This is a genomic window from Erwinia aphidicola, from assembly GCF_014773485.1.
Lineage (GTDB): Bacteria > Pseudomonadota > Gammaproteobacteria > Enterobacterales > Enterobacteriaceae > Erwinia > Erwinia aphidicola.
The window spans coordinates 115,343-339,140 of record NZ_JACXBP010000009.1 but is presented as its reverse complement, the minus strand read 5'-3'; the positions used below and the strand labels follow the sequence as shown (position 1 = coordinate 339,140).

Annotated in this window: 197 protein-coding genes (1 of these 197 only partly in view); 79 read left to right on the top strand and 118 right to left on the bottom strand. The window is 58.1% G+C overall.

Features of this window, described 5'->3' with window-relative positions; genetic code table 11:
* The 9 genes from ID864_RS19995 to fkpA all read right to left on the bottom strand — a co-directional run.
* On the bottom strand, positions 1 to 325 hold a 325-nt coding region (locus ID864_RS19995), incomplete at its 3' end, for a GTP-binding protein (RefSeq protein ID WP_261392638.1).
* Positions 326 to 393: 68 nt separating this feature from the next.
* Complete coding sequence (fusA, locus tag ID864_RS19990; protein ID WP_048917641.1) at positions 394 to 2,508, bottom strand: elongation factor G; 2,115 nt, start codon at positions 2,506 to 2,508, stop codon at positions 394 to 396.
* A 93-nt stretch (positions 2,509 to 2,601) separates the two neighbouring features.
* Entirely contained in the window at positions 2,602 to 3,072 is a 471-nt protein-coding gene (rpsG, locus tag ID864_RS19985; RefSeq protein WP_004160604.1) for a 30S ribosomal protein S7, read from the bottom strand.
* Between the two features lie 96 nt (positions 3,073 to 3,168).
* Entirely contained in the window at positions 3,169 to 3,543 is a 375-nt protein-coding gene (gene rpsL, locus ID864_RS19980) for a 30S ribosomal protein S12 (RefSeq protein ID WP_003852912.1), read from the bottom strand.
* 126 nt (positions 3,544 to 3,669) lie between these two features.
* Positions 3,670 to 3,957, bottom strand: a complete 288-nt coding sequence (gene tusB / locus ID864_RS19975) for a sulfurtransferase complex subunit TusB (protein WP_048917642.1) — start codon at positions 3,955 to 3,957, stop codon at positions 3,670 to 3,672.
* A gap of 7 nt (positions 3,958 to 3,964) precedes the next feature.
* On the bottom strand, positions 3,965 to 4,324 hold the full coding sequence (gene tusC, locus ID864_RS19970) for a sulfurtransferase complex subunit TusC (protein ID WP_048917643.1): 360 nt from the start codon (positions 4,322 to 4,324) through the stop codon (positions 3,965 to 3,967).
* On the bottom strand, positions 4,324 to 4,710 hold the full coding sequence (tusD, locus tag ID864_RS19965) for a sulfurtransferase complex subunit TusD (protein ID WP_048917644.1): 387 nt from the start codon (positions 4,708 to 4,710) through the stop codon (positions 4,324 to 4,326). Before tusD ends, tusC begins: the two co-directional genes overlap by 1 nt.
* A complete protein-coding gene (locus ID864_RS19960; protein WP_048917645.1) occupies positions 4,710 to 5,432 on the bottom strand; it encodes a helix-turn-helix transcriptional regulator in 723 nt (240 codons plus the stop codon). The genes tusD and ID864_RS19960 overlap by 1 nt, the downstream gene beginning before the upstream one ends.
* A 204-nt stretch (positions 5,433 to 5,636) precedes the next feature.
* Positions 5,637 to 6,470, bottom strand: coding sequence for an FKBP-type peptidyl-prolyl cis-trans isomerase (fkpA, locus tag ID864_RS19955; protein WP_048917646.1), 834 nt, complete (start codon positions 6,468 to 6,470; stop codon positions 5,637 to 5,639).
* A 290-nt stretch (positions 6,471 to 6,760) separates the two neighbouring features.
* Between fkpA and ID864_RS19950 the strand changes: the two genes are divergently transcribed.
* On the top strand, positions 6,761 to 6,979 hold the full coding sequence (locus tag ID864_RS19950) for a protein SlyX (protein ID WP_048917647.1): 219 nt from the start codon (positions 6,761 to 6,763) through the stop codon (positions 6,977 to 6,979).
* Between the two features lie 148 nt (positions 6,980 to 7,127).
* Here the strand turns inward: ID864_RS19950 and slyD are convergent, their stop codons facing one another.
* From slyD to kefG, 4 genes are all read right to left on the bottom strand, one after another.
* Positions 7,128 to 7,676 (bottom strand): peptidylprolyl isomerase, encoded by a 549-nt coding sequence (gene slyD / locus ID864_RS19945; RefSeq protein WP_048917648.1) that lies wholly within the window; start codon positions 7,674 to 7,676, stop codon positions 7,128 to 7,130.
* A 139-nt stretch (positions 7,677 to 7,815) separates the two neighbouring features.
* On the bottom strand, positions 7,816 to 8,016 hold the full coding sequence (locus tag ID864_RS19940; RefSeq protein WP_166643205.1) for a YheV family putative zinc ribbon protein: 201 nt from the start codon (positions 8,014 to 8,016) through the stop codon (positions 7,816 to 7,818).
* Positions 8,017 to 8,122: 106 nt separating this feature from the next.
* The gene (gene kefB / locus ID864_RS19935; protein WP_048917649.1) at positions 8,123 to 9,928 is read right to left on the bottom strand and encodes a glutathione-regulated potassium-efflux system protein KefB; all 1,806 of its coding nucleotides are present in this window, start codon (positions 9,926 to 9,928) and stop codon (positions 8,123 to 8,125) included.
* Positions 9,929 to 10,480: a glutathione-regulated potassium-efflux system ancillary protein KefG gene (gene kefG / locus ID864_RS19930; protein WP_048917650.1), complete on the bottom strand. Its 552-nt coding sequence runs from the start codon at positions 10,478 to 10,480 to the stop codon at positions 9,929 to 9,931.
* A 125-nt stretch (positions 10,481 to 10,605) separates the two neighbouring features.
* Here kefG and ID864_RS19925 point away from each other — a divergent pair, with 125 nt between their 5' ends.
* The gene (locus ID864_RS19925; protein ID WP_048917651.1) at positions 10,606 to 12,507 is read left to right on the top strand and encodes an ABC transporter ATP-binding protein; all 1,902 of its coding nucleotides are present in this window, start codon (positions 10,606 to 10,608) and stop codon (positions 12,505 to 12,507) included.
* Between the two features lie 102 nt (positions 12,508 to 12,609).
* Here ID864_RS19925 and ID864_RS19920 read toward each other — a convergent pair whose 3' ends face one another.
* Together ID864_RS19920 and prs are read right to left on the bottom strand one after the other, a co-directional pair.
* Positions 12,610 to 14,097 carry a nicotinate phosphoribosyltransferase gene (locus tag ID864_RS19920; RefSeq protein ID WP_099754845.1) on the bottom strand — a complete coding sequence of 496 codons (1,488 nt, stop codon included), beginning with the start codon at positions 14,095 to 14,097 and terminating at the stop codon, positions 12,610 to 12,612.
* A complete protein-coding gene (gene prs, locus ID864_RS19915) occupies positions 14,087 to 14,962 on the bottom strand; it encodes a ribose-phosphate diphosphokinase (RefSeq protein ID WP_048917653.1) in 876 nt (291 codons plus the stop codon). Before prs ends, ID864_RS19920 begins: the two co-directional genes overlap by 11 nt.
* 213 nt (positions 14,963 to 15,175) lie before the next feature.
* Here prs and ID864_RS19910 point away from each other — a divergent pair, with 213 nt between their 5' ends.
* Positions 15,176 to 15,901 (top strand): NUDIX hydrolase, encoded by a 726-nt coding sequence (locus ID864_RS19910; protein ID WP_048917654.1) that lies wholly within the window; start codon positions 15,176 to 15,178, stop codon positions 15,899 to 15,901.
* Here ID864_RS19910 and tauD read toward each other — a convergent pair.
* The 5 genes from tauD to ID864_RS19885 all read right to left on the bottom strand — a co-directional run bounded on the left by tauD (position 15,898) and on the right by ID864_RS19885 (position 20,174).
* The gene (tauD, locus tag ID864_RS19905) at positions 15,898 to 16,737 is read right to left on the bottom strand and encodes a taurine dioxygenase (protein ID WP_048917655.1); all 840 of its coding nucleotides are present in this window, start codon (positions 16,735 to 16,737) and stop codon (positions 15,898 to 15,900) included. The genes ID864_RS19910 and tauD overlap by 4 nt on opposite strands.
* Positions 16,734 to 17,561: a taurine ABC transporter permease TauC gene (gene tauC, locus ID864_RS19900; RefSeq protein ID WP_048917656.1), complete on the bottom strand. Its 828-nt coding sequence runs from the start codon at positions 17,559 to 17,561 to the stop codon at positions 16,734 to 16,736. Before tauC ends, tauD begins: the two co-directional genes overlap by 4 nt.
* A complete protein-coding gene (gene tauB, locus ID864_RS19895; protein WP_048917657.1) occupies positions 17,558 to 18,325 on the bottom strand; it encodes a taurine ABC transporter ATP-binding subunit in 768 nt (255 codons plus the stop codon). Before tauB ends, tauC begins: the two co-directional genes overlap by 4 nt.
* A 10-nt stretch (positions 18,326 to 18,335) precedes the next feature.
* A complete protein-coding gene (tauA, locus tag ID864_RS19890) occupies positions 18,336 to 19,313 on the bottom strand; it encodes a taurine ABC transporter substrate-binding protein (protein ID WP_048917658.1) in 978 nt (325 codons plus the stop codon).
* 258 nt (positions 19,314 to 19,571) lie between these two features.
* Positions 19,572 to 20,174, bottom strand: a complete 603-nt coding sequence (locus ID864_RS19885; RefSeq protein WP_048917659.1) for a LysE family translocator — start codon at positions 20,172 to 20,174, stop codon at positions 19,572 to 19,574.
* Between the two features lie 58 nt (positions 20,175 to 20,232).
* Here ID864_RS19885 and ID864_RS19880 point away from each other — a divergent pair, with 58 nt between their 5' ends.
* The 3 genes from ID864_RS19880 to ID864_RS19870 all read left to right on the top strand — a co-directional run bounded on the left by ID864_RS19880 (position 20,233) and on the right by ID864_RS19870 (position 22,480).
* The gene (locus tag ID864_RS19880; protein WP_048917660.1) at positions 20,233 to 21,249 is read left to right on the top strand and encodes a hydrolase; all 1,017 of its coding nucleotides are present in this window, start codon (positions 20,233 to 20,235) and stop codon (positions 21,247 to 21,249) included.
* Positions 21,249 to 21,482, top strand: coding sequence for a YheU family protein (locus tag ID864_RS19875; protein WP_099753493.1), 234 nt, complete (start codon positions 21,249 to 21,251; stop codon positions 21,480 to 21,482). Before ID864_RS19880 ends, ID864_RS19875 begins: the two co-directional genes overlap by 1 nt.
* A 128-nt stretch (positions 21,483 to 21,610) precedes the next feature.
* Positions 21,611 to 22,480, top strand: coding sequence for a phosphoribulokinase (locus ID864_RS19870; protein ID WP_048917662.1), 870 nt, complete (start codon positions 21,611 to 21,613; stop codon positions 22,478 to 22,480).
* A 16-nt stretch (positions 22,481 to 22,496) separates the two neighbouring features.
* Here ID864_RS19870 and ID864_RS19865 read toward each other — a convergent pair whose 3' ends face one another.
* Positions 22,497 to 23,669, bottom strand: coding sequence for an amidohydrolase (locus ID864_RS19865; RefSeq protein WP_048917663.1), 1,173 nt, complete (start codon positions 23,667 to 23,669; stop codon positions 22,497 to 22,499).
* On the bottom strand, positions 23,666 to 24,868 hold the full coding sequence (locus ID864_RS19860) for an MFS transporter (protein WP_224750561.1): 1,203 nt from the start codon (positions 24,866 to 24,868) through the stop codon (positions 23,666 to 23,668). Before ID864_RS19860 ends, ID864_RS19865 begins: the two co-directional genes overlap by 4 nt.
* A 500-nt stretch (positions 24,869 to 25,368) precedes the next feature.
* On the opposite strand from ID864_RS19860, the gene crp reads away from it, so the two are divergent.
* On the top strand, positions 25,369 to 26,001 hold the full coding sequence (crp, locus tag ID864_RS19855) for a cAMP-activated global transcriptional regulator CRP (protein WP_048917664.1): 633 nt from the start codon (positions 25,369 to 25,371) through the stop codon (positions 25,999 to 26,001).
* Positions 26,002 to 26,059: 58 nt separating this feature from the next.
* Positions 26,060 to 28,141, top strand: coding sequence for a YccS/YhfK family putative transporter (locus tag ID864_RS19850; RefSeq protein ID WP_099753495.1), 2,082 nt, complete (start codon positions 26,060 to 26,062; stop codon positions 28,139 to 28,141).
* Positions 28,142 to 28,240: 99 nt separating this feature from the next.
* On the opposite strand, the gene argD is transcribed toward ID864_RS19850, so the two are convergent.
* The 3 genes from argD to ppiA all read right to left on the bottom strand — a co-directional run bounded on the left by argD (position 28,241) and on the right by ppiA (position 30,769).
* A complete protein-coding gene (gene argD / locus ID864_RS19845; protein ID WP_191150260.1) occupies positions 28,241 to 29,458 on the bottom strand; it encodes a bifunctional acetylornithine/succinyldiaminopimelate transaminase in 1,218 nt (405 codons plus the stop codon).
* Between the two features lie 86 nt (positions 29,459 to 29,544).
* On the bottom strand, positions 29,545 to 30,114 hold the full coding sequence (locus ID864_RS19840) for an aminodeoxychorismate synthase component II (RefSeq protein ID WP_048917666.1): 570 nt from the start codon (positions 30,112 to 30,114) through the stop codon (positions 29,545 to 29,547).
* A gap of 82 nt (positions 30,115 to 30,196) precedes the next feature.
* On the bottom strand, positions 30,197 to 30,769 hold the full coding sequence (gene ppiA, locus ID864_RS19835) for a peptidylprolyl isomerase A (RefSeq protein ID WP_048917667.1): 573 nt from the start codon (positions 30,767 to 30,769) through the stop codon (positions 30,197 to 30,199).
* A gap of 274 nt (positions 30,770 to 31,043) precedes the next feature.
* On the opposite strand from ppiA, the gene tsgA reads away from it, so the two are divergent.
* On the top strand, positions 31,044 to 32,228 hold the full coding sequence (tsgA, locus tag ID864_RS19830; protein WP_048917668.1) for an MFS transporter TsgA: 1,185 nt from the start codon (positions 31,044 to 31,046) through the stop codon (positions 32,226 to 32,228).
* Between the two features lie 80 nt (positions 32,229 to 32,308).
* On the opposite strand, the gene ID864_RS19825 is transcribed toward tsgA, so the two are convergent.
* From ID864_RS19825 to pilM, 15 genes are all read right to left on the bottom strand, one after another.
* Entirely contained in the window at positions 32,309 to 32,686 is a 378-nt protein-coding gene (locus ID864_RS19825; protein ID WP_099753498.1) for an HVO_A0114 family putative DNA-binding protein, read from the bottom strand.
* A complete protein-coding gene (locus tag ID864_RS19820; RefSeq protein WP_191150259.1) occupies positions 32,683 to 33,054 on the bottom strand; it encodes a DUF6516 family protein in 372 nt (123 codons plus the stop codon). The genes ID864_RS19825 and ID864_RS19820 overlap by 4 nt, the downstream gene beginning before the upstream one ends.
* A gap of 78 nt (positions 33,055 to 33,132) precedes the next feature.
* On the bottom strand, positions 33,133 to 34,410 hold the full coding sequence (locus ID864_RS19815; RefSeq protein ID WP_191150258.1) for a cytosine deaminase: 1,278 nt from the start codon (positions 34,408 to 34,410) through the stop codon (positions 33,133 to 33,135).
* Positions 34,411 to 34,546: 136 nt separating this feature from the next.
* Entirely contained in the window at positions 34,547 to 35,551 is a 1,005-nt protein-coding gene (trpS, locus tag ID864_RS19810) for a tryptophan--tRNA ligase (RefSeq protein WP_048917670.1), read from the bottom strand.
* A 17-nt stretch (positions 35,552 to 35,568) separates the two neighbouring features.
* On the bottom strand, positions 35,569 to 36,246 hold the full coding sequence (locus ID864_RS19805) for a phosphoglycolate phosphatase (protein WP_048917671.1): 678 nt from the start codon (positions 36,244 to 36,246) through the stop codon (positions 35,569 to 35,571).
* A complete protein-coding gene (gene rpe / locus ID864_RS19800) occupies positions 36,230 to 36,916 on the bottom strand; it encodes a ribulose-phosphate 3-epimerase (RefSeq protein WP_048917672.1) in 687 nt (228 codons plus the stop codon). The genes ID864_RS19805 and rpe overlap by 17 nt, the downstream gene beginning before the upstream one ends.
* 37 nt (positions 36,917 to 36,953) lie before the next feature.
* Positions 36,954 to 37,775, bottom strand: a complete 822-nt coding sequence (gene dam / locus ID864_RS19795) for an adenine-specific DNA-methyltransferase (protein ID WP_048917696.1) — start codon at positions 37,773 to 37,775, stop codon at positions 36,954 to 36,956.
* 126 nt (positions 37,776 to 37,901) lie between these two features.
* The gene (locus tag ID864_RS19790) at positions 37,902 to 38,891 is read right to left on the bottom strand and encodes an SPOR domain-containing protein (protein WP_099753500.1); all 990 of its coding nucleotides are present in this window, start codon (positions 38,889 to 38,891) and stop codon (positions 37,902 to 37,904) included.
* Between the two features lie 93 nt (positions 38,892 to 38,984).
* On the bottom strand, positions 38,985 to 40,073 hold the full coding sequence (gene aroB, locus ID864_RS19785; protein WP_048917674.1) for a 3-dehydroquinate synthase: 1,089 nt from the start codon (positions 40,071 to 40,073) through the stop codon (positions 38,985 to 38,987).
* A gap of 52 nt (positions 40,074 to 40,125) precedes the next feature.
* Complete coding sequence (gene aroK / locus ID864_RS19780; protein WP_048917675.1) at positions 40,126 to 40,647, bottom strand: shikimate kinase AroK; 522 nt, start codon at positions 40,645 to 40,647, stop codon at positions 40,126 to 40,128.
* 393 nt (positions 40,648 to 41,040) lie between these two features.
* A complete protein-coding gene (gene hofQ / locus ID864_RS19775) occupies positions 41,041 to 42,285 on the bottom strand; it encodes a DNA uptake porin HofQ (RefSeq protein ID WP_048917676.1) in 1,245 nt (414 codons plus the stop codon).
* Positions 42,203 to 42,607 carry a hypothetical protein gene (locus ID864_RS19770; protein WP_048917677.1) on the bottom strand — a complete coding sequence of 135 codons (405 nt, stop codon included), beginning with the start codon at positions 42,605 to 42,607 and terminating at the stop codon, positions 42,203 to 42,205. Before ID864_RS19770 ends, hofQ begins: the two co-directional genes overlap by 83 nt.
* Complete coding sequence (locus ID864_RS19765) at positions 42,597 to 43,094, bottom strand: HofO family protein (protein ID WP_048917678.1); 498 nt, start codon at positions 43,092 to 43,094, stop codon at positions 42,597 to 42,599. The genes ID864_RS19770 and ID864_RS19765 overlap by 11 nt, the downstream gene beginning before the upstream one ends.
* Positions 43,087 to 43,635 carry a PilN domain-containing protein gene (locus tag ID864_RS19760; protein WP_048917679.1) on the bottom strand — a complete coding sequence of 183 codons (549 nt, stop codon included), beginning with the start codon at positions 43,633 to 43,635 and terminating at the stop codon, positions 43,087 to 43,089. Before ID864_RS19760 ends, ID864_RS19765 begins: the two co-directional genes overlap by 8 nt.
* Positions 43,635 to 44,462 carry a type IV pilus biogenesis protein PilM gene (pilM, locus tag ID864_RS19755; RefSeq protein ID WP_048917680.1) on the bottom strand — a complete coding sequence of 276 codons (828 nt, stop codon included), beginning with the start codon at positions 44,460 to 44,462 and terminating at the stop codon, positions 43,635 to 43,637. The genes ID864_RS19760 and pilM overlap by 1 nt, the downstream gene beginning before the upstream one ends.
* A 117-nt stretch (positions 44,463 to 44,579) precedes the next feature.
* Between pilM and mrcA the strand changes: the two genes are divergently transcribed.
* Positions 44,580 to 47,129 (top strand): peptidoglycan glycosyltransferase/peptidoglycan DD-transpeptidase MrcA, encoded by a 2,550-nt coding sequence (gene mrcA, locus ID864_RS19750; RefSeq protein WP_048917681.1) that lies wholly within the window; start codon positions 44,580 to 44,582, stop codon positions 47,127 to 47,129.
* Positions 47,130 to 47,162: 33 nt separating this feature from the next.
* Here the strand turns inward: mrcA and nudE are convergent, their stop codons facing one another.
* On the bottom strand, positions 47,163 to 47,729 hold the full coding sequence (gene nudE / locus ID864_RS19745) for an ADP compounds hydrolase NudE (protein WP_099753502.1): 567 nt from the start codon (positions 47,727 to 47,729) through the stop codon (positions 47,163 to 47,165).
* A 403-nt stretch (positions 47,730 to 48,132) separates the two neighbouring features.
* Between nudE and ID864_RS19740 the strand changes: the two genes are divergently transcribed.
* The 5 genes from ID864_RS19740 to kch all read left to right on the top strand — a co-directional run bounded on the left by ID864_RS19740 (position 48,133) and on the right by kch (position 55,075).
* Positions 48,133 to 50,268 (top strand): intracellular growth attenuator family protein, encoded by a 2,136-nt coding sequence (locus tag ID864_RS19740; RefSeq protein WP_191150257.1) that lies wholly within the window; start codon positions 48,133 to 48,135, stop codon positions 50,266 to 50,268.
* A gap of 144 nt (positions 50,269 to 50,412) precedes the next feature.
* Entirely contained in the window at positions 50,413 to 50,814 is a 402-nt protein-coding gene (gene hslR, locus ID864_RS19735; protein WP_048917684.1) for a ribosome-associated heat shock protein Hsp15, read from the top strand.
* A gap of 25 nt (positions 50,815 to 50,839) precedes the next feature.
* Positions 50,840 to 51,718, top strand: coding sequence for an Hsp33 family molecular chaperone HslO (gene hslO / locus ID864_RS19730; RefSeq protein ID WP_048917685.1), 879 nt, complete (start codon positions 50,840 to 50,842; stop codon positions 51,716 to 51,718).
* Between the two features lie 373 nt (positions 51,719 to 52,091).
* Positions 52,092 to 53,711: a phosphoenolpyruvate carboxykinase (ATP) gene (gene pckA / locus ID864_RS19725; protein ID WP_191150256.1), complete on the top strand. Its 1,620-nt coding sequence runs from the start codon at positions 52,092 to 52,094 to the stop codon at positions 53,709 to 53,711.
* 188 nt (positions 53,712 to 53,899) lie between these two features.
* Complete coding sequence (kch, locus tag ID864_RS19720; RefSeq protein ID WP_099753503.1) at positions 53,900 to 55,075, top strand: voltage-gated potassium channel protein; 1,176 nt, start codon at positions 53,900 to 53,902, stop codon at positions 55,073 to 55,075.
* A 78-nt stretch (positions 55,076 to 55,153) separates the two neighbouring features.
* Here kch and envZ read toward each other — a convergent pair whose 3' ends face one another.
* Together envZ and ompR are read right to left on the bottom strand one after the other, a co-directional pair.
* Positions 55,154 to 56,500, bottom strand: a complete 1,347-nt coding sequence (envZ, locus tag ID864_RS19715; protein ID WP_048917688.1) for a two-component system sensor histidine kinase EnvZ — start codon at positions 56,498 to 56,500, stop codon at positions 55,154 to 55,156.
* On the bottom strand, positions 56,497 to 57,216 hold the full coding sequence (gene ompR, locus ID864_RS19710; protein WP_001157751.1) for an osmolarity response regulator transcription factor OmpR: 720 nt from the start codon (positions 57,214 to 57,216) through the stop codon (positions 56,497 to 56,499). The genes envZ and ompR overlap by 4 nt, the downstream gene beginning before the upstream one ends.
* Before the next feature lie 290 nt (positions 57,217 to 57,506).
* Between ompR and greB the strand changes: the two genes are divergently transcribed.
* The 5 genes from greB to ID864_RS19685 all read left to right on the top strand — a co-directional run bounded on the left by greB (position 57,507) and on the right by ID864_RS19685 (position 64,872).
* Complete coding sequence (gene greB, locus ID864_RS19705; RefSeq protein WP_048917689.1) at positions 57,507 to 57,986, top strand: transcription elongation factor GreB; 480 nt, start codon at positions 57,507 to 57,509, stop codon at positions 57,984 to 57,986.
* An 87-nt stretch (positions 57,987 to 58,073) separates the two neighbouring features.
* Positions 58,074 to 60,407, top strand: a complete 2,334-nt coding sequence (locus tag ID864_RS19700) for a Tex family protein (RefSeq protein ID WP_048917690.1) — start codon at positions 58,074 to 58,076, stop codon at positions 60,405 to 60,407.
* 152 nt (positions 60,408 to 60,559) lie between these two features.
* Positions 60,560 to 60,799 (top strand): ferrous iron transporter A, encoded by a 240-nt coding sequence (gene feoA / locus ID864_RS19695; RefSeq protein WP_048917691.1) that lies wholly within the window; start codon positions 60,560 to 60,562, stop codon positions 60,797 to 60,799.
* Positions 60,799 to 63,102, top strand: a complete 2,304-nt coding sequence (feoB, locus tag ID864_RS19690; protein WP_048917692.1) for a Fe(2+) transporter permease subunit FeoB — start codon at positions 60,799 to 60,801, stop codon at positions 63,100 to 63,102. Before feoA ends, feoB begins: the two co-directional genes overlap by 1 nt.
* An 81-nt stretch (positions 63,103 to 63,183) precedes the next feature.
* Positions 63,184 to 64,872: an alpha-amylase family glycosyl hydrolase gene (locus ID864_RS19685; RefSeq protein ID WP_191150255.1), complete on the top strand. Its 1,689-nt coding sequence runs from the start codon at positions 63,184 to 63,186 to the stop codon at positions 64,870 to 64,872.
* Positions 64,873 to 64,905: 33 nt separating this feature from the next.
* On the opposite strand, the gene ID864_RS19680 is transcribed toward ID864_RS19685, so the two are convergent.
* Together ID864_RS19680 and bioH are read right to left on the bottom strand one after the other, a co-directional pair.
* On the bottom strand, positions 64,906 to 65,172 hold the full coding sequence (locus tag ID864_RS19680; RefSeq protein ID WP_048917698.1) for a YdgH/BhsA/McbA family protein: 267 nt from the start codon (positions 65,170 to 65,172) through the stop codon (positions 64,906 to 64,908).
* Positions 65,173 to 65,305: 133 nt separating this feature from the next.
* A complete protein-coding gene (gene bioH, locus ID864_RS19675; RefSeq protein ID WP_191150254.1) occupies positions 65,306 to 66,079 on the bottom strand; it encodes a pimeloyl-ACP methyl ester esterase BioH in 774 nt (257 codons plus the stop codon).
* Positions 66,080 to 66,113: 34 nt separating this feature from the next.
* On the opposite strand from bioH, the gene gntX reads away from it, so the two are divergent.
* The 3 genes from gntX to fabF all read left to right on the top strand — a co-directional run bounded on the left by gntX (position 66,114) and on the right by fabF (position 68,880).
* Complete coding sequence (gntX, locus tag ID864_RS19670; protein WP_191150253.1) at positions 66,114 to 66,797, top strand: DNA utilization protein GntX; 684 nt, start codon at positions 66,114 to 66,116, stop codon at positions 66,795 to 66,797.
* A gap of 58 nt (positions 66,798 to 66,855) precedes the next feature.
* Positions 66,856 to 67,431, top strand: coding sequence for a Fe-S biogenesis protein NfuA (gene nfuA / locus ID864_RS19665; protein ID WP_048917701.1), 576 nt, complete (start codon positions 66,856 to 66,858; stop codon positions 67,429 to 67,431).
* Between the two features lie 165 nt (positions 67,432 to 67,596).
* The gene (gene fabF / locus ID864_RS19660) at positions 67,597 to 68,880 is read left to right on the top strand and encodes a beta-ketoacyl-ACP synthase II (protein WP_191150252.1); all 1,284 of its coding nucleotides are present in this window, start codon (positions 67,597 to 67,599) and stop codon (positions 68,878 to 68,880) included.
* A gap of 161 nt (positions 68,881 to 69,041) precedes the next feature.
* Here the strand turns inward: fabF and malQ are convergent, their stop codons facing one another.
* Both malQ and malP read right to left on the bottom strand, forming a co-directional pair.
* A complete protein-coding gene (gene malQ, locus ID864_RS19655) occupies positions 69,042 to 71,111 on the bottom strand; it encodes a 4-alpha-glucanotransferase (protein WP_191150251.1) in 2,070 nt (689 codons plus the stop codon).
* 10 nt (positions 71,112 to 71,121) lie between these two features.
* Positions 71,122 to 73,524, bottom strand: a complete 2,403-nt coding sequence (gene malP / locus ID864_RS19650) for a maltodextrin phosphorylase (RefSeq protein WP_048917704.1) — start codon at positions 73,522 to 73,524, stop codon at positions 71,122 to 71,124.
* A 514-nt stretch (positions 73,525 to 74,038) separates the two neighbouring features.
* Between malP and malT the strand changes: the two genes are divergently transcribed.
* Positions 74,039 to 76,756, top strand: a complete 2,718-nt coding sequence (malT, locus tag ID864_RS19645; RefSeq protein ID WP_048917705.1) for an HTH-type transcriptional regulator MalT — start codon at positions 74,039 to 74,041, stop codon at positions 76,754 to 76,756.
* A gap of 93 nt (positions 76,757 to 76,849) precedes the next feature.
* On the opposite strand, the gene ID864_RS19640 is transcribed toward malT, so the two are convergent.
* The 3 genes from ID864_RS19640 to glpE all read right to left on the bottom strand — a co-directional run bounded on the left by ID864_RS19640 (position 76,850) and on the right by glpE (position 78,858).
* The gene (locus tag ID864_RS19640) at positions 76,850 to 77,608 is read right to left on the bottom strand and encodes a DeoR/GlpR family transcriptional regulator (protein WP_048917706.1); all 759 of its coding nucleotides are present in this window, start codon (positions 77,606 to 77,608) and stop codon (positions 76,850 to 76,852) included.
* Positions 77,605 to 78,435, bottom strand: coding sequence for a rhomboid family intramembrane serine protease GlpG (glpG, locus tag ID864_RS19635; protein WP_191150250.1), 831 nt, complete (start codon positions 78,433 to 78,435; stop codon positions 77,605 to 77,607). Before glpG ends, ID864_RS19640 begins: the two co-directional genes overlap by 4 nt.
* 99 nt (positions 78,436 to 78,534) lie before the next feature.
* Positions 78,535 to 78,858, bottom strand: coding sequence for a thiosulfate sulfurtransferase GlpE (glpE, locus tag ID864_RS19630; protein WP_048917708.1), 324 nt, complete (start codon positions 78,856 to 78,858; stop codon positions 78,535 to 78,537).
* A 239-nt stretch (positions 78,859 to 79,097) separates the two neighbouring features.
* On the opposite strand from glpE, the gene glpD reads away from it, so the two are divergent.
* Positions 79,098 to 80,609 carry a glycerol-3-phosphate dehydrogenase gene (glpD, locus tag ID864_RS19625; RefSeq protein WP_048917709.1) on the top strand — a complete coding sequence of 504 codons (1,512 nt, stop codon included), beginning with the start codon at positions 79,098 to 79,100 and terminating at the stop codon, positions 80,607 to 80,609.
* Between the two features lie 141 nt (positions 80,610 to 80,750).
* On the opposite strand, the gene glgP is transcribed toward glpD, so the two are convergent.
* The 6 genes from glgP to asd form a co-directional block, all read right to left on the bottom strand.
* Positions 80,751 to 83,198, bottom strand: coding sequence for a glycogen phosphorylase (gene glgP / locus ID864_RS19620; RefSeq protein ID WP_048917710.1), 2,448 nt, complete (start codon positions 83,196 to 83,198; stop codon positions 80,751 to 80,753).
* Positions 83,199 to 83,219: 21 nt separating this feature from the next.
* Entirely contained in the window at positions 83,220 to 84,653 is a 1,434-nt protein-coding gene (glgA, locus tag ID864_RS19615; RefSeq protein ID WP_048917711.1) for a glycogen synthase GlgA, read from the bottom strand.
* Between the two features lie 31 nt (positions 84,654 to 84,684).
* A complete protein-coding gene (gene glgC / locus ID864_RS19610; protein ID WP_048917712.1) occupies positions 84,685 to 85,971 on the bottom strand; it encodes a glucose-1-phosphate adenylyltransferase in 1,287 nt (428 codons plus the stop codon).
* A 13-nt stretch (positions 85,972 to 85,984) separates the two neighbouring features.
* Positions 85,985 to 87,970 (bottom strand): glycogen debranching protein GlgX, encoded by a 1,986-nt coding sequence (gene glgX / locus ID864_RS19605; RefSeq protein WP_191150249.1) that lies wholly within the window; start codon positions 87,968 to 87,970, stop codon positions 85,985 to 85,987.
* Positions 87,967 to 90,153 (bottom strand): 1,4-alpha-glucan branching enzyme, encoded by a 2,187-nt coding sequence (gene glgB, locus ID864_RS19600; RefSeq protein WP_099753512.1) that lies wholly within the window; start codon positions 90,151 to 90,153, stop codon positions 87,967 to 87,969. Before glgB ends, glgX begins: the two co-directional genes overlap by 4 nt.
* Before the next feature lie 460 nt (positions 90,154 to 90,613).
* The gene (gene asd / locus ID864_RS19595; protein ID WP_048917717.1) at positions 90,614 to 91,723 is read right to left on the bottom strand and encodes an aspartate-semialdehyde dehydrogenase; all 1,110 of its coding nucleotides are present in this window, start codon (positions 91,721 to 91,723) and stop codon (positions 90,614 to 90,616) included.
* 273 nt (positions 91,724 to 91,996) lie between these two features.
* Here asd and ID864_RS19590 point away from each other — a divergent pair, with 273 nt between their 5' ends.
* Positions 91,997 to 92,590 carry a YhgN family NAAT transporter gene (locus ID864_RS19590; RefSeq protein ID WP_048917715.1) on the top strand — a complete coding sequence of 198 codons (594 nt, stop codon included), beginning with the start codon at positions 91,997 to 91,999 and terminating at the stop codon, positions 92,588 to 92,590.
* Positions 92,591 to 92,661: 71 nt separating this feature from the next.
* Here the strand turns inward: ID864_RS19590 and gntU are convergent, their stop codons facing one another.
* From gntU to ID864_RS19570, 4 genes are all read right to left on the bottom strand, one after another.
* Positions 92,662 to 94,002 (bottom strand): gluconate transporter, encoded by a 1,341-nt coding sequence (gntU, locus tag ID864_RS19585; RefSeq protein ID WP_062818500.1) that lies wholly within the window; start codon positions 94,000 to 94,002, stop codon positions 92,662 to 92,664.
* 6 nt (positions 94,003 to 94,008) lie between these two features.
* Positions 94,009 to 94,548 (bottom strand): gluconokinase, encoded by a 540-nt coding sequence (gene gntK / locus ID864_RS19580; RefSeq protein WP_099753513.1) that lies wholly within the window; start codon positions 94,546 to 94,548, stop codon positions 94,009 to 94,011.
* Positions 94,549 to 94,734: 186 nt separating this feature from the next.
* Entirely contained in the window at positions 94,735 to 95,730 is a 996-nt protein-coding gene (gene gntR, locus ID864_RS19575) for a gluconate operon transcriptional repressor GntR (RefSeq protein ID WP_048917721.1), read from the bottom strand.
* A gap of 106 nt (positions 95,731 to 95,836) precedes the next feature.
* Complete coding sequence (locus tag ID864_RS19570) at positions 95,837 to 96,532, bottom strand: pirin family protein (RefSeq protein ID WP_048917722.1); 696 nt, start codon at positions 96,530 to 96,532, stop codon at positions 95,837 to 95,839.
* 367 nt (positions 96,533 to 96,899) lie between these two features.
* On the opposite strand from ID864_RS19570, the gene ID864_RS19565 reads away from it, so the two are divergent.
* The gene (locus ID864_RS19565) at positions 96,900 to 97,394 is read left to right on the top strand and encodes a GNAT family N-acetyltransferase (RefSeq protein WP_191150248.1); all 495 of its coding nucleotides are present in this window, start codon (positions 96,900 to 96,902) and stop codon (positions 97,392 to 97,394) included.
* Between the two features lie 59 nt (positions 97,395 to 97,453).
* On the opposite strand, the gene ID864_RS19560 is transcribed toward ID864_RS19565, so the two are convergent.
* Positions 97,454 to 98,635 carry an aspartyl protease family protein gene (locus ID864_RS19560; RefSeq protein ID WP_191150247.1) on the bottom strand — a complete coding sequence of 394 codons (1,182 nt, stop codon included), beginning with the start codon at positions 98,633 to 98,635 and terminating at the stop codon, positions 97,454 to 97,456.
* A gap of 303 nt (positions 98,636 to 98,938) precedes the next feature.
* Here ID864_RS19560 and ID864_RS19555 point away from each other — a divergent pair, with 303 nt between their 5' ends.
* Both ID864_RS19555 and ID864_RS19550 read left to right on the top strand, forming a co-directional pair.
* The gene (locus tag ID864_RS19555; RefSeq protein ID WP_099754385.1) at positions 98,939 to 99,769 is read left to right on the top strand and encodes an SDR family oxidoreductase; all 831 of its coding nucleotides are present in this window, start codon (positions 98,939 to 98,941) and stop codon (positions 99,767 to 99,769) included.
* Positions 99,770 to 99,779: 10 nt separating this feature from the next.
* The gene (locus ID864_RS19550; RefSeq protein ID WP_048917727.1) at positions 99,780 to 100,922 is read left to right on the top strand and encodes a phytanoyl-CoA dioxygenase family protein; all 1,143 of its coding nucleotides are present in this window, start codon (positions 99,780 to 99,782) and stop codon (positions 100,920 to 100,922) included.
* A gap of 82 nt (positions 100,923 to 101,004) precedes the next feature.
* On the opposite strand, the gene ggt is transcribed toward ID864_RS19550, so the two are convergent.
* Entirely contained in the window at positions 101,005 to 102,753 is a 1,749-nt protein-coding gene (ggt, locus tag ID864_RS19545; RefSeq protein ID WP_191150246.1) for a gamma-glutamyltransferase, read from the bottom strand.
* A gap of 161 nt (positions 102,754 to 102,914) precedes the next feature.
* Between ggt and ID864_RS19540 the strand changes: the two genes are divergently transcribed.
* Entirely contained in the window at positions 102,915 to 103,211 is a 297-nt protein-coding gene (locus tag ID864_RS19540) for a DUF2756 domain-containing protein (RefSeq protein ID WP_048917759.1), read from the top strand.
* Between the two features lie 102 nt (positions 103,212 to 103,313).
* On the opposite strand, the gene ugpQ is transcribed toward ID864_RS19540, so the two are convergent.
* The 10 genes from ugpQ to ID864_RS19490 all read right to left on the bottom strand — a co-directional run bounded on the left by ugpQ (position 103,314) and on the right by ID864_RS19490 (position 113,380).
* Positions 103,314 to 104,054, bottom strand: coding sequence for a glycerophosphodiester phosphodiesterase (gene ugpQ, locus ID864_RS19535; protein ID WP_191150245.1), 741 nt, complete (start codon positions 104,052 to 104,054; stop codon positions 103,314 to 103,316).
* The gene (locus ID864_RS19530) at positions 104,054 to 105,124 is read right to left on the bottom strand and encodes a sn-glycerol-3-phosphate import ATP-binding protein UgpC (protein WP_048917730.1); all 1,071 of its coding nucleotides are present in this window, start codon (positions 105,122 to 105,124) and stop codon (positions 104,054 to 104,056) included. Before ID864_RS19530 ends, ugpQ begins: the two co-directional genes overlap by 1 nt.
* Positions 105,125 to 105,126: 2 nt before the next feature.
* Positions 105,127 to 105,972 carry a sn-glycerol-3-phosphate ABC transporter permease UgpE gene (gene ugpE, locus ID864_RS19525; protein WP_048917731.1) on the bottom strand — a complete coding sequence of 282 codons (846 nt, stop codon included), beginning with the start codon at positions 105,970 to 105,972 and terminating at the stop codon, positions 105,127 to 105,129.
* Positions 105,969 to 106,856 carry a sn-glycerol-3-phosphate ABC transporter permease UgpA gene (ugpA, locus tag ID864_RS19520; RefSeq protein ID WP_048917760.1) on the bottom strand — a complete coding sequence of 296 codons (888 nt, stop codon included), beginning with the start codon at positions 106,854 to 106,856 and terminating at the stop codon, positions 105,969 to 105,971. Before ugpA ends, ugpE begins: the two co-directional genes overlap by 4 nt.
* Before the next feature lie 130 nt (positions 106,857 to 106,986).
* The gene (gene ugpB / locus ID864_RS19515; RefSeq protein ID WP_099754384.1) at positions 106,987 to 108,303 is read right to left on the bottom strand and encodes a sn-glycerol-3-phosphate ABC transporter substrate-binding protein UgpB; all 1,317 of its coding nucleotides are present in this window, start codon (positions 108,301 to 108,303) and stop codon (positions 106,987 to 106,989) included.
* 199 nt (positions 108,304 to 108,502) lie between these two features.
* The gene (gene livF, locus ID864_RS19510; protein WP_048917733.1) at positions 108,503 to 109,216 is read right to left on the bottom strand and encodes a high-affinity branched-chain amino acid ABC transporter ATP-binding protein LivF; all 714 of its coding nucleotides are present in this window, start codon (positions 109,214 to 109,216) and stop codon (positions 108,503 to 108,505) included.
* Between the two features lies 1 nt (position 109,217).
* Positions 109,218 to 109,985, bottom strand: a complete 768-nt coding sequence (livG, locus tag ID864_RS19505; RefSeq protein ID WP_048917734.1) for a high-affinity branched-chain amino acid ABC transporter ATP-binding protein LivG — start codon at positions 109,983 to 109,985, stop codon at positions 109,218 to 109,220.
* The gene (locus ID864_RS19500) at positions 109,982 to 111,256 is read right to left on the bottom strand and encodes a high-affinity branched-chain amino acid ABC transporter permease LivM (RefSeq protein ID WP_048917735.1); all 1,275 of its coding nucleotides are present in this window, start codon (positions 111,254 to 111,256) and stop codon (positions 109,982 to 109,984) included. The genes livG and ID864_RS19500 overlap by 4 nt, the downstream gene beginning before the upstream one ends.
* Positions 111,253 to 112,179 carry a high-affinity branched-chain amino acid ABC transporter permease LivH gene (gene livH / locus ID864_RS19495; protein ID WP_048917736.1) on the bottom strand — a complete coding sequence of 309 codons (927 nt, stop codon included), beginning with the start codon at positions 112,177 to 112,179 and terminating at the stop codon, positions 111,253 to 111,255. Before livH ends, ID864_RS19500 begins: the two co-directional genes overlap by 4 nt.
* A gap of 85 nt (positions 112,180 to 112,264) precedes the next feature.
* The gene (locus ID864_RS19490; RefSeq protein WP_048917737.1) at positions 112,265 to 113,380 is read right to left on the bottom strand and encodes a branched-chain amino acid ABC transporter substrate-binding protein; all 1,116 of its coding nucleotides are present in this window, start codon (positions 113,378 to 113,380) and stop codon (positions 112,265 to 112,267) included.
* A 390-nt stretch (positions 113,381 to 113,770) separates the two neighbouring features.
* Here ID864_RS19490 and panM point away from each other — a divergent pair, with 390 nt between their 5' ends.
* Positions 113,771 to 114,163 carry an aspartate 1-decarboxylase autocleavage activator PanM gene (panM, locus tag ID864_RS19485; protein ID WP_048917738.1) on the top strand — a complete coding sequence of 131 codons (393 nt, stop codon included), beginning with the start codon at positions 113,771 to 113,773 and terminating at the stop codon, positions 114,161 to 114,163.
* Between the two features lie 82 nt (positions 114,164 to 114,245).
* Here panM and rpoH read toward each other — a convergent pair whose 3' ends face one another.
* From rpoH to ftsY, 4 genes are all read right to left on the bottom strand, one after another.
* Positions 114,246 to 115,100, bottom strand: a complete 855-nt coding sequence (gene rpoH, locus ID864_RS19480; RefSeq protein WP_048917739.1) for an RNA polymerase sigma factor RpoH — start codon at positions 115,098 to 115,100, stop codon at positions 114,246 to 114,248.
* Between the two features lie 291 nt (positions 115,101 to 115,391).
* Positions 115,392 to 116,384: a permease-like cell division protein FtsX gene (gene ftsX / locus ID864_RS19475; RefSeq protein WP_048917740.1), complete on the bottom strand. Its 993-nt coding sequence runs from the start codon at positions 116,382 to 116,384 to the stop codon at positions 115,392 to 115,394.
* On the bottom strand, positions 116,374 to 117,042 hold the full coding sequence (gene ftsE, locus ID864_RS19470; RefSeq protein ID WP_048917741.1) for a cell division ATP-binding protein FtsE: 669 nt from the start codon (positions 117,040 to 117,042) through the stop codon (positions 116,374 to 116,376). Before ftsE ends, ftsX begins: the two co-directional genes overlap by 11 nt.
* Positions 117,043 to 117,047: 5 nt before the next feature.
* A complete protein-coding gene (gene ftsY / locus ID864_RS19465; RefSeq protein ID WP_191150244.1) occupies positions 117,048 to 118,508 on the bottom strand; it encodes a signal recognition particle-docking protein FtsY in 1,461 nt (486 codons plus the stop codon).
* Between the two features lie 168 nt (positions 118,509 to 118,676).
* Here ftsY and rsmD point away from each other — a divergent pair, with 168 nt between their 5' ends.
* Both rsmD and ID864_RS19455 read left to right on the top strand, forming a co-directional pair.
* Positions 118,677 to 119,282, top strand: a complete 606-nt coding sequence (gene rsmD, locus ID864_RS19460; protein WP_048917743.1) for a 16S rRNA (guanine(966)-N(2))-methyltransferase — start codon at positions 118,677 to 118,679, stop codon at positions 119,280 to 119,282.
* On the top strand, positions 119,272 to 119,541 hold the full coding sequence (locus ID864_RS19455) for a DUF1145 family protein (protein ID WP_048917744.1): 270 nt from the start codon (positions 119,272 to 119,274) through the stop codon (positions 119,539 to 119,541). Before rsmD ends, ID864_RS19455 begins: the two co-directional genes overlap by 11 nt.
* A gap of 106 nt (positions 119,542 to 119,647) precedes the next feature.
* Here ID864_RS19455 and ID864_RS19450 read toward each other — a convergent pair whose 3' ends face one another.
* Entirely contained in the window at positions 119,648 to 120,007 is a 360-nt protein-coding gene (locus ID864_RS19450; RefSeq protein ID WP_048917745.1) for a DUF2500 domain-containing protein, read from the bottom strand.
* Between the two features lie 133 nt (positions 120,008 to 120,140).
* On the opposite strand from ID864_RS19450, the gene ID864_RS19445 reads away from it, so the two are divergent.
* Positions 120,141 to 120,767, top strand: a complete 627-nt coding sequence (locus ID864_RS19445) for a lysoplasmalogenase (RefSeq protein WP_048917746.1) — start codon at positions 120,141 to 120,143, stop codon at positions 120,765 to 120,767.
* A 93-nt stretch (positions 120,768 to 120,860) separates the two neighbouring features.
* Positions 120,861 to 123,131, top strand: a complete 2,271-nt coding sequence (locus tag ID864_RS19440) for a zinc/cadmium/mercury/lead-transporting ATPase (RefSeq protein WP_191150243.1) — start codon at positions 120,861 to 120,863, stop codon at positions 123,129 to 123,131.
* A 143-nt stretch (positions 123,132 to 123,274) separates the two neighbouring features.
* Here the strand turns inward: ID864_RS19440 and tusA are convergent, their stop codons facing one another.
* Positions 123,275 to 123,520, bottom strand: coding sequence for a sulfurtransferase TusA (gene tusA / locus ID864_RS19435; RefSeq protein WP_048917748.1), 246 nt, complete (start codon positions 123,518 to 123,520; stop codon positions 123,275 to 123,277).
* 208 nt (positions 123,521 to 123,728) lie between these two features.
* On the opposite strand from tusA, the gene ID864_RS19430 reads away from it, so the two are divergent.
* Together ID864_RS19430 and ID864_RS19425 are read left to right on the top strand one after the other, a co-directional pair.
* Positions 123,729 to 124,394: a 7-cyano-7-deazaguanine/7-aminomethyl-7-deazaguanine transporter gene (locus ID864_RS19430; protein ID WP_048917749.1), complete on the top strand. Its 666-nt coding sequence runs from the start codon at positions 123,729 to 123,731 to the stop codon at positions 124,392 to 124,394.
* Positions 124,395 to 124,491: 97 nt separating this feature from the next.
* On the top strand, positions 124,492 to 125,049 hold the full coding sequence (locus ID864_RS19425) for a DcrB family lipoprotein (RefSeq protein ID WP_048917750.1): 558 nt from the start codon (positions 124,492 to 124,494) through the stop codon (positions 125,047 to 125,049).
* Between the two features lie 94 nt (positions 125,050 to 125,143).
* Here the strand turns inward: ID864_RS19425 and iolE are convergent, their stop codons facing one another.
* From iolE to iolD, 4 genes are all read right to left on the bottom strand, one after another.
* Positions 125,144 to 126,040 (bottom strand): myo-inosose-2 dehydratase, encoded by an 897-nt coding sequence (gene iolE / locus ID864_RS19420; RefSeq protein ID WP_048917751.1) that lies wholly within the window; start codon positions 126,038 to 126,040, stop codon positions 125,144 to 125,146.
* Positions 126,041 to 126,081: 41 nt separating this feature from the next.
* Positions 126,082 to 126,966 (bottom strand): sugar phosphate isomerase/epimerase family protein, encoded by an 885-nt coding sequence (locus ID864_RS19415; protein WP_048917752.1) that lies wholly within the window; start codon positions 126,964 to 126,966, stop codon positions 126,082 to 126,084.
* A 75-nt stretch (positions 126,967 to 127,041) separates the two neighbouring features.
* Entirely contained in the window at positions 127,042 to 128,052 is a 1,011-nt protein-coding gene (locus tag ID864_RS19410) for a Gfo/Idh/MocA family protein (RefSeq protein ID WP_048917753.1), read from the bottom strand.
* 133 nt (positions 128,053 to 128,185) lie between these two features.
* Positions 128,186 to 130,126 (bottom strand): 3D-(3,5/4)-trihydroxycyclohexane-1,2-dione acylhydrolase (decyclizing), encoded by a 1,941-nt coding sequence (gene iolD / locus ID864_RS19405; RefSeq protein WP_048917754.1) that lies wholly within the window; start codon positions 130,124 to 130,126, stop codon positions 128,186 to 128,188.
* A gap of 546 nt (positions 130,127 to 130,672) precedes the next feature.
* On the opposite strand from iolD, the gene ID864_RS19400 reads away from it, so the two are divergent.
* Together ID864_RS19400 and ID864_RS19395 are read left to right on the top strand one after the other, a co-directional pair.
* Complete coding sequence (locus ID864_RS19400; protein ID WP_191150242.1) at positions 130,673 to 132,595, top strand: bifunctional 5-dehydro-2-deoxygluconokinase/5-dehydro-2-deoxyphosphogluconate aldolase; 1,923 nt, start codon at positions 130,673 to 130,675, stop codon at positions 132,593 to 132,595.
* A gap of 216 nt (positions 132,596 to 132,811) precedes the next feature.
* The gene (locus ID864_RS19395; RefSeq protein WP_048917756.1) at positions 132,812 to 133,666 is read left to right on the top strand and encodes a MurR/RpiR family transcriptional regulator; all 855 of its coding nucleotides are present in this window, start codon (positions 132,812 to 132,814) and stop codon (positions 133,664 to 133,666) included.
* A 107-nt stretch (positions 133,667 to 133,773) separates the two neighbouring features.
* Here ID864_RS19395 and iolB read toward each other — a convergent pair whose 3' ends face one another.
* Both iolB and ID864_RS19385 read right to left on the bottom strand, forming a co-directional pair.
* The gene (iolB, locus tag ID864_RS19390; RefSeq protein WP_191150241.1) at positions 133,774 to 134,595 is read right to left on the bottom strand and encodes a 5-deoxy-glucuronate isomerase; all 822 of its coding nucleotides are present in this window, start codon (positions 134,593 to 134,595) and stop codon (positions 133,774 to 133,776) included.
* Positions 134,596 to 134,651: 56 nt separating this feature from the next.
* On the bottom strand, positions 134,652 to 136,157 hold the full coding sequence (locus tag ID864_RS19385) for a CoA-acylating methylmalonate-semialdehyde dehydrogenase (RefSeq protein WP_191150240.1): 1,506 nt from the start codon (positions 136,155 to 136,157) through the stop codon (positions 134,652 to 134,654).
* 503 nt (positions 136,158 to 136,660) lie between these two features.
* Between ID864_RS19385 and ID864_RS19380 the strand changes: the two genes are divergently transcribed.
* The gene (locus ID864_RS19380; RefSeq protein WP_191150239.1) at positions 136,661 to 137,476 is read left to right on the top strand and encodes a TIM barrel protein; all 816 of its coding nucleotides are present in this window, start codon (positions 136,661 to 136,663) and stop codon (positions 137,474 to 137,476) included.
* A 76-nt stretch (positions 137,477 to 137,552) separates the two neighbouring features.
* Here the strand turns inward: ID864_RS19380 and ID864_RS19375 are convergent, their stop codons facing one another.
* Entirely contained in the window at positions 137,553 to 138,746 is a 1,194-nt protein-coding gene (locus tag ID864_RS19375; RefSeq protein WP_191150238.1) for an MFS transporter, read from the bottom strand.
* Positions 138,747 to 138,911: 165 nt separating this feature from the next.
* Between ID864_RS19375 and ID864_RS19370 the strand changes: the two genes are divergently transcribed.
* The 4 genes from ID864_RS19370 to ID864_RS19355 all read left to right on the top strand — a co-directional run bounded on the left by ID864_RS19370 (position 138,912) and on the right by ID864_RS19355 (position 143,505).
* Positions 138,912 to 139,616 (top strand): ABC transporter ATP-binding protein, encoded by a 705-nt coding sequence (locus ID864_RS19370; RefSeq protein WP_048918490.1) that lies wholly within the window; start codon positions 138,912 to 138,914, stop codon positions 139,614 to 139,616.
* Positions 139,613 to 140,587: an ABC transporter substrate-binding protein gene (locus ID864_RS19365; RefSeq protein WP_396018892.1), complete on the top strand. Its 975-nt coding sequence runs from the start codon at positions 139,613 to 139,615 to the stop codon at positions 140,585 to 140,587. Before ID864_RS19370 ends, ID864_RS19365 begins: the two co-directional genes overlap by 4 nt.
* A 43-nt stretch (positions 140,588 to 140,630) precedes the next feature.
* Positions 140,631 to 142,286 carry an ABC transporter permease gene (locus ID864_RS19360; protein WP_191150237.1) on the top strand — a complete coding sequence of 552 codons (1,656 nt, stop codon included), beginning with the start codon at positions 140,631 to 140,633 and terminating at the stop codon, positions 142,284 to 142,286.
* 181 nt (positions 142,287 to 142,467) lie between these two features.
* On the top strand, positions 142,468 to 143,505 hold the full coding sequence (locus ID864_RS19355; protein WP_048917762.1) for an AI-2E family transporter: 1,038 nt from the start codon (positions 142,468 to 142,470) through the stop codon (positions 143,503 to 143,505).
* Between the two features lie 37 nt (positions 143,506 to 143,542).
* On the opposite strand, the gene ID864_RS19350 is transcribed toward ID864_RS19355, so the two are convergent.
* Positions 143,543 to 144,229 (bottom strand): FadR/GntR family transcriptional regulator, encoded by a 687-nt coding sequence (locus ID864_RS19350; protein ID WP_048917763.1) that lies wholly within the window; start codon positions 144,227 to 144,229, stop codon positions 143,543 to 143,545.
* Positions 144,230 to 144,482: 253 nt separating this feature from the next.
* Here ID864_RS19350 and ID864_RS19345 point away from each other — a divergent pair, with 253 nt between their 5' ends.
* Together ID864_RS19345 and uxuA are read left to right on the top strand one after the other, a co-directional pair.
* Complete coding sequence (locus tag ID864_RS19345) at positions 144,483 to 145,772, top strand: MFS transporter (protein ID WP_048917764.1); 1,290 nt, start codon at positions 144,483 to 144,485, stop codon at positions 145,770 to 145,772.
* A 13-nt stretch (positions 145,773 to 145,785) separates the two neighbouring features.
* Positions 145,786 to 146,979 carry a mannonate dehydratase gene (gene uxuA / locus ID864_RS19340; protein WP_048917765.1) on the top strand — a complete coding sequence of 398 codons (1,194 nt, stop codon included), beginning with the start codon at positions 145,786 to 145,788 and terminating at the stop codon, positions 146,977 to 146,979.
* 96 nt (positions 146,980 to 147,075) lie between these two features.
* Here the strand turns inward: uxuA and ID864_RS19335 are convergent, their stop codons facing one another.
* A complete protein-coding gene (locus ID864_RS19335) occupies positions 147,076 to 147,405 on the bottom strand; it encodes a DHCW motif cupin fold protein (RefSeq protein ID WP_048917766.1) in 330 nt (109 codons plus the stop codon).
* Positions 147,406 to 147,636: 231 nt separating this feature from the next.
* Here ID864_RS19335 and ID864_RS19330 point away from each other — a divergent pair, with 231 nt between their 5' ends.
* The 5 genes from ID864_RS19330 to ID864_RS19310 all read left to right on the top strand — a co-directional run bounded on the left by ID864_RS19330 (position 147,637) and on the right by ID864_RS19310 (position 155,902).
* Entirely contained in the window at positions 147,637 to 149,199 is a 1,563-nt protein-coding gene (locus ID864_RS19330) for an EAL domain-containing protein (RefSeq protein WP_048917767.1), read from the top strand.
* Between the two features lie 293 nt (positions 149,200 to 149,492).
* Positions 149,493 to 150,998 (top strand): glycine betaine/L-proline transporter ProP, encoded by a 1,506-nt coding sequence (gene proP / locus ID864_RS19325; protein ID WP_048917768.1) that lies wholly within the window; start codon positions 149,493 to 149,495, stop codon positions 150,996 to 150,998.
* Positions 150,999 to 151,206: 208 nt separating this feature from the next.
* A complete protein-coding gene (gene ahr / locus ID864_RS19320; protein WP_048917769.1) occupies positions 151,207 to 152,223 on the top strand; it encodes an NADPH-dependent aldehyde reductase Ahr in 1,017 nt (338 codons plus the stop codon).
* 312 nt (positions 152,224 to 152,535) lie between these two features.
* Positions 152,536 to 154,710, top strand: coding sequence for a ferric-rhodotorulic acid/ferric-coprogen receptor FhuE (gene fhuE, locus ID864_RS19315; protein WP_048917770.1), 2,175 nt, complete (start codon positions 152,536 to 152,538; stop codon positions 154,708 to 154,710).
* A 124-nt stretch (positions 154,711 to 154,834) separates the two neighbouring features.
* Entirely contained in the window at positions 154,835 to 155,902 is a 1,068-nt protein-coding gene (locus tag ID864_RS19310; RefSeq protein ID WP_048917771.1) for a diguanylate cyclase, read from the top strand.
* A 44-nt stretch (positions 155,903 to 155,946) separates the two neighbouring features.
* Here ID864_RS19310 and ID864_RS19305 read toward each other — a convergent pair whose 3' ends face one another.
* The 4 genes from ID864_RS19305 to ID864_RS19290 all read right to left on the bottom strand — a co-directional run bounded on the left by ID864_RS19305 (position 155,947) and on the right by ID864_RS19290 (position 163,859).
* The gene (locus ID864_RS19305; RefSeq protein ID WP_191150236.1) at positions 155,947 to 156,570 is read right to left on the bottom strand and encodes a response regulator transcription factor; all 624 of its coding nucleotides are present in this window, start codon (positions 156,568 to 156,570) and stop codon (positions 155,947 to 155,949) included.
* A gap of 70 nt (positions 156,571 to 156,640) precedes the next feature.
* Positions 156,641 to 159,877 carry an ATP-binding protein gene (locus tag ID864_RS19300; RefSeq protein WP_191150235.1) on the bottom strand — a complete coding sequence of 1,079 codons (3,237 nt, stop codon included), beginning with the start codon at positions 159,875 to 159,877 and terminating at the stop codon, positions 156,641 to 156,643.
* Between the two features lie 78 nt (positions 159,878 to 159,955).
* Positions 159,956 to 163,231 carry a response regulator gene (locus tag ID864_RS19295; RefSeq protein ID WP_288498134.1) on the bottom strand — a complete coding sequence of 1,092 codons (3,276 nt, stop codon included), beginning with the start codon at positions 163,229 to 163,231 and terminating at the stop codon, positions 159,956 to 159,958.
* 4 nt (positions 163,232 to 163,235) lie between these two features.
* Positions 163,236 to 163,859 (bottom strand): response regulator, encoded by a 624-nt coding sequence (locus ID864_RS19290; RefSeq protein ID WP_191150234.1) that lies wholly within the window; start codon positions 163,857 to 163,859, stop codon positions 163,236 to 163,238.
* A 577-nt stretch (positions 163,860 to 164,436) separates the two neighbouring features.
* On the opposite strand from ID864_RS19290, the gene ID864_RS19285 reads away from it, so the two are divergent.
* The 7 genes from ID864_RS19285 to ID864_RS19255 all read left to right on the top strand — a co-directional run bounded on the left by ID864_RS19285 (position 164,437) and on the right by ID864_RS19255 (position 172,000).
* Positions 164,437 to 164,964 carry a fimbrial protein gene (locus ID864_RS19285; protein WP_191150233.1) on the top strand — a complete coding sequence of 176 codons (528 nt, stop codon included), beginning with the start codon at positions 164,437 to 164,439 and terminating at the stop codon, positions 164,962 to 164,964.
* 81 nt (positions 164,965 to 165,045) lie between these two features.
* Positions 165,046 to 165,729 carry a fimbrial biogenesis chaperone gene (locus tag ID864_RS19280; protein ID WP_191150232.1) on the top strand — a complete coding sequence of 228 codons (684 nt, stop codon included), beginning with the start codon at positions 165,046 to 165,048 and terminating at the stop codon, positions 165,727 to 165,729.
* Positions 165,730 to 165,748: 19 nt separating this feature from the next.
* Positions 165,749 to 168,298, top strand: coding sequence for a fimbria/pilus outer membrane usher protein (locus ID864_RS19275; RefSeq protein ID WP_191150231.1), 2,550 nt, complete (start codon positions 165,749 to 165,751; stop codon positions 168,296 to 168,298).
* Between the two features lie 102 nt (positions 168,299 to 168,400).
* Positions 168,401 to 169,345 carry a fimbrial protein gene (locus ID864_RS19270; RefSeq protein ID WP_224750560.1) on the top strand — a complete coding sequence of 315 codons (945 nt, stop codon included), beginning with the start codon at positions 168,401 to 168,403 and terminating at the stop codon, positions 169,343 to 169,345.
* Positions 169,346 to 169,468: 123 nt separating this feature from the next.
* Complete coding sequence (locus tag ID864_RS19265; protein ID WP_048917772.1) at positions 169,469 to 170,434, top strand: threonine/serine dehydratase; 966 nt, start codon at positions 169,469 to 169,471, stop codon at positions 170,432 to 170,434.
* Positions 170,431 to 171,372 (top strand): Rossmann-fold NAD(P)-binding domain-containing protein, encoded by a 942-nt coding sequence (locus tag ID864_RS19260; RefSeq protein WP_191150229.1) that lies wholly within the window; start codon positions 170,431 to 170,433, stop codon positions 171,370 to 171,372. The genes ID864_RS19265 and ID864_RS19260 overlap by 4 nt, the downstream gene beginning before the upstream one ends.
* A gap of 1 nt (position 171,373) precedes the next feature.
* Positions 171,374 to 172,000 carry a helix-turn-helix transcriptional regulator gene (locus ID864_RS19255; RefSeq protein WP_191150228.1) on the top strand — a complete coding sequence of 209 codons (627 nt, stop codon included), beginning with the start codon at positions 171,374 to 171,376 and terminating at the stop codon, positions 171,998 to 172,000.
* Positions 172,001 to 172,263: 263 nt separating this feature from the next.
* Here ID864_RS19255 and ID864_RS19250 read toward each other — a convergent pair whose 3' ends face one another.
* Both ID864_RS19250 and ID864_RS19245 read right to left on the bottom strand, forming a co-directional pair.
* Positions 172,264 to 172,653, bottom strand: a complete 390-nt coding sequence (locus ID864_RS19250) for a cupin domain-containing protein (protein ID WP_048917775.1) — start codon at positions 172,651 to 172,653, stop codon at positions 172,264 to 172,266.
* 36 nt (positions 172,654 to 172,689) lie between these two features.
* On the bottom strand, positions 172,690 to 173,874 hold the full coding sequence (locus ID864_RS19245) for a BaiN/RdsA family NAD(P)/FAD-dependent oxidoreductase (protein ID WP_099753326.1): 1,185 nt from the start codon (positions 173,872 to 173,874) through the stop codon (positions 172,690 to 172,692).
* 241 nt (positions 173,875 to 174,115) lie between these two features.
* Here ID864_RS19245 and pitA point away from each other — a divergent pair, with 241 nt between their 5' ends.
* Positions 174,116 to 175,615: an inorganic phosphate transporter PitA gene (gene pitA, locus ID864_RS19240; RefSeq protein ID WP_133622485.1), complete on the top strand. Its 1,500-nt coding sequence runs from the start codon at positions 174,116 to 174,118 to the stop codon at positions 175,613 to 175,615.
* A 106-nt stretch (positions 175,616 to 175,721) separates the two neighbouring features.
* Here the strand turns inward: pitA and uspB are convergent, their stop codons facing one another.
* Positions 175,722 to 176,057: a universal stress protein UspB gene (gene uspB / locus ID864_RS19235; protein WP_048917778.1), complete on the bottom strand. Its 336-nt coding sequence runs from the start codon at positions 176,055 to 176,057 to the stop codon at positions 175,722 to 175,724.
* Positions 176,058 to 176,367: 310 nt separating this feature from the next.
* Here uspB and uspA point away from each other — a divergent pair, with 310 nt between their 5' ends.
* Positions 176,368 to 176,799 carry a universal stress protein UspA gene (uspA, locus tag ID864_RS19230; RefSeq protein WP_048917779.1) on the top strand — a complete coding sequence of 144 codons (432 nt, stop codon included), beginning with the start codon at positions 176,368 to 176,370 and terminating at the stop codon, positions 176,797 to 176,799.
* Positions 176,800 to 176,910: 111 nt separating this feature from the next.
* On the opposite strand, the gene rsmJ is transcribed toward uspA, so the two are convergent.
* Positions 176,911 to 177,669 (bottom strand): 16S rRNA (guanine(1516)-N(2))-methyltransferase RsmJ, encoded by a 759-nt coding sequence (gene rsmJ, locus ID864_RS19225; protein WP_191150227.1) that lies wholly within the window; start codon positions 177,667 to 177,669, stop codon positions 176,911 to 176,913.
* A gap of 5 nt (positions 177,670 to 177,674) precedes the next feature.
* Positions 177,675 to 179,723 carry an oligopeptidase A gene (gene prlC, locus ID864_RS19220; RefSeq protein ID WP_187497890.1) on the bottom strand — a complete coding sequence of 683 codons (2,049 nt, stop codon included), beginning with the start codon at positions 179,721 to 179,723 and terminating at the stop codon, positions 177,675 to 177,677.
* 189 nt (positions 179,724 to 179,912) lie between these two features.
* On the opposite strand from prlC, the gene ID864_RS19215 reads away from it, so the two are divergent.
* Complete coding sequence (locus ID864_RS19215; RefSeq protein ID WP_048917782.1) at positions 179,913 to 180,737, top strand: CPBP family intramembrane glutamic endopeptidase; 825 nt, start codon at positions 179,913 to 179,915, stop codon at positions 180,735 to 180,737.
* Between the two features lie 94 nt (positions 180,738 to 180,831).
* Positions 180,832 to 181,674, top strand: coding sequence for a 23S rRNA (adenine(2030)-N(6))-methyltransferase RlmJ (locus ID864_RS19210; RefSeq protein ID WP_048917783.1), 843 nt, complete (start codon positions 180,832 to 180,834; stop codon positions 181,672 to 181,674).
* A gap of 129 nt (positions 181,675 to 181,803) precedes the next feature.
* Here the strand turns inward: ID864_RS19210 and rnz are convergent, their stop codons facing one another.
* Positions 181,804 to 182,718, bottom strand: a complete 915-nt coding sequence (gene rnz / locus ID864_RS19205) for a ribonuclease Z (protein ID WP_191150226.1) — start codon at positions 182,716 to 182,718, stop codon at positions 181,804 to 181,806.
* Positions 182,719 to 182,861: 143 nt separating this feature from the next.
* On the opposite strand from rnz, the gene gorA reads away from it, so the two are divergent.
* Entirely contained in the window at positions 182,862 to 184,214 is a 1,353-nt protein-coding gene (gene gorA, locus ID864_RS19200) for a glutathione-disulfide reductase (protein WP_062818508.1), read from the top strand.
* 67 nt (positions 184,215 to 184,281) lie between these two features.
* Here gorA and ID864_RS19195 read toward each other — a convergent pair whose 3' ends face one another.
* From ID864_RS19195 to ID864_RS19175, 5 genes are all read right to left on the bottom strand, one after another.
* On the bottom strand, positions 184,282 to 185,346 hold the full coding sequence (locus tag ID864_RS19195; protein WP_048917786.1) for a LacI family DNA-binding transcriptional regulator: 1,065 nt from the start codon (positions 185,344 to 185,346) through the stop codon (positions 184,282 to 184,284).
* 235 nt (positions 185,347 to 185,581) lie between these two features.
* Positions 185,582 to 185,863: a CopG family ribbon-helix-helix protein gene (locus tag ID864_RS19190; protein ID WP_191150225.1), complete on the bottom strand. Its 282-nt coding sequence runs from the start codon at positions 185,861 to 185,863 to the stop codon at positions 185,582 to 185,584.
* A gap of 199 nt (positions 185,864 to 186,062) precedes the next feature.
* On the bottom strand, positions 186,063 to 187,100 hold the full coding sequence (locus ID864_RS19185) for a HipA domain-containing protein (RefSeq protein WP_048917787.1): 1,038 nt from the start codon (positions 187,098 to 187,100) through the stop codon (positions 186,063 to 186,065).
* Entirely contained in the window at positions 187,097 to 187,411 is a 315-nt protein-coding gene (locus ID864_RS19180) for a HipA N-terminal domain-containing protein (RefSeq protein ID WP_048917788.1), read from the bottom strand. The genes ID864_RS19185 and ID864_RS19180 overlap by 4 nt, the downstream gene beginning before the upstream one ends.
* Entirely contained in the window at positions 187,396 to 187,722 is a 327-nt protein-coding gene (locus tag ID864_RS19175) for a helix-turn-helix domain-containing protein (protein WP_099753333.1), read from the bottom strand. The genes ID864_RS19180 and ID864_RS19175 overlap by 16 nt, the downstream gene beginning before the upstream one ends.
* Before the next feature lie 298 nt (positions 187,723 to 188,020).
* On the opposite strand from ID864_RS19175, the gene ID864_RS19170 reads away from it, so the two are divergent.
* Positions 188,021 to 188,842, top strand: coding sequence for an alpha/beta fold hydrolase (locus tag ID864_RS19170; RefSeq protein WP_048917789.1), 822 nt, complete (start codon positions 188,021 to 188,023; stop codon positions 188,840 to 188,842).
* Between the two features lie 97 nt (positions 188,843 to 188,939).
* Here the strand turns inward: ID864_RS19170 and ID864_RS19165 are convergent, their stop codons facing one another.
* From ID864_RS19165 to ID864_RS19150, 4 genes are all read right to left on the bottom strand, one after another.
* Entirely contained in the window at positions 188,940 to 189,839 is a 900-nt protein-coding gene (locus ID864_RS19165) for an alpha/beta hydrolase (protein ID WP_166643143.1), read from the bottom strand.
* A gap of 188 nt (positions 189,840 to 190,027) precedes the next feature.
* Complete coding sequence (locus ID864_RS19160; RefSeq protein WP_191150266.1) at positions 190,028 to 190,951, bottom strand: sugar ABC transporter substrate-binding protein; 924 nt, start codon at positions 190,949 to 190,951, stop codon at positions 190,028 to 190,030.
* Between the two features lie 110 nt (positions 190,952 to 191,061).
* On the bottom strand, positions 191,062 to 191,841 hold the full coding sequence (locus ID864_RS19155; RefSeq protein WP_048917792.1) for a TIM barrel protein: 780 nt from the start codon (positions 191,839 to 191,841) through the stop codon (positions 191,062 to 191,064).
* A gap of 2 nt (positions 191,842 to 191,843) precedes the next feature.
* Entirely contained in the window at positions 191,844 to 192,866 is a 1,023-nt protein-coding gene (locus tag ID864_RS19150) for a Gfo/Idh/MocA family oxidoreductase (protein ID WP_191150224.1), read from the bottom strand.
* A gap of 188 nt (positions 192,867 to 193,054) precedes the next feature.
* Here ID864_RS19150 and ID864_RS19145 point away from each other — a divergent pair, with 188 nt between their 5' ends.
* Positions 193,055 to 195,028 (top strand): sigma-54-dependent Fis family transcriptional regulator, encoded by a 1,974-nt coding sequence (locus tag ID864_RS19145; protein ID WP_099753336.1) that lies wholly within the window; start codon positions 193,055 to 193,057, stop codon positions 195,026 to 195,028.
* 160 nt (positions 195,029 to 195,188) lie between these two features.
* Positions 195,189 to 195,860: a TerC family protein gene (locus ID864_RS19140; RefSeq protein ID WP_048917795.1), complete on the top strand. Its 672-nt coding sequence runs from the start codon at positions 195,189 to 195,191 to the stop codon at positions 195,858 to 195,860.
* A 160-nt stretch (positions 195,861 to 196,020) separates the two neighbouring features.
* On the opposite strand, the gene ID864_RS19135 is transcribed toward ID864_RS19140, so the two are convergent.
* The 3 genes from ID864_RS19135 to ID864_RS19125 all read right to left on the bottom strand — a co-directional run bounded on the left by ID864_RS19135 (position 196,021) and on the right by ID864_RS19125 (position 197,179).
* Positions 196,021 to 196,518: a TIGR00645 family protein gene (locus ID864_RS19135; RefSeq protein WP_048917796.1), complete on the bottom strand. Its 498-nt coding sequence runs from the start codon at positions 196,516 to 196,518 to the stop codon at positions 196,021 to 196,023.
* Positions 196,519 to 196,623: 105 nt separating this feature from the next.
* Positions 196,624 to 196,833: a hypothetical protein gene (locus tag ID864_RS19130; RefSeq protein WP_187498855.1), complete on the bottom strand. Its 210-nt coding sequence runs from the start codon at positions 196,831 to 196,833 to the stop codon at positions 196,624 to 196,626.
* Between the two features lie 13 nt (positions 196,834 to 196,846).
* On the bottom strand, positions 196,847 to 197,179 hold the full coding sequence (locus ID864_RS19125; protein ID WP_048917798.1) for a helix-turn-helix domain-containing protein: 333 nt from the start codon (positions 197,177 to 197,179) through the stop codon (positions 196,847 to 196,849).
* Positions 197,180 to 197,458: 279 nt separating this feature from the next.
* On the opposite strand from ID864_RS19125, the gene ID864_RS19120 reads away from it, so the two are divergent.
* Positions 197,459 to 198,367: a LysR family transcriptional regulator gene (locus ID864_RS19120; RefSeq protein WP_099753337.1), complete on the top strand. Its 909-nt coding sequence runs from the start codon at positions 197,459 to 197,461 to the stop codon at positions 198,365 to 198,367.
* Here the strand turns inward: ID864_RS19120 and ID864_RS19115 are convergent.
* Positions 198,364 to 199,269, bottom strand: coding sequence for a siderophore-interacting protein (locus ID864_RS19115; protein ID WP_048916884.1), 906 nt, complete (start codon positions 199,267 to 199,269; stop codon positions 198,364 to 198,366). The genes ID864_RS19120 and ID864_RS19115 overlap by 4 nt on opposite strands.
* A gap of 187 nt (positions 199,270 to 199,456) precedes the next feature.
* Here ID864_RS19115 and ID864_RS19110 point away from each other — a divergent pair, with 187 nt between their 5' ends.
* The 3 genes from ID864_RS19110 (at position 199,457) to ID864_RS19100 (ending at position 204,794) form a co-directional block, all read left to right on the top strand.
* The gene (locus ID864_RS19110; protein WP_099753339.1) at positions 199,457 to 200,584 is read left to right on the top strand and encodes a GNAT family N-acetyltransferase; all 1,128 of its coding nucleotides are present in this window, start codon (positions 199,457 to 199,459) and stop codon (positions 200,582 to 200,584) included.
* Positions 200,585 to 200,762: 178 nt separating this feature from the next.
* Complete coding sequence (locus ID864_RS19105; RefSeq protein WP_191150223.1) at positions 200,763 to 202,685, top strand: hypothetical protein; 1,923 nt, start codon at positions 200,763 to 200,765, stop codon at positions 202,683 to 202,685.
* 300 nt (positions 202,686 to 202,985) lie between these two features.
* The gene (locus ID864_RS19100; protein WP_048916876.1) at positions 202,986 to 204,794 is read left to right on the top strand and encodes a hypothetical protein; all 1,809 of its coding nucleotides are present in this window, start codon (positions 202,986 to 202,988) and stop codon (positions 204,792 to 204,794) included.
* 68 nt (positions 204,795 to 204,862) lie between these two features.
* Here the strand turns inward: ID864_RS19100 and ID864_RS19095 are convergent, their stop codons facing one another.
* Complete coding sequence (locus tag ID864_RS19095; RefSeq protein WP_191150222.1) at positions 204,863 to 206,695, bottom strand: ABC transporter ATP-binding protein; 1,833 nt, start codon at positions 206,693 to 206,695, stop codon at positions 204,863 to 204,865.
* A 249-nt stretch (positions 206,696 to 206,944) separates the two neighbouring features.
* Positions 206,945 to 207,721 carry a DeoR/GlpR family DNA-binding transcription regulator gene (locus tag ID864_RS19090; protein WP_048918696.1) on the bottom strand — a complete coding sequence of 259 codons (777 nt, stop codon included), beginning with the start codon at positions 207,719 to 207,721 and terminating at the stop codon, positions 206,945 to 206,947.
* Between the two features lie 186 nt (positions 207,722 to 207,907).
* On the opposite strand from ID864_RS19090, the gene ID864_RS19085 reads away from it, so the two are divergent.
* The 9 genes from ID864_RS19085 to ID864_RS19045 all read left to right on the top strand — a co-directional run bounded on the left by ID864_RS19085 (position 207,908) and on the right by ID864_RS19045 (position 216,922).
* Positions 207,908 to 208,930: an SIS domain-containing protein gene (locus ID864_RS19085; protein WP_048918695.1), complete on the top strand. Its 1,023-nt coding sequence runs from the start codon at positions 207,908 to 207,910 to the stop codon at positions 208,928 to 208,930.
* Positions 208,927 to 209,865 (top strand): ROK family protein, encoded by a 939-nt coding sequence (locus tag ID864_RS19080; protein ID WP_048918694.1) that lies wholly within the window; start codon positions 208,927 to 208,929, stop codon positions 209,863 to 209,865. Before ID864_RS19085 ends, ID864_RS19080 begins: the two co-directional genes overlap by 4 nt.
* Before the next feature lie 170 nt (positions 209,866 to 210,035).
* Positions 210,036 to 211,271: an extracellular solute-binding protein gene (locus ID864_RS19075; protein ID WP_048918681.1), complete on the top strand. Its 1,236-nt coding sequence runs from the start codon at positions 210,036 to 210,038 to the stop codon at positions 211,269 to 211,271.
* 9 nt (positions 211,272 to 211,280) lie between these two features.
* Entirely contained in the window at positions 211,281 to 212,189 is a 909-nt protein-coding gene (locus tag ID864_RS19070; RefSeq protein WP_048918680.1) for a carbohydrate ABC transporter permease, read from the top strand.
* On the top strand, positions 212,179 to 213,018 hold the full coding sequence (locus ID864_RS19065) for a carbohydrate ABC transporter permease (RefSeq protein WP_099753343.1): 840 nt from the start codon (positions 212,179 to 212,181) through the stop codon (positions 213,016 to 213,018). The genes ID864_RS19070 and ID864_RS19065 overlap by 11 nt, the downstream gene beginning before the upstream one ends.
* 104 nt (positions 213,019 to 213,122) lie before the next feature.
* Positions 213,123 to 214,202, top strand: a complete 1,080-nt coding sequence (locus ID864_RS19060) for an ABC transporter ATP-binding protein (RefSeq protein WP_048918678.1) — start codon at positions 213,123 to 213,125, stop codon at positions 214,200 to 214,202.
* Positions 214,203 to 214,356: 154 nt separating this feature from the next.
* Positions 214,357 to 215,259 (top strand): LysR family transcriptional regulator, encoded by a 903-nt coding sequence (locus ID864_RS19055; protein ID WP_133622459.1) that lies wholly within the window; start codon positions 214,357 to 214,359, stop codon positions 215,257 to 215,259.
* Between the two features lie 99 nt (positions 215,260 to 215,358).
* Positions 215,359 to 216,300, top strand: a complete 942-nt coding sequence (locus tag ID864_RS19050) for a glutathione S-transferase family protein (RefSeq protein WP_048918676.1) — start codon at positions 215,359 to 215,361, stop codon at positions 216,298 to 216,300.
* 1 nt (position 216,301) lies between these two features.
* Entirely contained in the window at positions 216,302 to 216,922 is a 621-nt protein-coding gene (locus ID864_RS19045) for an alpha/beta hydrolase (RefSeq protein ID WP_288498298.1), read from the top strand.
* 42 nt (positions 216,923 to 216,964) lie between these two features.
* Here the strand turns inward: ID864_RS19045 and ID864_RS19040 are convergent, their stop codons facing one another.
* The 6 genes from ID864_RS19040 to kdpB form a co-directional block, all read right to left on the bottom strand.
* A complete protein-coding gene (locus ID864_RS19040; RefSeq protein ID WP_224750557.1) occupies positions 216,965 to 217,867 on the bottom strand; it encodes a DMT family transporter in 903 nt (300 codons plus the stop codon).
* An 11-nt stretch (positions 217,868 to 217,878) separates the two neighbouring features.
* Entirely contained in the window at positions 217,879 to 219,027 is a 1,149-nt protein-coding gene (locus ID864_RS19035; RefSeq protein WP_048918673.1) for a cysteine desulfurase family protein, read from the bottom strand.
* Positions 219,024 to 219,845 carry a hypothetical protein gene (locus ID864_RS19030; RefSeq protein WP_191150221.1) on the bottom strand — a complete coding sequence of 274 codons (822 nt, stop codon included), beginning with the start codon at positions 219,843 to 219,845 and terminating at the stop codon, positions 219,024 to 219,026. The genes ID864_RS19035 and ID864_RS19030 overlap by 4 nt, the downstream gene beginning before the upstream one ends.
* Positions 219,846 to 220,202: 357 nt before the next feature.
* Entirely contained in the window at positions 220,203 to 222,869 is a 2,667-nt protein-coding gene (gene kdpD / locus ID864_RS19025; RefSeq protein WP_062818512.1) for a two-component system sensor histidine kinase KdpD, read from the bottom strand.
* A 92-nt stretch (positions 222,870 to 222,961) separates the two neighbouring features.
* Complete coding sequence (gene kdpC, locus ID864_RS19020) at positions 222,962 to 223,534, bottom strand: potassium-transporting ATPase subunit KdpC (RefSeq protein WP_048917802.1); 573 nt, start codon at positions 223,532 to 223,534, stop codon at positions 222,962 to 222,964.
* Positions 223,535 to 223,545: 11 nt separating this feature from the next.
* On the bottom strand, positions 223,546 to 223,798 hold the 3' end of the coding sequence (gene kdpB, locus ID864_RS19015) for a potassium-transporting ATPase subunit KdpB (protein ID WP_048917803.1). It continues 1,796 nt past the right edge of the window; the window shows 253 of its 2,049 coding nt (coding positions 1,797-2,049); its start codon lies off the right edge, out of view — the gene reads right to left on this strand; its stop codon occupies positions 223,546 to 223,548.

Genomic DNA, 223,798 nt, shown 5'->3' with positions numbered 1-223,798 from the left:
TCGCAGCAACAACCAGGATCGCGCCGTCCATCTGAGCAGCACCGGTGATCATGTTTTTCACATAGTCGGCGTGGCCTGGGCAGTCAACGTGCGCGTAGTGGCGAGTTGGGGTGTCATATTCAACGTGAGAAGTGTTGATGGTGATACCACGTGCTTTTTCTTCTGGCGCGTTATCGATCTGGTCGAACGCACGAGCAGAACCGCCGTAGGTTTTCGCCAGAACGGTGGTGATAGCAGCAGTCAGGGTAGTTTTACCGTGGTCAACGTGGCCGATAGTACCAACGTTGACGTGCGGTTTGGAACGTTCAAATTTCTCTTTAGACACGACGATATTCCTTACTTTAATGCTCTCACCCTTTGGTGAGAGCATAGGATCAATATTTAAACTGTAGCTTATTTGCTACGAGCTTCAATTACGGCCTGAGCGACGTTGTTCGGCGCATCATCATACTTCAGGAACTCCATGGAGTACGAAGCACGGCCTTTCGTCAGAGAACGCAACTGAGTCGCGTATCCGAACATTTCAGACAGCGGAACCTCAGCGTGAATCTGAACGCCAGTAGCGTTAGATTCTTGTCCTTTGAGCATACCACGACGACGGCTAAGGTCACCGATAACGTCACCGGTATTCTCTTCAGGAGTCTCTACTTCAACCTTCATGATTGGTTCAAGCAGTACCGGCGTTGCTTTCTTAAAGCCGTCTTTGAACGCAATAGAAGCCGCCAGTTTAAACGCCAGTTCTGAGGAGTCAACATCATGGTATGAACCAAAGTGCAGACGAACGCCCAGATCTACTACAGGGTAACCAGCCAGTGGGCCTGATTTCAGCTGTTCCTGAATGCCTTTGTCAACCGCAGGGATGTATTCACCAGGAATCACACCGCCTTTAATATCGTTGACGAATTCGTAACCTTTAGGATTAACGCCCGGCTCCAGTGGGTACATGTCGATAACAACATGACCGTACTGACCACGACCACCAGACTGCTTGGCGTGTTTACCTTCGATATCGGTAACTTTCGCACGAATCGCTTCGCGGTAAGCAACCTGAGGTTTACCGACGTTGGCTTCAACGTTGAATTCACGCTTCATGCGGTCAACGATGATGTCCAGGTGCAGCTCACCCATACCAGCGATGATAGTCTGGTTAGTTTCTTCGTCAGTCCATACGCGGAATGACGGGTCCTCTTTAGCCAGACGACCCAGAGCCAGACCCATTTTTTCCTGGTCAGCTTTGGTTTTCGGCTCTACAGCAATGGAGATTACCGGCTCAGGGAATTCCATACGCTCCAGAATGATGACGTTGTCCGGGTCACACAGGGTGTCACCAGTGGTCACGTCTTTCAGACCGATCGCTGCGGCGATATCGCCTGCACGAACTTCTTTGATCTCTTCACGCTTGTTGGCGTGCATCTGTACGATACGGCCCAGACGCTCACGAGCAGATTTAACCGGGTTGAACACGGTATCACCTGAGTTTACTACACCAGAGTAAACGCGGAAGAAGGTCAGGTTACCCACGAATGGGTCGGTAGCAATTTTGAACGCCAGAGCAGCAAACGGCTCTTTGTCGTCTGAGTGACGAACAGCTGGAGTGTCTTTACCATCGTCCAACATACCGTTAATCGCGGTAACGTCGGTCGGTGCTGGCAGATACTCAACAACCGCATCCAGCATCGCCTGAACACCTTTGTTCTTAAATGCAGAACCACAGGTAACCAGGATGATTTCGCTGTTCAGAACGCGCTTACGCAGAGAAGTTTTGATCTCTTCTTCAGTCAGCTCTTCGCCGCCAAAGAACTTCTCCATCAGCTCATCAGAGCCTTCAGCTGCGGCTTCAACCAGCTTGCCACGCCATTCTTCGGCCAGTTCCTGCATATCAGCTGGAATATCTTCGTATTCGAAGGTGACGCCCTGATCGGCTTCGTTCCAGTTGATCGCTTTCATTTTCACCAGGTCAACAACACCGGTGAATTTCTCTTCTGCGCCGATAGCCAGCTGCAATGGCACCGGGTTTGCACCCAGGCGCTTTTCCATCTGGTCAACAACTTTCAGGAAGTTTGCACCCATGCGGTCCATTTTGTTAACGAACGCAATGCGTGGAACTTTGTATTTGTTAGCCTGACGCCATACGGTCTCAGACTGCGGCTGAACGCCACCAACTGCACAGTAAACCATTACCGCGCCATCAAGCACACGCATAGAACGCTCAACTTCGATGGTGAAGTCAACGTGTCCTGGGGTGTCGATGATGTTTACGTGGTGTGGTTCAAACTGCTTAGCCATACCAGACCAGTAACAGGTGGTCGCAGCGGAAGTGATGGTAATACCACGTTCCTGTTCCTGCTCCATCCAGTCCATGGTTGCTGCGCCGTCATGTACTTCACCGATTTTGTGGTTTACACCGGTGTAGAACAGAACACGTTCGGTAGTTGTAGTCTTACCGGCGTCGATGTGCGCACTGATACCGATGTTACGGTAGCGTTCAATGGGTGTTTTACGAGCCATTTGATTCCTCTGATTCTTAGACGTTCTAAGTTAAAAAAGCCCAGCAGGTAAGTCACTGGGACGCCCGCTGGGTTTATAACAACTACAGAGCTGTTACCAGCGGTAGTGAGCGAACGCCTTGTTGGCTTCGGCCATACGGTGAACGTCTTCACGTTTCTTAACTGCAGTACCTTTGTTTTCTGCAGCATCAGAAAGTTCGTTCGCCAGGCGCAGAGCCATAGATTTATCACCGCGTTTACGAGCAGCTTCTACGATCCAACGCATTGCCAGAGCATTACGACGAACCGGACGGACTTCAACTGGTACCTGATAAGTAGAACCACCAACGCGACGGGATTTAACTTCCACGGTTGGGCGGACGTTGTCCAGGGCTACTTCAAATGCTTCCAGCTCGTTTTTACCAGAACGCTGAGCCAGGGTCTCCAGCGCGTTATAAACGATAGTTTCAGCAGTAGATTTTTTACCATCTACCATCAGGATATTTACAAATTTGGCCAGCAATTCTGATCCGAACTTAGGATCTGGCAGGATTTTACGCTGACCAATGACGCGACGACGTGGCATGGAAATACTCCGTTGTTAATTCAGGATTGTCCAAAACTCTACGAGTTTATTATGACATTTAAGATAAAACGTTTGGCCTTACTTAACGGAGAACCATTAAGCCTTTGGCTTCTTCACGCCGTACTTGGAGCGAGCCTGCTTACGGTCTTTAACACCTGAGCAGTCCAGCGCGCCACGAACGGTGTGGTAACGCACACCTGGCAAGTCTTTTACACGACCGCCACGGATCAGGATCACGGAGTGTTCCTGCAGGTTATGACCTTCACCGCCGATGTAGGAGGTAACTTCAAAACCGTTGGTTAAACGAACACGACATACTTTACGCAGTGCGGAGTTCGGTTTTTTAGGGGTAGTAGTGTATACACGAGTACATACACCACGTTTCTGCGGGCAGGCTTCCAGCGCAGGCACGTTGCTCTTTGCAACTTTGCGTACGCGTGGTTTGCGAACCAGCTGGTTAACTGTTGCCATTAAATAGCTCCTGGGATTTAGCTTTTGCTTCGTAAACACGTAATAAATCGCCTCGCGGAATCACGAGGCCGCAGAATTTTAAGGCTGAGACCAAAAGGTGTCAAGAAATAACCAGGATTACTACTGTCACCAGGTCATTTGCTGCGGGTTCTTTACAACCAGCGCAACGAAGTCAGTATAGCCTACCGTCGTCACATTGGTTGAAATTTGAGCAGATAAGCCACGCGCCTCGACATCTTCCTGCAGCACGTAGAGTGAGATGGGGGCATTAAGCAAGGCTTCAAGGGCAGGGCTGCCTTCCAGAGCCGCAATCACCCCATCCTGAAGTAGCAGCACATCATCGCCGTCAGCCAGCAGGCGCAGCAACGCAGCGACATCGCAGCGAAAAGGTGAAGTCATCAGGGTATGCAGCATGGTTTCCTCAGAAGGTAATCACCCGGTCGTAGTTATCCAGGGTCTGACGCAGGTCAGCAGGCGTTAAAATCTCAGCAGGCAGCACGCGGGCCGCGTCGGCAGCAATGCCTCGTTCTGCTAACGCCGCAGCGCACAGATAGCAGCGCTCGACGTCATACATCGGCAGCACGCCAAAGGTCGCGATATAGTTGCGCGCCAGAATCTGCTGCGGCTGCTGGCCCGCGGTGAGCTGCAGTACGCCATCGCTGACAAAGAACAGCGCGATATCCTCGCTGAGTGCCGACGTCGCCAGCACTGCATCCAGCCCTTCCCGCCCGGCACTGCTGCCATGGGGCGCCTGAGTAAACACGAAAGCGATACGATTCATCAGAACTGCACCATGCGGTCACAGCTGAGGGCGGCTTCCGCCAGTGCACCCAACCCGCTGAGTTGAAAACCTGTGGCGAGATTCGCCACAGGCAGGCCAAGGCTGGCGGCTTCGTGCTCATCGGCCACGCCACGGCGCAGCGCTGCCGCCACACAGATATTCAGCGCCACGCCGTGCTCTGTGTGCAGCTGCTGCCAGTGACGGGTCAGATCGGTTTCATCGCTGGCCGGGGCATTCAGCAGGCTGGCATTCAGCACCCCTTCACGATAGAAAAACACGCTTTCCAGTTCATGGCCCTGCGCCAGCAGCTCGCGGGCAAACAGCCAGGCGCTACTGGCCTGCTGTGTGCCATAGGCCGGGCCGGTCACCATCAGGCAGAAACGCATTACTTATCCTGGCCGTGGAAATCGCCATTTTTGAACTGGCGAATGTAAAGATAGACCGTGTGCTTGGAGATATTCAGGCGATCCGCCACCTGGTTAATCGCATCTTTGATATCAAAGATGCCTTTCTCATACAGATTGAGCACGATTTGGCGATTCTTGGCGTTGTTGGACACATTGCGATCGGCGCTGACTTCTTCAATCGAGAATTCCAGCGTCTGCATCACCAGGTCTTCCACCGAGGAGGCGAAATTGACTGAGGAGGCCACCTCCTGCGTTTCAGGCGGCATGAAAGTCGCCATAATCTGCGAGAACGGGACATCAAGGTTCATATTGATGCACAGCAGGCCGATCACCCGCTGTTCGCGATTGCGGATAGCAATGGTCACCGACTTCATCAGCACGCCGCTTTTGGCACGGGTAAAGTAGGCTTTCGAGACATTACTGTCAGCACCCGTCATATCGTGCAGCATGCGCAGCGCGAGATCGGTGATTGGCGAGCCTATTTTGCGCCCGGTATGTTCACCGTTGGCAATACGCACCGCCGAGCACTTCAGGTCTTCCAGCGAGTGCAGCACGATCTCGCAGTGCGAACCGATAAGCATCGCCAGGCCATCAACAACAGCTTCGTAAGATTTGAGAATTTCGAAATCCCCGGCGGTGAATGGGTGCTGTTCAAGCAGCTCCAAATCCGCGACGTCACCGGAGAACAGTGAATTAGACATTGACGACACCACCCTTTGACCAGAGCCTGTCACACGGCGCAAGGGCAGACTCATTCTTATTAAATGCGCGCCGGATAGTCTAGCAAATATGGGAAAGGCGTGTCCCAACCTTTGTCGTGAAATGCAATCTAACGCAAAAAGCAGGGGAATAGCTGTGCAGGTGGTGGAAACAAAACCGCCACCCGAAGGTGGCGGTGGCAGGCATTACTGCTTAGCTTTGGCATCACCAGCGGCTGGTGCAGCCGGGGCTGGTGCGGCATCGGCTTTCGCCGCCGCTTTGATGTCCAGCAGCTCAACGTCGAATACCAGCGTGGAGTTAGCCGGAATACCCGGAACGCCATTTTTGCCGTAAGCCAGGTTCGGTGGGATCACCAGCTTAATTTTGCCGCCTTTCTTCACGTGCTTCAGGCCTTCAGTCCAGCCAGGGATAACACCATCCAGACGGAATGACAGCGGCTCGCCGCGGGTGTAAGAGTTATCGAACTCGGTGCCGTCGATCAGCGTCCCTTTGTAGTTCACTACAACGGTATCGCTGTCAGTCGGCGCGCTGCCGGTTCCTTCTTTCTCTACCTGGTAGAGCAGACCGGATTCGGTTTTCTTCACGCCTTTCTCTTTAGCGAATTTAGCCGCGTAAGCGTCACCTTTGCTGGCGTTTTCTGTCGCATCTTTTTCCATCTTCGCCTGAGCGGCACCCTTCACACGGCCTTCGAAGGACTGCAGCGTCTGCTCGATCTCCTGGTCAGAGAGTTTGCTCTTACCAGCAAACGCATCCTGAACGCCGGCGATCAGCTGAGTTTTATCCAGGGTGATGCCCAGTTTTTCCTGTTCCTTCAGGGAGTTCTCCATGTAGCGGCCCAAAGATGCACCCAGCGCATATGCAGACTGCTGGTCGTCATTTTTGAAGGCGGCATTTTTAGGAGCCTGCTGCGGTGCTGCTGCTGGCTTAGCCTGAGCGGCGTCGGCAGCCATTGCCAGCGGGGCATTCAGCGCAACGGCCATCGTGGTAGCTAACAATGTGACTTTAAACAGTGATTTCATCCATTTCTCCAAAACCGAAGCATCTCACCTCGGGAATCGTTTGCAGGCCTGCGGCCTGAAATATAACTGGGGGCGAGCTGAAAAAATAGTCTCGCCATGACAAAGTGAAGTTAACTTCCGACCACGTGTTCGCCCGAAAGTTTCACCACAGGAATGGAGTCAGTTAAAAGACTTTTCAACCTCTGGCGGCTAATTTACGCCGTTTCGCCTACTTCTGCCCGCATTTTACCGTTAGAATCGGGCAATTCGCCAGGAGTGGGCCTGGCCCGGTAGTAACAAGAGGAAACAGAATGCAACAATCACTGCTGGAGCAGCGGCTGGAGATGCTGGAGAGCAAACTGGCGTTTCAGGAAATGACCATTGATGAGCTGAACCATACGGTGGTACAGCACGAACTGGAGATGGCGCGCGTGCGTGAACAGATGCGCCTGCTGACCGACAAACTTAAGGCTGCCGCGCCGTCATTAATGGCCGATCAGTCCGAAGAAACCCCGCCTCCGCACTACTGATCCCCGGTCGAGGTATGCCTCGACCCTACATGCCCGACTCGCGGTCGCTTAACCCGCAGCAACCGTAAAAAACAAAAAGGCCACCCGCAGGTGGCCTCTGACTCGTAGGGGGCGACCTTTATTCCGGTCGCCCCTGCACGGTTATCGATCAGTGGCTGCAGCCGCAACCGCCAGTACCACAACCGCCCTGACCGTGGTCATGGCCGTGATCGTGGTCATGGTGATGACCGTCTTCGCCGTGAACGTGGCCGTGGGCCAGCTCTTCTTCGGTCGCAGCACGGATCGCCACAACTTCAACATTGAAGTTCAGGTTCTGGCCGGCCAGCATGTGGTTACCATCAACCACGACGTGGTCGCCGTCTACTTCGGTGATTTCAACCGGTACCGGGCCCTGATCGGTTTCTGCCAGGAAGCGCATGCCAACCTGCAGTTCGTCAACGCCCATAAATACGTCTTTCGGTACGCGCTGCACCAGGTTCTCATCGTATTCGCCGTAGGCATCGTTTGATGCGATATTCACATCAAACTTGTCGCCAGCTTCACGATTTTCCAGCGCCTTCTCCAGCCCGGAAATCAGGGAACCATGACCGTGCAGGTAGTCCAGCGGTGCGCTCACCGGGGATTCATCAACCAACACACCATCTTCTGTACGGACCTGGTATGCCAGGCTGACCACGAGGTCTTTTGCTACTTTCATGATTACTCCTAACCGTTGAGAGCGTTGAGCCCTTAATTCGCTGGCTGTTTTACCAACGCTAAGGGCTCTAAGTGGCGCCGATTGTATCGAATTTCAACCCGGCTGTACTGTACAGCTTAAAAAAAGCTGTGCAATTACGCTACTCGGGATGAAAAATTCCGATCACCTGCTCATTGCTGCGCACCTGTTCGCGCGCCTTTTTGTCGGCTTCACGCATCTGATGACCGCATTTCACACACTCGACCACATCGATATTATTTTCCCGCCACAGGGCGAGCGTGTCGCGAGCCTGGCATTTCGGGCAGGTCGCGCCAGCGATAAAACGTTTACGCATCATAATCACCATTAAATTCCGCAGGAGCTGCCGTTACATTTCGGTCAGCCCATTGTGCCGGAAGCAGGGCGACCGGAAAAAAAAGTCGCCCCCAACGGGCAGATTGATTGCATTAATCTGCCTCATCCCAGCCGTCGTACTGCCGCTTCTCGTGCTGCATTTCAGCCTGGAAGATATCTTCCAGCTCGCGCCGCGCCTCTTTCACTCTGGAGATCTGCTGGCTGTCGCTGTGATTCGGCATCAGCTCACGCAGCATGCGCATATCCAGACGGCGGAAGTGCTGCTGCGCGCGGAACGCCTGATGCGGGTGCATCCCCAGCGTCATCAAGGTTTTGCGCCCCAGCTCCAGCGCACTGCTGAAGGTTTCACGGGAAAACTGCGAGACGCCAGCCTGCAGCAGCTCGTGCGCCTCAACGCGGCCCCGGGCGCGCGCAAGAATTTGCAGATGCGGGAAATGGTGCTGGCAGAGGTGAACAATCTCCATCGCATCTTCCGGGCCGTTACAGGTTATCACGATCGACTGCGCGGTTTCTGCTCCGGCGGCACGCAATAGCTCCAGTTCGGTAGCATCACCGTAATACACCTTGTAACCATATTTGCGCATCAGGCTGACCGCACTGATATCGCGTTCCAGCACCGTAATGCGCTTTTGGTTAGCCATCAGCAGGCGCGCCACTACCTGACCGAATCGACCGAAGCCGACCACGATCACCTGCGGTTTATCATCTTCAACAAACGGCTTCTCGGCGGAGTCATCCACTTCATTGAAGCGGCGTTCAAGGATTTTATCCACGCCCTGCATCAGCAGCGGCGTGGTCATCATCGACAGCGTCACCGTCACCAGCAGCAGCGGCATCTGATCCCCGCTAAACAGCTTCGCAGAAGAAGCGGCAGAGAACAGCACGAAGGCAAACTCACCGCCCTGGCTAAGCACCGTGGAGAACTGCAGCCGTTCGGAGCTGCGCAGGCCGTAGATGCGCGACAGCAGATACAGCACCGCCACCTTCACCGCGACCAGAATCACCACTCCGGCGAGGATCTCAACAATATGGGTATAGAGCACGCCGAGGTTAAGCGCCATGCCGACCGAAATAAAGAACAGCCCCAGCAGCAAGCCTTTAAACGGATCAATCGCGATTTCCAGCTCGTGGCGATATTCACTTTCCGCCAGCAGGATACCGGCAATAAAGGTACCGAGCGCCATCGACAGCCCGAGCGCATCCATGAACAGTGCCGAGCCAAGCACCAGCAGCAGCGCCGCGGCGGTAAACACTTCGCGCACGCCGGAAGCGGCAATAAAGCGGAAAATCGGCCGCAGCAGATAGCGCCCGCCGATCAGCATGCCGCCAAAGGCCAGCACCTTCATGCCCACCTTCATCCAGTCGGTATGACCACTGTCGCCGCCGGCCAGTAACGGCACCAGCGCCAGCGCCGGGATCACCGCCAGGTCCTGGAACAGCAGCACCGAGAAGCCGAGCTGCCCGGATTCATTGTGGTTCATGCCTTTATCGCGCATTAGCTGTAAGGCCATCGCGGTGGATGACATCGCCAGCCCGATGCCGCCGATAGCGGCCGCCTGCCAGGAGAAGTCGGTCAGCAGCAGCAGGCCGCCGAGCACCGCGGCGCTCAGGATCACCTGCGCCGCACCGACGCCAAATATTGAGCGCCGCAGCTCCCACAGTTTCGACGGTTTCAGCTCCAGCCCGATGATAAACATCAGGAACACCACGCCAAGCTCGGAGAAGTGCAGGATCTCGTCTACGTCGCTGATAAAGCCCAGTCCCCAGGGACCAATGGCAATCCCCGCGAGCAGATACCCCAACACCGCACCGATGCCAAGACGGGCCGCAATCGGCACCGCAATCACCGCCGCAAACAGGTAAACAACACCGGCGGTCAGGAGGCTTTGTCCTTCCATCTAAACTCCTCCATGGGGCAGCGGATTGGCCAGCCAGTCGCCATAGGCGCGGGCATAATTGTTCATCACGTCGGCAGACTGGCGGCGCGCCCAGTAGATAATCATCGGCGTCAGCCAGTGCATGCTGCACATCTGCGCCGTCAGTTCGAACGGGCGCATAATGTCCGACATCGGATAACGGTTCAGCCCCTCCTGATGGTAGGCGGCCTCCGGTTCACCGGTGGTGATCACGCTGCGCCAGTATTTTCCTTCCAGCACGTTACCGCCCACGCCGCTGGCAAAGCCGCGCGACAGCACGCGATCCAGCCACTCTTTCAGCAGCGCCGGGCAGCTATAAGTGTAAAGCGGGTGCTGGAAAACAATGATTTGATGTTCACGCAGCAGCTGTTGCTCGTGATGAATATCGATAAAAAAATCCGGATAGTGTGCATACAGGTCGTGGACCGTCACATTGTCCAGATTTCTGGCCGGCTGAAGCAAAACGCGATTGGCAATCGAATCCTGAGACTCCGGGTGGGCGTACAACAGCAGGACTTTAGGCGGCTGCGACATCATTCCCCTCCAAATCGTCGTCATGGCGGGTGATTTCCGCTACCATGCTCGACGCAACGGAACTGTTTGATTCCGAAAACTGATTATGATGGCTTAATTTAACATACTCTGAACTTACGGCGCTTATGATTGTATTCTCTGCATTACAAATCCGTCGCGGTGTCCACGTCCTGCTCGACAACGCGACCGCAACCATTAACCCCGGCCAAAAAGTGGGCCTGGTGGGTAAGAATGGCTGCGGCAAATCGACCCTGCTGGCGCTGCTGAAAAACGAGATAAGCGCCGACGCGGGCAGTTTCAACTATCCGGGAAACTGGTCACTGGCGTGGGTCAATCAAGAGACCCCGGCACTGGATATTCCCGCCATTGAGTATGTTATCGACGGCGACCGCGAATTTCGTCAGCTTGAGTCTGAATTAGCGCACGCGAATGAGATAGACGATGGTCACGCCATCGCTACGCTGCACGGCAAGCTCGATGCGGTGCAGGCATGGACCATTCAGTCACGCGCTGCCAGCCTGCTGGACGGCCTTGGATTCACCCAGGAACAGCTGCAGCGCCCGGTCAGCGACTTCTCGGGCGGCTGGCGCATGCGCCTTAACCTCGCCCAGGCGCTGATTTGCCGTTCCGACCTGCTGCTGCTCGATGAGCCAACTAACCACCTCGATCTTGATGCGGTGATCTGGCTGGAGCGCTGGCTGAAAAGCTATACCGGCACGCTGATCCTGATCTCCCACGACCGCGACTTCCTCGATCCGGTGGTGGATAAAATTCTGCATATCGAACAGCAGTCAATTTTTGAGTACACCGGCAACTACAGCTCGTTCGAGATCCAGCGCGCCACTAAACTCTCGCAGCAGCAGTCGATGTTTGAAAACCAGCAGCTGAAAGTCGCGCACCTGCAAAGTTTCATTGAGCGCTTTAAGGCCAAAGCCACCAAGGCAAAACAGGCTCAGAGCCGTATTAAAATGCTGGAGCGCATGGAGCTGATCGCCCCGGCGCACGTCGACAACCCCTTTACCTTTAGCTTCCGCGCACCTGAAAACCTGCCGAACCCACTGCTGAAGATGGAAAAAGTCAGCGCCGGTTATGGCGATCGTAAAATCCTTAACTCGATCAAGCTCAACCTGGTTCCCGGCTCGCGCATTGGCCTGCTGGGGCGCAACGGCGCGGGTAAATCCACGCTGATCAAACTACTGGCGGGCGAGCTGGCGCCATTACAGGGCGACATTGGCTTAGCGAAAGGCATCAAGCTCGGCTACTTCGCTCAGCATCAGCTGGAGTTCCTGCGCGCTGACGAATCGCCGATCCAGCATCTGGTGCGCCTCGCACCGAAAGTGCTGGAGCAGCAGCTGCGCGACTACCTCGGCGGCTTTGGCTTCCAGGGCGATAAAGTCAGCGAAGAGACCCGCCGTTTTTCCGGCGGCGAGAAAGCCCGGCTGGTGCTGGCGCTGATCGTCTGGCAGCGCCCGAACCTGCTGCTGCTGGATGAACCCACCAACCACCTTGACCTTGATATGCGCCAGGCGCTGACTGAGGCGCTGATTGACTTCGAAGGCGCGCTGGTTGTTGTCTCGCACGACCGCCACCTGCTGCGTTCGACCACCGACGATCTCTACCTGGTACACGACGGGAAAGTGGAAGCATTTGAAGGCGACCTGGAAGATTATCAGCAGTGGCTGAGCGACCTGCAGAAGCAGACAGTGGCCGATGCCGCGCCAAAAGCCGACAGCGCCAATAGCGCTCAGGCGCGCAAGGACCAAAAGCGCCGGGAAGCGGAGCTGCGCACCCAGACTCAGCCGCTGCGCAAGCAGATTGAGAAGCTGGAAAAGCAGATGGAGAAGCATAACGCCGAGCTGAGCGCGGCCGAAGGGAAGCTCTCCGACAGCGCCATCTACGAGCAAGCACGCAAAGCCGACCTCACTGCGGCGCTGCAGCAGCAGGCAACGGCGAAATCGGCCTTAGAAGAGTGTGAGATGGAATGGCTGGCAGCGCAGGAAGAGTTAGAGTCGATCATCAACGCCTGATGCAGCAGTTCGGGCGCGGCATGCCACGCCCCTGGGACACTGATTTGCCGGAATAGCGCATTCGTAGGGGTCGGGCATGCCCGACCCGAATCCCGCATCCCGCTACTGCGCTGCCAGACGCTGACGCAGCGTGGTCAGATCCTCCACGTTATACAGTTTTCCATCCAGGAAACGGATTTTCAGTTCCCCGCCCTGCTCCTGCTGCCAGCTCTGACCGTCCAGCAGCCGGTATTTCCCTTCATCATCTTTTTCCACCCGTAACAGACCGCGCGCAGAGTTTTTCATGCCGTTGTCGGTTTTCGGCTGTTTGAAGATCTCACGCCCCTCTCCGTGCACTTCGCCATACGTCGCTTTCATGGCGAAACCAAAGGTGTCACGCGTGTTGTACTGGTACGTATAAGACCCGACGCCGAACACCACATTGCTGCTGGCAAAGCCTTTGGCCTCCAGACGACTCAGGATCTGATTGGCACGCTCGAGGGTAATCGAGTCGCCGTAGATCAGACCCACGTGCGGGTCCAGCACCTTGTAGCCCCTGGCATTGACCGTGCCGCCGAAGATCTCCCACAGCACTTCGACCGACCCTTTCTGCTGTGCGCTGCGAGCCGGATCGCGGTCGGCATCGTCGCCGCTGCCGCACAGTATTTCCACCGGGTCACCGCTGTCAGGGCGGAACACCAGACGGCCTTCACGCGCCACGATCTCGGGTTTGAGCTCACGGCTGTATTCGGTCAGCACCTTCCAGTAATCCCAGGTATCCGACACCACCGACACAAACCCGGTCGGATAAAGCTCCGTCAGCAGACGACGGAAGGTAGCGATCTCACCCTGCTGCTCCCCCATGCACATCACGCTGTGCTCGGTGGCGGGAATACTCCCGGCAATAAACGTCCCTTCTGCCGGGCGGTAATATTGTTGTGCATAGAGGACAGAAGGCAGGCTGTCAGTTCCGGTAAAACTCAGCAGGTGGCCAACCCCCGACTGTGCAGCATCGTGCAGGCCTGACATGCCGCGGAATGAGAAGTCATGACACTGAAAATCGACATGTGTCATATCGTCACAGGTACGTTCCGCCCACAGCTGACAAATCTGGCGATAGTGGTGCGCCACGGTCGCATTGGTGGAGGACTTCCACAGCTCTGCCGACATCACGCTCTCAAGGTAGTTAACCAGCCAGAAAAACTCATCCACGGTATTGGTGATGGTCAGTACCGGAATTTTCATCGACACTTTACTGCCCTCGTCCAGGCTTTTGATCGCCAGCGGCAAATAGCCTAGGCGATGCAGTGCGCGGATATGCTCCACGCTGACGCTATTTTTACCCAGGTAGCTGTCCATCAGCTGCTGATACTCACACACTACCTGCTCTTCCGGCTGAGCAAAAAATTTGTCATTAAACAAATCGACCATAAACCACTGTAAAAAACCCTGCAGGCCGAAAAACACCAGGGCATCATCCGCCAGCGGCGAGTGGAAATACCGGTTCCCACGCGGGGTAAAGTTGCTGTACACGCGGTTGGTTCCCGCCGGGTACTGTTCGCGATGTGAGGTTTTGTAGCCGTCGATAGCCAGAATCGGATTAATTTGCATGGGATGCTCCTTCACTGCGGTAAATGGTGTCGATATCAATCAGCTCTACACGCTCCTGCGCTAATTCTTCCCCGGCCAGTGAGGTGGTGGTCCAGATACGGTCGATACCCTGGCTCAACAGGTGATCTACCCCTTTACTGAACAGGCCATGCGTGACGTACAGGCTGACCGAACGCGCACCGGCTGCACGTAGCACCGCAGCTGAACCGATAAAGGTGCCGCCGGCATCGCAGAGGTCGTCAGCGATCAGCACATCCCTGTTGGCTACGTCACCTTTCAGCAGTTCGAATCCGCTCAGGGCGCCAGTAGCAATATCGCGATGCTTGCCGAGAATGCCGTATTCGGCGGCGTTGACCTGCTGCGCCAGCGCATGCACCTTCTTCAACGCGCCGGCATCGGGCGCAACCAGCATCATGCCCTGCACCAGTTCATCCCTCAGCGTTCGGCTGTGGATCAGAGCGCGATGCTGTGGGATCGTCACCAGACGGTCAACAACGCCTGCGGCCACATCGCTGTGCGGGTCAACGACCACCACCCGGTCAAAGCGCAGTTGATTGAGAAAACCGGCAAACACCTTCAGCGCAAAGCTCTCGCCGTCACGCAGGGTACGGTCCTGGCGGGCATAGGGCAGCCACGGCAGCTCAAGCGTGGTCTGGCGCAGCAGGCAGCGCTGGCGCACCGCATCCAGTATCTGCGCGACCAGCATCAGGTCATCCAGAGTCTGCATCGCGCTGGCACGCAGCGTCAGGGTGGTGGCCTGCGGATCAAGCGGCGACAGCACACGTCCCCAGATCGCACCGTCAGGAAAACGGCCGCTTTCCAGCGCGGCATCCTGACCATCAAGGGTTAATTGCAGTTTCATCATCGCAGACTCCTTTTGATTTATTAATGTCCCAAGGACACTTATATAATTGTCCAAGAGACACTTATTCACAAGCAAAAAATAACCCACGAAAAGAAAATCTTTTAACACTATGATTTTAAATAAAATAAATATCATGAAAAGTGGTGGCGTTATTGAATCATGACGCCGGGGCTGGTAGTGTGTCCCAGCGACACTTCCTGCAGGAACCCTATGATGTCATCTGAACAAGCGTATCTGGACCAGTACGATGCCTCGCGCTATGCATCGCCGATTGTCACCGTGGACAGCGTGCTGTTTACCCTGTGGCAGGGGCAGCTGTGCGTGTTAATGGTACAACGTGCTAATCATCCGCAGCGCGGATGGTGGGGGCTACCGGGAGGGTTTATTGATATGCAACAGGATGAATCCACGCGCGACACGGCGCTGCGTAAACTGCGTGAGAAGACCACCGTCAATCCGCCCTGGCTGGAACAGCTGGCAACTTTCTCAGGGGCGCACCGTGACCCGCGAGGCTGGAGTCTGACCAGCGCGTGGTATGCCCTGATTGCCGCAGAAAACTGTCAGGCAGAAAGTGATGACGTCAGCGATGCCCAGTGGCAGCCGCTCGACGGTCTGGCACAGCGCAGCGATATCGCTTTTGACCATCAGCAGATTATTGCTGAAGCGCTGCAACGGCTGCGACAGAAGACGCTCTATTCTCTGCTACCGGTCTACTGCCTGCCCGCCGCCTTCACTCTGACCCAGTTGCAGGAAGTCACTGAGACGATACTGGACCGACCGGTGCAGCGCAAAAGCTTGATCCGCCGCTTTGAGGCTTCAGCGATGTTTGAAGAGACCGGCGACAGCGTTGCCACCGGCGCCCGCAAGGCAAAGCTGTATCGCCTGAAACCTGGCGCGGATATCCATCATTTTTCACGTAACCTGATGAGTGACGATTAAAACGGCTTATCCCCTAAGATCGTCGCCCGGTGCATAATCCGTCGCGCGGGCAGATAATCTGCATTGGCGTAATGCTGCGTCACACGGTTATCCCAGATCGCCACATCGCCCACCTGCCAGCGCCAGCGTACCTGGAATTCCGGCTTAGTGATGTGGGCAAACAGGAAGTTCAGCAGCGCCTCACTCTCCTTCTCTTTCAGCCCGACAATGCGCGTGGTGAAACCTTCGTTAACGAATAGCGCCTTTTTGCCACTCACCGGATGGGTGCGGATAACCGGATGCAACAGCGGCGGATTCTTCGCTACCGCCTGCTGCCAGCGCTGGTGATCCTCTTCACTGCCGCGGTATTTGAACTCCTGGAACGATTTCTTGAAGTCATGCTCGGCCTGCAGGCCGCTCAGCAGTACTTTTAGCGGCTCCGACAGCGCCTCATAAGCCGCAATGCCGCTGGCCCACAGCGTGTCACCGCCGCTTTCCGGCAGCTGCTTCGCCGCGAGGATCGCGCCCGCAGGCGGCGTTTCGATAAAGGTCACATCGGTGTGCCAGTTGTCGTTATCAGGCGGATTATCGTTATGGGTATCCAACACGATAACCTCCTCCACCCCCGGCGCATGCGGATACACCGGGTGGATATGCAGGTCGCCAAAGCGCGCGGCCAGCTGGCGCTGCTGATGAGGCGTTAGCGGCTGATTACGCAGGAACAGCACCTGATGGCGGATCAACCCGTGATAAAGCTGCTCAAACTGCGCGTCGCTCAGCGGGCGGCTGAGGTCAAGCTCGCTCACCTCGGCGCCGATATACGGTCCCAGCGCCTGAATTTTTATGCGTTCGTTCATTGTTGTACTCCATGCCAGGGGGTTAAGCGGCGCTGTAAGGCGCGTAGCCCCAGCTCCAGCGCAAAGGCGATCAGGGCGATAACGGCAATGCCTGCCAGTACCACGTCAGTCGCCAGGAATTCACCGGCCGACTGCACCATAAAACCCAGACCGCGCGTGGCAGCGATCAGCTCAGCGGCCACCAGCGTGGACCAGCCAACGCCAAGACCAATGCGCAAACCGGTCAGAATTTCCGGCAACGCGCCGGGCAGCACCACAAACCACAGCACCTGCCAGCGGCTGGCGCCGAGCGAACGGGCGGCACGCAGCCGCACCTGCTGGGCACTCTTCACGCCCGCCAGCGCCGACATCGCCACCGGGGCAAAAATGGCCAGGTAGATCAGCAGAATCTTCGAGGTCTCGCCGATGCCAAACCAGATCACCATCAGCGGCAAATAGGCCAGCGGCGGCACCGGGCGGTAGAGCTCAATCAACGGATCGAGGATGCCGCGCACGGTATCATTCAGCCCCATAAAAATGCCGACCGGCACGCCGATAATCACCGCTGCCGCTAGCGCAATCACAATGCGCGTCAGGCTGGCGGCCAGATGCTGCCACAGCGTGGCATCCATAAACCCGGCCGGGCTGGCGATGGTCAGCAGCTGGTGCAGCACCTGCTGCGGCGGCGGCAGAAACAGCGGCGCAATCAGTTTAAGCGCCGTCACGGCCCACCAGACGGCCAGCAGCACCAGCAGCGTGCTGAGGCTGAGCGTCAGATGGCGCGACAGTGGCCAGCGCAGACGCAGTTTGCGCGTGCGGCTCTTCTCATTCACCAGGGAACTCATGCAAACACCTCACGCTGCTGGAACACCCGGCTGAGCACATATTCGCGGCGTTCAATAAAGTCCGGGTCGGATTTTATCGCCCGACAGCCTTCTCCGGCCGCATAGCGGCGACCGAAGTCGAGCGCCAGCCGTTCGACGATACGCCCCGGCCCCGGCGACAGCAGGATAAGTTCGCTGGCAAGAAACACCGCCTCTTCAATATCGTGGGTAATCAGCAGAATCTGTTTGCCGCTGTCGCGCCATAGGGTCAGCAGCAGCTCCTGCATCTGTTCACGGGTAAAGGCATCGAGCGCGCCGAAAGGCTCATCAAGCAGCAGCAGGCGTGGATCGGCCGCCAGCGCGCGCGCAATACCCACGCGCTGACGCATGCCACCGGAGAGCTGCCAGATAAAGCGTTTCTCGGCCCCCTCCAGCCCCACCTGCTTCAGCACGCGTCTGGCGACGGCGCGGCGCTCGTTTTTCTCCACGCCGGCCAGCTGCAGGCCAAACGCCACGTTATCCAGCACGTTGCGCCACGGCAGCAGCCCCTCATGCTGGAACACCACGCCGCGATCCGCCCCCGGTCCATTCACCGGCTTGCCGTCCAGCGTGATGCTGCCGCTGTCCGCCGGAATAAACCCGGCAATCAGGTTGAGCAGCGTAGTTTTGCCACAGCCGGACGGACCTAAAACCACCACCAGCTCTCCGTTGCCGATCGACAGGTTGATGTCCTGTAATGCCAGCTGGCCTGCATAGCTGGCGCGAAGATGAGACACGGAAAGCATTGGCGATCTCCTACTGGGCGAGAGGTTTAACAAAGCGATCGGTGACAAAGCTGCTGTAGTCATGAGTGACCTGCGGCACTTTGCCCTGCTCCTTGAGGAACGTCGCGGTGTCGACAATCGCCTGATTCACCGGCCCGTTAAGCTGCGTCACCTGCTGCTGCGCGGTCAGATAGGTATTGCCCTCCACCAGCCCCGGTACCTGCGCCGTAGGCACGCCGCTCAGGCGCGACAGCTTGCTGAGATAGTCGTCCTGCTTCAGCCACTGCTGCGGGTTATCGAGGTAAGCTTTCTGCGCATCCAGCGCGCTGCGGGCAAACGCCGTCACCACTTCCGGGTGCTGCTGCGCAAAGTCTTTGCGCACTACCCAGACATCGAGCGTTGGCGATCCCCATTTTCCGACCTCGGCGGAGTCGGTCAGCACCTTGCCGTCCTGCTCCAGCTGATTGACGGCGGGCGCCCAGACGTAGGCACCGTCGATATCCCCGCGCTGCCAGGCGGCAATAATCGCCGGCGGCTGTAAGTTAATGATTTGTACCTGGCCCGGCTTAATGCCCCAGTGCTTCAGCGCGGCGAGCAGGCTGTAGTGGGTGGTGGAGATAAACGGCACCGCAATGCGTTTGCCGATCAGGTCTTGCGGATCCTTAATACTTTTCTTCACCACCAGCGCTTCAGAATTACCGAGCTGGGAAGCGAGCAGGAATACCTCAATCGGCACCTGCTGGCTGGCCGCAACCGCCAGCGGGCTGGAGCCGATATTGCCGATCTGCACGTCGCCAGAGGCCAGCGCGCGCACCACGCTGGAGCCGCTGTCAAACTTACGCCAGTCGACTTTCGCCCCGCTCTCTTTTGCAAAGGTGTTGTCGGCCTGCGCGACCTTCGCCGGTTCCGCCGAGGTTTGATAAGCGATGGTGACATCCACCGCCTGTGCGCCGAGTGCCGTCAGCGACAGTGCTGCCGCCAGAAGTGAAAGTGTGAATTTTGCCGCCATAGCCCGCTCCAGAGAGTATTGTTATTGGGTGTACCCCCCCTTTGTAACCGGGCGCGACTATCGTTATAAAGTAATTAAAAATTATCTTTTATAGCAAAAGCTGCTTAGGAGAAATTGCGGATTCGTTAGCTGAAAAATGGGTTTAGGCAGGATGTTAAGGCCGGGCCGGGCATGCCGCGGCCCCTACGGCCGCCATATGCGCAGGGGTCGCCATCTGTGTAGGGGCGAGGCACGCCTCGCCGCCGTTGATTGAGGAGGTCAGTGCCAAATCAGCAGCACGCACGCCGCCGTCAGCAACCCCATAAATACGTTGAAGATAGTCCAGGCGCGGCGGCTGCGCAGGATGCGGCCAATCAGCGTGCCGAAGCCTAACCAGATCACTCCTGACACCAGATTCACCAACGCCATGGCGAAGCTAATCGCGATCACTGAACTTTTATAAGCTTCACCCGCCAGGCTAAAACTGGCGACCGCGCCAAGCGCCATCAGCCAGGCTTTCGGGTTGATCAGCTGCAGCAGGCCGCCCTGCCAGAACGGCATCGGCGCGGCCGGACCCGCGCCGGTTTCCAGCTTCTCATACTCGGCGGTACCGATTTTCCATGCCAGCCACAGCAGATAGAGGCTGCCGGCAATTTTCAGGAACAGGTGCAGCGAGGGATAAAGCAGGATCAAACCGCCAACGCCAAAGGCCACCATCAGCAGCATCACCTGCATGCCGATCATGATACCGATCAGCAACATCAGAGAGCGCAGGAAACCAAAATTAGCACCGGAGGCGGTGAGTAACATATTATTAGGGCCTGGCGTGATAGCAGCGACCCAGAGAAAGCCCAACATTGACAAAAACAGACTCAGTTCCATAGAAAGGGTGCTCCTCACCCACGGCAAATAGACAACCCGACGAAGCTAACAGCGAGCCATGGATCCTACAAGCTCTGACCACATGAATTTTAGTCACCTGACCGATACGGCTTTTCGCCCGCTGGCCGGTGGCAGCAATCCGCATCTGCAAACCATTCTGCCGCGTCTGGTGCGCCGCCGCATAACGCTACAACCACACTGGCAGCGGCTCACCCTGCCAGATACTGATTTTGTCGATCTGGCGTGGAGCGAAGACCCGGCGGGTGCCCGGCATAAACCGCGCGTGGTGCTGTTTCACGGTTTAGAGGGCAGCTTTAACAGCCCCTACGCGCACGGTCTGCTACAGGCGTGGAAGGATCGCGGCTGGCTCGGCGTGGTGATGCACTTTCGCGGCTGCAGCGGTGAACCAAACCGTCTCAACCGCATTTACCACTCGGGCGAGACGGAAGACGCCAGCTACCTTTTACAGTGGCTGCGCGACGAATGGGGCAACGTCCCCACCGCGGCAGTGGGGATCTCGCTCGGCGGCAATATGCTGGCCTGCCTGATGGGCAAACAGGGCGATGAGTGCCTGCTGGATGCGGGGGTCGTGGTCTCCGCACCGCTGATGCTGGAGCCGTGCAGCCTGCGGCTGGAGCAGGGTTTTTCCCGCGTCTACCAGCGCTATCTGCTGGGCCTGCTGAAACAGAACGCCGCCCGCAAACTGCAGGCCTGGCCGGGCACGCTGCCGGTCGATCTGGCACAGCTGAAATCCCTGCGCCTGCTGCGCGACTTTGACGATGCGATCACCGCTCGCGCCCACGGCTTCAACGATGCCACCGACTACTACCGCCGCTGCAGCGCCATGCCGCTGTTACCCGGCGTGCGTAAACCGCTGCTGATTATTCACGCCCAAGACGACCCGTTTATGACCCCGGAAGTGATCCCCGATGCTGCCCTGCTGCCCTCCTGCGTGGAGTATCAGCTGACGCAGCACGGCGGGCACGTGGGATTTGTAGGTGGAACGCTGCGTAAGCCACAAATGTGGCTGGAACAGCGCATTCCGCAATGGCTTTCAACCTGGCTGGACAACTGATGATTATTCCCTGGAAAGACCTGGATAGTGAAACCCTCGACAACCTGATCGAGTCTTTTGTGCTGCGCGAAGGTACTGACTATGGCGAGCATGAGCGCTCGCTGACGCAAAAAGTGGCCGACGTGCACCGCCAGCTGACCAGCGGCGAGGTGGTGCTGGTGTGGTCCGAGCTGCATGAATCGGTCAATATCATGCCGCGCGGGCAGTTCCGCGCCGGTGCGGAAGAGCAGTAGCGCTGAAGCTGCAAATTGTGGCGGGGCGTTGCTTTTTTGGCATCAATACGCGGCGGAGATGACTTTTCCCGGCGAAACATGATACCTATGATCAGCTTGTCAGACCTTTCTTCAGGGAGTTGTACGCCATGTCAGCCAAATTTCCGGTTATCGCCGTCACCGGTTCCAGCGGGGCGGGAACCACCACCACCAGCCTGGCCTTCAGGAAGATCTTCCAGCAGCTTGACCTGCGCGCTGCCGAAGTTGAAGGCGACAGTTTCCACCGTTTTACCCGTCCGGAAATGGACATGGCGATCCGCAAAGCGCGCGATATGGGCAAACACGTCAGCTATTTTGGCCCGGAGGCCAACGACTTTGGCCTGCTGGAGCAGACGTTTACCGAGTATGGCCTCAGCGGTACAGGTCAGTCGCGCAAGTATCTGCACACCTACGATGAAGCCGTGCCGTGGAACCAGGTTCCGGGCACCTTCACCCCCTGGCAGCCGCTGCCTGGCCCAACCGATGTGCTGTTCTATGAAGGATTGCACGGCGGCGTCGTCACTCCGCAGCACAACGTGGCGGATAAAGTGGACCTGCTGGTCGGCGTGGTGCCGATCGTCAACCTGGAGTGGATCCAGAAACTGGTGCGCGACACCGGCGAACGCGGCCACTCGCGCGAAGCGGTGATGGACTCGGTGGTACGCTCGATGGAGGACTACATCAACTTCATCACGCCGCAGTTCTCCCGCACCCATATTAACTTCCAGCGCGTGCCGACGGTGGATACTTCAAACCCGTTTGCCGCACGCGGCATCCCCTCGCTTGACGAGAGCTTTGTGGTGATCCACTTTCAGGGTCTGGAAGATATCGACTTCCCCTACCTGCTGAGCATGTTACAGGGGTCGTTTATCTCACACATTAAGACTCTGGTGGTGCCGGGCGGCAAAATGGGGCTGGCGATGGAGCTGATAATGGGGCCGCTGGTTAAACGTTTGATGGAAGGTAAAAAGATCGTTTGAGCGGCCCCGGCAGGCGTTACTGCATTAATATTTGATGGATAAAGCCAACGTGCAGGCGCACGCCTATTGCCAGCACGTCCTCATCGAGGCGGAAGTGCGGGTTATGCAGATTCCATATCGCCCCTTTTGCCTTATTACCGCTACCGACCCAGACAAAACAGCCCGGCACCACCTTCTGATACGCGGAAAAATCCTCACAGCCGAACATCGGATGCGGCAGGATTTTTAACGCCTCATCGCCCAGCGTGCCGACCACCGTATCGCGGGCAATGCGCGTGGCCTCCGGATGATTGACGCCAATGGCGTAGCCCGGCGTCCATTTCAGCGCAAAGCTTCCTCCGGCTGCGGCGGTGATGCCCTCGATCATTTTCTCCATCATCTGCGGGATTTCACTACGCGCACGGTTGCTTAGCGTGCGCAGCGTGCCGCGCAGGTGGGCGCTGTCGGGAATGACGTTATAGCCACCATCAGCGATAAAGCTCGCCACGCTCAGCACCGCCCGATCGTTGGGATCCAGCCTGCGCGATACGATCTGCTGTAGCGCCTGTACCACGCCGGATGCCAGCACCACCGGGTCGACGCTCTCCTGCGGCAGCGCGGCATGTGAACCTTTCCCCTGAATCATCAAATCGAAATTATCGCTGGCGGCGCTGAAAACGCCTTCGGTCAGTCCGGCCGTCCCGGTGGGGAAATTCGGCATGACGTGCAGCCCGAAGATCTTCTCAACGCCGTTGAGCACGCCGTGTTTGATCAGCTCCTGCGCGCCACCCGGCGGCACTTCTTCCGCGTGTTGGAAGATAAAGCGCACGGTGCCGCTTAGCTGCGCCTGCTGATGGCACAGCACCCAGGCCGCACCGAGCAGCATGGCGGTATGCGCATCGTGCCCGCAGGCGTGCATCACCCCGTTGTTGTGCGAGGTAAAGGGTTCATTGTTGAGTTCGGTAATCGGCAGCGCATCCATATCGGCACGCAGCGCGACGCATGGGCCGCTGCGCGCACCCGGCAGTTCCGCCACCACGCTGGTTGGCGTTGGCCGTTTAATTTTTAACGGGCCAAACTTCGCCAGTTCAGCAGCGACATAATCTGCGGTGCCATGCTCATGGAATGAGAGTTCGGCATTGGCATGAATATGACGCCGCCACACCAGCACTTTGTCGGTGATTTCCTTGTTTAACGTTTCAGTGTTCATGATAACTCCGGGTTTAAGGAAGAGAGGTAAGCACGCCGGCTGCCCGGCAGAAGAGCCAGTCCCGCCAGCAGTATCGCTATCATCAGAAACAGAAAGGCACCAAGGTAAGTGCCATGGCCAGCGGCCACTAAATAGCCCATCGCAATCGGCCCGACGAAGCCGCCCAGTACTCCACCGGCATTCAGTAAACCGATAATCGAGCCGGTCACCGCGAGCGGAAAACGCTTCATCGGCAGCGTAAAGGTGGTGATAAAGGTGCCGATAAGGGCCGCATTGGTAATACAGAGGCCGATTGTGCTCATCAGCACGCTGGAGGAGAGGTAAATCATCAGCATCCCCGCCGCCGCAATCAGCGACGCCAGGCAGATTACCCAGGGTTCACGCCCGGCCAGATAACGCCCCACCAGCCAGCCGCCAGCCACCGATGTCAGTGCGCTACCAACCCCGGAAATGCTCATCATCTGCCCGACAGCGGAGAGCGGCAGTCCGCGATGAGTGAGAAAGCTGGGCAGCCAGCTCACCAGGCCGTAAACCGGCACATTCAGCAGAAAGTTAGTGCAGAACAGCTGCCATAAAAGCGGCTGGCGTAGCGCACTGTGCAGGCCGACTTCGCCAGCTGGAATGAGGATCCCCCGCGGCGAGCGCGGCAACAGCAGCACCATGCTCGCGGCTACCATCAGCACCAGCACGGCCAGGATCATATAGGCGTGATGCCAGTTCATTTTATCCAGCGCCCATACCGCCAGCAGCGGCCCGATGGCCATCGCCAGCCCGGAGGAGGAGAGCAGCAGCGACTGGGCGAAGGTGCGGTGATGCAGCGCAAAATTGGCACTTACGGCTTTCGCGCTGGCGCTTGGATAACCCGAGTGGCCGATCCCCGCCATAAAGCGGAAGCTCAGCAGCAGAGCAAAGGTGACACCGAGCCAGCCAAACAGCAGCGCACACAGCCCAAGCAACGACAGCGAGAGCACCAGCATGCTCCGGTAACCTATGCGATCGTTTAACCAGCCGGCGGGAAACTGAAACAGCGCATAAGCGAGGAAGAAGATGCCACCGATATATCCCACCTGCTGCGGCGCGAGATGGAACTCCTGGCGAAGGGGTAATAGCACAAAGCCCATCACTGTTTTATCCAGATAGACAAGGACATAGCCCATAAACAGCAGGTAGAGCATTAATGCATGCGAAGTCACTTTCATAACGCGATCCTGTAATAAATCTGAAGAATCAATCTGTTAGATTTGAATTCCACAATCGGTTATAAATTGAACCATAGCAATTCATCCATCGTTGCACTTAACATGCTGATAACATTTTTTTCACGCACACACCGGCATAAATTCTGAAAATTAATCTTTTCTTTATGATTAATATCAATAATTTATTGGTATATTGCCGCATGCTGTTGCGCAGCCAGGTCCCCTTTCAGGACTTTTTCCCACTATGCTGAAGCGAGACAACAGAAGACAGTGCGTGCAAGCTGTGCTACAAACAAAGCTGTAATATTTCGTCGGCACTTCGATGCACGAGAAATACGGGACGACAAAACGAGCCAAGCTCTGCTCAGAGGCCCGGAAAAATTTTCCTATGGGAACGCTTGAATATTTCTACGCCTGACAGGGAATACCCCCCTGTGCACCCTAAGCATTGCAAAATGACGGGTGACATTAGGCTCGATTACAACAGAGGATAATAGCGAATGGTTCTCGGCAAACCGCAAACAGACCCGACTCTCGAATGGTTCCTGTCACATTGCCATATTCACAAATATCCATCCAAAAGCACGCTGATCCATCAAGGTGAAAAAGCGGAAACCCTCTACTACATCGTCAAAGGCGCGGTAGCGGTGCTGATCAAGGATGAAGAAGGCAAAGAGATGATCCTCTCTTACCTCAATCAGGGTGATTTCATCGGTGAACTGGGCCTCTTTGAAGAGGGTCAGGAGCGTAGCGCGTGGGTACGTGCGAAGAGCGCCTGTGAAGTGGCTGAAATATCTTATAAAAAATTCCGTCAGCTGATTCAGGTGAATCCTGACATCCTGATGCGCCTCTCATCACAGATGGCGCGTCGCCTGCAGGTGACGTCTGAGAAAGTGGGCAACTTAGCTTTCCTCGACGTGACGGGCCGCATTGCACAGACGCTGCTGAACCTGGCGAAACAGCCGGATGCCATGACCCACCCGGATGGCATGCAGATTAAGATTACCCGCCAGGAGATTGGCCAGATTGTCGGCTGCTCTCGTGAGACCGTCGGCCGTATTCTGAAAATGCTGGAAGATCAAAACCTGATCTCTGCACACGGTAAGACTATCGTCGTTTACGGCACACGCTAACCGGCTCTGAACTCACGGCGCGACATCCCTGTCGCGCCTTTTTTATTTGGTGCAGCGCATGTGGCGGAGAATCATCTATCACCCCGAAGTAAACTATGCCCTGAGACAGACGCTGGTGCTGTGTCTGCCGGTGGCGATTGGCTGGCTGCTGGGCGACCTGCAACGCGGCCTGCTGTTCTCTTTAGTGCCCGCCTGCTGCAACAACGCCGGTCTCGATACCCCCCATAAACGCTTCTTCAAACGCCTGATCGTTGGCGGCAGCCTGTTTGCCTTCAGCAGTTTCCTGATCCAGTTTGCGGGCGCTGAAGGCGTTCCGCTGCCGGCGATCCTGCTGGTGATGGCGCTGCTGCTTGGCGTCACCGGTGAGATCAGCCCGCTGCACGCCCGCCTGCTGCCTGCTTCGCTGATTGCCGCCATCTTCACCCTCAGCCTCGCCGGGCGCATGCCGATGTGGGAACCCCCGCTGCTGTATATCCTCGGCACCGTCTGGTACGGCGCGTTTAACTGGTTCTGGTTCTGGCTGTGGAAAGAGCAGCCGATGCGTGAAACGCTCAGCCTGCTGTATCGCGAGCTGGCTGACTACTGCGAAGCAAAATATACGCTGCTGACCAAACTCACCGATCCACAAACCGCCCTGCCTCCCCTGCTGGCACGTCAGCAAAAAGCGGTCGATCTGATCAACACCTGCTACCAGCAGATGCATATGCTTTCTGCCAACCGCGACAGCCATTATCAGCGCCTGACGCGGGCTTTTCAGGTGGCGCTGGATTTACAGGAGCACATTGCCGTCAGCCTGCATCAGCCGGAAGAGGTGCAGAAACTGGTGGAGAAAAGCCACGCCGAGGCGGTGATCCGCTGGAATGCGCAGACCATTGCTGCGCGGCTGCGGGTACTGGCCGATGATATTCTCTACCATCGCTTCGCCGAGCGCTTCACCATGGATAAACAGCTGCAGGCGCTGGAGAAGATCGCCCGCCAGCACCCGGATAACCCGGTCGGTAACTTCTGCTACTACCACTTCAGCCGCATTGGCCGCGTACTGCGCACTCAGCACCCGCTCTATCGCCGCGACCTGATGGCCGACCGTCAGCGCCGCCTGCCGCTGCTGCGGGCGCTGAAGAGCTATCTGTCGCTGAAATCGTCGGCGCTGCGCACCGCTGCGCGCTTCGCGGTGATGCTGACCTTTGCCAGTTCGCTGGCGCTGTTCTTCAACCTGCCGAAACCGTACTGGATCCTGATGACCGTGATGTTCGTCAGCCTGAACGGCTATAGCGCCACCCGCGTGCGCATTCAGCACCGAGCGCTCGGCACGCTGGCCGGGCTGGCGATTGCCGCCGGGACGCTGGGCATGCACGTGCCGGAGCCGTGGATACTGAGCATCATGCTGGTGATTACCCTGGTGAGCTATCTGTTTATCCGCAAGTTTTATGGCTGGGCCACGGTAGGCTTTACCGTCACGGCGGTGTACACGCTGCAGCTGCTGTCGCTGAACGGCGCGCAGTTCCTGCTGCCGCGCCTGATGGATACGCTGATGGGCTGCCTGATTGCCTTTGGCGGCATGATCTGGCTGTGGCCGCAGTGGCAGAGCGGGCTGCTGCGCCAGAATGCGCACGATGCGCTGGAGACCTACCAGAGCGCGTTACAGCTACTGCTGGGCAACGAACAGGATGCGGTGAAGCTGGCGTATCAGCGCATGGAGGTAAACCAGGCGCACAATGCGCTGTTTAACTCGCTGCATCAGGCGATGCAGGAGCCGGGCTTTAACTCCAGCTATCTGTCCGATATGCAGCTGTGGGTGACGCACAGCCAGTTTATTGTCGAACATATCAACGCCATGACTATCCTGGCACGCGAACACACCATGCTGACGCCGACGCTGGCGGAGCGCTATTTACAGTCGTGTGAGATTGCGCTGCAGCGCTGTCAGCAGCGGCTGGAGTATGACGGGCCGAGTTCAGAGACTAACGTGCTGGAGGTACCGGAAGATTTTCATCAGGGGCCGGTGACCATTATGGAGCGCCATGTGAAGCGCATTCTGGGGCATCTTGGCGTGATGTATACCATTTCATCACTGACCTGGAGCCAGCGCCCGCATCATGGCCGCTGGCTGTCACGCCGCCTGAGGAAATCCTCAAAATAACGTAGGAGCGGACCCTTTGTTTCGGTCCGCCCGCCAGCAGCATGCCCATCATCAGCAAGGGGCGACCGGAAAAAAAGGTCGCCCCCTACGATCAAGCGATCACCTCAGCACCTTTTCTATCGCCGTGGCAAACCGCGCCATGCCTTCGGCGATATCGGCCGGTTCAATGACCAACGACGGCGCAAAACGCATCACGTCGGTGCCGGCAACCAGTACCATCACCCCTTCTGCTGCGGCGGCATTGAGGATATCGCGCGCTTTGCCCGCATGCTGCGGCTTGAGCGCGGCACCAATTAACAGCCCCTGCCCGCGGATATCGCTAAACAGATCGAAGCGGGCATCCAGCGCTTTTAACTGCTCGACAAACAGCTGGCGGCGTTCGGCGACCCCGGTGAGCACTTCCGGCGTATTGATAATATCCAGCGCCGCTTCCGCCACCGCACAGGCCAGCGGGTTGCCACCATAGGTGGTGCCGTGTACGCCTGGCGCCATCACCGAAGCAATCTCGTTGGTGGTCAGCATTGCGCTCACCGGGAAACCGCCGCCCAGCGCCTTGGCTGTGGTGACGATATCCGGCTTCACGCCGTAGTGCTCATGGGCAAACAGCTTGCCACTGCGCCCCATGCCGCTCTGCACTTCATCCAGCACCAGCAGTGCCTGATGCTCGTCACACAGCTGACGCAGCCCCTGTAGAAACTCCTGGGTCGCAGGCATCACGCCACCCTCACCCTGGATTGGCTCAACGACAATCGCGCAGGTATGATCGTCGATCACCGCTTTCACCGCCGCCAGATCGTTGAACGGCACATGGACGATATCCGCCGGTTTCGGCCCGAAGCCATCGGAATATTTCGGCTGCCCACCGACCGATACGGTGAATAGCGTGCGGCCGTGGAAGGCGTTATGGAAGGCGATGATTTTGCTTTTGAACGGGCTATGGCGCTTGGTGGCGTAGTAGCGCGCCAGTTTGAATGCCGCTTCGTTGGCTTCCGCACCGGAGTTGGCAAAGAACACGCGCTCGGCAAAGGTGGCGTTGATCAGCTTAGAGGCCAGGCGCAGCGCCGGCTCGTTGGTAAACACGTTGCTGGTGTGCCACAGGGTTTCCCCCTGGGATTTTAATGCTTCCACCAGCGCAGGATGACAGTGGCCCAGCGCGGTCACCGCGATGCCGCCGGAGAAGTCGATATACTCTTTGCCCTGCTGGTCCCAGACGCGGCTGCCTTTGCCTTTCACCGGCACAAACTGCGCTGGTGCATAAACAGGCAAAATCACCTCATCAAATGTCGCCCGCGTTACCGCTAATTTTTCCGCTGCCATTCACTACCTCGCCATTGAGTCATTTCAGGAATGTGAAATTATAGTCATAAAATATGCATAAAAAATCACAACAAGGCAACCATTAATCAGCCTTTGAGGAAATTAGCCAGTAGCTGATGCCCCTGCTCGCTGAGGATGCTCTCCGGGTGAAACTGTACGCCTTCCAGCGGCAGGGTACGGTGACGAAAGCCCATGATCTCATCCGGCTGGCCGTCGCGCAGCGTCCACGCGGTCAGTTCAAACTGCGCGGGCAGGCTCTCAACGATCAGCGAATGGTAGCGGGTAACGGTCAGCGGATGATTAAGCCCGGCAAACACGCCGCCATCGTTATGCTCAATCGCGCAGGTTTTGCCGTGCATCACCTGGCGGGCGCGCACCACGCGAGCACCAAATGCCTGGGCAATGGCCTGATGCCCCAGGCACACCCCGAGTATCGGCAGCTGGCCCGCAAAGTGGCGAATAGCCTCAAGGGAGATCCCGGCATCATCCGGTGTGCAGGGTCCGGGGGAGATGACCAGCCGTTGCGGTGACAGCGCGCTGATTTCAGCCAGGGTGATGTCGTCATTGCGCCGCACCAGCACCTCCGCCCCCAGTTCTGAAAAATATTGGTAAAGGTTCCAGGTAAAGGAGTCGTAGTTGTCGATTAGCAGCAGCATGGGGGATCCCCAGGAGAAAATAGCAGAAGGAAAATAGCTGGGCCGCCAGCAGGCGGCCCGGGCAAAGCTGACCGTCAGATAATTATGGCAGCACTTTGGCAGAGAGGATGACGACCGGTTTTTCCGGCACATTCTGGTATGGACCGAAGGTTTTGGTCGGTACCTGAGCAATCTTATCGGCAACGTCCATACCTTTAACCACTTTACCAAATACTGCGTAGCCAAAATCGCGCTGGCCGTGGTCGAGGAAAGCGTTATCCGCCACGTTGATAAAGAACTGGCTGGTGGCGCTGTCTTTATCCGCAGTGCGGGCCATAGAGATAGTGCCGCGCTTGTTTAGCAGGCCGTTGTCCGCCTCATTCTTGATGGGCGGTTTTGGCTGTTTCTGCTGCATATCGGCAGTGAAACCGCCGCCCTGCAGCATGAAGCCTGGGATCACGCGGTGAAAGATGGTGTTGTTATAAAAACCACTGTTCACGTAATCCACAAAATTAGCCACCGATACCGGTGCTTTCTGGTTATTCAGTTCCAGTTCAATACTGCCTGCTGAAGTGGTCAGCAGCACATGCGTGTCCCCCTTCGCGGCAACAGCGGCGGCAGAGACAGTAGACAGTGCGAGAACTGTCGCCAGCGCGGTCAAAGTACGTTTCAACATGAAAAATTCCTTACTGAGGGCAACAAACCAAAAAAACTCTGCTGATTGTAAAGAGGCACTTACCAACGCGCCAGCGTTTTACCTTTATTTACTCATTAATCTTATGACGCAACCGCTTCCGCAGAGGGAAAATTAGTGATTAAGATCACGTTATGAATGAAATATGAAAATATTTGTTTCAGTAAAGATTTAAGCAGATCACGAATCTGGTTAAACTTCTCCCGTTTATCACGGGCACTCCGCCGGTGACCTTCTTTATCAACAGGTTTCCACTATGACAAATCGCGATCGAATTGGGCTTACCTGGATCAGCTTCTTCTCTTACGCGCTGACCGGTGCAGTGGTTATCGTTACCGGTATGGTGCTGGAGAATATCGCTGCTTACTTCCAGCTGCCCGTGGCTCAGATGAGCAACACCTTCACCTTCCTTAACGCCGGGATCTTGCTGGCGGTATTCCTGAATGCCTGGCTGATGGAGATCGTGCCGCTGAAGCGCCAGCTGATCTTCGGCTTCGTGTTGATGGTACTGGCGGTGCTGGGCCTGATGACCAGCCACAGCCTCACCGTCTTCTCGCTGTGTATGTTCGTGCTGGGCGTGGTAAGCGGGATTACCATGTCGATTGGTACTTTCCTGATCACTCACCTGTATGAAGGGCGCCAGCGCGGTTCACGCCTGCTGTTTACCGACTCCTTCTTTAGCATGGCCGGGACGATTTTCCCGATCATTGCCGCGGCTATCCTTGCCCGCTCCCTGCCGTGGTACTGGGTTTATGCCTGCATCGGCGTAATCTACGTGGCGATCTTCGTTCTGGCGCTGTGCTTTGAATTCCCGGTTCTCGGAAAGAAAACCGCCAGCGGCGCGCCAGTCAACAAAGAGAAATGGGGCGTCGGCGTGGGTTTCCTCGCCATTGCAGCCCTGTGCTACATCCTCGGCCAGCTGGGCTTTATCGGCTGGGTGCCGCTGTACGCTACCAAAAATATGGGCATGGATATCGGCCAGGCCGGTAGCCTGGTAGGCAACTTCTGGACCGCCTATATGATCGGCATGTGGGCCTTCAGCGCCATTCTGCGCTTCTTCGACCCGCAGCGTATCCTGACCGTTCTGGCGCTGGCAGCGACCGCACTGATGTACTGGTTTATCAGCGAAACTGACGCCTCAATGCTGAAGTGGATCATGATGAGCCTGGGCTTCTTCTCCAGCGCTATCTACACCACCATCATTACCCTCGGCTCGCTGCAGACCAAAGTGGCCTCGCCTAAGCTGGTCAACTTTATCCTCACCTGCGGTACCGTTGGCACAATGCTGACCTTCGTGGTTACCGGCCCTATCGTAGACAGCCACGGCCCGCACGCCGCGCTGGCAACCGCAAACGGCCTGTACGCCGTGGTGTTTGTTATGTGTCTGCTGCTCGGCTTCGTCAGCAAGCACAAGCTGCACGGACATATGGGTTCGCATTAATCCCGTGCCCCGGGCGAGGCATGCCTCGCCCCTGGCGGAAAGGGTATTAAACGCTGGGGAGGAACTTGTTCCTCCCCTTTTTATGCCGCGCTATCACCGACTATCAGGGCACTATCGATACGGATCTCGAACTCCGTATATAAAGCCTGTGGTCTGATCTTATTCCCATGCTTTTCCAGATGAACAAATCCATAGCCACTAAGCGTTTTTAGGGTGGTAGAAAGATTACTCACCTGCCTTCCTGCCATACGCGCAAGCTCGCTCATCGTCTGTGGTTTTTGTTCTGCCATCATGCGCAGCAGGGCAATGTTCTCATTACTAAGTATCTGCCCTATCGCATTGACTGAAGCAAACCACACTTTGGGTTCATCAGGCCGTGGCTGATACTGACCCGCGGCTATCGCCAGCACCCTTTTGCGCAGAGCCTGCTCAGGGATAACACCGATTAACGCTTTCATCGTTTTCTTTCCGCCTCACTGACAACACGATCTACCGCAGCAAAAAAATCATCCAGCAGCTGTGCGGCAGAGTGAAAATAATAGGGATATCCAGGATCGATTGAGGTGCGGTGGATATGGTCATAGACCACCAGCCTTGAAGAGAATCCGCCTTTTTTGGGCGGCTCAATGGCATGCGCGTTATCCATACCAAGCACACGGTGGTTGTATGCATTGTGCAACGTCAGATTGTAGCGAATGCCATGTGGACGGAACCGCGATTTCTCAATTCCCCAAGCTTCTATCTTCCACCAGTAGCCGTTATCCAGTGTAAATTGGTAGCCATGCATATCCAGCAGGGTACGTAACCCATAATCTTCGCCATCCATTTATAACCTCTCACATCCTTATGATCGGAGCATAACATAGTTTTAAACAAGGCGACTAAAAAGTCACCTTGTGAGGAATTAACGCCTGAAATCCACCTTCTCGCTCTCAGCAAGATGAATGGTGCTGGCGGCAGGCACGGTCTCGGCGATGACCTTGCCGTGACGGATAGAGTAGCGCACCGGCACCTGACGGCGCAGGGCATCGAAGCCACTGTCGGCAGGCAGGATCACCAGGTTAGCGCTGTTACCGCTCTGAATGCCGTAATCCGGCAGCTGTAGCGCTCTGGCGCTGTTAGTGGTGATAAGCTTGATGCCGGAGTCCAGCTGGTCATAACCCATCAGCTGGCAGACGTGCAGCCCCATATGCAGCACCTGCAGCATGCTGGCTGTACCCAGCGGATACCAGGGGTCATACACATCGTCATGGCCAAAACAGACGTTGATACCGGCTTCCAGCATCTCCTTCACCCGCGTAATCCCCCGGCGCTTTGGATAGCTGTCAAAGCGCCCCTGCAGATGGATATTCACCAGCGGATTAGCCACAAAGTTGATCCCGGAGAGCTTCAACAGGCGAAACAGCCGTGAAGTGTAAGCTCCGTTATAGGAGTGCATGGCGGTGGTATGGCTGGCAGTGACGCGCGCGCCCATCTTCTCGCGGTGGGCCAGGGCCGCCACGGTTTCAACAAAGCGCGACTGCTCGTCGTCGATTTCATCACAGTGTACGTCCACCATGCGCTGATACTTCTGCGCCAGCGCAAAGGTCTTATGCAGCGATTCGACGCCGTATTCGCGGGTAAACTCAAAATGCGGGATGGCACCAACCACGTCCGCGCCCAGCTGCAGTGCCTGTTCCAGCAGAGCTTCACCATCAGGATAAGAGAGGATCCCCTCCTGCGGGAACGCAACCAGCTGAATCTCTACCCACGGCGCCATCTCCTGCTTAACTTCCAGCATCGCTTTCAGCGCGGTCAGCGTCGGGTCGGAAACATCGATATGGGTACGCACGTGCTGAATGCCATTAGCAATCTGCCACTTCAGCGTCTGACGGGCGCGCTGTTTAACATCCTCATGGGTCAACAGTGCCTTACGCTCCGCCCAGCGCTCAATTCCTTCAAACAGGGTGCCGGACTGGTTCCACGCCGGTTCTCCCGCCGTCTGGGTGGTATCAAGATGGATATGCGGTTCAATAAAGGGGGGAATGGCCAGGCCACCTTCGGCATCCAGCGCGGCCCCACCTGCGATGTTTTGTGGCTGCGGCGCAACGCGGGCGATTTTGCCCTGCTGGATCTCAATCTGCCACAGCCCTTCACGCCACGGCAGGCGCACGTTGTTAATCCACTGTAATTCGGCTTGCATGGAAACCCTCCGTTATCAACGATATGCTTTTAACCATATCACTGTTCACGGCGGGAGCAGGAAATCTTCGGAAAAGGAATTTATCGGGGGCGGGATCTGGCGTAGGGGTCGGGCATGCCCGACCCACGGGACGATATTACGGCTGTGCCACGAAGCCGACGGCCTCATACACTTTCTTCAGCGTTTCCTGCGCCTGAGCACGGGCTTTTGCCGCACCGTCACGCATCACCTGGTCGAGGAACGCTTCATCGTTGCGGAAGCGGTGATAGCGCTCCTGCAGCTCGCCCAGCATCTGCGATACCGCATCCGCCACGGCCCCCTTCAGGTGACCATACATCTGGCCCGCGAATTCAGCTTCCAGCTCGGCAACCGGCTTACCGGTCACGCCTGACAGGATATCCAGCAGGTTTGACACGCCCGGCTTCTCTTTCACATCGTAGCGCACCACCGGTGGCTCATCGCCGTCGGTCATCGCACGTTTAATCTTCTTCACCACCGACTTCGGATCTTCCAGCAGGCCGATAACGTTATTGCGGTTATCGTCAGACTTGGACATCTTCTTAGTCGGCTCCAGCAGCGACATCACGCGCGCGCCGGATTTCGGAATAAACGGCTCAGGCACTTTGAAGATTTCACCGTACAGCGCATTGAAGCGCGAAGCGACATCGCGGCTTAGCTCCAGATGCTGCTTCTGGTCTTCACCGACCGGTACCTGCGTGGTCTGGTACAGCAGGATATCAGCCGCCATCAGCACCGGGTAATCAAACAGGCCGGCGTTGATATTCTCTTCATAGCGCGCGGACTTGTCCTTGAACTGAGTCATGCGGCTCAGCTCACCGAAGTAGGTGTAGCAGTTGAGGATCCAACCCAGCTGGGTGTGTTCCGGCACATGCGACTGAACGAAGATGGTGCTCTTCTGCGGGTCAATCCCGCAGGCGAGGTAGAGTGCCAGCGTATCCAGCGTCGCTTTGCGCAGCGCGACCGGATCCTGGCGCACGGTAATGGCATGCAAATCAACGATGCAGTAGATACAGTGATAGTCATCCTGCATCTGGACCCACTGACGCAGCGCACCCATATAGTTACCGATGGTCAGTTCACCTGAAGGCTGTGCGCCGCTAAATACGATGGGTTTGCTCATGTTTCCGTCCTGAATAATTACAGCCCGAGTGCGGGCAACAAATCGTTAAAGTGATCGAGCGTGACGTCAGGCTGGCTGGTGGCGATGGGCTCGCCATAGTTGTAGCCGTAGGTCAGGCCGATGCAGGGACATCCTGCCGCCTGCGCCGCCAGAATATCATTGCGCGAGTCACCGACAAACACTAACTCGCCCGGCAGCAGGCCAAACGTGCCCAGCACCAGGAACAGCGGTGCCGGATGCGGCTTCTTAGCCACGACATCGTCGCCGCCGATAATCAGCGAAAAATAGTCAGCAATGCCTAGTGAAGCCAGCAGCGGCGCGACAAACGGGGTCGGCTTGTTGGTCACCAGCGCCATAGGCAGATTGTGTTTAGCCAGAGCGGCCAGCGTCTCTTTAACCTGCGGATAGAGCAGGCTGCCGCCGTCAACGTGCGAGGCGTAGTGCTGGTCCAGCAGCACGCGTGCGTCACCGATCAGCGCTGGCGAAGGCGCGTGGCCCAGCGCCCAGGTCAACGCCCGCTCAATCAGAATATCGGCACCGTTGCCAATCCAGGTCGAAACGCGCGCAATCCCGGCTGCCGGCAGGTTCAGTGCGCTGAGCGCCCCATCCACCGCGCTGGTCAGCCCCGGTGCGCTGTCGGTCAGCGTGCCATCGAGATCGAAGGCCAGCGCCCGGATATTAGTGAAATGCCCCATGACGAGATTTCTCCAGTTCTGTCCGCATATCGTCGATCACTTTTTTGTAATCGGGATGACCAAAAATCGCCGAACCGGCGACAAACATATCGGCGCCCGCTTCTGCGATCGCGCCAATGTTGTCGACTTTGACGCCGCCGTCCACTTCCAGACGAATGTCGTAGCCGCTCTGGTCGATAAGTTTACGCACCTGACGCAGTTTGTTCAGCGTGCCGGGAATAAACGACTGGCCGCCAAACCCGGGGTTAACCGACATCAGCAGGATCACATCAAGCTTATCCATCACATAATCCAGAATGCTGAGCGGCGTGGCCGGATTCAGCACCAGGCCCGCTTTACAGCCGTGTTCTTTGATCAGCTGTAACGTGCGGTCAACGTGTTCGGAGGCTTCAGGATGGAAGGTGATATAGCTGGCACCGGCTTTAGCAAAGTCAGGCACCAGGCGATCGACGGGTTTCACCATCAGATGCACGTCAATAGGGGCAGTCACGCCATAATCGCGCAGGGCTTTCAGGACCATCGGGCCCATCGTAAGGTTCGGAACGTAATGATTATCCATCACATCGAAATGCACCACATCACCACCGGCAGCCAGTGCTTTAGCGGTGTCTTCGCCCAGGCGGGCAAAGTCTGCGGAAAGAATTGATGGGGCAATTAAAAACTGTTTCATCCGTTTCTCCCTGGTTGTGCCTGACGTCAGGCTCTCATCACCGGCCAGTATACAGCGCCAGCAGTTCATTAACCTTTAGGCGACTTCCGCCAATACTGCTGATTGAGCGGCGCACTTTGATTTCGTGCAGCTTGGTCGCCGCCTGATACCACTCGCGCGTTAGCGGAGTGTCATGGTTGGAGATCAGCACGGTAATGCTGTTCTCCTGCGCCAGCATAGTGGCCAGTTCGGCCAGATGCTGCTGCTCGCGCATGGTGAAACTGTTGGTGTGGTACGCGGTAAAGTTGGCCGTGGCCGACAGAGGCGCATAGGGTGGGTCGCAATACACCACCGCCCCCTGCCGCGCTTTCCCCAGCGTAACATCGTAAGATTCGCAGACAAAGGTCGCATGTTGTGCACGCTCGGCAAACCAGTAAAGCTCATCTTCCGGGAAGTAGGGCTTGCGGTAGCGGCCAAACGGCACGTTGAACTCACCGCTCAGGTTGTAGCGGCACAGCCCGTTATAGCAGTGGCGGTTGAGGTAGAGAAACAGCACCGCGCGGCGATAGGCATCAGTACACTGATTGAACTCCTGGCGACAGGCATAATAGACCTCGGAGTCATTCCCCTGCGGCGTAAACAGCACGCGCGCATCGGCAACGAACTCATCCGCACGCTCTTTAACGATGTTATAGAGGTTGATCAGGTCGCTGTTAATGTCAGCCAGAATGTAGCGGGAATATTGGGTATTGAGGAAGACTGAGCCGGCACCGACAAACGGCTCGATCAGGCAATCCCCCTCCGGGAGATGGCGTCGAATATCATCGAGTAACGGGTACTTGCCACCAGCCCACTTCAAAAAAGCGCGATTTTTTTTCATGCCGTCGTTTATTACTTTACTCATCAGGCTGTGGTTACACCGACAGCATATCTGCGCTTTAAATGATCGACGTGCTTTTGGCACGCTCACACACTTGAGGAAATGCCGGGTTACCCCGGCAAAATATTACTTACCGGCTTCTTTTTTAACCTGACTGACCGGTTTCACCCATGGATTCTGGGCGCGAACTTCAGCGGGCAGCGAAGCAACAGCACGCTTAGCCTCGGCCGAGGTGCCATAAGAGCCACTGACCAGCACGTACCACGGCTGACCGTTGCGCGTTGTCTGGTACACATGGTAGCCGGATAAATTCTGTTTTTTCGCCCACGCATTCAGCGTGTCTGAGCGTGAAGCACTGCTCAGCTGCAGCGTGAAGTTGCCGCCTGGCGTGCCGCCACTGTGGCTGGCCGTTGCCGCTGGCTTGTTCTCTTTCACTGCAGGCTTGCTGGCGGTCGGTTTGTGCGCCGTTGCCGCTTTGCTGTCATGGGCCGCGGCGGCATGCGTTGTCTGGCGTGCAGGCTGATGGCTCGCCGCTGACGGTTTGTTGGTTACCTGGCGCGGGGTTTCACCACCGGGTGCCACCGTTGCAGCACCGGTAGGCAGAGACGAACCGCCCTGCCCGGCCTGCGCCGCTGCATCGACCTGACCCTGCTGATTGCTCAGCGCGTTGTTCAGATCGCCAGGCAATTCGACACGCTGCTGGTTGGCAGGCGTCTGCATCTGCGGCGCATCGGTTGGCGTTGGGGAGATAGGTGGCACGCTGACGTCCTGCGGTGCAGCAGGCTGGCCCGCGGCTGACGCACTGTTCTCCGTCGTGGCCGGCTGACCGGATTGCCCGCTCATGGAAGAGGAGCCAGACAGATCGATATTTTTCTCGCCGCCGCTGGTGGCCGAAGCCGCAGGCTGCTGCGCACTCTTCTCACTGCCGCTGTCCGGTGATTTCAGCGCCGAGCCGATGCCCAGCACTAACAGCAGCAGCACCAGGATCCCGATGCCCATCATCATATGCTGGCGGGAAACTGGCACTTTAGGCGCAGAAGACGCTTTGCGCGGCCGCGTCGGGCGGCGGTCGCTGGTGTCAGGTTTTAACTCGTCTTCCGGTTTAAACTCGTCCATTTAACCTCCTCCCATAGAGCGGCGTTGCCGTCCAAACCCTGTGGACGGTGATACATCTGTCAGTGTTGCCAGTGGCTGGCTTGCACATTGTTATCAGGACTTTTGGCAATCCTGAATGGATGCCAGCACCATATCATGTGGCACACCGCTACGCACTTCGGCTTTGCCGATTGCCAGTGGCAGTACCAGGCGCAGTTTTCCAGCCAGCACCTTTTTATCGCGCATCATGTGCGGCAGATAATCTTCCGCCGCCATGCTTTCTGGTCCGTTCACCGGTAAACCGGCACGCTGCAGCAGCGCGATAATACGGTCGGTATCCTGTGAGCTGAACTGCCCAAGACGCTCGGCGTTGCGTGCTGCCATCACCATCCCGGCGGCAACCGCTTCACCGTGCAGCCAGTTACCGTAGCCCATGTGTGCTTCAATCGCATGGCCGTAAGTATGGCCAAGATTGAGCAGCGCACGCAGACCCTGTTCATGTTCATCGGCAGCCACGACTTCGGCTTTCAGTTCGCAGCAGCGGCGAATACAGTACGCCATCGCTGCGCCGTCCAGCGCCAGCAGAGCATCAAGATTCTGCTCCAGCCAGTTGAAGAACTCACCGTCAAGAATAATGCCGTATTTGATCACTTCCGCCAGGCCTGAAGAGAGTTCGCGTGCAGGCAGCGTATTGAGGCAGTCGAGATCGACCACCACCGACGCTGGCTGATAAAACGCGCCAATCATATTTTTGCCGAGCGGATGGTTGACGGCAGTTTTGCCACCAACGGAAGAGTCGACCTGCGACAGCAGCGTAGTGGGCACCTGAATAAAGCGTACGCCACGCTGGTAGCTGGCCGCGGCAAAGCCGGTTAAATCGCCGATCACACCGCCACCTAAAGCAATCAGGGTGGTATCACGGCCGTGTGGCTTTGCCAGAAGTGCAGTAAATACCTGGTCCATTACCGCCAGCGTCTTAAACTGCTCGCCGTCCGGTAAAATCACCTGGTCTACCACCACGCCCACGCTTTCGAGGCGGGAACGCAGCGCGTCAAGATAGAGAGGAGCCAGCGTCTGGTTGGTCACCAGCATGGCCTGATCGCCCGCTTTAAGCGGCCAAAAAGAAGCCGGATCTGCAAACAACCCGGCGGCGATAGTAATGGGGTAACTGCGCTCCCCAAGAGTTACGGTAATCCTCTCCATGACGCTGTATCACCTTTTTTGCTGCGCCCACGCGGGGCCATCAGAGCGTTACTCAGCTCTTTTCCAACATATTGATAATCTGATTAGCGACCACTTTCGCACTCTGATCGTCAGTGCGAATGGTGACGTCGGCAATCTCTTCATACATCGGATTGCGTTCATCAGCTAATGCTTCCAGCACTTCGCGTGGTGGAGAATCCACCTGCAGCAGCGGACGTTTTTTGTCGCGCTGGGTACGTGCCAGTTGCTTTTCGATAGTCGTTTCAAGATACACCACTACGCCACGGGCGGAGAGACGATTGCGCGTTTCGCGCGACTTGACGGAACCGCCACCAGTCGCCAGCACAATGCCCTGCTTTTCAGTGAGTTCATTGATGATTTTTTCTTCGCGATCGCGGAAGCCTTCTTCGCCTTCGACGTCAAAAACCCAGCCCACATCCGCTCCGGTACGTCGCTCAATTTCTTGATCGGAATCGAAAAATTCCATATTGAGTTGTTGAGCTAACTGACGCCCAATAGTGCTTTTGCCGGCACCCATAGGCCCAACCAGAAAGATATTGCGTTTCTCTGCCATTTTTTCGGTATTACTAAGACAATTCGTTGATGATACCCCGCCTTAAACCAGGCAGGACATGAACTGAAACCTCATGAGCGATAGTGCGAGAGTCAGACTAAAAATTATCTCAACACTGAAGGTGTTTTGGCAACCGATTAAATTTACCTTGCCCATTGCACGCAATATTTTGGCGCGTTTCAGTCCGCTTCATTTATCAGCCGGATGTGGTTGCATCGGCTACGCCGCTTGCGCACGATAAAAAACGGTTAAAAAGCATTCGCTGCTGCGGGCACCTGGCCCATAATTCAAAATCGCTAAACCTTGTAAGCTAATTCCGCCCTTGCGTCAAACGCAACTGTGACCAATTCGGGAAAAAACATGCAGGTTCTGTCGTTTGCCGCCAAAAGCGCATTAGTCACTACGCACTAATCTCGGCGTGATAAAGATCACCAGTTCGCGCCTTTTTTGCTCACGCACGTCATGGCGAAAAAGGCCACCGAGCAGCGGAATATCGCCAAGTACCGGCACTTTACTGCGCCCTGTCGCGCTCTGCTGCTGGAATATGCCGCCCAGCGCCAGCGTCTGACCATCCTTCAGGATCACCTGCGTGTCGATCTCCTGTTTATCGATGGTGAGCACCTCATTAACGCCGCTGCGCATGTTGCGCCCCGGCATATTTTGCGAAATGTGCAGTTTCAGCAAAATCCGACCATTGGCCTGCACCACCGGCGTCACTTCCATTCCCAGCATCGCTTCTTTAAATTCCATGGTGGTAGAGCCGCTGTTGCCGGTCGCCACCTCATAGGGGATCTCCGTGCCCTGCTTAATGCTGGCCGTCTGCTGATGCGAAGTAAATAAGCGCGGGCTGGCAATAATATCCGCCTGATGTTCACTCTCCAGCGCGCTCAGCTCAAGATCCAGCAGGCGACCGTCGAGCCTGGCCAGCGTGAAGCCCACGCGCCCGGCCGGATGAGGCACCCCGAGATCGACCCGCAGCTGGCTGGTGCGCAGCGCGCTCGCTACCTGCTCTTCACCGCTCAGCCCCCAGTTCACGCCCAGCTCGCGCAGGTTCTCTTCGCTGATGGTGACAATCTGCGCCGCCAGCTCAATCTGCTCCAGCGGCACATCCAGCTGGCGCACCCAGCGTTCAGCCTCTTGCAGTGCGCGATCGGTATCGCGCAGCAGCAGGCTGTTGGTGCGGCTATCCAGCGTAATGCTGCCGCGCGCCGTCATCAGCCGGGCGCGCTCATTTTGCAGGCTGGCGTTGACCGCTGCCGCATCCGCGTGCTGCAACGTCAGCGTCAGGTTGTGCAGCGGCAGATTTTGCTGTTGTTCCTCACGGCGGGCATCGGCTTTGCGCTGCTCCTCCTGCTGCCAGCTTTCGGGAAACACCAGCAGCACGTTGCCCTGCTGCTGCGTGGTCAGCCGCCCCATTTTCATCACCAGAGAGAGCGCCTGCTGCCACGGCACCCCTTTCAACCGCAGCGAGAGGTTGCCCTCCACGCCGGGAGCCACCACCAGATTCAGCTGCTGATAGTCCGCCAACGCCTGTAACACCTGGCCGATGGGCGCGTCATCGAACGCCAGTGACAGCGGCGCCTGCGCCAGTGAGAGCGGGCTGATCAGCACCAGCCAGAGGAAGAGCATCCTGTGCATTTTGTTGTCCTTTTAACGTCAGCTTTATGACGGGCGGGCAATCCTGTGAGGGGGAAAGCGAGGCGCTGAGCCAGTCGATAGCGGCAAACTGCCACGCGGTCGCTGGCAGCGCGTCGCCGATTTGGCCGTGCAGCGTGCTGCCCAGCGGTGAACGCAGCCAGGCGTGGTAGTGGCCCGGTCGGCCAACGATGCCGAGCAGACGCCAGCCCGCGAGCGCATCACCGGTCGCTGGCTGGCAGCGGCTCTCCTGCAAAAAGAAAGGGTCGCGCGCGTGGCTGCCGCTCGCCAGCAGTAACAGCAGCAGCGCTAGCTTAGGAAGCATCGTTTAGCTCCAGCACCAGATGCAGCTGCGCCCCCGCCCGCTTCAGGCGAAAGCGGGGTATTTCTACGCTCGGTTGCAGGGTGGTGAGATAGTCCAGCAGAGCGCCAAACTGCGCCCAGCTTAGCGTCAGGGCCAGCTCTCCGCCGTGCGGCGTGGGGTGCCAGTGCTCAAGCGCCGCCCCGCTGTGCGCCAGCAGCCTGGGGAGTGAAAAGAGATGCGCCTTAGCGGGTTCGCTCTGCTGCTGGAGTTGGGCAATCTGCTGCTGCACTGTGCGCAACGCGGGTTGCAAACGCAGCGCGGAGATCTGACTGGAGTAACGCCGCGCCTGCAGACGCTGCTGCTGCTCCAGCGTCTGCAGCTGCCGCTGCGCCGGATGCAGCCAGCACAGCCACAGCAGGCCTGCCAGCAGCAGTGCCGCGAGCGTAAAGCTCACCACCCGCAGCCAGGGCTCAGCCTGCAGCCAGCCGGTCAGCCAGCGGTTAGTCATCCGCGCGTTCCTTAGCGCCAGGAAGCTGCGCCTGCAGGGTGAATTCCAGTGCACGATCGCGGCTACGCTTTATCTGCCCCAGCGTCACCTGGCGAAAGATCGGCATATTCTCCAGCTGCTGGCGCAGCTGATGCAGGCTTTCGATGCGGCGACCGAAGCCGTTAATCTCAAGGCTATGCTCGCCTTTCACCATCTGCTGCAGCCAGAGATCGGCAGGGAATGCCGCGCCGAGCGCATTGGCAAACTGCTGCCAGCGCGCCAGCCGCTGCAGACGCTGCTGCCGCTCAGCCTGCCGACTTTGTAGCAGGGCAAGCTGCTGCTGTGCCGCCACGCTGCGGGCCTTCAGCTGCGTTGCCAGATTAAGCCCGGTTCGCCATATCGCCAGCCCCTCCATCTGCTGCTGGTTGAGGCGGCGCTGCGCCACTCCGCCCAGCAGTAACCCCACCAGCATCAGCACGGCCCCCAGGGCAAGCAGGCCCCACAACCGCTTGCGCTGCCGCAGCGCCGCCTGTCGCCAGGGCAACAGATTTACCCATACCATCAGCAATCCTCCGGGCGCAGCGCCAGCCCGGTCGCCAGAGCAAACGCGCCTTCACACGCCGGCATCGGGGGCTGATAGCTCTGCAGCACGCTTAAAGGGGTAAGTAGCTGAGTGCCGGGCGGGCAGCTCTCCGCCAGCGCCGAGCTGTACCACAGCGTGCTGCTCTCCTGCAGATAACGCTGCTGCAGGGTGGCGAAGTCCGGGGCATCGTCCAGCGGGCACCAGCCCCAGGGCTGCTCGCGATGCTGCGGTGCGAACCACAGCCAGTGGTCGCTGAGGCGATGTACCAGCGCGGCGGCAGGATCGAGCCGTAAATTGTCCGCCAAGGCGAACAGGGCGGCCGGGGTCAGCTCCAGCACCTGCGGAGTCAGGCCCGCCAGCTGCAGGCAGTTTTGCCAGCTGTGCAGCGCCTCCTGGCGCGCTGCCGTCAGGTAGACAGGCGCATCGGTTCCCCACCCGCGGCGGTAATCGAGCGCCAGCGCCTCCGGTGCAATTGGGAAAAATCGCCTCGCCGCCGCCGTGATGTAGCTGCTACGCTCTGGCTCGCGTAATTGCGTGGTGGGAAGAGCCAGCTGGCGCTGCATCACCAGCTGTGGCGGGAAACCGACGCGCAGTGAGATACGGGAAGGGAGTTGCCTGCGCCAGCGCTGCAGCAGTGCGACCAGAATGTCCTGCCGTTGCACCAGGCCATGACTTAACGTATCTTGCGGCAACGTATGCTGCCACCAGTGGCGCAGCTGCCAGCCGTTTCGACGGCGCTGGATGCCGAGGGCGCACAACTGCCCGTTTTGAATATCCAACCCAACTTGCCATGTCTGAAAAGCCATTGACGCGATCTCCTTATCGTCAGTTACAAAAGGACGTATCCAAGGTACTGGCTTGCCTTTATACTACCGCGCGATTGTTTATAAACTGCCCAATCGACTTTAAATGGGAAATATCAGGTGAAGTTCGTAAAGTATTTATTGATCCTTGCAGTGTGTTGCATTTTGCTGGGAGCAGGCTCGATCTATGGTTTATACAAATATATAGAGCCGCAGCTGCCCGATGTCGCCACGCTGAAAGATGTGCGTCTGCAGACGCCTATGCAGGTTTACAGTGCCGATAACGAGCTTATCGCGCAGTACGGTGAGAAACGCCGTATTCCCCTGACCCTGCAGGAAATCCCGCCGCAGATGGTGAAAGCCTTCATCGCGACCGAAGATAGCCGCTTCTACGAGCATCACGGCGTCGATCCGATCGGCATCTTCCGTGCCGCCAGTATTGCACTGGTTTCCGGCCATGCTTCGCAGGGTGCCAGTACCATCACTCAGCAGCTGGCGCGTAACTTCTTCCTCAGCCCCGAACGCACGCTGATGCGTAAGATCAAGGAGGCTTTCCTCGCCATCCGCATTGAGCAGATGATGAGTAAAGACGAGATCCTTGAGCTGTATCTGAACAAAATCTACCTCGGCTATCGCGCTTACGGCGTGGGGGCTGCAGCACAGGTTTACTTTGGTAAGAATGTTGATCAGCTGTCGTTGAGTGAAATGGCGATGATCGCCGGCCTGCCTAAAGCGCCGTCGACCTTTAACCCACTTTACTCGCACGATCGTGCCGTACAGCGCCGCAACACCGTGCTGGCGCGCATGCTTGACCAGCATTACATCAGCCAGGCGCAGTACACAGAAGCGCGCAACACGCCGCTGGTGGCGAACTATCACGCGCCGGAAATCGCTTTCTCCGCACCGTACCTGACCGAAATGGTGCGCCAGGAGATGATTAAACGTTATGGCGAAAACGCCTATAACGACGGCTACAAGGTTTACACCACCGTGACCCGCAAGCTGCAACTGGCGGCGCAGGACTCGGTGCAGGACAACGTCATTGCCTATGATATGCGCCACGGCTATCGCGGCCCGTCCAGCGAACTGTGGAAAGCCGGCCAGCCAGCGTGGGATCACGCTCAAATCCTGAAAACGCTGAAAGCGCTGCCGGTTTACGGCCCGCTGTTCCCGGCGGTAGTGACCGCCAGCAGCAGTGATGAAGCTACCGTGGCGATGCGTGACGGCAGCAACATCGCGCTCAATCTGGCTGCGGTGCGCTGGGCGCGTCCATACAAGTCCGACACCTTACAGGGCGCCACTCCGCGCTCGGTTAGCCAGGTATTGCAGCCGGGCCAGCAGATCTGGGTACGCAAGGTCGACAACGACTGGCAGCTGGCTCAGGTGCCGGACGTCAACTCTTCGCTGGTATCGCTCGACCCACATGACGGCGCAGTACGCGCACTGGTTGGCGGTTTCGACTTCAACCTGAGCAAGTTCAACCGCGCAACCCAGGCGCTGCGCCAGGTCGGTTCAAATATCAAACCGTTCCTCTACACCGCCGCCATGGATCGTGGCCTGACGCTGGCGTCGATCCTCAACGATGTGCCGATTTCCCGCTGGGATGCCGGTGCCGGTGCCGACTGGCGCCCAAAAAACTCGCCTAACAGCTACGCCGGCCCGATTCGCCTGCGTCAGGGGCTGGGTGAGTCGAAGAACGTGGTGATGGTGCGCGCCATGCGCGCCATGGGCGTCGACTACGCCGCGGAGTATTTACAGCGCTTTGGCTTCCCGGCTCAGAACATCGTGCACACCGAATCGCTGGCGCTCGGCTCGGCGGCCTTTACGCCGCTGCAGATGGTGCGCGGGTACTCGGTGATGGCTAACGGCGGCTTCCTGGTAGACCCGTACTTTATTACCCGCATCGAGGATGAAGAGGGGAATAAAGTCTTTGAAGCGAAGCCAAAAGTGGCCTGCCCGGAGTGCAATTTGCCGGTGATCTACGGCGAAACCAAAAAAGCGGTGGCGCTGAGTGAAGACAGCGTGGAAAACGTCGCAGTTTCGCAGGAAGGCACTAACCCTGTCGTGCCGAAACCGGAGCTGGAGCAGGTTCCTCAGCATAAGCAGGACGAACAGCCGGAGTATGCGCCGCACGTGATTAACACGCCGCTGTCGTTCCTGATCAAGAGCGCGATGAACTCCAACATCTTCGGCGAACCGGGCTGGATGGGTACCGGCTGGCGCGCCGGGCGTGACCTTAAGCGTAATGATATCGGCGGTAAAACCGGTACCACTAACAGCTCGAAGGATGCCTGGTTCTCCGGATACGGTCCTGGGGTGGTGACATCCGTGTGGATCGGCTTTGACGACCACCGCCGCGATCTGGGGCGCACCACGGCTTCCGGAGCGATTAAAGATCAGATCTCCGGCTATGAAGGCGGCGCCAAGAGCGCACAGCCAGCCTGGGATGATTACATGAAAGCGGCGCTGGACGGCGTTCCGCTGCAGCCGCTGACGCCGCCGGAAGGGGTGGTGACGGTGAAGATTGATCGCAGCACCGGCAAGCTGGCGAACGGCGGCGGCAATACCCGCGACGAATACTTTATCAACGGCACCCAGCCGACGGAGTATTCAGTGCATGACGTCGGCACCACGCTGATGGATAACGGCGAAAGCCACGAGCTGTTCTGATACAAAAATGCCGGGCAATCGCCCGGCATTTTTTTAATACGTTACCCTGCCCTGCTTCACCAGCCACTCGCGCACCAGGAACAGCGCGCTGACGTTGCGCGCCTCGCGGAAATCCGGCTCCTCCAGCAGCGCCAGCAAATTGTTCAGCGGCCAGCGCATCTGCGGCAGCGGTTCAGGCTCGTCACCCTCCAGCTTTTCCGGATAAAGCCCTTCCGCCACCACGATATTCATCTGACTGGAGAAATAAGACGGCGCCATAGTCAGTTTACCCAGCTGCTCCAGCTGATGCGCGCCAAAGCCCGCCTCCTCTTTCAGCTCGCGGTTAGCGGCGTCAAACGGTGTTTCACCCGGGTCGATCAACCCTTTCGGGAAGCCCAGTTCGTAGCTCTCCAGCCCGACCGCGTACTCCTGGATCAGGATCAGATGATCATCAATGATCGGCACGATGAGCACCGCTTCCCGGCCTGAAGATCGCATGCGCTCATAGACCCGGCGCTGGCCGTTGCTGAACTCAAGGTCGACCGATTCCACCGTGAACAGTTTCGATCGCGCTGCGACCTCAACATTAAGGATGGCAGGTTTTTGTAATTGTCTGGTCATAAGGGCCCCAGCGAAAAGCCAAAAAGTGAGCGTCATCCACCCGGCGAATTCAGGTGCTGACCGTGTTATTGTCCATTGTGCGGTAGCCGCCGCAGGAAACCAATCATCGCATGAATCATTTTACTTATTTATAACAAATCATTGTAAACATGAGAAAAATCTTTTAAAGAATGTCAATTATCAGACTAATAAATAGGAATATGCCGATACTTAAGTGGCCAAATGCCTGGTAACATCTACATCGGCCATGGTATACAATTATTCTAATTTTATGATTTTTAGCGCTATTTTTAATCACACAGCTGACAGCCAGCACTGTTTAAACTCGCCACAATTGGGTTAGATATGACACAGTCTTACGCGAGAACGTCGACAGGAGCATTGTGGCAGGAATGAGGGAAGCATGAGCACAATAGTCATCATATTGGCTGTAATGCTGGCCTGCTCGGTAACGGCAGGTTGTTTCTTTTGGTACGCTATGCGGCATCGCCCGCCGTTGGCGAAACCACTGCCATTTATCAGTCCCCCCTATCGCAAGCTGAGCAACGAAGAGCGCGCGGCGGTTGAACGCTACGTGGCGCAGTTGGGCAGCCAAAATCAGACTCTGCCCAGCGGAGCCAGCAGTTCGCCCGATCAGCTGGTGCTCACCTCGCAAAGCAACAATGTCTACCCCGTCACCCGCTCGATTACCCGCTACGGCCTCTCTACCGATGAACCCCACAAATGGCGCTACTACCTTGATGCCGTCGAAGTGCATTTGCCGCCGCTGTGGGAACAACATATCGCGGAAGAGAACTACGTTGAGCTGATCAAAACGCAAACCATTCCGCTGGTGATCTCACTTAATGGTCACTCGCTGACGCAGTACAGCTGGGAAGCGCCCGCGCTGACGCCAATGGTGCGCGCCACCGGGCAGAATGCCTCTATCCGTAAGGAAGAGGGCGAAAATATTGAGCTGCTGAGCGTGCGCAAAGAGAGTGCAGAAGAGTACGCGCTGAGCCGACCTGACGGCACGCGTGAAGCGATCGCTATCTGTATCGCGCTGCTGCTGTTCTTTATCAGCCTGGTCGGGCCGATAGTGTTGATGCCCTGGCTGATCCTGGCGGGCGTTGCCATCATCGCGGTCAGTGCCTGGTTTATCTATCGCCGCCCTGGCGAAAATGATCTGCGCGAAATTCACTGCCTGCGCGGCGCGCCGAAGCGCTGGGGACTGTTTGGCGAATCTAATCAGGGGCAGGCCAGCAATATCTCGCTCGGCATTATCGACTTAATCTACCCGCCGCACTGGCAACCCTATGTCGCCCAGGATCTTGGCCAGACCACCGAAATTGATATCTACCTCAACCGTCAGGTGGTGCGCCAGGGGCGCTTCCTCTCGCTACAGGATGAGGTGCGCAACTTCCCTGTCCAGCGCTGGCGTAAAAATGTCGTGCTGGCGGTGGGTTCGCTGATCCTGCTGGCGCTGCTGATAAGCTGGATCCCGCTCAGCATGCCGCTGAAACTTAGCCTGGCGTGGATCAAAGGCACGGAAAGTTTGCAGGTTACCCAGGTCAGCGAGTTGGAAAAAGCCCCGCTGCACGTCGGTGACAGCCTGAAGGTAAACGGCAGCGGAATGTGTTCGATCCCGGCGACCTACCAGGGCAACCGCAGCTATGCGTTTATGCCGTTCGACTGTTCGGCCATGTACTGGAACAATGCGGAACCGCTGCCGCTGCCGCAGTCCGATATTATCGATAAGGCAACGGCGCTGCTGGACACCACCAGCATGCAGCTGCACCCGCAGTCCAGTACCGACCCGAAACTTAACCCGCAGCTGGCGACTGCCATTCAGAAGTCGGGCATGATCCTGCTGGATGACTTCTCCGATATCGTGCAGAAAACCCAGGATCTGTGCAGCCAGGAGCAGGACTGTGTGCGCCTGAAAAATGCGCTGGTCAACCTGGGGAACGCGAAAGACTGGCAAACGCTGGTGCACCGCGCTAACTCCGGCGCGCTGAACGGCATGAACGTGCTGCTGCGCCCGGTCAGTGCAGAAGCGCTGGAAAATCTGGTCAATACCGCCACCTCTTCCTTCTTCTACCGCGAAACGCGCCGTGCGGCAGAAGCGCTGAACAGCCCTCCCCCGGGTGGCTTCCTGATCCTCAGCGATGAGGGCCGTCAGTTCGTCAATCAGCCAGCACCGGCGGTCTCACTGTTTGATTACAACGCGCCGGACCAGTGGCCGGAACTGCAGCGGCTCTCCGGCATGCTGCTGCACACTCCGTTTAGCGCCAGCGGCATTATTACCAGCATCACCACCGATGCCAACGGCACGCGCCACATCGCTCTGCACAGTGAACCGGATAGCCTCACCCTGTGGCGCTATCTTGCCAGCAGTCTGTTACTGCTGGTGCTGGCGCTGAGCCTGGTGATTAACAGCCTGCTGGCGCTGCGCCGCATGCATCGCCACCGCGTACGCCTGATGGAAATTCATCAGTATTATGAGAAGTGCTTTAACCACTCGCTAAGCGACATCCAGACCGTGCGGCCGATGTTCTAAGCATCGCCGCATCTGTGCTATTTTTAAGGCTGAGACTCTCCGCTTTACCTGCCTGAACACGTTGCGCGTGAGTATCCGCCGCAGCGCGCCTTGATTTATGGCGTTAGCCCCATATATAAGGTGAATCCAAAAAGGAACCCAGCGATGAAAGAGAAACCCACAGAAGGGGTGCGGCTTGATAAATGGCTCTGGGCCGCCCGCTTTTATAAAACCCGTGCTGCGGCACGCGAGATGATTGAAGGCGGCAAGGTGCATTACAACGGCCAGCGCAGCAAACCCAGCAAGCTGGTTGAAGTCGATGCTGAGCTGGTGCTGCGCCAGGGTAATGACCAGCGCACCGTGGTGATCGAAGGCGTCAGTGATAAGCGCGGTCCGGCAGCGATTGCCCAGCAGCTGTATCGCGAGACGGCAGAAAGTATTGAAAAACGGGAAAAGGTCGCGCAGGCACGCAAGATGAATGCGCTCAGTATGCCGCACCCGGACCGACGCCCGGATAAAAAGGAGCGTCGCGACCTGATGAAATTTAAAAATTCTGGCGACGAATAACGCGCCATTAAAGAGAGAAAAACTTATGTCCCAGCAAGACCAGATGCACCGCTTCCTGTTTGAAAATCACGCCGTGCGTGGCGAACTGGTAGGTATTTCCCAGACCTGGCGCGAGATTATCGACGGCCACGACTACCCACAGCCGGTGCAGCAGGTGCTTGGCGAACTGCTGGTAGCGACCAGCCTGTTGACCGCCACCCTGAAGTTTGACGGCGACATCACGGTCCAGCTGCAGGGTGATGGCGCACTGAATATGGCGGTTATTAACGGTAATAATCAGCAGGAGATGCGCGGCGTGGCGCGTATGCAGGGCGAGATTGCTGACGGCAGCAGCCTGAAAGAGATGGTTGGTAACGGCTACCTGGTGATCACCATCTCGCCAAAAGAGGGTGAGCGCTATCAGGGCGTGGTTGGGCTGGAAGGCGAAACGCTGGCAGAGTGTCTTGAGGACTACTTCATGCGCTCTGAGCAGCTGCCAACCCGTCTGTTTATCCGCACCGGCGAAAGTGAAGGCAAAGCGGGCGCAGGCGGCATTCTGCTGCAGGTGCTGCCCGCGCAGGATGCCAGCCTGGATGAGTTCAACCATCTGGCGACGCTGACGGAAACCATCAAGACCGAAGAGCTGCTGGACCTGCCGGCGAACGAGGTGCTGTGGCGCCTGTTCCACGAGGAAGAAGTCACGCTGTTCGAGCCGCAAAACGTCTGCTTTAAATGCACCTGCTCGCGCGAGCGCTGTGGTGATGTGCTGAGCACGCTGCCGCCGGAAGAAGTGGATCAGATCCTGCAGGAAGACGGTGAGATCGACATGCACTGTGACTACTGCGGCAACCACTACGTCTTTGACAGCGTAGACATCGCGGCCATCCGTAATGATTCAGCTGCCGGTGACCAACAGGTTCACTAATCCCTTCGGGCCAGGTCTTCCTGGCCCTGCACTCTCCTGCTGTGCATAACAAACTTCTCGTAGCAAAAAAATGCGATACTTTCTATCGCCAATATGCCGAGTTTTCAACCATTTCATGCGCAATTCCACGATATTTATCACTGGCTTATCGCACTTACTTTAGTTAATAAATGAAACAAATCACGCCGCTTTACAGCGAATCGCGTGTCGCCTCTCATTTCTTCCTTTTGCCTCTTTCTCTGTCGTCTGACAGGTGTAAACTGCGCGCGATCGTCACGGTGCCAGCCGCCCGAATGTGCCAGGCATTACGGCAAAATCGTCGAAACACCCCTACATCTGCAGCAGTACAAAAAACCGACAAAGGAGCAGTAACATGCGCGCTAACGACCTGACCAAGCAGGACCTCGTTGCTTATGGCATCACTGATACGGTTGAGGTAGTTCATAACCCCGATTATGACACGCTGTTTAAGGAAGAAACCCAGCCCGGTTTACAGGGTTTTGAACGCGGAATAGTGACCCAATCAGGCGCGGTTGCCGTCGATACCGGTATTTTTACCGGCCGCTCGCCAAAAGATAAATATATCGTGCGCGATGACGTCACGCGCGACACGCTGTGGTGGAATGACCAGGGTAAAGGCAAGAATGACAATCAGCCGCTGTCGCAGGAGAACTGGCAGTCGCTGAAAAACCTCGTCACCGCCCAGCTCTCTGGTAAGCGCTTATTTGTGGTCGATACCTGGTGCGGCGCCAACCCGGACAGCCGCCTGAGCGTGCGCTTTATTACCGAAGTCGCCTGGCAGGCCCACTTCGTCAAAAACATGTTTATCCGCCCGGATGCGCAGGGTCTGGCTGACTTTAAGCCTGACTTTGTGGTGATGAACGGGGCGAAATGCACTAACCCGGACTGGCAGGCTCAGGGGCTGCATTCAGAGAACTTTGTGGCGTTTAACCTGACGGAGAAAATCCAGCTTATTGGCGGTACCTGGTACGGCGGCGAGATGAAAAAGGGGCTGTTCGCCATCATGAACTACCTGCTGCCGCTTAAGGGCATTGCCGCGATGCACTGTTCGGCCAACGTCGGTGAAAAAGGCGATGTGGCGGTGTTCTTTGGCCTGTCCGGCACTGGCAAAACCACCCTGTCGACCGACCCGCAGCGCCAGCTGATTGGTGATGACGAGCATGGCTGGGACGACGACGGCGTGTTTAACTTTGAAGGCGGCTGCTACGCCAAAACCATCAAACTGTCCGAGCAGGCTGAACCCGAGATCTATCACGCTATCCGCCGCGACGCGCTGCTGGAAAATGTGGTGGTGCGCGCCGATGGAACGGTGGATTACGACGACGGCAGCAAAACCGAAAACACCCGCGTTTCCTACCCGATCTACCACATCGACAACATTGTTAAACCGGTATCAAAAGCAGGCCATGCGAAGAAAGTGATCTTCCTGACCGCCGATGCCTTTGGCGTGCTGCCGCCGGTGTCGCGCCTGACGCCAGAACAGACGCAGTATCACTTCCTGTCCGGCTTTACCGCCAAACTGGCGGGCACCGAGCGCGGCGTGACCGAGCCCACCCCCACCTTCTCCGCCTGCTTTGGCGCCGCGTTCCTGACGCTGCACCCTACCCGCTACGCTGAAGTGCTGGTGAAGCGCATGCAGGCCGCGGGAGCGGAAGCCTGGCTGGTGAATACCGGCTGGAACGGCAGCGGCAAGCGCATCTCGCTGAAGGATACCCGCGCCATCATCAACGCGATCCTCAGCGGTGAAATCGCCCATTCGGAGACGGCAACGTTGCCGATTTTCAACCTTGAGATACCGCTGGCGCTACCGGGCGTCGACAGCCACCTGCTCGATCCGCGCAACACCTACGCCAGCGCCGCCGACTGGGAAGTGAAAGCCCGCGACCTGGCGCAACGCTTTATCAGCAACTTCGATAAGTTCACCGACACGCATGCCGGTGAGGCGCTGGTGAAGGCCGGACCTGCTCTCTGAAAATAATCACGGGGCGACCAAAAAACAGGTCTGCCCCTACAACTGCAAGAATGCCGTAGGGGTCGACCCTTTTTTCCGGTCGACCCATTTTGACTTAAGCCCAGCAGCCTCCTACCGCACATTACTCATTATCCGACCTGACAAACTGCTAAAATAGGATCCCGACCTGGCTCTGGAAACACAGTGACGTGAAACGCCTGCTGCACCACACGCTTTATCTGTTTAACCCCGTTCACCTGCTGGCCTGCCTGGTGACGATAAATGGCTATCTTTTTCTGCACCCTTCCCTGCACCATGCATGGCACTCCGTGCCCGGTGTGATTGACGGTTTTACCACCTGGAAAAATGCCCTGCTGGTGTTTGGCCTGCTGGAGATCCCGCGCTTTATGCTCGGCCTGAGCCTGATGATTATCGGCTGTGGTTTACTGCTGCGCGCGCGCATCGCCTGGGCTTTCTCACTGCTGCTGCTGCTGGCGATGATGCTGTTTGAACTTAACAACCCGCATACGCGGCACCTGCTGCTGTACGCCACGCTCGGCAACACCCTGCTGCTGCTGTGGTTCTGGCGGCGCTTTCATCATGCCAGCCTGGCCGCAGGCAGCCTGTTTGCCCTGCTCAGCATCACCTCGCTGCTGCTGTATGGCGTACTAGGCTCGCTGTACCTCGGCGAAGAGTTCCGGCCACACATCAGCGATCTCACCATGGCGTTCTACTATTCAATCGTCAGTATGTCGACGGCAGGCTTTGGCGATATCGTGCCGCTCACCCCCCATGCGCGCCTGTTTACCGTCTCCATTATTCTGCTGGGCATCACCGTGTTTGCCACGTCGGTCAGCGTAATTATCGGCCCGGTGCTGGGCGGCAATATGAAAAGAATTATCAAAGGGAGGTTTACCCGCGTGATGCGTAAAAATCATTTTATTATCGCCGGTGCCACGCCGCTGGCGCACAGCGTCTATCTCGGCCTGAAGCAGCGCGGGGAAGCGTTAACGGTGATTGTACCGGAAGGGCTGGCGCACCAGTATCCGCCGGAAACTGACCTGGTCATCGGCGATCCTTCCAGCTCGGAAGTGTTAACGGAGGCGGGATCGGCGCACGCGAAGTTTATCCTCGCTCTGCGCAACGATGATTCGGAGAATGCGTTTATTGTGCTGGCGGCAAAAGAGGCGGGCGGTAGCGCAACGCGCACCATCTGCCTGGTGAACGACAGTCAGCATCTGCAGAAGATTAAGCGCGTGCAGCCCGATATTGTGATCTCCTTGCAGCTGCTGGGCAGTGAGTTCCTGGTGCGGACGTTAAGCGGGGAGACGATCGACAATGCGAAGATTGCCGAGCTGTTTTTTGGTCACGTTAACGAACAATAGCGGGTCGTTCGGAGTAAAGGATCGCCCCCTACACCCGCCATGATGCAGGGGTCGACCTTCCTTTCCGGTCGACCCGTTTTACGCCACCGGGCCGGGCAGGCTGGCCGGAGGCAGCGGCAGGTAAGCACGAATGCGCAGACCGCCTTTATCGCTCTTGCCGATCTCCAGCGTTCCCTGATGCGCATCGATAATACGTTGCACAATCGCCAGGCCGAGGCCGGTGCCGCTGGTACTGCGCGCGCTATCGCCGCGCACAAACGGCTGGAACAGATGCTTCAGCTGGTCCGGCTCAATGCCCGGGCCGTCATCTTCCACCTGGAACCAACCGCGCTGCAACTCGCGTCCGGAGCTGACTTTAATCCAGCCGTTACCATAACGGGCAGCGTTAACCACCATATTCGCCACGGCACGTTTGATGGCCAGCGGGTTGATATCCAGCATCAGCTCGGCGGACATCACCGCATTTTCAATTTCACGCTCATAGCCGCTCTCTGCGGCCACCACTTCGCCCAGCACGCTGTTGAGGTCGGCACGCTCAAACTGCATCTCCTGGCCGGTGCGCAGATAGTCGATAAACTGTTCGATAATCGCATTACACTCTTCGATATCTTTGTTAATCGACTCCGCAAGGTAGCCGTCCTGCTCCGACATCATCTCGGTCGCCAGACGGATACGCGTCAGCGGCGTGCGCAGATCGTGACTGACCCCGGCCATCAGCAGGGTACGGTCATCGGCCAGCTGCTTAACGCCGGAAGCCATCTGGTTAAAAGCCCGGGTAACTGAACGCACCTCGGACGCGCCATACTCGCGCAGCGGCGGCGGAATAATCCCTTTACCCACCTGCAGCGCAGCGTGCTCCAGCTCCACAAGGGGTCGGTTCTGGATGCGGATAAACAGCCACGCACCGCCAATCGCCAGCAGCATGATCGCCAGCGTGTAGCGGAACAGCGGCGAGAAGTCGCCCTGATGGATTTCGGTCAGCGGCACGCGCACCCAAATATCGGGCGACAGCCAGGTTTTCAGCCAGACCACCGGTGAGTTTTTATTCACCTCGACGCGCACATCGGTCGGGCCACCGAGCTGCTGCGCCATCTGCTGGCTGAGGAATTCGTAGTGTTGCGCCCAGCGTAATCCGCTCTCTTCCGCCGCCGCATTGGTATACAGCGAAATGCCCAACTCGCGGTATATCTCACGGCGAAATGCCGGCGGCACTTCCAGCTGCGTGCCATCTTCCAGCTGCAGCCGGTCGGTCATCAACATGCGCACTTCATACGCCAGCACTTTGTTAAACTGCTGCAGGCTGGGCAGTATGGCAAAGTTAAGCACCACCAGATAGGTCGTTACCAGGCTGACAAACAGCAAGGTAACGATCAACAGTAGCGTGCGGGCAAATGAACTGCGGGGAGAGAAGCGGAGTCGCCTCATGCCTTACTGCCGTCCGGCACGAAGACATAACCCAGGCCCCAGACGGTCTGGATGTAGCGCGGATGGGCCGGATCTTCTTCCACCATGCGGCGCAGGCGGGAGATCTGCACGTCGATAGAACGCTCCATCGCACTGTACTCGCGGCCACGCGCCAGGTTCATCAGCTTGTCACGCGACAGCGGTTCACGCGGGTGGCTGACCAGCGCTTTCAGTACCGCAAACTCACCGCTGGTCAGTGGCATAGGCTCATCTTCACGGAACATCTCACGCGTGCCGAGGTTCAGCTTGAACTTACCAAAGGCAATCACCGCCTCTTCCTGCGAAGGGGCACCCGGCAGCTCATTGGCCTGACGGCGCAGCACGGCACGGATACGCGCCAGCAGCTCACGCGGGTTGAAAGGCTTCGGAATGTAGTCATCCGCGCCGATTTCCAGCCCGACGATACGGTCCACTTCTTCACCTTTCGCGGTCACCATAATGATCGGCATCGGGTTACTCTGGCTGCGCAGACGGCGGCAAATCGACAGGCCATCTTCGCCCGGCAACATCAGGTCTAGCACCATCAGATGGAAGGATTCACGCGTCAGCAGACGGTCCATCTGCTCGGCATTTGCCACGCTACGCACCTGGAAACCCTGTTCGGTCAGATAGCGTTCCAGTAGCGCACGTAAACGCATGTCATCATCGACCACCAGGATTTTGTAATTTTCTTGCATTGAGTGACTCCCAAAGGCGCTATTGCCTGAGCTGGTATTTTCAAAAAAGATGCCTGAATGTAACAGTCAATAATGGTTTATATTGTAGCCGAAATTGTTACAAAGCATATTAAACAGCAGCTTATCTTGAAATTCTGGCAAAAAACCACGGCTGAAGCACAAAGTTCACGCGCGGTATTTGTCAGAACAAACAAGCAGTAACGTTCGGGGATAATTCGCAATGCGTGATTTGCATCCGCACGCCGGGCATCACAAAATAGCGGGCAAACCGCGACGATGATGGCTGAACGATGAAAACAAAACTGATTACCCGTGAAGGCTACAATCTGCTGAAGAAAGAGCTGGATTTTCTCTGGCGCGAAGAGCGCCCGGAAGTGACGAAGAAGGTGACCTGGGCGGCCAGCCTTGGCGACCGCAGTGAAAACGCCGATTATCAGTACAACAAGAAGCGCCTGCGGGAAATTGACCGCCGCGTGCGCTACCTGACCAAGTGCCTGGAGCAGCTGCGCATCGTCGATTACAGTCCGCAGCAGGATGGCAAAGTGTTCTTTGGCGCCTGGGTGGAAGTGGAGAATGACGACGGAGAGATCAAGCGTTTTCGCATCGTCGGCTATGATGAAATTTTTGGCCGTAACGATTACATCTCCATCGACTCACCGATGGCGCGCGCCCTGCTGAAGAAGGAGGTCGGCGATGCCGCCACCGTGCAAACGCCGGTCGGTGAAGCGCTGTGGTACGTCAACGACATCCGCTACGTTAAAGAATCCTAATCCGCACCGCGGCGGCCTGTTTAGTAGCATTCTGCCGCTGCAATCCGTATAACTGTTGCCAATTTCTTAAGCCATTAAAGTATCCCAATGATGAAAGATTCGCTGAGCCGCCTGATTGCAAGTGAACTGCAGGCCCGAGCTGAACAGGTTGAAGCCGCTGTTCGCCTGCTGGACGAAGGTAATACCGTGCCGTTTATCGCACGTTATCGTAAGGAAGTGACCGGCGGGCTGGACGACACCCAGCTGCGCCAGCTGGAAACCCGCCTTGGCTACCTGCGCGAACTCGCTGACCGCCGCCAGTCCATTCTGAAATCCATCGCCGATCAGGGCAAACTGACCGACGAGCTGGCCGCGGCGATTAACGCCACGCTGAGCAAAACCGAGCTCGAAGATCTCTACCTGCCGTATAAACAGAAGCGCCGCACGCGCGGGCAGATCGCCATTGAAGCCGGTCTGGAACCGCTGGCCAACACGCTGTGGCAGGAGCCAAAACACGATCCTGAGCAGCTGGCTGCGGGCTATGTTGACGCCGATAAAGGCGTTGCCGACAGCAAAGCGGCGCTGGATGGCGCGCGCTATATCCTGATGGAGCGCTTTGCCGAAGACGCCAGCCTGCTGGCAAAAGTGCGTGAATACCTGTGGAAAAATGCTCACCTCGTCTCCCGCGTGGTTGACGGCAAGCAGGAAGAAGGCGCGAAATTCCGCGACTACTTTGACCATCACGAAGCCCTGTCCGGCGTGCCTTCCCACCGCGCACTGGCCATGTTCCGTGGCCGCAACGAAGGCATCCTGCAGCTGTCGCTGAATGCCGACCCGCAGTTTGACGAGCCGCCGCGTGAAAGCCACGGCGAACAGATTATTACCGAGCACCTCAACCTGCGTCTCAACAACGCTCCGGCCGATGCCTGGCGTAAAGCCGTGGTGAGCTGGACCTGGCGCATCAAAGTGCTACTGCACCTCGAAACCGAGCTGATGGGCACGGTGCGCGAGCGGGCGGAAGACGAAGCGATTAACGTGTTTGCCCGCAACCTGCATGACCTGCTGATGGCGGCCCCGGCCGGGATGCGCGCCACTATGGGTCTCGATCCGGGCCTGCGTACCGGCGTGAAAGTAGCGGTAGTGGATGCGACCGGCAAGCTGGTTGCCACCGATACCATCTACCCGCACACCGGGCAGACCGCCAAAGCGGCGGCGACAGTGGCCGCGCTGTGCACCAAACATAACGTTGAGCTGGTGGCTATCGGTAACGGCACCGCCTCACGCGAAACCGAGCGTTTCTACATTGAGGTGCAGAAGCAGTTCCCGCAGGTGAAAGGCGAGAAAGTGATCGTCAGCGAGGCGGGCGCATCGGTTTATTCCGCCTCTGAACTGGCGGCGCTGGAGTTCCCGGACCTGGACGTTTCGATTCGTGGTGCGGTATCCATCGCCCGCCGTCTGCAGGACCCGCTCTCCGAGCTGGTGAAGATCGACCCTAAATCCATCGGCGTGGGCCAGTACCAGCATGACGTGAGTCAGAGCCAGCTGGCGAAGAAGCTGGATGCGGTGGTGGAAGACTGCGTAAACGGCGTAGGCGTGGATCTGAACACCGCTTCAGTGCCGCTGCTGACCCGCGTGGCCGGCCTGAGCAAAATGATCGCCCAGAATATTGTCAGCTGGCGTGATGAGAACGGCCGCTTCCAGAACCGCCAGCAGCTGCTGAAAGTGGGCCGCCTTGGACCGAAAGCCTTTGAGCAGTGCGCGGGCTTCCTGCGCATCTCACAGGGCGATAACCCGCTGGATGCCTCCACGGTGCACCCGGAAGCGTACCCGGTGGTGGAGCGCATTCTCGCCGCCACCGAACAGGCGCTGAATGAGCTGATGGGAAACCCGTCCGTGCTGCGCGACCTGCGCGCGGTCGATTTCACCGACGAGCGTTTCGGCGTGCCAACCGTCAGCGATATCATCAAAGAGCTGGAAAAACCGGGGCGCGATCCGCGTCCAGAGTTTAAAACTGCCCAGTTTGCCGACGGCATTGATACCATGAACGATCTGCTGCCGGGCATGGTGCTGGAAGGCTCCGTCACCAACGTCACCAACTTCGGCGCGTTCGTCGATGTCGGCGTGCATCAGGACGGCCTGGTACATATCTCCTCTCTCTCCGACAAGTTTGTTGATGATCCGCATAAAGTGGTGAAAGCCGGGGATATCGTCAAAGTGAAGGTGATGGAAGTGGATCTGCAGCGCAAGCGTATCGCCCTGACCATGCGCCTGGACGAGCAGCCTGGTGAAACCAACGCGCGTCGTGGCGGCGGTAGCAGCGCGGCTAACGGCCGTGACAATGCGCGCCCGGCAAAAGGCAGCAAGCCGCGCCCAGCCGCGCAGCCCGCCGGTAACAGCGCGATGGGCGATGCCCTCGCCGCCGCGTTTGGTAAAAAGAGCTAAACCTCAGGGCGGGCTGCCAGGCCCGCCCTTTTTTGCAAAAAACCGCTCCCGTTCTCCGCTATAACCTTGCTCAATATCAATGTGAGCAATAATCATTCTCATTAAAATTCATTGTCTCACTCTCGCGTCCAACATGTCAGCAGGCCAGGACAATGCAACTGATCCCCCAGCACAGCTACCGGATTACCGGTTTTTCTCCCACGCTCAGCGCGGCTTTTCGTCAGAAACTGATGGCGCAGGGCCTGCTGCCCGGCACCTGCTTTACCCTGGTGCGCGTAGCGCCGCTCGGCGACCCGCTGCATATCGAAACCCGCCGTACCAGCCTGATGCTGCGCCGCAAAGAGCTTTCCCTGCTGCTGCTTGAAGCCATTGAAGCCGGGGAGGGAGCTTAATGAAAAACACGACTCTCGCCCTGACCGGTAACCCAAACGTTGGCAAAACCACCCTGTTTAATCAGCTGACCGGCGCTCGCCAGCGCGTCGGCAACTGGGCGGGCGTCACGGTTGAGCGTAAAGAGGGGCGCTTTACCACCGCACAGCATCAGGTGAAGCTGGTCGATCTGCCCGGCTGTTACTCGCTGACCACCCTCTCGGAGCAGGCCTCGCTGGATGAGCAGATCGCCTGTCAGTACCTGCTGAGCATGGAGGCTTCGCTGGTGATCAACGTGGTGGATGCCAGCAATCTGGAGCGCAACCTCTACCTTACGCTGCAGCTGCTGGAGATGGGGCTACCTTGCATCATCGCGCTCAACATGCTGGACATGGCCGAAAGCCAGCAGCTCAGAATAGACATTGCAGCGCTGGAGCAGGCGCTGGGATGCCCGGTAGTACCGCTGGTCTCCACACGCGGGCGCGGGATTGATCGGCTGAAACAGGCCATTGACCATTACCCACCTCGCTGCGCGCAGATCGCTGTCGCCTACCCTGCTGCGGTGCAACAGGCGGTAGCACAGCTGGCTGCGGCCATGGCGGCCCCCCTCTCGCCGGCGCAAAAAAAGTGGCTGGCGCTGCAAATGCTGGAAGGGGATATCTGGAGCCAGCAGCAGGCCGTGGATGCCGCCCGGCTGCTGCCCGCCGTATCCCGGCAGGCAGGAGCAGACGTGGCGCAAAGCATCATCAGCAGCCGCTATCAGACGATTGAAACCCTGTGCTGCCAGGCCATTCAGCAGCAGGGAACGCGCAAGGGGGTGTCACAGCATCTCGACCGCCTGACGATGAACCGCTGGCTTGGCCTGCCCTTCTTCCTGCTGGTGATGTACCTGATGTTTTTCCTCGCCATTAATCTCGGCGGTGCGCTACAGCCGCTGTTCGACCTCGGGTCGGCGGCGCTGTTTATTCAGGGTACGCAGTGGCTGGGCATCACGCTGCACCTGCCAGAATGGCTGACGCTGTTTCTGGCGCAGGGGATTGGCGGTGGTATCAATACGGTGATGCCGCTTATCCCCCAGATCGGCATGATGTACCTGTTTCTCTCACTGCTGGAAGATTCTGGCTATATGGCGCGTGCCGCCTTTGTGATGGACCGCTTGATGCAGGCGCTCGGCCTGCCGGGGAAATCTTTCGTGCCGCTGATTGTCGGCTTTGGCTGCAATGTCCCGTCAGTCATGGGTGCGCGCACGCTTGATGCCCCGCGTGAGCGCCTGATTACCGTGCTGATGGCGCCGTTTATCTCCTGCGGTGCACGCCTGGCTATCTTCGCGGTGTTTGCGGCAGCGTTCTTTGGTCAGCGCGGGGCGCTGGTTGTATTCAGCCTTTATCTGCTCGGCTTGGGTGCCGCTATCGCGACCGGCCTGCTGCTCAAGCATACGCTGATGCGCGGCGCGGCCAGCCCGTTTGTGATGGAGCTGCCCACATGGCACGTTCCGCACCTTAAAAGTCTGCTGTTACAGACGTGGCAGCGTCTGCGCGGCTTTGCGCTGCGCGCGGGCAAAGTGATTGTGCTGGTCAGCGTCGTGATTGGCGGGCTGAACAGTTTTACCTTCAGCGGTCAGCCGGTCAGTAACCTCAACGACTCGGCCCTCGCCAGCGTCAGCCGCACGCTTACGCCGCTGCTGTCGCCGATTGGCGTGCAACGCGATAACTGGCAGGCGACCGTCGGGCTGCTGACCGGGGCAATGGCGAAGGAGGTGGTGGTCGGCACGCTCAACACGCTCTACACCGCAGAAGCGCTGCAGCGGCAGCCGTTTGACGCGGCGCAGTTTAGCCTGATCGATCAGCTCAAGGACGCCGCCGAGCAAACCTGGCAGAGCGTGCGGGCGACGTTCAGCCTCAGCGTGCTGGCGAACCCGATTGAAGCCAGTAAAGGTGATGCCGAAATGGCCAGCGGTGCGATGGGTACCATGCACAGTAAATTTGCCAGCGATGCCGCCGCCTACAGCTACCTGATCTTTGTGCTGCTGTATGTCCCTTGCGTCTCGGTGATGGGAGCCATCGCGCGCGAAAGCAGCGCCCGCTGGATGCTCTTCTCTGTCGTGTGGGGCATCGATCTGGCGTACTCACTCTCTGCCCTGTTCTATCAACTTGCCCGTTTTGACCAGCATCCGCGCAGCAGCCTGCTGATCATCGCCAGCGTGATACTGATTAATGCGTTACTGCTGCTAGTCCTGCGACGCATCCGCATCCGGCCGGGGCTAATTCCGGTAAAAAATGTGGTGAGCGGCTGCTCTGGTTGCGCAAAAAGCGACAATTGCCACTGATGTAAGTTGCGATTTTGTGACCAGCGTCTACAGTGAAAAATAACGCCTGATTTTTCACCTGCGGTGGCAGCCGAAATAAAAATGGATATTATCAATAACTTAATAGATAAGATCTACGAATACGCATTTCCGCCATCGTACCTGCAGCGCCTGCATACGCTGATTGACGAGGCGCGGGCGCAGATTCATCAGCAGCGAAAAGCCCACTGGGATGAAAACGATGTGGTGCTGATCGCCTATGCCGACCAGTTTCATCAGGACGATACCCCTACCCTGACCACCTTCTCGCGCTTCTATCAGCAGCATTTACAGTCCAGTTTTAACCTGGTTCACCTGCTGCCCTTTTTCCCGTATTCATCCGACGACGGCTTCTCGGTGATAGATTATCACCAGGTTAATCCCCGGTGCGGCAGCTGGCAGGAGATCGCCGAGCTGCACCAGCACACGCGCCTGATGTTCGATTTTGTCTGCAATCATATGTCCGCGCACAGCGCCTGGTTCGCGCACTATCTGGCGCAGGATCCCGGCTGGGATGACTTCTTTATCAGCATGCCCCCCGCCACCGATTTAACTGCCGTGACCCGCCCACGCACCTCGCCGCTGCTGACGCCGTTTACCATGGCCGACGGCGAAACGCGCTATATCTGGACCACCTTTAGCGCGGACCAGATCGACCTGAACTTCGCCAATCCGCAAGTGCTGATCGCTATGGTTAACGTGCTGCTCGACTACCTGAAAAAAGGTGCCGACTATGTGCGGCTGGATGCCGTCGGCTATATGTGGAAAACCCCCGGCACCTCCTGCATCCATCTGGAGAAAACCCACCAGCTGGTGAAACTGTTCCGCGCCATTGCCAACGAAGTCGCCCCAGGCACCGTGGTGGTAACGGAAACCAACGTGCCGCACAAAGACAACATCAGCTACTTCGGCAACGGCCGCGATGAAGCGCAGATGGTGTACCAGTTTTCCCTGCCGCCGCTGGTGCTGCACGCTATTCACTACGGCTCCGCGCGCGCACTGCGCCAGTGGGCGGCCTCGCTCGACAGCAGCGGTGGCAGCACCACCTTTTTCAACTTCCTCGCTTCGCACGACGGCATCGGTTTGAACCCGCTGCGCGGCATCCTGCCGGAAACCGAAATTGTCTCGCTGGTGCGCGATCTGGCGATGGAAGGCGCGCTGATCTCCTATAAAAATAATCCTGACGGCAGCACCAGCCCGTATGAAATCAACGTCACCTATATGGATGCGCTGAACCAACGGGATGAGGATGACGATACCCGCCTGCAGCGCTTTCTGCTGGCGCATGCCCTGCTGCTGGCCTTCCCCGGCGTGCCGGCGATTTATATCCAGAGCATTCTCGGCTCGCGCAATGACATGGAGGGGGTAAAAGCAGCAGGGCATAACCGGGCGATTAACCGGCAGAAATACGCCGTCAGCGACATTGAGCAGGCGCTGAGCGAGACTGATTCCCTGCGCTACCGGGTGTGGTATGCGCTCAGCCAGCTGGTGCAGGTGCGTAAACGCCAGCCCGCGTTCCATCCGGATAACCCGATGCATATCGCCGACAGCGATAATTCACTGCTGGTGATGCAGCGCCAGGCGCGGGACGAAAAAGAGAGCCTGTGGTGTGTCTACAACCTGAGTGGCAAAACGGTAAGCTATACCCTGCCGGAAGCGCGCTGGTATCGCGATGTGGCGAATGATGAGCGGGTGGATGGGCATCAGGGGCTGGAACTGGCGCCGTGGAGCTTTCGCTGGCTGAAAATCTAAAATACTGCCCACCCGCGGTGGGCAGGAGATCGATTACTTGTACACTTCAGCCAGGGCGTGAGTATGGTCGCCTTCATCTGCGGCGATAATCACGAAATACTTGCCGCCCTTCTCATCGGCCTTTTTTGACAGGTGTTTTTTCGCATCCATCGGATCGAGCGTTGAGTTGGTGGTCACGGTGCCGACTTTTTCCAGCTTCATCTCAGCCGCTTTTTCGCGCGAAATCTCTTGCGCAGCGCTGGCGTTGAAGGTGAATGCGGCGGTGACGAGCAGAGTGGTGACAGCAATAATCTTTTTCATCCTGGATCCTCTCCTTAGGCCAAAACTTCGGTTTGTCTGACAGCGCCGTGCGCTGCCGTTAAACAGTATTGTTGCTGTCGCGAAGTGCGGCAACTGACAAAATTGTTGCAAGTAGTAACTATTGCAACGTTTATCAACGTATTGGCGACGCAAACTCCAGCACTTCACGACAAAAATCATCCGGATGGGAGATAAAGGGTGCATGGGCAGCTTTGGTGATAATGTGACTGCGGCTGTGCGGCCAGCGCTCATCCAGCAGCGCGGCAATCTTACGCGGCACCAGCCCATCGAGTGCGCCGTACAGCCTGAGCAGCGGCATTTGCAGCACGCTCATCGCTGCGCGCAGATCGGCGGTACGCAGGATCTCCAGCCCGCCGTTTAACACCTGCGGCGTCGGCATCGGCTGTTCCAGCACCACGCCTTTCAGCAGGCGTGCATCCTGGCGCGCGCTCTCGGTGCCCAGGGTTTGCAGCGCCAGAAAACGCTCCACGGTGCGCTGGAAATCTTCGCTGAGCTGCTGCTGGAAGCCGCTCAGGGTTTCCGGCCTGATGCCCGGCCACTGCGGCTGTGCGCTGAAGCAGGGGGAGGAAGCCACGCTAATCAATCCGCTGACGCGCTCAGGGTGGCTCAGCGCCAGCTGGCTCGCCACCAGTCCACCCAGTGACCAGCCGAGCCACATAGCGCGTTCAGGTGCCTGCGGCAGAATCGTTGCGACCATCTCATCCAGCGTCATCGCCGGAAAATCCCGGCTGCGTCCATAGCCCGGCAGGTCAACGAGGTGCAGGCAAAAATGTGCGCTGAGCCGCTCGCTGATGCAATGCCACACGCCCGCATTCAGCCCCCATCCGTGCAGCAGCACAAGATGGCGATCTCCCTGTCCAATTGTCTCCCAGTGCAGTGCCGTCATGAGTTAGGGTCCTGTTTTTGCTTATGAGGTCGCTATGCTACCAATGCCGGCTGTCTGTTGGCTATGCCAGATGCCGCTCGCTGTAGCCGCCCACGGGATCTGCAGCATCTGTCTGCGGGGGTTACCGCTGCGCCGTCACTGCTGCCCGCGCTGCGGATTAGGCCACCATGGCGGCCTGCGCGAGTGTGGCCGCTGCCTGCGCCGCCCGCCGCCCTGGGGAGCGCTGCTTGCGGTCACGCCCTGGCAACCGCCACTCAGCCAGCTGGTGAATCGCCTGAAGTTTTATCACGGCACCGCACAGGCGGTAATGCTGGCGCGGCTAATACTGCTAAGCTGGTTAATGCGGCGGCGGGACCACGGGCTGATGCGCCCCTCCCTGCTGCTGAGCGTGCCGCTGCATCATCACCGGGCATGGCGGCGTGGCTATAATCAGTTAGAGGATATCGCCCGCGCGCTGGCGCGCTGGACGCCGTGCCAATATCTGCCGCATGCGCTAACGCGGGTGCGCGCTGGAAAAGTGCAGCATCGCCTGGGGGCTCTCGCCCGGCGAAAAAACCTGCGCGGTGCGTTTCGGCTTGAAACACAGGTGCGCGGTCACCATATCGCCTTACTGGACGATGTGGTCACCACCGGCAGTACCGTGGCTGAGATCAGCCGCATTTTGCTGGCCCAGGGCGCGGCCAGCATACAGATATGGTGCCTGTGCCGAACCTTGTAGAGCGTCGGTGATGGGCGTATTATAACCAACGAAATTAGTCAACTATTGAGCAATCGCCATGATCCTAATTACCGACTCTGCACAAGAGCACTTCGCAAAATTGCTGTCAAAGCAGGAAGATGGCACCCAAATTCGCGTATTCGTGATTAATCCGGGTACGCCGACCGCAGAGTGCGGCGTCTCCTATTGCCCGCCCGATGCAGTCGAAGCGACGGATACCGAACTAAAGTTCGAGAAGCTATCCGCCTTCGTTGACGCGCTCAGCGCCCCTTATCTGGAAGACGCGGAAATCGACTTCGTCACCGATAACCTGGGTTCACAGCTGACGCTGAAAGCGCCAAACGCCAAAATGCGTAAAGTGAACGACGACGCGCCGTTGGTCGAGCGCGTTGAGTACCTGCTGCAGGCCCAGATTAACCCGCAGCTCGCCAGCCACGGCGGCAAAGTCTCGCTGATGGAAATCACCGATGAAGGCTTCGCCATCCTGCAGTTTGGCGGCGGCTGTAACGGCTGTTCCATGGTCGACGTGACCCTGAAAGAGGGCATCGAAAAAGAGATGTTGGCCGCCTTCCCTGAGCTGAAGGGCGTGCGTGACCTCACCGAGCACCAGCGCGGCGAGCACTCCTTCTACTGATTGACCTCGTTATCTAGCGGGATGGGCCTGCCCATCCCCTACACTCCATTCCCCTCATCCTGACCCTTTTCCCGTCTTACCGCGCCTATCCCCGCTGCGATTGAGTGTGGATCTTTCAGCTTACACGTGTACACTGAAATCAGTTTCCCTAACCTACAGGTCATCATGTTGAATAATACTGGCAGAAGAGTTGTTATCACCGGCATGGGTCTGATTGGCCCATTGGGCAACGGCGTGGCAGGCAGCTGGCAGCGGCTGATCGCCGGGCAGTCCGGCATTCGTCATCTCGATGAAGACGCGCACGGTGACACCGCCATTCGCGTGGGCGGGCAGGTTCAGTCTGTCGCTCAGGACCCCGAGTACGGCTTTGATATCGATGCGTTAATTCCCCCAAAGGAGCAGCGTAAAGCTGACCGCTTTATCCATCTGGCGCTGGCCGCCGCTGAAGAAGCGATAAGCCAGGCGGGGCTGCACACTCTGGCGGAAGCGGCAAAACTGCGCACCGCGACGATTATTGCCACCGGCATTGGTGGCTTTCACGCCATCAATAATGCGGTGAAAACCGTGGCGGAGAAAGGCAGTCGCAGGCTGTCACCGTTTACAATTCCCTCATTTATCGCCAACCTTGCCTCGTCGCATGTGGCGATCAAATACGGCTTTAAAGGCATCTTAGGCACGCCAGTTTCTGCCTGTGCGGCCAGCATTCAGAGCATCGGCGATGGTTTCCGCGCTATTCGCTATGATGAGGCGGATATCGCCGTGGTTGGCGGCAGTGAGTCCTGCATTAACCCGGTATCGCTCGGCGGCTTCCAGGCGGCACGCGCCCTCTCAACCGCCTTTAACCACCATCCAGAGCAGGCCTCGCGACCGTTCGATCAGCGCCGCGACGGTTTTGTGATGGGTGAAGGCGCCGGCATGCTGGTGCTGGAAGAGCTGAGCAGCGCACAGCAGCGCGGCGCCACTATTCTGGCGGAAGTGGTCGGCTACGGCACCACGTCGGATGCATACCACATCACTGCCGGGCCGGAAGATGGTGAAGGCGCAGCCAGGGCAATGAGCATTGCGCTGCAGCAGGCGGGGATGACGGGCAGCGATATCGATTATATCAATGCGCACTCGACCTCCACCCCGGTCGGCGACCTCGCGGAGATGAATGCGTTACGCCGCGTGCTCGGTGACGGGGCGAAAACCGCTATCTCCTCCACCAAATCCGCCACCGGTCACCTGCTGGGTGCGGCGGGTGCTGTGGGCGCCATCTTCTCACTGCTGGCAATGCGCGACGGTATTGCCCCGCCATCGCTGAATATTTCCCAGCTCGACAGCGGTGCTGAAGGGTTAAACGTGGTGCAGAATGAGGCGCGCCGGATGCCGATCGGCAGCACGCTGGTGAACGGATTTGGCTTCGGCGGGGTGAATGGCTCGGTAATATTTAAAGCCTTTACGCCTTAAACCAGGGCGGACCGAAACAGCGGTAGGGGACGACCTTCTGTTTCGGTCGTCCCGTGTTGAGGGTTTGCAACGGTCAGGATGAAGACCTTCTGTTCCGGTCGTCCCGTGTTGAGGGTTTGCAACGGTCAGGATGAAGACCTTCTGTTCCGGTCGTCCCGTATTCAGCTTTTACGCCGCTTATCCAAATCCTTAATCAAGCGGTTGACTCTCGGGTCGGCAAACATCGCCTCCTGCGTCACGCTCAACTTGCGCCGCCAGTTCGGGTATTGATCGGTGGTGCCCGGCACATTGACCGGTTTTTCCATATCCAGCCAGTCCTCCGGCTGTAACCCCAGTAAGGCGCTATTGCTGTCGGCGATAAAGCGCTGCATGCCGCGATTAAGCGTTGCCGTCATCGCCATTTTCGCCGCCTGGCTACCGCAGCTTTTCGGCACGCAGCCGTAGCGGTGCAGCGCGTTTAACAACGCCTGCTTCTGCCGCGTACGGTCAGCGAACAGCTTGCTCAGCACCACCTTATCCGGATAGAGGCCCAGGGTTTCGCCGAGAGTGAGATCCCCGGCGCTCCAGAAGCCGCGCAGCGTCGGCAGGTCGTGCGTGGTCGCACTCGCCATCGACTGACGTGGCCACGCCGCTGGAGAACGGTAGCGGTCCATCCCCTCCTGCTCGAAATAGAGCACCTTCCACGAATAAACCCCGTTATCGCGCAGCTTGCTGACAATTTCCACCGGCACCGTGCCGAGATCTTCGCCGATCACCATGCACTGATGGCGCTCGCTTTCCAGCGCGAGGATCGCCATCAGATCGTCAACCGGATAGTAGACGTAGGCGCCGAAGTTAGCGGTCTCGCCGTAGGGGATCCACCACAGGCGCAGCAGCGACATCACATGATCGATACGCAGCGCGCCGCAGCTTGCCATATTGGCGCGCAGCAGATCGATAAACGGCTGATAGCCGCGTGCCGTCATCACGTGCGGATCCATCGGCGGCAAGCCCCAGTTCTGACCCAGCGGACCGAGGATATCCGGCGGTGCACCGACCGAAGCCTTCAGGCGATAGAGCTCGCGATCGCTCCAGGTCTCCGCGCCCCCCTCCGCCACGCCGACCGCTAAATCGCGATACAGGCCAATCGGCATTTGCTGCTGCTGGCACTGCTGCCAGCACTCATCAAACTGGCGATTCGCCAGCCACTGCAGCCATAGCCAGAACTGCACCTCATCAGGGTTATCGCGGCTGAACTGCTGCACCGCCTCACTCTGGCCGTGCTGATAGTCGGCGGGCCACACCGGCCAGCCCCAGCGGCTGGCATCTTCCTTCAGCATCGCCGCGTGCAAAGCATCGTAGGTCGCCTGCGAAAACAGGCTCTCGCCGCCGTCGGCAACAAACTGCGCGAAGTGCTGGCGGGTGGCATCCTGCTCATCGCGCTGGCGGAAAGATTGCCAGGCGTGACGCAGCCCTTGCAGCTTCAGCTCGCCCACCGTGGCGTAATCCACCCACTCGGTGTCGCGCGCCTTTTTTAACGCCTGCTGGGTATTTTTCTGCTGCCACCAGCGCTGGGCGGCAGCGCTGTGCTGGAAATCAGGCACTGCCGCGACGTCGATATACATCACGTTAAGCCAGCGGCGTGATGACGGGCTGTAAGGGCTGGCGTTTTCCGGCATCGCCGGATAGAGCGCATGCACCGGGTTGAGGCCGATAAATGCCCCCCCGCGCTGCGCAATATCAGTCACCATGCGTTTCAGATCGCTGAAATCCCCCATCCCCCAGTTGTGCTGCGAGCGCAGGGTGTAGAGCTGCACGGTGGCGCCCCACAGTTTCTGCCCGCGCTTGAGTTCTGCCGGCTCATAACAGCGCCTGGGCGCGATAATAATCCGGCACGGCCACTGTTTTTTGCCCTGACGCAGCAGCAGCTGATGGTAGCCGTTGGGCAGATTCTGCGGCAGGCGAATCTGCTCGCCGCCGTTCACCTCGCCGTAAAACTCGCGTCCTTTTTCACTGGTAAAACACCACTGAAAGCGCCCTTTGCCGCCAATCTCCAGCCGCTGCTCGCGCTTTTTCAACAAAACTTTGCAGGGCGGCAGCGGCGCATCCTCACTCTTCAGCGGCTCACTCATCGCCGCCAGCAGCTTCTCACGCGTCTCCCGGCTGACCGCTTCCGGCTGGCCGAAGGCGTTAATATATTTGGCTGAAATACCGGCCGCCGCAGCGGCCTGCTCAAACTTCTTTGCATCCATAAGCCGCTCCTTAGCGTTTTGCCTGCCAGATACGCTGCTGGTAGTCGCGTACCGAACGGTCCGAGCTGAACATCCCGGTGCGGGCTGTGTTAAGAATGGCCGCACGCGTCCAGGCTTCCTGGTCACGATACAGCGCTTCCACCTGCAGCTGCGCCGCGCAGTATTCAGCAAAATCGGCCAGCACCAGCCAGGGATCGCCCCCCTTGCCGAGGCTGTGCAGCATCATATCGAAGGCGTGCTTGTCGCCATCGCTAAAGAAGCCTTTCTCCAGCTCTTTCAGCAGGCTGTCGAGGTGCTTATCTTTTTTACGCAGCTTGATCGGGTCATAGCCGCCCGCTTTCAGCGCCTTCACCTCATCGACGGTGTTGCCGAAGATAAAGATATTCTCTTCACCCACCTGCTCGGCGATCTCGACGTTGGCGCCGTCCAGCGTTCCCACGGTCAGCGCACCGTTCAGCGCCAGCTTCATATTGCCGGTACCGGAGGCTTCATAACCGGCGGTCGAGATCTGCTCTGACAGGTCCGCTGCCGGGATCATCAGCTCCGCGGCGGTGATGCGGTAATCGGGGATAAACACCACTTTCAGCTTGTCGCCGATCAGCGGATCCTGGTTAATCTTCTCCGCCACTTTGTTGATGGCGTAGATAATATTTTTCGCCAGGTAGTAGCCCGGCGCAGCTTTGGCACCGAACAGGAACACGCGCGGCACCACGTCGAGCTGGGGATTGTCGCGCAGCCGCTTATACAGCGAGAGGATATGCATCAGCCCGAGGTGCTGGCGTTTGTACTCATGCAGGCGCTTGATCTGCACATCAAACAGCGCGCTGGGATTGACCACAATGCCGGTGCGCTGCTCGATGTAAGCCGCCAGCCGCAGCTTGTTATCGTGTTTAATCTGACGATATTTTTTCCGAAATGCCTTATCGTCGGCAAACTTCTCCAGCCCCTGCAGGGCAGCAAGATCGTTGGCCCACTCTACCTTCAGCGTGTCGTCAATCAGCCCGGCCAGCGCCGGATTACACTGCTTCAGCCAGCGGCGCGGCGTGATGCCGTTGGTGACGTTGTGGAATTTTTCCGGCCACAGCTGGTGATATTCCGGGAACAGATCCTTCACCACCAGCTGCGAGTGCAGCGCCGCCACGCCGTTAACGGCAAAGCCGCTGACCACGCAGAGGTTGGCCATGCGCACCTGTTTGTGATGCACAATCGCCAGCTTCGCCCACACTTTCTCATCGCCCGGCCACTGCTTATCGACCAACTTTTTAAAGCGGCGGTCGATCTCTTTGATCAGCGTAAAGTGGCGCGGCAGCAGGCTGCGTACCAGCTTCTCATCCCAGCGCTCCAGCGCTTCCGGCATCAGCGTGTGGTTAGTGTAAGCGAAGGTGCGGCTGGTGATGGCCCAGGCGTCATCCCAGCTTAGCTGATGCTCATCCAGCAGCACGCGCAGCATTTCCGGGATGGCGATGGTCGGGTGAGTATCATTCAGCTGGATAACTTCAAAGTCGGGCAGCTGATGGATGCTGCGCCCGGCCAGGTGGTGACGGCGCAGAATATCCGCCACTGAGCAGGCGCACTGGAAATACTGCTGCATCAGGCGCAGGCGCTTGCCTTCCTGATGGTTGTCGTTGGGATACAGCACTTTAGTCAGCTTCGCCGCATCAATGCCCTGCTGCTCCGCCTTCAGGAATTTCCCCTCGTTAAACAGCGTCAGGTCGAAAGGATGAGCATGCACCGCCTGCCACAGACGCAGCGGCTGCACCACGCCGTTGCGATAGCCGGTAACCGGCAGATCCCAGGCTTCACCGCGCAGGGTGAAGTCCGGCTCCCAGCGCAAGCCGCCATTGCCGGTTTTCACCACTTTACCGCCGATACCGACGTTCACATCCAGCGCCGCGTTATGGCGGAACCACGGATAGCTGGCACGATGCCAGTCATCGGGGGCTTCAATCTGCTTGCCGTCGTTGAACGACTGGCGGAACAGACCGTACTGATAGTTAAGACCGTAGCCGGTTGCCGACTGGCCGACGGTTGCCATCGAGTCGAGATAGCAGGCGGCAAGGCGCCCCAGACCGCCATTGCCCAGCGCCGGATCCACTTCCTCTTCCAGCAATTCGCTCAGGTCGCGCTGATGCTCTGCCAGTGCCGCCTTCACTTCGTCATACCAGCCGAGGTTCAGCAGGTTATTACCGGTCAGGCGGCCAATCAGAAACTCCATGGAGATGTAGTTCACATGGCGCTGTGTCCTGGCGCTTTTCACCACCGGCTGCGCGGCCAGCAGTTCCGCCAGCGCCCCGCTTATCGCCTGCCACCACTGGTGGGAGGTCATCTCATTGGCAGAGGAGTACCCTAAATGCTGCCATTGACGCGTCAAGGCAGCGTCGAAACGTGCCTTACTGAATTTCTGTTGCGACATACCGTCCCTCTTAAATTAGTTACTTATGCGCACATGCTAACGTTGCGGAATGACAGAACATCCTCCTCCGGCATTTTTTATCAGGGAGGAGTGACAGGGCGTAGCTGAAAATTTGGCCCCAGAATAGAGTTAAGACGGCAAACCGAAAAAAAGCTCACCGCATCATGCGATGAGCCAAAAATAAATCAAAAAAAGCAACTAGAGGGACTCAACCTGCCGGGCGGGCAGCCCGGAAAAGCGCACGGTCAGGGGGTGCAGGTGTGACTGCACGCCCGGATAGCAAGATGGGGGAGGAAGCGTGCTGCTGATGTAATTATGGGTGATTCAATTGATCGCGCCAGCGTCGCGCGCAGTAAAAATTACGTCAGGAAATGTGATGAGGTGCAACTTACCGAGCATCCGCGATCGCTCTGTCTTGCAATAACCGGGTTGATGGTCAATGGTGTCTTAATTACGCGCTGTAAAATAATTCCCTTTATTTCACGATGTATCATCACACAATGAAGTGTAACTCATGTTGATACCAGCAAAACTAAGCAGACCCCTGAGGTTAGAGAACACGCTGCTGCGCGATCGCCTGATCGCCCGGCTGTCCAACAGCAACCTTTATCGGCTGGTACTGGTGACCAGCCCGGCTGGCTATGGCAAAACCACACTCATCGCCCAGTGGGCGGCAGAAAAGAGTGGCCTGGGCTGGTACTCCCTTGACGACAGCGACAACTATCCTGAGCGCTTCGCCAGCTATTTTATGGCCGCGGTACAGCAGGCAACGGACGGCCACTGCGTGCGCAGCGAAGCGCTGGCGCAAAAACGTCAGTACGCCAGCCTCAACGGGCTGTTCGCTCAGCTGTTTATTGAGCTGTCCGAATGGCAGCGCCCGCTGTCGATCGTGATTGACGACTACCATCTGCTGACCAATGACGCCATTCACCAGGCGATGCGCTTCTTTATCCGTCATCAGCCCGAGAACCTGACGCTGGTGATCCTGTCGCGCAACCTGCCCTCACTGGGTATTGCCAACCTGCGCGTGCGCGATCAGCTGCTGGAGATCAACAGCCAGTCGCTGGCGTTTACGCATCAGGAAACCGGCGCCTTTTTTGCCGCTCGCCTGCAGCAGCCCATTGCTGAAGTTGATTCGCAGCGCCTGTGCGATGAAGTGGCTGGCTGGGCGACCGCCCTGCAGCTGATTGCGCTGTCGGCACGCCAGTCAAACACCCCGGCGCATCAGTCGGCACAGCGGCTGGCCGGGATTAACGCCAGCCACCTTTCCGACTATCTGGTCGACGAGGTGCTGGACTGCGTTGACGAAGGCACGCGTAATTTCCTGCTGCGCAGCTCGGTGCTGCGCTCAATGAACGATGCGCTGATTGCCCGCCTGACCGGCGAAGAGAACGGCCAGCGGCGGCTGGAAGAGACGGAGCGCCAGGGGCTATTTTTACAGCGCATGGATGAGAGCGGCGAGTGGTTTAACTTCCACCCGCTGTTTGCCTCCTTCCTGCGTCAGCGCTGCCAGTGGGAGTTGGGCAGCGAACTGCACACCATTCACCGCGCCGCCGCCGAGGGCTGGATGGCGCTGGGCTATGCCGGCGAAGCGATTCACCACGCGCTGGCGGCGGAAGATACCGCCCTGCTGCGCGATATCCTACTGCGTCACGCCTGGACGCTGTTCAACCACAGCGAACTGACGCTGCTGGAAAAAGGGCTGAAGGCGCTGCCGTGGCGTCAGCTGGTCGACCATCCGCGCCTGATCCTGCTGCAGGCATGGCTGGCGCAAAGCCAGCATCGCTACGATGAAGTTGACCTGCTGCTGGCGCGCGCCGAACAGGAGATGGCGCTGGAAAAGGTGACGGTCGATGCGCTGCTCAGCGCCGAGTTCAATGCGCTGCGCGCCCAGGTGGCGATCAACGCCGGGCGCCCGGATGAGGCCGACCGCCTCGCCACGCTGGCGCTCGATACGCTGCCGCTCTCCTGCGACTTCAGCCGCATAGTGGCGACCTCGGTGCGCGGCGAAGTGCTGCACTGCCGCGGCGAGCTGGCGCAGGCGCTGGCGATGATGCAGCAGACCGCGCAGATGGCCCGTCAGCAGGGCGTCTGCCATTATGCTTTGTGGGCACTGCTGCAGCAGAGCGAAATCCTTATTGCTCAGGGCTATCTGCAAACCGCCTGGGATACCCAGGAGCAGGCTTTCCGGCTGATCGCCGAGGAAGGTCTGGAGCAGCTGCCGATGCACGAGTTTTTGCTGCGCATCCGCGCCCAGCTGCTGCTGTCGTGGGCCAATCTTGACGAGGCGGAGAAATCCGCGCGCGCCGGGCTGAAGGTGCTGGAAAACTTCCACCCGCAGCAGCAGCTGCAGTGCCTTTCGGTGCTGGCGAAATGCGCGCTGGCACGTGGCGATCTCGATAATGCCCGCCGCTACCTGACGCGCTGTGAAAATCTGCTCAGCAACGGCCACTATCACAGCGACTGGGTAACCAACGCCGATGAAGCGCGGGTGATTTACTGGCAGATGAACGAGGACCGCAGCGCCGCCGCCAACTGGCTGCGGCTGACGCAGAAACCGGCGGACGCCGATAACCATTTCCTGCAGGGGCAGTGGCGCAATATCGCCCGCGCCCAGATTATGCTGGGGCAGCTTGACGAGGCGGAAGTGGTGCTGGACGAGCTGAATGACAATGCGCGCCGCCTTCAGCTTACCAGCGACCTCAACCGCAACCTGCTGCTGGCCAATGCGCTTTACTGGCAGGCCGGGCGCAAAGGCGAGGCTCAGCAGGCGCTGATTGAGGCGCTGACGCTGGCGAACCGCACCGGCTTTATCAGCCATTTTGTGGTGGAGGGCGAAGCGATGGCGCAGCAGCTGCGTCAGCTTATCCAGCTGCACACGCTGCCGGAGATGGAACAGCGCCGGGCGCAGCGCATCCTGCGCGACATCAATCAGCATCATCGCCACAAGTTTGCCCATTTTGACGAAACCTTTGTCACCCGCCTGCTGACGCATCCGCAGGTGCCGGAGCTGATCCGTACCAGCCCGCTGACGCTGCGCGAGTGGCAGGTGCTGGGGCTGATTTATTCCGGCTACAGCAACGATCAGATCGCTGGCGAGCTGGATGTGGCGGCCACCACGATCAAAACGCATATTCGTAATCTGTATCAGAAGCTCGGCGTGGTTCACCGTCAGGAAGCGGTACAGCAGGCGCAGCAGCTGCTGCATTTGATGGGGATGGGTGTGAATTGAGCGGTCGACCACGTTTGTAGGGGTCGACCGCTTTTCTGGTCGCCCCGTCGGGCTGACCTAAACAGAGGGTCAGCCCCTACGCGTAATAACGGGTTAACACAGCTCCAGATGCACTTCGTGCTGCTCGATGGTTTTCATCACGCTTGGCGGCGGAGCTTCATCGGTAAACAGATAGTCGATCAGGCTCATATTCCCGAGGTTAACCATGGCATTGCGGCCAAACTTTGAATGGTCGGCGACCAGCATCACGCAGCGCGAGTTTTCAATAATGGCGCGCTTGGTGCGCACTTCATGATAGTCGAAGTCGAGCAGCGAGCCGTCAAGGTCGATGCCGCTGATGCCAAGAATGCCGTAGTCGAGGCGGAACTGAGAAATATAGTCGAGCGTTGCTTCCCCCATAATTCCCCCGTCGCGGGTGCGCACTTCTCCACCCGCGAGGATCAGCCGGAAATCCGGCTTCGCCATCAGCAGTACCGCCACGTTGAGATTATTGGTCACAATGCGCAGATTGTTGTGGTTCATCAGCGCGTGCGCCACGGCTTCCGGCGTGGTGCCGATATCGATAAACAGCGAGGCACCGTCCGGGATCTGGCTGGCAACGCGCTGGGCAATGCGCGCTTTTTCCGCTGACCACATCATCTTACGATCCTGCCACGCGCTGTTTTCCGAGCTGGAAGGCAGCGCCGCGCCGCCGTGATGGCGCTGGATCTTATTCTGCTCCGCCAGGTCGTTCAGGTCGCGGCGAATAGTCTGCGGGCTGACTTCAAAATGCTCCACCAGCTCTTCGGTACTGACATAGCCCTGACGACGCACCAGTTCGATGATGGCGTCATGTCGTTGTGTCTGCTTCACTCGCGTCCCCTCTTTTTTAACTGTCGCGTATCGACAAACGCCATTGCCAGCCCGACCAGCAGGCCGGTCACGTGCGCGGCATTGGCAATCGACAGGCCAAACCAGCCGAAATAACCCACCAGCAGCCAGAGGACGGCGAACGCCATCAGGCCGCGCTGCAGTTCAATCCCACTTTCCGGGTCACGTTCCCCGCGCAGCCAGCTGTAGCCCATCAGTGCATACACCACGCCGGAAAGGCCGCCAAACAGCACGCCGCTGAACTTCGCCTGCATCCAGCCGCTCAGCAGCGCCGAAATCAGGGCGATCACCAACAGCTTACCGCTGCCGAGGCGTTTTTCCACCGCGCCACCGAGATACCAGAACCACATCAGGTTAAACAGGATATGCAGCATCGAGAAGTGCAGCAGCGCGTGGCTGAACCAGCGCCACAGCTCCAGATGCTGATCGACATCCGGCCACGACAGCACCCGCATCACCGCCTCGTCGCCAAAAATCTGCATCAGGATAAACACCAGAATCGAGGCGCCCATGATCAGCAGGGTTAACGGCCCGGCGCAGTCGCGCACGTTGGCCATCAGGGAGGTATGCTGATACTGAATGCCGCTGTCGGTGGTGCCGCTCTGCCAGCTCGCCGCCTGGTAGCGCACATGGTTAGGGTCGCGGATAAACAGGTTAAGTTCGTTTTCGACCACATTCAGCTGCGATTCGTCATCCAGCCACAGCGTATAGCCGCTGTCGTGCTCGATGCGCAGCGTAACGCCGCGCGTGGCCATATAGTCAACGAACGCCTGGGCCGGGCGCAGATGCGTAAAGTGAGTAATGCGCATAGTTAGGACGGCTTCCTTTAATCCTGAGCAAACAAAGGCGGCAGTATAGCTTTTTCACCCGACAAGTTGCAGGGGTAACGCCGCGAGCCAAAATGCGCGTTATTGCGCGTCTACCTGCTGGGGGAAGGCGCTGCGCCAGGCATCGAAACCGCCATCAATGCTGTAAGCCTCGGCAAAACCCTGGGTCAGCAGGTACTGCGCGGCCCCTTTGCTGCTGTTGCCGTGGTAGCACATCACCAGCACTGCCGGGACAGATTCAGCCCGGGCAAGGAAGGCGGGCAGGGAGTCATTCGTCAGGTGAAATGCGCCACTGGCATGCCCGGCTGCGTAACTTTGTGGGTCACGAATATCGACCAGCAGCGCGCTGCCGTCTGCCAGTTTCTGCTGTGCCTGCTGCACGCTGATGCACTCAAATTGTTCCATGGTGGGTTCTCGTCACAAGCTAAAAAAGGGAGCGAATAAGTTCCCATTGTAGCCCGAAGGCGGCGCACAATAACCCGGCAGTGATCGGGGAGAAAGCCTTTTTCTTGGGTTAATAATGTTACCTGCATCACGCATAAATGTTTTTATTAGGTTAACGCTGGCATCAATGTTGGTTTCCGACTAATATAATGCTCGAAAACGAACATTATTGAAAGATTCCGAACATCGGAGGAGATGACGTGGAAACCAAAGATCTGATCGTAATCGGCGGCGGTATTAACGGTGCCGGTATTGCGGCTGATGCTGCCGGGCGCGGACTGTCGGTGCTGATGCTGGAGGCGCAAGACCTCGCCTGCGCCACCTCTTCTGCCAGTTCTAAACTGATCCACGGTGGCCTGCGCTATCTGGAACATTACGAATTCCGTCTGGTGAGCGAAGCGCTGGCCGAACGTGAAGTACTGCTGAAAATGGCGCCGCATATTGCCTTCCCGATGCGATTCCGCCTGCCGCACCGCCCGCACCTGCGCCCGGCGTGGATGATCCGCGTGGGTCTGTTTATGTACGATCATCTGGGCAAACGCACCAGCCTGCCGGGCAGTAAAAGTTTGCGCTTTGGCTCAGATTCGGTATTAAAACCGGAAATTGTGCGCGGTTTCGAATATTCCGACTGCTGGGTGGATGATGCGCGCCTGGTGGTGCTCAACGCGCAGGAAATTGAAAAGCGCGGCGGCGAAGTACGTACCCGCACCCGCGTGACGCGCGCATGGCGTGAAAACGGCCTGTGGAAGGTGGAAGCTGAAGACGTCGACAGCGGCAAAACCTTCACCTGGCAGGCAAAAGGCCTGGTGAATGCCGCCGGCCCGTGGGTGAAGCAGCTGTTTGATGACAGCCTGAAGCTGAAATCCCCTTACGGTATCCGCCTGATCAAAGGCAGCCACATTGTGGTGCCGCGCGTGCATACCCAGAAGCAGGCGTACATTCTGCAAAATGAAGATAACCGTATTGTGTTTGTTATCCCGTGGATGGACGAGTTCTCGATTATCGGCACCACCGACGTTGAATACCAGGGCGACCCGCAGAGCGTGAAGATTGACGATAACGAGATCGACTATCTGCTCAAGGTGTTTAACGCGCACTTCAAACAGGACCTGGTGAAAGACGATATCGTCTGGACTTACTCCGGCGTGCGTCCGCTGTGTGATGATGAATCCGATTCTCCGCAGGCCATTACCCGTGACTACACGCTCGACGTGCACGACGATGCCGGTCAGGCGCCGCTGCTCTCGGTATTTGGCGGCAAGCTGACCACCTATCGTAAGCTGGCCGAGCATGCGATGGAAAAACTCAGCAAGTATTATCCGAATATCGGAGCAGCCTGGACCAAAAGCTGCGTGCTGCCGGGCGGAAACTTTGCCGGTACGCGTGAAGATTACGCCGCCAGCCTGCGTCGCCGCTTCCCGTTCATTACGGAAGCGATGGCACGTCACTATGCGCGCACCTACGGCAGCAATAGCGAAGTGTTGCTGAAGGATGCCACCAGCCTGGAAGATCTCGGCGAGCTGTTTGGTCACCACTTTTACGAGGCGGAGCTGCGTTACCTGGTGGATCATGAGTGGGTGCGTGCCACCGATGATGCCATCTGGCGCCGTACCAAAGAGGGGATGTGGCTGACCGATGAACAGCAGGCGCGCGTCACCGAATGGCTGGCGCAGCACGGTAAAAAACCCACTGTACTGTCGTTAGCGTCGTAATAGAAAATTGGGTCGGGCATGCCCGACCCCTGCGTCATTGCAGCGGTGACATTACGTAGGGGCGAGGCAAGCCCGAGCCCTGCGTCATTACAGCGGTGACATTACGTAGGGGCGAGGCATGCCTCGCCCTTACCCGTTCAGCTACAGCCGCACCGGCTTAATCGCCCAGATCTCATCCGCATACTCCTGGATGGTACGATCCGACGAGAAGTAGCCCATATTGGCGATGTTGTGCACCGCACGACGCGTCCACTCCTCCTGATTACGATACAGCTTATCCACCTCATCCTGCATATCTACATAGCTACGGTAGTCGGCCAGCAGCTGATAGTGGTCGCCAAGACTGACCAGCGAATCAAAGATATTGTGATAGCGCCCCGGCTCCTGCGGGCTGAATAGCCCGGTAGCGATCTGCGTCAGCGCCTGATGCAGCTCGGCATCTTTCTCATAAAAATCACGCCCGTTGTAGCCGCTGGCGCGCAGCGCCTCCACCTGCGGCGTGGTGTTACCAAAGATAAAGATATTCTCCTCACCGACGTGCTCCTGCATTTCGACATTAGCCCCGTCCAGCGTACCGATAGTGAGCGCGCCGTTAAGCGCAAACTTCATGTTACTGGTGCCGGAAGCCTCGGTGCCCGCCAGCGAAATCTGCTCAGAGAGATCGGCCGCCGGAATAATGATCTGCGCGATACTGACGCCATAGTTGGGAATAAACACCACCTTCAGCTTGTTCTTCACCTGCGGATCGTTGTTGATCACCTGCGCCACATCGTTGATCAGATGAATAATATGCTTCGCCATAAAATAAGCCGAGGCGGCTTTCCCGGCGAAGATGTTCACGCGCGGCACCCAGTCGGCGGTCGGGTCCGCTTTGATGCGGTTATAGCGGGTGATGACATGCAGCACGTTGAGCAACTGGCGCTTGTACTCGTGGATACGCTTGATCTGCACATCGAACATCGCGCGCGGATCGATAACGATATCCATCTTCTGGCTCACCCAGGCGGCAAGGCGCTTTTTATTCGCCAGCTTGGCGGCGCTGACCTGCTGAATAAATTCCGGGTAGTCGATGTGCTGCTCCAGCTCGGCGAGCTGGCTCAGCTCGGTACGCCAGTTGCGGCCAATGGTGTCATCCAGCACGTCGGAGAGCGCCGGGTTGGCCAGCGCCAGCCAGCGGCGCGGCGTCACGCCGTTGGTTTTGTTGCAGAAGCGGCCGGGGAACAGGGTGGCGAAGTCGGCAAACAGTGACTGCACCATCAGGTTGGAGTGCAGCTCGGAGACGCCGTTGACCTTGTGGCTGACCACCACCGCCAGCCACGCCATGCGAATGCGCCGGCCGTTGTTCTCGTCGATGATCGAGATCCGCGACAGCAGCGCCCAGTCATCCGGGTAATACTCCTGAATGGTCTTCAGGAAGTAGTCGTTAATATCAAAGATGATTTGCAGATGGCGGGGCAGGATCTTGCCGATCATATCTACCGGCCAGGTTTCCAGCGCTTCCTGCATCAGCGTGTGGTTGGTGTAAGAGAACACCTGGCAGGTGACTTCGAACGCGTCATCCCAGGTAAATTTGTTCTCGTCGATCAGTAAGCGCATCAGCTCGGGGATCGCCAGCACCGGGTGAGTATCGTTGAGGTGCAGCGCGATTTTGTCCGCGAGGTTGTCAAAGGTCTGGTGCATCGCCCAGTGGCGGTGGAGGATATCCTGCACCGTGGCAGACACCAGGAAATACTCCTGGCGCAGGCGCAGCTCGCGGCCTGAGTAGGTGGAGTCATCCGGGTAGAGCACGCGCGACACGTTCTCCGAGTGGTTTTTATCTTCCACCGCCGCGAAGTAATCCCCCTGGTTAAACTTACCGAGGTTAATTTCATTACTCGCCTGCGCGCCCCACAGCCGCAGCGTGTTGGTAGCATCGGTGTCGTATCCGGGGATAATCTGGTCATACGCGGTCGCCAGCACCTCTTCGGTTTCCACCCAGCGGGCGCGGCTGCCCTCCTGCTGGATACGCCCGCCGAAGCGCACTTTGTAGCGGGTGTTAAAGCGCTCGAACTCCCACGGATTACCGTACTCCAGCCAGTAGTCCGGCGACTCGGCCTGGCGGCCGTCGACGATATTCTGCTTAAACATGCCGTATTCGTAGCGGATGCCGTAGCCGCGCCCCGGCAGGCCGAGGGTTGCCAGCGAGTCGAGGAAGCAGGCCGCCAGACGGCCCAAACCGCCGTTGCCCAGGCCGGGGTCGCTCTCTTCTTCAATCAGCTCTTCGAGGTCAAAGCCCATCTCATCAAGCGCCGCTTTGGCATCGTCATAGATACCCATCGCCAGCAGCGCATTCGACAGCGTGCGCCCGACCAGAAACTCCATCGACAGGTAGTATACCTGGCGCACGTCCTGCGACAGCTGCGCACGGTTTGATCGCAGCCAGCGCTCCACCATGCGGTCACGCACCGCCAGCAGCGTGGCGTTAAGCCACTCATGCTTGTTGGCGATTGAGGGATCTTTACCGATGGTGAACATCAGTTTATAGGCAATCGAATGCTTAAGTGCATCTACGCTGAGCGTCGGGGAGGCGTAGGAGAAAGGTGCGTTCATATCAATTTTCCCATTTACTGGTTACAACAAACGTTGATAGAGATCGCGGTAGGCCACCGCAGCCACCTGCCAGCTAAAATCCATCCCCATCGCCTGACGCTGAACGTAGCGCCACAATGAAGGACGGGACCAGAGTACAAAAGCACGTCGGATAGCACGCAGTAATGACCAGGCGTTACTGTCTTCAAATACAAAGCCGCTGGCGATGCCATCGGCTAAATTTTCCAGCGAACTGTCATTGACCGTATCGGCCAGCCCCCCGGTGCGCCGCACCAGCGGAAGCGTGCCGTATTTCAGGCCATAGAGCTGCGTTAGCCCGCACGGCTCAAAACGGCTCGGCACCATTATCACATCGGCACCGCCCATGATGCGGTGCGAGAACGCTTCGTGATAGCCAATCTGCACCCCCACCTGGCCGGGATACTCGGCGGCAGCGGCGAGGAATCCCTGCTGGATATCCGCATCCCCCGCCCCCAGCAGCACCAGTTGTCCACCCTGCTCCAGCAGTCCGGGCAGCGCTTCCAGCACCAGGTCGAGACCTTTCTGCTTGGTCAGGCGGCTGACCACGGCGAAGACCGGCACTTTATCGTCGGTCTTCAACCCCATCGTCACCTGCAGCTGGCGCTTATTCTCCTGCTTCGCTTCCAGTACGTCACGGTTATAACGTGCGCTTAACAGTAAATCCTGCTGCGGGTCCCAGATTGCCGGGTCGACACCGTTCAGGATCCCCGTCAGCCTGCCCTCCAGCTGACGCTGTTTGAGCAGATCTTCCATGCCGTAACCGAACTCCGGCAGGGTTATCTCGCGCGCGTAGGTCGGGCTGACGGCGGTAATGTGATCGGCGTAAAACAGCCCGGCTTTCAGGTAGGAGATCTGACCAAAGAACTCCAGCCCGTGCATATTGAAGAACGACTGCGGCAGCTGAATTTCTTCCAGGTGGTGCGCTTTAAACAGCCCCTGATAGGCGAGGTTGTGCACGGTAAACACCGACTTCGCCGGGCGCCCGCGAGCGGCCAGATAGGCACAGGTCAGGCCGGCATGCCAGTCATGCGCATGCACCACATCGGGCCGCCAGTGGCTATCCAGCCCGCAGCCCAGTTCACACCCCACCCACCCTAACAGCGCAAAGCGCAGGTAGTTATCGGTATAGGCAAACTGCGACTCATCGTGATACGGGCTGCCGGGCCGCTCGTACAGGCCCGGCGCATCGATCAGGTAGATCCCCACCCCATTGAAGTGCCCAAACAGCAGCTCAACTTCGCCCGCAAAAGTTTGCATCTTCGCCACCACCTCGGTGTTGGGGATGCCTTTTTTCAGCGCCGGAAACGCTGGAATTAATACCCGGGTATCGGTGCCTTCCGCAATTTGCGCCGCCGGTAATGCCCCAACAACATCAGCAAGCCCGCCGGTTTTCAGCAGCGGGAAAATTTCTGAACAGACATGTAACACCTGCATTATCGGCTCCTTTATTCAAGCACATACCTGACTAACGCCATCCGAGCTTCGCCAGCATCGTCCGGGTGACCAGCACTATTCCTTCTTCAGACCGGTGGAAACGTCGGGCATCATCGTCCGGGTTTTCGCCAATCACCGTCCCTTCTGGCAGCTCGCAGGCGCGGTCAATCACGCAGCGGCGCAGGCGGCAGGAGCGACCTACCACCACGTCCGGCAGTAATACCGACGACTCAATATTGCAGAAGGAGTTAATCCGAACCCGTGAGAACAGCACCGAGTTCACTACCACCGAACCGGAGATAATGCAGCCCCCCGATACCAGTGAATTCATCGTCATACCGTGACTGCCCGAGCGGTCCTGCACAAACTTGGCCGGCGGCAGCGGCTCCATATGGGTACGGATAGGCCAGCTGCTGTCGTACATGTCCAGCTCAGGCATTACCGAGGCAAGATCGAGGTTAGCTTTCCAGTAGGCCTCCAGCGTGCCGACGTCGCGCCAGTAAGGTTCTGCCGTCTCATCCTGCTGCACGCAGGAGATGCTGAAGGAGTGTGCGAACGCCTCACCGCTGGCAACGATTTTCGGCAGCAGATCTTTGCCAAAATCGTGATTCGACTCCGGCAGCTCCATGTCATCTTCCAGCAGCCCGTACAGGTAGTCGGCATCAAAGACGTAGATGCCCATGCTGGCTAAGGCTTTGCTGTCATCGCCGGGCATCGACGGCGGGCTGTCCGGTTTCTCAAGGAATTCGACCACTTTGTTGTCGTCATCCACCTTCATCACGCCAAAGGCGCTGGCCTCATGCAGCGGCACCGGCAGGCAGGCGATGGTGCAGCGCGCGCCGCTATCGACGTGGTCGATCAGCATGCGCGAGTAGTCCATCTTGTAGATGTGGTCCCCGGCGAGGATCACGATGTACTTGGCGCGATAGCGGCGGATAATATCGAGGTTCTGCGTCACCGCATCCGCCGTGCCGCGATACCAGTGTTCCGTCGACAGGCGCTGCTGGGCGGGCAGCAGGTCGACAAACTCATTCATCTCTTCATTGAGGAAAGACCAGCCGCGCTGGATATGCTGCACCAGCGTATGCGACTGATATTGGGTGATCACCGCGATGCGCCGGATGCCGGAGTTCAGGCAGTTGGAGAGCGCAAAGTCGATGATGCGGAATTTACCGCCGAAGTGAACGGCGGGCTTAGCGCGTTTGGCAGTCAGGTCTCTTAAGCGCGTTCCGCGACCGCCAGCGAGGATCAGGGCGACAGTTTGGGTTGGCAATTGTCTTGCCAGCATGACAGGGTCGTTCTTATCTAATTTGCTCATGTCTGACTCCTATTTATGATTGTTTCTGGAACACGCACACACCGTGCGCGGCTCCATGCCAGACAGTTAACAGAATCGGGTTATCATCCCCGGCGAAGGGAGGAATGGCATGCCATTGCCCCTGAGGTAACACCAGGTCGCACACTTCTTCGGTGGCGTTGCAGGTTATCAACCAATGCTGTGAAAGCTGGATCTGCAAACGATGCACACCCTGCTCCCACTCCGCAGCGCTGAGCGGCAGCCCCTGGCTGTTCAGCCACTCAACGTTGCCATCTCCCTCCTGCCACCAGCTATCCTGCTGCAGCGCCGGGATGCGGCGACGCAGATGGATCAAAGCGGCAGTGAAGGCAAATAAACCGCGGTCTTGCCGCTGCCAGTCCAGCCACGTCAGTGGGTTGTCCTGGCAATAGGCATTATTATTTCCGTGCTGGCTGTGGCCGTGTTCATCCCCGGCCAGCAGCATCGGCGTTCCCTGCGCCAGCAGCAGCGTGGTCAGCAGCGCATGCACGCTGCGCCGCCGATGCTCGGTAACCAGCAACGGTGCCTGCAAGCCTTCCACGCCGTGGTTGTGGCTGAAATTGCTGTTACTGCCGTCGCGGTTATCCTCGCCGTTGGCCTCGTTATGCTTTTGCCCGTAGCTGACCACATCACGCAGCGTAAAGCCGTCGTGCGCGGTGATCAGATTGATGCTGCTGGAGGGCTGGCGCTGGGCGCGCTGGAACACATCGCTGGATCCGGCAAAACGGCGGGCGAAATCGCCGTTGCTGAGCTCGCCGTGCAGCCAGTAGCGCCGCGCCGCATCGCGAAAATGGTCGTTCCACTCGGCAAACGGTGGCGGGAAATTACCCACCTGGTAGCCGCCGGGGCCGATGTCCCACGGTTCGGCAATCAGCTTGCAGGCCGAGAGCAGCGGATCGGCGACGATCGCCTGGAACAGCGGCGCCTCCGCCCGGTAGTCCGGCGTGCGCCCCAGCACGGTGGCGAGGTCGAACCGAAAACCGTCGATATGGCACTCCTCCACCCAATAGCGCAGGCAGTCGAGCGCCCACGCCATCACCGCAGGGTGGCTGAGGTTCTGCGTGTTGCCGCAGCCGGTCCAGTTGCGGTACGCGCCCTGCTCGTCCAGCCAGTAATAGCTCTGGTTATCGATGCCGCGCATCGACAGGGTCGGGCCGGTCTCTTCCAGCTCGGCGGTATGGTTGAACACCACGTCGAGGATCACTTCAATCCCCGCTTTGTGCAGCGCCTTTACCGCCTGCTGAAATTCACGCCTGGGGTGCAGCTCATTACGCCCGGAAGCGTAGCGCGCCTCCAGCGCATAGCAGGCCAGCGGGTTGTAGCCCCAGTAGTTGCTTAAGCCCTGGCGCAGCAGGCGCGGCTCGCTGGCGAAGCTGGCGACGGGCAGCAGTTCGAGGGTGGTAATGCCGAGGCGCTTGAAATAGTCAATCATCACCGGATGACCCAGCGCAGCGTAGGTGCCGCGGATCGCTTCCGGCAGCTCAGGATGGAGTTTAGTCAGCCCACGCACGTGCGCCTCATAAATCACCGTGCTGCCCCAGGGTATGCGTGGCGCGACATCATCTTCCCAGTCGAAATCATTCGCCAGCACCACGCTTTTCGGTGCCAGCGGCCCGCTGTCAGTCGGGTCTGGCTGCTGCACGCCACACTGGAAACACGGGTGGTCAGTCACCTCGCCCACCACTTCGCACGCTCGTGGATCGAGCAGCAGCTTAGCCGGGTTAAAGCGCTGGCCGATCTGCGGCTGCCAGGGGCCGTGTACCCGGTAGCCGTAGCGCTGACCGGGGCGCACGGCGGGCAGATAGCCGTGCCAGATATCCCCGCTGCGCGCCGGCAGATCAACGCGGGTTTCGCTACCGGCAGCATCAAACAGGCACAGCTCCACGCGCTCGGCGTGCTGCGAAAACAGGGTAAAGTTCACCCCTCTGCCATCATAGCTGGCCCCCTGCGGAAAGGGTTCACCGCTGCGGATGGGCGTCATTCAGCCTCCCGCACCAGCCACAGCGTAGCGAGCGGCGGCAGCGTTATGCTCAGCGAGTGGCTGCGGTTATGGCTGCCCCAGTCGTCGGTGCTGAGGGTGCCAAGATTGCCATTGTTACTGCCGTGATAGTGGCCAGAATCGGTATTCAGCACTTCACGCCAGCGCCCGGCACCAGACACCCCAAAGCGGTAGTTGTAGCGCGGTACGGGAGTAAAGTTGCTGGCGACGATCAGCTCATTGCCGTCGCGGTCGCGGCGCACAAAAATAAATACCGAGTTATCGAAATCATCCACCACCAGCCACTCAAAACCGGCCGGATCAAAATCCTGCTGATAGAGCGGCGGGTTGGCCTGATAAGTGTGGTTAAGATCGCGCACCAGCCGCTGCACGCCGTTGTGCCAGCCGTCTTCGCCCTCCAGCAGATGCCAGTCCAGGCTGGTATCGTGGTTCCACTCTTTCCCCTGGGCAAACTCGTTGCCCATAAACAGCAGCTTTTTGCCGGGGAAGCCGAACATCCAGCCGTAATAGGCGCGCAGGTTAGCGAACTTCTGCCAGGCATCGCCCGGCATGCGGTCGAGGATCGAGCGCTTGCCGTGGACCACTTCATCGTGCGACAGCGGCAGCACAAAGTTTTCGGTGTAGTTGTAGAGCATGCCGAAGGTCATCAGGTCGTGATGATGGCGGCGATAAATCGGGTCGAGCGACATATAGTCGAGAGTGTCGTGCATCCAGCCGAGGTTCCACTTAAACCAGAAGCCCAGCCCACCCATCTCCTGCGGACGCGACACGCCGCCAAAATCGGTCGACTCCTCCGCCACGGTAATTGAGCCGGGCGCGGCGTGGCCCAGCGTGCGGTTGGTGTAGCGCAGGAAAGAGATTGCTTCAAGATTCTCGCGCCCGCCAAGGTGGTTTGGCACCCACTCACCTTCGGCGCGGCTGTAGTCGCGATAGATCATCGATGCCACGGCATCCACGCGCAGCCCGTCGATGCCAAAGCGCTCCACCCAGTAGAGCGCATTGCCCGCCAGATAGTTGCTGACCTCGCGGCGCCCAAAGTTATAGATCAGCGTGTTCCAGTCCTGGTGAAAGCCTTCACGCGGGTCGCCGTGCTCGTACAGCTCGGTGCCGTCAAACTTCGCCAGGCCAAAATCATCGGATGGAAAGTGGCCCGGCACCCAGTCGAGCAGCACGTTCAGCCCGGCCTGGTGCGCGGCGGTGATAAATTCCCGGAACTCGTCGCGGGTGCCAAAGCGGCGCGTCGGCGCATACATTCCCAGCGGCTGGTAGCCCCAGCTGCCGTCGAACGGATGCTCATTAATCGGCAGCAGTTCAAGGTGGGTGAAGCCCATCTCTTTAACATAGGGCACCAGCTGCTCCGCCAGCTCTTTGTAGCTGAGCCAGAAGTGGTTATCGGTGTGGCGGCGCCAGGAGCCGAGGTGAACCTCGTAAATCGAGATCGGGGCATCAAAGCCGTTGGCGCGCTGGCGCTCCGGCGAGAGCGTGGTTTTTTCCGGGATACCGCAGATCATTGAGGCCGTTTGCGGGCGCATCTGCGCTTCAAAGGCATACGGGTCAGCCTTCAGCCGCAGCTGGCCGTCTTTATCGATGATCTCAAATTTATACAGCTGCCCGGTGCGGGCGGCGGGGACAAACAGTTCCCAGACGCCAATTTCCCGCCGCAGGCGCATCGGATGGCGGCGGCCGTCCCAAAAGTTAAACTCGCCGACCACCGAGACGCGCTGCGCGTTCGGCGCCCACACCGCAAAGCGCGTGCCGATCACCCCATCAATGACGTCGGCATGCGCCCCCATGGTTTCGTAGGGACGCAGGTGCGTGCCTTCCGCCAGCAGCCAGCTGTCCATTTCCGGCAGCAGTGGGCCAAAGCGGTAGGCATCATCAATCAGGTTTTGCTCGCCGTGCCAGGTGACGGCCAGCTGATAGCGAAAGGGATTTTTCCGGCGCGGTACCACGCCATGAAAGAAACCGCGTGAGTCCTGGCACTCCAGCTGCACGCACTTTTGCCCGGTACGGGTATCGATCACCCAAACTTCAGTGGCATCCGGCAACAGGGCGCGCACTTCAAGACCGCTTGCGGTCTGGTGCATACCCAGCAGGGAAAAGGGGTCAGCAAAATGACCAGAAACTAATGCATTGATAACATTGCGATCTACAAGCTCTGACATGACTTTCTTCCCGTGATGGTCGGCAGGCGAAAATTAAGCCAGGGAAGGCATAACCCATGCACTGCTCTTCATTGAGCCTAAATCACGCTGGCAGGACCGGACCTTCCCTTGGAAAAAACCGCCGCCGCGCGCAACAAACTAACCGTTCATAAAGCAAAATTATTCTGGGAGAGTGACGTTTTAAGCATAGCCAGGGCACAACAATAACCCTGCCTGAAAGCGTAAATATATTTCTTTCAGATCCACGTTTGTTGTTGTAGAGGCGAGAAGCAGGAAGCTAAGTGCATTCTTAAAAAGGCCGGAGGGCAGCGCCCGTGGCACGGTTAAGATGCTGAAATCTGACGCAGAGGATCGTCAGAAAAGAGATTACGGGTGGATCTGGTTTTAATGAAAACGCTGGAGCACTAAGATACAGGGTGACATCTTCCCCCGCGTCAAAACGGGGGAAGCGTCACAACTTTTAACCGACCAACAGGCGTAACATGCGGCGCAGCGGCTCGGCCGCGCCCCACAGCAGCTGATCGCCCACGGTGAAGGCAGAGAGATACTCCGGCCCCATGTTCAGCTTACGCAAGCGGCCAACCGGGGTGTTCAGCGTGCCGGTCACGGCGGCTGGGGTCAGTTCACGCATGGAGATCTCACGGTCGTTCGGCACCACTTTCACCCATTCGTTGTGCGAAGCCAGCATCTGCTCAATTTCGCCCAGCGGCACATCTTTTTTCAGCTTCAGCGTAAAGGCCTGGCTGTGGCAGCGCAGCGCACCGACGCGGACGCACAGGCCATCCACTGGGATCACGCTGCTGGTACGCAGAATTTTGTTGGTTTCCGCCTGCCCTTTCCACTCTTCACGCGTCTGGCCGTTATCCAGCTGCTTGTCGATCCATGGGATCAGGCTGCCCGCCAGCGGCACGCCGAAGTTATCGGTTGGCAGCACGCCGGTGCGGCTCAGCTCGGTGACTTTGCGTTCAATATCGAGGATGGCAGAAGCCGGGTCCTGCAGCTCTTTCGCCACGTGATTGTGCAGCATGCCCATCTGGGTCAACAGCTCGCGCATATGGCGCGCGCCGCCGCCGGAAGCCGCCTGGTAGGTCGCCACTGACGCCCACTCAATCAGATTGTTTTCAAACAGGCCGCCCAGCGACATCAGCATCAGGCTGACGGTGCAGTTGCCGCCGACGAAGGTTTTAATCCCTTTATCGAGGCCGTCGTGGATCACCTTATGGTTGACCGGATCGAGAATGATAATGGCATCATCTTTCATGCGCAGAGTGGAAGCCGCATCAATCCAGTAGCCATTCCAGCCCGCCGCGCGCAGCTTAGGATAGATGTCACTGGTGTAATCGCCACCCTGACAGGTGATGATGATATCCAGCGCCTTCAGCGCTTCAATATCAAACGCATCCTGCAGCGTGCCTGCCGAGCGGCCGCCAAACTCCGGCGCGGCCTGGCCGTGCTGAGAAGTAGAAAAGAATACCGGGCGGATCACATCAAAATCGCGCTCTTCACTCATGCGCTGCATCAGCACCGAGCCAACCATGCCGCGCCAACCTACCAGTCCAACTGTCTTCATCATGCACCTGCTTCAGGCTACTTTACTTGCCATTTTGCCTCCCGGCAGTGCGCGCAATCCTCACGTACTACAGTACGCTGCGGTTGCTGTGCGCTGGCGGTAAGCAAACTGGCTGCGCCAGTAACGCCTGACCTGTTAGAGTTAATAAAAGAAATAGGGTTAAACCTTACAAGGTGCAGCAAAAGTGGCAAGTGAATTAAATCGATTAGCGCGGTTTTTTTAGCAGCTACGCTTATAACGCGTGGACATTGATAATTAAAGAGAACAACGACGATGACCGAAATGATCTCGGCGACGATATTATTGTTGCTGATTATGGACCCGCTGGGCAATTTGCCGATTTTTATGTCGGTATTGAAGCATCTGGAGCCGAAACGTCGACGCATGGTGCTGATGCGCGAAATGCTGATTGCGCTGCTGATTATGCTGCTGTTCCTGTTCGCCGGGGAAAAAATACTTAGCTTCCTCAACCTGCGTACGGAAACGGTGTCGATCTCCGGGGGGATAATTCTGTTTCTGATTGCGATTAAGATGATCTTCCCCGGTCAGGAGAGCAGCAGCAGCGGATTATCCGCAGGTGAAGAGCCGTTCCTGGTACCGCTGGCGATCCCGCTGGTGGCCGGGCCGTCGCTGCTGGCGACGCTGATGCTGCTGTCGCACCAGTATCCGCATCAGATGGGTCATCTGGTGGGCGCGCTGCTGATCGCCTGGGGCGCTACGGTGGCGATCCTGCTGCTGTCGGGGCTGTTCCTGCGCCTGCTGGGGGATAAAGGCGTGAATGCGCTGGAGAGGCTGATGGGGTTGATTTTGATTATGCTGGCGACGCAGATGTTTCTGGATGGGATACGCGCGTACCTGAAACTGTGACGATCGCGGGCGAGGCATGCCTCGCCCCTGCGGTTTCGTAGGGGTCGGGCATGCCCGACCCGCAACATCAATTACGACAACAGTTCAAAGGCAATCATGCCGATAATCGCGCCGACGGTACCGAGGATAGTTTCCATCAGCGTCCAGGTTTTCAGCGTCTGTGCTTCGGTGGCGCCGGTAAAGCGGCCAAACAGCCAGAAACCGGCATCGTTGACGTGGCTACAGATAATCGAGCCCCCGGCAATACAGATCGACAGCGCGGCAAGCTGCGCGCCCGAGTAGTGCAGCGGTTCGATCACCGGCATAATCAGGCCCACGGCGGTCAGGCAGGCTACGGTCGCCGAGCCCTGAATAATGCGCACCGCACCGGACAGCACAAAGCACGCCAGCGCTACCGGCAAACCGGCTCCGGTCAGCGCATTCCCCAGCGCCGGACCCACGCCGGAATCCACCAGCACCTGCTTGAACACGCCACCCGCACCGATCACCAGCAGGATAATGCCCGCCGGCTGCAGCGCCGCGCCGCAAATCTGCATCACGCGCTCTTTATCCATACCCTGACGATAAGCCAGGCCATAAATCGCCACCAGGCAGGCCAGCAGGATCGCCGTAAACGGGTGGCCGATAAACTCCAGCCACTCGTACAGGCTGGTGCCCGGCGCGGTAAAGCGCGCACCGATGGTTTTCAGCCCGACCAGGATCAGCGGGAACAGGATCAGCGACAGGCTGAAGCCAAATGAGGGCAGCTTGCTCTCGTCAAACTCAGGGTGCTCGCCCTCTTCGGGCACGCCGAACTCAACGTGCTGGCTGATAAAGCGACCAAACAGCGGCCCGGCAATCAGCATCCCCGGAATAGCGGCGCACAGCCCCAGCAGGATCATCCAGCCAAAGTCCGCGTGCATCTGGGAAGCCAGCAGCATCGGCGCAGGCCCCGGCAGCAGAAATGCCGCGGCGGCAGCCACCCCGGCGAACAGCGGAATCACCAGCTTCACCAGGTTATCCCCGGTGCGGCGCGCCACGGCAAACGCGATGCTGATCAGCAGCACCACCGCCACTTCGAAGAACAGCGGCAGTGCGCAGATCAGACCGGCAATGCCCATGGCGTAGTGCGCCCGGCTTTCGCCAAAGGTTTTCAGCATGCGGATGGCGATCTGATCGACCGCGCCGGTTTCGTGCAGGATTTTACCGAACATCGCGCCCAGCGCGACGACAATAGCGAGGAATCCGAGCGTGCCGCCCATGCCTTTCTGCATGGTATCGGCGATTTTATCCAGCGGCATCCCGGAGAACAGCCCGGCGCCGATCGAGACCAGCATCAGCGCCACAAAGGCGTGCATTCGCGCCTTCATCACTAAAAACAGCAGCAGCAGGACCGATCCGGCTGCGGTTAACACCAGCGTTGCAGTACTCATGACACCCTACTTAGTTTTGGCGATCGCACCATCAATGGTTTTGAGCGTTGCCGCAACAACCTCATCCAGCGTCTGATTAATATCGACGACCAGCACGTCATGCTCATCACTGCCCGGCTCTTCCAGGGTGGCGAACTGCGTCACCAGCATCTGTGGCTTGAAGAAGTGGCCTTTGCGCGCGCGCAGGCGGGATTCAATGGTATCGAAATCGCCCTGCAGATAGACGAAGGAGAGGTTCTGATTCCCTTTGCGCAGGATGTCGCGATAACTTTTTTTCAACGCCGAGCAGACAATCAGCGACACGCTGTTGGTGCGCTGCATGGCAAAGGCCGCATCGTTAATCGACTGCAGCCACGGGCGGCGGTCATCATCATTCAGCGGATGGCCTTCGGACATTTTTTCGATATTGGCGCGCGGATGCAGGAAATCGCCATCGAGGAATGCCGCTTGCAGCTGGTACGCGACCGCATTGGCAACGGCGGACTTGCCGCTGCCGGATACGCCCATCAGGACAAATACGTGATTTGGCGTTGAAGTTGTGTTCATTTTTATCGCTCCGGCAGAGAAGGTGCAGGTGTGTTCGTCCAGTTGTTATCGGTAACATTGTCTGGATGTGCATTGATTATGGCAACAGCTGGCCAGGAAAAAGCTGGTAAATGTGAGGGGGGTCATAAAAACGGAAGAATCAGAGTCGGGGTCGGACATATCCGCCCCGAATAGCTAAACAAGTTATTAAATGCTGCCCCCGGCTGAGATGGTAAAGCCGACATCCACCGGGCGCATATCAACATTCTCGCCACGAATGCGCGCCAGCAGCAGCGCCGCGGACTCGTGCCCCATGCGTTCACGCGGGGTCTGCACCGTCGCCAGCGTCGGGTTGACCACATCAGCAATATCGTGGCCGTGGAAACCGGCAATCGCCATCTGCTGCGGGATCTGCAGCCCCTGGCGCTGGCACTCAAACATCGCCCCGACCGCCAGGTCATCATTGGTACAGAACAGGCTGTCGGTCAGCGGATAGCGCTGTTGCGCCTCGCGCATCAGCATCGCCCCGGCGGAGAACGACGAGGCCGCCTCCATCATCACCGTTTGCGGCTCCAGCCCTGCTTCACGCATCGCCAGCGCATAGCCCTGCTCTTTCTGCAAGGTACGCTCATCCAGCCGCGCCCCGAGGTAAACCGGGTGACGATGGCCTTTTTGCAGAATGGCGTGGGTCATCTGGCGCGCCGCCTCAACGTTGTCAAAACCGACCGCCATATCCAGGCATGGCGATACGCTGTCCATCATCTCAATCACCGGAATGCCTGCGGTTTCGATCATGCGCAAGCTGGCGGCGGTGTGGGTGCGCTCGGTGAGGATCAGGCCGTCGATATTCCAGCCAAGCAGGGAGCGCAGCTGCAACTCTTCCTTTTCGGCGCTGTAGCCAAAGTGCCCGAGCAGCGTCTGGTAGCCTGCGGCGTCGGTCACCGCTTCAATGCCGCGCAGCACGTCGGCAAACACCTGGTTGGTCAGTGAGGGCAGCAGTACGCCAATGGCGCGGCTGGTGGCGTTGGAAAGCATATCGGGGGCGCGATTGGGGATATAACCCAGCTCATCCAGCGCGGCGGCGATCTTGCCCTGCAGCGCGGCAGAAACCTGATCGGGGTTACGCAGATAGCGGCTAACGGTCATTTTGGTGATGCCTACGCGATCGGCAACGTCCTGTAGTACCGGTCTTTTTTTCTTCATTGGGCTTCAGCTATGCGGACAGAATTATGCTGAGTGTAACAAAAGCGTGGGCAAAAACGACAAAGGGGCGAGGGTCTCGCCCCTTAAAGTGTGACACAGGTTGTAGTTAAACCGGCGGCAGGTCGAACAGCAGGATCTCTGCATCGCTGCTGGCGTTAATCGCCAGGGATTTTTCATCCCAGATAGCGAAGGCGTCAGAGGTGGTTGCCGCTTCGCCGTTGACGGTCACATCGCCTTTCACCACCTGGATCCAGATGCGGCGGCCCTCTTCGACCTCAACCACGCCCTCTTCCGCCGCTTTCAGCGCCCAGCGCGACAGGGTCATATCCTGGAACACCTTGAGTGAACCGTCACGCGCATCCGGCGACAGCACCAGCTGGCGGCCCTGCACATCGTCAAAACGGCGCTGTGCATAGCGCGGTTCAATACCGGTGCTTTCCGGGATAATCCAGATCTGGTACAGGTGCAGCGGCACCTCTTTGCTGGCGTTGTACTCAGAGTGACGCACGCCGGTTCCGGCGCTCATAATCTGGAACTCACCCGCCGGGATCTGCTCCTTGTTGCCCATGCTGTCCTGGTGCTCAACGGTCCCGGACAGGACATAGGTGAGGATCTCCATATCTTTATGCGGATGGGTACCGAAACCCTGGCCGCCGTCGATCACATCTTCATTAATCACCCGCAGCGCGGAGAAGCCCATAAAGTTGGCATCGTAGTAATCAGCGAAAGAGAAGGTGTGGTAGCTGTCCAGCCAGCCATGGTTAGCATGACCGCGATCTTGTGCTTTGCGTAAGTAAATCATATTCAATTCTCCTCAACGTTTTGACACAGTCTGAACCTGAAAGGAGGGGGATGATAGCGGAGAAAATTGTCTTCTCTGTTCAAAATATTCGATGGGGTAGGAGGGAGAACTTCAAAGAAACTGCCGGAGCAGATGGCAAATCGCAGGCAAAAAAAAGCCAGCACCCGAGCTGGCTAAATAATACTTGGAAGCAATGTGAGCAATGTCGTGCCTTCCCAGCGAGCACCGTAGGCTCTCCTGAAAACGCATGACAATAATAATCATTATCATTCGCACTTGTAAAGTGCTTTGCCGATTATTTTTCACTTGATCTTGCTGGTAAAAACCCTGAATTTAAAGGGGATTCCCGCAAACAAGGAGAGGTAAGATGAGTGAGATTGTCGTCCGTCATGTGGTTGCCGAAGATGCTGTTGCCATCCATCAGCTGTACAGCCAGCCTGAAACCTATGCCGATACGCTACAGCTCCCCCATCCCTCTCTCAAAAAGTGGCAGGAGCGGATTGCGTCGGTGCCTGACGGCGTGCAGATGCTGGTGGCCTCTATCGATAATGAGATTGCAGGCCAGCTGACGCTGGAGGTCAACGGGCGTGCCCGCCGCCGTCATACGGCAACCTTTGGCATCGCGGTGGATGCTCACCAGCGCGGAAAAGGCGTGGGCAAAGCGATGATGCGCACGCTGATCGACCTGTGTGACAACTGGCTCAGCGTCGAACGTATTGAGCTGACGGTGTTTGCCGATAATCAGCATGCCATCGCACTGTATGAACAGTTTGGTTTTGAAACCGAGGGACGCGCCCGCCGCTTTGCGCTGCGCAACGGTCAGCTGGTAGATGCGCTCTACATGGCGCGCTTTCGCGCGTAACCCGTTTTCGTAACGGTATTCGGGCCATTGAAAGGGGAGCGCAGCCGCCCTCCCCTTACTCACAGCGTGACGTTCCTGACCTTTCCCCGCCGCTCAATGCGCAGATTTAGTTCCCCGAGCGGCGTATCAGCCAGCGTGCCACGGATCCACTCCATCTTTTCAGGCAACACTTTGCTGCCGTTAATCTGCAGCAGGACGTCGCCGTTGTGCAGCACGGACGAGGAGAGTGCCCCGGGGGAGTTGGCATAAATTTCCACTCGCCTGGCAAAGTACCGAACGGCCAGGGTGCGCAGCGGGGCCGCCTCATCACGGGTAAAGTGCTGCTGGTTATAGCACAACAGCATTTTTTCCGGGGCCAACAGATAGTCATCAAAGCGCTGCAGAAAGTTCATGCCCAGCCCGTAGTTGCCCCGTTTATCTTCAATCGCCAGCAGCTTCCCCAGCGGCAGCCGATCAAACTGAATCCCGCCCAGCAGATAAGCATCGCTGCGTTCTATTCCGTTCAGCGTGATAACCGGCTGGGTAATGCCGGTCAGGATCGCGCTGCCGAAATGGCCGCGGCTGGCGTGGACGATCTCCTCACCAATCGTGCTCCAGGCCGCCCCCGTGTTCAACGCCATATACAGTGGGCGATCGTGATAGTCCAGCATCAGTTCGGGGCCAAAATCCCAGGCATCGCGATAGGGTACGCAGGCCTGGTAATTGCGGATAGTGAGCGGGTGCTTCCAGACCGTCAGCTGATGATTTCGGTTATCCACTGCCCAGTTGAACTGGCGGTAGAGGTCCTGCCCAATGATGCCATCAATCTGCATCCCGCTGTTCTGGGTGAACGCGCTGAGATCGGCACCCACCCAAGGATCGCTGGCGGGCACCACCTCATTGCCAATCGCCAGCGCCAGCGGCTGCCAGAAACGTATTAACTCGCCTTTCAGCATGCCGCCTGAAGTATTGATGCCGGTGCTCAGGATTTTTTTAGCCAGCGCCGGCAGGAGGTCGTCCGGCGTTTTGCTGGTGATATCGCTGGCAAGACGGTTATCAATCACCATCATCGCGGCGCCGGTATCCAGTAAAAAAGAGTACTGCTTGCCAGCAATAGTCACGGGCACGATCAGCGCATCAGATCGAACGCTCACCGTCAGCAGAGGAACGGGCGACGGTGCATAAATGCTGTCAGCCGATACGGATGAAGCCTGCAACAGCAGCGCGGCTGCAATGCCCCAGAAGTGTGAGAGATATTTCATTACGATCCTTGTCGCGATAAGTCTCTCTGCACATCCATCGTGCAGGATCAGAAGGGTTTCTGAATGCTGTAATTTACGTGAAAAACGGGAAGTTACGAAATTCAATCGTGCTAATGGCGGTGATATGTCGGGAAAATCGCAAAGGGGCACAGGCGGTTGGCCAAACATCTGAACGGCCCTTTTTTGAGGTCTTTTTGAGGTCACCTGCGCGTATTGTTAACAAAATGTTGGTGCTAAGGTGGGGGTGAGTCAAGGCAATTCACACTTACCCTACACCCTTAAACAGACCAGCAAGGCATCATCATGAGCATAAAATTCAACGAGCAGTTTCGTGACAAGGTTTTCGTGGTCACCGGCGGTAATCAGGGGCTGGGCGCAGCCGTCTCTTTATTACTGGCCGAGCGCGGCGCACGCGGTCTGGTGATCTGCGGGCGCAACCAGCAGGCCGGTGCCGCGCAGGTCGATAAGCTGCGCGCTGCGGGCTGTGAAGCCTGGTTTGTCGCCGCCGATTTTAGCGACCCGGCCTCCTGTGAACGGGTGATCGCCGAAGCGGAGAGCCGTTTTGGCACGCTGCACGGGCTGGTTAACTGCGCGGGGATGTCCGACCGCGGCACCATACTCGACACCACGCCGCAGCTTTTTGACGCCATCTTCGCCGTTAACGTACGCGCGCCGTTCTTTCTGATGCAGGCGGCCATCAGGTTGATGATTGCCAACCACGTTGCAGGCAGCATCGTCAATATCATCACTATGAGCTCCCACGGTGGGCAGAGCTTCCTCACGCCTTATGCGGCCTCCAAAGGTGCGCTGGTTACCCTGACGAAAAACGTCGCCTTCAGCGCGATGCGCAACCGCATTCGCGTCAACGGCCTGAACATCGGCTGGATGGATACGCCGCACGAAGATCAGATCCAGAAGCAGTATCACAACGCCAGCGAGGACTGGCTGGAGAAAGCCGAGCGTGAGCAGCCGTTTGGTCGCCTTCTCAAACCGCAGGAGGTGGCGCGCAGCGTGGCATTCCTGCTGTCCGAAGAGTCGGGAATGATGACCGGAGCGATCGTCGACTTCGATCAAAACGTCGTCGGCTGTAGCGATGACGGCGCGGCAAAACCCCAGAATAAACTGGCCCTGTGAGGAACCCGTGATGAACAGTCTCTATCTGACTAAAGAACAGTTATCGGTCGATGATTTCGCCATTGTCTGCGAGCAGACCACCCCGCTGAAAGATTTCCCGCTGGCGCGGAAGGCCGAGCTGGATGTGCTGATCTACCAGCGCGAGGATTTGACCAAAGCCGCCGCCGAGCACCGGCAAACGGTGCTGAGCGAACTGCACCGCGCCCTGTCCTCCGGGCCGGGCGTCTTCGTGGTTAAAGGGCTGTTCAGCGATCTCCCGACGGTGGATCGCAACAGCGCGCTGTTCGAGCAGATCCTGCTCAGTGAGTCTGAAAGCGGCAGCGGCGGGGACCATTTTGCGGCGGCAGGCAATAACGGGCGCATCTGGAATGCTCTGCAGAAAGTCGCCGAGCGCGATGCCGATGCGTTTATTGACTACTACTGTAACCCGCTGCTGGCGCTGATCTGCGAAAGCTGGGTCGGCCCGGGTTATGAGATGACCGCGCAGGTCAATCAGGTGCGCCCCGGCGGCAAAGCCCAGCAGCCGCACCGTGATTATCATCTCGGCTTTCAAAGCAATGAGGTGGTGGAACGCTTCCCACTGCCGCTGCAGATCCTCTCGCAGTACCTGACGCTTCAGGGCGCGGTGGCACACAGCGATATGCCGGTGGAGTCCGGCCCGACGCAGCTGCTGCCGTGGTCGCATCAGTATCAGGCGGGCTATCTGGCCTGGCGCGATGAGAAGTTTATCGACTATTTCCAGCGCAATGCCATCCAGCTGCCGCTGGAGAAGGGGGACGGGCTGTTCTTCAATCCGGCGCTGTTCCATGCGGCGGGCAGTAACCATACCCACGACCATATCCGCACCGCAAACCTGCTGCAGGTCTCTTCATCCTTTGGCAAAACGATGGAGAAAGTGAACCATATTAAGGTGTTACAGCATATTTACCCGGCGCTGCGCCTGCGCAGAATGTCTGAGGAGCGGATCAATGCGGTGATTGCCGCGGCGGCGGAGGGCTATTCGTTCCCAACCAATCTGGATACCGACCCGCCGGTGGGGGGGCTGGTACCTCAGACTCAGCAGTCGCTGCTGCTGCAGGCACTGCGCGAGAGTTGGGCTCCGAAGCTGTTTAATCAACGGCTGCAAGAGCACCAGCAGAAACGGGAAGCGTAATGCTCTTGTGGGACATCACCGGCACGGGGCGACTGGAAAAAAGGGTCGCCCCCTACCTCAGATCGGCCTCGCCCGCATCGCATCAATACCCGGCGGTTAGATCATCGATGGTGCGCGGATCGGACGCACCGTAACGCATACCGTCCGGCCCCAGCATAATGCTCTGTGTGCTACCCATCGCAGGCATCACCTTCACATTCTGCCCCTTCTCACCCAGCAGCTTCAGCGTATCCGGGCTGAAGCCCTTCTCGACGCGCAGCTGGTCGGGCAGCCACTGATGGTGGAAGCGCGGCGCGTTAGTGGCTTCAGCCACGTTCATCCCGAAATCAACGCTGTTCACCACCATTTGCAGTACGGTAGTGATAATACGGCTGCCGCCCGGGCTACCCGTCACCAGCCAGGTTTTACCGTCTTTCGCAACGATAGTCGGCGACATTGACGACAGTGGGCGCTTATACGGCTGCACCGCATTCGCTTCCCCGCCGACCAGACCGTAAACGTTGGGCGTGCCCGGCTTGGCGGAGAAGTCATCCATCTCGTTATTCATCAGAATGCCGCTGTTGCCGGCCACAATACCGCTGCCAAAGGTGGTGTTCAGCGTGTAGGTCACCGCGACCGCATTGCCGTCTTTATCCACCACCGAGAAATGCGTGGTTTGATTACTTTCATAGGGCGCCAGCTTGCCCGGTTTGATCTCGGATGACGGCCGCGCTTTGGCCACATCGATCTGTTCGGCCAGTGATTTGGCGTAGGCTTTGCTGGTCAGCGCCTGCCACGGCACCTTAACGAAATCTGGATCGCCGAGATATTCCGAGCGGTCGGCATAGGCATATTTCTCCGCCTCGGCCGTCACCTGCATGGCATCAGCGCTGCCAAAGCCCATTTTTGCCAGATCGAAGTTTTCCAGGATATTGAGGATCTGCACGATATGAATACCGCCGGAGGATGGCGGTGGCATGGAGAAGACCTCATAGCCGCGGTAGCTGCCGCTCACCGGCTTGCGCTCAATTGCCCGATAGTTGGCGAGGTCGCGCTTGTCGATCAGCCCGCCGTGCTGCGCCATCTCAGAGGCGATCTCATCGGCAATCTGCCCTTTGTAGAACGCATCCGGCCCCTGCTTCGCAATCAGCTCCAGGCTGTGTGCCAGGTTGCGCTGCACCAGCTTATCGCCCTGCTGGTACGGCTTGCCGTCGGCTTTGTAGAAGATCGCTTTACTGTTCGGGTGGGCTGGCAGAACCTCACTGCCGTAGATCTTCAGGTCATCGGCCAGCGCTTCGTTAACCACAATGCCCTTGCGCGCCAGCTCCAGCGCCGGTTGGATCAGCGTGCTGAGCGGCAGCGTGCCGTACTTTTTATTCGCCAGCGCAAAGCCCGCCACGGTTCCGGGAACGCCGGACGCCAGGTGGGAGATCAGCGATTTTTTGCTGTCGGCATTACCTGCAGCGTCAAGGAACATATCGCGGCTGGCGCGCACCGGGGCCATTTCGCGAAAATCAATCGAGGTAGTCTGGCCGGAGGCGGTGCGCAACAGCATAAAGCCGCCGCCACCGAGATTACCGGCCTGTGGATGCGTCACCGCCAGCGCATAACCCACGGCGACCGCGGCATCCACCGCGTTACCGCCCTGCTGAAGAATTTTCACCCCCACTTCCGTTGCGGTGGCATCCACCGAGGCGACCATGCCGTGCTGAGCCGTGACCGGATGGAAAGTATCCGCGCCTACGCCATAGGAGACCGGCGGTGCGGCTGGAGCGGCACCCGCCCCCTGCCACACCAGTAAAGCGGCTAACAGCGACCACGACAGGCGCTGCACAGTACCTTTTGTTATCATTGTTACATCCTTTAAGTTTATTTACGTTGTGTTTGCCATTGATAAATATGCACAAAATTGCGCAAAAGGCGAACGATAGCGCAATTCAGGAGCACTCCTGGGGTACAGGCCTGGCAGATAACATAGACTTATGGCAGGAACACGGAGGACGTAACATGAAAATGAAAACCAAATGGCTGGTTGTTTTTGCTGCCCTGCTGCCGCTGAGCGGCATGGCGAACATGTTGAATAACAGCAACAACAATAATCCGAATAACCCGCAGTCTTCAAACTACAATCCGAGCACGCAGCGCTTACAGCAAAACATGCAGAATCAGCAGTCGCAGCAGAAGCTGAAGCTGCAACAGGATCAGCAGCGTCAGCAGCAGGATTTACAGCGAAAAATTCAGGAGCAGCGCGACAGTGCCACGCAGCGCACCAATAACAACGGTCAGCTGCAGCAGACCCAGCAGAATTAATCCGGCCAACCTAAGGGCCGACCGGGAAAAAAGGTCGGCCCCTACAGTAGGGGCGGACCGCAGTTTGGGTCCGCCCGTTATCACCAGGCGATCGCGGTTTAATTAACGAAAATCCGGCCCGATAATATCAATGCGGTCGGTGCAGACCGCATCCACGCCCCACTGTAGTAACTCCCGCGCACGCTCTGGCTTATTCACCGTATACACCAGAATACGCAGCCCGGCCTGCTTCAGCAGCGCCACGCGCTCCGGGTCGAGCACTTTGTGATTCAGATGGATCGACACGCAGCCTAACGCGCGCGTCATCGCCTGCCAGTTCTCATCCCAGCTGTCGAGCAGCAGCCCGCGCGGCAGCTCCGGGGCCGCCTGCTGTGCCGCTTCCAGCGCAGAGTACGAGAACGACGACAGCAGCGGCGCGACCTGGCCCTGCCACATCACGCGGGCGGCCAGCGCGATAGCGCGCCCGGTTGCCACCTCCGCTCCGTGAGTCGGCTTAATTTCGATATTGGCCATCAGGCGATGCTGGCGACAGCGGGCGGCGACTTCCGCCAGCAGCGGCAGGCGTTCATCGCTGAAGGCGCTGCCAAACCAGCCGCCGGCATCCAGCGTTACCAGCTTGTCCCACGGCTGATCGCCCGCCACGCCCCAGCCGTTGCTGGTGCGGTCCAGAGTGTCATCGTGCAGCAGGAAGATGGCGCCGTCCTGCGACAGTTTGGCGTCAAACTCAATCATGCGATGCCCGTGCTGCGCGCCAACATCAATGGCGGCAAGGGTATTTTCCGGTGCCAGTTTCCCGCCGCCGCGATGGGCGACGATCGGCGGATATGGCCAGCTGTGGGTCATTATTCGGTCCGTTGTCCGTTATGGTCAAAAAAGTGTAGCGCGGCAGCGGGAAGCTGCAACCACAGCGTGCTGCCCATCTGCGGGCGCACCGAGTGCGGCAGGCGCACCACCAGCTTATTTTTTCCCCAGTGCCCGTGGGCGAGATTGTCGGCCCCCAGCATCTCCAGCGTCTCCACCACCAGCGGAATGCCGCCGTCCTGCTGAGAGGAGAGCTCAATATGCTCCGGACGGATGCCCAGCGTCAACGTGCGCGCGGCCCATTTTGCCTTCGGCGCCCTCAGCGGCAGCGCCAGGGTATCCGCGAGGATAAAGCGCGAGCCGTCATCATTGAGCTGGCCGTCCAGCAGGTTCATCGCCGGGGCGCCAATAAAGCTGGCGACGAAACGCGTGGCCGGGCGCTGGTAAATCTCCTCCGGGGTGCCGAGCTGCTCCAGCACGCCTTTGTTCATCACCATCACGCGCTGCGCCAGCGTCATCGCCTCGACCTGATCGTGCGTCACGTACAGGCTGGTGGTGTTCAGGCGGCGGTGTAACTGCTGCAGCTCAAGGCGCATCTGCACGCGCAGGCGGGCATCAAGGTTCGACAGCGGCTCATCGAACAGGAACAGCGCGGGCTCACGCACAATGGCGCGCCCCATCGCCACGCGCTGCCGCTGGCCGCCGGACAGTTCACGCGGGCGGCGCTTAAGCAGCGCTTCCAGTTCCAGGCTGCGCGCCGCCTCCAGCACCCGCTGGCGGATCTGCTCTTTGCCCATGCCGCGAATTTTCAGGCCCCACGCCATGTTCTCCTCCACGCTCATATGCGGGTAGAGAGCATAGTTCTGGAACACCATGGCAATGCCGCGATCCTTCGGCTCCTCTTCGGTCACGCGCCGCGTATCAATCCAGATATCGCCGCTGGTGACCCGCTCCAGCCCGGCCACCATGCGCAGCAGCGTGGATTTTCCACAGCCGGATGGCCCGACCATTACCATAAACTCACCATCGCGGATCGACACGTCCAGCGGCTGAATAATCTGGTTTTTACCGTCGTAGGATTTGGTTACTGCCTGAAGTCGTACACCTGCCATCACTATTTCTCGCTCTCAACCAGACCGCGCACAAAGGCGCGCTGCATCACTAAAACAATCACCACCGGCGGGATCAGCGTCAGCAGCATCGCCGCCATCACTTCATTCCACTGGGTGGGGGATCCGCTGGTGGAGATCATGCTTTTGATCCCCGCGACCGCCGTACCGAGCGAAGCATCATTGATGATGAGCAGCGGCCACAGGTACTGGTTCCAGCCATAGATAAAGGTAATCACGAACAGCGCCGCCAGATTGGTTTTCGACAGCGGCAGCACGATATCGCGGAAGAAGCGCATTGGGCTGGCACCGTCAATGCGCGCCGCCTCCATCAGCTCATCCGGCAGCGACATAAAGAACTGGCGAAACAGGAAGGTGGCGGTGGCGGAAGCCATCAGCGGCAGGGTTAACCCGCTGTAGCTGTCGAGCAGGTTCAGGTCGGCAATCACCTGCACCGTGGGGAAAATACGCACCTCAACCGGCAGCATCAGAGTGATAAAGATCATCCAGAAGAACAGATTGCGCAGCGGGAAGCGGTACCAAACCAGCGCAAACGCCGACAGCATCGACACGCTGATTTTCCCCACCGTAATGCACAGCGCCATAATCAGGCTGTTGAGCATCATCAGGCTGAAGGCCGGGCCGCTGCCGTTCACTCCGTTGAGCCAGATATTGCGCACGTTCTCCCACAGATGGCTGCCGGGGATTAGCGTCATCGGCACCTGATACACCGCCTTGTTATCCAGCGTCGCGGCGACAAACGCCACGTACAGCGGGAACAGAATGGTCAGGATGCCGAGGATCAGTAGCGTATGGCTGAAGATATCCAGCCCGCGTCGGTTTTCAATCATTGGTAGCGCACCTTGCGTTCGACGAAGCGGAACTGGATCACGGTCAGGCCAATCACCAGCAGCATCAGTACCACCGACTGTGCAGCCGAGGAGGAGAGATCCAGACCGGCAAAGCCTTCGCGATAGATTTTATAGATAAGCGTCGTGGTGGCCTGCACCGGGCCGCCGCCGGTGGCAGCGTCGATCACCGGGAAGGTATCGAAGAAGGCATACACCAGGTTCACCACCAGCAGGAAGAAGCTGACCGGGGTGATCAGCGGCAGCGCCAGGCTGAAGAAGCGGCGCACCGGACCGGCCCCGTCAATGGCGGCGGCTTCCACCAGCGATTTCGGGATCGACTGTAGCGCGGCAAAGAAGAACAGGAAGTTGTAGCTCATCTGCTGCCAGATTGAGGCCAGTACGATGAGAAACATCGCCTGGCCGCTGTTCTGCGCGTAGTTCCAGCTGTAGCCCCACTGGTTCAGCAGGTGGCTGAACAGGCCAAGGCCCGGGTTAAACAGGAACATCCACAGCACGGCAGCCACCACCGGGGCGACTGCGTAGGGCAGCAGCAGCAGCGTCTGATAGAGCTTTTTCAGGCGGACAACGTAGTCCACCAGCGCCGCCAGCAGCAGCGAGAACGTCATGCCAAAAACGGTGACCAGACCGCTGAACTTCAGCGTGGTCCAGAAAGAGTCGAGGTAGTAGCTATCGGCAAACAGCCGTTTAAAGTTATCCAGCCCGACGAAAGTGCTGGAGATGCCAAACGGGTCGATACTCTGCAACGAGTACCAGAGCGCTTCGCCAGCGGGCCAGATAAAGAAGATGGCGGTGATCAGCAGCTGCGGCAGCATGAGCAGATAGGGCAGCGCGCTGGTGCGGAATACGGGGCGGGGTTGGGACATGGCAACCATCTCATCTCAATGCGTAGCGGCCAACGGTGGTTCTGGTCGGCCCGGGCGGGCGCATCGTCGATCCGCCCCTCCTCACTTTTCTCATGGCGAGCGGATTGTTAATCCGCCCCTACGGCTTACCCTAACGGGTTTGCTGTTCGAAACGGCGCAGCAGTTCGTTACCGCGCTTCACGGCGCTATCCAGTGCCGCCTGCGGTGACTGCTTCCCGGTCCATACGCCTTCCAGCTCTTCGTCGACGATGGTACGGATCTGCGGCATATTGCCGAGGCGCATTCCTTTGGTAAACGGCAGCGGATCTTTGTTCAGCATCTGGCGGGTGGCGATATCCGCGCCGGGATTTTTGTCGTAGAAGCCCTGCTGTTTGGTGAGCTGATAAGCGGCAGTGGTGATAGGCAGGTAGCCGGTTTTCTGGTGCCATTCGGCGGCAATTTCTGGTTTTGCCAGGAACTGCATAAACTCGGCCACGCCCTTGTAGGTATCGGCATCTTTGCCTTTCATTACCCACAGGCTGGCACCGCCGATGATGGCGTTCTGCGGCGCGTTCGGCACGGTCTCGTCATACGGCATCATGCCAACGCCGAAGTTGAATTTGGCGTATTTGCGAATGTCGGCCAGCGAGCCGGAAGAGGCGGTGGTGATGCCACAGTCGCCGTTATAGAACTTGGCGGTGGGTTCATCTTTACGCCCGAAGTAGGTGAAATCGCCTTTTTTGTTGAGATCTTCCAGCATCTGGATGTGGCGCACCTGCACCGGCTTGTTGAACTCCAGTACCGCATCGGTGCCGTCGAAGCCGTTGTTTTTGCTGGCGACCGGCAGACCGTGCCAGGCGCTGAAGTTCTCAATCTGGATCCAGCCCTGCCAGCCGCTGGCATAGCCGCAGCTCATGCCCGCTTTACGCAGGGCGGCGGTATCTTTCGCCAGTTCCTGCCAGGTTTTTGGCGGCTGCTCCGGGTCCAATCCGGCTTTTTTAAACGCGTCTTTGTTGTAGTACAGCACCGGGGTGGAGCTGTTAAACGGCTGGGAGATCAGCTGACCTTTTGCGTCGCTGTAGTAACCTGCCACCGCCGGAACGAACTGCTGGGCATCCATCGCGATCCCGGCCGTTTTAAACACTTCATTCACCGGCACGATCGCCTTTGACGACATCATGGTTGCCGTACCGACTTCATACACCTGCAAAATCGCCGGCGCTTTACCGGTGCGCACCGCAGCAATCCCGGCGGCCAGGCTCTGCTCGTAGTTGCCTTTATAGGTCGGCACGATTTTGTAATCGGGGTGTTCAGCGTTGAAGCGCGTCGCCAGCGAGTTCACTTCCACGCCCAGCTCGCCTTCCATTGAGTGCCAGAAAGGGATTTCGGTGGCGGCCAGCGCATTCGCGCTCAGAGTCAGTCCCAGTACCACGCTTACTGCGTTACGGCGAAATGCGAATGATGACATGTCGATTACCTGTGCCCGGTGTTGTAAAGCGCGCTATCGCGCATTGTTGTAGTCGGGAGGTAACATGACACGCAAAAATGACAGAAAAATAACGGCGTTATGACGGAGGGGTGACAGCAAGGTGACAGAGGGTTCGAAACGGGCGAGGCATGCCTCGCCCCTACGTTATTCGTAGGGATCGGGCATGCCCGATCCGGATTTAACCGCCCAGATAGGCGCTTCTTACCGCTTCATTCGCCAGCAGCGCAGCACCGCTATCTTCCAGCACCACGTGACCGTTTTCGAGCACATAGCCACGGTCGGCCAGCTTGAGCGCCTGGTTGGCATTCTGCTCGACGAGGAAAATCGTCATGCCTTCCTGACGCAGCTGCTCAATGGTGTCGAAGATCTGCTGGATGATAATCGGGGCCAGGCCGAGCGACGGCTCATCCAGCAGCAGCAGGCGCGGCTGGCTCATCAGCGCACGGCCAATCGCCAGCATCTGCTGCTCGCCACCGGACATGGTGCCGGCGCGCTGCACGCGGCGCTCATACAGGCGCGGGAACAGCTCGTACACGCGCTTGATACGCTGCTGATACTGCTGGCGCTCGGCAAAGAAGCCGCCCATCGCCAGGTTCTCCTCTACCGACATGCGTGAGAAGACGCGGCGGCCCTCCGGCACGATGGCAATCGCTTCACGCATAATACGCGCCGTCTGCCAGTCGGTGATCGCCTTGCCGTCGAAGACAATCGAGCCTTCGCTGGCGCGAGGTTCCCCGCACAGCGTGCCGAGGATGGTGGTTTTACCCGCCCCGTTGGCGCCAATCAGGGTAACGATTTCGCCCTGATTGATGTGCAGACTGACGTTGTGCAGCGCCTGGATTTTACCGTAGTGCGCACTGACGTTATTCAGGGATAGCATAGCCTGAGTCATCTTAGGCCTCCCCAAGGTAAGCGCGGATCACATCCGGGTTGTTGCGGATCTCGTCTGGCGTGCCGTTTGCCAACGGCGTACCCTGATTGACCACGTAAATGCGGTCGGAAATGCCCATTACCAGTTTCATATCATGCTCAATCAACAGTACCGAGACGTTGTGCTGACTGCGTAGCTCGGCGATCAGTTCATCCAGCTCGTGCGTCTCTTTCGGGTTCAGACCGGCCGCCGGTTCATCCAGCATCAGGATTTCCGGGCGGGTCACCATGCAGCGGGCGATCTCCAGGCGGCGCTGCTGGCCATAGGCAAGATTACCCGCCTGGCGATTGGCCAGGGAGAGCAGGCCGACGCGTTCCAGCCAGGTTGCCGCACGATCCAGCGCTTCGCTTTCCGCTTTACGGAAGGCCGGGGTTTTCAGCAGGCCGGAGAAGACGCCGCTTTTCAGGTGCTGATGCTGGGCCACCAGCAGGTTCTCAATCACCGTCATTTCGCGGAACAGGCGCACGTGCTGGAAAGTACGCACAATGCCCATGCGCGCAATCTTCTGCCCCGGCAGGCCCGCCAGCTGCTGGTCACCCAGCTTGATCGAACCGCCCGTCGGGCGGTAGAAGCCGGTCAGGCAGTTAAACACCGTGGTTTTCCCGGCACCGTTAGGGCCAATCAGGGAGACAATCTCCTGCGGGCGCAGCTCCAGTTCAACATTGTTGACCGCCAGCAGGCCGCCGAAGCGCATCATCAGGCCATTGACTGCTAACAAAGGCTGAGTCATGCCTGCTCTCCTTTTTCTACGCTTTTCAACTTCAGATGCGGGCGCTTCATCGGCAGTAAGCCCTGCGGGCGCCAGATCATCATCAATACCATTAAGCCACCGAGCACCAGCATGCTGTATTCGTTCAGATCGCGCATCAGCTCACGCGACACCACCAGCAGGATAGCGGCGAGGATCACTGCAAACTGCGACCCCATTCCGCCCAGCACCACAATCGCCAGCACAAACGCCGATTCGGCAAAGGTGAAGGATTCCGGGCTGACAAAGCCCTGGCGCGCGGCGAACAGGCAGCCGGCAAAACCGGCAAACGCGGCGCTGATGGTGAAAGCGGTCAGCTTGATGCGCGTCGGGCTGAGGCCCAGCGAGCGGCAGGCGATCTCATCTTCACGCAGCGCTTCCCACGCGCGGCCCAGCGGCATGCGCAGCAGGCGGTTAATCACAAACAGGGTGATCACCACCAGCAGCAGCGCCACCAGGTAGAGGAAAATAATACGGTCGCTTGGGTCATACTTCAGCCCGAAGAAGTCGTGGAAGGTGCCCCAGCCGCCGTCGCGCACGCTGCGGCCAAACTCCAGGCCAAAGAAGGTCGGTTTTGGGATCTGGCTGATACCGTTCGGGCCACCGGTGATTTCGGTGTTGTTCAGCAGCAGGATACGCACGATCTCGCCGAAGCCGAGCGTGACAATCGCCAGGTAGTCTCCGCGCAGCCGCAGCACCGGGAAGCCGAGCAGCAGGCCAAACGCCGCCGCCACCAGGCCCGCCAGCGGCAGGCTCTGCCAGAAGCCGAGGCCGTAATAGTGGTTGAGCAGCGCGAAGGTATAGGCGCCGATGGCGTAGAAGCCGCCGTAACCCAGCACCAGCAGGCCGGACAGGCCGACGACCACGTTGAGGCCGAGGCCCAGCATCACGTAGATCAGCGTCAGGGTAGCGATATCCACCGTGCCGCGTGAAACCAGAAATGGCCACACCGCCGCCGCGACGATCAGCACCAGCAGGAACAGCTTCTGCTTAACGGTTGAGCCATCAATGCCCGGCAGCACAAATGCCGGGCCGGAGACTTTTTTCAGGCCGCTGGTCAGCAGCGGGCGCAGCAGCTGGAACAGGAACACCACGCCGCAGCCGAGCGCAATCCAGTTCCAGCGCACGCTTCCGGCATTGTTCACCACCAGATGCGTGCCGTCGAGATTCAGGCGCATCCCCATAAAGAACGCCGCCAGCACCAGCAACATCAGCGAGGAAACGAGGGCGTTAAGCAGGTTGAGCTTCTTCATACTTTCTCAACCTCCGGGCGGCCGAGAATGCCGGTTGGCATCACCAGCAGCACCACAATCAGCAGCGCAAACGACACCACGTCTTTGTATTCGGTGCTGAGATACGCCGAGGTCAGCGCTTCAGCAATACCGAGGATCAGACCGCCCAGCATTGCACCCGGAATACTGCCGATACCGCCGAGAACGGCCGCGGTGAAGGCTTTCATCCCGGCCATAAAGCCGATGTACGGGTTGATCACGCCGTAGAACTGGCCCAGCAGCACGCCTGCCACTGCCGCCATCGCTGCACCAATGACGAAAGTCAGCGAGATCACGCGGTCGGTGTTAATCCCCAGCAGGCTGGCCATTTTCAGATCTTCCGCGCAGGCGCGGCAGGCGCGGCCCATGCGTGAATAGCGGATAAACAGCGTCAGGGCCAGCATCGACAGGAACGTCACGACCCAGATCACAATCTGCATGGTGGATATGGTCGCCGCGAAGCCATTGCTGACGCCCAGCGTCCACTGGCCGGTGACCAGGTTTGGCAGCGCCACGTCACGCGATCCCTGGGTCAGGCTGACGTAGTTTTGCAGGAATATCGACATGCCGATCGCCGAGATCAGGGCAATCAGCCGTTTAGAGGAACGCACGGGCTTATACGCCACGCGTTCAATGCTCCAGCCGTAGCAGGAGGCGATCACCACCGCGACCACGAAGCCGCAGCCAATCAGCAGCCAGCTGGTATCAATGCCCATCATCATCAGCGCCGCAATAACGATAAACGAGACGTAGCTGCCGATCATATACACTTCACCGTGGGCGAAGTTGATCATGCCGATGATGCCGTACACCATGGTGTAACCGATGGCGATCAGCGCATAAGTACTGCCCAACGTGACGCCGTTGAACATTTGCTGCAGGAAGTAGAGAAACTGCTCGGACATACCTTAATACCTTACGAATCAACCCACACTGAAGACAATGACGCCTGGCATACATCACCAGGCGTCATTATCCCAAAAGCCCGATTTATTTAACGGCGGTTGATGAACCATCAGCGTGCCATTTAAATACGCCGAACTCGAAGCCTTTCAGGTCGCCCTTCTGATCCCAGCTCAGGTCACCCATCACGGTTGGCACCGGCGCACCCTCTTTCAGGTTTTTAACGATAGCGTCTGGCTCTTCACTCTTGCTGCGCTCCATGCCCGCGGCCAGGGATTGCAGTGCGGCATAGGTAGTCCAGACGAAGGGACCGGTTGCATCCTGTTTTTTCGCTTTCAGCGCGTCAACCACCGGTTTGTTAGCCGGAACCTGGTCGTAGCGTTTTGGCAGCGTCACCAGCATGCCTTCAGAGGCTGCACCGGCAATATTAGACAGAGAAGCGTTGCCTACGCCTTCAGGACCCATGAACTGCGTTTTCAGACCGGCCGCACGCGCCTGCCGCAGGATCTGGCCCATTTCCGGGTGGTAACCACCGAAGTAGACAAAGTCGACGTTCTCTTTCTTCAGGCGAGCCACCAGGGTAGAGAAGTCTTTATCACCCGCGGTGATCCCTTCAAACATCACCACGTTGCCGCCGCCTTTTTTCAGGCTCTCCTGCACGGAGCGCGCCAGGCCTTCACCGTACTGCTGCTTGTCGTGGATCACGGCGATGCGCTGGGGTTTCACTTCATTCAGAATGTATTTTGCCGCAGTCGGGCCCTGGTCAGAGTCGAGGCCAGTGGTGCGCATAATCAGCTTGTAGCCGCGGGAAGTCAGGTCAGGAGCCGTTGCTGCTGGCGTAATCATCAGCACGCCTTCATCTTCATAGATGTCGGAAGCGGGCTGAGTCGAAGAGGAGCACAGGTGGCCGATCACGTAACGGATGCCGTCGTTGATCACTTTGTTAGCAACCGCAACCGCCTGTTTTGGATCGCACACGTCGTCATATTTCACCGCGACCAGCTTGTCACCGTTAATGCCGCCTTTGGCGTTAATGTCTGCGATCGCCTGCTGAGCGCCGGTCCACTGCATATCACCGTACTGGGCAACCGGGCCGGACATGGCGCCAACTACCGCGACTTTAATATCTTTTGCTACTGCTGCACCGCTCATTGCCAGAGCCATACAGCCAGCTAACAGCGCTTTACCTTTACTGATCTTCATCCTGACTACCCCATCTGTTGTGATTGCTTGCTATTTATTTGTCGGTGAATAGCGATAAACGCTTTGCCTTTGAACGAGTTAGCATAATTCCCGACAGTTTTTATCAATAAGGCTTTAATTTTCAGGTTATTAAACAGGAATATTCTGCTGTAAATCAACTGACAGATTCAGTAAATAGCGGGTACCGCAGGACAATCCACTAACAGCAACGGTGGCAAATTCGCCAACTAGCCAGCGCATTATGCTGGCTTTCTGCGCAGAGAATAACGGTTTACTCGGTAAACCATTTGAAACGCCCGCACATCGCCTCGTTTTCGTACAGAAAAACTAACACGCTATAGTATGGTCAACTTCGCTACAATATGCCTTTCTCATGACCGGGTTATTCTGATGAAACTGACTATCATCCGCCTGCAACAGTTGTCTGAGCAGGATCGCAGCGACATAAAAAAAATCTGGCCGCAGGCGAATATCGCGGCGCTGGAAAGCGAACTGAATGAGGCAAAGCAGCTGTACGCGGCACGTTTTAACGATCGTCTGCTGGCGGCAGTGCGCGTGACCCTCAGCGGCAGCGCAGGAGAGATGCAGCAGCTTGAGGTACGCGAGGTGACGCGGCGGCGCGGGGTGGGTCTCTATCTGGTGCAGGAAGTGATGGCGCAAAACCCGCAGGTTGCGCAGTGGGTAATGAGTCAGGATGGCAGTTCAGCGCAGCAGGTGATAGCCGCGTTTATGCAGGCAGCGGGATTTGAGCAGCAGGATGGCGGATGGATAAAGAATGAATAACAAAAAACCGCCCGAAGGCGGTTTTTTTCGCGGTAGCCAGGTTGCCCTGAGCGCGTAAGGGTCGGGCATGCCCGACCCTGAATCAGGCTTCGATAGCCAGACGCAGTTTCTTCATCGCGTTCTTTTCCAACTGGCGCACGCGCTCGGCGGAAACGCCATACTGGTCAGCCAGCTCCTGCAGCGTGGTTTTGTTATCATCGTCCAGCCAGCGAGCGCGGATGATGTGCTGGCTACGTTCATCCAGCCCCTGCATCGCATCGCTCAGCTTATCGGCGGCGTGATCTTCCCAGTTATCCTCTTCAATGCCGTTAGCAAAGTCAGAAGATTTATCTTGCAGATAAAGCATTGGCGCCATGGAGCGGCCTTCGCCTTCGTCATCCGGCGTTGGGTCAAAGGTCATGTCCTGGGCCGCCATACGCGACTCCATTTCACGCACGTCTTTACTGCTGACGCCCAGCTCACGCGCCACCATTTCCACTTCGTCCTGGTTAAACCAGCCTAAACGCTGCTTGGTTTTACGCAGGTTAAAGAACAGCTTACGCTGTGCTTTGGTGGTGGCGACTTTCACGATGCGCCAGTTACGCAGCACGTATTCGTGAATTTCGGCTTTGATCCAGTGAACGGCGAATGACACCAGGCGCACACCCACTTCCGGGTTGAAACGGCGCACGGCTTTCATCAGGCCGATGTTACCTTCCTGAATAAGGTCTGCCTGCGGCAGTCCGTAACCGGAATAGTTACGAGCGACATGAACAACAAAGCGCAGGTGAGACAGGATCAGCGTTTTTGCTGCTTCCAGATCGCCCTGGTAATGCAGCCGTTCAGCCAACGCTTTTTCCTCTTCTGCCGTCAGCATAGGCCAGGCATTAGCCGCCCGGATGTAAGAATCCAGGTTGCCTAAAGGAGCAATAGCTAAAGTTTGCATATCTTTGGTCATTCAAACCCTCTCTGTGTTAAGCAAATTACCGCGTCATTCCGTGAACCGCCCATAAGACTACGTGAACGGACAGCAGAAGCAAACGCAATCTGTGCTAACGATGTTACCGATTACTTATTAAGACGCTAAAGTTATCCACAAGTTCAATTCAGGCAGTGGATATTTTACAAACAGCATGCTGTGCGGACAAGAGGCCAGGATTGCAGGGGGAAGTGACAGTTTGATGAACTTCCTCTGCGGCTAACGTTCACGCAGCAGAGGAAGATTATATCAAAAAAACGTGTACATGGGTTACTGCGGCGTAAATCGACGTAAATGTTGCACCGTGGCCAGCCACGCGGCTATCCAGCCAATCATCGCGGCAATCAACAGCAGCAGCAGGCTCTCATCCCACGCCAGGCCATGCAGCGCGAAGGTGGTGCCAAACACCGAAGCCACCTGCGTCACCACCGATTCAAGACGCAGCACCAGCACCTGCGACAGCACCAGCGACAGCAGCGCACCGGCAAAGCCGAGCATCGCGCCGCCGTACAGGAACGGCCGCAGGATAAAGCCGTCGGTGGCGCCGATCAGCTTCTGCACGTTGATAGTGTCGCGCCGCGCAAAGATGCTCAGGCGCACGCTGTTACCGATCACCAGGAACACCGCGATAATCATCAGGACGCCAATCATCGCTGCCACCTGGCCCACCAGCCCGGTCAGCGCCGCAAGGCGGGCAAACCAGCTGTCATCCATCTTCACTTCATCAATGCCCTGCACTTTCGACACGCGGTCGCGCAGGCTGTTCATGGTGTCGGAATTCTGGAAATTGAGCTTCGGTGTGATAATCGCCACCGCCGGCAGCGGGTTCTGCTCCAGCATATCCATCGCGCCGCCAAAGCCGGACCAGTTACGGAACTCGCCCTGCGCCTCTTCACGCGACAGATAGTTAACTTTTTCCACGCCCTCTTCTTTCTTCAGCTGCGCGACCACGCTTTCGGCGGCGTCGTCATCCAGCGTTTTGCTGAGGTAAACCGTCAGCTGCGGGGCCGGGTACCACTGCTCTGCGGCCTGGCTAACGTTCTTCCAGACCATGTAGCAGACGCTCGGCAGCGTCAGAGAGATAGCGATAACCATCACCGTCAGCAGCGTCGCCAGCGGCTGGCGCCACATATCAGACAGCGAACCGTGCATCGCATAGCGCCACTGCTCCTGCCAGCCGCCCTTCAGCGCTTTGCTTTTTGACGGCTGCTTCTGCTTCACCGCTTTGGCTGCCGCCGGGCGCGGATTACGTTTATTCACCACGATGACCTCCGTGCAGACGTCCCTGGTTGAGCGTCATCAGTCGATAGTTACGGCTGCCGATCAGCCCCATATCATGGGTCGCCATCAGCACGGTAACGCCGACGCGGTTAAACTCTTCGAACAGGCGCAGAATGCCTGCCGACAGCGCTTCATCAAGGTTACCGGTCGGTTCATCCGCCAGCAGCACCGCCGGTTTGTTCACCACCGCACGGGCAATGCCCACGCGCTGCTGCTCACCGCCGGACAGCTGGATAGGAAAACTTTTCGCTTTGTCGAGCAGGCCCACTTTATCCAGCGCGGCCGACACGCGGCGGCGGATATCTTCCCCGCTCGCCCCGGCGATGATCAGCGGGATAGCCACATTGTCATACACTGAACGGTCCATCAGCAGATGGTGATCCTGGAAGATCATCCCGATCTGGCGGCGCAAAAACGGCACTTCACGGCTTTTCAGACGGCTGATGTCGTGGCCGCCAAACCAGATATGCCCGGCGCTCGGGCGCTCAATGCCACAGATCAGCTTCAGCAAGGTACTTTTACCTGCCCCGGAATGTCCGGTCAGAAACGCCATTTCACCGGGACGCAGATGAAAATCTACCCCCTGCAGCGCTTGCCGACCGCCGAGATAAGCCTTACTGACTTGTTCAAAGCGAATCATCCTAATTAGTCCTCTCGGGCAAAAAGTGCCTCAATAAAATCGTCAGCCTTAAACGATCGCAAATCTTCAATACCTTCGCCAACGCCGATATAGCGAATAGGAATGTTGAACTGGTCCGCCACCGAGAAGATCACGCCACCTTTCGCCGTACCGTCCAGCTTGGTAAGGGTGATCCCGGTCAGGCCCACGGCCTCGTGGAACAGTTTAGTCTGGCTGATAGCATTCTGGCCGGTGCTGGCATCAATCGTCAGCATCACCTCGTGCGGCGCCTGGTCGTCGAGCTTCTTCATCACGCGGGTGATTTTTTTCAGCTCTTCCATCAGGTGTGATTTATTTTGCAGACGCCCGGCGGTATCGGCGATCAGCACGTCAACGTGGCGCGCTTTAGCCGCCTGGATGGCATCAAAAATCACCGACGCGGAATCCGCACCGGTATGCTGCGCGACCACCGGAATATTGTTGCGCTGGCCCCACACCTGCAGCTGTTCAACCGCTGCGGCGCGGAAAGTATCGCCCGCCGCCAGCATCACCGACTTCCCTTCGGCCTGGAACTGACGCGCCAGCTTGCCGATGGTGGTGGTTTTGCCCACGCCGTTCACGCCAACCATCAGGATAACAAACGGGGTTTTACCGCTCACATCCAGTGGCTGTTCCACTTTAGAGAGGATGGCGGCCATATCGGTTTTCAGCAGGCCGTACAGCGCTTCGGCATCGCGCAGCTCTTTGCGGCTGGCCTGAGCGGTGAGGTTGCTGATAATACGGCGGGTGGTTTCCATCCCGACGTCGGCAATCAGCAGCTGCTCTTCCAGCTCTTCAAACAGGTCGTCGTCAATTTTCTTACCGCGGAACAGGCTGATAAAGCCGGAACCGAGGTTTTGACGAGTCTTCACCAGGCTGCGCTTCAGGCGGGCAAAGAAGCCCTCTTTACCTGGGCGCTCCTGCTCGACCACCGCCGCTGCAACCACTTCAGCTTCTTCAGGCTCTTCAGCGCTCTCTTCGATGATTTCGGCGGCCAGCGCTGCGTCAACCGGCTCCGCTGCCAGCGCGGCGGCTTCAAGCGACGCGTCGTCAATCACCTCTTCTTCTTCAGCGGCAATCTCTTCCGGCAGGATCTCTTCTTCTACAGCGGTAATCACCTCGGGTTCTGGGGTCACCACGACAGGCTCAGGTTCAGCCGCTACCGGTGCTGCAACCACACGCGCTTCTTCCGCCTGCTGTTCCGCCACGCTCTGCGTGACCGCCACAATCTCTTCTGCCACTTTTTCAGGGGCAGGTTCCGGCTCGGCTAGCGATGTTGATGGCGCGTCAGAGGCAGGGGTTGCTTCAGCAGCCGGTGTGTCTTCAGCAACGGGGGTATCGGCAGAGGGCTGCTGTTCTAACGTTTCTTTTACCTCTTCCTCAGGCGCTTTCTCGTCACGCCCCAGGCCCAGCCAGGAAAAAAAGCCACGTTTTTTATTCTTTGCCATGTTGCAACCACACTCCTCGTGGGGAAAACCATTCTGGTGTATAAAGAGACTGATAATTAATCCCTTAGTCTAACACTTTCTGCAGAGAGCATCACAGCACCCTTTTTACGTTTCCTCCGCCCGGTTAGCCCGTTAAACTGTGCAACAAATTATTAAGAGTTCAGTGAGATGACAAAGAAACCCCGCAGCGGCGCAGCCGGGCAAATACGTATCATTGGCGGCCTTTGGCGCGGCCGTAAGCTGCCGGTCCCGGACAGCGAAGGGCTGCGCCCGACCACCGACCGCGTGCGCGAAACCCTGTTTAACTGGCTGGCGGCCGATATTCAGCAGGCCAAGTGCCTCGACTGCTTCGCCGGAAGCGGTGCTCTCGGGCTGGAAGCGCTGTCGCGTCATGCAGGCAGCGCCACCCTGCTGGAGCTGGAGCGCCCGGTGGCGCAGCAGCTGGAAAAAAATCTCGCTACGCTGGGGGCAAAGAACGCGCGCGTCGTGAACACTAACACGTTGCAGTTCCTTGCTCAGAAAGGGGAGCCACATCAGCTGGTGTTTATCGACCCGCCGTTTCGCAAGGGATTACTGGAGCAGACCAGCACGCTGCTGGAAAGCAACGGCTGGCTGAGCGATGATGCGCTGGTGTATGTTGAGAGCGAAGTGGAACACGGCCTGCCGCCAGTGCCGGTAAACTGGCAGCTGCACCGGGAAAAAATTGCCGGGCAGGTGGCTTACCGCCTGTATATTCGCCACGCTAATGATAAGGAAACGTCAAATGTTGATTAATGCTGGCCGCGTGTTGATGCTGTTCGTCTGGGCTTTTTTACTGCTCAACCTGGTTCACCCTTTTCCCAAACCGCTGACGTATTTCGTCAACGTCGCGCTGTTTTTCATGGTGATCATGCACGGGCTACAGCTGGTGCTGATGCGCTCTACCCAGCCACCCGGCGCGGAAAAGCTCAGCGGCGTAACCCAGGCCAAAGTGTTTTTCTTTGGCGTGTTCGAACTGCTGGCGTGGCAAAAGAAGAATTATCCGAAGCAGTAAGTGCTGCCCCCGGCTTAAAAGCATCAACGCACGACGCTGAGACAAGCCGAAAAAGCGGAGTTTACGCAACGTAAATGAGCATTTTCGGCGCAGTTTCAACGCTGTATCAGCGAGAGGCGTTGGTGCTGAACGAAACGAACCTTGTGCCTTTGACCTTCAACTCTCCCTTCACGCCCTTATCAATCTGATGATAATCGCCAGGGTTCAGCTCCAGCTTGAAATCCCCTGCGCCATTAAGCGGATGAAACCACGCCTCGTAGCGCATATCCTCCACCGGAATATTCTCGCGCTGGCGCGAGCGGCGGTTCGGCGCCGGAAATTCCCGTTTGGTTTTCACTTCCACAATCAGGCTGCGCACCGGCGAAGCGTCGTTAACCGCGACTTCACGCCGCTGTTTGATAAACTGACGCGTGGCTAAGATGGCAATAATGGCCAGCACGATAAAAAAGATGAGAGGTGGCTTCATGTTTCTTCCTCCTCCTGGAGGCAAAGTCAGCAGTGCGGCTAAGCATACAACCGGAGCCCTCTCATTGTCACATCGCGCCCGCTTAACCTAAACTGATTGTCAGTTGTGGAGTTTTTAATCTAAGGATAACAATATGATTTGGTCTTTCCTTGCGGTTCTTTTTTCCGGCTGGCTGTATGTCGACGCCTCTTACCGCGGCCCGCAGTGGCAGCGCTGGGTGTTTAAGCCCGTTACCCTGCTGCTGCTGCTGGCATGGGCGTGGCAGGCGCCGGTACTGAAAACCACGGACTATCTGATCCTGTTTGGCCTGCTGGCAACGCTGGTTGGGGATGCCCTGACGCTGCTGCCCAATAAGCGCATGCTGTACGCCATTGGCGCATTTTTCCTCTCGCACCTGCTGTATACCCTGTGCTTCGCCAGCCAGATGACGCTGAGCTTCTTCTGGCCGATCCCGCTCACTTTGCTGATTATCGGTGCGGCGCTGATCGCCACCGTATGGAGCAGGCTGGAGGAGCTGCGCTGGCCAATCTGCACCTTTATCGGCATGACGATACTGATGGTGTGGCTGGCCGCAGAGCAATATTTCTTCCGCCCGACCGACTACAGCTTTACCCTGGTCGCCGGTGCCGGATTGCTGCTATTAGCCAATATTGTCTGGTTAATCAGCCACTACCGTCGCCGCTTTAACGCCGACCGGGCGATTATTGCCGCCTGCTACTTTGCCGGTCACTTTATGATCGTGCGCTCCCTGTGGCTGTAAGCTGAGTTGACGCTTGACTCTGGAGTGGACTCCAGAGTGTAAGATGGGTGACTGGCGGGCACTGAAGCCCGCCGTCACCGGTCAGGAGGCGTTATGCACCAGCACTCTTCTTGCGGTTGTGGTCACTGCCACGCCAGCAAACAACACGGATGCAGCAGCCGCCCGCGTCCCGTTATCAGCAAAATCACTTCCGTCAGCGCGGCCAGCGTTGAGGCGCCCTGCTGCGCCGAATCATCCTGCAGTCCCACCGGGGCTGACCCGCTTGATGAGGGCGACAGGCCCGGCTCCGGCACGCGTTTCAGCTGGCAGGTCAGCGGGATGGACTGCCCAAGCTGCGCGCGTAAAGTGGAAACCGCCGTCAGGCAGCTGCCCGGGATTCACCAGGCACGCGTCGTGTTCGCCAGTGAGAAGCTGCTGGTCGACTGCGCAGACGACAGGCGCAGCGATGTCGAGCAGGCCGTGTCACGTGCAGGGTTCCAGCTGCAGCGCAGCGACGCGGCCCCAGCGGCGAAAGCCGAAGTCAGCTTCTGGCGGGAGAATCTCAGCCTTATAGCCCTGGTCGTACTGATGGCCATCAGCTGGCTGCTTAACAGCTTCAACCATCCGGCCGGCAACCTCGCCTTTATCGCCACCACGCTGGTGGGCGTCTGGCCAATTGCCCGCAGCGCGCTGCGCCTGATGCGCAGCGGGTCACCGTTCTCGATTGAAACCCTGATGAGCGTGGCCGCTATTGGTGCGCTGTTTATCGGTGCCACCGCAGAAGCGGCGATGGTGCTGCTGCTGTTTATGCTCGGCGAGCGGCTGGAATCCTTCGCTGCCGGTCGCGCGCGCAAAGGGGTCACGGCGCTGATGGCGCTGAAGCCGGACGTTGCCCTGCGCGTCAGCAACGGCCAGCGCGCCAGCGTGGCGGTCAGCGCGCTGCGCCCGGGCGATGTAATTGAAGTGGCCGCCGGAGCGCGCCTGCCCGCCGATGCCAGCCTGCTTAGCCCCTTTGCCAGCTTCGACGAAAGCGCCCTGACCGGCGAGTCGATCCCGGTTGAGCGCCAGCAGGGCGAGAAAATCAGCGCCGGTTGCCTGAGCGTTGACCGTCTGGTGCAGCTGCAGGTGGTTTCCGAGCCGGGCAACAGCGCGATTGACCGCATTCTGCATCTGATTGAAGAGGCCGAAGAGCGCCGTGCGCCGATTGAGCGCTTCCTTGACCGCTTCAGCCGCATCTACACCCCGGTGATTATGCTGATGGCGCTGCTGGTCGCCATCGTGCCGCCGCTGCTGTTTGCCGCCGCGTGGCAGCCGTGGATCTATAAAGGGCTGACCCTGCTGCTGATCGGCTGCCCTTGCGCGCTGGTGATCTCCACCCCCGCCGCGATCACTTCCGGGCTGGCCGCTGCTGCGCGCCGTGGTGCGCTGATTAAAGGCGGCGCCGCGCTGGAAAGCCTCGGCAGCGTGCGCACCATCGCTTTTGATAAAACCGGCACGCTGACCGAGGGCAAGCCGCAGGTCACCGCGCTGCTGCCGCTGGCGGGCAGTGATGAGGACCAGCTGCTGGCCACCGCCGCCGCGATTGAACAGGGTTCTTCGCACCCGCTGGCGCAGGCGATTGTTGCCGCCGCCGCCGGGCGCTCGCTGATATTGCCTGAAGCCACCGATCAGCGCGCTCTGGCCGGCAGCGGCGTGGAGGCAAAAGTTAGCGGGCGCTTACTTTCTATCAGCTCCCCGACTAAACTGCCTTCTACGCTGCTCGCTTCCCAGCAGCAGGTGGTGGAAGAGCTGGAAAGCGCCGGCAATACCGTGGTGCTGCTGCATGACGCCGCGCAGCTGCTGGGGATTATCGCCCTGCGCGATACGCTGCGCGCCGATGCCCGGGGCGCGCTGGCAGAGCTGCAAGCGCTGGGGATTAATGGCGTGATGCTGACCGGGGACAACCCGCGTGCTGCCGCCGCGATTGCCGCCGAGCTGGGGATTGACTACCGCGCCGGGCTGCTGCCGGCAGACAAGGTGGCGGCGGTCAGCGCGCTGAACGCTAAGCAGCCGGTGGCGATGGTCGGTGACGGCATTAACGATGCGCCAGCGATGAAGGCCGCGACCATCGGCATTGCGATGGGCAGCGGCAGCGATGTGGCGCTGGAGACCGCCGACGCGGCGCTGACCCATAACCGCCTTAGCGGGCTGGCGGCGATGATCCGCCTGTCGCGCGCCACCCACGCCAATATCCGCCAGAATGTGGCGCTGGCGCTGGGGCTTAAGGGGATTTTTCTGCTGACCACGCTGCTGGGGATCACCGGCCTGTGGCTGGCGGTTCTGGCAGATTCAGGGGCTACCGCGTTAGTAACCGCTAACGCATTGCGACTGTTGCGCAAGAAATAACAGGCTGTCAACTTCACTATCCTGGAGGGGCTGCCCGCCATGGGTAGAGCGGAAAATGGTCGCCCCCTGCGGAGATCGGCATACGGGTCGGGCATGCCCGCGCCCTGCGGAGATCGGCATGCCCGACCCTGGTTTTATACGGGCTATAACCCTTTCTTCAACAAAAACTGATACGGCATCGCCTCGGTGTTCTCGGCCACCAGCGTGTGTTCCATAAAACGGCAGAAGCCGGGGATATCGCGTTTAGTGGCCGGGTCATCGGCGATGATCAGCAGGGTTTCACCCTCCTGCATATGACGCACGGTTTTGCGCACCATCATTACCGGTTCCGGGCAGCGCAGGCCCAGCGCATCAAGGGTCTGGTCGGGATTAGCGAAGAGGTCGCTCATGATATTCTCAATCTGGGATGACAAACTGCCGCCTATTTTAGCGCCAGCCGCACCGCGTGCAAGGGATCAATCCAACGATAACGTTTGCGCTAAAATTAACCATTGCAATAGCAGGCTAAAACGGTAAGATGCCGCGAAATCGTACCGACGATTAAAATTATTCTTATGGGTTCCCTCACCCCATTTCTACATAAAAAGGCTGATAACGATGATCGCTTTTACTGCGCGTCAGCGCACCCACGCGCTGGTCTGGCTCTCCCTGTTTCACCTGCTGGTGATCACCTCCAGTAACTACCTGGTCCAGCTGCCGGTGGCCATTTTTGGCCTGCACACCACCTGGGGTGCCTTCAGCTTCCCGTTTATCTTCCTCGCTACCGACCTGACAGTGCGTATTTTTGGCGCTCCGCTGGCACGCCGCATTATTCTGGCGGTGATGATCCCAGCGCTGGCGATCTCTTACGTTATCTCCGCACTGTTCTATCAGGGCGAATGGCAGGGCTTAGCCGCGCTGTCTCAGATGAACCTGTTTGTTGCCCGCATCGCCTGCGCCAGCTTTATGGCTTACGCGCTGGGCCAGATCTTAGACGTGCACGTCTTTAACCGCCTGCGCCAGAAAGCAGCATGGTGGATGGCCCCGGCGGCCGCGATGTTCCTCGGCAATATCAGCGACACGCTGGCATTCTTCTTTATCGCCTTCTATAAAAGCCCGGACCCGTTTATGGCCACGCACTGGGTGGAGATCGCACTGGTGGATTACAGCTTCAAAGTGCTGATCTGCATGGTGTTCTTCCTGCCTGCCTACGGGGTGCTGCTTAACACCGCGCTCAAGCGTCTGGCCAGGACGCCCGCGCGTACCCATGTAAACTTTGGTTAGGACGCGATCTGCAATAGTTGTTAAGTTGCTTTTAGCCGCTGAATACGCTTGTATAAGTGCCTGATAAAGACGCGACTACTGTAGAAAAGGGACCCTGATGCGTAACTTACTAAAATATGCCGGAATAGCAGTTCTGGTGGCTGGCCTGGCCGCCTGCGATGGCAAAAAAGACAAAGACGCTGCCGATGACAATGGCACCAGCAGCAGCCAGTCTACCCAGAACGTCACTCTGATGGACGGTAAGCTGAGCTTTACCCTGCCGCCGGGCATGTCAGATAAGAGCGGCAAGCTCGGCACTCAGGCCAATAATATGCACGTCTACGCCGATGAATCCGGCCAGAGAGCGATTATTGTGATTGATGGTGAGAGCACCAATGAAGGGTTGGACGTGCTGGCAGGCCGCCTGGAAGCGCAGCAGCGCAACCGCGATGCCCAACTGCAGGTGGTGACTAACAAAGCGATCACCGTCAAGGGTCAGCCGCTACAGCAGCTGGATACCGTAATCTCTGCCAACAACCAGTCTTCATGGTCTTCCGTGGTGCTGGGCAAAGTTGATGGCAAACTGTTGACGCTGCAAATCACCCTGCCTGCGGATAATCAGCAGCAGGCGCAGACCGAAGCGGAAAGCATTATCAATACCATTACGTTGAAATAGATAATGTTCTATAGGGGCTGACCCTCTTTTACGGTCAGCCCGCTAAAGGTCGACCAGAAAAGCGGTCGGCCCCTACAGATTACCGGGGTTAATTTTACAAACCGGTATTTTCGCGGATATATTTGCGCGCTTTCACTGCATATTCAAACGGGTTCGCCAGCGCCGGGTCCTGCTCTGCTTCCACCACCATCCAGCCTTTGTAGCCGAAATCGTCGAGGATTTTAAACACCGGTTTAAAATCAATGACGCCATCACCCGGTACGGTAAAGGTGCCTTTCTTCACGCCATCCAAAAACGACAGCTTCTGGCTCTTCACCTGCGCCACCACCTCATCACGCACGTCTTTCAGATGCACATGGTTAATGCGCGGCAGATATTTCGTCAGGATATCCAGCATCGCCTGCTGGCTGCCTTCCGAGTAGTACGCATGGCCGGTGTCAAACAGCAGATAGACGTCATCATTGGTTGCCGCCATAAAGCGATCAATTTCTGCCGTGGTCTGGATGCCGGTGCCCATATGATGATGCAGGCCAACCGTCATGCCTTTCTCCGCCGCCAGCTTAGCCAGTTCGTTATAACCTTCTGCGGTCAGGCGCCACTGCTCGTCGCTAAACAGCGGCTTCTCTTCCAGCACCGCTTTAGTGGTGCCCTGAATGCTCAGGCTCTGCTCTGAACAACCGATCACCCTGGCGCCCATTGCGTGCAGGAAATCGCGGTGGTTGATGAACTCATCAATGGTTTTCGCTTTGTCACCGTTGGCAAAAAAGGTACTGAACCAGGCGTTAACAATCTGCACGCCGCGAATATCCAGCATCGGCTTCAGCACCGCCGGATCGCGCGGATATTTGCTGCCCACTTCGCTGCCGGTAAAGCCTGCCAGCGCCATTTCACTGACGATCTGCTGGAAGGTGTTCTCGCTACCCAGCTCCGGCATATCATCGTTGGTCCAGCCAATCGGGGCGATCGCCAGCTTCACGTTCTCTTTATTCATTTGCATGTTAATACCTCAAAAGACGGCCGCAGCCGCCTGGTTCATTTGCTCAGCAGTTCACGCTCGATAAGCTCGCGCGTGGCGACCGCCTGAACAGGCATTTTTTCCGGGTAACCAAACAGGGAAGAGGCAATAATCGACTCGCCACCGACTTTATAAGTGCGGTTAGCAAAGTCCATATCGCGCAGCGTCTGGAACAGCGTCGGGAAGTCCACTTCCCCTTCGCCCACGCCCACGTGCTGGTGAATCGTGGCGTCAACGCCAGGCGGGTTCACAATATAGCGGCAGTGTTTGGTGTGGTTCATGGTGTCAGCGATCAGCACGTGCGACAGGTCACCGCCTGCGTACTCCAGCATGCTCTTCACGTCGCCTTTTCCTTTGTCGTAGAAGAAGGTGTGCGGCACGCTGTACAGGTATTTGACGTTCTCACTGCGAAACGATTTCACCAGATCGGCGGTTTCGTTGTTCTCTTCGCAAAAATCCCACGGGTGCGACTGGATTTCGATGCGGATGCCTTCACGTTCGACGATCGGCAGAATTTCTTCCATCGAGCGATAGAACATCTCTTCACAAATTTCAGGTTCGTTCGGGGTTCCCGACAGCTCGGTGTTGATCACCTGCACGCCGGTTTCCACCGCAATTTCAATCATCCGCTTCCAGTTGCGTACGGCGGCCTGACGCCGCGCTTCGTCCGGGCCGGACCAGCGATACACCACGATGTACGAGGAGATTTCTAACCCGGTCTCGCGCAGCGCGTTTTTGTACTCGGTAATGATTTCGCGGCTGGCTTTTGGATGCTTATAGAACGGGTTGATCTGCGGATGCGGGGACTGTTCAATATATTGATAGCCCCAGTCAGCCACCTGGTGAACCATTTTTGTGATGCCTAAATCTCGAATGACATCCACATCAAAGGCAATTTTCATCAGACTCTCCGTGCTAAATCAGTACGCTGTTTAACGATGTTCCCCCGCCGCAATCGGCGGGGTAAGGCGCAGCCATTAAAGATAAAAAGAGGGGCGCTGCGGCAGTTCCACCGCCTCAATCGCGCCGCTTTCCTGCGCCTTCAGGCAGGCATCGGCAGCCACGGAAGCGGCATAGCCGTCCCAGGCGGATGGCCCGGTCAGCTTGCCCGCAGTGGCATCATTAATAAATGCCTGCAGCTCAACGTCATAGGCATCGATAAAGCGGTCTTTCCAGTCGGTCAGGATCGCGGTTGAGAGATTGGCACTTTTGCGCATCTGCACGGCGGATGGCTCAGGCAGCTTAGCGATCCCCTCTTCCCCCACCACTTCACACTGGATGTCGTAGCCGTAAGCGCAGTTAACGAAGATCTCCACGTCAATGCGGATACCTTTACGGGTTTCAAACAGCACTACCTGCGGGTCGCGCAGCTTGCCGTGGGTTTTTGACGTGGAGCGCGGGAACACCACCTGCACCGATTTGTAATCGTCTTCGGTCAGCCAGCGCAGCACGTCCAGCTCGTGGATCAGCGTGTTGGTGATCGCCATATCGGTGGTGTAGTTTTCCGGCACGGTCGGGTTGCGGTGTGCGCAGTGCAGCATCAGCGGCTCGCCGATCTCCCCCTGCTGAATCACCTTTTTCAGCGCACGATAGCCGCTGTCGTACGGGCGCATAAAGCCTACCTGCACCAGGCGCTTACCAAATTTGATTTCGGCATCGACGATACGGCGGCAACCCTCAGCGCTCATTGCCAGCGGCTTCTCGCAGAACACCGGCTTACCGGCTGCAATCGCGGCCAGGGTAAACTCTTCGTGCGTGGGGTCCCAGGAGGTCACCAGCAGCGCATCCACGTTCGGGGAGTTCACCACGTCGTGACCGTTAGCAAACACCTCGGCTTCAATACCGATGCGCGTCAGAGCGGCTTTCGCACCGTCAACGTTGATATCAGAAACGGCCACCACCTGGGCACCCTGCAGCACTTTGCTACAGCGGCGAATGTGTTCCTGGCCAATGGCGCCCGTTCCGATTACACCTAATTTCAATGTCATAACAGGTCCTTACTTGTAGGGTTTATCCCCGTCATACTTCAAGCTGCATGTGCGTTGGCTGCAACTCGAATTATTTTGGGTATAGAGCGGGCGCGTTAACGCCCGCAAGGTAAAAGCACAGCAAAAAGTAAAATTAGTATTCCCGAGCCTGGTCGATATGTTGGTTCAGCATGCGGGCCACGGCGTCTACGCGCTCTGAGTTGGATACCTGGGCGCCGCCTACGCGCCACCAGCTGAAGTATTTGTGGATCATGGTTTTCGGCAGCACTTTAATGTCGATCAGGGTGGATACCGTCTGCTTCTGCGCATCCGCCAGCGCCGCTTCCAGCTGCTCCAGCGTGGTCACACGATAGGTCTTACAGCCGTAACCGGCCGCAATCGCCGCGAAGTCGACCGGCACAAAGCCACCGTCCAGCTTGCCCCCTTCGCCATTACGAAAGCGGAACTCGGTGGTAAAGCTGTCCATGCCGTGCTCCATCTGCAGGTTGTTGATGCAGCCGTTGGTCATGTTGTCGAACAGGATCACGTTGATCTTGGCGCGCTCCTGGATCGAGGTCACCAGCTCGGAGTGCAGCATCATAAATGAGCCGTCGCCGACGAAGGTGTAAACCTCGCGATGTGGCTCAGCCAGCTTTACGCCCAGTGAAGCGTTGACCTCGTAGCCCATGCAGGAGTAGCCATACTCGACGTGATAGCTGTTGTAATCTTTGTTGCGCCACATGCGCTGCAGGTCGCCCGGCAGGCTGCCTGCAGCCGCGACAATCACTGCATCCTTTGGGAGATGCTCATTGAGCGTGCCCAGCACGCTGCTCTGAGTCAGGTAAGAACCGGTCAGGCGGTTAAACTCGGCCCACACCGCGTCACGGTCCATATGGTCATCGATCTCCGGCACGTAGTCGGCACCGCTGTAAACGGAGGAGTAAACGCGCTGGGTCTCTTTCAGCAGTTTGCTCTGCGCCTGGGACACTTTTTCACCCCAGCCGCTGCTGAAGCCGGTCGTCGCCAGGCGGCTCTTCAGCGCGATCAGCGCTTCCCGGGCATCGGCCACCACCTGAACGGCATCGAGCTTATAGGCGTCAAAATTACTGACGTTAATGTTGATGTAGTTGACGTCGGGGTTCTGGAAAATCCATTTCGAGGCGGTGGTAAAGTCGGTGTAACGCGTCCCGATACCTATCACCAGATCGGCCTCTTTCGCCAGCAGGTTGGCCGCCAGGCAGCCGGTTTCACCCACGCCGCCCACATTCAGCGGGTGGTCGGAAACCACGGTGCCTTTCCCGGCCTGAGTTTCGGCAAATGGAATATTGTAGCGCTCGGCGAACGCCACCAGCGCCTCGCCCGCGCCGGAGTATTTCACCCCACCGCCGCAGACAATCATCGGCTTCTTCTTACCGGCAATCAGCGCTAACGCATCGGCCAGCTGGCCTTCGGTCGGCAGGCGGCGCTCCAGGCGATGTACGCGCTTCTGGAAGAAGTAATCAGGGAAATCATAGGCTTCACCCTGCACGTCCTGCGGCAGTGATATCGTCACCGCGCCGGTTTCCGCCGGGTCAGTCAGCACGCGCATGGCGTTAATGCAGGCGGTCATCAGCTGCTCAGGGCGGCTGACGCGGTCCCAGTATTTACTCACGGCGCGGAAGGCATCGTTGGTGCTGATGCTGAGGTCGTGGCTCTGCTCAATCTGTTGCAGCACCGGGTCCGGCTGGCGCGTGGCGAACACGTCGCCCGGCAGCAGCAGCAGCGGAATGCGGTTAGCGGTGGCGGTGGCCGCTGCGGTGACCATGTTGGCCGCGCCCGGGCCAACGGAAGAGGTACAGGCGATGATTTCGCGGCGCAGTTTCTGCTTGGCAAAACCGATAGCCGCATGCGCCATACCCTGCTCGTTTCGGCCCTGATGCACCACAAGGTCACCGCTGTCCTGCTCCAGCGCCTGGCCTAAGCCCAGCACGTTGCCGTGACCAAAGATAGCGAAAATGCCCTTCACAAACTTGGTTTCAACGCCGTCTACCGACAGATACTGATTATCCAGGAATCTGACCAGAGCCTGTGCCGTGGTTAATCTCGTCTTGCCCATTTGCTCTTCCTTTGTGGTTCGACGGCCGCATCTTTAGGTCGGCCGGGGTTCGCATTTATGGTCGCCTTATGCGCAAAACGGCGACAGCTGTAAGTGAAACGTGGGACGATTATAAACAAATATTTTTTTCACCAAACACAATTACAGAAGAAACATTTCATTTTGCGAGAGAGATCAAATTCTGCGGTGAAACGGGGATGCAAGGGGGGATCGCCAGAGAGTAAATGAAACGATAACAGGATCTTCAGTCATAAATGAGAAAAACCGTTTCACTTCAATATGTTCGCCGATCGGTCAGGACAAAGTTGCGAGGCTGCTCACATCTCTGTCATAGCGCGGAATACTCCCTGCCAGCCGCACGGTGAAATCAGCGATACAAGAGTTTTAACCACCTCACACTTTTGGGGTAATAATTTCATTTCATATTGAATTTGAAATTTTTATTCCTCATACTTTGCTCATGTAAGATCCGGAATCGATCGGGCATTCAAGCCACTGATCTGCTGGAGAAGCTCAACAGGGTCAGCTAAAGAGGAAAAAACAGGTATGACTACACAACAGAAGCGGCTTGATGTGATTTGTATCGGACGCATCGCCGTCGACCTTTATGGCCAGCAGATCGGTGCGCGCCTTGAAGATGAAACCACCTTTGCCAAGTATCTTGGCGGTTCCTCCGGCAATGTGGCTTACGGCACGGCGATTCAGGGTCTGAAATCAGCGATGCTGGCCCGCGTGGGCGACGAACATATGGGCCGCTTCCTGCGTGAAGAGCTGCAGCGCGTCGGCTGTGATACCCAGAGCCTGATTACCGATAAAACCCGCCTGACCGGGCTGGTGATCTTAGGGATCAAAGATCAGGAAACCTTCCCGCTGGTGTTCTACCGCGACAACTGCGCTGATATGGGCCTGGTGCCGGACGATATTCAGGAAGATTACATCGCCTCTGCCCGCGCCGTGGCCGTGACCGGGACGCATCTGTCACATCCCGATACCCGCGCCGCCGTGCTGAAAGCGCTGGAAATTGCGCGTAAAAATGGCCTGCGCACCGCGCTCGACATCGACTACCGCCCGGTATTATGGGGCCTGACCTCGCTGGGCGATGGCGAAACCCGCTTTGTCGAATCCGAACGCGTCACCCAGCAGTTACAGGAAGTGCTGCACTACTTTGATCTGGTGGTGGGCACCGAAGAGGAGTTCCACATCGCGGGCGGCAGCACCGACAGCCTGACCGCGCTAAAAAACGTGCGCAAAGCAACCAAAGCGACGCTGGTGTGCAAACGCGGCCCGCTGGGCTGTGTGGTATTTGAAGGCGAAATCCCGGACAGCTGGCAGCAGACTAAACTGCACACCGGCGTGCGCGTGGAAGTGCTTAATGTGCTCGGCGCGGGTGATGCCTTTATGTCCGGCCTGCTGCGCGGCTGGCTGAACGATGAAAGCTGGGAACAGGCCTGCCGCTATGCCAATGCCTGCGGTGCGCTGGTGGTTTCGCGCCACGGCTGCGCCCCGGCGATGCCCACGAAAGAGGAGCTGGACGACTTCCTCAGCCGCGACCAGGAGGTCACCCGTCCGGATCTCGACCCGCGTCTCAACCACCTGCACCGCGTCACCACCCGCAAACAGCAGTGGCAGGAGCTGAACGTCTTCGCCTTCGACCACCGCAAGCAGCTGGCCGATATGGCCAGTGAGGCGGGAGTGGATGATTCACGCATCCCCGAGCTCAAGCTGCTGCTGCTGCAGGGTGCACAGCAAGCGGCGAAAGAGGCGGGCCTTGACGATGGCCGCAGCGGGATTCTGGCCGACACCACCTATGGCCAGCCGGCCCTGAACGCAATCACCGGCAAGGGCTGGTGGATTGGGCGCCCGATCGAGCTGCCAGGCTCGCGCCCGCTGCGCCTGGAGCATGGCAACATCGGCTCGCAGCTGGTCGACTGGCCGCAGGAGCACGTGGTCAAGTGCCTGACCTTTTACCATCCGCATGACAGCGCCGAAATGCGCCAGCAGCAGGATGAGCTGATCCTTGACGTGTGGAACGGCTGTAACAAATCTGGCCACGAGCTACTGCTGGAAGTGATCCTGCCCGACAGCAACCCGGATAAAGATGAGAAGCACTATCAGGATATTCTCAGCCACTTCTACAGCTTAGGGATCCAGCCGGACTGGTGGAAGCTGCCGCCGCTGTCCCATGACTCCTGGCAGGCGATCGGCAAACTGATTGAGCAGCACGATGCTCACTGCCGCGGCATCCTGCTGCTGGGTCTGGACGCGCCGGAGGCCGAGTTGAAAGCCGGATTCGCCGCCGCCGCGAAATCGCCGTGGGTGAAGGGTTTCGCCGTCGGCCGCACCATCTTCGGCCAGCCGTCACGCCAGTGGCTGCAGGGCGAGCTGGATAACGCTGCGCTGATTGAGAAAGTGAAAAGTAATTATCTGACGCTGATTGGCTACTGGCGGGAAGCGCGCCCGGCGCAGTAAGCCGCGCGGCATCACACAGAGGGCGATCCGACACGGTCGCCCTTTTTTGGTCGTTTAGAATTTATATATCGCAGAAGTCCCATAGCTTGCGATTTTGTGAACCAATTCCCAACCCTGATGAAATAAAAGCCGCTGCTTTGACTATAAAGTGAAATTTTTTGTTCATCTGGTAGAATAACGCACAGAAGAACAACATTTTCCTTAGCGAGCCGAGCAATGAATAACAATCCCACCCAGCTTTCCCTGTTACAGGACGATATCCGTCGCCGTTACGACACCCTGAGTAAACGCCTGAAGCAGGTGGCTCGCTATATTCTGGATAACAGCAACAGCATCGCCTTTGATACCGTTGCCTCTATCGCCCAGCAGGCCGACGTGCCGCCTTCCACCCTGATCCGCTTCTCTAACGCCTTTGGTTTTAGTGGTTTCAATGAAATGAAGCAGGTGTTTCGTCAGCACCTGATGGAAGAGACCGTTAACTATACCGAGCGAGCACGTCTGTTCCGCCAGACCGCTACCGATGAGGCGCAGGGCGCGCCGGAAAGCCCGGCAGAAATCCTGAACGTCTTCACCATGGTCAATTCGCAGGCGCTGCAGCAGCTGGCGATGCAGGTTAATCCGGAACAGCTGGATAAAGCCGTGAAGCTGCTGGACGAGGCCGATAACATCTACGTGATTGGCCTGCGCCGCTCCTTTAGCGTCGCCTCTTATCTGACCTACGCGCTGCGCCACCTTGAGCGCCGCGCCTTCCTGATTGACGGCCTCGGCGGGATGTTTGCCGAACAGCTGAGCATGGTCAATCCGAAAGATGTGGTGATCGCCATCAGCTACTCGCCGTATGCGCGTGAAGCGGTGGAGCTGGTGGAGCTGGGTGCCAAACGCGGTGCACATCAGATTGCGATCACCGACAGTCAGGTCAGTCCGCTGGCGGCGTTTAGCGACGTCTGCTTTGTCGTGCGTGAAGCGCAGGTGGATGGCTTCCGTTCCCAGGTCGCTTCACTCTGCCTGGCGCAGACGCTGGCGGTATCACTGGCGCTGACCAACGCCGACCCGAATAAACCGCGCCCATAAAAAAGGGCGACCGGAAAAAAGATCGCCCCCTACCGCACAGGTTCACTGAATTGGTGTAGGGGCTGACCCTCTTTTTCGCTCAGCCCGCAGTCAATCATCCCAACCGGTTATTTTTTACGCGGATAGTCGTCGCTGTTCACCCAGGCGTGGTCTTTCTCCCAGGTAAATTTCCACAGGCGCACCGGCCCGGCCATCACATTGAGGTAGTAGTTGTCGTACCCGGCAACGGTCGACATCGGGTGATAGCCGCGCGGCACGGTAACGACGTCATGATTGTACGGCGCCATACAGACGTCCAGCGAACGGTCGTCGGTATAAACACGCTGCATCGCGAAGCCGCGATCCGGGTTAAAGCGGTGGTAATAGGTCTCTTCCAGGTAGGTTTCATCCGGTGAATCTTCCTGGTCATGCTTATGGCTTGGGTAAGAGCTGGTGTTACCCTCGTCGGTATATACCTCCACCACCAGCAGACTGTCGGCAGGCTTATCGTCCGGCAGAATATTGTGCACCAGGCGCTTGTTATTGCCCTTGCCGCGCTGCTCGACGCCGACATCTTGCGGCGCAATCAGGCGGGCTGGCAGCTTGCCTTCCGTCGCTGGCGCACTGCATACCGCCAGCTCAAGATCGGACTCTGCTACAACTTCAACCTGCTCGTTGTGCGGCACGTAAACCGAATAGGGCGGCGTGCGTTCAAACGGCGACATGCGCTTACCGATGTTCGGGAACTCCGCATGACGGGTTTTCACCGAAGCCAGCCCGGCAACCAGCACCAGGCACAGCTCTTTACTGCCGCTCTCAAGCGTCAGCATCTGTCCTTTTTTCAACTGATAAGCGTCGAAACCGACATAGCGCCAGCCTGCACTTTCCGGGGTAACGTGCTGGATACGGCCCTGCGCATCCGGCTGTTTTACTTTGGATAGCAATGACATTCTGTCTCCTTGTTCTGTGGGCAAGCGTAGGGGCGAGGCACGCCTCGCCCGTTTTATCAGCCCAGAGTCGGCATACTGAATTCAGACACGGTTTTCTGGCCGCTCGGCCAGCGCACGGTGGCGGTTTTCATACGGGTGTAGAAGCGCACGCCGTCCGGCCCGTGTACGTTCAGCGCACCAAACACCGAACGCTTCCAGCCGCCGAAGCTGTGGAACGCCATCGGCACCGGCACCGGCACGTTAACGCCAACCATCCCCGCCTGTACTTCACGCACAAAGTCGCGGCCGGTGTGGCCATTGCTGGTAAAGATAGCGCTGCCGTTGCCGAACTCATGGCTGTTAACCAGATCCAGCGCGGTTTTGTAGTCTGGCGCGCGCATAATGCTTAGCACTGGCCCGAAGATCTCTTCACGCCAGATCACCATCTCATTGGTGACGTTATCGAACAGCGTACCGCCAACGTAGTAGCCTTCCGGGTTGCCTTCCACCTGGATACCGCGGCCATCAACCACCAGCTTCGCGCCTTCCGCCACGCCTTTGTCGATGTAGCCCAGCACTTTTTTCTGGTGCGCAGCGGAAACCACCGGCCCCATTTCATTCTCATCTTTACCTTTGTGAATGCCAGGGCCAACGCGCAGGGCTTTGACCAGCGGCGTCAATGCCGCAATCAGCTTGTCGGCGGTGTCATCACCCACGGCCACCACCACCGGCAGCGCCATGCAGCGCTCACCGGCAGAGCCGAACGCGCCGCCCATAATGGCGTTTACGGTGGCATCGAGGTCGGCATCCGGCATCACGATAGCGTGGTTCTTCGCCGCACCAAATGCCTGCACGCGCTTGCCGTGGGCACTGGCGGTGGTGTAAATATGCTCGGCCACGCCGGAAGAGCCGACGAAGCTTACCGCCTGCACGCGCGGATCTTTATACAGCTGCTCGGCGTTTTCATTTGAACTGTGTACCACGTTAAACACGCCGTCCGGCAGACCGGCTTCAGTCAGCAGCTCCGCCATACGCACAGAGGCAGACGGGTCAAGGGCCGGTGGCTTCAGCACAAAGGTGTTACCGCACGCCAGCGCAATGGGGAACATCCACAGCGGCACCATCGCCGGGAAGTTGAACGGAGTGATGCCCGCGACCACGCCGAGCGGCTGCATCAGCGAGTAGCTGTCAACGCCACTCGCCACATCCGCCGAGTTCTCACCTTTGATCAGGTGCGGGATGCCGCAGGCAAACTCCACCACTTCCAGGCCACGGGTCAGTTCACCCAGCGCATCTGACCACACTTTGCCGAGCTCGCTGACAATCAGCTCGGCCAGCTCATCGCGGTGCTGTTCCATCAGGGCTTTGAAGTTAAACATCACGCGGGCACGACGCAGCGGTGAAGTGCGGGACCAGCTATCGAACGCTTCATGAGCAACAGCAATGGCATGCGCCACTTCGTCGCTGGTGCTCTGCGTCAGTTCACGCACCGCTTTGCCGGTGGCGGGGTCGTAAATCGGGATAGTTTCATTGCTGGCGCTCAGAGAAGTTTTACCGCCAATAAAGTTTCCTACGATAGTCATGTGCTGGCCTCTTTGATGAAGTAAGTTCCCTTGCTGGCAGTCTGACGTCTTTCCGCTGCCGCGCCGGGCAAAACCCTGATTCGTGTTGAGACAGTATAATATTGAAATAAATTTTTCAAATATTTCACTTTAGAAAATTCGTTTTTAGCGGCCTGGATCGCATTTTTTACGCCCAACCGATGTGCATCGATCGCCCACTTCATTGCCCTGAGTAAAAAACGCCGCAGCGCACGCCCGGTGCGGAACCGCCGTTTTTCGAACCGCCCGGTTAGCCCGGGATAATTGTGCGCTAAAACAGCTGCACTCCCCTGGGTTACAGGCTGCTGAACACCGCTATTATTGAAATTTTGCGAGACGGATCTAAAAATTTAAATTTCATTATTAACTAAACATGAAATAAATGTTCTCTTGTAGGCCATGCAGCACCTGCGACTGGCTCCGGCATGACAATAGCGCTGGCGCGGTAACCTTTTGAATACGCCCTACTTAACAGGAGCCATCTCATGGCTATTGATCCAACCCGCTTTTGCATTAACCGTAAAATCGCCCCCGCGCTCAGCATTGAAGCGTTTTTCCAGCTGGTGCAAAAACTCGGCCTGCATAAGGTTGAGCTGCGCAATGATATGAAGGGCGGCAGCGTTACCGACAATATGAGACATCAGCAGGTGCGCGACCTGGCCGAAAAATATGGCATAGAGATCGTCACCATCAACGCGCTGTATCCGTTTAACCAAATCAGCGCTGACCTGCTGACGCGGGCGGAATCGCTGCTGAAAGATGCCAGCGGGATTGGTGCTAAAGCGCTGGTAATGTGCCCGCTCAACGACGGGACGCGAATTTCGGCCGAGGATACCGCAGCCGCGCTGCGCGAGCTGGCGCCGCTGTTTGCACGCTACGGCGTCAATGGCCTGGTTGAGCCGCTGGGGTTCCCGGTCAGTTCACTGCGCTCTGCCGGCCAGGCTATTAGCCTGATCCAACAGGCCGAGGTGCCGTTTAAAATCGTGCTGGATACCTTCCATCACCATCTGTTTGAGGGTGCGGAGCAGGATTTCGCCGCCGGTATTGCTGTGTCGCAGATTGGCCTGGTGCACCTCTCCGGAGTGATTGATGGCCGCCCGGTGAATGAGCTGACCGATGAAGAGCGCCTGATGCTGAGTGAAGACGACCTGCTGAAAAGCGCGTGGCAGGTGCAGCGCCTGGAAGCGCTGGGTTACCAGGGGGTTTACGCCTTCGAGCCGTTTGCCTCGGTGATGGACAGCTGGAGCGCGGCGGACATTGAGCGCGAGATCCGCCAGAGCATTGCGTTACTGCAGGATTAATGATCGCCCGGGCCGATCGGAAAAAAGATCGGCCCCTACGGGTCATCCAGGGCGGGCCGCTGTTCTGGTCCGCCCGCTAACGCGACATCGAAGCCTTCAACCTTATCGTCGCCACCATCGCTACGCACACCAGCAACCCGCTCAGCAGATAAATTACCGGCACCCCGTACCAGCTCATAATCAACCCGGCCAGCGGCCCGGTAATGCCGAGCGCCAGGTCCATAAACGCCGTATAGGTTGCCAGCGCGCTACCCTGATTCTGCGGCGGCACCACCTTCACCGCCACCACGCCAATCGCCGGGAACACCAGCGAGAAGCCTGCCCCGGTCAGCAGCGCACCGACCTTCGCCAGCCACGGCTCCCACGCGCCCCACACCATAAACAGCCCGAGCGCCTCCACCGCGAAGCACACCAGCGCCACGTTCAGCCCGCCGTGGCGGGTAATCGCATCAGGAAACAGCAGGCGGGTACCCACAAACGCGGCGCTAAACAGCGTCAGGGCAAAGGCCGCCCCCTCCCAGCCTTTCGCCTGGTAAAACAGGGTGATAAAGGTGGCGATCACACCAAATCCCGCCGACCCCATCGCCAGCAGCATGCCGAAGCCCCAGATGCGCCCCAGTACTGCGCGAAACGGCAGATGCTTGCCCTTGCTGTTTTTCACTTTCGCTCGCGGCAGCGCAAGAGAGATCGCCAGTAGCGCAATGGCGATAATGATCCCTGCCAGCAGCAGCAGGCCGCCCCAGTGGTAAATCGCCACGCCGAGCGGCGCACCCAGCGCCATCGCGCCGTAAGTGCAGATCCCGTTCCACGAAATCACCCGGCCAATGTGCAGCGACCCCACCACCCCAACCCCCCACAGCGTGGAGCCGGTGCCGGCAAAACTTTGGCCCACGCCAAGCACTACGCGCCCCAGGCACAGCAGCAGCAGGCTAAGCAGCGGAACCCCCGTGCCCAGCGCCGCCAGCAGGTAGCACAGCCCGCTGATCAGGCAGCCGCAAAGGCCGAGGATCACCACCTTCTTTGGCCCCCACAGATCGGCGTAGCGTCCGGCATGTGGGCGGCTCAGCAGGGTGGCGAAATATTGCAGGCTGATCACCAGCCCGGCCCAGAAGGCGCTGTAGCCCATCACATCGTGGACATAACCCGGCAGCACCGCCAGCGGCAGGCCGATGGTCATATAGCTGGCAAAGTTGAACATCACGACGGAAATAATGCGCAGATTTAAACGAAAGCCACTTAATGCCGGGGCCTCGGCTGGCTGCTCAGACATGAAAATCACTGCTCGCAGGGTAAAAATGGATGAAATACCATCATACCTGAACCACTAAAAGCCCTGGACGTTTTTATCAAAGATGAGAATTCCCCTCATCACCCGCCATAAATCCGTCATATAGCCGCCCTATACTCGCCCGCAAAGTCCCAAAGAGGATAGAAAATGTCACGTTCCCCCACTTCCGTCACGCTGGAAGGCATTGGCTATGCCTTCGGGGCGCACACGGTGCTCAACCAGTACGATCTGCGGATTGAAGCAGGCAGCATTGTTGCCCTGCTCGGCCCCTCGGGCTGCGGCAAAAGTACCCTTCTGAAACTGCTGGCCGGGCTGCTACAGCCTCAGCAGGGCACGCTGCATTTTGGCGAGCGCCTGATTGCCAGTGCCCGGCTCAGTACGCCTCCCGAACAGCGCGATATCGGCATGGTTTTTCAGGATTACGCCCTGTGGCCGCATATGAGCGTGGCGCATAACGTCGCGTTTCCGCTGCTGATGCGCAAGGTTCCCCCCCGTGAACGTGAAGCGCGCGTGCTGGCGGCGCTGCAGCGCGTTGGCCTGGCGGACTTCGCCCGGCGTAAACCCTCTGACCTGTCCGGCGGGCAGCAGCAGCGCGTGGCGCTGGCGCGGGCGATTATCGCCGAGCCAAAAATTCTGCTGTTCGACGAGCCGCTCTCTAACCTCGACCGTGACCTGCGCGAGTCGCTGTGCCTGGAGATGGCCAGCCTGCTGCGCCAGCTCGGCACCACCGCCGTGTACGTCACCCACGATCGCGGCGAGGCAGAGATGCTTGCCGACCGCATCGTCTGGCTGTCAGCGGGCAGCGTTTCAGCCATTCAAACCGTTACGTCACTCTCTGGGGAACTTGCATGACATTGTTTAAACTGAAGAAAACAGGAGCACTTTTCGCGATGATGCTGACTTCTGGCATGATGATCACCGATGCTAACGCCCTGACGGTGTATACCGCCGGGCCGGGCTCACTGGCGAAAAGCCTCGCCGCCGGGTATGAAAAGCAGACCGGGGTGAAGGTGAATATTTTCCAGGCCACCACAGGTAAAGTCATGGCACGGCTGGAAGCCGAACAGGCTAACCCACAGGCCGACATTCTGATCTCCGCCTCGTGGGATACCGCCGAAGAGCTGCAGCAGCGCGACTGGCTGCTGCCGTATCAGAGCGCCAACGCAGAGAAGGTGCCAGCGGCATTTAAATCCGGCAGCTATGTGGCGCAGGGGATCTCGGCGCTCGGCATCGTCTGGAATACCAAAAGCGGCACCCCGGAGCCGAAAGAGTGGCAGGATCTCACCCGCCCCGCCTTTAAAGAGCGCGTCACCACCCCAGATCCGTCACTGTCAGGGGCCTCCCTCGACCTGCTTATCGGCCTGCAAAACAGCATGGGCGACAAAGCCTGGGATCTGTTCAGCCAGCTTAAAGCCAACAGTATGGTCATTGCCGGGCCCAACGCCCAGGCGCTGACCCCGGTGCTACAGGGTGCGAAAGCGGCAGTGTTCGGCGCGGTGGATTACGTCTCCTATAACAGCATTCAGGACGGTGAAGCGATTAAAGTGATCTTCCCGGCCAGCGGCACCGTGGTGGCCCCGCGCCCGATGATGATCCTGAAAAGCAGCCAGCACGCGGCCGATGCCAAAGCCTTTATCGACTACGTGCTGTCGCCAGAAGGCCAGCAGAAGGTGGCGGATGCCTGGCTGATGCCGGCGCGATCGGACGTTGGCGCTAAGCGTCCGCTGCTCAGCGACCTGAAAATCCTGCCCGCGCAGCGCGGCGGCAACGCCGACCGTGCTGGAGTCCTGCAACGTTTTGGCACGCTGTTCAGCCAACCTTAAGCCGTGCGGTGGCGCGCCTGCGCCACCACTCAGGATCTGCATAATGAATTCTCGTCTGTTGCCGCTACTCACCGTGGCGCTGCTGGTGGTGCTGGTCGCTCTGCCGCTGCTGTTTATCCTGTTGCAGGCGCTGTTTCCGGCGCTGGCACAAGGCTCGTTCGCCGGGGCCTTCAGCCCAATCCCCACACTGCTGGCCGATCCGCAGCTGCCCGCACTGCTCGGTGGAACCCTGAAAACCGGGCTGGCGGTGGCGCTGCTCAGTGCGCTGGTCGGCATTCCGCTCGGCACGCTGCGCGGGCTGTTTAACCTACCGCTGGCGCGCCTGTGGGATTTGCTGCTGCTGATCCCGTTTCTGACGCCGCCCTATATCGCTGCTCTGAGCTGGATGCTGGCTTTGCAATATAACGGCTATCTGGCTCAGCTGATCGGCGTCGATCTCAACGATCTGCTGTTCAGCCAGAGCGGCATTGCGCTGGTGATGACGCTGAACATTTTCCCGGTGGTCTACTTTGCCGTGTCGCGCAGCCTGCTGGCGAGCGGACAGCAGCTGGCGATTGTCGCCCGCGTACACGGGGCCAGCGCCCGGCGCGCCTTCTGGCACGTCACCCTGCCGATGATGCTGCCCGCGCTGGCCGCCGGGGTACTGCTGGCCTTTACTCTCGCCATCGAGGAGTACGGCGTCCCCGCCGCGCTTGGATCGCGTGCCGGAGTGGTGATGCTGACGGTCGGCATTGAGGAGCGGCTGGCGGACTGGCCGATCGACCTGCCCGGCTCGTCGCTGCTGTCGCTACTGCTGGTGCTGGTGGCGCTGGCGGCTTTTGCCCTGCAGAAGAAGCTGGTGGGCAGTAAAGAGGTCACCAGCATTACCGGAAAACCGGCACAGAATAGCGGTGTACCTCTCGGCGGCTGGTGCTGGCCAGTGCTCGCGCTGTTCAGCCTGGTGGCGCTACTGGTGGTAGTGGTGCCGATGAGTTCGATGCTACTGACCGCTCTGCTCTCCACGCTGTCCGGCGGCATGCAGCGGGATAACCTGACCCTGCGGCACTTCAGCGCGCTGTTTGCCCAGCATGGCGATGCGCTGGCAGCGCTCTCCACCAGCTTCGGGCTGGCGCTTGGCGCAGCGCTGATTACCGGGCTGCTCGGTTTTCTCGCCGCGTGGCTGGTGGTGGTCAGGCGTATTCGCGGCGCGGCAGTGATTGATGCGCTGTCGCTGCTGCCCGCCGCGCTGCCCGGCGTCGTGGTGGGCGTCGGGCTGATCCTGTTGTGGAACCAGCCGTTCTGGCCAGTCACGCCCTATAACAGCTGGGCGATTCTGCTGATCTCTTACTGCTGCCTGCTGCTGCCGTGGCCAGTGCGCTACGTTGGCAGCGCGCTGAAACAGCTTGGCGGCAACCTCGAACCCGCCGCCCGGGTTCACGGTGCCAGTTCACTGCAGGCGCTGCGCCATATCGTGCTGCCACTGGTATTCCCCAGCCTGCTGGCGGCGATGCTGATGGTATTTGCTATCGCCTCACGCGAGCTGGTGACGTCGCTGCTGCTGGCCCCGGCGGGGATGCAGACGGTGTCGATATTTATCTGGCGTCAGTTCGAGCAGGGTTCCGTCGGTCAGGGAATGGCGATGGCCAGCATCGCCATTTTCAGCGGGCTGCTGCTGATGCTGAGCGCGCTGGCGATGATGCAGCACCGCGAACGCGGTTAGCCAGCGCGGTCGGGAAAAACACGGGGCGGGCATGCCCGCCCCCCACGGAGTAGCCGCGTACCCCCCAAACCCGGAGGGGCGTGGCATGCCGCGCCCGCCAGGGGTGATCATTCCGAAAGTCGTCAGAGGCGCAGTTTCAGGGGCTACAATGGCTGGCGCATACGCTTAAAACGGAGAACCAATGAAACCCTTACTTCAGGAGAAGATCGGCCAGAATATCCTGCTGAAGCTGGCCACGCTGATGGTGATCCTCGGCGCGATTAAGCTGTCCGCAGAGATCGTCGTGCCGTTTTTACTGGCGTTGTTCTTTGCCATCGTGCTTAACCCAATGGTCAGCTGGCTGATGCGGCGCGGCGTGCGGCGCGGGCTGGCGATCGGCCTGGTGACGGTGGCGATTATTATTGTGCTGGGGCTGCTCGGTCTGATGATTGCCGGGTCGGCGCAGGAGTTCAGCGAGGTTTACCCGCAGCTCCAGGCGCAGGCGGAACAGAAGCTGGCCGTGGTGCAGCATCTGGCCGGGCGCTTCCACATTAATATTTCGGCGCAGTCGCTGGCGCAGCGGCTGGATCCAAACGCCATCGTCGACGTCGCCACGACCATGCTTGGGCAGTTCTCCGGGGCGATGGCGCAGGTTATTCTGGTGGTGATGACGGTGATTTTCATGCTGTTTGAGGTGCACCACCTGCCGTACAAGCTGCGCTATGCTCTGGTCAATCCGCAGATCCGCATCGCCGGGCTGCACAAGGCGCTAAAAGGCGTGACGCACTATCTGGCGTTGAAAACCCTGATCAGCCTGTTTACCGGGGTGCTGGTGTGGCTGGCGCTGCTGGCGCTCGGCGTAAAGTTTGCGCTGCTGTGGGGCGTGGTGGCCTTTGTGCTCAACTTCATTCCTAATATCGGCCCGGTGATAGCCGGAGTTCCGCCGGTGCTTCAGGCGCTGCTGCTCAATACGCCGCTGGATGCCGGGCTGGTGGCGGGGCTGTTTATCGCCATTCATATGCTGCTGGGGAATCTGCTGGAGCCGCGCGTGATGGGGCGCGGGCTGGGGTTGTCGAGCCTGATTGTGTTTCTATCGCTGATCTTCTGGGGCTGGCTGCTTGGCCCCATCGGCATGCTGCTGTCGGTGCCGCTAACCAGCGTGTGTAAGATCCTGATGGAGACCACGCCGGGCGGCGGAAGGCTGGCGATTTTACTGGGTAACGGACGAAAAGCGCTGTAATCAACGCGGGTCGGGCATGCCCGACCCCTACCACGATCTATTCAATAAACAGCCGGTCATACACGTGCTGTAAATGGCGCTCCATGCAGGCGCGCGCCTGCGGGGCATCGCGGGCGATAATCGCCGCGGCAATATCGGCGTGATCCTGATTCATCTCGCGCGGGAAATCACTTTCGGCGTAGTGGCTCTCCAGGCGCACAAAGCGCGAGCTTTTACGCTTGTTCCACAGGTATTCCATCATATCGCGCAGCACCTCGTTGCCGGTCATCTCGGCAATCAGCAGGTGGAAACGCTTATCTTCGCGCAGAAACTTGTCGTCATTCACGTGCAGCTGGATGAGATCCTGGGTGATCTCCTGCAACTCTGCGCGCTGGTCATCACTGCCGTTGCGCGCCGCCAGTTCCGCGGTCATCGCTTCATACACCTGGCGCGCCTGTATCAGCGCCTTGAGGCTGAACTCCTCCTCTGCCGGGGCGCTCTCGCTCTGCGGCAGCGGGTTCATGACGTAAACCCCGTTACCGGTGCGGATCTCCACCCAGCCGGTAATTTCCAGCGCAATCAGCGCTTCGCGGATCGACGAGCGGCTGACGCCGAGCTGCTTCGCCAGCTCCCGCTCCGGCGGCAGGATAGCGCCCGCCGGAAACTGTCCCTGCTTAATGCAGTTAATCAGCAGGTTAGAAATCTGCCGGTATAAGCGCTCTACTTTTAGTGTCGGTAAATCCATACCTGTTCCTGGCGGGGAAAGTGATGCGCTGAGCTTATCACAGCCGGGCGAGGCATGCCTCGCCCCGTCAAACGCACGCGACGCACGAAGGGGTCTGCCCTACCCAACCCACGCCAAATTTACCGTGCTGAGATCGCCATCACGGAACCGTAAGGTGATTAGCGTTTATCCTCTGGTCCAGCGGCCTGACCACTGGGCCGGAAAATCCTATAACGACACCGATAAACGGCCGCTGAGCCGGCAAGGATTACCGATGACGGTTTCTACCTTTGCAACACCTCTACAAAAAACCAGCCGTATCAAACGGATACAAACCGTATCGCTGATACTGCTGTTCACCGCCGGGATCATTAACTTTCTCGATCGCGGATCGCTGTCGATCGCCAACGCGGCGATCCGCAACGATCTCGGGCTGTCCGCCACCGAATTCGGCGTGCTGCTCTCCGCCTTCTCGCTCTCTTACGGCATCTCGCAGTTGCCGAGCGGCCTGCTGCTGGACCGCTTTGGTCCGCGCATCGTGCTGGGCGGCGGCCTGCTGTTCTGGTCGGTGATGCAGGCGATGGCCGGGGCAGTGAACAGCTTCAGCCACTTTATTATGCTGCGTATTGGCCTCGGCATCGGCGAAGCGCCGTTTATGCCGAGCGGCGTTAAAGTGGTCAACGACTGGTTCAGCGCCCGCGAGCGCGGCCTGCCGATGGGCATTTTTAACTCCTCCACCACCTTCGGCCAGGCCTTTGCCCCGCCGATCCTCGTGGCGCTGATGCTGGCATTCGGCTGGCGCATGATGTTTGTGATTATCGGCGTGGCGGGCGTGGCGGTAGCGCTGTGCTGGGTGGCCTGGTATCGCAACCGCGACCGCTTTGCCCTGACCAGCGAAGAGCAGCAGTATCTTGACCAGGACACGCAGCCGTCGCAGAAAACCCGCGTGTCGCTAAAGGAGTGGGGGGCGCTATTTAAGAAGCGCACGGTGTGGGGGATGATCCTCGGCTTCAGCGGGGTCAACTATACCGGCTGGCTCTATCTCTCGTGGCTGCCGGGCTATCTGCAGGCGGAGCGCGGGCTGAGCCTGGCGAGCACCGGCTGGGTGGCGGCAATCCCATTCCTGTTTGGCTCCATCGGCATGCTGGTCAACGGCACCGTCGCCGACCGCCTGGCGCGACGCGGCTATGCGCTGGCAAAAACCCGTAAAGCGCTGATCTGCTTCGGCCTGGTCTGCTCCGCCGCCTGTACCCTGCTGGTAGTGCAGTCCACCTCCACCGCCATGGCCGTGGGCTTTATCAGCCTGGCGCTGTTCTTTGTCCACTTTGCCGGCACCTCAGCCTGGGGGCTGGTGCAGGTGATGGCGCCGTCGCGCATGGTGGCCTCGGTCAGCAGTATTCAGAACTTCGGCAGCTTTATCTGCGCCTCATTCGCGCCAATTGTCACCGGCTGGGTGGTCGACACCACCGGCTCGTTCAATATGGCGCTGGTGATCTGCTCCTGCGTGACCTTTGCCGGGGCGCTGGCCTATTTCTTTATCGTAAAAGATCCGATTACAGACTAATTAAGGAGAACTCATGGAACATACATGGCGCTGGTACGGCCCTAAAGACCCGGTATCGCTGGATGATGCCCGCCAGGCGGGAGCCACGGGCATCGTCACCGCTCTGCACCATATCCCTAACGGCGAAGTGTGGCCAGTGGAGGAGATCAAAGCGCGTCAGGCGCTGCTGGCGGAGAAGGGCCTGGTGTGGTCCGTGGTCGAGAGCGTGCCGATCCACGAGTCGATCAAAACCCAGCGCGGCGACTACAAACAGTACATCGCCAACTATCAGCAGTCGCTGCGCAACCTTGGCGCCTGCGGCATCGACACCGTGTGCTACAACTTTATGCCGGTGCTGGACTGGACGCGCACCGACCTCGGCTGGGCGCTGCCGGATGGGGCGAAAGCGCTGCGCTTCGACCATATCGCCTTTGCCGCCTTCGAGCTGCATATCCTGCAGCGCCCGAACGCGGCGCAGGATTACAGCGCGGACGAGCAGCAGCAGGCCGCAGCGTACTTTAAGGCGATGAGCGCGCAGCAGGTCGAGACCCTGACGCGCAACATTATTGCCGGGCTGCCGGGTGCCGAAGAGGGTTACACGCTGGAGCAGTTCCAGGCGCAGCTGTCGCAGTATGACGGTATCGACCACGCCAAACTGCGCGAGCATATGGCGGAGTTTTTACGCGCTATCGTGCCGGTAGCGACGGAAGCGGGCATTGTCCTGGCGGTGCACCCGGACGATCCACCGCGCCCCATTCTCGGCCTGCCGCGCATTGTCTCCACCATTGAGGATATGCAGTGGCTGAAAGAGACCGTTGACAGCGTAAACAACGGCTTTACCTTCTGCACCGGCTCTTACGGCGTTCGCGCGGATAACGACCTGGTGAAGATGGCGGAGACCTTTGCCGACCGCATCCACTTTGCTCATCTGCGCTCGACCAAACGCGAAGAGAACCCCAACAGTTTCCATGAGGCCGCGCACCTGGCGGGGGATGTCGATATGGTGGGGGTGATCAAGGTGATTCTGGCCGAGGAGCAGAGGCGCCGCCGCAGCGGTAATCAGCGTGCTATTCCGCTGCGCCCGGACCACGGCCACCAGATGCTCGACGACCTGCATAAAAAAACCAACCCGGGCTATTCGGCGATTGGTCGTCTGAAAGGGCTGGCGGAAATTCGCGGCGTCGAGCTGGCGCTGAAGCAGATCTTCTTTAATTCTGACGCGAAATAGTTTGGGCGGCAGGAGGGCGGCAAATTCACGCATCCCCGCACTGTAAGCGGGGTAGGTGAACGCAGCCAACGCATCTGCGGCTTGTAGTATGGCGGGTCAGTCGACGATAAACAGATGCGCACCGTTGTCAGTCCACGAGCGGTGCGCTTCCGCATTATCCGCCACCTGGTAACTCATGCCCGCCGTCAGGGTAAAAACGCGCCCATCTTTCAGCTCGGTATGCAGCTCGCCGGAGAGGCACAGCAGGATATGGCCTTTACTGCACCAGTGGTCGGCCAGGTAACCTGCGGTGTACTCCACCATCCTCACCCGCACCGCGCCAAACTGCTGCGTGCGCCACCATGCCGTGCCCTTCTCACCCGGATGTTCCGTCGCTTCCAATGCTGACCAGGCCGTGGTGCCAAAAGGAATGTCGCTCATCTTCATTATCTTGCCCTTTCATCTCGCGAAAAAACCAAACTACGCCTGCCTGTCGGCGGCGACAAGGCTTCTCGCCTCTTTCTGGCATTTACTGGCAGTATTCATATTTGTTATGCAAATTTTTTAATTGTTTAATGCAGGGTGTCGATAATTACTTGATAACATGCGGTGTAAAACCGACCATTTTCCGCCATTGCGGACTATTCGTGCGCCCTTCCGCGCCCACAGGGGATCAGCTTGCAAGCAATCATAAAGCCAAAGTATGAGCGTTTATGGCTGGTCATCGCCGGGCTGCTGCCGCTGATCCTGTGCCTGATCTTCACCTTTATTGAGGCGCGCCAGGCGGTGAAACGTCAGCAGGAGGTCACCGCCTCCATGCTGCTAAGCCAGGCGGAACATATCAGCGATATGGCGTGGAATATGTCTGACCGCCTGCGCCAGTTCAATAACCGCAGCTGTAACGAGATTAAGTTCAAGCTTCAGCAATTTGGCACGCTGTACCCCTATTTCCGTTCCGTCGGCGTAACGCAGGATGACACCGTATTCTGCTCCTCGGCCTTCGGCGATACCCAGGGCACGCTGGAAACCATGATGCGTCAACCGATGCCGGCCCTGCGTAAAGCCTGGTGGAGCCTGTCGGTGGCGGGGACTTTCGGCGTCCAGGACCGTCCGGCAGTGGTGTTTATGCGTGAAATCCCCAACGGCTTCGGTACTTATGCCGTGGTGGATGGTCAGTATCTGATAGATGTTATGCAGGCTGCCGGTACCCGCCACGGCTACCATATCGCCATGCGTTTTGGCGGTGGCTACCGCATTATTAGCGGTGAAATGCAGAACGATCGGCCCGGTATCCTCGGTAACAGCATCTACCGCCGTAGCTCTGAGCGTTACCCGATTGCCATCAGCATTACCGCCCCGCGCTCTGAAGCGCTGCTAAGCTGGCGGCAGGTGTTGTTCACCTTCCTGCCGATGGCAATTATCCTCTCGCTGCTGTTTATGGCCCTGACCAGCAGCTGGCTGAAGCGGAAAAGCTCGTGGGGTGATGAAATTCGCCGCGCCATTAGCCGCGGTGAGTTCTCGGTAAATTATCAGCCGGTGATGAATCTGCAAACTGAATCGCTGGCCGGAGCCGAAGCGCTGATGCGCTGGCAGCGCTCCGACGGCAGCTGGGTGCGCCCGGATATCTTTATCGCCGCCGCCGAACAGGAAGGCATGATCGTTCCGCTCACCCGCCATCTGTTGGCGTTAGTGAGTAAAGACTGCGCCAGCTGGCAAGTGTCGCCAGGATTTCATATCGGTATTAACGTGGCGGCAGAGCATTTACAGCATGAGGCGTTCGTTAGCGACATTCGCCAGTTCGCTGCCAGCGTCGCGCATCTGCAACTGGCGATTACGCTGGAGTTGACCGAGCGCAGCCTGATCGTCGACGGCGCCGAGGTGGCGCGCAAGCTGGCCGAGCTGCGTCAGGAAGGGATGCACGTGGCAATCGACGATTTCGGCACCGGTCACTGCTCGCTGAGCTATCTGCAAACCTTCCCGATCGACTATCTGAAGATTGATAAAGGGTTCGTCAATGCGATTGAAGCGGTTGATGGCGAAACGCCGGTGCTGGACGCCATTATTCAGCTGTCGCACCGTCTGGCGCTGGAGGTGGTGGCAGAAGGCGTGGAAAATGCGATGCAGCTTGAATACCTGAAAAAACAGGGGGTGGCGTTTATCCAGGGCTTTTACTACGCCCGCCCGCTGGACAATGCCGCGCTGCTCAACTGGGTTAAGCAGCAGGAGAATAAGCCGCGATAACCTCTACTGACGCCAGCCGCGGAAGGTTCACCCCAGTTCCCGGGGGGAAAATGCCGTTAGTCGTCATCCCTCCCCCCGCTGTTTCTGAGCGAAATTATGTGACCTCGCCAGGAACAGATATACTGTATGCGGGCAAAGTGCGCGGACGTGCTACATGCAACGTTTCTGCATGGCTGACGATGGCGCATTTTGCTGTAGGTTTTTCACCCGTGACCGGTCAGGCAGACAGCGCGGGCCTGACCTTTGTCGTGTGAATTTTTATTTGTGAAACAGATAATTACAGGGTGTTTTATATGAAGCTACGTAGGAAGCGTGTTAAGCCTATTGGGATTAAAGACGTCACCATTATTGATGACACCAAATTACGTAAAGCCATTACCGCGGCCTCACTCGGCAACGCGATGGAGTGGTTTGATTTCGGCGTTTACGGCTTTGTGGCCTATGCATTGGGCCAGGTATTCTTCCCGGGAGCTGACCCGGGCACACAGATGATTGCCGCCCTGGCGACCTTCTCCGTTCCCTTCCTGATCCGTCCATTAGGCGGCCTGTTCTTTGGCGCTCTGGGCGATAAGTATGGTCGTCAGAAAATCCTGTCGATCACCATCATCATTATGTCAGTCAGTACCTTCTGTATCGGGCTGATCCCGTCCTATGCCTCCATTGGCATCTGGGCACCGATCCTGCTGCTGCTGTGCAAAATGGCACAGGGCTTCTCGGTCGGCGGTGAATACACCGGGGCTTCAATCTTCGTTGCCGAATACTCACCGGACCGTAAGCGTGGATTTATGGGCAGCTGGCTGGACTTCGGTTCAATTGCCGGTTTCGTGCTCGGTGCCGGACTGGTGGTGCTGATTTCAGCCGTTATCGGTGAAGCGAACTTCCTCGACTGGGGCTGGCGTATTCCGTTCTTCGTTGCGCTGCCGCTGGGCATCATCGGCCTTTACCTGCGCCATGCGCTGGAAGAGACCCCGGCGTTCCAGCAGCACGTGGATAAACTGGAGCAGGGCGACCGTGAAGGCCTGGCCGACGGCCCGAAAGTCTCGTTCAAAGAGATTGCCACCAAACACTGGAAAAGCCTGCTGGCCTGTATCGGTCTGGTGATTGCCACCAACGTCACCTACTACATGCTGCTGACCTACATGCCGAGCTACCTGTCGCATAATCTGCACTACTCGGAAGACCATGGCGTGATGATCATCATCGCCATCATGCTGGGTATGCTGTTTGTCCAGCCCGTTATGGGCCTGATGAGCGATAAGTTTGGCCGTCGTCCGTTCGTGATTATCGGCAGTGTCGCGCTGCTGCTGCTGGCAGTGCCTTGCTTTATGCTGATTAACAGCGGCGTGATGGGGCTGATTTTTGCCGGTCTGCTGATTCTGGCGGTGATCCTCAACTGCTTCACCGGCGTGATGGCTTCCTCACTGCCGGCGATGTTCCCAACGCATATCCGCTACAGCGCGCTGGCCAGCGCCTTCAACATCTCGGTGCTGATTGCCGGCCTGACGCCAACTGCCGCCGCATGGCTGGTAGAAGCGACCAGCAATCTGTATATGCCGGCTTACTACCTGATGGTGGTGGCGGTGATTGGTTTAATCACCGGCATCATGATGAAGGAAACGGCCAATATGCCGCTGCGCGGTGCCACTCCGGCAGCCTCTGATATGGCAGAAGCCAAAGAGATCCTGCAGGAACACCACGACAACATCGAGCACAAAATCGAAGATATCAGCGAGCAGATCGCCGAGCTGGAAGCCAAGCGCTCCCGCCTGGTGGATCAGCATCCGCGTATCAACGAGTAATCGTTACGGGCCGGGCATGCCCGGCTGCTACCACGATCGTGCGAAGTGGTAGGGGTGAGGCATGCCTCGCCCCTTTTTTATCCTGCATTTGCCCACTTTCCCCGCAGTCAGCCCTTCAGATAAACCTTACGTGCGGCGAAACGCTCACTTTTACCGCCCGAGCAGCTACACTTCTCCCCTGATGGAAAACTGAATCTGAGGTAATAACGTGAAAATCAAAAGCTACGCGGCAATGAAAGCAGGCCAGGCTCTGGAACTGTATGAGTACGACGCGGCTGCGCTGAGCGCAGAGGAAGTTGAAGTCGAAGTGGAATACTGCGGCGTCTGCCATTCTGACCTGTCGATGATCGACAACGAATGGGGTATTTCCCAGTACCCAACCATTGCCGGCCACGAAGTGATCGGCCGCGTTTCCGCGCTTGGTGAAGCGGCACAAGACAAAGGCCTGAAGGTTGGCCAGCGCGTCGGCATTGGCTGGACGGCAAAAAGCTGCCAGCACTGCGATGCCTGCATCAACGGCGAGCAGGTCAACTGCCAGAACGGCAGCACGCCAACTATCCTCAACCACGGCGGTTTTGCCGAGAAGCTGCGTGCCGACTGGCAGTGGGTGATCCCATTACCGGAAAGCCTGGATGCGGCCAGCGCCGGTCCGCTGCTGTGCGGTGGCATCACCGTATTTAAACCGCTGCTGATGAGCAACATCACCGCTACCAGCCGCGTCGGTGTTATTGGCATTGGTGGCCTGGGCCACATCGCGATTAAGATCCTGCGCGCCATGGGTGCCGAAGTGGTGGCGTTCAGCTCCACACCGAACAAAAAGCAGTCGATTCTCGATATGGGCGCCGACGAAGTGGTCAACAGCCGCGATCCGGAAGCGCTGAAGTCTCAGGCAGGCCGTTTCGACCTGATCCTCAGCACCGTTGCCGTCGATCTCGACTGGAAGCCGTACTTCACCGCGCTGGCGCCAAAAGGCAAGTTCCACACCGTCGGTGCCGTGATGAAGCCGATCGAAGTAGGCGCGTTTGACCTGATCATGGGCGACAAAGCCGTGACCGGTTCTTCCACCGGCTCCCCGGGCCAGCTGCGTTCGCTGCTGAAGCTGGCGGCACGCCGCGATATCGCGCCGCACGTGGAGTTCTTCCCGATGTCGAAAATCAACGATGCGCTGGACCACGTCCGCGCCGGGAAAGCCAATTTCCGCGTGGTGTTGAAAGCCGATTTTTAATCGGTTTCACCGTCAGGTGAATCGTCGGGGCCGACCTTTTTTTCGGTCGGCCCGTTTTATCCCCCTAACTCCCTCCCCCCGATAGCATTCCCGTCCCCCTGTAATATTTATTTACATCGCAATGCTAAATACATATAGTTCTCATTTGCTTTAACATTACAGGCCAACAGTGGTCTGGATTGCACGCCAGTGGACCTCACCGCGTCATCAGGGATTCAGTTCAGAGACTCTACCGCTCAGGGATATTCGGTAAATTTTTCATGTCCGGTGCAGGAAATTAATTAAAACTATCGAGTTATCCGAGGAATTACCGTGCTGTTTTCTCGTCCTGAATTCACGAATAAAACACCCGCTACGTCATTATCCGCTCAGCGCATTTTCACCCCCTCCGTCGCCGCGTTACTGGTGATTTCTGCACTGCATCCGGCACTGGCAGCGGAAACCGCGCAGAGTGAAACGCTGACCGTGGAAGCTAACACCGCCAGCAGCCCGGCAGCACAGGCCGCAGCGGACTACAGCGTGCCGGTAACGACCGCCGGCACCAAAATGACGCTGGCGCTGCGCGATATCCCGCAGTCGGTCAGCATCATCAGCAAACAGCGAATTCAGGACCAGGCCCTGCACAGCATCGGCGAAGTGCTGAACAATACCACCGGCGTGTCCGCCTCGAATATCGACTCCGACCGCGCGAACTACTATTCACGCGGCTTTCTGATCAACAACTATCTGTTCGACGGCGTTCCGACCGTGGTGCAGGATGTGTGGGACCTCGGCGACGCCCAATCCGACACCGCCATTTACGACCGTATTGAGATCGTGCGCGGCGCTAACGCCCTGTCGCTCGGCTCCGGCAACCCTTCCGCCTCGGTTAACATGGTGCGCAAGCACGCCGACAGCAAAGTGGTCAGCGGCAGCCTGTCTGCAGAAACCGGCAGCTGGGACAAGCAGCGCTATGTTGGCGATGTCACCGTGCCGTTGAACGAGTCCGGCAGCGTGCGCGGCCGCGTCATCGGCGGCTATCAGGAAAATGACACCTGGCTGGATCGCTACCATGCCCGTAAGAAATTCCTCTCCACGCTGATCGACGCCGACCTGAGCGACGCCACCACCCTGTCGCTGGGCTGGGATTACCAGGACACCAGCAGCGAAGACCCAAGCTGGGGCGGTATCCCGACCTTCTACAGCAACGGCGAGCGCACTCGCTTCGACCGCAGCTTTAATTCCGGTGCGGACTGGGCGTATAGCGATAAACAGTCAAATAAGATCTTTGCCACGCTGAAGCAGAGGTTTGATAGCGGCTGGCAGGCGCAGGCCACCGGCAGCCACAGTAAAACCACCTTTGACACCCGCCTGATGTACCCGGACGGTTACCCGGATAAAGCCACCGGCCAGGGCATTGCCCTGTACAGCGGCTGGAACAAAGGCCGCCGCACCACCGACAGCGTAGACCTCTACGCTAACGGTCCGTTTGAGCTGCTGGGCCGCAGCCATGAGCTGATGATTGGCGGCAGCTACAGCAAACAGGACAACACCTTCTTCAACAGCTTTGCAGACCTGTCCGGCGTCAATATTGGTGACTACAGCAGCTGGAACGGCTCTACCGGCGCGACCGACTGGTCAGCCTTTAGCCCCTATCTGGAAGACACCATTCGCCAGAAATCGGTGTATACCGCCGCACGCTTCTCGCTGGCTGACCCGCTGTCACTGCTGGTCGGCGCTCGCTATACCGACTGGAGCGCCAACGGCACCTCCGGCACCAACGACAGCGATAAAATCGCGCCGTATGCGGGCCTGACGTACGATCTCAACGACACCTACTCCGTCTACGCCAGCTATACCAGCATCTTCCAGCCGCAGACGTCACGTAACAGCGAAGCGAAGTACCTCGATCCGGTCAGCGGAAAAAGCTATGAAACCGGCATCAAAGGCGACTGGGCCAACAGCCGTCTGACCGCCACGCTGTCGCTGTTCCGCACCGAGCAGAACGGCCTGGGCGTCAACAGCTACACCTACATCCCGGGCAGCACCGAATACGCTTACGACGCTGTCGATGCGGTCAGCCGCGGCGTGGAATTTGAAGTTAATGGTGCCCTGACCGACAACTGGCAGATGACTTTCGGCGCCTCGCGCTATATTGCCGAGCAGCGCGATGGCACCGCCGTGATGCCGGAGATCCCGCGCACTACCGCCAAACTGTTCACCAGCTATCGCCTGCCGATGCTGCAGGACCTGACCGTGGGCGGCGGCGTCAACTGGCAGAACAAGACCTTTAATAACGTCGCCGGTGGCCCGGCTGGCAGCGACTACATCGATCAAAGCCCGGTGACGCTGGTCAATCTGTTTGGTCGCTACCAGGTGACGAAACAGGTTTCCGTACAGGCCAACGTCAACAACCTGTTCGACAAAGAGTACTACGACTATATGGGCACGTATGTGGTGTATGGCGCGCCGCGTAACTTCTCCGTTTCCGCTAATTACGCGTTTTAATCTGCGTTAAAAATCGGCCAGCCGCGCCCCTGCGGCTGGTTTTTTTTCACATATTAAGAAAAGTCCGATACGTTCTGATAATTTCCGATACACTGCTTTATCGACCCGCCCACATTGCTGATTCATGCACTACTACTCACCCGATGACAGCCAGTTAAAACTGCGCTCAACGCGTTTTATTCGTCGCATGTTCGCCATGCGTCAGCTGGGCACCTTTTTGTGTTTTTTCCCCTTTCAGTCGGTGCTTTCGGAACTGGATCGCAGCACGTGGTTCACTATTTTGCTGTTTATTAATGCCTTTATCTGGCCGTCGGTCGCCTGGCTACTGGCGCACTCCTCACCCGACCCGACCAACACCGAGCGCCGCAACTTAACCATTGATGCCGCGTTTGGTGGCGCATGGGTGGCGCTAATGGCCATCAGCCCGATGCCTTCGCTGATTATCATCGCTGTGCTGGCCTCTGACCGCTATGCCGCCGGCGGCTGGCCGCAGCTGAAACCGGCGATCCAGGCGTTTACGCTGACCTTTATTCCCGTCTGGGCGGTGCTCGGCCTGCCACTGCAGCCGACCTTCAGCACGCGCACGGTGTGGCTGACGCTGCCGCTGGCAACCTGTTATATGCTGGTGCTCAGCGCGGTGTCGTATCAGCTCACGCTTAGCCTGCGGCGTAAAAACCGCGAGCTGGAGCGCATCTCGCTGATGGACCCGAGCCTGAAGATCCCCAACCGCCGCCTGTTTGACCGCCGTCTGGAGAGCGAATACCTGCGCACCCAGCGTGGCGCAGGCCGCGCTTGGCTGATGCTGATCGACGTGGATAATTTCAAGCAGGTCAATGACCGTTTTGGCCACGAAGCGGGGGATTATCTGCTGGCGGAGATCTCACGCCTGCTGCGCAGCGAAGTGGGCACCCGCGATATTCCGGCACGCTTCGGTGGCGATGAGTTAGGGGTGATTGTGCGCGATGCCGACGATATCACTATCGTGATGCTGGCAGCGGCGCTGAAAGAGAAAATCGCCCAGATCCGCCTGCCCGCCTCTGCTGAATTCCAGTTCTCCGTCAGCATCGGCATTGCCCCGGCCAGTAACGCCGACTCCATCCACCAGTGGCTGCGCCATGCAGACCAGGCGCTGTACAGCGTCAAACGCACCGGCCGAGACGGCATTCACCTGTGGCAGGCTGCGGAAGCGTGAGCTGATAGATGATTCACATCACAACTTGAGACGCTTCTCCGCGATCAAATCACATTATTGCGTCGCGCAAAATCGAGCAGATCGACGGTTTTTTCCAGGCCGAGCTTGGTCATGATCCGCCGTTTGTAGGTGCTGATTGACTTGTTGCTAACGTGCAGCTTTTCGGCGATGTCGATCAGCGCCTCTCCTTTTGCCAGGTAGCCGAGCACTTCCAGCTCGCGATTAGATAACATGCTGAGTGCGCCTTCTTCAGAAACTTTATCGGCTGGGGCTGCTCCTTCGAGTGCTCTTCTAGGGAAAAAATCATAGCCGTTGTAGATCGCTTTGAACGCATCCACCAGCTGGTCGAGATCGTTATCTTTACTGATGTAGCCATTTGCTCCGGCGCTGCGGGCGCGGTCGATAAAGTGCTGCTCACCGTGCGTTGAAAGCACCAGAATGCCGCCCGTGAACCCATCCGCCCGCAGCCGTTTGATCACCTCCAATCCGTTAGGTGGTGGGATATCGATATCGATAACCACCAGCTCCGCCTGATTGGATTGCAAAGCGCGTAGCGCATCACGGCCATTATCACACACGCCAACGACCTCATGACCGTTCGCCGTCGCCGTCACCTTCACGGCCAGCTGTGAAACAGGATGATCATCTACAATAAAAATCTTCGCCATATCATCAGCACCCAGAAATTAAATGGAATCAGTGGAAAACTTGTCGCGCAGCCTTTTCAGGGTGCGGACGCTATGCTTTGCGTTCGCCCAGCGCCCGTTGCAGCTCATCCTTTAGCGTATCAATCTGCACCCTACACTCGGCCACCAGCGCTGACAGGCGCTGATACTGCCCTGCATCGACGGCCAGTTCCAGCTGCCGCGACGCATCGGCCAGCGCCAGCGCATTGATGGTCCGTGCGCCACCCAGCAGACTGTGCGCAACCTGCTTTAACTGCGGCATATTTTGCTGGGCCAGCGCGCTAGTCAGACGCTCACCATCGCGCTGGTTTTGCGCCAGTACCGAACCGATGAGTTGATTAAAGATCTCCGGCTGCGACTGCGCCAGCTTATCCAGCGTCAGGACGATATTCGGGTCAACTCCCCCTTCCTCATTCGCCTGCAATCCGTTGATGCGGGCGAGCAGGCTGCCGAGCTCAACAGGTTTGAACAGACAGTCGGTCATTCCCGCCTGCTTCGCCTGCGCCATCACCTCCTGCTCCGCCATCGCGGTCAGCCCAAACATCGGCTGCGGCGCCAGGCCGCGTTCAGTTTCCAGCTGGCGCAGGGCCCGCACCAGCTCAAAGCCGTTCATGACCGGCATATTACAATCGGTGATCACCAAGTCAAATGGCGGTTGCGCCTGCTGCCAGGCATGCAGGGCGGCCTGACCATCTTCGACCGCGAGGCTGCGATGTCCGGCAAAGGCCAGCTGCTGACTCAGCAGCAGCCGGTTCGGCGGATGATCATCAACAATCAGGATGTTGCGTGCCACAGGTGCCACCTGCGGCAGCGATACGCTCTTGTCCACCAGCGGCCCCTGCCAGACCGGAGCGGAAAAACGGAAAATAAACGTGGTGCCTTCATCGGGGGTGCTCTCCACTTCCAGCGTGCCGCCCAGCAGATCGGCTAACTGGCGGCAGATACTCAGCCCCAGCCCGGTGCCGTGGTGCGCGGCGCGGCTGCTCTCCACCTGCACAAACGGCTCGAATATCGCCTGCTGTTGCTCCGCACTCAAGCCCACTCCAGTATCACACACCTCAAGCACGAAGTGCGCATGCTCATCTGGCGCTTTTGCCGCCTGATAAATAACCACTTCCACCTCCCCCTCGGCGGTGAATTTAATGGCGTTACTTAACAGGTTAGAGATGATCTGCTTCAGCATCACCGGATCGAAAAGGATCCGGTCATCCCGCACTTCAACACGGGTCACCAGCGTAATATCTTTCTCGTCCGCGCTGTAGCGAAACAGCGTGCTGATGCTGTTAAGCGTCTCCGTCAGGGAGAGCGGGATGCTGCGCACCTTAAATGTGCCCGACTCAATTTTCGCCATGTCGAGAATGTCGCCGAGCAGCATCAGCAGCGAACGCGCCGACTCGTAGGCCACGGCAATATTATTTTTACGCTGCTGCGGGCTGGATCGCCCCTGATTCTCCAGCTCCAGTAGGCCGATTAACGCGTTCATCGGCGTGCGGATTTCGTGGCTCATCTGCGAGAGAAACATACTTTTCGATTCGCTGATTTTGTCGACCCGGGACTTAGCGATTTGCAGCCTGCGCCGCAGGTTTTGCTGCACGGCGAGGTTGCTCTTCAGTAGCCGGTTGCGCCAGAAAAAGAAGCCCAGCATCAGGCCGATGACAATCAGCGCAGCAATCGAGCTGACGATAATGTTCTGATAACGGCCCCAAACGTCGAGCCGCTCAAGAGTAAAGCGCAGCTGCCATCCGCTGAGCTGTGCATCCATCGCCTGTGGCGAGATATCGATCAGCGCGCTGTCGATAATCGTGAGCAGTGTGCGGTTCTGTTCGGTCGTCGCCATCGCCATTTTCAACGGCGGGATCGGCAGAATCATTGCCATTTTAAAGCGATCGGCAAGGTAGCTTTTCAGGAAGAATCCCGCTGCCGTTTGCGGTAGCACGGCCCCGTCCAGGCTGCGGGTCCACAGTGAAAACACCGTTTCTAACGAGAAGTTTTCCTCAACGAATTTTACCTGCGGGAACTGCGCGCGCAGGGCAGGCAGGTAGTAACTACCGGGATACACCGCCACAGTGCGGCCATTCATATCCGCCAGCGACTGCACCGCCGCACTCTCTTTGCGCGTGACCAGTACCCAGCTTGAGATCAGATAAGGGCGCGAGTAGATAACGCCATCACCACCGCCAGCGGAAGCATCTGCCAGCGCGATCAGCGATTCAGGATGTTGGCGCAGGTGGGCGCGCATCGCCGCCAGATTATCGAAGTTTTGCCAGCGAAATGTTATGCCGCTTTGCTGGCCGATTCGCTTCAACAGCGAGATAGTAAAACCACTCTCTTCACCCTTATCGTTAATAAAGGTCATCGGTTCGTGGGTATTGGTGATCAGTACCGGCACTACCGGATGCTGCTGCACCCAGGCACGCTGTTCCGGGCTGAGGGTGATGGCGCTGTTGATACTGAGCGGCGTCGCCAACCGCCAGGCCTCTGCCATGCGGGCAAAAGTGCGGGTAGGCACCGCACTGCGCACCTCATTGATGGCGGTAATCAGCGGTGCGAATTCCTGACGAGCGACAAAAATCAGGCTCTGATCCTCCAGCAGCGAACTTTTTTCACTGGTCAGCCGATTCTCATAAATGCGTGCATTGATTTCGCTGGCGGTAACGTCATTGCTCCACATCACCACGTTTTCATCATTGGCGACGGCGGCCATTGCCGAGTAGTAATCGTCCCTGGCCACCAGCCGGGCCTGCGGATAAGCCCGCTGCAGTGACCGACGCAGGCTGTCATCACCGACATAAACCAGCGTTTTGCCCGCCAGCCCTCCGGCACCGTTCAGCTCAATAATCGGCTGATGAACCAGCACCGCGTGGTCGGCCAGCCAGGCGTCGGACAGCGCCAGCCCGGGCTGCTGCGCCAACTGTGGCGTAGCGGGCAGCAGATCGATGTCGCCGGCATTTAACGCCTGCAGCGCCGAATGATGGTCGGGGTAGCGGATAATATTGAACGACAGCGGCAGGGCGCGCTGCAGCAGTGAGAGATAGTCGGCCATCAGGCCTTCAAAACTTTGCGGATCGGTGTCAACGACGTAAGGTGGATGGGCCGGCAACCAGACGCCAACGCGTATCTCCCGATGCTGTTGCAGCCAGGCAAGCTGGCTGGCTGGCAGCGTGAGCTGCGGAACATCAACGCGCGCACGCGGCAGTAACGTCTGGGAAACCGGGGCGGCTGCCAGCAGCAGCGGCGCGGAGAAAATGACCCCGACCAGCAGACGGCGAAACGCGGCGGTCAAAAGCACGTGGCAATACCTGAGTTCAGCTAAACATACTTTGATAATAGCAGGCAAACCCTCGCCTGCTGTTACACTGCCTGACGTTTATTTCCTCTCGTGTAGCCAGCGCTCTATGGCGCTATTCAGCTCAGTCACCGCGTCGATCACCGACTGCCACAGGCGGCTGATTTTCACTTCATCTGCGGGGACTTCCCGGCAAGCTAACTCCATGCTACGGGAGACAGTTTTCACCCCCTCTGCGCCAAAAATCTGTGCGGCCCCGGAAATACTGTGTATAGATTTCGCCAGCTCAGGCCAGTCCTGCAGCTGGAATAGGTCGGCTGCCTGCGCCAGATCCTGCTGGTTGGTTTGCAGGGTAATGCTCATCAGTTCACGCAGAATCTCATCGTCATAGTCGCTGAGCGACTGTAGCTTGTCGTAGTTGACCAGTTCCTGCAAAGCCCGGGCATCAGTCGACTCCTGCGGCATATTTTTCATCACGATATCGAGGATAGACTGCAGCTGCGGCAGCTGTAAGGGTTTAAACATGCAGTCGTTCATCCCTGCGGCCAGGCAGCGGACGCGCTCCTCCGGCCATGCATTCGCCGTTAGCCCGAGGATGGTCACGTCCGCTTTCTGATGTTCACGGATCAGGCGCGTCAGCTCTAACCCATCCATTCCAGGCATGCTGCAGTCGGTAATCACTACGTCAAATGCCTCCTGTTGCCAGCAAACCCAGGCCTCTTCACCGTCTTTTGCCTCTTTCACCCGATGCCCGAGGTGTACCAGCTGGCGCCGCAGCAGCATACGGTTAGCTGGATGGTCATCAACCGCCAGAATACGCAGTGCCTGATGCTGAACCCGGCTTTCACCTGCGGTGCTTTGCCCATGTTCCGGGCGTTTATGGCTAAGGGCCACTGGCACGGTAAAACTGACCTGCGTTCCCTGGCCGGGATGGCTTTTCATGGAAATTTCACCGCTCATCATATGCACCAGCTGTGCGCAGATAGCGAGGCCGAGGCCGGAGCCAATCTGGGTGCAGCCGTTGTGCGCCTGCACCCACGGGTCGAAGATATCCTGCTGCTCCTCCTGCGAGATGCCTTTGCCGGTGTCCGTCACGCTGATGCGTAACATAGCCGAGCCGGCGATCTCATCGTTTTCCAATGCCATATCCACATTAATGCTCCCCTGATCGGTGAATTTAATCGCATTACTGACCAGGTTAGAGAGCACCTGACGAAAGCGCAGCGGGTCGATAAATAACTGGTACGGCAGCTGTGGCGGCAGCGTACAGCGCAGCCGTAAGCTCTTCTGGCGCGCCAGACCTTCAAATACCCGCACCACCGGCGGCAGCAGATCGGTAGATCGCACCCACTCCGGCGCCAGCTCCAGACGGCCTGACTCGATGCGTGCCATATCCAGGATATCGCCGATTAACCCCATCAACGTGCGTGCCGACTCCCAGGCAACGCGTACCGGATCTTCCTCATCTGGCCGCGTCTCGCTGGTTTTTACCGACAGCTCCAGCAGCCCGATGATCGCGCTGACCGGCGTGCGGATCTCATGGCTCATGGTGGCGAGGAAGGTGCTTTTGGCGCGGTTGGCCTGCTCGGCCCGCTCGCGTGCTTCAGACAGGGCCTGCGTCAGCGTTTCGTTATGCTCCAGCTGCGATTGCAGATCCTGCTGAGCCACGCGCCTGGCGCGAACTTCACGGCGCAGATAGTAGATCCACAGCACGGTGGTGAGGATGATCACGCCCGCCACGCTGAATACCAGCCAGAACTGGGTTTTGTAAAGCTCCCAGGTATCAAGCCGCACATCCGGCCGCGTCTGCCACTTATCAATGACGCTGTTGATGTCAGCCGGGGAGATATTTGCCAGCGACTTGTTGAGAATGCTTTGCAGCTCAGGCTGATCGCGGGCGACCGCAAAGGCAATAGCTGCCGCCTGGCTACCGACCTGCCCCCCTATTTTCAGCCGATCGCGGAAATAGCGTTCAATCATATAGCTGGCGCCAAACAGCGTATGCACCGCCACATCCGCATCACCGTTATCCACCATCTGCAGCGCAATGCTGGCATTCGCGGTTTCAATAAGATGGATGCCCGGATTGAGCCGTGCCAGTTCTGAGATCAGGCTGTTTTTGCTGACTATTGCTACGCGCGTCCCTGGCGGTAACGGCGTGGAAAAACTGCTCTCTTTGCGCTCAATCAGTACAAACGGCGAGTTAAAATAGGGCCGTGAGAACAGTAGATTCTCATTGCGGTCGTCACTGTGGCTGAGGGCTCCGATAAACAGCGCCTTTTTCGTTGCCACCTGCTGCTCCATCTCTTTCACCGAATCGGCCGCGACCGGGCGAAAATGGATGCCGGTACGCAGATGGATCATCCGCAGGATATCCGCGGTGACGCCATAAAAGTTGCTGCTGGCGTCCATCATGGTAAACGGTGCATAGAAGGCATTGACCGATACCGCCACGCTCGAGTGCTTCGCCAGCCATTTTTTTTCCGTCTCGCTGAATTCAACCGGCTTATTCACGCGCCACTGGTTGGCGCGCTCGCTCCACTGTTGCAGGATCACCTGCTGCTGCGTTCGCGGGATAGAATCCAGCACGCGGTTGACAATGCGGGTCAGGACCTCATCCTCTTTACGCAGCACAAAATGGCTGCCGGTGTCGCGCGCAGGATAGACCTGCTGTAACGTCAGATAGTGAGAGTAGTTGCGTTCCAGCAGATATGAGGTAGTGACCAGGTTGCCGATGTAGAAGTCGTTTTCGTCAAAGGCCACCGACGCCAGCGCCTGATCGTCCGTATTAAAATGCATAATGCGTACGCCGGGAAAGTTCTCCTCAATCCAGCTGTCATCCACGTACCAGCGGGCGATCGCCAGCCGCATGCCCTGACGATACTGAAAGGGTATTCCGCTGCCTTTCTTGCGGTGAACCAGCACCGGATGGTCGCTGATAAAGTTTTTTGAAGGGGTCAGATCGCTATGCAGCGGAATATCCTTGCCGGAAGGATCGGCCACTATATCCACCTGCTGCTGTAACAGGGCTTCCATTGCCGCTTCACGGTTAGGGAACCTTTGCATCTGCAGTTTTATCCCAAGATACTGGGAAACAAGGAAGATATAGTCGGCGATCATGCCTTCGAAATGCCCTTCTCCGCTAAAAATAGCCAGCGGCGGGATCTCCGGCTGCCAGACGGCCACGGTCAGCTCGCGCTTGTTACCCAGCCAGCGCCAGTCGCTATCATCCAGGGTAAACACTTTCGGGTTATAGACCTCCTGGCTGAGAAGATTGAGCGGTTCAGGCCGGGTGGGAATGGCAGCGGTCGCTGCCATGCTGAACATAAGGAACAGGGAGAGGATGAAATTTTTCACCGTATTAATCCAGGTTATGCCGACGGGCGAAATCGATCAGCTCCAGCGTGTTGTTTAACTGAAGCTTGGTCAGCAGCCGGGATTTATAGGTGCTGACCGTTTTATTGCTGATGTGCATTTTCTCCGAGATCTCAATCACCCGGATGCCGCGACTCAGATAGCGCAATACCTGAAGCTCACGGCTGGAGAGCTGGGTTACCACTTCCAGCTCTTTCGGCGGGGCCTTGCGCGAGACGCCGGGCTGGCGCCGCAGCGGAAAATAGCCATAGCCGCGCACCACGGTGCGTACCGCATCGCGCAGTTCATCAAGGTTATTGCCTTTGCCGATAAAGCCATCCGCACCGATGTTGATACAGCGGTTGAGATAGTGCTCATCATCGCGTCCGGTCAGCACCAGCATGCGGCCTTTAAACTCTGAGGCATTGAGTTTTTCAATTAGCTCAATTCCGCTAAGTCCGGGAATATCCAAATCTACAACGATAATATCCGGCTGCATTTTCTGCGCCAGCTTGAACGCTTCCAGTCCATTACCCGACTCAGCAAGAATCGTATGCCCGTCTTTTTCCAATAACATACGGATAGCCAGACGCGCCATTGGATGGTCGTCGATTATAATTACGTTTGCCATAGGTGTACCTTTAAATGTTTTCTCGCTATAAAGGTTGGCACAGGCACGATAAAATAATCAACATAAAATTGTTGTTTTTTTATTTAAACCAAAAAACAAAAACTTAAATCAGAATATTAAAACCTTTTTAATCAGTGCGAGAAAACATGAAGGATGACAAAGATTTTCTTTTTTCCTGATTGTCACATGCTGATTATACCCTACAAAAATCAAACAAACGCCAACTCATAAGCAACTGATAAAAAACAATTAAATTTCAAAACAGCATTATCAAACCCACATCTGCAACATCGATTACCCTGACTCCCCCCCTTTCAATGTAGTCCATGGATGACATTAAGCGCTGAATATGATGACAGCGCTTGCCGCATCGCCCTAATGTTTATCAAATCCACGAGGGTATAGTAATCCCCAGCAAAAGAATAACTCAACAGGCTCATTCAAATACATCATAGATGAATAAATGACGTGAGTGAACGCTTTTGATATTTATTTCATTACAACAATCCAGACATCGCCTGGCCATTAACAATGAAATAAAAACCCTTATTGAAAACAGACCACAGGAATTTGAATCATGAAAAAGCAACTTCACGCTCTGGCGTTATTTTCTGTTTTTTGCGGCACGGCAGTTTCAACTGCAAATGCAGCTGATGGCACTATCCAGTTCAACGGTGAAATCATTGATGCTGCTTGCACCGTGTCGCCAGCCAGCGCCAACCAGACGGTAACCCTGGGCCAGGTGAGCAGCTCTGCGCTGGCTACCGTTAACCAGCGCGCAGCCGCCACGTCTTTCCAGATTGATCTGACCGCCTGCCCGGCCAGCGTGACCACTGCCAGCGTTAAATTCGACGGTAACCCGTATCAGGGCGATACCAGCACTCTGGCACTGTCGCCTGTACCGGGTGCTGCAACCGGTGTCGGTATCCAGATCCGTACCGCTACCGGTCTGGTGCTGCCACTTTATTACGGTTCGACGCCTACAGCACTGACTCAGGGCACAACGAATACCCTGAAATTCGACGCGGCCTATGTCGCTAAATCCGTTCCGGTAACTGCGGGTCCGGCAAATGCCGTTGCCACCTTCAGCGTTATCTACAACTGATTATCCAGCAGTGCCCTGCGTACTGCAGCCTTCTGCAAAGCCGGCTTAACGCCGGCTTTCACTTCCTCAGGAGTCACGATTGTGAAATCAAAACTTTGTTCTCTGCTGTTAGCAGGTTTACTCGCAGGAAGCGGAATTGCCCATGCCGGTGTGATCATCGGCGGCACGCGTATCGTCTATGACGGCGCAAAAAAAGAGTCATCCATCAGCCTGGAAAATCCTGATGCCTCTCCTTATCTGATCCAGTCGTGGGTGGAAAACGAAGCGGGCCAGAGTGACAAAAGCAGTTTTATTGTCACCCCGCCGCTGTTCCGCCTTGACGCGAAACAGAAGAACACGCTGCGCGTGATGCAGGCCGCATCGGGTTTAGCTCAGGACCGCGAAACGCTCTACTGGCTGAACATTAAATCGATCCCAACGACCGATCCAGACCGTGCGGAAAATACATTGCAGCTCGCCGTCAATACACGCATCAAGCTGATCTATCGCCCTGCTTCGCTGAAAGAGAGCACGCCTGACCAGGCCAGCGCGCAGCTGCAATGGTCGCGCCAGGGCAACAAGCTGAACGTAAATAATCCGACTCCTTACTACGTCAACTTCAATGCCATCAGCGTGGGCGGCAAAGCGCTCGCCAACGTGACCTATGTTGCGCCACGCAGCTCCGCCAGCTTTACGCTGCCAGCTGCCGTTAGCAGTAGTCAGGTGGAGTGGAAAGTGATTAGCGACTACGGCGCGATCGGCGCTGCTCACAAGTCATCCTTCTAAGATTCGGCTGGAAAAAACAATGCGCTCCCTTGCTCATACTGAAAAATACCGCGGCAACCTGAAACCCTCATATCTGGCGGTGGCAATTGCCCTGCTGCTGCCGACGCTGTCGGTACAGGCCAAAGACTACTTCAACCCTGCGCTGCTTGAGCAGCCGGGGGAAAGCACTGCCGCAACCGATCTCTCGGCATTCGAAAACGGCGGGCAGCTACCGGGCCGCTATCCCGTCGAAATCTGGCTGAACGATGAGAAGGTCGACAGCAGAGATGTGGTGTTTTTTCAGACGGAGAGCAGAGGGCTGCAGCCCTGCCTGAGCGTGGACGAACTGCGTCGGTACGGCGTGAAAGTGGATCAGTTCCCCGACCTGCAAAAGCCCGGTGAGCGCTGTGTGGACCTTGCCGCCATTGCGGAAGCGACGGCAGAATTTGTCTTCAGCGCACACCGCCTGAATCTGTCGGTGCCTCAGATAGCCGTCACCCCCCGCATTCGCGGCTACGTCCCCCCTTCCCAGTGGGATGAGGGCATTAACGCGGCGCTGTTAAACTACAGCTTTAGCGGCACCAGCGAGCTGGAAAATCAGCAGAGCAGCAGCGGTAACAGCCAGTATCTCAACCTGCGCCCGGGAATAAATGTCGGACCATGGCGCGTACGCCACTACTCAACCTGGTCACGCAACAGCAGTGGCGAGGACCGCTGGGATACCGTCTACAGCTACGCGCAGCGCAGCATCGTGCCACTGAAAAGTCAGCTCACGCTGGGTGAAAGTCAGGCCCCTTCGGACGTGTTTGATAGCGTGCCGTTCACTGGAGCGCAACTGGCTTCCGACGATGAAATGCTGCCGGAGAGCCTGCGCGGCTATGCGCCGGTAGTGCGCGGCATTGCGCGCGGCAATAGCGCTCAGGTGCTGATCCGTCAGAACGGCTACCTGATTTATCAGACCACCGTGCCCGCTGGTCCGTTCGAAATCACCGATATGTTCCCGACCGGCGGCAGCGGCGATCTGTACGTTACGGTAAAAGAAGCCGACGGTAGCGAACAAAATATGGTGGTGCCATATGCCTCACTGCCGGTCCTGCAACGTGAAGGCCGGCTGCGCTTCAGCGTCACCGGAGGACAGTACCGCGCGTATGACCGCAGCGTCGATAACGCCGCATTTGCACAGAGCACGGCGATCTATGGCCTGGGTAAGGGCATGACGCTGTACGGTGGAGTCCAGGCGGCCCAGCACTACCGCTCGCTGGCGGCCGGAGTTGGGCAGAATCTCGGAGAAATTGGGGCAATTTCCGCCGATCTCACCCACTCCAGGGGGGAACCCAAAGAGGGGGAGAGCCGCCAGGGGCAATCGTGGCGACTGCGCTACAGCAAAAGTCTGGCGGAAACCGGCACCAACGTGGCGATCGCCGGTTACCGCTATTCGACAGAGGGCTTCTATACCCTGGCGGACGTGCTGGACAGCTACAGCGATAATCCCAACCCCCTGCTGAGCAATAGAAAGCGTAATCGTGCCGAGATAACGCTCAGCCAGGACCTGGGCGACGAACGCGGCTACCTGTCAATTGGCGCAGTCTCTGAAAGCTACTGGAACAACAGCCGCAAGACCTCATCATGGAACCTGGGCTACAACAATAGCTGGAACGGCATCAGCTACGGCCTGAACTACGCGATGAACCGTAACACCACGTCCGCAGGTACCACCGACAGCGGCCTGAGTAAAACCTACGATCGCGATCGCGTGGTCTCTTTGAATCTGAGCATCCCGCTGAATCGCTGGATGGGTAATACCTATGCCAATTACAACGTCAGCAGCAGCAAATCACGCGGCACGGTAAATACCGTCGGCCTGAACGGCACGGTGCTGGAAGATAACAACCTGAACTGGAATCTGTCGCAGGGCTATGCCGCCAACGGCCAGGGCAGCTCCGGCTACGCCGGTATGAACTATCGCGGCACCTATGGTGAGGTCAACGGCGGCTACAGCTATGCCAGCGGTCAGCGCACCATGAACTACGGCGTGCAGGGCGCGATTGTGGCGCATGCCGACGGCATTACCGCCGGGCAAACCATGGGGGAAACCTTTGGCCTGGTGAAAGTCCCGGGAGCCAGCGGCGTCAGCGTTAACAACCAGACCGGGGTCAAAACCGATTATCGAGGCTACGCGCTGGTGCCTAACCTGATGCCGTTCCGTAACAACGACATCACGCTAAACACTGAAACCCTGCGGGACGATGTCGACCTGCAGCAGACCACCCGTAACGCTGTGCCGACGCGCGGCGCGATGGTCAGGACAGATTACCGGGCGCAGGTCGGACAGCGTGTGCTGATGACCCTCACCCGCGCTGATGGCAAAGCCGTGCCGTTCGGTGCCACGGTAGTGAATGACGCCGATCGTGACGCGGGCAGCAGCATTGTCGGTGACGGCGGCCAGGTCTATCTGGCCGGGATGCAGAACCAGGGAACGCTGCTGGTGCAGTGGGGCAAAAATGCTGACCGCCAGTGCCGCGTCACCTATCGCCTGAACAGCGAGAAAAATGTTACCGGAATTCAAACGCTCAACGGCCAGTGCCGCTGATCGCCTCATCGTTAAGGTATTGATATGAAAAATTTGCTCAAAAAAGTGTTAACGCCTCACTTCCTTTGCTGTGCTGCTTTACTGGCTGCCTCCAACGGAGCAATGGCGTCCTGTAGCATCACTGATGCACGCTATACTGCTGCCGATGGTTTCACCATGAACCTGCCAACGATTGTGGTACAGCGAGATGCCCCCGTGGGGAGCATCGTGTACAGCAATACGCGCAACGAACTCAACTCGCGCGGCAACTTTATCGAATGTACCGTCGGCGGATTCAGTTCGCAGTGGGGTACGGGCGGTGCCCTTACCCCGGTAAGCTACGGCGGCCAGACGCTTTATGCCTCAGGCGTTACAGGGCTGGCATGGCGTGTCGTTACCCCCGGAGCGGGCTCAACCAGCGGCCGTTACGGCACGGGTGCACTCCCGCGCCAGCTTAACGGCGTTGCCTGCGTGTCCGGTACCAACTATTGGCGGCTGTGTGGCGGAACCTGGGGCAGCGTGCGCTTCGAACTGGTAAAAATCGCCTCGGTTACCGGCTCCGGTATGTTGACCACCGGGTCACTGACGCAGGCCAGCGTGGTCGGCGAGACAAATATTTATCATTTTTCTATCGGCGGCGGAGCAGTACAGACGGTAGCGTGCTCGGTGACCAACCCGAATATTACCGTCACGATGGGCAGAACCAAAAATACCGACTTCAGCGGCGTAGGCAGCACCAGCGGCGATGCGGACTTTAATATCGGCCTGAACTGCGATGCCGCCACCAATGTCAAAATGACTATCAGCCCGGGCAGCTCCGGCGCGGAAAACGCCGCTAACGGCGTACTGAAGCTGGATAATCTCGGCAGCGATGCCGCCAGCGGCGTCGGCGTACAGCTGCTGTACAACAGTGCTCCAGTCGCGCTCGGCAGCCGCATGACGATTGCCACCACCAGCGCGGACGGGGCGTATAATATTCCGCTGAAGGCGCGTTATATCCAGACCGGGGCGCAGATTGTGCCAGGTAAAGCCGATGCCAATGCCACCTTTACCATGACCTACCAGTAAGGCGGTAAGTGGTCCGCTGCCGGGCGACTGCCTTTTGCGCCCGCCGCGCCGCGAGTACGAACAGTGGATCGATGTGTACTAAATGTCTATAATAGACTTTAAATACACTTACTGGATGCCATCATGCTGACCCTCTCTCAACTCTGCGACGATAGCCAGCTGGCGCACGCCGCACTGCGCCCTCAGGTAAAAGTGACGCCGCTCGACCGTAGCCACGCACTCTCTGCGCAGTATCATTGCGAGCTGTTCCTGAAAGGCGAACATCTGCAGCATACCGGTTCGTTCAAGTTCAGAGGGGCGAGCAATAAGATGCGGCTGCTCTCGCCGCAGCAGCGCGCACAGGGGGTGATCACTGCCTCATCCGGCAATCACGGCCAGGGCATGGCGCTGGCCGGGGCGATGGCGGGTATACCGGTGACGGTGTACGCGGCGGCAACCGCGTCTCCGCTTAAGCTGGAGGCCATTGCCTCCTACGGTGCCCGGGTGGTAACGCTGGAGGGCGACGCGCTGAGCGTGGAGCTGGCCGCTGCGCGTACCGCCGCAGAACAGGGCGTTCCGTTTGTCTCCCCGTATAACGACGCGCAGGTGATTGCTGGCCAGGGCACCGTGGCGCTGGAAATGCTGGAGCAGGAAGCGCCGCTCGACGCCGTCTTTGTCGCGGTGGGTGGCGGCGGGCTGATCTCCGGGATTGGCGCGGTGATGAAAACGCTGTCGCCGCAGACGCGCATTATTGGCTGCTGGCCTGCAGCCTCCGTCGCGATGTGTGCTTCCCTCGCGGCGGGCGAAATCGTTGAGCCGCCCGAGCACGAGACGCTGTCCGACGGCACTGCCGGTGGCTTGGAGCCTGGCACCATCACCTTCCCGATCTGTCAGCAGGTGGTCGATGAGTGCGTGCAGGTCAGCGAAAAGGAGATCAAAGCCGCGATGAAAACGCTGGCGCGCTACGAGCGCTGGATGGTTGAAGGCGCGGCGGGCGTGGCGATGGCGGCGTTTATGCAGCAGGCAGAAAAATGGCGCGGCAAGCGCGTTGCGGTGATCCTGTGCGGCAAAAACATCACCCTGGAGAAGTTCTGCGAGGCGGTGCAATGAGGATTATTGAGCAGGCGGTGATTCAGGCGCACTACCATGAGGCGGACGCGCTGGAAAAGCTCAAAGAGGGGTTTCGCGCTTTTTCAGCAGGCCGCGTTCAGCTGCCGCCGGCGCAGCAGTTTCTGTTTGCGCAGGCGGGTGGCGACTGCTGTATTAAATCCGCGTGGATGGAGGGTTCAGAGAGCTTCTGCGTCAAAGTCTCCAGCGGCTTTTACCGCAACGGCGACCTCGGCCTGCCGGGCAATGACGGGCTAAATATGCTGTTTAGCGCGCAAACCGGGCAGCCGCTGGCCCTGCTAAACGACCACGGCTGGCTGACCGGGATGCGCACCGCGCTGGCCGGAAGGATTGCCGCTGAACTGCTGCTGCCAGAACGGGTTGAGCAGATCGCCATCTTCGGCACCGGGTTACAGGCCGAGCTGCAGCTGCGCCAGCTGCTGGCCCTGACCGCCTGCCGCCAGGTGATTATCTGGGGGCGCAGTGAGAACGCGCTGGTGCGCATTCGCCAGCAGCTGGCTGACTGCGATATCAACCTCATTACCACGCTGGAGGCCGAACAGGCGGCGCGCGCGGCCTCGATTATCGTCACCGCCACCCCCTCCTCCGTGCCGCTGCTGCGCCGGGAGTGGATCCGGCCGGGGACGCATATCACCGCCGTGGGTGCCGACTCGCCGGGCAAACAGGAGCTGGATGCCGCCATCGTTGGCGCTGCCGCCTGCGTGCTGGTCGACTCGCTTACCCAGTGCAGCAGCTATGGCGAGCTCTGCCATCTGCCCGCAGCACAGCGCACGGGAAAAATCATTGAGATTGGCAGCCTGCTGAGCGATAGCACGCAGTATCAGCGTGCGGCGGAGGCGATCACCGTCGCCGATCTGACCGGGCTGGGGGTGCAGGATGCGCAGATCTCCGCCAGCATTCTCGCGCAGATGGGGGCCTGAGATGAACCAGCAAAGCACAGCAGAAAGCCAGCAGTTCGCCACGCTGACAGCGATAGCGGACGGTATTGCCGCGCTGTTTTTCCCCATGGTGGAAGTGGCCATCCACGATGTCACCAGCAGTAAAATTGCCTATCTGGCGAATAACCTGTCGAGGCGCAGCATCGGCGATGATGCCGGGCTGGAGCAGCTGACGCTCAACGACCTCGATACGCTGACCGGGCCTTACGAGCAACTGAACTGGGACGGGAAAAAGATGCGCTCCGTCAGCATTCGCGCCAGCGTGCCGGGCAGTGCGGGCTACATTTTCTGCATCAACTTCAGTACCGCGATGCTGGAAGATGCGCGCAATGCGCTGGAGACGTTTCTGTCAATGAGCCAGCTGCAGCCCCAGCCTGCGCCGCTATTTGCGCACGACTGGCGGGAGAAGATAAACACCGCCGTGCATCAGTGGCTGGCCGAGAACCACAGCTCGCTGACTATTCTGACGCGCAGCGACAAGAAAGCGCTGGTGACGGCGCTTTACGCTCAGGGAATATTTAACGTGCGCCACTCGGCCGACTATGTGGCGAACGTGCTGTCGCTGGGAAGAGCAACGGTGTTTAAATATTTGAAAGAGATTAAGGGTTGAGGTGGGCGTCGATTCTGTTCCTACTCTCAACCGTATCAGGATGGTCTTTCACTGCCCATGGGAAATTAAAAAAGCAGGGCTGATGAAGTTTGGTTTATATATGCGGCCCCTCATTACAAAAATCTCACAAACCCAGCGCTGTGGGAGTTTATAGCTTACTCCCGCAAAGAGCCACGCCTGATTAAATTGCCAGGGGAAGCGTTGGCCTCACCTCCACTGGGTAACGGTAGTGTTTGGTCTACAGACTGTGTCAGCTGAACCTGTTAATACTCAGATTCCTCTCCCGGCAGTGGTACAGACAGCGCCATCCCTTTTGCACCTGCATAGAAGATGATGACATCGGTGCTTTGGTCGGTGGTGAATCCCCGGTGGGCAATATCGATGGACTCGTTGAAAGCCTCACCCGCGCTGAATGTCCTGGTATCCCCCGTCGCTTTATCCTCAATGGTCAGGGAACCTGACAGAATATAGGCCGTGTTAGGAATGGGGTGGGTATGCCAGGGCAGCTCTGAATGCGCGGGGATGGTCATTTTCATCACCGTAATTTCAAGCTCACCCGAAGGGTAATTTTGCAAAGTCTGGCCATTCCACGCCTGGCCACTTTGAAGCAGGGTTTCGGTGGTGTTTTTGTGTCCGCTGGAAGAATTTTGCATTTTACCGCCTGAGAATCAGTTAAATCAGATTTCTCATTATAGCGCCTGCGCACACGCCCAGGCTGAGCTCCACGCCCACTGGAAGTTATAGCCGCCTAACCAACCGGTGACGTCAACCACTTCGCCAATAAAGTACAGCCCCGGTACATCACGCGCTTCCATGGTTTTCGACGACAGCTGGCTGGTATCGACGCCGCCGAGCGTGACTTCGGCGGTGCGGTAGCCCTCGGTGCCGTTGGGCTGGATTTTCCACTGGTGCAGCGCGCTGGCCAGCTCCGCCTGCTGGCGGCTATTGAGCTGCTTCAGCGTGCATTCCGGCACCCTCCCCAGCAGCTGCAGGCACTCGACCAGGCGTTTCGGCAGCAGTTTAGCAAGGGTGTTTTTCAGGCTCTGATTCGGGTGCTGCTGGCGCTCTTCATTAATAAAGGCATCGATATTCTGCGCCGGGGAGAGATCAACGCTGACAAATTCGCCCGGCAGCCAGTAGCTGGAGAGCTGCAACACCGCCGGGCCGGAGAGGCCGCGGTGGGTAAACAGCAGCGCTTCTTTAAATACCGTGCCGTCTTCGGCGGTCAGCACTGACGGCACCGAGACGCCGGACAGCGTCTGTAGCTGCTCCAGCAGCGGCTTATGCAGGGTAAACGGCACCAGCCCGGCGCGGGTCGGGAACACCTTCAGGCCAAACTGTTCGGCAATTTTATAGCCAAACGGCGATGCGCCCAGCCCCGGCATCGACAGCCCGCCGCTGGCGATCACCAGCTTTTCCGCCTGCACCTCTGCACCGTTGAGCTGCAGCGTGTAGCCGCTGTCATCACGCGCTACCGCAAGCACTTCACTACGCAGGCGCAGCGTGACGCTGGCGGCTTCACACTCTTTCAGCAGCATGTCGACCACCTGCTGCGCTGAGTCGTCGCAGAACAGCTGTCCGAGCGTCTTCTCGTGCCAGGCAATGCCGTGACGGTTAATCAGATCGATAAAATCCCACTGGGTATAGCGCGCCAGAGCGGATTTACAGAAATGCGGGTTATGCGACAGATAGGCCGCTGGCTCGGTATAGAGGTTGGTGAAATTGCAGCGCCCGCCGCCGGACATCAGGATTTTACGCCCGGCTTTTTTGCCATTATCGATCAGCAGCACGCGCCGCCCGATCGCGCCCGCCTGAGCCGCGCAGAACAGGCCAGCCGCACCCGCACCAATTACGATAACGTCAAATTTTTCCACCACAGACTCCGCGCCGAACCACAAAAACGCTGATTGTAGAGAGTTGACGGCTGGGATACCAGCCTGACACCAAATCGCAGCTGAAACATTTTGTAACCTGATGATTTCATGATGGTTTCAGGGGTAACAGTCACTCAAATGACACATTAATGTCAAAAAAAGTCTATATTTCCCTTTCCCCAAGCGCGGTTTGTCGCTGATAATGCGCCGCGTTCATGTCCTCCAAAATGGCGTAACGCTTATGCTGCATCTGTTTGCTGGTCTTGATTTACATACCGGCCTGTTCCTGGTTCTTGCTCTGTTGTTCGTACTGGTTTACGAAGCAATCAATGGCTTCCACGATACGGCCAACGCGGTAGCTACCGTGATTTATACCCGTGCAATGCGATCGCAGTTAGCGGTGGTAATGGCCGGGGTATTCAACTTCTTTGGTGTACTGTTGGGCGGCTTAAGCGTGGCTTACGCGATTGTCCATCTGCTACCCACCGACCTCCTGCTTAATGTCGGGTCGGCTCACGGCCTGGCCATGGTCTTCTCCATGCTGCTGGCTGCGATTATCTGGAACCTCGGCACCTGGTATTTCGGGTTACCGGCCTCCAGCTCCCATACCCTGATCGGTGCCATTATTGGTATTGGCCTGACTAACGCGTTGCTGACTGGCACCTCGGTAGTGGATGCGCTCAATATCCCTAAAATGATTGGCATCTTTATGTCGTTGATTATCTCGCCGATTGTTGGCCTGGTGATTGCCGGCGGGCTGGTATTTATCCTGCGCCGTTACTGGAGCGGGAATAAAAAACGTCAGCGCATCCATATGACTCCGGCAGAGCGCGAGAAGATCGACGGCAAGAAAAAGCCGCCGTTCTGGACGCGTATCGCGCTGATTGTCTCGGCGATTGGCGTCAGCTATTCGCACGGTGCCAATGACGGCCAGAAAGGCATTGGCCTGATTATGCTGGTGCTGATCGGCGTGGCGCCGGCGGGCTTTGTGGTGAATATGAACTCCAGCGGCTATGACATTACGCGTACGCGTGATGCCGTGAACCACCTGGAGCAGTATTACCAGCAGCACGCGGCCTCACTGACGCACATCATCCAGATGGCGCCGCCAGCGTTACCGACGCCGGAACAGGTGCCTTCCGGCCCGCATGATTTCCACTGCGACGCTGCCCGTGCGCTGCCGGCTATCGAGCGCGTGCAGGGCCTGCTGAACAATCTCAGCAGCTACGATGCGCTGAACGTTGAGCAACGCAGCCAGCTGCGCCGCCTGCTGATGTGCATCTCGGATACCGCGGAGAAAACCGCCAAGCTGCCGGAAACCAAGCCTGACGACAAACGTTTCCTTAATAAGCTGAAGAGCGACCTGCTGAATACCGTTGAGTACGCGCCGGTATGGATCATCCTGGCCGTGGCGCTCGCGCTGTCGCTGGGGACCATGTTCGGCTGGCGTCGCGTTGCCACCACTATCGGTGAGAAGATCGGTAAGAAGGGCATGACTTACGCTCAGGGGATGTCGGCGCAGATGACGGCGGCGGTCTCTATTGGCGTGGCGAGCTATACCGGAATGCCGGTTTCAACCACGCACGTGCTCTCCTCTTCCGTGGCGGGCACCATGCTGGTTGACGGCGGTGGCGTTCAGGGCCGCACCATCAAGAACATCCTGCTGGCGTGGGTGTTCACCCTGCCGGTCTCGATTGTGCTGTCAGGTGGGTTGTACTGGATTGCGCTGAAGCTGATTTGATCGTGCTGCGGGCGGACCGAAAAAGAGGGTCCGCCCCTACAGCAAGGGTCGATGATTTTTTCCGATCGATCCGAAAAGGGCGACCATGTTTAATGGTCGCCCTTTTTTAATGCCAGATGGCCAGGCCAATCAGGCTAATCACCACCAGCCCACACAGGGCGCTGGTCAAAATAAACTGCCCGCGCAGGCGCTGACAGCGACGAATAAACTCATCATCGTGGTGGTCAAGGTAGCGCTGATACCAGATATAGCCAATCAGCCGCACCTGCTTGCCCGGCTGCCCGTGAGACGTGAAGAACCCCGCCCCATCCACATACTGATACAGCAGCGGATCGCAGCCGCGCAGCACCACTAACAGCGCACGCAGCGAAGAGAAATAGCGCGCCATATTCACCACACAAACGACACAAAGAGCCCAGAAAAGCGCGATGGTGCTGATCATGATCCCCTCCCGGACTTTCATCAGGAAATGCGATACGCGACGAGAACGGGATCAACTCCCGCTGGTTCGCCAACCCTTATTATTGAGATGATTGCTGCAGCAGGACGGCGTAACAGCGCTGCTTTCGTTGCCGTCTTTTATCAGTGTAGGAGATCTGCTTAAATTTTTTCCAGCGATGTTTTATTTCGCCGGGGCATTCAGACAAAATTTCATGTTGATCGCCCAGCCAAACCACGTCGGCTGCCACAACATTCATTAACAATTTTCGCTATACTCTGGGACAGGCACTTACGCGAAAAGGAGTATTCATATGGCTTACAAACACATTTTGATTGCTGTCGATCTGTCCCCCGAAAGCAAACTGCTGGTCGACAGAGCGGTATCCATGGCTCGCCCTTACGACGCCAAAGTTTCACTTATCCACGTTGATGTGAATTACTCTGACCTGTATACCGGGCTGATCGACGTCAATCTGGGTGATATGCAGAAGCGTATCTCTGAAGAGACGCACAGCGCGCTGACCGAGCTGTCAAACGGGGCTGGCTACCCGATTGCCGAAACCCTGAGCGGCAGCGGTGACCTGGGCCAGGTGCTGGTCGACGCGATTAAGCAGTATCAGGTGGATTTAGTGGTTTGCGGCCATCATCAGGATTTCTGGAGCAAGCTGATGTCGTCAGCGCGCCAGCTGATCAACACCGTGCACATCGATATGCTGATTGTGCCGCTGCGCGACGAAGAGTAACGCTATATGCGTTGTTCACCGCCGCGTCGGCGGGCTGACTGAAAAAGAGGGTCAGCCCAGACAGATCGCGGTGAAAATGACGCGTAGGGTCGGGCATGCCCGACCCGTTGTTTATCCCCCTGGGGTGAGGGGGGCATAAATATCGAAACGGTGCCCCTTGGTCACCACGGCGTTCGGCGTGGCGACGTCCGCCAGCGGCGGCGCGTAATCCGGGCGCTTCACCACCACGCGCTTAGTCGCCAGCATTCGCGCGGGCTCCAGCAGGCCATCGGCATCGAGGTCCGGCCCCACCAGCGACTGAAACACCCGCATCTCTTTCTTGACCAGCGCGCTTTTCTGCTTGTGCGGAAACATTGGATCGAGGTACACCACCTGCGGGCGCGGCGTAATATCGGTTAGCGCCGTCAGGCTCGAGGCGTGCAGCAGCGTTAGCCGCTCGCGCAGCCACGGGCCAATCTCCGCATCGGCATAGCCGCGTGCCAGGCCATCATCCAGCAGGGCAGCCACGACCGGATTACGTTCCAGCATGCGCACGCGGCAGCCCACGGCGGCCAGCACAAACGCATCACGCCCCAGCCCCGCCGTGGCATCCACCACCTCCGGCAGATAGCCGCTCCTGATGCCGACGGCTTTCGCCACCGCTTCACCGCGCCCGCCGCCAAACTTACGGCGGTGCGCCATCGCCCCGCCAACGAAATCAACAAAGATGCCGCCGAGCTTTGGCTCATCGCGCTTGCGCAGCTCCAGATGCCCGGCCGTCATCACCAGCGCCATCAGCGCGTTTTCATCATGCACCAGCTGCCAGCGGGCAGCTAAAACAGATAAGGCGCCGTCTCCGGCGCCCGTTTCATCTAACAAACAGATGTTCACTAATCTCAGCCCTGCTCGGTAATACCGTAGTGTGCCAGCATCGCATCCAGCTGCGGCTCGCGGCCGCGGAAGCGGCGGAACAGCGCCATTGGCTCTTCGGAACCGCCGCGCGTCAGAATGTTGTCGAGGAACGACTGGCCGGTTTCACGGTTGAAGATCCCCTCCTCTTCGAAGCGTGAATAGGCGTCTGCCGCCAGCACGTCGGCCCACAGATAGCTGTAGTAACCCGCCGCGTAGCCGCCGGCGAAGATATGGCTGAAGGCGTGCGGGAAGCGGCCCCACTCTGGCCCAGGCATCACCGCCACCAGCTTTTTGATCTCTTTCAGCATCGGCAGGATCTGCGCGCCTTTCGCCGGGTCAAACTCGGCGTGCAGGCGGAAGTCGAACAGGCCAAACTCCAGCTGACGCAGGATAAACAGCGCCGCCTGATAGTTCTTCGCCGCCAGCATTTTGTCCAGCAGCTCACGCGGCAGCGGCTCGTTAGTCTCGTAATGGCCGGAGATAAACGCCAGCGCTTCCGGCTCCCAGCACCAGTTTTCCATAAACTGGCTTGGCAGCTCGACCGCATCCCACGGCACGCCGCTGATGCCGGAGACGCCCGGCGTTTCAATGCGCGTCAGCATATGGTGCAGACCGTGGCCAAACTCGTGGAACAGCGTGGTCACTTCGTTGTGGGTAAACAGCGCAGGCTTGCCGCTCACCGGACGGTTGAAGTTACAGGTCAGGTAGGCAACCGGCTTCTGCAAGGTACCGTCGGCTTTACGCATCTGGCCCACGCAGTCATCCATCCACGCCCCGCCGCGCTTGTTCTCGCGCGCATACAGGTCGAGGTAGAAGCTGCCGCGCAGCTCGCCGCTTTCGTCAAACAGGTCGAAGAAGCGCACGTCCGGGTGATAGACATCCACATCGCTGCGCTCTTTAGCGGTAATGCCGTAGATGCGCTTCACCACTTCAAACAGTCCGTCCAGCGCGCGCTGTGCCGGGAAGTACGGGCGCAGCTGCTCGTCGCTGATGGAGTAGAGATGCTGTTTCTGCTTCTCGCCGTAATAGGTCAGGTCCCACGGCTGCAGGTCGTCGACGCCGTGCTCTTTTTTGGCAAAGGCGCGCAGCTGGGCCAGCTCCTGCTCCGCCTGCGGGCGGGCGCGCTTTGCCAGATCGGTCAGGAAGTCGGTGACCTGCGCCGGGCTTTCGGCCATTTTGGTCGCCAGCGATTTATCGGCATAGGAGTCAAAGCCCAGCAGCTGGGCGAGTTCGTGGCGCAGCGCCAGCTCTTCCGCCATCACCTCGCTGTTGTCCCACTTCCCGGCGTTCGGCCCCTGGTCGGAGGCGCGGGTTGAGTAGGCGCGATACATCTCTTCACGCAGCGCCTGGTTGTCGCAATAGGTCATCACCGGCAGGTAGCTCGGGATATCCAGCGTCAGCAGCCAGCCCTCCTGCTCTTTGGCTTCGGCCTGCGCTTTGGCCGCTGCCAGCGCGCTTTCCGGCATGCCGGACAGTTCGCTCTCATCGGTAATCAACTTGCTCCAGCCCATGGTGGCGTCGAGCACGTTGTTGCTGTAGGTCGAACCCAGTTCGGACAGGCGCGCGGCGATTTCACCGTAGCGCTGCTGCTTCTCTTTCGACAGGCCAATGCCGGACAGCTCGAAGTCGCGCAGCGCGTTATCCACCGCTTTCTTTTGCGCAGTATCCAGCGCAGCAAAGTTTGCGCCCGCTTTCAGGTCGCGATAGGCCTGGTACAGCCCTTCATGCTGGCCAACCCAGGTGCTGTACTCGGACAGCAGCGGCAGCGTCTGCTCATAGGCCTGGCGCAGTTCCGGGCTGTTTTTCACCGAGTTCAGGTGGCTAACCGGGGAGAACAGGCGGCTTAAACGGTCATCCACTTCCGCCAGCGGCTGCACCAGATTATCCCAGCTGTACGGTGCGCCCTGCGCCACCACTTTTTCCACCACGGCGCGGCACTCATCCAGCGCCTGAGTCACGGCGGGCACCACATGTTCAGGTTTGATGGCGGAGAAAGGGGGGAGCGTAAAGGCAGAGAGTAACGGATTGGTCATAGCGCAGTCCTTTAATCGTTGTATGGGCAATCTGGTTAACATGAGGGTAACGGGTGAGAAAATCAATGGCGGGCCACGCAGACGCCCTGTTTCTGACCGCACTTTCCGCTTTGCCACCACCCGAGACACATTGCATACTCCCCGGCGTTAATACGCCGTATTACTTCGTTACAAACAGGGAGTGTCTATATGTGGTACGTACTGGCAGCATCGCTACTGTTCCTGCCGTTTTATCATCGCAGCGCACTGGTGCTGCTGGCCATCGCGCTGGGCCTTGCCATCTTTGAGCAGGTGTTAATGCCACCGGCTATTGTGGCGCTGATCGTCATTGGCTTTGTTGCTGTCTATTCCGGTACGCACAAGCAGCCTTCTGCGTTCTCCCTGCCGGGGGAGATTATTCTGGTGGTCAGCGCCTTTGCGCTGATGCTGCATACGATTCCGGGCTTCAACAATCAGCTGATCGAATCCGGGGTGCGCGCCGGGCCACAGAGCGCACCGTTTACCTTCTATTACAACCTCGACAAGGCGCTGGTGCCGTTTATCCTGCTGGCCTGCCTGCCGACCCTGCTTAAGCGGCCTTCGAAGCCACCTGCCAACGGGCTGTGGTGGCTGGTGCTGTTGATGTCAATGCCGCTGCTGCTGCTGCTGGCCACCTTTGCCGGGGGACTGAAGGTGGAACCGCACCTGCCCGAGTGGCTGGGTTCTTTTATGCTGGCCAATCTGTTTTTTGTCTCACTGGCGGAAGAAGCGCTGTTTCGCGGTTATATCCAGCAGCGGCTAAGCCAGCTGCTGGGCGACAAGCGTGCGCTGTTTATCGCCGCGCTGCTGTTCGGTTCGGTGCACTTCTCCGGCGGGCTGCTGCTGGTGTTCTTCGCCACGCTGGCCGGGCTGATCTACGGGCTTGCCTGGCTGTGGAGCGGGCGGCTGTGGGTCTCTACCCTGGTGCATTTCAGCTTTAATCTGCTGCACCTGCTGTTCTTTACTTACCCAATGTGGCAACGAATCCCTGCCTGATCGCGCTTTTTTAACCCGTTTTCGCTATAATCACCGCAACCTGTGCCGCCCACTGGCGGCACGCTCGCTTTTACCTTCCCGGATTTCCTAATACATGCTCAGTTATCGCCACAGTTTCCATGCAGGCAACCATGCCGACGTTCTCAAACACACCGTGCAGAGCCTGATCCTCAGCTCACTGAATGAGAAGGATAAACCCTATCTCTACCTCGACACCCACGCCGGTGCCGGGCGCTATCTGCTGAGCGGCGAGCACGCTGAACGTACCGGAGAGTATCTGGAGGGCATTGCGCGTATCTGGCAGCAGGACGACCTGCCGACCGAGCTGGAGCCGTATATCAGCGTGGTGAAAAACTACAACCCGGGCGGCAAGCTGCGTTATTACCCTGGCTCACCGCTGATCGCCCGCCATCTGCTGCGCGAGTACGACCAGCTGCAGCTGACCGAGCTGCACTCCAGCGACTTCCCAATGCTGCGCAATGAGTTCCAGAAGGATGACCGCGCGCGCCTGGCGCGTGCCGACGGCTATCAGCAGTTGAAATCCAAGCTGCCACCGCTATCGCGCCGTGGTCTGATCCTGATCGACCCGCCGTACGAAATGAAAAGTGACTATCAGGCCGTGGTGCAGGGGATTCAGGAAGGCTATAAGCGTTTCGGCACTGGCGTTTATGCGCTGTGGTATCCGGTGGTGCTGCGCCAGCAGATCAAACGTATGTTTAACGAGCTGCAGGCCACCGGCATTCGCCGTATTTTGCAGATTGAGCTGGGCGTGCGTCCGGACAGCGACCGTTTCGGGATGACCGCCTCGGGGATGGTGGTGATTAACCCACCGTGGAAGCTGGAGCAGCAGATGAACAACGTGCTGCCGTGGCTGCAGAAAGTGCTGGTACCGTCAGGCACCGGCCACCATAAAGTCAGCTGGATTGTGCCGGAATAACGGTGTCGCCTGCGGTTAACCTCCACCCGATCGCGTAGGGGCGAGGCATGCCTCGCCCAGGTCGGGCATGCCCGCCCCCTACAGCTGAAGTGCGACGCCTGCCTCGCCCAGGTCGGGCATGCCCGCCCCCTACAGCTGAAATATCGCGAAATCATGCGCCATCTCGGTGGCGGCAAACACCGCCCGGCACTCTGCCAGCAGGCGCTCGCTGTCATGACGTAAATAGCGCGAGCTAAGATGCGTGATAATCAGCCGCTTTGCGCCACTCTCCTGCGCCACTTGCGCCGCCTGTACGGTGGTGGAGTGCCCACGGCTGTTGGCTTTCTCTTTCATGGCAATTTCCAGCGTCGCCTCATGCACCATCACATCGACATCCGCTGCCAGCTGCTGCGCCGCCGCCGTGGGGGCTGTATCACCGAAAATCGCCAGGCTGCGCCCCCTGATCGGCTCGCCGACATATTCCCAGCCGTTTATGGTGCGGCCATCGTCCAGCGTCACGCTGCGGCCATGCTTCAGGTCATAGAAGTACGGCCCGGCAGGCACGCCGTGCGCCGCCAGCCTCGCCGCATCCAGCGCGCCGGGTTTGTCATGCTCGTCAATACGGTAGCCGTAGCACTCCACCGGATGCGTCATCGGGTAAGCCGTCACGCGAAAATGCGCGTCATTGCACACCTCCCCCGCACCTATTTCCACAATCTCCAGCGGGAAGGTGACCCACGAACCGCTTAATGACAGGGTGGTTTCAACAAAGGTTTTAATCCCTACCGGGCCGTAAAGGGTCAGCGGTTCGAGTGAGCCATTCATCGATCGGCTGGTCAGCAGCCCCGGCAGGCCGAAGATATGATCGCCGTGCAGATGAGTAATGAATATCTTCTCGATCTTACCGGGCTTGATCGGCGTGCGCAGGATCTGATGCTGGGTGCCCTCGCCACAGTCAAATAGCCAGGTGGCGTTACGCACCCCCTGTAAATCCAGCGCGATGCTGGTGACGTTGCGCTCGCGGCTCGGCGTACCGGCCCCGGTGCCTAAAAACTGCAGATGCATAACTGTCATCCTTTAGCGAAAAGTGACAATGATAATCGGTATGAGGCTATCACAATCATAGACGCAACCTTTGCGGCTTTTCACCTTGTAGCGTTACACTCTACGCCAGCTGATTTAACTCACTTACTGAACTGGAAGACTCGATGACCAAACATTATGACTACCTTGCCATCGGCGGCGGCAGCGGCGGTATCGCCTCCATTAACCGTGCGGCCATGTACGGACAGAAGTGTGCACTGATTGAAGCAAAAGAGCTCGGCGGCACCTGCGTGAACGTCGGTTGCGTTCCGAAGAAAGTTATGTGGCACGCGGCGCAGATCGCCGAAGCTATCCACAACTACGGCCCGGACTACGGCTTTGATACCACCGTAAACCAGTTCAACTGGGACGTGCTGGTGAAAAACCGCAGCGCCTATATCGACCGTATCCACAGCTCGTACGACAACGTGCTGGGCAAAAATAAAGTCGACGTGATTAAAGGCTACGCGCGCTTTGTTGATGCACACACCGTTGAAGTGAACGGCGAGAAGATTACCGCCGACCATATTCTGATCGCCACCGGCGGCCGCCCGAGCCAGCCAAACATCCCAGGCGCGGAATACGGCATTAACTCTGACGGCTTCTTCGAGCTGCAGGCGCTGCCAAAACGCACCGCCGTCGTCGGTGCAGGCTATATCGCCGTCGAAATTGCCGGTGTGGTCAACGCGCTGGGTTCTGAAACGCACCTGTTCGTGCGTAAACACGCGCCGCTGCGCAGCTTCGATCCGCTGATCGTCGACACGCTGGTGGAAGTCATGAACACCGAAGGCCCGACGCTGCACACCGAATCGATCCCGAAAGCGGTAGTGAAAAATGCCGATGGTAGCCTCACCTTACAGCTGGAAAACGGTAAAGAGCAGACCGTGGACTGCCTGGTGTGGGCGATTGGCCGTGAGCCGATGACCGACAACCTGAACCTTGATGTGACCGGCGTGAAACTGAACGAAAAGGGTTACATCAGCGTTGATAAATACCAGAACACCAATGTAAAAGGGATTTACGCGGTGGGCGATAACACCGGCGCGGTCGAGCTGACCCCGGTCGCAGTCGCGGCGGGCCGTCGCCTGTCCGAGCGCCTGTTTAACAACAAGCCGGACGAGCATCTGGACTACAGCAACGTGCCCACCGTGGTGTTCAGCCACCCGCCAATCGGCACGGTCGGCCTGAGCGAGCCGGAAGCGCGTGAGAAGTTTGGTGATGACCAGGTGAAAGTGTACAAATCGGCGTTTACCGCGATGTATACCGCCGTTACCCAGCATCGCCAGCCGTGCCGCATGAAGCTGGTGTGCGTCGGTGCCGATGAGAAGATTGTCGGCATCCACGGCATCGGCTACGGCATGGACGAAATGCTGCAGGGCTTCGCGGTGGCGCTGAAGATGGGCGCCACCAAGAAAGACTTCGACAACACCGTGGCGATCCACCCGACCGGTGCGGAAGAGTTCGTGACGATGCGCTAAGTAGACGCTGAAACACTAAAAGCCAGCAGGATCCTGCTGGCTTTTTTGATCGCGACCCAGCGCCTCTTCAGCTGCGGCTGGCACAGCCGCATTTATGCAGCGCACCGTGGGCCACGCGGCTGAGGTGCGAGTGGCGAACCTGGAGCTCGCCCTGACTCCATGCGCCATTTTCATCGGCGCGATCGTCCAGCAGGCGGTTCAGCGCCTCGGCGATTTGCAGGTCGCAGCGCTGCGCCCAGGTGGTCAGGCTCCACATTGACGAGCTGGCCTCGCCGACATCGTCAAACCCCACCACGCCGATATGCGCCCCTTCGCCGAAGTCGCGGATCGCCTGCATCGCGCCAAATGCCAGCACGTCATTCTCACAGAACAGCGCCTCTATGCGCTCCGCAGCGCGCGTACGTTTCAGATAGGCCATCATCTGCTGGTACGCCAGCTCGCGGTCGTAATGCCCCGCCACCAGCACCTTATCCAGCGGCTTCTTCGCCGCATCCAGCGCCGCGGCATAGCCTTCCATACGCATCAGCTGGCTCGACGCCGTGTCGCGCCCCTTCATATAGCCGAAGCGCTGATAGCCCTGCGACAGCAGCAGCCTGCCGATCTCTGCGCCCGCAGCAAAACCGTCAACGCTGACCACTTCGATATCCGCGTTATCGGTACTGCGGCACACGTGAATGCTGGGGATCTGATGCAGCTCTTCCATCGCCACAATCAGCTCGTCGCTGAAAATCGTGGCGAGGAACAGCAGCGCATCCACCTGCAGCTGCCCGGCCATCTGCAGTACCGAGTGGTAGTTCGCTTCAGAATCGACGTTCAGCAGCAGCGCCATATAGCCGCGCGCGTTGAGCTGGCGCGTCACTTCATTCAGCATCTTCAGGGTATGAGGGTTACTAAACTCGTCGGCGACAACGCCAATAATGTGAGTTTTGCGCTGCTTCAGGCTGCGCGCCAGCAGATTAGGGCGGAAGCCGAGCTTTTTCGCGGCGGCCAGTACGGCTTCGCGCGCCAGCGGCGAGATAGATGCATCGGGTTTAAACGCCCGCAGCACGGTCCACTTCGATACGCCAGCCAGCAGGGCAACATCGCTGGCGGTGGCTTTCTGGGTCTGCTTCGCTGGCACGGTATTTTTCATTATGAATTCAGCGCGGAGGCTCCGGTAAATGAAACGGTTTTTCCACAGAATAGAACAAATTTACCGGAGCCAAAAGCGCGTGCTGCCCGATGTGTGATCGCACAGCGGGCGGACCGAAAAAGAAGGTCCGCCCCTACAAATTTATGTGCTATATGTTGGGTTAACGCCGAACCGCTACGCGGCCAGGTAACGCATTCTACATCTTCGATGGCGGGTTCCGTCCAGACAAAATGCATTACTTACGTCCAGCTTTTGGCAGCGCCAGCGGCGAGTCCGTACTTAAGCTATTTGCCCATTTCATCACGTCATCATGGGCAACGACACGCCCCTCATCTACCGCAGCCAGCGCTTCCAGCGTCATCTGATGGCGCCGCTCTTCCTGATCGATCATGGCTTGTATTGCCTGCTTCACCAACCACCCCGTGGAACGATCATAGCTCGTCGCCAGCAGGTCCAGCTTTTCTGCCATTTCAATCGGTACATGCGCAGTAACGACGCGTGTGTTTGATTGCCCCAAAACGGATGCCTCATAAACGATTCAATTTTAATCATAATAAATCATCCTGATTTAGTTAGCCCGTCAAGCCCTAAAAGCGACGGCTTGGTTTATGCAGTGTCTTATATGCCACAGACGCTGTTTGAAATCCGTTCTGCCATTGAGTTAACCGAGGCGGCTCACAAATAAGCGTAGGGGTCAGGCACGCCTGACCCGCTACTTACAGCGCTGGCTCATCCACTATTTGCAGGCGGCTCAGGCGTTGGCGATAACACTGCAACACGGCGGCCACCGCTTCTGGCTGCATAAATGATTCGTTATAGGTCGTTTCCACCTGCTGCTGCTCTTTCAGCAAGTTAGCGAGCAGTGCAACCACCAGCTTGCGGCTCAGCCCCATAATCAGCCCGAGTGTCAGGAAATCCATCCCGAGATACTCTCCATACTGGGTGGTGAATCCAGCCGCCAGCTCTCTGCCGCCCTCTTCACAGGCCAGCAGAGGCAGTGCCAGATAGCTGCTTTGAAAATAAGCAGAGAAAGGCGCCACCGAGACAAAATCATACAGAGGCGACAACTGTGGCGCAGCGCCACGCGGATGCAGCAGGCCAAAGTTGCGCAGATGCATATCGTTATTGCCCAGTAGATAAGCATAAATAATGCGCCGCAGCAGGTCGATTTTAAACGCCAGGTTATCGTTGACGTGCTGAATGAGGAACTGCGCGATCTGCTGATAGCTTACCCACGGAAGACCGTCATCGCGGTATTTCCCGTACTTTTCACCGACGTTCATCGCCGCATCCAGCGGCTCCTGATGCAGTGCATGACCCTCTCTGTCGCGGTCAAAACGACGGATAACGAAAGCATATTCAATGTCATCATCCGGGTGTTCAGGCCGGAAGGGCAGCAGTCCGTGCGCAGGTACGTCGAATCCGAGGCGTGCCATCAAGGTCATGGTGGCATGTTCATTTTCAGCCAGATGGGGAAACTCAACGGGTGATGGCTTAAGGATGTAGTCGCCCTGATAGCCCACCACGGCAAAGTCGCGCTGCCGCAATACCAGCTGCAGTTTCGGCTGGTAACCCGAGATACTCATACCCCGCTGCTGCTGCGGCAACTGCTGTACGAACTGCGTCCGGGTAAAGCCCAGATAGGGCTCAACGCGCGCGCTCCCTGTCAGTTTTTTCATCCCCCTGGTTGAATAGCCTGAGGTCTGTTCTGCCTCCGACTCCAGCCGGGTCAGCAGGATTCGACACCGATTCATGATGTTTCCTCAGCGCTGATGCGTACCGCGCCAATCAGGTTCTCACCGTTATGCAGCAGCAAGCCGAGCAGATCCTGCTCATCAATTTTTTGTAGCTGGCTGTAGCGCATTTTCAGCCAGCCCTCCGGGGCCAAAGAAACAAAAAACGGGTGCAGCGTGGTGCTGGGGAATCTTCCTTTACTCACCGGCAGGCTGAGTGACAGTGCCGGGCCAAAATAATCCGGACGGTAGGCAAACAGGTAGCCGTTGTCTTCCTGAGAAAGCACGCCGACGGCCTCATCGTACAGCCACACCGTTAAACGACGGCGCACAGTGACACTCCCAGCGCGGCAGCTACCGCATAGACACTGCCAAACTTCACTTGCTCAGGATCTTTAAACAGGCGCTTGAGAGTCGAGGCTGAGATCCCGGTTTGCAACTCCAGCGTAGCAATATCCAGGCCCAGCGCTTTACGCCTCTCATTCAGCTGGGCTCCCAGCGCCGCAAGCGATGTAATTTTATGCTGAGCCAGCTGCGAAAGCTGATCCTGCTCTGCCTGCTGCAACTCTTGCTTAAGCTCATTGAGCTGGGTGGCGATGGTTTGCAGCTTCAAGGAGATAACAAAGGGTTTCTGATGGCTCATATTTGACCCTTAAAAATTGAGGACTTAATAATATATCTCAATATTAGTCTATCGCGCGTGCCATATGTCACTTATGAGCTTTAAATGTATAAATAGATAAAAAAAAGGCCTTATACGAACGCATAAAGCCAGTAGTTAACTCCTGGGACCGCCGGGGCTTTGTGCTCCAGCCTGTAGGCATAATTGGCGGCCATGCCGTTTGCCCGGCTGTGCTTCAAAATTGTTGCCTTGTCACTATACTTTTTAGGGGAGTCACGATAGCGACTACTTCACCACATTCACCCTTTGAGGAGACAGAATGAGCACATTTAACACGGCTGACGGCACGCAAATTTATTTCAAAGACTGGGGCACGGGCAAGCCGGTCCTGTTCAGCCACGGCTGGCCGCTGGATGCCGATATGTGGGACAGCCAGATGAATTTCCTTGCCGAGCGCGGCTACCGCGTTATCGCCTTTGACCGCCGTGGCTTTGGCCGTTCGGATCAGCCGTGGGAAGGCTATGACTACGATACCTTTGCTTCGGATATCAACGACCTGATCACCCACCTCGACCTGCACGACGTGACGCTGGTCGGTTTCTCAATGGGCGGCGGCGACGTGTCGCGCTATATCGGCAACTACGGCAGCGAACGCATTGCCGCGCTGGTGCTGCTGGGGGCGGTCACGCCGATCTTCGGTAAAACCGCCGATCATCCGGAAGGGGTGGAAAAGGCCGTATTTGACGGTATTCGCGACGGGTTACGGCAGGATCGGGCGCAGTTTATCAAAGATTTTGCCACGCCGTTTTACGGCATTAATGCCGGGCAAACCGTCTCCGATGGCGTGCTAACGCAGACGCTGAATATCGCGCTGCTGGCCTCGTTGAAAGGCACCATCGACTGCGTGACCGCCTTTGCCGAGACCGATTTCCGCGCGGATATCGCAAAAGTGAACGTGCCGACGCTGGTGATCCACGGCAGCAACGACCAGATTGTGCCGTTCGAAGCCACCGGCAAGCTGGCCGCAGAGATGATCACAGGCGCCGAGCTGAAAGTGTATGACAACGCCCCGCACGGCTTCGCCGTTACCCACCAGGAGCAGTTGAATCAGGACCTGCTGGCGTTCCTGCAACAGATCTAATCTGACGGCACGGGGTGACCGGAAATCATCGGCACGGGGCGACCGGAAAAAAAGGTTGCCCCCTACAACTCCCGTAGGGGTTGACCCTCTTTTTCGGTCAACCCGCACGCGCCGCCAGCCACACCGCGTAGGCTTCATCCCAAATCGCCGCCGGAGTGCCCGCTTTACCCAGACCGAAACCGTGCCCGCCCTGTGAAATACGGATCATCTGCACCGGAACCCCGGCCTTGCGGCAGGTATCGTGCATGATCACGCTATTTTCCGGGTTCGAGGTGCGGTCATCCTCCGCCTGGGCGAGAAAAGTGGGGGGGTAGGCGCGCGTAACGTAGTTTTGCACCGACCAGTTTGCTTCTTCCGCCGGGGACGGATTTTTGCCCACCATCGACAGATGCGTATTGGTATGGGTATATGGCGGTTCGAGGGTGATCACCGGATAGATAAGCCCGACGCTGTCGACCTTCGGCACGATCTGGTCGAGGCTGTCCTGCGGCGCATAGGACGCGAAATCAGGCCGCGCGGCCGCCATGCCGAACAGATGCCCGCCGGCAGAAAAGCCGAGCAGATGCACGTGCGGCTCCATTGAGCGCACCAGGCGGATCGCACGCTGCGCATCCTGCAACGGTGCCAGATTACCGGCCTGCCAGTGTTCGCCGGGCAGCCGATAGCTCAGCACATACGCGGTAAAGCCTTTGCTGGTGAGCCAGCGCGCCACCGGCCAGCCCTCGCGCCCCATGCCAATCCAGCGATAGCCGCCGCCCGCGGCAATCAGTACCGCTTTGCCATTGGGGTTCTCCGGCAGAAAGCGCTGGATCCCCGGGCTGACGATATTGGACCACGAGCCGTTAGCGGAAATACGCAATGCTCCGCTCGGACCGCCACCGCCCGGGGGTTCGTCGGGCCACAGCGGATAGAAGTCCTGGCGGGCAAACAATTTATCGGTGCTCATGGCAAGCATAAACGCGCCACTCCCCAGCAATAACCGGCGGCGACTAATCATCGGGCATGTCCAGAATTCTCAACAGAAAACAGGGTAATGGATGTTGAGCGGCAAGCAGGCGCACTCAGTGGCGAAATAATATGCACTACGCCTAAAAATTGCTACAGGCGTCACACTTTTTTCAGCTGTTACGGGAAGAAAAAACGGAATGCGAGAGTTGCGGGTCCTGGGATCGGGACCCGCAGGCGTTACTTAACGTTTTTGGCACTAAACTCGGCGTAGTTTTCTTGCGTGACCACCTGATAGGGGATCCACATAAACTTATCGGCGTTTTTACCGTCCAGCACCTGCTTCGCCATCGTCACCGCCCCTTTGCCCTGCCCGGCGGCATCCTGGAATACGGTTAACGCCAGCTTGCCGCTCTTAATAAACTGCAGCGCATCCGGGGTACCGTCGATACCGGCGACAAGAATATCTTTTTTACCGCTCTGGTTAAGCGCCATAATCGCGCCGATGGCCATTTCGTCGTTATTGGCGGCTATCGCGTCAATTTTATCGCCGGACAGCAGCCAGCTGGAGGTGACATCAACGGCTTCGTTACGCATCCACTGGGCGGACTGCTTTTCCACCACTTTCATCTCTTTGTATTTGGCAATGACCTCTTCGGTCGCCTTAGTACGCTGGCGCGCCTCTTCCGCCGACAGCGCGCCCATCAGAATCGCGACATTGCCCTTATAGTTCATTCTTTTTGCCAGCGCTTCCATCTCCATGCGCCCGCCGAGCAGCGAGTCAGAGCCGACGTAGGCCATTTTACCGCTCAGTTCGACTTCCGGCTTGCGGTTAACGAAGATCAGCGGAATATTGGCGCGTTTTGCCGCGTCCATCATTGGCTTAACGCCCTGGGTATCCACCGGATTAAGGATAATCGCGTCCACGCCCTGGTTGATGAAGTTTTCGACCTGCTGCACCTGCACGGCCACATCGCCTTTGGCATCCTCAAACTGCCCCTGAATCTGCTCTTTCTCCATCTCTTTCGCCATCTGGGTACGCAGGATGGAGATAAAGTTAAGGTCAAAGTTGGCCAGCGCCACGCCGATACGCAGATCTTTCGCCTGGGAAGCGGGGGCGACGGCAAGCGCCAGAATCAACAATCCGCTCTTTTTCATATTCATCATAAAATTCCTGTAGCTAGAGGTAAGTTATTATTTTTTATGCATTAACCGACATCAAAGCGACTGCGCCGGGCCTAAAAAAAGCGGCCTGGGCTGGCCGCATCACTGCTTCATGACTCAAAGTGCGCTTTAAAACGTGCCAGGGCCTCTTCACTCTCCCCGGATGCCCATCCCTCCAGCGCAATCACCCCCCGATAGTTCATCGCCCGCAGCGCTTTGGCGATGGCGCGATAATTAATCTCGCCGCTGCCCGGCTCACAGCGCCCCGGCACGTCCGCCACCTGAATTTCGCCAATGGCGTTGCCGCTGCGCTGTATCAGCGCGATCAGATTGCCTTCGCCGATCTGCGCGTGATACAGGTCGAGATTCATCTTCAGATACGGGCTGTTGACCGCCTCCACCAGCGCCAGCGTGTCGGCGGCGCGGGCAAACGGCGTGCCCGGATGGTCGACGGCAAGATTGAGGTTCTCCAGCGTGAACACCCTGCCCGCTTTCTCGCCGAGTGCCGCCAGCTTCTCCAGCGTGCGCACCGCTTTTACCCACATCTCCCCGGTCACCACCTCCACCGGCTTGACCGGCAGGCCCCGGTTGTCCAGCCCGGTGCCGTGCAGGTTCAGGCTCGGGCAGTTGAGTTGAGCCGCCACCGCCAGCGACGCTTCAGCGCTGCTCAGCAGTGCCTCGATCTCTGCATCGTCCGTCAGGTTGCCCGTCAGGTAACCGGTCATCGAGGTAAAGGTCGCGCCCGTTGCCGCCAGCGCGTCAATGTCTTTGTTGTTCCAGTGCCAGATCTCCACGGCGAAACCCAGCTGGTGAATGCGCTGCACGCGTTCAATAAACGGCAAATTAAGAAAAACCATTTCGGCCGAAACCGACAGACGATAGTCCGCCATTGTCATACCCCTCTTAGCTGAACAGGTTTACCCTGCTGGACTGAAGCGATGCAGGCCAGCGCCACTTGCAGCGCGTTACGCGCGTCTTCACCGCTGGCACGCGGGGTCTCACCCGTGGCGGCACAGCGCACAAACTCGGTCAGCTCGGCGATATAGGCCTCGGCCAGCAGGTCGGTATCCTGGCGCGAGGTGTCGATGGAGATCCCCGCGGCGCCGTAGCGCACGCAGTTATTCACGTTGATATTGCCCATCTGCAGCATGCCGCTGCTGCCGAACACCTCGGCGCGTACGTCATAGCCGTAAACCGCCTGGAAGCTGGCGTCGGCCACCGCGATGGCCCCGTTATCAAAGCGGATGGTGACCACGGAGGTATCCAGCAGCCCCTTATCTTTAAAATCCGGGCGCACCAGCGCGTCGGCGATGGCGTAAACTTCCACCGCTTTCGCGCCGGGGTTGCAGTGCAGCAGCATGTCAAAATCGTGGATCAGCGTTTCCAGATAAATGGTCCAGGGCGGGATGCCGCTGGGGTCGCGCAGCGGGGCCGGGTCGCGGGTCAGCGAACGGATCAGCTGCGGGGAGCCGATATCTCCGGCCTTGATCTCGGCCAGCGCCGCAGCAAAGCCGCGGGCAAAACGGCGGTTGAAGCCGACCTGCAGCACCACACCTGCCTGTTTTGCCGCATTGATGGCGTGGTCAGCCTCTTCCAGCGTGATAGCCATCGGCTTTTCGCAGAACACATGTTTACCGGCGCGCGCTGCCGCCGCGACCAGCTGCGCGTGGGTCCGCGCCGGAGTGGCAATCAGCACCGCATCAATCTCCGGGTCGTCGAGCATCGCCTGCGGTTCACTGTAATACTTGCCCGCGCCAAGCTGCTCTGCCAGGCGTTGAGCCGCCCCTGCAACCGAGTCCGCCACCGCCGCCAGTACCGCTCCCGGCACCTTCTGCGCCAGCGAAGCGGCATGGAAGCTCCCCATGCGCCCGGCGCCAATTAATCCCACTCGTACGCTGTTATCTGTTGCTGACATCGTGATTTCCCTCTGGTTGGTTCGCCTGCTGATGCGGCTTTAACAGACATAAGCAAACGCTATGCCAGAGTGCAGAGTCCCGCGCTGCGCGCGTTTCTCTGTCCGCCTCGCTCACAGAATGAACATAAAAAAAACATGTCAACTTTACATGTCGATAAAATGGACATTCCAATAGCGGGGAGAACACGATGAATCGACCAGAACTCGCCGGCGTCATTCAGGCTGAATATGATGGCAAGATGAGCCTGCCGGAAGGAAAGGAGGCCAGCCGCTGGGACAGCCTGCTGGAGCAGGCATGGCAGGATTTTAATCACGGTGAGCAGCCGGAATTCCTGCGCCCTGAGGTGCTGCGCTCCTGGCAGAGCAGCCGCGCCGCTGGAATTCATCCCGCGCACTTCGCCTACCGCTCTCCCCCGGAGGCGAAGCTGAAGCAGATCCTGGCGGAGAACGGGGAACTGATCGCGGTGGCGGGCAGCATTATGGAAAATCTGCTGGCGTATAACCCGGACGGCCACATTAATCTGACCGATGCGCAGGGCGTGACGCTCTCCTGCTGCGGGCGCGATCTCACCCCGGTCGGCAGCATCCTGCGCGAGTCTGAGCTTGGCACTAACTGCACCGGCCGCTGCCTGGAGCAGCAGCGGTTGGTCTATCTGCTGAGCGGCGAAAACTGGAAAATCGCCCTGCGCGAGCGCCATCTGCAGTGCGCCGCCGCCCCGATCCGCGATGCCGAAGGCCGCATGATCGGAGTGCTGACGCTGACCGCCAGCCAGGATAACTTTCACTATCACACCCTCGGCACCGTGCAGGCCGCCGCCGAAGCGGTTGGACAGCAGCTGATCCTGCGCGCGCTGCTGGCGGAGCAGAAGTCGATCCTCGAAACGCTTAACGAAGGGGTGATCGTGCTGGATCGGCGCGGGACGATCAAAACCATTAACCGCTATGCGCGCCAGATCTTCCACCGCGGGGTGCGCGCCGGGCAGCCGGTGGATGAGGTGCTCAACCCGGAGAATGCTCGCCTCGCCAGCATGACCTTCTGCAATGACCGCGAGGTGGTGTTTGTGCCGGCAGACAATCAGCGCGTCTCCTGCCTGGTGTCGGTGATGCCCGCACCGGGCGGCGGCAGGGTGATCGCCCTGCGGGAGAACCAGCGCATCCGGGCAATTACCCGCCGGGTGATGGGCACCAGCGCCAGCTACACCTTCGAGATGCTGTGCGGCAGCGCCCCGGCGCTACAGGCGGCGATGGATAAAGCGCGCAGCTGCTGCCGCAGCGACAGCACGGTACTGCTGACCGGCGAAAGCGGCACCGGCAAAGAGCTGTTTGCTCAGGCTATCCACAACGACAGCCCGCGCAGCGGTGAGTCGTTCATCGCCGTTAACTGCGGCGCGCTGCCGCGGGACCTGGTGCAGAGCGAGCTGTTTGGCTATGCCGACGGTGCATTTACCGGCTCGCGCCGCGGCGGTGCCGCCGGCAAGTTTGAACTGGCGGAGGGCGGTACGCTGTTCCTCGATGAGATTGGCGATATGCCGCTGGAGGCTCAGACCAGCCTGCTGCGCGTGCTGCAGGAGAGTGAAGTGGTGCGCATCGGCGCGTCGCAGCCGATCGGGGTCAACGTGCGTATTATTGCCGCCACCAACTGCAATCTGATCAACGCGGTGGAGAGCGGCGCGTTCCGCCGCGACCTTTACTATCGGCTGAATGTGATTTCGATTGCGATCCCGGCCCTGCGCGAGCGCAGCAGCGATATTCCGGCGCTGACCGAGTGGTTCCGCGAGAAAGTCTGCACCCAGCTGAAAAAGGTCAACGTGCAGTTCACCGCCGGGGCGATGGACGCCCTGACCCGCTACGACTGGCCAGGCAACGTGCGCGAGCTGGAAAATATTATTGAGCGGGTGATCAATATGAACAATGGGCTGTTTATTGACGTGCAGGACCTGCCGGATGAGGTGACGCAGCGCGCGCAGCCGGGCAGTGCCAGCCGTCATGAACCGCAGCCGGCGGCCAGGCTCGACGCCCACGAGCGGGCGCATATCATCACCACGCTCGACTCGCTGAACGGCAACCTGCGCCAGGCGGCTCAGTTAATGGGGCTGTCACGTGCCGGATTATATAATAAACTCAAGAAGTACCAGATTAGCGCCGATGAGTTCCGCCGCTGACCTTTATCATACCCAAAATAGTTCAGGTTGCAGGAAGGCGGCAAAGCTGTGAGTCCCCAGGAGCATAGATAGCTATGTGACTGGGGTGAACGGCTGTAGCCAACGCACCTGCAGCTTGAAGTATGAAGGGTATATTTCCCTGTAAATTGACTGAGTGCTTATGTGGTTTGAACATTTCGATATTGCCATCATCCTGCTGCAAATCGTGCTAATTGACCTGCTGCTGGGCGGCGATAATGCCGTGGTGATTGCCATGGCCTGCCGCAAGCTGCCGCCGCAGATGCAAAAGAAGGCGATTATCCTCGGCACGCTGGGGGCGATTGTTGCCAGGGTGATTCTGTTAGTGATTGCCGTGCAGCTGCTGGCGGTGCCGTGGCTGAAGATTGTCGGCGCGCTGCTGCTGCTGTGGATTGGCTTTAAGCTGGTGGCGAACGAAGAAGAGGAAGCGCACGTCGCCAGCGACAGCCGCCTGTGGAAAACCGTGCTGACCATTACCATGGCCGATGTGGTGATGTCGCTGGATAACGTGCTGGCGGTGGCCGCAGCGGGTAAGGGCAATGTCTGGCTGGTGTCGTTCGGCGTGCTGATCAGCATCCCGATTATCGTGATGGGCAGTAAGCTGGTGCTGACGCTGCTGGGGCGCTTCCCGTTTATCGTCATCGTCGGCGGCGCGCTGATTGGCTGGATAGCCGGCACCATGCTGGTGAGTGACCCGGCGGCGCTACGCTATACTGCGGCTATCCCTTATATCCACTGGATTGCCGGTGCGGTGGGCGCCCTGCTGGTTGTGGCGTTCGGCGCCGTCAGCAACCGACGCCGGGCAATGTCGTAGGGGGCGACCCGTGCCGATCACAAATGCCGGGGCGACCGGTGCCGATGGTTGGCACCGTGCTAGCGGGCTGACCGAAACAGAGGGTCAGCCCCTACAAATGCCGGGGCAACCCGTGCCGATCACAAATGCCGGGGCATCCCGTGCCGATCGGCGAATAGCGTTAAATTTTCTCTTTGCGCGACATACTGTCCAGGTAACCCATCACAAACGCCGACAGCACGAAGGTCAGGTGGATAATCACATACCACATCAGCTTGTTATCCGGGATATTCTTCGCATCCATAAACACCCGCAGCAGGTGAATGGATGAAATCGCCACAATCGAGGCCGCCACTTTGTTCTTCAGCGAGCCGGAGTCCATCTTGCCCAGCCAGTTAAGCTTCTCTTTGTGCTCGCCAATATCCAGCTTCGACACAAAGTTCTCATAGCCGGACAGCATCACCATCACCAGCAGGCCGCCGACCAGCGTCATGTCGATCATCGAAAGCAGCACCAGCACCATGTCATTTTCCGACATCTCCAGCACGTGCGGCAGCAGGTGGAACAGCTCCTGGAAAAACTTAATGGCGAGCGCCACCAATCCCAGCGACAGCCCGAGGTAAATCGGTGCCAGCAGCCAGCGCGCAGAGTAAATCAGGTTTTCGACGAAACGTTCCATAGCATCCAGTTCGCAATTCAACAGGGCGCACAGTATAGCCGATGCAGTATGCACTTTTTCAAGACGCGCGCTGATAAACAGCGGAATTTAAGCGATTTTACGTTCTCAGGAGCGTGACGCCTGCCCTTCCTGCACGTCGTCAGGGGGCAGCAGGTCGTTAATCGGGCGCATCACCTTTTGCAGCTGGCGCTCGTAGCTGAAAGGCGTGTCGGCCTGGGTGCTGGCCGCTGAGTGGTTGATCCCTTCGGCGGCCTGAGCGGTGGCACAAGCGCTGAACAGCGCGACGACGATGGCTGATTTAACAAGCTGTTGCATGATTTTCCCGAACTTAGTGGTACTGACGGTGCTGGATACGGTAATCGCGCGGGGTCACGTTGAAGTGCTTTTTAAACACCCGCTGGAAACACTGCTGGGATGAGAAACCGAGATCCATCGAAATGGTCATAATGCTTTTGGTCGAGCTGACCAGACACTGCGCGGCCTGGTCGAGGCGGCGGCTGCGAATAAACGTCGCCAGGGTAATGCCTTTCTGCTCTTTAAATGCCCGCTGCAAATGCCACTTTGAGTAGCCAGATTTCGCCGCGACCGCCTCAATGTTGAGGCCCTCTTCCAGGTGATCGTCAATCCAGTCAACGATGACGTCGACAATTTCATGTTTCATTATGGATACTCCGCGATGATAGGCGACAGAAAGCGCCCACTCCTGCCTTACCCCCCATACTTCAAGCCGCAGGTGCGTTGGCTATAGCCGCCTGCCTGCACGCGAATTATTTTGGGTAAAACGGAACAACAAGTTAGTTATTTTATTGATTTATATGTTTTTTATAGCAATATGAAAAAAATGAAAGAACATATCAAATAATTATGGAAGGGATATTAGGTGAAGGATTAAAATAGTTCAAATAGATAATATGAATCTCCAATTATAGGATTCAACTATATGTCAGCCATGATGGATCTCAACCTGGTGCGGGTGTTTATCGCCATCTTTGAAACGCAAAGCGTCAGCGCCGCCGCTAACAGACTGTTTATCACCCAGCCCTCGGCCAGCTACGCGCTAGCCCGGCTGCGGGATGAAACGGGAAATGAGCTGTTTAAACGCAGCCGCAAGGGGATGCTGCCTACCCCGGTTGCCAGCCAGCTCTATGCGGTATTTAAGAAGTCGCTGAGCGGGATAGAAAAAGCGGTGGCGGATACCCGTAGCTTCACCCCGGAAACATCTTTTCACAAATTCACCCTCGCGCTGTCCGATCTCGGGGAGCTGCTGCTGCTGCCACGGCTGGTAAAGCACCTGCGTGAAATTGCGCCCAACGTGCGCCTTGAAGTCATCCCCGTCGAGATGCGTAAGCTGGATGAGTGGCTGCTAACCGGGAAAATTGACGCGGCGCTGTGCAGCCGCAACGAGACGATTTCGCTGGCGCAGCGCGACCGCATTATGGATGAGCGCTATGTCTGCCTGCTCAACACGGCGCATCCGCGCATCGGCAACACGCTCTCCCTGCAGCGCTATCTGGAAGAACAGCACATTATCGTGTCTACCATCAGCGGGCATTACATGGTGGAGGAGCGCATCCGCGAGTACGGTTTTGAACGCAAAATCGCGCTGGAAGTGCCGCATTTTGCGGCGTTAGGCGAAGTGATTGCCGCCACCGAGCTGCTGGTGACGCTGCCGACCAGCGCGGCGAAGATTTACGTCGCGCGCGGCAACGGGCGCATTATCGAGCTGCCGTTTGAGCTGCCAAATCTGGAAGTTTATCTGTATGGCCATACCGAGATTGGCGATATCACCGCCAAAACCTGGTTCTACGACCTGCTGAAAAATGTCAGCCCGCAGTTGATGGTGCGTTAATCGTGGCGCATCGGGCCACGGCTCCAGTAAGCCATAAAGCTAATGCACTCCGGTGACAGGCCGCGTTCGCCAATCAGATAGCGACGCAGCTGCTTAACGGCGCTGGATTCGGCGGCCACCCAACCGTGGAAGCGCTTGTCGCCGCTGTCGGCGCGATCCCAGAGGATATCGCCATCCTGCTCCTCATGCAGTTCGCCGCGCACCAGCGCACTTTCCGGCAGCTTAACCTGCTGCTTTACCGCGCTCAGCAGCGCTTCGCCGTGCGATGCCCCACTCTCTTCACGCGGCAGCCAGTGGACCTCGGCAAACCGATAGTGGCTGAGATCGACGCAGTCGCCGCGTTTCGGCATTTCAAGGAACAGCTGCAGCTGCGGCGGGTTCTGCCACCCGGCCAGCTGTTCAAGGATCGCCCTGGCCGCCGGCAGCGCGGTTTCATCCGCCACCACCAGCGCGCGCTCCACCTCCGGATGCGGGTCCCACTCATAGCCGCCGCTGCTGGTTGGACAAGCGCGGTTGGGCGCCACCAATTGCAGCGGCGCGCCCGGCTCGGCGTTTAGCGCCCAGGCAGACGCCGGGCCTTCGGTGCCGTGCATCACAAACTCCACCTCAACTTCACCCGCCCCGGCATTGAGGTGACGAAGGGTGTAGGTACGGGCAATCGGGCGCGTCTCCTGCGGCATCGCGCGCACTTTTTCCCACCAGGTCTTCTCGCCCTCATCGGTCAGCGTGGCAGGCGTGCCGTTGATCGACGGGAACAGCAGCTTGATGCGCTGGTCCGGCGCGTCCAACTTCATCTGGCGCACCTCGTCACCGCTGAACACACAGCGCAGCATCGAAGGAGAGAGTACCTGCTTGCGTGCCAGTACTACATTGAACAAGCGATAACCCTGAACATCCGCCATAAATCCGCCCTTAAACCGGTAAGCCGTGCGCGGCACAGCGCGCATAAGTTGCCCAAGAATAGCAAAGCCAAATGATAATGAGAATGAGTATGAGGTTCTTTACATGCAGCAGAAGCAGAGAAGCGATTGATCCGCGCAGGAAAAAGCGTCAGTTTAGGGGTTTGAGTTCTGCACGCGGAGTACGCCGATGTCCCTGACCCTTCTGACGCAGCTGGCCGATATCCCGGCCAGTCAGTGGGATGCCCTGACCCCGAATGCCCAGCCGTTTATGCGCCACGCCTTTTTATCGGCGCTGGAGGAGAGCGGCTCAGTCAGCCGTGCCACGGGATGGCAGCCGCAGCATCTGCTGTGGTGCGAGGGGGATAAGGTGCTGGCGGCGATGCCCGGCTATACCAAAACCCATTCGATGGGCGAATACGTCTTCGACCACGCGTGGGCCGAAGCCAGCCAGCGGGCGCGTATTCCTTATTATCCCAAGTGGCTGTCGGCGGTGCCGTTCAGCCCGGTCAGCGGCGCGCGCCTGCTGGGGAATGAACACGCGGGCGCCCGGCTGCTGCAGGCGCTGCCGCAGTTTCTTGAACAGCAGGCGCTGTACAGCGCGCATATCAACTTTAGCGATGCGCGCGTGCATCAGCATTTAGCCGGTGATGAACGCTGGCTGCCGCGCCTGGGCTGCCAGTACCACTGGCACAACCGCGGTTTTCGCGACTTTCAGGATTTCCTCGATCTGCTGACCTCACGCAAGCGCAAACAGCTGCGCAAAGAGCGCGAGCTGGTCGCCAGCCAGGGCGTGGAGTTTGCCTGGTATGAGGGCGCGCAGCTGAGCGAGGCGCAGTGGGACTTTATCTACGACTGCTACGCCAACACCTACCTCGTCCGCGGTCGCCAGCCCTATCTTACGCGGCTGTTCTTCAGCCTGCTGGCGCAAAGCATGCCCGCGGCCATCCGCGTCATCATTGCCAGCCAGCACGGCGACCCGGTGGCGATGGCCTTCAGCCTGGTGGATGGCGATACCTTATACGGCCGCTACTGGGGCTGTCTGGAGGAGTTCAACCGCCTGCACTTTGAAACCTGCTTCTGGCAGGGGATGGAGTACGCCATCGCCCACGGTTTGCAGCGCTTTGATGCCGGGGCGCAGGGCGAGCATAAGCTGATCCGCGGGTTTGAACCGGTCCTGACCGAGTCGTGGCATCGGCTGCGCCACCCCGGCCTGCACGATGCGGTAGCCGACTTTCTTCAGCAGGAGCGCGACGGCGTGCGCGCCTGGGCGGTAGAAGCGCGTTCAGCGCTGCCGTGGCGTCAGTCCCTGGCGTAAATAGAATCGTACTAAGGATAATCTGGTAATATTTTTTGCAGAATAAGAATAACGCCAGACTGGTGTCTTATTCTGCTGATTTATTTTATTAACGCTGGCCCTGCCATGATGCAAAAAACTTCCCGGAATATACTTTAGTGGATTGTATCCATTCACGTTATATTCACTGGGAAATAAGATGCCAGCTAAAAAACCTGCCAGTCCTGCCAGTAATGAAGCCGTCACTGCTGCCACCAGCGGAAACAGTCTGAAGGTTTATGACACCAGCGGCAAAGCAATAGAGTTTGGCAAAGTGGTGATGGAACTCACTTCAGCCACCGGCGGCAATAGTGCCGTCACCACCTGCCGCACCGTGGCCGACCTGCGCCAGACCGAACCTACCGCCGTTGGTGAGCTCGCGGTGGTGCTGGAGTACAGCGAAAATCATAAAATGGGCGGCGGGGTGTTTGTTTATGATATCAGCGATACCACCACGCCCGATGATAACGGCGTGAATTTCGTCACGGCTAAAGGGGCGCGCTGGAAGCGTGCACTGACCGATCACAACGCCCTGACCGTGGTGGATTTTGGCGCGCTGGCGGACGGTAAAACTGACTGTATCGATGCTGTAAAATATATGTGGGCCTGGTCAAAAAAATATAACCCGGAAATCGGCATTAAATTCCCTGCCGGGAAATTTATGATGTCAAAATTTGATATTTCCGACGCCACCCCGGAAACGCCTAAATTCCGCGTATCGGGCCAGACCGTGACCTTTGGCTATCTGCCTGCCACCACCCTGCTCTCCGATAGAAAAGATGGCGAGGTGATGTTTAAGGTTAAAGCGCGCTATACCGAGATCTCCAGCCTGATTATCGACGGCGAAAATAACAAAGCTAAAAATACTAAGGGGTTCTATCAGAATATCGTCGAAGCCGGCCAGTTCGTCCGCGTCTCCTGCGTGATGTTCTATAACATGGGCGGCAAATCCATCAGCATGCTCGACACGCTCGACTGTAAGATCGACCAGTGGTACGCCCGCGACTGCTATGACTCGGTGATCCACGCCACCTGGTCTGATAATCCCCAGGGGAAATGGGATCACATCACTGCCATTGAGCTGACCAACTTCAATATTCAGCGCAGTAAAGAAAAACCGGCGATCGACCTGCAGCGCTCCGGGCAGTCATTTATCTGGAATGGCTGGATTGAGCACTCGGACGATCCGGGCACCATTGCCAACGGCCACTGGACGATTAACGGGCTGAACATTGAAACCTGTAAAGCGCCGCTGAAGTGCCATTACAGTCGCATTATCAACCTGCAGCACAATGAACAAAACAATAAGGATGCCGAGGGCAAGGCCTTCACCGCTATGGATTTTTCCCAGAGCGGAGAGCGTTGGGAGGCAATATCGCTCTATGAGCAGGGTGATGTGCGTATTGAAAACCACGGCGTCAGAATTAACGGCTCGCTGAATTATCAGTATCTGACCTCGCCCGACCGGATGTTTAACAGCGGCAACGATGAAAAATGGTTTTATGTCGGCGAGCTGCTGCTGACGCAAAACTCCTTCCAGGCGCATCTGCGCGTCATCGGCTCTGCCACCTTTACCAAGCAAGATGTCCCGCAGCTTGGCTTCAGTGAAAACACCGCCGAGGGCGCTGCGGATATCTTTATCCAAAAGGTCACGCGCGGGTTTATCTCCAGCTGGTCCGGCCAGGGAGCCAGCCCGGTGAAGCGGGTGATGTTGCAGGCGGGCAGCAGCAGCTCGCACACGAAGCTGTATGTGAAGCTGGCCAAGCTCTCTAACGTGGTCGCTCTGCTGGATACCAACGCCAACGACCGCTATACCGGTGGCGTGCACTTTATGTTTAACAAAAGCTACCGCGCCGCCACCCCGGAGGAGAGCGCCACGCTGGAAGCGGCGCTGACCGACACCAATGTCTATCACCAGCACTGGGTGGGTAATAACAGCGTGGGCTTTGGTTTTAATCATGACAACGAGCTGCTGCTGCAGGGCAAGACGCTGGCGAGCACCCAGACGGGTACGGCTAATAAGGTGCTGAAGGTCTACGTCAACGGCGTGGCTTACGGCCTTGAGCTGAAACCGTTAGTATAAGTGCGGGCGAGGCATGGCCCGCCTGATTCATCGAAGGGGTGGGGCATGCCCGCCCCGTTTATCCCCTGCTTCCCTCTTCCCGGCAGTTCCTGCCATGAGCAGAATCGTACTAAGGTTATTCTGGTAAATATTTAGGCAGCAATCAAAAATAATGAAACACAACAGTCTCATTTTAAGACATAAGGCAAATAACTAGATTTTACCACTGCATTTAGCCTGGCCCTGCCGCATCGGCGATATTTTCCATGAATATACTTAAGTGGATTTTACCTGTACACCTTCCACTTTGCCGGGGGCCTTATGTCTGAGAATACCACCAGCTCTAACAATACCAATGGCACCATCCCTACCTCCATCATCACCTGTAAAACTCTGGAAGATCTGCGTACCACTGAGCCCACCGATATGGGCCAGATGGCAATGGTGCTGGAGTATAAAAAGGACTATAAAATGGGCGGCGGGCTGTTTGTTTACGATATGTTGGATACCACCACCCCGCACGACCACGGTGTCGTTATTCAGACCCCGGGTGGAAAAAGATGGAAGCGCGTGCTCACCGACTATAACGAAGTGACCGTGGTCCATTTTGGTGCGCTGGCCGACGGTAAAACCGACTGTAAACAGGCGGTAGAGTGGATGTGGAACTGGTCAAAGCGCGTTAACCCTACCCTCGGCATTAAATTCCCCGCCGGCAAGTTTATGCTGTCAAAATTTGATATTTCCGCCGCAGAAGTTCCAAAATTCCGCGTGGCAGGGGAGCACGTTAACTTTGGTTACTACCCCTCAACAGAGTTAGTGTCAGATAAAAAGAATGACGTGATGTTCACCGTCAAAGCGCGCTATATGGAAGTCTCCAGCCTGATTATCGATGGCGAAAGTAAAGACGGCGCACGCAACACCAAAGGCTTCTTTAAAAACATTATTCCCGGCGGCCAGTTTGTGCGCGTCACCAGCGTGATGTTTTACAACATGGGCGGCCGCTCGCTCGATCTGGTTGACACCCTCGACTGTAAAATTGACCAGTGGTACGCCCGCGACTGTACCGGCACCGTGGTTTACGGCCACTGGTCCGGTCAGGTACAGGGCAAATGGGACCATATCACCGCCATTGAGCTGTGCAACTTCAATATTCAGCGCAGTACCGGCCCGAATCCCGCCATCGATCTGCAGCGTGCCGGGCAGTCGGCAATCTACAATGGCTGGATCGAGCACACCGAATATCCCGGTAATATCTCCTACGGCCAGTGGACCATCGAAGCTTTCAACCTGGAGACCTGCCCGAACCCGATGCGCTGTTACCGTGCGCGCATCGTCAATCAGCAGTTTAACGTGCAGGCCGGTAAGGGCTTCGATTTTGACGATGCCACCGGTATTGAAGAGTGGCCGGAGATGTCCGTTTATGAGCAGGGGCATGTCGACATTGAAAGCCACGGGATTAAAATCACCGGCTCGCTGAATTACGATTATCTCACCACGCCGGGCAACGAGCGCATGGATAACCGCAGCGACAAGGAGAAGTGGTTTTACGTTGGGGAGCTGTTCTTCTCCCATAACACCACTCAGGCGCGCATTCGTATTGTCGGTACGGCGTTTTACAGCAGTATGCCGACCACCCAGATTGACGCCACGGAGCGCACTGCCGAAGGGGCCGCCGATATTTTCCTGCAAAAAACCGGCGACCAGAGCTATATCGCCACCTGGTCGGGTCAGGGCTCCTGCCCGGTCACGCGCGTGCTGCTGCAGCCGGGCAGTTCGGGTCAAAAAACCAGGCTGTACGTCAAGATTGCGGTGTATACCGGCTTCTGTAGCGCGCTGCTGGAGACCAACTCCCTCGACCGCTTCAGCGCCGGGGTGCACTTTATGTTTGATAAAGCTTACCGTGCCGCCACCGCCGCAGAGATTGCGGTGCTGGATGCCGCACCGGATAGCGCTTTCCACCAGCACTGGCAGGGCCGCCCGGCAGTGGGCTACGGCTTTAATAACGACAATGAGCTGCTGATGCGCGGCAAGGTGCTGAATAATGACCAGTTTAATGCATCAACTAAGCATCTGAAGGTCTACGTCAACGGCGTGGCTTACGGGCTGGAACTGAAACCTTACAAAGGCTGATGGCCAGGGGCGAGGCATGCCTCGCCCCTACGGGCTGATGTGCGGGTCGACCGTAAAAAGGTTGCTCCTTACTCCTCGCCGACAAATCCGCCGGTCTGGTGCCGCCACAGGCGCGCATACAGGCCACCTTTCGCCAGCAGCTCGCTGTGGCTGCCGATCTCAACAATCCGTCCCTGCTCCAGCACCACCAGCCTGTCCATACGGGCAATGGTCGACAGGCGGTGGGCAATGGCGATCACCGTTTTACCGCCCATCAGCGTTTCCAGGCTCTCCTGAATCGCCGCTTCCACTTCGGAATCCAGCGCCGAGGTAGCCTCATCCATAATCAGGATCGGTGCATCCTTCAGCAGCACGCGTGCGATGGCGATACGCTGGCGCTGGCCGCCGGAGAGCTTCACGCCGCGCTCGCCAACGTGCGCGTCCAGCCCGGTGCGCCCCAGCGAATCCGACAGCAGCGGAATAAATTCGTCGGCTTTCGCCTGATGGATCGCCTGCATCAGCTCCTGCTGGGTCGCATTTGGGCGGCCATACAGCAGGTTGTCGCGAATGGAGCGGTGCAGCAGCGAGGTATCCTGGGTGATCATGCCGATCTGCGCGCGCAGGCTCTCCTGGCTGACGTCGGCAATATTCTGGCCGTCAATCACGATGCGCCCGCCGTTGAGGTCATACAGGCGCAGCAGCAGGTTGACCAGCGTCGACTTCCCGGCGCCGGATGGGCCAATCAGACCGATTTTCTCACCGGGGCGAATGGTCAGCTGCAGATCATCAATCACCCGGCGCTCGCCGCCGTAGTTAAAGCGGATAGCGTCAAAGTGGATCTCGCCCTGATTGACCTTGAGCGCTGCGGCGTTGGCTTTATCGCGCACCTTGACCGGCTGCGCGATGGTCGACAGCCCGTCCTGCACCATACCGATATTCTCGAAGATGCCGTTCACCACCCACATAATCCAGCCGGACATATTGACGATGCGGATCACCAGCCCGGTCGCCAGCGCAATCGCCCCGACGCTAAGCAGCGACTGCGTCCACAGCCACAGCGCCAGCCCGGTGGTACTGACGATCAGCAGGCCGTTCAGCGTGGTGATCACCACGTCCATATTGGTCACCATGCGTCCCTGGCTGCGGGTTTTCATCGTCTGGTCGTCAATCGCCTCGCGCGCGTGCTGGCGCTCCAGGTCGCTGTGGGCGAACAGCTTTAGCGTGGTGATATTGGTGTAGCCGTCGACGATGCAGCCCATCAGGCGCGAGCGCGAATCACTCGACGCCACCGAGCGCGCTTTAACGCGCGGCACAAAATAGCGCAGACACAGAACGTAGCCGATAATCCAGATAATTAGCGGAATCGTCAGCCGCCAGTCGGCTTCGGCAAACAGCACCAGCGTGGTGACGGCGTAGATCACCACGTGCCACAGAGCATCCACCGCCTGCACTGCCGAATCGCGCAGCGCGTTACCGGTCTGCATAATGCGCTGGGCGATGCGCCCGGCGAAGTCACTCTGGAAGAAGTTGAGGCTCTGACGCAGCACGTAGTTATGATGTTGCCAGCGGATCATACTGGTCATGCCGGGGTTGATGGTCTGGTGTACCAGCAGGTCGTGCAGGCCGATAAACAGCGGGCGGAAGATGAGGGCCACCACCACCATCCACAGCAGCTCGCCGCCGTGGTCGCTGAAGAAGGTGGCTGCCGGTCCGGCATTGACCAGGTCGATAATACGGCTGAGGTAGCGGAACAGCGCCACTTCAATCAGTGACGCCACCAGGCCAATCACCAGCAGCAGCGCAAAACTCTGCCACACCTGGCGCAGATAAAAGCGATAGAACGCCCACAGACTATCCGGCGGCGTGTCGGCCGGGGCATCCGTGAAGATGTCGATCATCCTTTCAAAACGGCGATACAGCATAAAGCAGGCTCACTTATACGGCAGAAAACCTTCAGCTTAGTGCATTCCTGTGACGCGGGTCGACCGGAACAAATGGTCGACCCCTACGATTCGTGGCAACTTCAGCATCAATACGCGCTGACCGGAAAAAAAAATCGTCCCCCACGGTTCGTGGCAACTTCAGCATCAATTCGCGCTGACCGGACCAAATTGTCGCCCCCTACCGTTCGTGGCAACCTCGCCTTTGTAGGGGCTGACCCTCTTTTTCGGTCAGCCCTCTGTCGACGCCACCACCACCAAACGCTCGCCGTACTTCGCCCGCTGCTTCAGCGCCGGGGAGGCCTCGGTAATAATCATCTCGATATCCGACAGCGGGCAGACGTGCGCCAGCGCGCGATAGCCCATTTTGCTGCTGTCGACCAGCACCACGGTCTTTTCCGCCGCCTGGATCATCGCCTTCTTCACCGGGATTTCGACGGTGTTGATATTGGTCACGCCACTGTCGAAATGCACCCCTTCGGCGCCGAGGAACGCCCAGTCGACGTGCAGGCTGTTGATCTTATCCACCGTCTCCTGGCCGATCAGCGTATAGACGTTATTCAGCATCATGCCGCCGGCGACGTGAATGGTGATGCCAGGGCAGGAACTGAGCGCCACCGCCGTCAGCACATCATTGGTCACTACCGTCAGGTTGCGTTTATCGCGCAGCGCCAGCGCCAGCTCGTATACGCTGGAGCCATTGTCCAGAATCAGCGACTGGCCGTCGCGCACCAGGCTGGCGGCATGGCGGGCTATCGCCACCTTCGCCGGGTTGTTCATCTGGTGACGCACGCTCCACGGGGTATCGAGATTGCTTTCCGCAACCGCCATCGATGGCAGCAGCCCGCCGTGGGTGCGCATCACCTGGCCGGTCTTCTCCAGCTGCGCGAGGTCGCGGCGGATGGTGGAGCTGTCAACGCCAAACTGCTCCGACAGCTCAGCGGCGTTCAGATAACCTTTTTCCCTGATCATCTCAACAATCTGTAATCGTCTTTGTGACGCGCTCATGTGTCCTTCCCGTTACGATAATTGCACGCTTTCATGCACATACTGTACGAACAATGCGCAGATGTCAGTATAGCAGACAAATTTACGGCAAAAAAATAAGCAATTGCGCGAAAAATGCACATTGACTGCACGAATTCGTGCAGCTATGTTTAATTCATCAGCAACATTAACGGGGAGTGAGTATCAATGACCGCATCAGTGCTCAGCGAATACGAAAAAGATATTGAGCAGCAGGTTGATGCGCTGCGCGATCAGCTGGCCAGCCAGCTGCCTGCGCAGCTCAACAGCCTGGATCTGAATAGCTACGATCGTATCGTTCTGGCGGGCATGGGATCCTCGGATTATGCGCTGATCCCCATCGAGCGCGAACTGATCGAGCGCGGTTACCCGGTGTGGCGCATTGACGCCGGGCGGCTGCTGGATATGCCGCAGCTGGTCACCGCCGACAGCCTGCTGTGGGTCACCTCACAGTCGGGGATGAGCGGTGAAGTAGTGGCGCTGCTGGAGAACGTCAGCGCAGCGAAAACGCTGATTGGCGTGACCAACGATGCCGCCAGCGCCCTGGCGCAAAAAGCCGATGTGCCGGTGCTGCTGCACAGCGGGCCGGAGGCCACCGTCAGCGCCAAAAGTTATCTCAATACTCTGGTCGCCAGCTACCGCGTGCTGTACGCCCTGACCGGGCGCGACGAAAAAGATCTGCTGGCAGCGGTGCAGGCTGTTTTGCCCGCTATCGCCCACATTATCGGCCAGCGTGACAAGGTGCAGCAGCTGAGTGATGCTCTGCTGAAAGACAACAACCCGCGCGTGGCGATGGTCGGCATCGGCGCCGATGCGGCAACCGCGCTGACCGGCGCACTGATTACCAAAGAAGCGTCCAAAGTGGCGGCAGAGGGCTTTATCGGTGGGCAGTTCCGCCACGGCCCGATGGAAACCTCGGGCGCCGGTATGCTGACCCTGCTGTTTGGTGACGGCAGCGACAGCACGCTGAATACTCTGGCGGCTGACCTGCGCCAGAACGGCACGCTGGTGACCAGCGTCGGTCCGGTGGCCTATGCCGACAGCGTGCATCTGCCCACTCCCGCTGAACCGCTGCCGCGCTTGCTCTGTGCCATGCTGTGGGTTCAGCATCTGACCGTCACGCTGGCGCGTGGGAATGGTCGGGTGCCGGGTGAGTTCCTCTACGGCCAGAAAATAACGGTAAAAATATGACAACTTCTGACGCCCCCTCCCTCAAAGCAGGCATTGATATCGGCGGTACCGGTACGCGCATTATTATGCTGGCCGGGCAGCGTGAAATCGCGTCAGAAACCGTCCCGACCGCATGGTTCGCCACCCTGCCCGCCTGGCAACGTGCCGGGGCGCTGGCGGATAAGGTGCGCCAGCTGGTGCCGGCGGGCCAGCGTCTCGCCAGCCTCGGCATTGGCGCCAGCGGCCCGGTGAATATGCGTACTGAAGTGATTGAAAATCAGGATACGCTGGCCTGCTTCTCCGGCTTCCCGCTGGTGGCCCAGCTGCGCGAGCTGCTCGCGGTTCAGGTCGCCATCGATAACGATGCGGTAGCGGCGGCACTCGGCGAGTTTCATCTCGGCGCCGGCCAGGGCAGCGGGCGCATGTTAATGGTGACGCTCGGCACCGGAATTGGCGTGGCGATGCTGGAGGGCGGAACGCCGTTTCGCAACGTCGACGGCAGCCACCCGGAAGCCGGCCATATCCCGGTATCGGACGACCCGGTCGTCTGCTACTGCGGCCTGCAGGGCTGCTGGGAAATGCTGGCCTCGCGCGGCTGGCTGCAGCAGGCACTGACTGCGGCACTTCCCGATCTGCGCTGGGACGCCACCCTCAGTGAGCGCATCGCCACGCTGTGCGCGGAGAACGCGCGCGTCAGCGGCATTCTGTATCAGTACGGTCAGATTGTGGGCCGCGGGTTAAATACCCTGCTGGCGCTGTACGGCCCGGATGTCACGGTGCTCAGCGGCAGCGCAGCCACGCTGTTTCCGCATTTTCAGGGAGGAATGGAGAAAGCGCTGGCGCGCGCCAGTGGTTATGCGGTTAACAAGCATATTATTCCATCTTCTCTGGGCGATGCGGCGGGCGCGCTCGGGGCGGCGATACTGCCAACACTTAGGGGAACCCGCCAACCATAATAAGCAAGACCTATAAGACACACTGATAATTAAGTATTTAAATTGAGTTATTTACGATAATAATAAATGTCTGAGCCGCTTACGTTTTACGGCTCAGCCATTTTATTGTTCCAGGCGAATAAGACCGTATATCTGACGCTTCCTTATCAAGGTTAAATGGAGAGTAAGTAATGAATAGCCGTTCTGCCGTGTGTGTGATGACTCTGCTTGCTCTGAGCGCCTCCAGCGCCTTCGCAAAAACGCAACTCAACGCCCTCTTTATGTCCCAGGCCGCCTACAGCGAAAGCGACGTGCGTGCCATGACCAGTGATTTCGAAAAAGCCCACCCTGACGTCAGCGTTAATCTCGAATTTGTGCCGTATGAAGCCCTGCACGATAAAATCATCGCGGCACGCGGGGCGGGCAGTAACGGCTATGACGTGGTGCTGTTCGACGATATGTGGCCCGCTGAATTTGCCAAATTTGGCCTGCTGAAAGATATCACCAGCACGGTCAGCGCCGACGAGAAAGGCAAAGTGTTTGACGGGGCCTGGAGCACGGTAAGCTGGGATAAAAAACTGTGGGGCATGCCGTGGATCCTCGATACTAAATACCTGTTCTATAACAAAGCGATGCTGGCTAAAGCCGGGATTGCCAACCCGCCCACCAGCTGGGCGCAGGTGATGGAGCAGTCGAAAATCCTGCAGGACAAAGGCATCGTCAAATATCCGCTGGTGTGGAGCTGGTCGCAGGCCGAAGCGCTGGTGTGCGACTACACCACGCTGGTTTCCGCATTCGGCGGCCAGTTCTATCAGAACGGCAAGCTCAACTTCAGCGATCCCGGCTCGGTGAAAGCCGTCACCTTTATGAAAGAGTCGCTGGATAAAGGCGTGACGAACCCGAACTCACGTGAATATCTGGAAGAGGACGTGCGCAAAGTGTTCTCCAACGGCGATGCCGCTTTCGCGCTGAACTGGACCTATATGTACAACATGGCCAACGATGCGAAGCAGAGCAAAGTCGCGGGCGAGGTCGGGATCGTTCCGGCGCCATCGGAAATGCCGGGCAAGGTAGCAGCGATGAACGGCTCGATGGGGCTGGGCGTGACGCAGGCCAGCGCGCATCAGGGCGAGGCGCTGGCGTTTGTGCGCTACCTGACCTCGCAGCCGGTGCAGGATAAATACGCCAAACTCAGCCTGCCTATCTGGAAGTCTTCATACGACGACCCGGCGGTGCAGAAAGGCCAGGAGCCGCTGATTGCCGCGGCGAAAAAATCCCTTGATGTGATGCTGATGCGCCCGATTACCGCGGACTATTCACGCCTGTCTAACGGCCTGCAGCAGCAGCTGCAGCAGGTATTGCAGGGCCAGCAGACACCGCAGTCGGCGATGGATGCCGTTACCAAAAGCGCGTCACGTCTACATTAAGAGGTCTTAATGCTCAGTCTGCAACACCGTGAGCAACGTCAGGCGTGGGTGCTGCTGGCACCCATGCTGATCGTCATGGGCCTGCTGACCGCCTGGCCGCTGCTGCGCACTATCTGGCTCAGCTTTACCGATGCTGAGCTGATTGGCAGCGGCGGCCAGACCGGTTATGTCGGGCTGGACAACTACCTCTACGCTCTCACCGACCCGGATTTTCTGGCGTCTATCGGCCGCACGCTCTACTTCACCGTGCTGTCAGTGGCGCTGGAGGGCATTATTGGCGTGCTGGTGGCGCTGCTGCTTAATCAAAAATTCCGCGGTCGCAGCGTGCTGCGCGTGCTGGTGATCCTGCCGTGGGCGCTGCCTACCATCGTCAACGCCATGATGTGGCGGCTCAACTTCAACCCGGATTACGGCAGCATCAATGCCCTGCTGACCCAGCTGCATATTATCGACAGCTACCGCAGCTGGCTGGGTTCGCCGGATTCGGCGCTGAATGCGGTGATGCTGGCGGACGTATGGAAAAACTACCCGCTGGTGACGCTGCTGGTGCTGGCCTCCATGCAGTCGATCCCCGCGGACCTGTATGAAGCGGCGCGGCTTGACGGCGCTTCCGCGTGGCGGCGTTTTCGTGCCATCACTTTTCCGGCCATCGTCGGCGCGCTGAGCGTGGCGCTGATCCTGCGCACCATCGACGCGTTTAAAATCTTCGACATTATCTACGTGATGACGCGCGGCGGCCCGGTCGACAGCACCAAAACCCTCAGCTTCTATGTCTATCAGGAGTCGTTCAGCTACCTGCGCGCGGGCAGCGGCGCGGCTTACGCCATTCTGATGACCCTGATGTGCAGCGTACTGATCGCCATTTACATGGCGCTGCTTTATCGCCAGCGCCGCAGGAGCTTCGCCGATGAAACGTAAACTGCGCCGTATTGGGCTGTATGCCGCCGCCGTGCTGCTGGGGGTGTCGATCCTCGGGCCGATGCTGTGGCTGTTTCTGATGAGCGTCAGTTCCAACAGTGACCTGGCGCGCATTCCGCTGGCGTGGCTGCCGCGCCAGTGGGACTTCAGCCGCTACGCCGCGCTGCTGTCGCTGCAGCCGGGGCAGCCCGGCGAACTGTTCCTGCATGCGCTCGGCAACAGCCTGCTGGTGGCCTGTTTTGCCACGCTGATTTCACTGCTGCTGGCTATCCCGGCGGCGTTCAGCTTCTCGCGCTATCCGGGGCGCGACGGCTGGCTGATGGCGTCGCTGGCGATTTACATGGTGCCGCCGGTCGCCTTCGTCCTGCCGCTCTACTTCGTGCTGCAACAGCTCGGCCTGCTGAACACCCACCTCGGGCTGGTGCTGGTTTACTGCTCGCTGATCCTGCCGTTCCTCACCTGGATGCTGAAAAACCAGTTTGATGCGCTGCCGCGTGATATCGAACAGGCGGCGCGCCTCGACGGGCTGCGCTTTTGGCAAGTGCTGCTGCGCATTACGCTGCCGCTGGCGAAGCCGGTGCTGGGCGCCTCGGCGCTGTTCGGCTGGCTGCTGGCGTGGGATGAGTTTTTCTATGCGCTGCTGTTCACCAGCAATATCAGCGCGCAGACGCTGCCGGTGACCATCGCCGGATTTACCGCCGGGCGCGCCACCGATGACGGACTGATCGCTGCCGTCGGTATTCTCGCCTCGCTGCCGCCGCTGCTGATCGCCATCTGGCTGCAAAAAAGCCTGGTCGGCGGCCTGGCCAGCGGCGGCAGTAAAGGTTAACGACAAACACCCGGTTGCGCAGGGGTCGGGCATGCCCGACCCGTACAGGGCCAAACAACCCGTACAGGGGCAAGGTGGCACAATTATCATGACGGGAACAGACTATGGCACGCGTTGAACTGGTGAAAGTCGCCAAACATTACGGCAAACAGACCGTATTACAGCCGCTCGATCTGACCATCGAAGACGGCAGTTTTACCGTGCTGGTTGGTCCCTCCGGCTGTGGGAAATCGACGCTGCTGCGCCTGCTGGCCGGGCTGGACACGCTGTCTGACGGCGCGATCCTGCTGGATAACCGTCAGATCAACGATCTCGATCCGGCGGATCGCGACATTGCGATGGTGTTTCAGAGCTACGCGCTCTATCCGCATCTGACGGTGGCCGAGAACCTGGCGTTTCATATGCAGGTCAAGCGGGTAAAACGCGACGAGCAGCAGAGCCGCATCGCGCGCATCGCTGGCATTCTCGGTATCGACAAGCTGCTGAACCGCTACCCGCGTGCGCTCTCCGGCGGCCAGCGTCAGCGCGTGGCGATGGGGCGGGCGATGGTGCGTAATCCGCAGGTGTTTCTGTTCGATGAACCGCTGTCGAATCTGGATGCCCAGCTGCGTATGGAGCTGCGCGCCGAAATTAAATCGCTGCATCAGCGCTTTAAAACCACCATGGTCTACGTCACCCACGATCAGGTCGAGGCGATGACGCTGGCAGACCAGATCGTGGTGATGCGCGACGGCGTGATTGTGCAGCAGGGTAAACCGCTGGAGATTTACGACCGCCCGGTAAACACCTTTGTCGCGCGCTTTATCGGTTCGCCGCCGATGAACCTGCTGCCCGGCGAGCTGGAAACGCGTGACGGCCAGCCCGGCGTACACTGCAACGGGCTGTGGTTTGCGCTGCCGCAGCGCTGGCACGCGGCCGCGGAACGTCAGGGCGCTCAGCCGGTGATCGTCGGGCTACGCGCTCACGATTTTGCGCTGGCCGCCGATTCTCCGTATCCTGCACGCCTTAAAGTGCTGGAAGTCACCGGTGAAGCCAGCCTGCTGCACGTTGACTGGCAGGGTTTTCCGCTGCACGTCCAGCTCAATGGCCGCGTCGATTTGCAGCCGGGCGACTCCCCGCATCTCGCCATCAACCCCGATAAAATTCATCTGTTTGATGCACAAAGCGGTGCGCGGCTGGTTTAATAACCCTGGCAAATTAGCGTAGGGGACGACCTTTTTTTCGGTCGGCCCGCGCCCCTGGCGTTACCCCTGGGTCGTCATGGATACGGGGCGACCAGAAATGCGGTCGCCCCCTACGCGTTGTTGGCAACACCGTCTTTTCAATTTGGGGTAAAACATGGAACGTCTGGAATGCGATCGGATGTTTGTCGCGGTGCTGGAGCTGGGCAGCTTTGCCAGGGCCGCCGCCCGCCTGGGTACCAGCAGCGGACAGGCATCAAAACTGGTTTCACGCCTGGAGAGCGAGCTGGGGGTGCAGCTGCTGAAGCGCAGCACGCGCGCACTGTCACCGACCGAAGTCGGCCAGGCGTATTACTCCCAGGTGAAAAACCTGCTCGACGAGTGGGATGCGCTCGACGCCTCGGTGCGCCACGCGGCGGGCAAACCCTCGGGCCGCATCAAGCTCAGCGCGCCGATCACCTTCGGTGCCAGCCAGCTTGCTCCGCAGCTTGTTGCCTTTGCGCAGGAGTTCGCCGATATCGAACTGGACGTCAGCTTCTCCGACCGGGTGGTGAATATCGTCGATGAAGGCTTTGACGTGGCGCTGCGCATCGGCAGGCTGAGCGACAGCAGCCTGATAGCCCGCCGCCTGTGTGATATGCGCGTGGTTATCGCCGCCAGCCCAGCCTATCTGCAGCAGCACGGCACGCCGGACGACCCTCAGCAGTTAAGCAATCATCACTGCATTATCGACACCAACTTTCGCGATCCGCACAACTGGCCATTTGGCAGCGGCGGCGCGACGGTGGCGGTCAGCGGTCGCCTGTACTTCTCCAACGCCGAAGCCTGCCTGACGGCGGCCGTTAGCGGGCTGGGCATTGCCAGGCTACCGACCTTTATCGCCGGCCCGGCCCTGAGCGCAGGCACCCTGCTGCCGCTGCTGCCCGCCAGCGAAATCCCGCCACTCGGCCTGTATGCTGTCTATCCGCCCGCCCGCCACCTTGCCCACAAAGTACGGGCGCTGATCGACTTTCTGGTCAGCCGTTACGCCGGGCAGCCGACGTGGGATCGGGACTGGTGATTCCTTCCATATCGGAAGGAATATTTGCAATTTTGACGGGATAATCGGCATAACGGAATGCGTGTAGAGTGTTCCTCAACAACTAATGAGGAACAAAACATGCTGGTAAACGGTAAATGGACGGCGGAATGGCACCCGGTACAGGCCACTGATGAGAAAGGTGGCTTTGTGCGCCAGACTTCAAGCTTCCGCCACTGGGTCAGCGCGGACGGCAGCACGGCGTTTGCCGCCGAGCCGGATCGCTATCATCTGTACGTTGCGCTCATCTGCCCGTGGGCGTCGCGCACGCTGATAGCCCGCAGGTTAAAGGGGCTGGAAGCGGTCGTCAGCGTGTCGGTGGTTGAACCGCAGCTGACCGATGAAGGCTGGCACTTTGGCGACTTCCCCGGCGCCGATCGCGACACGCTAAATCACGCCGACTATCTGCACCAGCTCTATACCCGCGCCGACGACAGCTTTACCGGGCGCGCCACCGTGCCGGTGCTGTGGGACAAGAAAACCGCCACCATCGTCAGCAATGAATCGGCAGATATCGTGCGCATGTTTAACAGCGGCTTTGGTGCGCTGGCAACGGGCAGTATTGACCTTTATCCTGCTGCACTGCGCAGCGAGATAGACCTGCTGAACGCCGAAATCTACCCGCGCCTGAACAACGGAGTTTATCGCGCCGGGTTCGCGACGACTCAGGAGAGTTACCTTGAGGCGTATCACGACGTGTTCGGCATGCTCGACGAACTCGAATCACGCCTGCAGCACGGCGGCCCTTATCTGCTCGGCAGCGCGCTGACCGAAGCGGATATCCGCCTGTTCGTCACGCTGATCCGTTTTGACGTGGCCTACCACGGTTTGTTTAAGTGTAATCAGCGCCAGCTGCGCAGCTATCCGGCGCTGGACGGCTATTTACAGCGCATGCTGGCCCTGCCCGGCGTGCGCGACACGGTGAATATTGACCATATCAAACACGGCTATTATTCGATTAAAGCCCTGAACCCGAACGGTATTGTTCCCGCCGGGCCGGATATGCAGGCTTACGGTTTTTAACATTTACAGGAGGCCGCAAATGGCCGACAAATTAGTCATTTTACTCCACGGCGTTGGCAGCAGCGGCGACGATCTGGCAGGCCTGGGCGACCACTGGTCAGCAGCCTTGCCCGACGTCAGCTTCGCCAGCCCCAATGCGCCGTTTCATTTTCCGCACGGTGCGGGCTGGCAGTGGTTTAGCCTCGACGGCATTACACCGCAGAATCGTCCGGCGCGGGTCGCTGCCGCGCGTGAAGCGTTTGACCAGACTTTGCAGGCGATACTCGACCAGCATCAGATGGGCGATCGGCTGCATAACGTGGTGCTGGTTGGCTTCTCGCAGGGGTCGATTATGGCGCTCGATGCGCTGGTCTCCGGGCGCTGGCCGGTCGCTGGGCTGGTAGCCTTTTCTGGCCGCCTCTCCTCGCCTGAGCCGTTTAGCCCCGCGCTGAACACGCCGGTGCTGGTGATCCACGGTATGGCCGACGGGGTGATCCCGGTGCAGGAGAGCGAATCGGCCGCCCAGCGCCTGCGGGCTCATGGCGTCGCGGTCGACAGCCAGTTTGAACCCGGCGTCGGCCACACCATTTCCGCGCAGGGCGCGCAGAAAGCGGCGGCGTTTATTGCGGCACGGTTAGCGTAAATCGGGCGAGGCATGCCTCGCCCCTACCCATGCCCGGCATCGTTATAACGCTGATGGCGTTTCCTGCTCCTTACGATGGCGGCCTGTTACCGTCGCGATCAGACCTGGAAGGCACATCCCCAGCAGGATAAGTCCTCCACCCAGTAGCACATTTCCAGACAAGTTCTCACGCAGCAGCCAGACGGCAAAAAGCGCCGAAAAGACGGGTTCGAGGTTATAAATCAGTACGGCACGTGTTGGCGTGGTATAGCGTTGATAATGTGTCTGCACCCAGAAAGCGATAACGGTAGAAAATAGAGCCGTTACTATCAGGGCAATCACCAGCGTGCTATCCCACACCTGCGGAAACCACTGTCCACCCCTGATATGCTGAATAAACATAATCACCAGCGCCATGGTGGCAATTTGTAAAAAAGTGAGTGCCGTGTTGTCGTGTCGGGCACTTAATTTATCCAGTGCAAGGATATGCAACGCGGTAAACACCGAACCAATGACGACCAGGGAATCTCCCCACTGCAACTGCCAGCCGTGAATATCTGACATCAAAAATAACCCTGCCACGCCAAACAGCGTTGCCAGAATAGCGTCGATAGAGGGTAATTTTCCCGCCAGCGGTCCGGAAAGTAATAGCACCCAAATGACGGCCAGCCCGGCGAGAAAACCGGTATTCGATGCCGTGGTCATTTGCAATCCGAGGATCAGAAAGACAAAAGCGGCACCCAGCAGCAAGCCCAGCGCTACGCCAGCAGCCAATGTCCGGCGCCCAATGGCGACCAGGTTTCTGGCACTCAACGGCAACATCACCAGAGCAGAAAGCAGAAAACGTAATCCCAGCACCATCAGTACCGGATGCATATCCACGGCCTGCTTCATTACCGGAAAACCAATTCCCCACCCAGCCGCTACGCATACCAACAACAGCTCAGCCACCCAGCGTTTGCGCATTGATAATCTGTTCATGATGTGCCCCTCAAGCGGTGAGCAGTACTGGTTATTAGCTCAAGTGCGTGGCCAAGCTCATCAGCATTTGTCGTGTTGCTAAAGCTCAAGCGAATAGCAGACTCCAGGGACATTTCGCTTAATCCCATAGCGGTCAAAACGTGACTGAATTTCTGTTCTGCTGAATGGCAGGCAGAAGCACTGCTTAATGCCACCTTCATCTTAAGCTTTTTCAATAAGGTGCTGGCTTTGATGCCGGGCAGGGAAAAATTAATCGTATTGGGCAGGCTTTTGTCGCGACAACCGTTAATGCTGGCGTCAGGAAATTGCGACAGCAGTTGCTCGATTGCTTTCTGCTTCATGTCACGGTGTCGGGCAAGGACAGCAACATGGTTGGAGATAAATAACTCTGCGGCTTTAGCCATTCCCGCCACACCCGGCAAATTAACAGTTCCGCTACGCACGCCCCACTCTTGACCGCCGCCATGAATGAGTGGCGAACCGAGGAGGAGTTCAGGCTTTGAACAATAGAGTGCACCAATCCCTTTTGGTCCGTAAAACTTATGTGCTGAGAAGCTGACAAAATCAGGCTGATATTCTCGTACGGAAAAAGGCAGTTTTCCAACAAACTGCGCAGCATCAGTGTGAAACAAAATACCGTGCTGTCTGGCAATCTCTCCAATCTCTCGCAGCGGTTGCAACGCACCCGTTTCATTGTTTGCTGCCATGATACTGATCAAACGGGTTTCTGGCCGGATGGCAGCAATTAGCCGATCAATCCTGATAACGCCCTGGAAGTCGACGGGTAAATAGGTCACTTCGCACCCCCGCTTTTCCAGATACTCGCAGGATTTAAGCAGGCACTTATGCTCAATGGCGCTGGTAATGATGTGTACTTTCCCCCGCTGGGAAAAAGAGTCAGCGACGGATTTGATCACCATATTGTTGGCTTCGGTCGCCCCGGAATTGAAGAACAGGTTTTCGGGTGCGGCTTCAATCATCTGTGCAACGACTGCGCGACACTCTTCAAGGTAAGTATTGGCCTTGATGCCCTCAAAATGATTGAGAGAGGCGGAGTTTGCATAATATTCCTCCATGCAATAAAAAACCGTCTCTCTGACTGCCGCAGCCGGGGCTGTTGTCGCGTTATTATCAAGGTAAATCATAACAGCGGACCCTTTTGACCATCGATACGGCAGATTTCACCCTCATCATCACCAAAGAATACATTTGTGATATCAACAGTAACTTTCTCCCTACTTAATCCACCCTGCAGAACTTGCAGCGCAATCTTTCCTTGTGAAATTTTATTTCTGTCTGCGAGATCGGACCAATCAACAATGAGAAAATGATCGCATTCAAAAAAACGTTGTCTTAATTTTAATAACACGTCCTTGTAATGCTGGGAGATAATTGCCGGGCACTTAGCGATAAAGGTACTCCCTTGCCTTTTGGCAAGCAGGAACTCGCTGTCATCAGGTGCACGTACTTTAATCTCATCATAATTGCCATTTTCTGTCATCACTAATCCATCACATCCATTTTTAATGGATTTTTTTATGGTATCAATGGCACGGTTTTTACTGGTTCGTTCCGAGAAAATCATAAGCTTATCGCGCTTTATTAACTTACTGGCCCCAATAAAAGCTTCCAGCTCTTCCGGCAGCGAGGCCACACTCTGCTGGCTGATAACAGGTGTGATAGTACATTGTTCGTCTGCGCAAGAAAGGCCTAAATCATCTGCCAGAATGCCATAGACTAATTTAATATTTTTATTGTATTTCTTGATGAGTATTGAACCGATATGGACTGCATCTTTTAATGAATTGAGACAGAAATCGTCCACCCCGAATCCTGTATTGAAATGCCCAGCCTCAAGATAAACAACTAATTTACCCTCTGAATTTTTATAATTATCATCTATTGATGATAACAGCGGTTCAATATATGAAGATACAGCATGGTCGATACAAGATAATGACATGACTCGTCCTTGATTGACTAAATGATAATTTCAGCGGAAGATTAAATCGAGTAATTATTAATAATCTGGCAGGAAGGAAAAAATTAAAATCGGCTCCATGATTTTACAACTCCTTGAATTAGCTTATGCGTTTATTTAATAACTTTGTGCAAATTTCAGAAATAGTAAAACATGTTGGTTAAGCAGGCACAACCAAAACATGCAGATTTATTGACTAAAAAAAGGCACTTCCATTGCCATTTCAATCACAATAATCAATAAACACCCAATAAAACAACAAGTTGAAAAAACATAGTTTTCATCAAAAATTAATAAGCATTCACTTTTTTTAACTATTCAGTCAGCGTATACGCTGCATTATTCGGCATAATCCGCAATCACCGGCGGCGGCGTCAGCGGCAGGTGGATGATAAAGCGCGCACCGCCCTGCGGGTGATTCTCAACGTGAATCTCGCCGCCGTGCAGGGTGACAATCGCCTGGCAGATTGCCAGCCCCAGCCCGACGCCCGGCACCGCCGACTCTTTATTGCCGCGCGAAAACTTCTCAAAAATCAGCTGCTCCTGCCCGCCCGTAATGCCCGGTCCGCGATCCCACACTTCCAGCTGGAGCTGCCGTTCGGCGGCGCGGGCGCGGATACCGATCTCGGCCTGCCCGGCGTACTTGAGGGCGTTCTCCAGCAGATTGGTCAGCACCCGCTCCATCAGCGGGCCGTCAACGTCAATCAGCAGCAGCTCGCCCGGCAGATCGAGCTGCACCTCGCGCCCGGCCAGCGACGGGGCCATCTGGCGCAGCGTGCTGCCGATCAGCTCATCCAGCGCCATCCATTCGCGCTTCAGGTTGAAGCCGCCGGACTGCAGACGCGCCATATCAAGCAGGTTATTCACCAGCCGCACGGTGTTCAGCGTCTGCTCGCGCATCGCGCTGGCCTGCGGAGCATACGGTGAATTCTCGGCGGCGAGATCGAGGGTCAGGATTTCCGCCTGGCCGAACAGCACCGTCAGCGGAGTGCGCAGATCGTGGGAGAGCGCCGACAGCAGCGCGTTACGCAGCTGCTCGCGCTCGGCAGCGAGCCGTGATACCGCTTCGCGCTGGCTCAGGTTCATGCGCTCCAGCGCGTTGGCGATCAGCACGGTAAAGGTCTCTACCAGCCGCTGCTGTTCAGGGATCATCAGCTGGCGCAGGTTGCGCGGTTCGAGGATCAGCAGCCCAAGCGTTTCGCTACCGCTTTTTAGCGGCAGCATCTGCCACGGCACGCCGGGCAGCGTATCGGTTCCCGCGCCCGCGGGCTGGCCCTTATCGAAGCTCCAGCGCGCAATGGCACGGTCCGGCACTGCGCTGAGATGGGTTTCACCCACGGCCACCAGCTCGCCGTTTTCATCCGGCAGATAGAGCTCGCAGCTGGCCTGCAGGGTGCTTTCAACGCTGTGCTGGAGCGTAGCGGCAATATCGCGCTGGCTCAGCGCCCGGCTCAGGGATTTCGCCATCTCATACAGGTGGTGCGCCCGCTGTTCGCGATAGCGCGCCACCCGCGCCTGATAGCGCACCCCGGCGGTGAGATTACCGACGATCATCCCCACCGCCAGCATCACGCCGAAGGTCACCAGATACTGCACGTCGGAGACCGCCATGGTGCCGGTCGGCGCAACAAACACCAGATCGAAGGCGACGATATTCAGCAGCGTGGCCACCACCGACGGCCAGCGCCCGTAGCGTAGCGCGACAATCACTACCGCCAGCAGATAGACCATCACCAGGTTGACTGAATCGACGGCGGGCAGCAGCCAGCGCCCGGCCACGGTCACCAGGGTACACAGCAGCAGCGCCGCCGCACAGCCGCGCAGCTGAGCCTGCCATTTGTGTTCACTGCTGCGCGGGGCCAGCGGGCTGGCGGCTTCCGGCGGCGGGTCATCCAGCGCGACAATCAGAATATCGAGGTCCGGCCCAAGTTCACCGAGCCGGTCGGCAAAACGCTCACGCCACCAGCGCCTGGTCGGGCGGCGGCCAATAATGATTTTGCCGAGGTTGTGCTGGCGGGCATAGCGCAGCACCGCGCTGGCTTCGCTCGGATCGGAAAGCGTTGCCGTCTCCGCGCCGAGATCGGCCGCCAGCTGCAGGGTGCGCAGGATGCCGCGCCGCCGCGCTTCGGACAGGCGATACAGCCGCGGGGTTTCGACATACACCGCGTGCCAGGCGCTATCGAGCCGCGCCGCCAGCCGCGCCGCGCTGCGCACCAGCTTTTCGCTGCCGCTGTTGTCGCCGATGCACAGCAGAATAGCATCGCGCGTGTGCCACACTTTCTCGCGCCCCTGGGTGTCACGCCAGGCACGCATCTGGTCGTCGACGCGGTCGGCAGTACGGCGCAGGGCCAGTTCGCGCAGGGCGATCAGGTTGCCCTTGCGGAAGAAGTTTTCGATGGCGCGTTCAGCCCCTTCGCCGATATAAACCTTGCCCTCTTTCAGCCGCTGGCGCAGGTCGTCCGGCGGCAGGTCCACCAGCACGACTTCATCGGCGGCATCGAAAAAGGGATCCGGCACGGTTTCGCGCACGCGTACGCCGGTCACGCCGCCGACCACGTCGTTAAGGCTTTCCAGATGCTGCACGTTGACGGTGGTCATCACGTCGATGCCGGCATCCAGCAGCTCCTCAATATCCTGCCAGCGTTTGGGATGGCGCGAGCCACGGGCGTTACTGTGCGCCAGCTCATCCATCAGGATCACCGCCGGATGACGGGCCAGGGCAGTATCAAGGTCGAACTCCGGGTGGCGATGCTGGCCGGTGGCGCGGCGCGGCAGCAGCGTCAGGCCGTCGAGCAGCTCCGCCGTTTCGGCGCGGTTGTGGGTCTCCACCACGCCGACCAGCACCTCCAGCCCCTGCGCGCGCAGGCGCCGTGCCTCCTGCAGCATCGCGAAGGTTTTCCCCACCCCGGCGCAGGCGCCAAAGTAGATTTTTAGCTTGCCGCGCCCGCTGTGCGCCGTCTGGCGCAGCAGCGCATCCGGGTCAGGCCGCTGGAGTTCGTCGTTCATTGGTTTCCTTGAAGGTATAAAACCACGGGCGAGGCATGCCTCACCCCTACCAGATCGGCGTAGGGGGTCGGACATGTCCGACCCGATGTTATTTATCGCTGTAATTCATCCAGCGCCATATTCAGTGCCAGCACATTGACCCCCGGCTCGCCGAGAAACGCCGGGCGCGGCGTGACGGTGTTATCGGCGATCAGGCGCTGCACTTCCTCAATGGGCAGATGGCGCGCCGAGGCCACGCGAGCCGCCTGAAACGCCGCCGCCTGCGGCGAAATCTGCGGGTCCAGCCCGCTGCCGCTGGCGGTCACCAGGTCGACCGGCACCTGTTGCCCGCCCTGTGGATTTTCCGCGCGCAGTGCCATAACCCGCTGTGCCACCGCCTGGTCCAGTGCCGGGTTGCTGCCCGCCAGATTGCTGCCGGAAGAGGCCAGCGCATTATACGGCGCATCACCCGCCGCTGAAGGGCGCCCGTGAAAATAGTCGGCGCGGGTAAAGTTCTGGCCGATCAGCGCCGAGCCGCGAACGATGCCCTGTTCGCGCAGCAGCGAGCCGTTAGCCTGCTGCGGAAACCACCACTGCGCAAGGCCAGTGGTTAACAGAGGATAGAGCAGCCCGGTGACCAGCGTAAGCAGGATCAGTAAAAACAGTGCGGGACGTAACTGACTCATCATTATTCTCCTTATGCCAGGCCGGTGACGGTCAACAGCATATCAATTAGTTTGATGCCAACAAACGGCACCAGCAGCCCGCCCACGCCGTACAGCCACAGGTTGCGGCGCAGCAGCGCGGCGGCACTCAGCGGGCGATAGCTCACGCCCTTCAGTGCCAGCGGGATGAGAAACACAATCACCAGCGCGTTAAAGATCACCGCCGAGAGAATGGCTGAATTGGGCGAGTGCAGCTGCATCACGTTCAGCCTGTCCAGCTGCGGA

Bases quoted from the DNA above. Each gene is read 5' to 3' on its own strand.
- fusA (WP_048917641.1), bottom strand. From the start codon at position 2,508: ATGGCTCGTAAAACACCCATTGAACGCTACCGTAACATCGGTATCAGT.
- ID864_RS19765 (WP_048917678.1), bottom strand. From the start codon at position 43,094: ATGACTAACCGCTGGCTGACCGGCTGGCTGCAGGCTGAGCCCTGGCTG.
- ID864_RS19100 (WP_048916876.1), top strand. From the start codon at position 202,986: ATGTCTGAGAATACCACCAGCTCTAACAATACCAATGGCACCATCCCT.
- gntX (WP_191150253.1), top strand. From the start codon at position 66,114: ATGCTACCAATGCCGGCTGTCTGTTGGCTATGCCAGATGCCGCTCGCT.
- ID864_RS19175 (WP_099753333.1), bottom strand. From the start codon at position 187,722: ATGAGCCATCAGAAACCCTTTGTTATCTCCTTGAAGCTGCAAACCATC.
- fabF (WP_191150252.1), top strand. From the start codon at position 67,597: ATGTTGAATAATACTGGCAGAAGAGTTGTTATCACCGGCATGGGTCTG.
- ID864_RS19290 (WP_191150234.1), bottom strand. From the start codon at position 163,859: ATGGCAAACGTAATTATAATCGACGACCATCCAATGGCGCGTCTGGCT.
- ID864_RS19065 (WP_099753343.1), top strand. From the start codon at position 212,179: ATGAAACGTAAACTGCGCCGTATTGGGCTGTATGCCGCCGCCGTGCTG.
- ID864_RS19040 (WP_224750557.1), bottom strand. From the start codon at position 217,867: ATGCGCAAACGCTGGGTGGCTGAGCTGTTGTTGGTATGCGTAGCGGCT.
- tauB (WP_048917657.1), bottom strand. From the start codon at position 18,325: ATGCTTTCCGTGTCTCATCTTCGCGCCAGCTATGCAGGCCAGCTGGCA.
- iolB (WP_191150241.1), bottom strand. From the start codon at position 134,595: ATGTCATTGCTATCCAAAGTAAAACAGCCGGATGCGCAGGGCCGTATC.
- rsmD (WP_048917743.1), top strand. From the start codon at position 118,677: ATGACAAAGAAACCCCGCAGCGGCGCAGCCGGGCAAATACGTATCATT.
- ID864_RS19105 (WP_191150223.1), top strand. From the start codon at position 200,763: ATGCCAGCTAAAAAACCTGCCAGTCCTGCCAGTAATGAAGCCGTCACT.
- uxuA (WP_048917765.1), top strand. From the start codon at position 145,786: ATGGAACATACATGGCGCTGGTACGGCCCTAAAGACCCGGTATCGCTG.
- glpG (WP_191150250.1), bottom strand. From the start codon at position 78,435: ATGCGCATTACTCACTTTACGCATCTGCGCCCGGCCCAGGCGTTCGTT.
- ID864_RS19155 (WP_048917792.1), bottom strand. From the start codon at position 191,841: ATGGCGGACTATCGTCTGTCGGTTTCGGCCGAAATGGTTTTTCTTAAT.
- ugpE (WP_048917731.1), bottom strand. From the start codon at position 105,972: ATGATTGAAAACCGACGCGGGCTGGATATCTTCAGCCATACGCTACTG.
- ID864_RS19555 (WP_099754385.1), top strand. From the start codon at position 98,939: ATGAGCATAAAATTCAACGAGCAGTTTCGTGACAAGGTTTTCGTGGTC.
- kefG (WP_048917650.1), bottom strand. From the start codon at position 10,480: ATGTCGCAGCCGCCTAAAGTCCTGCTGTTGTACGCCCACCCGGAGTCT.
- ID864_RS19165 (WP_166643143.1), bottom strand. From the start codon at position 189,839: ATGATTAGTCGCCGCCGGTTATTGCTGGGGAGTGGCGCGTTTATGCTT.
- ID864_RS19865 (WP_048917663.1), bottom strand. From the start codon at position 23,669: ATGAACACTGAAACGTTAAACAAGGAAATCACCGACAAAGTGCTGGTG.
- ugpQ (WP_191150245.1), bottom strand. From the start codon at position 104,054: ATGACCCACAGCTGGCCATATCCGCCGATCGTCGCCCATCGCGGCGGC.
- iolE (WP_048917751.1), bottom strand. From the start codon at position 126,040: ATGAATAAAGAGAACGTGAAGCTGGCGATCGCCCCGATTGGCTGGACC.
- ID864_RS19790 (WP_099753500.1), bottom strand. From the start codon at position 38,891: ATGGACGAGTTTAAACCGGAAGACGAGTTAAAACCTGACACCAGCGAC.
- ID864_RS19910 (WP_048917654.1), top strand. From the start codon at position 15,176: ATGTCATCTGAACAAGCGTATCTGGACCAGTACGATGCCTCGCGCTAT.
- nfuA (WP_048917701.1), top strand. From the start codon at position 66,856: ATGATCCTAATTACCGACTCTGCACAAGAGCACTTCGCAAAATTGCTG.
- livH (WP_048917736.1), bottom strand. From the start codon at position 112,179: ATGTCCGAGCAGTTTCTCTACTTCCTGCAGCAAATGTTCAACGGCGTC.
- ID864_RS19095 (WP_191150222.1), bottom strand. From the start codon at position 206,695: ATGCTGTATCGCCGTTTTGAAAGGATGATCGACATCTTCACGGATGCC.
- tusA (WP_048917748.1), bottom strand. From the start codon at position 123,520: ATGAGCGACCTCTTCGCTAATCCCGACCAGACCCTTGATGCGCTGGGC.
- ID864_RS19145 (WP_099753336.1), top strand. From the start codon at position 193,055: ATGAATCGACCAGAACTCGCCGGCGTCATTCAGGCTGAATATGATGGC.
- trpS (WP_048917670.1), bottom strand. From the start codon at position 35,551: ATGAGCAAACCCATCGTATTTAGCGGCGCACAGCCTTCAGGTGAACTG.
- ID864_RS19680 (WP_048917698.1), bottom strand. From the start codon at position 65,172: ATGAAAAAGATTATTGCTGTCACCACTCTGCTCGTCACCGCCGCATTC.
- ID864_RS19860 (WP_224750561.1), bottom strand. From the start codon at position 24,868: ATGAAAGTGACTTCGCATGCATTAATGCTCTACCTGCTGTTTATGGGC.
- ID864_RS19500 (WP_048917735.1), bottom strand. From the start codon at position 111,256: ATGAAGAAGCTCAACCTGCTTAACGCCCTCGTTTCCTCGCTGATGTTG.
- ID864_RS19820 (WP_191150259.1), bottom strand. From the start codon at position 33,054: ATGGATGGCGAAGATTATGGGTTACGTACCCTGCTGGATATGCATGGC.
- nudE (WP_099753502.1), bottom strand. From the start codon at position 47,729: ATGACCAGACAATTACAAAAACCTGCCATCCTTAATGTTGAGGTCGCA.
- ID864_RS19570 (WP_048917722.1), bottom strand. From the start codon at position 96,532: ATGATTTACTTACGCAAAGCACAAGATCGCGGTCATGCTAACCATGGC.
- ID864_RS19685 (WP_191150255.1), top strand. From the start codon at position 63,184: ATGGATATTATCAATAACTTAATAGATAAGATCTACGAATACGCATTT.
- ID864_RS19805 (WP_048917671.1), bottom strand. From the start codon at position 36,246: ATGGGGCATTTCACTAATATCCGGGCGCTGGCCTTCGATCTCGATGGC.
- slyD (WP_048917648.1), bottom strand. From the start codon at position 7,676: ATGAAAGTAGCAAAAGACCTCGTGGTCAGCCTGGCATACCAGGTCCGT.
- ID864_RS19035 (WP_048918673.1), bottom strand. From the start codon at position 219,027: ATGATTTACCTTGATAATAACGCGACAACAGCCCCGGCTGCGGCAGTC.
- ID864_RS19375 (WP_191150238.1), bottom strand. From the start codon at position 138,746: ATGTCTGAGCAGCCAGCCGAGGCCCCGGCATTAAGTGGCTTTCGTTTA.
- hofQ (WP_048917676.1), bottom strand. From the start codon at position 42,285: ATGCACAGGATGCTCTTCCTCTGGCTGGTGCTGATCAGCCCGCTCTCA.
- rnz (WP_191150226.1), bottom strand. From the start codon at position 182,718: ATGCATCTGCAGTTTTTAGGCACCGGGGCCGGTACGCCGAGCCGCGAG.
- ID864_RS19590 (WP_048917715.1), top strand. From the start codon at position 91,997: ATGACCGAAATGATCTCGGCGACGATATTATTGTTGCTGATTATGGAC.
- ID864_RS19425 (WP_048917750.1), top strand. From the start codon at position 124,492: ATGCGTAACTTACTAAAATATGCCGGAATAGCAGTTCTGGTGGCTGGC.
- ID864_RS19130 (WP_187498855.1), bottom strand. From the start codon at position 196,833: ATGCAACAGCTTGTTAAATCAGCCATCGTCGTCGCGCTGTTCAGCGCT.
- ID864_RS19700 (WP_048917690.1), top strand. From the start codon at position 58,074: ATGATGAAAGATTCGCTGAGCCGCCTGATTGCAAGTGAACTGCAGGCC.
- ID864_RS19260 (WP_191150229.1), top strand. From the start codon at position 170,431: ATGAGGATTATTGAGCAGGCGGTGATTCAGGCGCACTACCATGAGGCG.
- ID864_RS19030 (WP_191150221.1), bottom strand. From the start codon at position 219,845: ATGTCATTATCTTGTATCGACCATGCTGTATCTTCATATATTGAACCG.
- malP (WP_048917704.1), bottom strand. From the start codon at position 73,524: ATGTCGCAACAGAAATTCAGTAAGGCACGTTTCGACGCTGCCTTGACG.
- pitA (WP_133622485.1), top strand. From the start codon at position 174,116: ATGCTGCATCTGTTTGCTGGTCTTGATTTACATACCGGCCTGTTCCTG.
- fkpA (WP_048917646.1), bottom strand. From the start codon at position 6,470: ATGAAATCACTGTTTAAAGTCACATTGTTAGCTACCACGATGGCCGTT.
- ID864_RS19080 (WP_048918694.1), top strand. From the start codon at position 208,927: ATGACAACTTCTGACGCCCCCTCCCTCAAAGCAGGCATTGATATCGGC.
- ugpB (WP_099754384.1), bottom strand. From the start codon at position 108,303: ATGTCATCATTCGCATTTCGCCGTAACGCAGTAAGCGTGGTACTGGGA.
- ID864_RS19530 (WP_048917730.1), bottom strand. From the start codon at position 105,124: ATGGCAGGTGTACGACTTCAGGCAGTAACCAAATCCTACGACGGTAAA.
- ID864_RS19450 (WP_048917745.1), bottom strand. From the start codon at position 120,007: ATGAAGCCACCTCTCATCTTTTTTATCGTGCTGGCCATTATTGCCATC.
- hslR (WP_048917684.1), top strand. From the start codon at position 50,413: ATGAAAGAGAAACCCACAGAAGGGGTGCGGCTTGATAAATGGCTCTGG.
- ID864_RS19850 (WP_099753495.1), top strand. From the start codon at position 26,060: ATGTGGCGGAGAATCATCTATCACCCCGAAGTAAACTATGCCCTGAGA.
- malQ (WP_191150251.1), bottom strand. From the start codon at position 71,111: ATGGATGCAAAGAAGTTTGAGCAGGCCGCTGCGGCGGCCGGTATTTCA.
- crp (WP_048917664.1), top strand. From the start codon at position 25,369: ATGGTTCTCGGCAAACCGCAAACAGACCCGACTCTCGAATGGTTCCTG.
- ID864_RS19170 (WP_048917789.1), top strand. From the start codon at position 188,021: ATGAGCACATTTAACACGGCTGACGGCACGCAAATTTATTTCAAAGAC.
- ID864_RS19875 (WP_099753493.1), top strand. From the start codon at position 21,249: ATGATTATTCCCTGGAAAGACCTGGATAGTGAAACCCTCGACAACCTG.
- ID864_RS19060 (WP_048918678.1), top strand. From the start codon at position 213,123: ATGGCACGCGTTGAACTGGTGAAAGTCGCCAAACATTACGGCAAACAG.
- uspA (WP_048917779.1), top strand. From the start codon at position 176,368: ATGGCTTACAAACACATTTTGATTGCTGTCGATCTGTCCCCCGAAAGC.
- kdpD (WP_062818512.1), bottom strand. From the start codon at position 222,869: ATGAACGACGAACTCCAGCGGCCTGACCCGGATGCGCTGCTGCGCCAG.
- ID864_RS19840 (WP_048917666.1), bottom strand. From the start codon at position 30,114: ATGCTGCTGCTAATCGACAACTACGACTCCTTTACCTGGAACCTTTAC.
- ID864_RS19960 (WP_048917645.1), bottom strand. From the start codon at position 5,432: ATGTCTAATTCACTGTTCTCCGGTGACGTCGCGGATTTGGAGCTGCTT.
- prlC (WP_187497890.1), bottom strand. From the start codon at position 179,723: ATGACCAATCCGTTACTCTCTGCCTTTACGCTCCCCCCTTTCTCCGCC.
- hslO (WP_048917685.1), top strand. From the start codon at position 50,840: ATGTCCCAGCAAGACCAGATGCACCGCTTCCTGTTTGAAAATCACGCC.
- feoB (WP_048917692.1), top strand. From the start codon at position 60,799: ATGAAAAACACGACTCTCGCCCTGACCGGTAACCCAAACGTTGGCAAA.
- ID864_RS19335 (WP_048917766.1), bottom strand. From the start codon at position 147,405: ATGAAGATGAGCGACATTCCTTTTGGCACCACGGCCTGGTCAGCATTG.
- ID864_RS19265 (WP_048917772.1), top strand. From the start codon at position 169,469: ATGCTGACCCTCTCTCAACTCTGCGACGATAGCCAGCTGGCGCACGCC.
- ID864_RS19490 (WP_048917737.1), bottom strand. From the start codon at position 113,380: ATGAAGATCAGTAAAGGTAAAGCGCTGTTAGCTGGCTGTATGGCTCTG.
- ID864_RS19115 (WP_048916884.1), bottom strand. From the start codon at position 199,269: ATGGCGGATGTTCAGGGTTATCGCTTGTTCAATGTAGTACTGGCACGC.
- ID864_RS19355 (WP_048917762.1), top strand. From the start codon at position 142,468: ATGAAACCCTTACTTCAGGAGAAGATCGGCCAGAATATCCTGCTGAAG.
- dam (WP_048917696.1), bottom strand. From the start codon at position 37,775: ATGAAAAAAAATCGCGCTTTTTTGAAGTGGGCTGGTGGCAAGTACCCG.
- tauD (WP_048917655.1), bottom strand. From the start codon at position 16,737: ATGAACGAACGCATAAAAATTCAGGCGCTGGGACCGTATATCGGCGCC.
- ID864_RS19370 (WP_048918490.1), top strand. From the start codon at position 138,912: ATGTCACGTTCCCCCACTTCCGTCACGCTGGAAGGCATTGGCTATGCC.
- ftsE (WP_048917741.1), bottom strand. From the start codon at position 117,042: ATGATTCGCTTTGAACAAGTCAGTAAGGCTTATCTCGGCGGTCGGCAA.
- ID864_RS19385 (WP_191150240.1), bottom strand. From the start codon at position 136,157: ATGACTATCGTAGGAAACTTTATTGGCGGTAAAACTTCTCTGAGCGCC.
- iolD (WP_048917754.1), bottom strand. From the start codon at position 130,126: ATGGGCAAGACGAGATTAACCACGGCACAGGCTCTGGTCAGATTCCTG.
- prs (WP_048917653.1), bottom strand. From the start codon at position 14,962: ATGATGAAACTGCAATTAACCCTTGATGGTCAGGATGCCGCGCTGGAA.
- glgC (WP_048917712.1), bottom strand. From the start codon at position 85,971: ATGAGCAAATTAGATAAGAACGACCCTGTCATGCTGGCAAGACAATTG.
- ID864_RS19410 (WP_048917753.1), bottom strand. From the start codon at position 128,052: ATGACATTGAAATTAGGTGTAATCGGAACGGGCGCCATTGGCCAGGAA.
- ID864_RS19540 (WP_048917759.1), top strand. From the start codon at position 102,915: ATGAAAACCAAATGGCTGGTTGTTTTTGCTGCCCTGCTGCCGCTGAGC.
- ID864_RS19250 (WP_048917775.1), bottom strand. From the start codon at position 172,653: ATGCAAAATTCTTCCAGCGGACACAAAAACACCACCGAAACCCTGCTT.
- feoA (WP_048917691.1), top strand. From the start codon at position 60,560: ATGCAACTGATCCCCCAGCACAGCTACCGGATTACCGGTTTTTCTCCC.
- pckA (WP_191150256.1), top strand. From the start codon at position 52,092: ATGCGCGCTAACGACCTGACCAAGCAGGACCTCGTTGCTTATGGCATC.
- ID864_RS19430 (WP_048917749.1), top strand. From the start codon at position 123,729: ATGATCGCTTTTACTGCGCGTCAGCGCACCCACGCGCTGGTCTGGCTC.
- glpE (WP_048917708.1), bottom strand. From the start codon at position 78,858: ATGGAACAATTTGAGTGCATCAGCGTGCAGCAGGCACAGCAGAAACTG.
- ID864_RS19395 (WP_048917756.1), top strand. From the start codon at position 132,812: ATGAATAACAATCCCACCCAGCTTTCCCTGTTACAGGACGATATCCGT.
- ID864_RS19550 (WP_048917727.1), top strand. From the start codon at position 99,780: ATGAACAGTCTCTATCTGACTAAAGAACAGTTATCGGTCGATGATTTC.
- gntR (WP_048917721.1), bottom strand. From the start codon at position 95,730: ATGAAGAAAAAAAGACCGGTACTACAGGACGTTGCCGATCGCGTAGGC.
- ID864_RS19050 (WP_048918676.1), top strand. From the start codon at position 215,359: ATGCTGGTAAACGGTAAATGGACGGCGGAATGGCACCCGGTACAGGCC.
- ID864_RS19365 (WP_396018892.1), top strand. From the start codon at position 139,613: ATGACATTGTTTAAACTGAAGAAAACAGGAGCACTTTTCGCGATGATG.
- ppiA (WP_048917667.1), bottom strand. From the start codon at position 30,769: ATGTTGAAACGTACTTTGACCGCGCTGGCGACAGTTCTCGCACTGTCT.
- rpoH (WP_048917739.1), bottom strand. From the start codon at position 115,100: ATGACCAAAGATATGCAAACTTTAGCTATTGCTCCTTTAGGCAACCTG.
- ID864_RS19305 (WP_191150236.1), bottom strand. From the start codon at position 156,570: ATGGCGAAGATTTTTATTGTAGATGATCATCCTGTTTCACAGCTGGCC.
- ID864_RS19275 (WP_191150231.1), top strand. From the start codon at position 165,749: ATGCGCTCCCTTGCTCATACTGAAAAATACCGCGGCAACCTGAAACCC.
- kdpC (WP_048917802.1), bottom strand. From the start codon at position 223,534: ATGAGTCAGTTACGTCCCGCACTGTTTTTACTGATCCTGCTTACGCTG.
- ID864_RS19195 (WP_048917786.1), bottom strand. From the start codon at position 185,346: ATGAAAAATACCGTGCCAGCGAAGCAGACCCAGAAAGCCACCGCCAGC.
- ID864_RS19770 (WP_048917677.1), bottom strand. From the start codon at position 42,607: ATGCTTCCTAAGCTAGCGCTGCTGCTGTTACTGCTGGCGAGCGGCAGC.
- tauC (WP_048917656.1), bottom strand. From the start codon at position 17,561: ATGAGTTCCCTGGTGAATGAGAAGAGCCGCACGCGCAAACTGCGTCTG.
- kefB (WP_048917649.1), bottom strand. From the start codon at position 9,928: ATGGAAGGACAAAGCCTCCTGACCGCCGGTGTTGTTTACCTGTTTGCG.
- ID864_RS19920 (WP_099754845.1), bottom strand. From the start codon at position 14,097: ATGCAAATTAATCCGATTCTGGCTATCGACGGCTACAAAACCTCACAT.
- ID864_RS19440 (WP_191150243.1), top strand. From the start codon at position 120,861: ATGCACCAGCACTCTTCTTGCGGTTGTGGTCACTGCCACGCCAGCAAA.
- ID864_RS19880 (WP_048917660.1), top strand. From the start codon at position 20,233: ATGGATCCTACAAGCTCTGACCACATGAATTTTAGTCACCTGACCGAT.
- ID864_RS19160 (WP_191150266.1), bottom strand. From the start codon at position 190,951: ATGAATATGAAAAAGAGCGGATTGTTGATTCTGGCGCTTGCCGTCGCC.
- ID864_RS19210 (WP_048917783.1), top strand. From the start codon at position 180,832: ATGCTCAGTTATCGCCACAGTTTCCATGCAGGCAACCATGCCGACGTT.
- glgA (WP_048917711.1), bottom strand. From the start codon at position 84,653: ATGCAGGTGTTACATGTCTGTTCAGAAATTTTCCCGCTGCTGAAAACC.
- ftsY (WP_191150244.1), bottom strand. From the start codon at position 118,508: ATGGCAAAGAATAAAAAACGTGGCTTTTTTTCCTGGCTGGGCCTGGGG.
- ID864_RS19885 (WP_048917659.1), bottom strand. From the start codon at position 20,174: ATGGAACTGAGTCTGTTTTTGTCAATGTTGGGCTTTCTCTGGGTCGCT.
- ID864_RS19455 (WP_048917744.1), top strand. From the start codon at position 119,272: ATGTTGATTAATGCTGGCCGCGTGTTGATGCTGTTCGTCTGGGCTTTT.
- ID864_RS19215 (WP_048917782.1), top strand. From the start codon at position 179,913: ATGTGGTACGTACTGGCAGCATCGCTACTGTTCCTGCCGTTTTATCAT.
- glgB (WP_099753512.1), bottom strand. From the start codon at position 90,153: ATGTCAGAGCTTGTAGATCGCAATGTTATCAATGCATTAGTTTCTGGT.
- ID864_RS19150 (WP_191150224.1), bottom strand. From the start codon at position 192,866: ATGTCAGCAACAGATAACAGCGTACGAGTGGGATTAATTGGCGCCGGG.
- ID864_RS19055 (WP_133622459.1), top strand. From the start codon at position 214,357: ATGGAACGTCTGGAATGCGATCGGATGTTTGTCGCGGTGCTGGAGCTG.
- tsgA (WP_048917668.1), top strand. From the start codon at position 31,044: ATGACAAATCGCGATCGAATTGGGCTTACCTGGATCAGCTTCTTCTCT.
- tauA (WP_048917658.1), bottom strand. From the start codon at position 19,313: ATGGCGGCAAAATTCACACTTTCACTTCTGGCGGCAGCACTGTCGCTG.
- ID864_RS19345 (WP_048917764.1), top strand. From the start codon at position 144,483: ATGACGGTTTCTACCTTTGCAACACCTCTACAAAAAACCAGCCGTATC.
- ID864_RS19310 (WP_048917771.1), top strand. From the start codon at position 154,835: ATGCACTACTACTCACCCGATGACAGCCAGTTAAAACTGCGCTCAACG.
- ID864_RS19415 (WP_048917752.1), bottom strand. From the start codon at position 126,966: ATGAAAATTGCCTTTGATGTGGATGTCATTCGAGATTTAGGCATCACA.
- ID864_RS19185 (WP_048917787.1), bottom strand. From the start codon at position 187,100: ATGAATCGGTGTCGAATCCTGCTGACCCGGCTGGAGTCGGAGGCAGAA.
- uspB (WP_048917778.1), bottom strand. From the start codon at position 176,057: ATGATCAGCACCATCGCGCTTTTCTGGGCTCTTTGTGTCGTTTGTGTG.
- ID864_RS19135 (WP_048917796.1), bottom strand. From the start codon at position 196,518: ATGGAACGTTTCGTCGAAAACCTGATTTACTCTGCGCGCTGGCTGCTG.
- ID864_RS19075 (WP_048918681.1), top strand. From the start codon at position 210,036: ATGAATAGCCGTTCTGCCGTGTGTGTGATGACTCTGCTTGCTCTGAGC.
- aroB (WP_048917674.1), bottom strand. From the start codon at position 40,073: ATGGAGAGGATTACCGTAACTCTTGGGGAGCGCAGTTACCCCATTACT.
- ID864_RS19360 (WP_191150237.1), top strand. From the start codon at position 140,631: ATGAATTCTCGTCTGTTGCCGCTACTCACCGTGGCGCTGCTGGTGGTG.
- ID864_RS19085 (WP_048918695.1), top strand. From the start codon at position 207,908: ATGACCGCATCAGTGCTCAGCGAATACGAAAAAGATATTGAGCAGCAG.
- ID864_RS19445 (WP_048917746.1), top strand. From the start codon at position 120,141: ATGATTTGGTCTTTCCTTGCGGTTCTTTTTTCCGGCTGGCTGTATGTC.
- rpe (WP_048917672.1), bottom strand. From the start codon at position 36,916: ATGAAACAGTTTTTAATTGCCCCATCAATTCTTTCCGCAGACTTTGCC.
- ID864_RS19270 (WP_224750560.1), top strand. From the start codon at position 168,401: ATGGCGTCCTGTAGCATCACTGATGCACGCTATACTGCTGCCGATGGT.
- ID864_RS19125 (WP_048917798.1), bottom strand. From the start codon at position 197,179: ATGAAACATGAAATTGTCGACGTCATCGTTGACTGGATTGACGATCAC.
- ID864_RS19950 (WP_048917647.1), top strand. From the start codon at position 6,761: ATGCAACAATCACTGCTGGAGCAGCGGCTGGAGATGCTGGAGAGCAAA.
- asd (WP_048917717.1), bottom strand. From the start codon at position 91,723: ATGAAGACAGTTGGACTGGTAGGTTGGCGCGGCATGGTTGGCTCGGTG.
- pilM (WP_048917680.1), bottom strand. From the start codon at position 44,462: ATGGCTTTTCAGACATGGCAAGTTGGGTTGGATATTCAAAACGGGCAG.
- ID864_RS19140 (WP_048917795.1), top strand. From the start codon at position 195,189: ATGTGGTTTGAACATTTCGATATTGCCATCATCCTGCTGCAAATCGTG.
- gntU (WP_062818500.1), bottom strand. From the start codon at position 94,002: ATGAGTACTGCAACGCTGGTGTTAACCGCAGCCGGATCGGTCCTGCTG.
- ID864_RS19285 (WP_191150233.1), top strand. From the start codon at position 164,437: ATGAAAAAGCAACTTCACGCTCTGGCGTTATTTTCTGTTTTTTGCGGC.
- ID864_RS19090 (WP_048918696.1), bottom strand. From the start codon at position 207,721: ATGAGCGCGTCACAAAGACGATTACAGATTGTTGAGATGATCAGGGAA.
- malT (WP_048917705.1), top strand. From the start codon at position 74,039: ATGTTGATACCAGCAAAACTAAGCAGACCCCTGAGGTTAGAGAACACG.
- envZ (WP_048917688.1), bottom strand. From the start codon at position 56,500: ATGAGGCGACTCCGCTTCTCTCCCCGCAGTTCATTTGCCCGCACGCTA.
- ID864_RS19925 (WP_048917651.1), top strand. From the start codon at position 10,606: ATGATTGTATTCTCTGCATTACAAATCCGTCGCGGTGTCCACGTCCTG.
- proP (WP_048917768.1), top strand. From the start codon at position 149,493: ATGAAGCTACGTAGGAAGCGTGTTAAGCCTATTGGGATTAAAGACGTC.
- aroK (WP_048917675.1), bottom strand. From the start codon at position 40,647: ATGGCAGAGAAACGCAATATCTTTCTGGTTGGGCCTATGGGTGCCGGC.
- gntK (WP_099753513.1), bottom strand. From the start codon at position 94,548: ATGAACACAACTTCAACGCCAAATCACGTATTTGTCCTGATGGGCGTA.
- ID864_RS19380 (WP_191150239.1), top strand. From the start codon at position 136,661: ATGGCTATTGATCCAACCCGCTTTTGCATTAACCGTAAAATCGCCCCC.
- ID864_RS19110 (WP_099753339.1), top strand. From the start codon at position 199,457: ATGTCCCTGACCCTTCTGACGCAGCTGGCCGATATCCCGGCCAGTCAG.
- bioH (WP_191150254.1), bottom strand. From the start codon at position 66,079: ATGACGGCACTGCACTGGGAGACAATTGGACAGGGAGATCGCCATCTT.
- livG (WP_048917734.1), bottom strand. From the start codon at position 109,985: ATGACTCAGCCTTTGTTAGCAGTCAATGGCCTGATGATGCGCTTCGGC.
- tusD (WP_048917644.1), bottom strand. From the start codon at position 4,710: ATGCGTTTCTGCCTGATGGTGACCGGCCCGGCCTATGGCACACAGCAG.
- livF (WP_048917733.1), bottom strand. From the start codon at position 109,216: ATGACTCAGGCTATGCTATCCCTGAATAACGTCAGTGCGCACTACGGT.
- panM (WP_048917738.1), top strand. From the start codon at position 113,771: ATGAAACTGACTATCATCCGCCTGCAACAGTTGTCTGAGCAGGATCGC.
- glgP (WP_048917710.1), bottom strand. From the start codon at position 83,198: ATGAACGCACCTTTCTCCTACGCCTCCCCGACGCTCAGCGTAGATGCA.
- greB (WP_048917689.1), top strand. From the start codon at position 57,507: ATGAAAACAAAACTGATTACCCGTGAAGGCTACAATCTGCTGAAGAAA.
- ugpA (WP_048917760.1), bottom strand. From the start codon at position 106,856: ATGTCCCAACCCCGCCCCGTATTCCGCACCAGCGCGCTGCCCTATCTG.
- tusB (WP_048917642.1), bottom strand. From the start codon at position 3,957: ATGCTGCATACCCTGATGACTTCACCTTTTCGCTGCGATGTCGCTGCG.
- gorA (WP_062818508.1), top strand. From the start codon at position 182,862: ATGACCAAACATTATGACTACCTTGCCATCGGCGGCGGCAGCGGCGGT.
- ID864_RS19565 (WP_191150248.1), top strand. From the start codon at position 96,900: ATGAGTGAGATTGTCGTCCGTCATGTGGTTGCCGAAGATGCTGTTGCC.
- ID864_RS19560 (WP_191150247.1), bottom strand. From the start codon at position 98,635: ATGAAATATCTCTCACACTTCTGGGGCATTGCAGCCGCGCTGCTGTTG.
- rpsL (WP_003852912.1), bottom strand. From the start codon at position 3,543: ATGGCAACAGTTAACCAGCTGGTTCGCAAACCACGCGTACGCAAAGTT.
- ID864_RS19825 (WP_099753498.1), bottom strand. From the start codon at position 32,686: ATGAAAGCGTTAATCGGTGTTATCCCTGAGCAGGCTCTGCGCAAAAGG.
- rpsG (WP_004160604.1), bottom strand. From the start codon at position 3,072: ATGCCACGTCGTCGCGTCATTGGTCAGCGTAAAATCCTGCCAGATCCT.
- argD (WP_191150260.1), bottom strand. From the start codon at position 29,458: ATGGCAGCGGAAAAATTAGCGGTAACGCGGGCGACATTTGATGAGGTG.
- ompR (WP_001157751.1), bottom strand. From the start codon at position 57,216: ATGCAAGAAAATTACAAAATCCTGGTGGTCGATGATGACATGCGTTTA.
- ID864_RS19120 (WP_099753337.1), top strand. From the start codon at position 197,459: ATGTCAGCCATGATGGATCTCAACCTGGTGCGGGTGTTTATCGCCATC.
- tusC (WP_048917643.1), bottom strand. From the start codon at position 4,324: ATGAATCGTATCGCTTTCGTGTTTACTCAGGCGCCCCATGGCAGCAGT.
- glgX (WP_191150249.1), bottom strand. From the start codon at position 87,970: ATGACGCCCATCCGCAGCGGTGAACCCTTTCCGCAGGGGGCCAGCTAT.
- ID864_RS19400 (WP_191150242.1), top strand. From the start codon at position 130,673: ATGACTACACAACAGAAGCGGCTTGATGTGATTTGTATCGGACGCATC.
- ID864_RS19255 (WP_191150228.1), top strand. From the start codon at position 171,374: ATGAACCAGCAAAGCACAGCAGAAAGCCAGCAGTTCGCCACGCTGACA.
- ID864_RS19870 (WP_048917662.1), top strand. From the start codon at position 21,611: ATGTCAGCCAAATTTCCGGTTATCGCCGTCACCGGTTCCAGCGGGGCG.
- ID864_RS19740 (WP_191150257.1), top strand. From the start codon at position 48,133: ATGAGCACAATAGTCATCATATTGGCTGTAATGCTGGCCTGCTCGGTA.
- ID864_RS19815 (WP_191150258.1), bottom strand. From the start codon at position 34,410: ATGCAAGCCGAATTACAGTGGATTAACAACGTGCGCCTGCCGTGGCGT.
- ggt (WP_191150246.1), bottom strand. From the start codon at position 102,753: ATGATAACAAAAGGTACTGTGCAGCGCCTGTCGTGGTCGCTGTTAGCC.
- ID864_RS19070 (WP_048918680.1), top strand. From the start codon at position 211,281: ATGCTCAGTCTGCAACACCGTGAGCAACGTCAGGCGTGGGTGCTGCTG.
- ID864_RS19760 (WP_048917679.1), bottom strand. From the start codon at position 43,635: ATGGTATGGGTAAATCTGTTGCCCTGGCGACAGGCGGCGCTGCGGCAG.
- ID864_RS19350 (WP_048917763.1), bottom strand. From the start codon at position 144,229: ATGGATTTACCGACACTAAAAGTAGAGCGCTTATACCGGCAGATTTCT.